General features: G+C 71.5%; 205 protein-coding genes and 1 pseudogene (2 of these 206 running past the window's edge). 66 read left to right on the top strand and 140 right to left on the bottom strand.

What is annotated here, in order from left to right; translation table 11 throughout:
- The 8 genes from C4T78_RS10345 to C4T78_RS10380 form a co-directional block, all read right to left on the bottom strand.
- Positions 1-735: the start of a sarcosine oxidase subunit delta gene (locus C4T78_RS10345; RefSeq protein WP_093355614.1), read on the bottom strand. It extends 2,472 nt beyond the left edge of the window; only the first 735 of its 3,207 coding nucleotides appear in the window; it begins with the start codon at positions 733-735; the stop codon falls past the left edge of the window.
- A 16-nt stretch (positions 736-751) separates the two neighbouring features.
- Positions 752-1,990 (bottom strand): sarcosine oxidase subunit beta family protein, encoded by a 1,239-nt coding sequence (locus C4T78_RS10350; protein WP_093355617.1) that lies wholly within the window; start codon positions 1,988-1,990, stop codon positions 752-754.
- On the bottom strand, positions 1,987-3,288 hold the full coding sequence (gene glyA / locus C4T78_RS10355) for a serine hydroxymethyltransferase (protein ID WP_093355619.1): 1,302 nt from the start codon (positions 3,286-3,288) through the stop codon (positions 1,987-1,989). The genes C4T78_RS10350 and glyA overlap by 4 nt, the downstream gene beginning before the upstream one ends.
- A 111-nt stretch (positions 3,289-3,399) precedes the next feature.
- On the bottom strand, positions 3,400-4,026 hold the full coding sequence (locus C4T78_RS10360; protein ID WP_093355622.1) for an MBL fold metallo-hydrolase: 627 nt from the start codon (positions 4,024-4,026) through the stop codon (positions 3,400-3,402).
- Positions 4,023-5,111, bottom strand: a complete 1,089-nt coding sequence (locus tag C4T78_RS10365; protein ID WP_093355625.1) for an S-(hydroxymethyl)mycothiol dehydrogenase — start codon at positions 5,109-5,111, stop codon at positions 4,023-4,025. The genes C4T78_RS10360 and C4T78_RS10365 overlap by 4 nt, the downstream gene beginning before the upstream one ends.
- A gap of 209 nt (positions 5,112-5,320) precedes the next feature.
- Positions 5,321-6,466: an aromatic ring-hydroxylating oxygenase subunit alpha gene (locus C4T78_RS10370; RefSeq protein ID WP_093355627.1), complete on the bottom strand. Its 1,146-nt coding sequence runs from the start codon at positions 6,464-6,466 to the stop codon at positions 5,321-5,323.
- A gap of 81 nt (positions 6,467-6,547) precedes the next feature.
- Positions 6,548-7,723, bottom strand: a complete 1,176-nt coding sequence (locus C4T78_RS10375) for an NAD(P)/FAD-dependent oxidoreductase (RefSeq protein ID WP_093355864.1) — start codon at positions 7,721-7,723, stop codon at positions 6,548-6,550.
- Positions 7,723-8,070, bottom strand: a complete 348-nt coding sequence (locus tag C4T78_RS10380; protein WP_093154669.1) for a bifunctional 3-phenylpropionate/cinnamic acid dioxygenase ferredoxin subunit — start codon at positions 8,068-8,070, stop codon at positions 7,723-7,725. Before C4T78_RS10380 ends, C4T78_RS10375 begins: the two co-directional genes overlap by 1 nt.
- 121 nt (positions 8,071-8,191) lie before the next feature.
- Here C4T78_RS10380 and C4T78_RS10385 point away from each other — a divergent pair, with 121 nt between their 5' ends.
- The 3 genes from C4T78_RS10385 to C4T78_RS10395 all read left to right on the top strand — a co-directional run bounded on the left by C4T78_RS10385 (position 8,192) and on the right by C4T78_RS10395 (position 11,498).
- Positions 8,192-8,977: an IclR family transcriptional regulator gene (locus C4T78_RS10385; RefSeq protein ID WP_093355630.1), complete on the top strand. Its 786-nt coding sequence runs from the start codon at positions 8,192-8,194 to the stop codon at positions 8,975-8,977.
- Between the two features lie 138 nt (positions 8,978-9,115).
- Positions 9,116-10,558 (top strand): MFS transporter, encoded by a 1,443-nt coding sequence (locus C4T78_RS10390; RefSeq protein ID WP_093355633.1) that lies wholly within the window; start codon positions 9,116-9,118, stop codon positions 10,556-10,558.
- A 121-nt stretch (positions 10,559-10,679) separates the two neighbouring features.
- Positions 10,680-11,498: an SAM-dependent methyltransferase gene (locus C4T78_RS10395; RefSeq protein WP_093355635.1), complete on the top strand. Its 819-nt coding sequence runs from the start codon at positions 10,680-10,682 to the stop codon at positions 11,496-11,498.
- A 9-nt stretch (positions 11,499-11,507) separates the two neighbouring features.
- Here the strand turns inward: C4T78_RS10395 and C4T78_RS10400 are convergent, their stop codons facing one another.
- The 3 genes from C4T78_RS10400 to C4T78_RS37305 are packed head-to-tail and all read right to left on the bottom strand — an operon-like array spanning position 11,508 to position 14,619.
- Positions 11,508-13,103 carry an ABC transporter permease gene (locus C4T78_RS10400; protein ID WP_093355638.1) on the bottom strand — a complete coding sequence of 532 codons (1,596 nt, stop codon included), beginning with the start codon at positions 13,101-13,103 and terminating at the stop codon, positions 11,508-11,510.
- Positions 13,100-13,990, bottom strand: a complete 891-nt coding sequence (locus C4T78_RS10405; protein ID WP_093355640.1) for an ABC transporter ATP-binding protein — start codon at positions 13,988-13,990, stop codon at positions 13,100-13,102. Before C4T78_RS10405 ends, C4T78_RS10400 begins: the two co-directional genes overlap by 4 nt.
- Positions 13,987-14,619: a TetR/AcrR family transcriptional regulator gene (locus tag C4T78_RS37305; protein ID WP_093355643.1), complete on the bottom strand. Its 633-nt coding sequence runs from the start codon at positions 14,617-14,619 to the stop codon at positions 13,987-13,989. Before C4T78_RS37305 ends, C4T78_RS10405 begins: the two co-directional genes overlap by 4 nt.
- A 256-nt stretch (positions 14,620-14,875) precedes the next feature.
- Between C4T78_RS37305 and C4T78_RS10415 the strand changes: the two genes are divergently transcribed.
- Positions 14,876-15,118, top strand: coding sequence for a hypothetical protein (locus C4T78_RS10415; protein WP_093355645.1), 243 nt, complete (start codon positions 14,876-14,878; stop codon positions 15,116-15,118).
- Positions 15,119-15,304: 186 nt separating this feature from the next.
- On the opposite strand, the gene C4T78_RS10420 is transcribed toward C4T78_RS10415, so the two are convergent.
- The 14 genes from C4T78_RS10420 to amiA all read right to left on the bottom strand — a co-directional run bounded on the left by C4T78_RS10420 (position 15,305) and on the right by amiA (position 29,958).
- A complete protein-coding gene (locus C4T78_RS10420; RefSeq protein WP_093355648.1) occupies positions 15,305-16,753 on the bottom strand; it encodes an amidase in 1,449 nt (482 codons plus the stop codon).
- Positions 16,750-17,988: a M20 family metallo-hydrolase gene (locus C4T78_RS10425; protein ID WP_093355651.1), complete on the bottom strand. Its 1,239-nt coding sequence runs from the start codon at positions 17,986-17,988 to the stop codon at positions 16,750-16,752. Before C4T78_RS10425 ends, C4T78_RS10420 begins: the two co-directional genes overlap by 4 nt.
- A complete protein-coding gene (locus C4T78_RS10430; protein WP_093355653.1) occupies positions 17,985-19,313 on the bottom strand; it encodes an MFS transporter in 1,329 nt (442 codons plus the stop codon). Before C4T78_RS10430 ends, C4T78_RS10425 begins: the two co-directional genes overlap by 4 nt.
- Before the next feature lie 109 nt (positions 19,314-19,422).
- On the bottom strand, positions 19,423-20,352 hold the full coding sequence (locus C4T78_RS10435) for a LysR family transcriptional regulator (protein WP_093355655.1): 930 nt from the start codon (positions 20,350-20,352) through the stop codon (positions 19,423-19,425).
- Between the two features lie 35 nt (positions 20,353-20,387).
- The gene (locus tag C4T78_RS10440; RefSeq protein ID WP_093355657.1) at positions 20,388-21,179 is read right to left on the bottom strand and encodes an ABC transporter ATP-binding protein; all 792 of its coding nucleotides are present in this window, start codon (positions 21,177-21,179) and stop codon (positions 20,388-20,390) included.
- Positions 21,179-22,195: a FecCD family ABC transporter permease gene (locus C4T78_RS10445; protein ID WP_093355660.1), complete on the bottom strand. Its 1,017-nt coding sequence runs from the start codon at positions 22,193-22,195 to the stop codon at positions 21,179-21,181. The genes C4T78_RS10440 and C4T78_RS10445 overlap by 1 nt, the downstream gene beginning before the upstream one ends.
- Positions 22,192-23,187: an iron chelate uptake ABC transporter family permease subunit gene (locus tag C4T78_RS10450; RefSeq protein WP_177247693.1), complete on the bottom strand. Its 996-nt coding sequence runs from the start codon at positions 23,185-23,187 to the stop codon at positions 22,192-22,194. The genes C4T78_RS10445 and C4T78_RS10450 overlap by 4 nt, the downstream gene beginning before the upstream one ends.
- Entirely contained in the window at positions 23,184-24,164 is a 981-nt protein-coding gene (locus C4T78_RS10455; RefSeq protein ID WP_177247694.1) for an ABC transporter substrate-binding protein, read from the bottom strand. The genes C4T78_RS10450 and C4T78_RS10455 overlap by 4 nt, the downstream gene beginning before the upstream one ends.
- 77 nt (positions 24,165-24,241) lie before the next feature.
- The gene (locus C4T78_RS10460; RefSeq protein WP_235863686.1) at positions 24,242-24,991 is read right to left on the bottom strand and encodes a sugar phosphate isomerase/epimerase family protein; all 750 of its coding nucleotides are present in this window, start codon (positions 24,989-24,991) and stop codon (positions 24,242-24,244) included.
- Positions 24,992-25,011: 20 nt separating this feature from the next.
- Positions 25,012-26,148, bottom strand: a complete 1,137-nt coding sequence (locus tag C4T78_RS10465) for a nitroreductase family protein (protein ID WP_093355670.1) — start codon at positions 26,146-26,148, stop codon at positions 25,012-25,014.
- Positions 26,149-26,210: 62 nt separating this feature from the next.
- Positions 26,211-27,572 (bottom strand): YcaO-like family protein, encoded by a 1,362-nt coding sequence (locus C4T78_RS10470; RefSeq protein WP_093355673.1) that lies wholly within the window; start codon positions 27,570-27,572, stop codon positions 26,211-26,213.
- On the bottom strand, positions 27,562-29,001 hold the full coding sequence (locus tag C4T78_RS10475) for a CocE/NonD family hydrolase (protein ID WP_093355675.1): 1,440 nt from the start codon (positions 28,999-29,001) through the stop codon (positions 27,562-27,564). Before C4T78_RS10475 ends, C4T78_RS10470 begins: the two co-directional genes overlap by 11 nt.
- On the bottom strand, positions 28,998-29,783 hold the full coding sequence (locus C4T78_RS10480) for a hypothetical protein (protein ID WP_093355677.1): 786 nt from the start codon (positions 29,781-29,783) through the stop codon (positions 28,998-29,000). Before C4T78_RS10480 ends, C4T78_RS10475 begins: the two co-directional genes overlap by 4 nt.
- Before the next feature lie 70 nt (positions 29,784-29,853).
- On the bottom strand, positions 29,854-29,958 hold the full coding sequence (gene amiA / locus C4T78_RS36970; protein ID WP_246025743.1) for a streptamidine family RiPP: 105 nt from the start codon (positions 29,956-29,958) through the stop codon (positions 29,854-29,856).
- A gap of 147 nt (positions 29,959-30,105) precedes the next feature.
- Between amiA and C4T78_RS10485 the strand changes: the two genes are divergently transcribed.
- Positions 30,106-31,350: an MFS transporter gene (locus tag C4T78_RS10485; RefSeq protein ID WP_093355680.1), complete on the top strand. Its 1,245-nt coding sequence runs from the start codon at positions 30,106-30,108 to the stop codon at positions 31,348-31,350.
- Positions 31,351-31,541: 191 nt separating this feature from the next.
- On the opposite strand, the gene C4T78_RS10490 is transcribed toward C4T78_RS10485, so the two are convergent.
- Positions 31,542-32,417, bottom strand: a complete 876-nt coding sequence (locus C4T78_RS10490; RefSeq protein WP_093355684.1) for a LysR family transcriptional regulator — start codon at positions 32,415-32,417, stop codon at positions 31,542-31,544.
- A 132-nt stretch (positions 32,418-32,549) separates the two neighbouring features.
- Here C4T78_RS10490 and C4T78_RS10495 point away from each other — a divergent pair, with 132 nt between their 5' ends.
- Positions 32,550-33,608, top strand: a complete 1,059-nt coding sequence (locus C4T78_RS10495; RefSeq protein ID WP_235863687.1) for an NAD(P)H-dependent flavin oxidoreductase — start codon at positions 32,550-32,552, stop codon at positions 33,606-33,608.
- 2 nt (positions 33,609-33,610) lie between these two features.
- Here C4T78_RS10495 and C4T78_RS10500 read toward each other — a convergent pair whose 3' ends face one another.
- The 5 genes from C4T78_RS10500 to C4T78_RS10520 are packed head-to-tail and all read right to left on the bottom strand — an operon-like array spanning position 33,611 to position 37,973.
- Positions 33,611-34,396: a DeoR/GlpR family DNA-binding transcription regulator gene (locus C4T78_RS10500; RefSeq protein ID WP_093355689.1), complete on the bottom strand. Its 786-nt coding sequence runs from the start codon at positions 34,394-34,396 to the stop codon at positions 33,611-33,613.
- 34 nt (positions 34,397-34,430) lie between these two features.
- Positions 34,431-35,351, bottom strand: coding sequence for a 1-phosphofructokinase family hexose kinase (locus tag C4T78_RS10505; protein ID WP_093355691.1), 921 nt, complete (start codon positions 35,349-35,351; stop codon positions 34,431-34,433).
- Positions 35,348-36,181 carry a class II fructose-bisphosphate aldolase gene (locus tag C4T78_RS10510; RefSeq protein ID WP_093355694.1) on the bottom strand — a complete coding sequence of 278 codons (834 nt, stop codon included), beginning with the start codon at positions 36,179-36,181 and terminating at the stop codon, positions 35,348-35,350. Before C4T78_RS10510 ends, C4T78_RS10505 begins: the two co-directional genes overlap by 4 nt.
- Positions 36,182-36,186: 5 nt before the next feature.
- Positions 36,187-37,080 carry an ROK family protein gene (locus C4T78_RS10515; protein WP_235863688.1) on the bottom strand — a complete coding sequence of 298 codons (894 nt, stop codon included), beginning with the start codon at positions 37,078-37,080 and terminating at the stop codon, positions 36,187-36,189.
- Positions 37,077-37,973 carry an SIS domain-containing protein gene (locus C4T78_RS10520; RefSeq protein WP_093355696.1) on the bottom strand — a complete coding sequence of 299 codons (897 nt, stop codon included), beginning with the start codon at positions 37,971-37,973 and terminating at the stop codon, positions 37,077-37,079. The genes C4T78_RS10515 and C4T78_RS10520 overlap by 4 nt, the downstream gene beginning before the upstream one ends.
- Positions 37,974-38,321: 348 nt before the next feature.
- On the opposite strand from C4T78_RS10520, the gene C4T78_RS10525 reads away from it, so the two are divergent.
- The 6 genes from C4T78_RS10525 (at position 38,322) to C4T78_RS10550 (ending at position 45,282) form a co-directional block, all read left to right on the top strand.
- Positions 38,322-39,932, top strand: coding sequence for a peptide ABC transporter substrate-binding protein (locus C4T78_RS10525; RefSeq protein ID WP_093355699.1), 1,611 nt, complete (start codon positions 38,322-38,324; stop codon positions 39,930-39,932).
- 10 nt (positions 39,933-39,942) lie between these two features.
- Positions 39,943-40,869, top strand: coding sequence for an ABC transporter permease (locus C4T78_RS10530; RefSeq protein ID WP_093355700.1), 927 nt, complete (start codon positions 39,943-39,945; stop codon positions 40,867-40,869).
- The gene (locus C4T78_RS10535; protein ID WP_093355704.1) at positions 40,862-41,755 is read left to right on the top strand and encodes an ABC transporter permease; all 894 of its coding nucleotides are present in this window, start codon (positions 40,862-40,864) and stop codon (positions 41,753-41,755) included. The genes C4T78_RS10530 and C4T78_RS10535 overlap by 8 nt, the downstream gene beginning before the upstream one ends.
- On the top strand, positions 41,752-42,750 hold the full coding sequence (locus C4T78_RS10540) for an ABC transporter ATP-binding protein (RefSeq protein WP_093355707.1): 999 nt from the start codon (positions 41,752-41,754) through the stop codon (positions 42,748-42,750). Before C4T78_RS10535 ends, C4T78_RS10540 begins: the two co-directional genes overlap by 4 nt.
- Positions 42,747-43,763 carry an ABC transporter ATP-binding protein gene (locus C4T78_RS10545; RefSeq protein WP_093355711.1) on the top strand — a complete coding sequence of 339 codons (1,017 nt, stop codon included), beginning with the start codon at positions 42,747-42,749 and terminating at the stop codon, positions 43,761-43,763. Before C4T78_RS10540 ends, C4T78_RS10545 begins: the two co-directional genes overlap by 4 nt.
- Before the next feature lie 214 nt (positions 43,764-43,977).
- Entirely contained in the window at positions 43,978-45,282 is a 1,305-nt protein-coding gene (locus tag C4T78_RS10550) for a sensor histidine kinase (protein WP_218161651.1), read from the top strand.
- Here C4T78_RS10550 and C4T78_RS10555 read toward each other — a convergent pair whose 3' ends face one another.
- On the bottom strand, positions 45,283-45,942 hold the full coding sequence (locus tag C4T78_RS10555) for a response regulator (RefSeq protein WP_093355714.1): 660 nt from the start codon (positions 45,940-45,942) through the stop codon (positions 45,283-45,285). It abuts the gene before it with no gap.
- Positions 45,943-46,108: 166 nt separating this feature from the next.
- On the opposite strand from C4T78_RS10555, the gene C4T78_RS10560 reads away from it, so the two are divergent.
- The 3 genes from C4T78_RS10560 (at position 46,109) to C4T78_RS10570 (ending at position 49,084) form a co-directional block, all read left to right on the top strand.
- Positions 46,109-46,789: a hypothetical protein gene (locus C4T78_RS10560; RefSeq protein WP_093355716.1), complete on the top strand. Its 681-nt coding sequence runs from the start codon at positions 46,109-46,111 to the stop codon at positions 46,787-46,789.
- A gap of 272 nt (positions 46,790-47,061) precedes the next feature.
- On the top strand, positions 47,062-47,970 hold the full coding sequence (locus tag C4T78_RS10565) for a CPBP family intramembrane glutamic endopeptidase (protein ID WP_146194837.1): 909 nt from the start codon (positions 47,062-47,064) through the stop codon (positions 47,968-47,970).
- A gap of 25 nt (positions 47,971-47,995) precedes the next feature.
- Complete coding sequence (locus tag C4T78_RS10570) at positions 47,996-49,084, top strand: Clp protease N-terminal domain-containing protein (protein ID WP_093355721.1); 1,089 nt, start codon at positions 47,996-47,998, stop codon at positions 49,082-49,084.
- Between the two features lie 43 nt (positions 49,085-49,127).
- Here C4T78_RS10570 and C4T78_RS10575 read toward each other — a convergent pair whose 3' ends face one another.
- The 12 genes from C4T78_RS10575 to C4T78_RS10630 all read right to left on the bottom strand — a co-directional run bounded on the left by C4T78_RS10575 (position 49,128) and on the right by C4T78_RS10630 (position 62,187).
- Positions 49,128-50,306, bottom strand: coding sequence for a Gfo/Idh/MocA family protein (locus C4T78_RS10575; RefSeq protein WP_093355724.1), 1,179 nt, complete (start codon positions 50,304-50,306; stop codon positions 49,128-49,130).
- Between the two features lie 229 nt (positions 50,307-50,535).
- Positions 50,536-51,930: a cation:proton antiporter domain-containing protein gene (locus tag C4T78_RS10580; protein WP_235863689.1), complete on the bottom strand. Its 1,395-nt coding sequence runs from the start codon at positions 51,928-51,930 to the stop codon at positions 50,536-50,538.
- Between the two features lie 151 nt (positions 51,931-52,081).
- Positions 52,082-53,791 carry a fatty acyl-AMP ligase gene (locus C4T78_RS10585; RefSeq protein WP_093355728.1) on the bottom strand — a complete coding sequence of 570 codons (1,710 nt, stop codon included), beginning with the start codon at positions 53,789-53,791 and terminating at the stop codon, positions 52,082-52,084.
- Complete coding sequence (locus C4T78_RS10590) at positions 53,788-56,502, bottom strand: aminotransferase class III-fold pyridoxal phosphate-dependent enzyme (RefSeq protein ID WP_093355731.1); 2,715 nt, start codon at positions 56,500-56,502, stop codon at positions 53,788-53,790. Before C4T78_RS10590 ends, C4T78_RS10585 begins: the two co-directional genes overlap by 4 nt.
- Positions 56,499-56,759, bottom strand: coding sequence for an acyl carrier protein (locus tag C4T78_RS10595; RefSeq protein WP_093355733.1), 261 nt, complete (start codon positions 56,757-56,759; stop codon positions 56,499-56,501). The genes C4T78_RS10590 and C4T78_RS10595 overlap by 4 nt, the downstream gene beginning before the upstream one ends.
- Positions 56,760-56,835: 76 nt before the next feature.
- Positions 56,836-57,396 carry a 4'-phosphopantetheinyl transferase superfamily protein gene (locus C4T78_RS10600; protein WP_093355736.1) on the bottom strand — a complete coding sequence of 187 codons (561 nt, stop codon included), beginning with the start codon at positions 57,394-57,396 and terminating at the stop codon, positions 56,836-56,838.
- A gap of 100 nt (positions 57,397-57,496) precedes the next feature.
- Positions 57,497-58,360, bottom strand: coding sequence for an alpha/beta fold hydrolase (locus tag C4T78_RS10605; protein WP_103908108.1), 864 nt, complete (start codon positions 58,358-58,360; stop codon positions 57,497-57,499).
- 10 nt (positions 58,361-58,370) lie between these two features.
- Positions 58,371-59,348, bottom strand: a complete 978-nt coding sequence (locus tag C4T78_RS10610; RefSeq protein ID WP_093355740.1) for an NAD(P)H-dependent flavin oxidoreductase — start codon at positions 59,346-59,348, stop codon at positions 58,371-58,373.
- The gene (locus C4T78_RS10615) at positions 59,348-60,175 is read right to left on the bottom strand and encodes an aminoacyl--tRNA ligase-related protein (RefSeq protein WP_093355742.1); all 828 of its coding nucleotides are present in this window, start codon (positions 60,173-60,175) and stop codon (positions 59,348-59,350) included. The genes C4T78_RS10610 and C4T78_RS10615 overlap by 1 nt, the downstream gene beginning before the upstream one ends.
- The gene (locus C4T78_RS10620) at positions 60,172-60,417 is read right to left on the bottom strand and encodes a RidA family protein (RefSeq protein WP_235863690.1); all 246 of its coding nucleotides are present in this window, start codon (positions 60,415-60,417) and stop codon (positions 60,172-60,174) included. The genes C4T78_RS10615 and C4T78_RS10620 overlap by 4 nt, the downstream gene beginning before the upstream one ends.
- Positions 60,414-61,295, bottom strand: a complete 882-nt coding sequence (locus C4T78_RS10625) for a diiron oxygenase (protein ID WP_093355745.1) — start codon at positions 61,293-61,295, stop codon at positions 60,414-60,416. The genes C4T78_RS10620 and C4T78_RS10625 overlap by 4 nt, the downstream gene beginning before the upstream one ends.
- 34 nt (positions 61,296-61,329) lie before the next feature.
- A complete protein-coding gene (locus tag C4T78_RS10630; RefSeq protein ID WP_093355746.1) occupies positions 61,330-62,187 on the bottom strand; it encodes a hypothetical protein in 858 nt (285 codons plus the stop codon).
- A gap of 577 nt (positions 62,188-62,764) precedes the next feature.
- Between C4T78_RS10630 and C4T78_RS10640 the strand changes: the two genes are divergently transcribed.
- Positions 62,765-63,724 carry an alpha/beta hydrolase gene (locus C4T78_RS10640; protein WP_093355749.1) on the top strand — a complete coding sequence of 320 codons (960 nt, stop codon included), beginning with the start codon at positions 62,765-62,767 and terminating at the stop codon, positions 63,722-63,724.
- A gap of 540 nt (positions 63,725-64,264) precedes the next feature.
- The gene (locus tag C4T78_RS36355; protein WP_170210454.1) at positions 64,265-64,870 is read left to right on the top strand and encodes a response regulator transcription factor; all 606 of its coding nucleotides are present in this window, start codon (positions 64,265-64,267) and stop codon (positions 64,868-64,870) included.
- A gap of 373 nt (positions 64,871-65,243) precedes the next feature.
- On the opposite strand, the gene asnB is transcribed toward C4T78_RS36355, so the two are convergent.
- On the bottom strand, positions 65,244-67,088 hold the full coding sequence (gene asnB, locus C4T78_RS10650; protein ID WP_093355755.1) for an asparagine synthase (glutamine-hydrolyzing): 1,845 nt from the start codon (positions 67,086-67,088) through the stop codon (positions 65,244-65,246).
- A gap of 639 nt (positions 67,089-67,727) precedes the next feature.
- Between asnB and C4T78_RS10655 the strand changes: the two genes are divergently transcribed.
- Positions 67,728-68,408: a TetR/AcrR family transcriptional regulator gene (locus C4T78_RS10655; protein WP_093355758.1), complete on the top strand. Its 681-nt coding sequence runs from the start codon at positions 67,728-67,730 to the stop codon at positions 68,406-68,408.
- Between the two features lie 21 nt (positions 68,409-68,429).
- Here the strand turns inward: C4T78_RS10655 and C4T78_RS10660 are convergent, their stop codons facing one another.
- The 12 genes from C4T78_RS10660 to C4T78_RS10715 all read right to left on the bottom strand — a co-directional run bounded on the left by C4T78_RS10660 (position 68,430) and on the right by C4T78_RS10715 (position 90,224).
- Complete coding sequence (locus C4T78_RS10660; protein ID WP_093355761.1) at positions 68,430-69,902, bottom strand: ABC transporter ATP-binding protein; 1,473 nt, start codon at positions 69,900-69,902, stop codon at positions 68,430-68,432.
- Positions 69,899-70,633 carry an energy-coupling factor transporter transmembrane component T gene (locus C4T78_RS10665; RefSeq protein ID WP_218161652.1) on the bottom strand — a complete coding sequence of 245 codons (735 nt, stop codon included), beginning with the start codon at positions 70,631-70,633 and terminating at the stop codon, positions 69,899-69,901. The genes C4T78_RS10660 and C4T78_RS10665 overlap by 4 nt, the downstream gene beginning before the upstream one ends.
- A 32-nt stretch (positions 70,634-70,665) precedes the next feature.
- A complete protein-coding gene (locus tag C4T78_RS10670; protein ID WP_220389067.1) occupies positions 70,666-71,289 on the bottom strand; it encodes an MptD family putative ECF transporter S component in 624 nt (207 codons plus the stop codon).
- A gap of 43 nt (positions 71,290-71,332) precedes the next feature.
- The gene (locus tag C4T78_RS10675; RefSeq protein ID WP_177247696.1) at positions 71,333-72,133 is read right to left on the bottom strand and encodes a thioesterase II family protein; all 801 of its coding nucleotides are present in this window, start codon (positions 72,131-72,133) and stop codon (positions 71,333-71,335) included.
- 6 nt (positions 72,134-72,139) lie between these two features.
- Positions 72,140-73,855, bottom strand: coding sequence for an ABC transporter ATP-binding protein (locus tag C4T78_RS10680; RefSeq protein WP_093355763.1), 1,716 nt, complete (start codon positions 73,853-73,855; stop codon positions 72,140-72,142).
- A complete protein-coding gene (locus C4T78_RS10685; protein ID WP_093355765.1) occupies positions 73,852-75,690 on the bottom strand; it encodes an ABC transporter ATP-binding protein in 1,839 nt (612 codons plus the stop codon). Before C4T78_RS10685 ends, C4T78_RS10680 begins: the two co-directional genes overlap by 4 nt.
- Before the next feature lie 33 nt (positions 75,691-75,723).
- Positions 75,724-76,842, bottom strand: a complete 1,119-nt coding sequence (locus C4T78_RS10690; RefSeq protein ID WP_093355767.1) for a Gfo/Idh/MocA family oxidoreductase — start codon at positions 76,840-76,842, stop codon at positions 75,724-75,726.
- Positions 76,839-81,146, bottom strand: coding sequence for a non-ribosomal peptide synthetase (locus tag C4T78_RS10695; RefSeq protein WP_093355769.1), 4,308 nt, complete (start codon positions 81,144-81,146; stop codon positions 76,839-76,841). Before C4T78_RS10695 ends, C4T78_RS10690 begins: the two co-directional genes overlap by 4 nt.
- Positions 81,143-85,684, bottom strand: coding sequence for a non-ribosomal peptide synthetase (locus tag C4T78_RS10700; RefSeq protein ID WP_218161653.1), 4,542 nt, complete (start codon positions 85,682-85,684; stop codon positions 81,143-81,145). The genes C4T78_RS10695 and C4T78_RS10700 overlap by 4 nt, the downstream gene beginning before the upstream one ends.
- Before the next feature lie 297 nt (positions 85,685-85,981).
- Entirely contained in the window at positions 85,982-87,589 is a 1,608-nt protein-coding gene (locus C4T78_RS10705) for a tryptophan halogenase family protein (RefSeq protein ID WP_093355772.1), read from the bottom strand.
- 138 nt (positions 87,590-87,727) lie between these two features.
- A complete protein-coding gene (locus C4T78_RS10710) occupies positions 87,728-88,483 on the bottom strand; it encodes a tryptophan 2,3-dioxygenase family protein (protein WP_093355774.1) in 756 nt (251 codons plus the stop codon).
- Between the two features lie 121 nt (positions 88,484-88,604).
- On the bottom strand, positions 88,605-90,224 hold the full coding sequence (locus C4T78_RS10715; protein WP_093355776.1) for a (2,3-dihydroxybenzoyl)adenylate synthase: 1,620 nt from the start codon (positions 90,222-90,224) through the stop codon (positions 88,605-88,607).
- A gap of 120 nt (positions 90,225-90,344) precedes the next feature.
- Here C4T78_RS10715 and C4T78_RS10720 point away from each other — a divergent pair, with 120 nt between their 5' ends.
- The 7 genes from C4T78_RS10720 to C4T78_RS10750 all read left to right on the top strand — a co-directional run bounded on the left by C4T78_RS10720 (position 90,345) and on the right by C4T78_RS10750 (position 97,315).
- Positions 90,345-91,112 (top strand): thioesterase II family protein, encoded by a 768-nt coding sequence (locus tag C4T78_RS10720; protein ID WP_177247697.1) that lies wholly within the window; start codon positions 90,345-90,347, stop codon positions 91,110-91,112.
- Positions 91,109-91,855 (top strand): SDR family NAD(P)-dependent oxidoreductase, encoded by a 747-nt coding sequence (locus C4T78_RS10725; protein WP_093355781.1) that lies wholly within the window; start codon positions 91,109-91,111, stop codon positions 91,853-91,855. The genes C4T78_RS10720 and C4T78_RS10725 overlap by 4 nt, the downstream gene beginning before the upstream one ends.
- A gap of 49 nt (positions 91,856-91,904) precedes the next feature.
- On the top strand, positions 91,905-93,137 hold the full coding sequence (locus C4T78_RS10730) for a pyridoxal phosphate-dependent aminotransferase (RefSeq protein WP_093355784.1): 1,233 nt from the start codon (positions 91,905-91,907) through the stop codon (positions 93,135-93,137).
- Between the two features lie 64 nt (positions 93,138-93,201).
- Positions 93,202-93,759, top strand: a complete 558-nt coding sequence (locus C4T78_RS10735; protein WP_235863692.1) for a flavin reductase family protein — start codon at positions 93,202-93,204, stop codon at positions 93,757-93,759.
- Between the two features lie 74 nt (positions 93,760-93,833).
- Positions 93,834-94,367, top strand: coding sequence for a winged helix-turn-helix transcriptional regulator (locus tag C4T78_RS10740; protein WP_218161654.1), 534 nt, complete (start codon positions 93,834-93,836; stop codon positions 94,365-94,367).
- 76 nt (positions 94,368-94,443) lie between these two features.
- Positions 94,444-95,655, top strand: a complete 1,212-nt coding sequence (locus tag C4T78_RS10745) for a cytochrome P450 (RefSeq protein WP_093355786.1) — start codon at positions 94,444-94,446, stop codon at positions 95,653-95,655.
- Between the two features lie 91 nt (positions 95,656-95,746).
- Positions 95,747-97,315: a flavin-containing monooxygenase gene (locus C4T78_RS10750; RefSeq protein ID WP_093355789.1), complete on the top strand. Its 1,569-nt coding sequence runs from the start codon at positions 95,747-95,749 to the stop codon at positions 97,313-97,315.
- Between the two features lie 82 nt (positions 97,316-97,397).
- Here C4T78_RS10750 and C4T78_RS10755 read toward each other — a convergent pair whose 3' ends face one another.
- The 4 genes from C4T78_RS10755 to C4T78_RS10770 all read right to left on the bottom strand — a co-directional run bounded on the left by C4T78_RS10755 (position 97,398) and on the right by C4T78_RS10770 (position 102,730).
- Entirely contained in the window at positions 97,398-99,128 is a 1,731-nt protein-coding gene (locus tag C4T78_RS10755; RefSeq protein WP_093355889.1) for a non-ribosomal peptide synthetase, read from the bottom strand.
- Positions 99,129-99,401: 273 nt separating this feature from the next.
- Positions 99,402-99,908, bottom strand: coding sequence for a winged helix-turn-helix domain-containing protein (locus tag C4T78_RS10760; RefSeq protein ID WP_143185938.1), 507 nt, complete (start codon positions 99,906-99,908; stop codon positions 99,402-99,404).
- Positions 99,909-100,219: 311 nt separating this feature from the next.
- Positions 100,220-100,447, bottom strand: coding sequence for an MbtH family protein (locus C4T78_RS10765; protein ID WP_093355891.1), 228 nt, complete (start codon positions 100,445-100,447; stop codon positions 100,220-100,222).
- Between the two features lie 837 nt (positions 100,448-101,284).
- Positions 101,285-102,730: an MFS transporter gene (locus tag C4T78_RS10770; protein WP_093355794.1), complete on the bottom strand. Its 1,446-nt coding sequence runs from the start codon at positions 102,728-102,730 to the stop codon at positions 101,285-101,287.
- Between the two features lie 117 nt (positions 102,731-102,847).
- Here C4T78_RS10770 and C4T78_RS10775 point away from each other — a divergent pair, with 117 nt between their 5' ends.
- From C4T78_RS10775 to C4T78_RS10795, 5 genes are all read left to right on the top strand, one after another.
- Positions 102,848-103,495, top strand: coding sequence for a TetR/AcrR family transcriptional regulator C-terminal domain-containing protein (locus tag C4T78_RS10775; protein ID WP_093355796.1), 648 nt, complete (start codon positions 102,848-102,850; stop codon positions 103,493-103,495).
- A gap of 582 nt (positions 103,496-104,077) precedes the next feature.
- Positions 104,078-105,157 carry a radical SAM protein gene (locus C4T78_RS10780; RefSeq protein WP_093355799.1) on the top strand — a complete coding sequence of 360 codons (1,080 nt, stop codon included), beginning with the start codon at positions 104,078-104,080 and terminating at the stop codon, positions 105,155-105,157.
- Positions 105,158-105,192: 35 nt separating this feature from the next.
- Entirely contained in the window at positions 105,193-106,260 is a 1,068-nt protein-coding gene (locus C4T78_RS10785) for a ketoacyl-ACP synthase III family protein (protein ID WP_093355802.1), read from the top strand.
- Positions 106,257-106,541 carry an acyl carrier protein gene (locus C4T78_RS10790; RefSeq protein WP_093355804.1) on the top strand — a complete coding sequence of 95 codons (285 nt, stop codon included), beginning with the start codon at positions 106,257-106,259 and terminating at the stop codon, positions 106,539-106,541. The genes C4T78_RS10785 and C4T78_RS10790 overlap by 4 nt, the downstream gene beginning before the upstream one ends.
- Before the next feature lie 3 nt (positions 106,542-106,544).
- Positions 106,545-108,137 carry an AMP-binding protein gene (locus C4T78_RS10795; RefSeq protein WP_093355807.1) on the top strand — a complete coding sequence of 531 codons (1,593 nt, stop codon included), beginning with the start codon at positions 106,545-106,547 and terminating at the stop codon, positions 108,135-108,137.
- Between the two features lie 358 nt (positions 108,138-108,495).
- On the opposite strand, the gene C4T78_RS10800 is transcribed toward C4T78_RS10795, so the two are convergent.
- The 6 genes from C4T78_RS10800 to C4T78_RS36000 form a co-directional block, all read right to left on the bottom strand.
- A complete protein-coding gene (locus C4T78_RS10800; protein WP_093355809.1) occupies positions 108,496-109,623 on the bottom strand; it encodes an SDR family oxidoreductase in 1,128 nt (375 codons plus the stop codon).
- Complete coding sequence (locus C4T78_RS10805; protein ID WP_181138256.1) at positions 109,620-116,192, bottom strand: type I polyketide synthase; 6,573 nt, start codon at positions 116,190-116,192, stop codon at positions 109,620-109,622. Before C4T78_RS10805 ends, C4T78_RS10800 begins: the two co-directional genes overlap by 4 nt.
- Positions 116,193-116,380: 188 nt before the next feature.
- Positions 116,381-118,351, bottom strand: a complete 1,971-nt coding sequence (locus C4T78_RS10810; RefSeq protein ID WP_143185984.1) for a TIGR03617 family F420-dependent LLM class oxidoreductase — start codon at positions 118,349-118,351, stop codon at positions 116,381-116,383.
- A 522-nt stretch (positions 118,352-118,873) separates the two neighbouring features.
- Entirely contained in the window at positions 118,874-119,128 is a 255-nt protein-coding gene (locus tag C4T78_RS10815; RefSeq protein WP_093356626.1) for a phosphopantetheine-binding protein, read from the bottom strand.
- On the bottom strand, positions 119,121-119,987 hold the full coding sequence (locus tag C4T78_RS10820) for an alpha/beta fold hydrolase (protein WP_093356628.1): 867 nt from the start codon (positions 119,985-119,987) through the stop codon (positions 119,121-119,123). Before C4T78_RS10820 ends, C4T78_RS10815 begins: the two co-directional genes overlap by 8 nt.
- On the bottom strand, positions 119,974-120,204 hold the full coding sequence (locus C4T78_RS36000; protein ID WP_143185985.1) for a hypothetical protein: 231 nt from the start codon (positions 120,202-120,204) through the stop codon (positions 119,974-119,976). The genes C4T78_RS10820 and C4T78_RS36000 overlap by 14 nt, the downstream gene beginning before the upstream one ends.
- 385 nt (positions 120,205-120,589) lie before the next feature.
- Between C4T78_RS36000 and C4T78_RS10825 the strand changes: the two genes are divergently transcribed.
- Positions 120,590-121,384: an SDR family NAD(P)-dependent oxidoreductase gene (locus C4T78_RS10825; protein WP_093356629.1), complete on the top strand. Its 795-nt coding sequence runs from the start codon at positions 120,590-120,592 to the stop codon at positions 121,382-121,384.
- Positions 121,385-121,441: 57 nt separating this feature from the next.
- Here the strand turns inward: C4T78_RS10825 and C4T78_RS10830 are convergent, their stop codons facing one another.
- The gene (locus C4T78_RS10830; protein ID WP_235863752.1) at positions 121,442-122,764 is read right to left on the bottom strand and encodes an MFS transporter; all 1,323 of its coding nucleotides are present in this window, start codon (positions 122,762-122,764) and stop codon (positions 121,442-121,444) included.
- Between the two features lie 145 nt (positions 122,765-122,909).
- Between C4T78_RS10830 and C4T78_RS10835 the strand changes: the two genes are divergently transcribed.
- The 3 genes from C4T78_RS10835 to C4T78_RS10845 all read left to right on the top strand — a co-directional run bounded on the left by C4T78_RS10835 (position 122,910) and on the right by C4T78_RS10845 (position 126,036).
- Positions 122,910-123,782 carry a LysR family transcriptional regulator gene (locus tag C4T78_RS10835; RefSeq protein ID WP_093356877.1) on the top strand — a complete coding sequence of 291 codons (873 nt, stop codon included), beginning with the start codon at positions 122,910-122,912 and terminating at the stop codon, positions 123,780-123,782.
- Between the two features lie 195 nt (positions 123,783-123,977).
- Positions 123,978-125,183, top strand: coding sequence for an MFS transporter (locus tag C4T78_RS10840; protein ID WP_093356632.1), 1,206 nt, complete (start codon positions 123,978-123,980; stop codon positions 125,181-125,183).
- A 34-nt stretch (positions 125,184-125,217) separates the two neighbouring features.
- Positions 125,218-126,036: an aldo/keto reductase gene (locus C4T78_RS10845; protein WP_093356633.1), complete on the top strand. Its 819-nt coding sequence runs from the start codon at positions 125,218-125,220 to the stop codon at positions 126,034-126,036.
- Positions 126,037-126,110: 74 nt separating this feature from the next.
- Here C4T78_RS10845 and C4T78_RS10850 read toward each other — a convergent pair whose 3' ends face one another.
- The 8 genes from C4T78_RS10850 to C4T78_RS10885 all read right to left on the bottom strand — a co-directional run bounded on the left by C4T78_RS10850 (position 126,111) and on the right by C4T78_RS10885 (position 133,961).
- On the bottom strand, positions 126,111-127,040 hold the full coding sequence (locus C4T78_RS10850) for a phosphotriesterase family protein (RefSeq protein WP_093356634.1): 930 nt from the start codon (positions 127,038-127,040) through the stop codon (positions 126,111-126,113).
- Positions 127,037-127,960, bottom strand: coding sequence for a shikimate dehydrogenase (locus C4T78_RS10855; RefSeq protein WP_093356635.1), 924 nt, complete (start codon positions 127,958-127,960; stop codon positions 127,037-127,039). The genes C4T78_RS10850 and C4T78_RS10855 overlap by 4 nt, the downstream gene beginning before the upstream one ends.
- The gene (locus tag C4T78_RS10860) at positions 127,957-128,925 is read right to left on the bottom strand and encodes an NAD(P)-dependent oxidoreductase (RefSeq protein WP_093356636.1); all 969 of its coding nucleotides are present in this window, start codon (positions 128,923-128,925) and stop codon (positions 127,957-127,959) included. The genes C4T78_RS10855 and C4T78_RS10860 overlap by 4 nt, the downstream gene beginning before the upstream one ends.
- Entirely contained in the window at positions 128,922-130,031 is a 1,110-nt protein-coding gene (locus tag C4T78_RS10865) for an ABC transporter permease (protein WP_235863753.1), read from the bottom strand. Before C4T78_RS10865 ends, C4T78_RS10860 begins: the two co-directional genes overlap by 4 nt.
- Positions 130,028-131,536 carry a sugar ABC transporter ATP-binding protein gene (locus C4T78_RS10870; RefSeq protein ID WP_093356638.1) on the bottom strand — a complete coding sequence of 503 codons (1,509 nt, stop codon included), beginning with the start codon at positions 131,534-131,536 and terminating at the stop codon, positions 130,028-130,030. The genes C4T78_RS10865 and C4T78_RS10870 overlap by 4 nt, the downstream gene beginning before the upstream one ends.
- A 3-nt stretch (positions 131,537-131,539) precedes the next feature.
- Positions 131,540-132,571, bottom strand: a complete 1,032-nt coding sequence (locus tag C4T78_RS10875) for an ABC transporter substrate-binding protein (RefSeq protein ID WP_093356639.1) — start codon at positions 132,569-132,571, stop codon at positions 131,540-131,542.
- Positions 132,572-132,607: 36 nt separating this feature from the next.
- Complete coding sequence (locus tag C4T78_RS10880; RefSeq protein ID WP_093356640.1) at positions 132,608-133,198, bottom strand: glucose-6-phosphate isomerase family protein; 591 nt, start codon at positions 133,196-133,198, stop codon at positions 132,608-132,610.
- 112 nt (positions 133,199-133,310) lie between these two features.
- Positions 133,311-133,961, bottom strand: coding sequence for a bifunctional 4-hydroxy-2-oxoglutarate aldolase/2-dehydro-3-deoxy-phosphogluconate aldolase (locus tag C4T78_RS10885; protein WP_093356642.1), 651 nt, complete (start codon positions 133,959-133,961; stop codon positions 133,311-133,313).
- Between the two features lie 159 nt (positions 133,962-134,120).
- On the opposite strand from C4T78_RS10885, the gene C4T78_RS10890 reads away from it, so the two are divergent.
- Both C4T78_RS10890 and xylB read left to right on the top strand, forming a co-directional pair.
- Positions 134,121-134,903 carry a GntR family transcriptional regulator gene (locus tag C4T78_RS10890; protein WP_093356643.1) on the top strand — a complete coding sequence of 261 codons (783 nt, stop codon included), beginning with the start codon at positions 134,121-134,123 and terminating at the stop codon, positions 134,901-134,903.
- A 130-nt stretch (positions 134,904-135,033) separates the two neighbouring features.
- Positions 135,034-136,572, top strand: a complete 1,539-nt coding sequence (xylB, locus tag C4T78_RS10895; protein WP_093356645.1) for a xylulokinase — start codon at positions 135,034-135,036, stop codon at positions 136,570-136,572.
- 99 nt (positions 136,573-136,671) lie between these two features.
- Here xylB and C4T78_RS10900 read toward each other — a convergent pair whose 3' ends face one another.
- Positions 136,672-137,562 (bottom strand): LysR family transcriptional regulator, encoded by an 891-nt coding sequence (locus C4T78_RS10900; RefSeq protein ID WP_218161689.1) that lies wholly within the window; start codon positions 137,560-137,562, stop codon positions 136,672-136,674.
- Positions 137,563-137,720: 158 nt separating this feature from the next.
- On the opposite strand from C4T78_RS10900, the gene C4T78_RS10905 reads away from it, so the two are divergent.
- The 4 genes from C4T78_RS10905 (at position 137,721) to C4T78_RS10920 (ending at position 142,399) form a co-directional block, all read left to right on the top strand.
- Entirely contained in the window at positions 137,721-138,731 is a 1,011-nt protein-coding gene (locus C4T78_RS10905) for an aldo/keto reductase (RefSeq protein WP_093356880.1), read from the top strand.
- Positions 138,732-138,744: 13 nt separating this feature from the next.
- On the top strand, positions 138,745-139,158 hold the full coding sequence (locus C4T78_RS10910; RefSeq protein ID WP_093356648.1) for an SRPBCC family protein: 414 nt from the start codon (positions 138,745-138,747) through the stop codon (positions 139,156-139,158).
- Between the two features lie 249 nt (positions 139,159-139,407).
- Complete coding sequence (locus C4T78_RS10915) at positions 139,408-141,243, top strand: APC family permease (protein ID WP_093356649.1); 1,836 nt, start codon at positions 139,408-139,410, stop codon at positions 141,241-141,243.
- Positions 141,236-142,399, top strand: coding sequence for an NAD(P)/FAD-dependent oxidoreductase (locus C4T78_RS10920; protein ID WP_093356650.1), 1,164 nt, complete (start codon positions 141,236-141,238; stop codon positions 142,397-142,399). The genes C4T78_RS10915 and C4T78_RS10920 overlap by 8 nt, the downstream gene beginning before the upstream one ends.
- 90 nt (positions 142,400-142,489) lie before the next feature.
- Here C4T78_RS10920 and C4T78_RS10925 read toward each other — a convergent pair whose 3' ends face one another.
- The 7 genes from C4T78_RS10925 to solA all read right to left on the bottom strand — a co-directional run bounded on the left by C4T78_RS10925 (position 142,490) and on the right by solA (position 153,008).
- On the bottom strand, positions 142,490-143,587 hold the full coding sequence (locus C4T78_RS10925) for an NAD(P)/FAD-dependent oxidoreductase (protein ID WP_093356652.1): 1,098 nt from the start codon (positions 143,585-143,587) through the stop codon (positions 142,490-142,492).
- Positions 143,588-143,619: 32 nt separating this feature from the next.
- A complete protein-coding gene (locus C4T78_RS10930; protein WP_093356653.1) occupies positions 143,620-145,098 on the bottom strand; it encodes a peptide MFS transporter in 1,479 nt (492 codons plus the stop codon).
- Positions 145,099-145,150: 52 nt separating this feature from the next.
- Positions 145,151-146,671: an alpha/beta hydrolase domain-containing protein gene (locus C4T78_RS10935; protein ID WP_177247730.1), complete on the bottom strand. Its 1,521-nt coding sequence runs from the start codon at positions 146,669-146,671 to the stop codon at positions 145,151-145,153.
- 71 nt (positions 146,672-146,742) lie between these two features.
- Positions 146,743-147,978: an MFS transporter gene (locus C4T78_RS10940; protein ID WP_218161690.1), complete on the bottom strand. Its 1,236-nt coding sequence runs from the start codon at positions 147,976-147,978 to the stop codon at positions 146,743-146,745.
- Between the two features lie 26 nt (positions 147,979-148,004).
- Positions 148,005-149,669 (bottom strand): hydantoinase B/oxoprolinase family protein, encoded by a 1,665-nt coding sequence (locus tag C4T78_RS10945; RefSeq protein ID WP_093356656.1) that lies wholly within the window; start codon positions 149,667-149,669, stop codon positions 148,005-148,007.
- Complete coding sequence (locus C4T78_RS10950; protein ID WP_093356657.1) at positions 149,666-151,729, bottom strand: hydantoinase/oxoprolinase family protein; 2,064 nt, start codon at positions 151,727-151,729, stop codon at positions 149,666-149,668. The genes C4T78_RS10945 and C4T78_RS10950 overlap by 4 nt, the downstream gene beginning before the upstream one ends.
- Positions 151,730-151,865: 136 nt before the next feature.
- Complete coding sequence (gene solA, locus C4T78_RS10955; protein WP_093356658.1) at positions 151,866-153,008, bottom strand: N-methyl-L-tryptophan oxidase; 1,143 nt, start codon at positions 153,006-153,008, stop codon at positions 151,866-151,868.
- An 83-nt stretch (positions 153,009-153,091) separates the two neighbouring features.
- Between solA and C4T78_RS10960 the strand changes: the two genes are divergently transcribed.
- Positions 153,092-153,982 (top strand): MurR/RpiR family transcriptional regulator, encoded by an 891-nt coding sequence (locus tag C4T78_RS10960; RefSeq protein WP_218161691.1) that lies wholly within the window; start codon positions 153,092-153,094, stop codon positions 153,980-153,982.
- 83 nt (positions 153,983-154,065) lie between these two features.
- Here the strand turns inward: C4T78_RS10960 and C4T78_RS10965 are convergent, their stop codons facing one another.
- Entirely contained in the window at positions 154,066-155,400 is a 1,335-nt protein-coding gene (locus tag C4T78_RS10965) for an MFS transporter (RefSeq protein WP_093356661.1), read from the bottom strand.
- Between the two features lie 22 nt (positions 155,401-155,422).
- Positions 155,423-156,742 (bottom strand): histidinol dehydrogenase, encoded by a 1,320-nt coding sequence (gene hisD, locus C4T78_RS10970; protein WP_093356662.1) that lies wholly within the window; start codon positions 156,740-156,742, stop codon positions 155,423-155,425.
- A gap of 109 nt (positions 156,743-156,851) precedes the next feature.
- Between hisD and C4T78_RS10975 the strand changes: the two genes are divergently transcribed.
- Entirely contained in the window at positions 156,852-157,862 is a 1,011-nt protein-coding gene (locus C4T78_RS10975; RefSeq protein ID WP_093356663.1) for a LacI family DNA-binding transcriptional regulator, read from the top strand.
- 63 nt (positions 157,863-157,925) lie between these two features.
- Here the strand turns inward: C4T78_RS10975 and C4T78_RS10980 are convergent, their stop codons facing one another.
- Positions 157,926-158,966, bottom strand: a complete 1,041-nt coding sequence (locus C4T78_RS10980) for a C40 family peptidase (RefSeq protein WP_093356665.1) — start codon at positions 158,964-158,966, stop codon at positions 157,926-157,928.
- 286 nt (positions 158,967-159,252) lie between these two features.
- Positions 159,253-160,038, bottom strand: coding sequence for a cytochrome c biogenesis CcdA family protein (locus C4T78_RS10985; protein ID WP_093356666.1), 786 nt, complete (start codon positions 160,036-160,038; stop codon positions 159,253-159,255).
- A gap of 186 nt (positions 160,039-160,224) precedes the next feature.
- Between C4T78_RS10985 and C4T78_RS10990 the strand changes: the two genes are divergently transcribed.
- The 5 genes from C4T78_RS10990 (at position 160,225) to C4T78_RS11010 (ending at position 164,601) form a co-directional block, all read left to right on the top strand.
- Entirely contained in the window at positions 160,225-160,584 is a 360-nt protein-coding gene (locus tag C4T78_RS10990) for a BlaI/MecI/CopY family transcriptional regulator (protein WP_093154391.1), read from the top strand.
- Complete coding sequence (locus C4T78_RS10995) at positions 160,581-161,540, top strand: M56 family metallopeptidase (RefSeq protein WP_093356667.1); 960 nt, start codon at positions 160,581-160,583, stop codon at positions 161,538-161,540. Before C4T78_RS10990 ends, C4T78_RS10995 begins: the two co-directional genes overlap by 4 nt.
- 201 nt (positions 161,541-161,741) lie before the next feature.
- Positions 161,742-162,119 carry a hypothetical protein gene (locus C4T78_RS11000; RefSeq protein WP_093356668.1) on the top strand — a complete coding sequence of 126 codons (378 nt, stop codon included), beginning with the start codon at positions 161,742-161,744 and terminating at the stop codon, positions 162,117-162,119.
- Positions 162,120-162,220: 101 nt separating this feature from the next.
- On the top strand, positions 162,221-163,327 hold the full coding sequence (locus C4T78_RS11005) for a PLP-dependent cysteine synthase family protein (protein ID WP_093356670.1): 1,107 nt from the start codon (positions 162,221-162,223) through the stop codon (positions 163,325-163,327).
- A complete protein-coding gene (locus tag C4T78_RS11010; protein ID WP_093356671.1) occupies positions 163,327-164,601 on the top strand; it encodes an MDR family MFS transporter in 1,275 nt (424 codons plus the stop codon). Before C4T78_RS11005 ends, C4T78_RS11010 begins: the two co-directional genes overlap by 1 nt.
- A 201-nt stretch (positions 164,602-164,802) precedes the next feature.
- On the opposite strand, the gene C4T78_RS11015 is transcribed toward C4T78_RS11010, so the two are convergent.
- Together C4T78_RS11015 and C4T78_RS11020 are read right to left on the bottom strand one after the other, a co-directional pair.
- On the bottom strand, positions 164,803-165,441 hold the full coding sequence (locus tag C4T78_RS11015) for a DUF305 domain-containing protein (protein ID WP_235863754.1): 639 nt from the start codon (positions 165,439-165,441) through the stop codon (positions 164,803-164,805).
- Positions 165,438-166,199: a thioredoxin-like domain-containing protein gene (locus tag C4T78_RS11020; RefSeq protein ID WP_235863755.1), complete on the bottom strand. Its 762-nt coding sequence runs from the start codon at positions 166,197-166,199 to the stop codon at positions 165,438-165,440. The genes C4T78_RS11015 and C4T78_RS11020 overlap by 4 nt, the downstream gene beginning before the upstream one ends.
- Before the next feature lie 176 nt (positions 166,200-166,375).
- On the opposite strand from C4T78_RS11020, the gene C4T78_RS11025 reads away from it, so the two are divergent.
- Positions 166,376-167,305, top strand: coding sequence for a cation diffusion facilitator family transporter (locus C4T78_RS11025; RefSeq protein WP_093356674.1), 930 nt, complete (start codon positions 166,376-166,378; stop codon positions 167,303-167,305).
- 6 nt (positions 167,306-167,311) lie between these two features.
- Here C4T78_RS11025 and C4T78_RS11030 read toward each other — a convergent pair whose 3' ends face one another.
- Positions 167,312-168,157: a M23 family metallopeptidase gene (locus tag C4T78_RS11030; protein ID WP_235863756.1), complete on the bottom strand. Its 846-nt coding sequence runs from the start codon at positions 168,155-168,157 to the stop codon at positions 167,312-167,314.
- A gap of 448 nt (positions 168,158-168,605) precedes the next feature.
- On the opposite strand from C4T78_RS11030, the gene C4T78_RS11035 reads away from it, so the two are divergent.
- Positions 168,606-169,265 carry a DsbA family protein gene (locus C4T78_RS11035; RefSeq protein ID WP_093356675.1) on the top strand — a complete coding sequence of 220 codons (660 nt, stop codon included), beginning with the start codon at positions 168,606-168,608 and terminating at the stop codon, positions 169,263-169,265.
- Positions 169,266-169,301: 36 nt separating this feature from the next.
- Here the strand turns inward: C4T78_RS11035 and C4T78_RS11040 are convergent, their stop codons facing one another.
- The 5 genes from C4T78_RS11040 to C4T78_RS11060 form a co-directional block, all read right to left on the bottom strand.
- Complete coding sequence (locus C4T78_RS11040; RefSeq protein WP_218161692.1) at positions 169,302-170,477, bottom strand: fumarylacetoacetate hydrolase family protein; 1,176 nt, start codon at positions 170,475-170,477, stop codon at positions 169,302-169,304.
- A gap of 191 nt (positions 170,478-170,668) precedes the next feature.
- Positions 170,669-171,187 carry a 2'-5' RNA ligase family protein gene (locus C4T78_RS11045; RefSeq protein WP_093356678.1) on the bottom strand — a complete coding sequence of 173 codons (519 nt, stop codon included), beginning with the start codon at positions 171,185-171,187 and terminating at the stop codon, positions 170,669-170,671.
- A 10-nt stretch (positions 171,188-171,197) separates the two neighbouring features.
- Positions 171,198-172,187: a M56 family metallopeptidase gene (locus C4T78_RS11050; RefSeq protein ID WP_093356679.1), complete on the bottom strand. Its 990-nt coding sequence runs from the start codon at positions 172,185-172,187 to the stop codon at positions 171,198-171,200.
- Positions 172,184-172,543, bottom strand: coding sequence for a BlaI/MecI/CopY family transcriptional regulator (locus C4T78_RS11055; protein ID WP_093160861.1), 360 nt, complete (start codon positions 172,541-172,543; stop codon positions 172,184-172,186). Before C4T78_RS11055 ends, C4T78_RS11050 begins: the two co-directional genes overlap by 4 nt.
- A 32-nt stretch (positions 172,544-172,575) precedes the next feature.
- Positions 172,576-173,031, bottom strand: a complete 456-nt coding sequence (locus tag C4T78_RS11060; protein WP_093356680.1) for a hypothetical protein — start codon at positions 173,029-173,031, stop codon at positions 172,576-172,578.
- Positions 173,032-173,135: 104 nt separating this feature from the next.
- Between C4T78_RS11060 and C4T78_RS11065 the strand changes: the two genes are divergently transcribed.
- Together C4T78_RS11065 and C4T78_RS11070 are read left to right on the top strand one after the other, a co-directional pair.
- Entirely contained in the window at positions 173,136-173,846 is a 711-nt protein-coding gene (locus C4T78_RS11065; protein WP_093356884.1) for a DsbA family protein, read from the top strand.
- Complete coding sequence (locus tag C4T78_RS11070) at positions 173,843-174,694, top strand: cytochrome c biogenesis CcdA family protein (protein ID WP_093356681.1); 852 nt, start codon at positions 173,843-173,845, stop codon at positions 174,692-174,694. Before C4T78_RS11065 ends, C4T78_RS11070 begins: the two co-directional genes overlap by 4 nt.
- A 15-nt stretch (positions 174,695-174,709) precedes the next feature.
- Here C4T78_RS11070 and C4T78_RS11075 read toward each other — a convergent pair whose 3' ends face one another.
- The 7 genes from C4T78_RS11075 to C4T78_RS11105 all read right to left on the bottom strand — a co-directional run bounded on the left by C4T78_RS11075 (position 174,710) and on the right by C4T78_RS11105 (position 182,538).
- Positions 174,710-176,221: an AMP-binding protein gene (locus C4T78_RS11075; RefSeq protein WP_093356885.1), complete on the bottom strand. Its 1,512-nt coding sequence runs from the start codon at positions 176,219-176,221 to the stop codon at positions 174,710-174,712.
- A gap of 47 nt (positions 176,222-176,268) precedes the next feature.
- Positions 176,269-177,132: an amidohydrolase family protein gene (locus C4T78_RS11080; protein ID WP_093356683.1), complete on the bottom strand. Its 864-nt coding sequence runs from the start codon at positions 177,130-177,132 to the stop codon at positions 176,269-176,271.
- A gap of 69 nt (positions 177,133-177,201) precedes the next feature.
- Positions 177,202-178,629, bottom strand: a complete 1,428-nt coding sequence (locus C4T78_RS11085) for an amino acid permease (protein WP_107916122.1) — start codon at positions 178,627-178,629, stop codon at positions 177,202-177,204.
- Positions 178,630-178,832: 203 nt separating this feature from the next.
- Entirely contained in the window at positions 178,833-179,378 is a 546-nt protein-coding gene (locus C4T78_RS11090) for an AAA family ATPase (RefSeq protein WP_093356684.1), read from the bottom strand.
- A gap of 161 nt (positions 179,379-179,539) precedes the next feature.
- Positions 179,540-179,716, bottom strand: a complete 177-nt coding sequence (locus C4T78_RS36360; RefSeq protein ID WP_177247731.1) for a hypothetical protein — start codon at positions 179,714-179,716, stop codon at positions 179,540-179,542.
- 253 nt (positions 179,717-179,969) lie between these two features.
- A complete protein-coding gene (rho, locus tag C4T78_RS11100) occupies positions 179,970-181,034 on the bottom strand; it encodes a transcription termination factor Rho (protein WP_093356686.1) in 1,065 nt (354 codons plus the stop codon).
- Between the two features lie 286 nt (positions 181,035-181,320).
- Positions 181,321-182,538, bottom strand: a complete 1,218-nt coding sequence (locus C4T78_RS11105) for a PucR family transcriptional regulator (RefSeq protein WP_093356688.1) — start codon at positions 182,536-182,538, stop codon at positions 181,321-181,323.
- A gap of 133 nt (positions 182,539-182,671) precedes the next feature.
- Between C4T78_RS11105 and C4T78_RS11110 the strand changes: the two genes are divergently transcribed.
- On the top strand, positions 182,672-184,465 hold the full coding sequence (locus tag C4T78_RS11110) for an FAD-binding dehydrogenase (RefSeq protein WP_093356689.1): 1,794 nt from the start codon (positions 182,672-182,674) through the stop codon (positions 184,463-184,465).
- A 4-nt stretch (positions 184,466-184,469) separates the two neighbouring features.
- On the opposite strand, the gene C4T78_RS11115 is transcribed toward C4T78_RS11110, so the two are convergent.
- Positions 184,470-186,080: a sensor histidine kinase gene (locus tag C4T78_RS11115; protein ID WP_143185989.1), complete on the bottom strand. Its 1,611-nt coding sequence runs from the start codon at positions 186,078-186,080 to the stop codon at positions 184,470-184,472.
- A 54-nt stretch (positions 186,081-186,134) separates the two neighbouring features.
- Here C4T78_RS11115 and C4T78_RS11120 point away from each other — a divergent pair, with 54 nt between their 5' ends.
- A complete protein-coding gene (locus C4T78_RS11120) occupies positions 186,135-186,788 on the top strand; it encodes a response regulator transcription factor (RefSeq protein WP_093356692.1) in 654 nt (217 codons plus the stop codon).
- Positions 186,789-186,842: 54 nt separating this feature from the next.
- Here the strand turns inward: C4T78_RS11120 and C4T78_RS11125 are convergent, their stop codons facing one another.
- Both C4T78_RS11125 and lhgD read right to left on the bottom strand, forming a co-directional pair.
- On the bottom strand, positions 186,843-187,604 hold the full coding sequence (locus C4T78_RS11125; RefSeq protein ID WP_177247732.1) for a phosphatase PAP2 family protein: 762 nt from the start codon (positions 187,602-187,604) through the stop codon (positions 186,843-186,845).
- Positions 187,605-187,843: 239 nt separating this feature from the next.
- On the bottom strand, positions 187,844-189,064 hold the full coding sequence (lhgD, locus tag C4T78_RS11130) for an L-2-hydroxyglutarate dehydrogenase (RefSeq protein ID WP_093356694.1): 1,221 nt from the start codon (positions 189,062-189,064) through the stop codon (positions 187,844-187,846).
- A 50-nt stretch (positions 189,065-189,114) separates the two neighbouring features.
- On the opposite strand from lhgD, the gene C4T78_RS11135 reads away from it, so the two are divergent.
- Complete coding sequence (locus tag C4T78_RS11135) at positions 189,115-189,828, top strand: GntR family transcriptional regulator (protein ID WP_177247733.1); 714 nt, start codon at positions 189,115-189,117, stop codon at positions 189,826-189,828.
- A 133-nt stretch (positions 189,829-189,961) separates the two neighbouring features.
- Positions 189,962-190,327, top strand: a complete 366-nt coding sequence (locus C4T78_RS11140; RefSeq protein WP_093356697.1) for an RNA-binding S4 domain-containing protein — start codon at positions 189,962-189,964, stop codon at positions 190,325-190,327.
- Between the two features lie 3 nt (positions 190,328-190,330).
- Here C4T78_RS11140 and C4T78_RS37400 read toward each other — a convergent pair whose 3' ends face one another.
- The gene (locus C4T78_RS37400) at positions 190,331-190,555 is read right to left on the bottom strand and encodes a hypothetical protein (RefSeq protein WP_093356698.1); all 225 of its coding nucleotides are present in this window, start codon (positions 190,553-190,555) and stop codon (positions 190,331-190,333) included.
- Entirely contained in the window at positions 190,512-191,093 is a 582-nt protein-coding gene (locus C4T78_RS37405; protein ID WP_093356700.1) for a maleylpyruvate isomerase N-terminal domain-containing protein, read from the bottom strand. The genes C4T78_RS37400 and C4T78_RS37405 overlap by 44 nt, the downstream gene beginning before the upstream one ends.
- A 17-nt stretch (positions 191,094-191,110) precedes the next feature.
- Here C4T78_RS37405 and C4T78_RS11155 point away from each other — a divergent pair, with 17 nt between their 5' ends.
- Complete coding sequence (locus tag C4T78_RS11155; protein WP_093356887.1) at positions 191,111-192,145, top strand: L-idonate 5-dehydrogenase; 1,035 nt, start codon at positions 191,111-191,113, stop codon at positions 192,143-192,145.
- 104 nt (positions 192,146-192,249) lie between these two features.
- Here C4T78_RS11155 and C4T78_RS11160 read toward each other — a convergent pair whose 3' ends face one another.
- Positions 192,250-193,455 carry a cytochrome P450 family protein gene (locus tag C4T78_RS11160; protein ID WP_093356701.1) on the bottom strand — a complete coding sequence of 402 codons (1,206 nt, stop codon included), beginning with the start codon at positions 193,453-193,455 and terminating at the stop codon, positions 192,250-192,252.
- Positions 193,456-193,483: 28 nt separating this feature from the next.
- Complete coding sequence (locus C4T78_RS11165) at positions 193,484-195,160, bottom strand: prenyltransferase/squalene oxidase repeat-containing protein (RefSeq protein ID WP_093356702.1); 1,677 nt, start codon at positions 195,158-195,160, stop codon at positions 193,484-193,486.
- 1,014 nt (positions 195,161-196,174) lie between these two features.
- On the opposite strand from C4T78_RS11165, the gene C4T78_RS11170 reads away from it, so the two are divergent.
- Genes C4T78_RS11170 through C4T78_RS11185 form a run of 4 tightly spaced genes read left to right on the top strand, consistent with a single transcriptional unit; the run spans position 196,175 to position 200,478 of the window.
- Positions 196,175-197,173 (top strand): aminotransferase class I/II-fold pyridoxal phosphate-dependent enzyme, encoded by a 999-nt coding sequence (locus C4T78_RS11170; RefSeq protein WP_235863759.1) that lies wholly within the window; start codon positions 196,175-196,177, stop codon positions 197,171-197,173.
- A gap of 1 nt (position 197,174) precedes the next feature.
- Positions 197,175-198,182, top strand: a complete 1,008-nt coding sequence (locus C4T78_RS11175; protein WP_093356703.1) for a polyprenyl synthetase family protein — start codon at positions 197,175-197,177, stop codon at positions 198,180-198,182.
- 2 nt (positions 198,183-198,184) lie between these two features.
- Positions 198,185-199,168 carry a UbiA family prenyltransferase gene (locus tag C4T78_RS11180; protein WP_177247736.1) on the top strand — a complete coding sequence of 328 codons (984 nt, stop codon included), beginning with the start codon at positions 198,185-198,187 and terminating at the stop codon, positions 199,166-199,168.
- Positions 199,165-200,478 (top strand): FAD-dependent oxidoreductase, encoded by a 1,314-nt coding sequence (locus C4T78_RS11185; protein ID WP_235863760.1) that lies wholly within the window; start codon positions 199,165-199,167, stop codon positions 200,476-200,478. The genes C4T78_RS11180 and C4T78_RS11185 overlap by 4 nt, the downstream gene beginning before the upstream one ends.
- Before the next feature lie 20 nt (positions 200,479-200,498).
- Here the strand turns inward: C4T78_RS11185 and C4T78_RS11190 are convergent, their stop codons facing one another.
- Positions 200,499-201,527 (bottom strand): methyltransferase, encoded by a 1,029-nt coding sequence (locus C4T78_RS11190; RefSeq protein ID WP_093356705.1) that lies wholly within the window; start codon positions 201,525-201,527, stop codon positions 200,499-200,501.
- 172 nt (positions 201,528-201,699) lie between these two features.
- Between C4T78_RS11190 and C4T78_RS11195 the strand changes: the two genes are divergently transcribed.
- A complete protein-coding gene (locus C4T78_RS11195) occupies positions 201,700-202,548 on the top strand; it encodes a TauD/TfdA dioxygenase family protein (RefSeq protein WP_093356706.1) in 849 nt (282 codons plus the stop codon).
- A 31-nt stretch (positions 202,549-202,579) separates the two neighbouring features.
- Here the strand turns inward: C4T78_RS11195 and C4T78_RS11200 are convergent, their stop codons facing one another.
- Entirely contained in the window at positions 202,580-203,428 is an 849-nt protein-coding gene (locus C4T78_RS11200) for an alpha/beta hydrolase (protein WP_093356707.1), read from the bottom strand.
- A 162-nt stretch (positions 203,429-203,590) separates the two neighbouring features.
- On the opposite strand from C4T78_RS11200, the gene C4T78_RS11205 reads away from it, so the two are divergent.
- The gene (locus tag C4T78_RS11205) at positions 203,591-204,133 is read left to right on the top strand and encodes a GNAT family N-acetyltransferase (protein WP_093356708.1); all 543 of its coding nucleotides are present in this window, start codon (positions 203,591-203,593) and stop codon (positions 204,131-204,133) included.
- 50 nt (positions 204,134-204,183) lie between these two features.
- On the opposite strand, the gene C4T78_RS36980 is transcribed toward C4T78_RS11205, so the two are convergent.
- The 5 genes and pseudogenes from C4T78_RS36980 to C4T78_RS11215 all read right to left on the bottom strand — a co-directional run bounded on the left by C4T78_RS36980 (position 204,184) and on the right by C4T78_RS11215 (position 208,063).
- Complete coding sequence (locus C4T78_RS36980) at positions 204,184-204,666, bottom strand: PEP-utilizing enzyme (protein WP_235863761.1); 483 nt, start codon at positions 204,664-204,666, stop codon at positions 204,184-204,186.
- A pseudogene (locus C4T78_RS36990) lies at positions 204,635-206,329 on the bottom strand (phosphoenolpyruvate synthase). The gene C4T78_RS36980 and the pseudogene C4T78_RS36990 overlap by 32 nt, the downstream one beginning before the upstream one ends.
- Positions 206,293-206,655: a PEP/pyruvate-binding domain-containing protein gene (locus C4T78_RS36995; RefSeq protein ID WP_258958339.1), complete on the bottom strand. Its 363-nt coding sequence runs from the start codon at positions 206,653-206,655 to the stop codon at positions 206,293-206,295. The pseudogene C4T78_RS36990 and the gene C4T78_RS36995 overlap by 37 nt, the downstream one beginning before the upstream one ends.
- Positions 206,652-206,813 carry a hypothetical protein gene (locus C4T78_RS37000; protein WP_235863763.1) on the bottom strand — a complete coding sequence of 54 codons (162 nt, stop codon included), beginning with the start codon at positions 206,811-206,813 and terminating at the stop codon, positions 206,652-206,654. The genes C4T78_RS36995 and C4T78_RS37000 overlap by 4 nt, the downstream gene beginning before the upstream one ends.
- A gap of 428 nt (positions 206,814-207,241) precedes the next feature.
- Positions 207,242-208,063, bottom strand: coding sequence for an SAM-dependent methyltransferase (locus C4T78_RS11215; RefSeq protein ID WP_235863764.1), 822 nt, complete (start codon positions 208,061-208,063; stop codon positions 207,242-207,244).
- 228 nt (positions 208,064-208,291) lie between these two features.
- Here C4T78_RS11215 and C4T78_RS11220 point away from each other — a divergent pair, with 228 nt between their 5' ends.
- Positions 208,292-208,870 (top strand): PadR family transcriptional regulator, encoded by a 579-nt coding sequence (locus C4T78_RS11220; protein WP_093356710.1) that lies wholly within the window; start codon positions 208,292-208,294, stop codon positions 208,868-208,870.
- Positions 208,871-208,881: 11 nt separating this feature from the next.
- Complete coding sequence (locus tag C4T78_RS11225; protein ID WP_093356711.1) at positions 208,882-210,516, top strand: DHA2 family efflux MFS transporter permease subunit; 1,635 nt, start codon at positions 208,882-208,884, stop codon at positions 210,514-210,516.
- 42 nt (positions 210,517-210,558) lie between these two features.
- On the opposite strand, the gene C4T78_RS11230 is transcribed toward C4T78_RS11225, so the two are convergent.
- Both C4T78_RS11230 and C4T78_RS11235 read right to left on the bottom strand, forming a co-directional pair.
- Positions 210,559-211,023 carry an ATP-binding protein gene (locus C4T78_RS11230; protein ID WP_218161694.1) on the bottom strand — a complete coding sequence of 155 codons (465 nt, stop codon included), beginning with the start codon at positions 211,021-211,023 and terminating at the stop codon, positions 210,559-210,561.
- Positions 211,024-211,048: 25 nt separating this feature from the next.
- Entirely contained in the window at positions 211,049-211,381 is a 333-nt protein-coding gene (locus C4T78_RS11235; protein ID WP_220389068.1) for an STAS domain-containing protein, read from the bottom strand.
- A 123-nt stretch (positions 211,382-211,504) separates the two neighbouring features.
- On the opposite strand from C4T78_RS11235, the gene C4T78_RS11240 reads away from it, so the two are divergent.
- Entirely contained in the window at positions 211,505-212,737 is a 1,233-nt protein-coding gene (locus C4T78_RS11240; RefSeq protein ID WP_093356895.1) for a PP2C family protein-serine/threonine phosphatase, read from the top strand.
- A gap of 26 nt (positions 212,738-212,763) precedes the next feature.
- Here the strand turns inward: C4T78_RS11240 and C4T78_RS11245 are convergent, their stop codons facing one another.
- Genes C4T78_RS11245 through C4T78_RS11290 form a run of 10 tightly spaced genes read right to left on the bottom strand, consistent with a single transcriptional unit; the run spans position 212,764 to position 218,257 of the window.
- Complete coding sequence (locus C4T78_RS11245) at positions 212,764-213,087, bottom strand: gas vesicle protein K (RefSeq protein WP_093356715.1); 324 nt, start codon at positions 213,085-213,087, stop codon at positions 212,764-212,766.
- Complete coding sequence (locus C4T78_RS11250) at positions 213,077-213,304, bottom strand: gas vesicle protein (protein WP_235863765.1); 228 nt, start codon at positions 213,302-213,304, stop codon at positions 213,077-213,079. Before C4T78_RS11250 ends, C4T78_RS11245 begins: the two co-directional genes overlap by 11 nt.
- Positions 213,301-214,089: a GvpL/GvpF family gas vesicle protein gene (locus C4T78_RS11255; RefSeq protein WP_093356717.1), complete on the bottom strand. Its 789-nt coding sequence runs from the start codon at positions 214,087-214,089 to the stop codon at positions 213,301-213,303. The genes C4T78_RS11250 and C4T78_RS11255 overlap by 4 nt, the downstream gene beginning before the upstream one ends.
- Positions 214,082-214,429: a gas vesicle protein gene (locus C4T78_RS11260; RefSeq protein ID WP_093356897.1), complete on the bottom strand. Its 348-nt coding sequence runs from the start codon at positions 214,427-214,429 to the stop codon at positions 214,082-214,084. Before C4T78_RS11260 ends, C4T78_RS11255 begins: the two co-directional genes overlap by 8 nt.
- A 47-nt stretch (positions 214,430-214,476) precedes the next feature.
- The gene (locus C4T78_RS11265) at positions 214,477-214,902 is read right to left on the bottom strand and encodes a gas vesicle protein GvpO (RefSeq protein ID WP_093356718.1); all 426 of its coding nucleotides are present in this window, start codon (positions 214,900-214,902) and stop codon (positions 214,477-214,479) included.
- Between the two features lie 3 nt (positions 214,903-214,905).
- Entirely contained in the window at positions 214,906-215,157 is a 252-nt protein-coding gene (locus C4T78_RS11270; protein ID WP_093356719.1) for a gas vesicle protein GvpG, read from the bottom strand.
- Positions 215,158-215,159: 2 nt separating this feature from the next.
- Positions 215,160-215,951, bottom strand: coding sequence for a GvpL/GvpF family gas vesicle protein (locus tag C4T78_RS11275; RefSeq protein ID WP_093356721.1), 792 nt, complete (start codon positions 215,949-215,951; stop codon positions 215,160-215,162).
- A complete protein-coding gene (gene gvpJ, locus C4T78_RS11280) occupies positions 215,948-216,364 on the bottom strand; it encodes a gas vesicle protein GvpJ (protein WP_093356722.1) in 417 nt (138 codons plus the stop codon). Before gvpJ ends, C4T78_RS11275 begins: the two co-directional genes overlap by 4 nt.
- 4 nt (positions 216,365-216,368) lie before the next feature.
- Complete coding sequence (locus C4T78_RS11285; protein ID WP_235863766.1) at positions 216,369-217,490, bottom strand: SRPBCC family protein; 1,122 nt, start codon at positions 217,488-217,490, stop codon at positions 216,369-216,371.
- A 20-nt stretch (positions 217,491-217,510) separates the two neighbouring features.
- The gene (locus C4T78_RS11290) at positions 217,511-218,257 is read right to left on the bottom strand and encodes a hypothetical protein (protein WP_235863767.1); all 747 of its coding nucleotides are present in this window, start codon (positions 218,255-218,257) and stop codon (positions 217,511-217,513) included.
- A gap of 593 nt (positions 218,258-218,850) precedes the next feature.
- Between C4T78_RS11290 and C4T78_RS11295 the strand changes: the two genes are divergently transcribed.
- Positions 218,851-219,918, top strand: a complete 1,068-nt coding sequence (locus tag C4T78_RS11295; RefSeq protein WP_235863768.1) for an SDR family oxidoreductase — start codon at positions 218,851-218,853, stop codon at positions 219,916-219,918.
- A gap of 42 nt (positions 219,919-219,960) precedes the next feature.
- Here C4T78_RS11295 and C4T78_RS11300 read toward each other — a convergent pair whose 3' ends face one another.
- The 11 genes in view from C4T78_RS11300 to C4T78_RS11350 are tightly spaced (at most 14 nt apart) and all read right to left on the bottom strand, a layout consistent with a single transcriptional unit that may run on beyond the window.
- A complete protein-coding gene (locus C4T78_RS11300; RefSeq protein ID WP_093356724.1) occupies positions 219,961-221,295 on the bottom strand; it encodes a UDP-glucose dehydrogenase family protein in 1,335 nt (444 codons plus the stop codon).
- 7 nt (positions 221,296-221,302) lie between these two features.
- Positions 221,303-222,034, bottom strand: coding sequence for a UDP-glucose 6-dehydrogenase (locus C4T78_RS11305; RefSeq protein WP_107916121.1), 732 nt, complete (start codon positions 222,032-222,034; stop codon positions 221,303-221,305).
- 14 nt (positions 222,035-222,048) lie between these two features.
- Positions 222,049-222,987, bottom strand: coding sequence for a glycosyltransferase family 9 protein (locus C4T78_RS11310; RefSeq protein ID WP_093356728.1), 939 nt, complete (start codon positions 222,985-222,987; stop codon positions 222,049-222,051).
- Positions 222,978-223,664 carry an SDR family oxidoreductase gene (locus C4T78_RS11315; protein ID WP_093356729.1) on the bottom strand — a complete coding sequence of 229 codons (687 nt, stop codon included), beginning with the start codon at positions 223,662-223,664 and terminating at the stop codon, positions 222,978-222,980. The genes C4T78_RS11310 and C4T78_RS11315 overlap by 10 nt, the downstream gene beginning before the upstream one ends.
- The gene (locus C4T78_RS11320; protein WP_093356731.1) at positions 223,648-225,024 is read right to left on the bottom strand and encodes a PfkB family carbohydrate kinase; all 1,377 of its coding nucleotides are present in this window, start codon (positions 225,022-225,024) and stop codon (positions 223,648-223,650) included. Before C4T78_RS11320 ends, C4T78_RS11315 begins: the two co-directional genes overlap by 17 nt.
- A complete protein-coding gene (locus C4T78_RS11325; protein ID WP_093356732.1) occupies positions 225,021-225,590 on the bottom strand; it encodes a D-sedoheptulose-7-phosphate isomerase in 570 nt (189 codons plus the stop codon). Before C4T78_RS11325 ends, C4T78_RS11320 begins: the two co-directional genes overlap by 4 nt.
- Positions 225,587-226,798: a glycosyltransferase gene (locus C4T78_RS11330; protein WP_093356733.1), complete on the bottom strand. Its 1,212-nt coding sequence runs from the start codon at positions 226,796-226,798 to the stop codon at positions 225,587-225,589. Before C4T78_RS11330 ends, C4T78_RS11325 begins: the two co-directional genes overlap by 4 nt.
- Entirely contained in the window at positions 226,795-227,754 is a 960-nt protein-coding gene (locus tag C4T78_RS11335; protein WP_093356735.1) for a glycosyltransferase, read from the bottom strand. The genes C4T78_RS11330 and C4T78_RS11335 overlap by 4 nt, the downstream gene beginning before the upstream one ends.
- Positions 227,751-228,767 carry a glycosyltransferase family 9 protein gene (locus C4T78_RS11340; RefSeq protein WP_093356736.1) on the bottom strand — a complete coding sequence of 339 codons (1,017 nt, stop codon included), beginning with the start codon at positions 228,765-228,767 and terminating at the stop codon, positions 227,751-227,753. The genes C4T78_RS11335 and C4T78_RS11340 overlap by 4 nt, the downstream gene beginning before the upstream one ends.
- Positions 228,764-230,272 (bottom strand): HAD-IIIA family hydrolase, encoded by a 1,509-nt coding sequence (locus tag C4T78_RS11345; RefSeq protein WP_093356737.1) that lies wholly within the window; start codon positions 230,270-230,272, stop codon positions 228,764-228,766. Before C4T78_RS11345 ends, C4T78_RS11340 begins: the two co-directional genes overlap by 4 nt.
- Positions 230,269-230,686, bottom strand: the 3' end of a protein-coding gene (locus C4T78_RS11350) for a carbamoyltransferase family protein (RefSeq protein ID WP_093356740.1). The gene runs 1,220 nt beyond the window's last position; only the last 418 of its 1,638 coding nucleotides appear in the window; the start codon falls outside the window, past its right edge — the gene reads right to left on this strand; its stop codon occupies positions 230,269-230,271. Before C4T78_RS11350 ends, C4T78_RS11345 begins: the two co-directional genes overlap by 4 nt.

The raw sequence follows: 230,686 nt of genomic DNA on the forward strand, positions 1-230,686 counted from the left end.
GGCCAAGCGGCCCTGCCCGTTGACCCCGCGCGCGACGAGGCCGTCGGTGAGCTCGACGGTGGCCGCCTGCAGCATCGGCTCCGGGAACGGCTCCTCGATCTGCACCAGCCCGGTCGGGTCCTCGACCCACGCCGCGCCGATCCCGCGCGGGCGCCCCAGCTTCACGCTGGTGCCGATGCGGTGGATGCCGTTGGCCAGCAGCGCCGAGGCCAGCGTGTCACCGGGGTGACCCGTGTAGGTGCGGCCGTCGAAGGTGAAGGTGAGCGTGCGGCTGCGGTCGATGCGACCGTACCCGTCAACCCTGCACGGTCCCGCCTCTCCGCGCTCCGCAGTGGTGGTCGCGTCCGGATCGATCTCGCGTCCTGCGGTTCCTCGTGGCTGGGTCACGTCACGGTCCCCTGTGGTGCGGTCGGGCAGGGGTGAAGTGGGCACCGGGCTGCTCGTGTGCGCCTTGCCCGGTGTCGTCGTGGGCACGGGTTCGCCGACGTGGTAGGTGGCGAGGAACTCGTAGGTGCGGGTGTCGCGGACGGTGTTGAACCAGCGGCGGCAGCCCGCGCTGTGGCTCCACCGCTCGGGGAACGGGCCCTTCTGGTTGTCGCGGTAGAAGACGAACTCGGCCCACTCCCGGTCCGACAGGTCGGCGGGGTTCTCCGGGTAGGCGACGTCGGCTTGGCCGCCGTAGTGGAACTCGACCTCCTCGCGGGGGCCGCACCACGGGCAGTGGATCAGTTGCATGGCAGGTCCTCGGGTCTCAGTGGGCGACGGCGGCGGCGCCGTGCTCGTCGACGAGCGCGCCGGTGGTGAAGCGGTCGAGGCCGAAGGGAGCGACGTAGGGGTGCGGCTCGCCGTTGGCGATGGTGTGCGCGTAGCACCAGCCGATCCCGGGCGTGGCCTTGAAACCTCCTGTCCCCCAACCGGAATTGACGTAGACGTTGGAGTACGGCGTGTGCCCGACGATCGGGCTCGCGTCCGGCGTGACGTCGACGATCCCGGCCCAGGTGCGGAGCAGGTGCGCCCGGGCGAACACCGGGAACAGCTCGACCGCGGCGGCCATCTGCCGCTCGATGATGTGGAACGCCCCGCGCTGGCCGTAGCCGTTGTAGGAGTCCACGCCCGCGCCCATCACCAGTTCGCCCTTGTGCGCCTGGGAGACGTACACGTGCACGGCGTTGGACATCACGATGGTCGGGTGCACCGGCTCCAGCAGTTCGGAGACCAGTGCCTGCAGCGGGTGCGACTGCAACGGCGTCCGCACGCCGAGCATGTCCAGCAGCACCGACGTGTGCCCGGCCGCGCACAGCGCGACGGTGCCGCAGGCGATGTCGCCCCGCGTGGTGCGCACGCCGGTCACCCGGTCACCGTCCACTGTGAACCCGGTGACCTCGCAGTCCTGGATCAGGTCGATGCCGGCCTCGTCGGCGCGGCGGGCGAAGCCCCAGGCGACGTAGTCGTGCTTGGCGATCCCGGCCCGGGGCTGGTAGGTCGCGCCCTGCACCGGGTACCGGATGTCCGCCGAGGTGTTGACGATCGGGCAGATCTGCGCGACCTCCTCCGGCCCGAGCCACTCCGCGTCGATCCCGTTGAGCTTGTTGGCCTCGACGCGGCGGACGGAGTCGCGGACGTCCTGCTCGGTGTGCGCGAGGTTGAGCACGCCGCGCTGCGAGAACAGGATCGGGTAACCGAGGTCCTCCTCCAGCCCCTCCCACAGCTTCAGGGCGTGCTCGTAGATCGCCGCGGACTCGTCCCACAGGTAGTTGGACCGGATCAGCGTCGTGTTGCGGGCCATGTTGCCGCCCGCGAGCCAGCCCTTCTCCAGGACGGCGACGTTGGTGATGCCGTGGTTCTTCGCCAGGTAGTGCGCAGTCGCCAGGCCGTGCCCGCCGCCACCGACGATGACCACGTCGTAGGACTTCTCCGGCTCCGGGTTGCGCCACAGGAAGTCGGGGTGCTCGGGCAGTTCCGCGCCCGGGGGCGGGGTGTTCGCGCTCATGCCAGCAGCTCCGGGTAGAGGGGACGGCTTTCGGCGAGGTCGGCGACGCGTTCGGCCAGTGCGTCGAGACCGACTTCCGGGGTTTCGGGGCGCAGCGCCAGCGCGATGATGTCGGCGACCTCGGTGAACTCCTCGTCGCCGAAGCCCCGGGCGGCCAGCGCCGGGGTGCCGATGCGCACCCCGGAGGACACCATCGGCGGGCGCGGGTCGAACGGGACCGCGTTGCGGTTCACGGTGATGCCGACCCGGTGCAGCCGGTCTTCGGCCTGCTTCCCGTCCAGCTCCGAGTCCCGGAGGTCCACCAGGACCAGGTGCACGTCGGTGCCGCCGGAGACCACCCCTACGTTCTGCTCCACCAGGAGCCGGTCGGCGAGGATCCGGGCCCCGGCCAGGGTGCGCTCCTGCCGCTCGCGGAAGTCGGCTCCGCCCGCGAGCTTGAACGCCACCGCCTTGCCCGCGATCACGTGCTCCAGCGGACCGCCCTGCAAACCGGGGAAGACGCTGGAGTTGAGCTTCTTCGCCAGTTCCGCCTGCGCGAGCACCACCCCGCCGCGCGGACCGCCGAGGGTCTTGTGCGTGGTGGAGGTGACCACGTGCGCGTGCGGAACCGGGGACGGGTGCAGCCCGGCGGCCACCAGCCCGGCGAAGTGCGCCATGTCCACCATCAGGTAGGCGCCGACCTCGTCGGCGATCCGGCGGAACTCCGCGAAGTCCAGGTGCCGCGGGTAGGCCGACCACCCGGCGATGATCAGCTTGGGACGGCGTTCCTTCGCCAGCCGCTCCACCTCGGCCATGTCGACGAGGTGGTCGTCCGCCCGCACGTGGTAGGCCACCGCGTCGAAGTACTTCCCCGAGAAGGTCAGGCGCATGCCGTGCGTCAGGTGCCCGCCGTGCGCGAGGTCCAGACCGAGGAAGGTGTCGCCCGGTTCCAGCAGCGCGGCCATGACCGCGGAGTTCGCCTGGGCGCCGGAATGCGGTTGCACGTTGGCGAAGTCGGCGCCGAACAGCGCCTTCGCGCGGTCGATCGCCAGCTGCTCGATCTCGTCGACGTTCTCGCAGCCGCCGTAGTAGCGGCGGCCCGGGTAGCCCTCCGCGTACTTGTTGGTCAGCACCGAGCCCTGCGCCTGCATCACGCTCAGCGGTGCGAAGTTCTCGCTCGCGATCATCTCCAGCGTGCCGCGCTGCCGGGCCATCTCCCGGGTGACGGCCGCGTGGACCTCCGGATCCGCCTCCGCCAGCGGCACCCCGAGCGCGCTCCCGGCGCTCGGCGCCCCTCGACGATCAACCGTTACGGACATGCGGCCGACCTCCCGTGTTGGTCGATTGATATATCAGTTGGTGGTCGAAATCGGGGCCGCTGCCGCAGCGGTCAACGGCCCCGGAATCGCTCGTCGCGGTCGCCTGCGGGCTCAGTGGCCCCGGGCGATCCACTCCTCCAGGTGCGGCGCCTCGGCCGCGATGGTGGTCGATCCGCCGTGTCCGGTGCGGACCGTCGTCTCCCCGGGCAGGGCGAGCAGCGTGCGGCTGATCGAGTCGATGATCGTGTCGAAGCTGGAGTAGGACCGGCCGGTGGCGCCGGGGCCGCCCTGGAACAGGGTGTCCCCGGTGAACACGGTCGCCAGCTCGGGGACGTGCAGGCAGGTCGAACCCGGCGAGTGCCCCGGCGTCGGCAGGACGTGCAGCCCGATGCCCGCGACGGTGAGGACCTGACCCGCCGCCAGTTCGCCGTCCGGCAGGCGGTCCGGGTGGGTCAGCTTCCACAGCGGCGCTTCGTCCGGGTTGAGCAGGACGGGCGCCCGGAACCGCTCGGCCAGCGCCGGGGCCTGGTTGACGTGGTCGTCGTGCGCGTGGGTGCACACGATCGCCGTCACCCGCCGATCGCCGACCTGCGCGGCGATCGCATCGGCGTCGTGCGCCGGGTCGATGACGAGGACCTCGCGGTCGTCGCCGACGATCCAGACGTTGTTGTCGACCTCCCAGGTCCCGCCGTCGAGGGAGAAGGTGCCGGAGGTGATCAGGTGCTCGACGGGGCTCACAGGACCACCACCGAGCGCAGCACGTCACCGCGGTGCATCTTGTCGAAGGCGTCCTCCACGTCGTCCAGCGAGATCTCCTCGGTCACGAACTTCTCCAGCGGCAGCCTGCCCTGCAGGTGCAGGTCGACCAGCGCCGGGAAGTCGCGGGAGGGCAGGCAGTCGCCGTACCACGACGACTTGAGCGCGCCACCGCGGCCGAAGTACTCGATCAGCGGCAGCTCCGGCGCCATCATGTCCGGCGTCGGGACGCCGACGAGCACCACGGTCCCGGCCAGGTCCCGGGCCTCGAACGCCTGCTTCCAGGTCTCCGGGCGCCCGACCGCGTCGATCACCACGTCGGCGCCGAACCCGCCGGTGCAGTTGCGGATCTCCTCGACCACGTCGGCCTCCCGCGCGTCGATGAAGTGGGTGGCGCCGAACTCCCGGGCCTTGTCCAGCTTCCGCGGGTCGCGGTCCACCGCGACGATCGTGCTCGCTCCCGCGAGCTCGGCCCCGGCGATGGCCGCGTCGCCGACGCCGCCGCAGCCGATCACCGCAACCGAATCACCCCGGCCCACCTGACCGGTGTTGATCGCGGCACCGATCCCGGCCATCACGCCGCAGCCGAGCAACCCGGCCACCTGCGGCTCGACGCGCGGATCGACCTTGGTGCACTGCCCAGCGGCCACCAGGGTCTTCTCCGCGAACGCCCCGATGCCCAGCGCCGGGCTCAGCTCCTGGCCGGAAGCCAGCGTCATCTTCTGCGTCGCGTTGTGCGTGCTGAAGCAGTACTGCGGCTTGCCCTTGCCGCAGGCCCGGCACTGCCCGCAGACCGCGCGCCAGTTCAGGATCACGTAGTCGCCCGGAGCGACGTTCACGACGCCGTCGCCGACCGATTCCACCACGCCGGCGGCCTCGTGCCCCAGCAGGAACGGGAACTCGTCGTTGATCCCGCCCTCGCGGTAGTGCAGGTCCGTGTGGCACACCCCGCACGCCTGCACCCGCACCACGGCCTCACCGGGGCCCGGATCCGGGATCACGATCGTCTCGACGGAGACGGGCTTGCCCTGCGCGAGCGAGACAACTCCGCGGACTTCTTGCGACATACGGTTCTTCTCCTTCTTCCTGCTCGTTCCGGAAGGCCGGCGAGCCGGGCGGTGGCGGGGAGATCGGTTCGTCGAGCGACGCCGCGAGTCCGGTCCGCTGATCGGGGCGCGGACTGCGACCCGCAGCTTGACATACGGTTGGTATATCAGTCCAGGCCGCAATGGACGCCAGATCGGCGCATCCGGACTCGCGGCGGTCCTGCCGGGAATCAGTCCGAGATCGCCGCGATCACCCAGTCCCTGAACTCGCCGATGTGGTGCTCGCTCGGGACCAGCACACCGCCGTTGGCGTAGGCCCTCGACGACATCGCCGGCTGGCAGCGCTCGCAGGCGTCGAAGTCCTGCTGGTTGACCCGGTGGAACAGCTCCACCGAGCGGGAGAGGTCGACTCCGCTGTCGACGACCTCCTGCGTGTAGAGCCAGTCGCACTCCACGATCGTCCGGTCCACCGCCAGCGGGTACATCCGGTGGAAGATCACGTGGTCCGGCACGAGGTTGATGAACACCTGCGGGTTGATCGTGATCGCGTAGTAGCGCCGGTCGTGGTCCTCGTCGACGCCGGAGAGGGTGTCGAAGCCGCCCTGACCGTCCACTGTGAACCCGGTGATCTCCTCGCCGAACTGCGCCCCGTGCCCCACGAAGTACTGCGCCGCGTAGCCGTCGGCGAACTCCGGCAGCACCTCGGTCAGCTCCGGGTGGATCGTCGCGCAGTGGTAGCACTCCATGAAGTTCTCGACGATGAGCTTCCAGTTCGCCTTCACGTCGTAGGTGATCCGGCGGCCGACCACCAGGTCCTCGATCGCCCAGCCGTCGATCGTGCCGGGATCGCCCAGTCTGGCGGTGACCGCGCTCTGCACGGTGTCCTCGAAGGACGGTGGCTCGTCGGCCAGGCACACCCAGGCGGTGCCGAGCCATTCGCGCAGCGCGACGCCGATCAGCCCGTACTCGTCGCGGTTCACGTCGTTCATGGAGTTCAGGTTCGGGGCGGCGACGAGCTTGCCGTCGAGGCCGTAGGTCCACGCGTGGTACGGGCACTGCAGGGACCGCCGGACCGCTCCGGACTCCTCGACGCACAGCCGCGCACCGCGGTGCCGGCAGACGTTGAGGAAGGCGCGCAGCGCGCCGTCGCGGCCCCGCACGATCAGCACGCTCTCGCCGCCGACGTCGACGTTGCGGAAGCTGCCGGGGGTGGGCATGTCGCTGCAGCGGGCCGCGGCGAACCAGTGGCGCTGGAAGATCCGGGACTTCTCGAGCTCGAAGACCGCTTCATCGGTGTAGTGCGACCCCGGCAACGTCGGGATCAGGCTGGAGGCGGGTTCCGGCTGCTGCTGGCTGTGAACTTCGACGGAACTCACGAACGGTCCTTTCCTGCTGCGGTGCGTCGGTGGAGGTCGGCGCGGGCCCGGCGGGCCGGCGCACTGGCAGGCGGGCTTGGATCAGCGCAACGCCGGCGTGGACCCGGCGAGCTGGCGGCGCCATCGCCCGAACGGGCGCGCGCGATCGATCGCGAGCACGGCTTCCGGGCTCCCGTCCTGGCCCCGGTAGAGCGCGAGGAAGTCGAGCGCTTCGAGACTGCCCTCGAGCACTTCGATCCGGGAGCCCTCGGTGCGGTGACCGGCGAACTGGATCTTGTGGCCGTACTGGTCGGACCAGAAGTACGGCACCTCGTGGTGGGCCGGCGGCTCGTAGCTACGGCCGAGGAGCGCGGAGGCCGCGGCGACCGGCTGCTGCACGGCGTTGGTCCAGTGCTCCAAGCGCCGCGAGGAGCCGAGGTAGTTGCGGTGGGAGTTGGCGCAGTCGCCGACCGCGAAGACGCCGGGCACGTTGGTGGCACCTTGCGCGTCGGTGACGACACCGTCGTCGAGCTCGACGCCCGATCCGCGCAACCACTCCACGCACGGCTCGGCACCGATGCCGACCACCACCACGTCGGCGGGCAGCTCGCGCCCGTCGGACAGGCGGACGGCCGTCACCCGCTCGCCACCGAGGAGCTCGGCGAGCATCGCACCGGTGTGCAGCCGCACGCCCTCGGTGGCGTGCAGACTCGCGCAGACCTCGCCCATCTCCGCGCCGAGCGGTTTCAGCAGCGGCACGGGCGCGGCTTCGACGACGTCGACCTCGACGCCCAGACCCACTGCGGTCGAGGCGATTTCGGATCCGATGAACCCGGCCCCGATGACCACCAGGCGCGCGCCAGGGACCAGTTCCTCGCGCAGCGCCACCGCGTCGTCGAACGTGCGGAGCGTGTGCACGCCCTCCGGCAGCTCACCGCGGAGACTCCTCGCCCGGGCGCCCGTCGCCACCACCACGCCGTCGGCCACGATCCGCTCGCCGTCGTCGAGGACCACCGCCCGATCACGGGTGTCGAGTCCGGTCGCGGTGCGCCCGAGCCGCCACTCCGCCTCCAGCGCGTCGTCCTCGGGCGTGGACAGCTCGAGGTCGGCTTCCGAGTACTTCCCGGCCAGGAACTCCTTGGACAGCGGCGGGCGGTCGTAGGGCGCGCGGGACTCCTCGCCGATCACGACGATCCGCCCTCCGAAGCCCTGATCCCGCAGAGCGCGGGTGGCGGTGAGCCCGGCGAGGGAAGCGCCGACAACAGCGATCGTCCGCATCATCGGACCTCTTCCGCGAGCGCTCCGGCGACTTCCGCCCCGACCTCGACCGTCTCGAGCACGTAGACCTGCCCGTCGGTGATGACCACCTCGTGCGTCCGCACCGGCTTGCGCGCGGGTGGCCCGCTCGGCTTCCCGGTGCGCAGGTCGAAACAAGCGGCGTGCAAGGGGCACTCGACCGCGCAATCCTCCAGCCAGCCGTCCGACAGCGAAGCATCCTGATGGGTGCACGTGTCATCGATCGCGTAGAAGGTGCCGTCCGCGTTGAACACCGCGATTGCCACGCTGCCCTGCACACGTACAGACTCTCCGACCGGAATGTCGGACACCGCGCCAACTAAGATCATCGTTGCTCCTGTTGCTGATTGCGGAACACGACGTGTGATTCGCAACAGAGCATCCGGCACTCATCGTTTCCCGTCAATTGGCCAAACCGAGATCAGCTCGTCGCGAGTTCGGAGTTGCAGCATGCACAACAACGGCAAGGACGCAGCCGCCGCCGAGCCCCGGACGCCCACCCAAGCCGTGGACCGGGCCCTGTCGATGCTCGTTCTCCTGGCCCAGCGCGGGCCGTCCGGCGTCACCGAGCTGGCCCGCGAGCTGGGGGTGCACAAGTCCACCGCGTCCCGGTTGATGACCGCGCTGGAGAAGTTCCGGTTCGTCGAGCAGACGGGTTCTCGCGGGAAGTTCCAGCTCGGGTTCGGCATCGTGCGGCTCGCCGGGGCGACCGCCGCCCAGCTGGACATCGCGCGGGAGAGCCGGCCGATCTGCGTCCGGCTGGCGGCGGAGCTGCACGGGACGGTGAGCCTGAGCGTCCTCGAGAGCGGCGGCGCCACGACGGTGGTGCAGGAGCCCAGCACCGAGCGGAACTGGATCGGCCTCCGCATGCCGCTGCACGCGACCGCGAGCGGGAAGGTGCTGCTGGCGAGCTTCGGGTTCGCGGAGCTCGAAGAGTTCCTGCGGACGCCGCTGCAGCGGTTCACCCCGGGAACCGTCACCTCGCGCGGTGCCCTGATGGCGGATCTGAACCGGGTTCGCGACCGCGGGTGGGCGGCGGCGAGCGGCGAGTTCGAGCGCGACCTCCACTCGGTCGCGGTTCCGGTGCGGGGCCCCGGCGGACGCCTGGCCGGAGTGCTGACCGCGTCAGCCGACCCCGCGCACCTCCGGCCGGCCGATTTTCCCGACGTGGCAAGGGTTCTCGTCCGGGCGGCCGAAGAGATCCAGGACCGGCTGCGACGCCTGGCCGGCCCGTAGCGAGCGCGGGAAACCCTTGACCAGACCTGGCATCCCCGTTAGCTTGAACAGATATATCAGTCGTATGGATCAAGAGGTGATCATGCGCCAGCCCCTCGGTTCGGCCAGGTCGAGCGCCGGGCAGAGCGGAGCGGCCGGGTGAACGGGCCGCCCGTGCCTCGCGGCGTGGGCGGCGAGCTGGCCATCGAGGACGCGCAGACGATCCGCCGCGCGACCGCGGCGGCGACGCTGGGCAACATCGCCTCGTGGTACGACTTCGGCATCTACTCCTACCTCGCCGCGGTCGCCCTGGACCGGGTGTTCTTCCCCGATGCCGGCGAGTGGGCGGCGGTGCTCACCCTGGGCACGTTCGCCGCGGCGTTCGTGGTGCGCCCGCTCGGCGGGGTCGTCTTCGGACCGCTGGGCGACCGGATCGGCCGGACCAGGGTCCTCGCCGCCACCATCCTGCTGATGTCGATCGCGACCGCACTGCTCGGGCTCGTTCCCGACCACGGCGCGATCGGCATCGCGGCTCCGCTGATCGTGCTGTTCATCCGCATGCTGCAGGGCTTCGCCGCGGGCGGCGAGTACACCGGCGCGCTGACGCTCACCGCCGAGTACGCGCCCGACCGGCGGCGCGGTTTCCTCGGCAGCTGGCTGGAATTCGGCACACTGGTCGGTTACGCGTTCGGCGCCGGCGTCTCCGCGCTCCTGGTGTCGGTGCTGCCCGAGGAGCAGCTGCTGGCCTGGGGGTGGCGAGTGCCCTTCCTGCTCGCCCTGCCGCTCGGCGTCATCGGGATCTACCTCCGGTTGCGGCTGGAGGAGACGCCCGCGTTCCGGCAGCTGATGGAGCGCTCGCCGGCGATGGCGACCATGGCGCTGCGGCGCGTGTTCCAGATCCTGCTGACCCGGTGCCGAACGGCGGCGCTGGTCGCCGGCGGCCTGATCGTCGCCTGGAACACCACCAACTACGTGCTGACCAACTACGTGCCCACCTACCTGACGCGGACCCTGCCGGGCCACGGCCAGAGCGGGACCAGCGACGCGCTCTCGACCGCGCTGCAGGTGCTGGTCATGCTCGCGATGCTCTGCGTCATCGTCTTCACCGGCAAGCTCAGCGACCGCATCGGCCGCAAACCGGTCCTGCTCACCGGCAGCATCACGCTGATCCTGCTCGGCCTGCCCGCGGTGTGGCTGCTGCGCGCCGGGCTCCCCGGCCAGCTGCTCGGTTTGGTGATCATGGGGTTCGCGCTGCTCTGCTTCGCCGCGGTGACCCCGTCGACGCTGCCCGCGCTCTTCCCCACCTTCGTCCGGTACGGCAGCCTCGCCATCATCTTCAACGTGTTCGTGTCGGCGTTCGCCGGCACCGCGCCGACGGTCATCGGCATAGCGGTGACCACGACCGGAAACCTCGACTGGCCCGGCTACTACCTGATCGGAGCCGGAGCGATCGGGCTCCTGAGCACCCTGTACCTCAAGGAACCGGCCGGGCGGGCGCTGAAGGGCGCCGCGCCGCTCACCTCGAGCGCCGACCTGCCCGCACCGCCGCTGTCCGCGGACGGCGTTCCGATGGAGAATCCGCCGCGGCCACAACGGGAATGACCGCCGCGGGACCGAAGGCGCGCGGCGTTCGCCGAATCGGGTTCCGTCTTCGGCGAATGACCGACTCGCGGCGTCGCGCGGGCGCTAGGGTGTCGCGGACCCGGCATGTGGAGGCTCGACGATGGACCGATCCGGTCACGAGGACGCGCACCCGAGCACTGGTGCCACCGAACCGCGGGTGGACACCTCCTCGCCGAACGTGGCGCGGATGTACGACTACTACCTGGGCGGTGCGGCCAACTTCGCCGTCGACCGCGAGGCGGCCGAGCGGGCGCTGGCGATCACCCCGGAGATCGGCCGGTTCGCCCGGATGAACCGGGAGTTCCTCGGTCGGGTGGTGCGATACCTCTGCGAGCGGGACATCGACCAGTTCCTCGACCTGGGGTCGGGAGTTCCCACGGTCGGCAACGTCCACGAGATCGCCCACCAGCACAACCCGGACGCCCGAGTCGCCTACGTCGACCACGAGTCCGTCGCCATCGCGCACGCCCGCGCGCTCCTGGCGGAGGAGCCGTACGTCAGCGCCACCCAAGCCGACATCCGGCGCCCGGCGGAGGTCCTGTCCGCGCCGGGAGTGGCCGGGCTGCTGGACTTCTCCCGGCCGGTCGCGGTGCTGGCCGTGGCCATCATGCACTTCGTGCCCGATGCCGACGACCCGGTCGGGATCCTGCGCGCCTACCGCGCGGCCTGCGCGCCTGGCAGCTACCTGGCGCTGTCGCACGCGGCGACCATCACGATGACCGAAAGCGAGTCGCAGCGCGGTCAGGGCGTCTACCGCAGCACCACGACACCGCTCGTGCTCCGCGACCGCGACGAGATCGCCGCGCTCTTCGACGGGTGCGACCTGGTCGAACCCGGGCTCACCCCGATCAACCACTGGCCGTCGCAGACGGAGGAGAGCCCGGCCAACGGCTACGGTGCGGTCGCCGAACTGCGCTGAGGCCGCGGCTCAACCGAAGTCGCGGCGGCGCAGCGCGATCAGGCCGGTACCGATCAGCAGCGCCGACAGCCCTGCCATGATCAGCGCCGGGGCCGGGTCGAACGGTGCTCCGGCGAGCGTGTTCGGGATGTGGTGGAAGGGTTCGAACGGACTGCCGCCCCAGTTCCCGTACAGCGGACCCGCGGCCCGACCCAGCACTGCCACTGCCGTCCACACGGCCCAGGCGAGGGCCGTGGACGCGCGCGGAACCGCTCCGTAGGCCAGCACGCAGACCGCTGCCACCAGCCAGACCGCGGGGAGAGTGCCCAGCGTCGCGGCCAGGACGCGCGGGATGTCGGTCGCGGGATCACCGACGAGGACCGCGAAGAGAGTGCCGAACACGCCGCCCGCGACCGCGAGCAGGACTGCCGTGTTGAGGCCCAGGACGACCAGATGTCCTGCGGCCCAACGGGTTCGGGTCAGCGTCGTGGACTGCACCAGCTCGGCGCGACCCGAGCGCTCCTCGGCGCGCATCCGCCGCACCGCCAGCACCGGGTACAGCGCGATGACGTGGGCGAAGATCAGGATCATCGCCCAGAGGCCGAAGTCCACGAGACCCGCGCCGGGACTGCCGCCGAAGGCCCGCAGCAGGTTGTCCGTCGTGACGCCGGGAGCCTGCGTCCACTGGTGCACCATCGTGCTGACCCCGCCCGCACCGGCAGCCGCGGCGGCGACCGCGATGGCCCACTTGAGCAGCAGGTCGCGCTGGAACCGCCACGCCAGGCCGACCGGGCCGCGCAGGCCCGGTGCGGTGGCAGGGCCGCGTCGCTCCGGCAACATCCCGGCGCCGAGGTCGCGGCGGTCGGCCAGGCGGTAGGCGGCGACGACCAGCACGGCGCTCACCGACAGCGGGATCGCGAGCATCCACCAGCGATCGTTCCAGTACGGCTCCACCGCGTGGATCCAGCCGAGCGGAGAAGCCCACTTCATCCAGAGCAGCCCGGACGCATCACCGGCGTAGCGCAGCACATATGCCGCTCCGAGCAGGTACAGGCCCAGCACTCGCGCGGTGCGCGCAGTGCGGGTGAGCTGGGCGAGCACCGCGCCGATGGCGCCGAAGAGCCATCCGGCCGCGCTGACCGCCGCGCCGTAGGCCAGCGATCCGGCCGGTTCCATGCCGATCCCGATCAGCGCGATCGCCGTCGCGGCACCACCGGCGAGGCTGGCCCCGCCCGCCACCAGCAGCGCAGCGGTCAGCGGCGCACAACGGCCGACCGCGCCCGCGCGCAGCAGTTCGACGCGCCCGGCGTCCTCGTCGGCGCGGGTGTGCCGGACGACGGCGAGCAGTGCGGCCAACGCGCTGAACGCGTAGAGGAAGCCGCCGCTGCGCCAGGCCGCGAGGTAGCCGAGGTCGGGCACGACGGAACCGCCGCCCAGCGCCCGGAAGAAGCTGTTCCGGTTGATCAGCTCGGCGTACTCGGCCATCCGCTCCGGGGTCGGCATGGCCCTGGTGATGTAGGAGACCAGCACCAGGGCCAGCGCGACGAGCAGCAGGATCCACCACGGTGCGATGCCGCGCTCGCGCCGCAGCGCGAGCCGGACCAGTGCCGGTGCCCCGGCGTTCACCGCGACACCGCCTCGTCGTAGTGGCGCAGGAACAACTGCTCCAAGGTCGGTGGCCGGCTGATGAGGCGGCGGACGCCGAGGTCGTCGAGCTGCCGCAACGCCGGGCCGAGCGCGGCCGGGTCGACCTCGAAGCGCACCACGTCGCCGTCGGCCCGCAGGTCGTGCACCCCGGGCAGGTCGGCGAGCGCGGTGGGCGGCCCGGCGACCTCGGCTTCGACGCAGGTGCGGGCCAGGTGTCGCAGCCCGGCGAGGCTCCCGGTGTCGACCGTGCGCCCGGCGCGGATGATGGTGACCCGGTCGCACAGCTCCTCGACCTCGGTCAGGACGTGGCTGGACAGCAGCACCGTCCGGACGCCGCGCTGTTCGCGCACGAGTTCCCGGAAGACCTGCTCCACCAACGGGTCCAGGCCCGAGGTGGGTTCGTCGAGGACCAGCAGCTCGGCACCGGAGGCGAACGCGGCGATCAGCGCCACCTTCTGCCGGTTCCCCTTGGAGTAGGCGCGCGCCTTGGTCCGCGGGTCCAGGCCGAACCGTTCGATCAGCTCCGCCCGGCGCGCGCGTGCGGCCGGGCCGCGCTCTCGCATCAGGAGGTCGATGACCTCGCCGCCGGACAAGCCCGGCCACAGCGTCACGTCTCCGGGCACGTAAGCCAGCCTGGAGTGCAGCTCGGTCGCATCGCGCCACGGGTCGCCGCCGAACAGCCTGGCGGTGCCCGCGTCCGCGCGCAGCAGGCCGAGCAGGATCCGGAGCGCGGTGCTCTTCCCCGCGCCGTTCGGCCCGAGGAAGCCGTGCACCTCGCCGGCGTTCACAGTGAGGTCGAGTCCGTCCAGCGCGGTCGTGCGGCCGAACGCCTTGACCAGTCCGCGCATCTCGATCGGAGCCGTCATCCGGTTCGCTTTCCGCCCTGCGGCAAGCGGTCTCGCATCTCGGCCGCCTCCTCCGGGCTGAGGTATGGGTGCGAGTAGATGTCGAGCAGGGCCCGGGCGAGCAGGTCGGCGCCCTCCGGGCTGAACACGTCGACGCCGAGCCCGCGCGAGACGTGCTCGTGGAGAACCGCGACGGACAGCGCCATCGCCGCGCCCACCGTCGCCCTGGCCTCGCGCGGCACTTCCGGTGCGTCGGAACGCTTTTCGTCGGCTTCGGCCAGCCACTGCGCCCCGAGCCGCACCAGCTCGTCGAACACCGGCGCCGCCCGCCCCTCGGTCAGAGCGCGCAGGACGTAGGCGCGGTAGGGCCCGAAGACCGCTCCGGCGACCGCGACGTAGTTGACCTCGCCCGGGCTGCTGTCCGCCCTGACCTGGTCGTTGATCTTGCCGAGCGCCTTGGCCAGGTGCGCGTCGCACGCGTCGCGCAGCGCTTCCTTGGATCCGAAGTGGTGGCGCACCAAGCCCGACGACACCCCGGCCGTCTCGGCGATCCCGCGGATCGTCGCCCGGTCGAAGCCGTGCTCGCCGAAGTGCCGCAACGCGGCATCCCGGATCCGCGCACGAGCGGTGAGGTCTTCGGGTTCGGTCATGACCACCTCCACCGCCGACTATACGCACGTGCAGTCTACTGCACAAGCGTGTAGTCGCCCGCGTCCGATGCAGCCGATCGGACGTACCCGGCTCGCGCGGGCGGTGGGACACTGACGACGTCCGAGATCGTCTGTTCCTGACTCGGTGACCGGCAACGGGGGACCGGTTGGCCGTGGAGGTGCAGGCGTTCCTCTTCAGCAGGCGCTGGGACACGCCATCGGCGTGCTCCTGCGCCCGACCGAGGGAGAACGCGTGATGTCCGCCCTGACCTACATCGTTGGCGCGCCCGTTTCCGTCGCCGTGGTCCTGCTGGTGCTCCGCTTCGCACCGACGGCGGTGCTCACCGTCCTCGCGGGCGCCACAGCGCTCATCGCGCGCGACAAGCGAGCCACTCGCGCGCTCGTCGTCCTTCAGATGGTCCGGCCGAACTGCCGGACAGCACCCGCCGAACCCGCTGCACGACAGCAGGATTCCGCGACGCCCTCCCCCGCCGCCTAGCGCCGCTCCACGGTTCCCGGCCGAGGGACAGCACTGCTGTCGACACCGAAGACTCGTGCGGTCACCAGCTGCCGCCACTGTCGGCGGACGTTCCAAGCCGAGCGGAGACGACGCGAGGCCTCGCTCCCGTCAGAATCCGCTGCGGCTGGAATTCCGCCCTGGTCAGTGGTTCTGGCGTGGCACCGATCAAACTTCCAGGTCCGGCCACGGCTTTCGCGGCACGAGGGCTTCAATCCCCGCGCCCACCCGGAACACCGCTTCTTCGTCGAACGGGTGGCCCACGACCTGGACTCCGGTCGGGACGCCGTTGCTCGCCGTGCCGCTGGGCACCGCCAGCACCGGGCACCGGTTGGCGACGTTGAACGGGCTGGTCAGGTGCGCCGCCCAGTAGTGCTCCCGGTGATGTCCGGCGATGTCGATGCCGTCGAGGTAGTTGTCGTCGGCGGTCAGTGCGGTGACCGCGTTGGTCGGGCAGAGCAGCACGTCCACCCCGGCCATCGCGGCGGCCAGTTCGCGCTGCATGGCGGCGTCGAGGACGAAGGAGTTGACGAGGTCGTCGCGCTCGGCCGCGCGGCGGGCATCGGCGATGAAGCGCTGGGCGTAGGGCGCCAGCTCCGTCACCGCACCGGCTTCCCGGGTCATGGCCGGAGCCAGGATCTGGCCGAAGTGGGCGAAGATCGTGCGCACCACCTGCTCGCCGGTCCACGGCAGGTCGACGGGCACGACGACGGCACCGGCCTTCTCCAGCCGGGCGACGACGTCCGCGGTGGCCGCTTCCACCTCGGGTTCGACCGGGAAAGCTCCCAGATCCGGGGAGAACCCGATCCGGACGCCGCGCAGCGCGTCGACCGGGTCCTCCGGCAGCGCGATCGGCACGCCCTCCGGGCCCCACGAGGTGTGGTCGACGGGATGCCGTCCCGACATGACCGAAGCGAGCAGCGCGGTGTCGGCCACCGTGCGCCCCATCGGCCCGTCCCCTCGGTACCAGTCCGCGCACAGCGGCGGGAGACCCGGGATCCGGCCGTACGGCGCCTTGTAGCCGACGGTCCCGGTGAACGCCGCGGGCACGCGCGTCGAGCCGGCGATGTCGGATGCGGTCGCCAGCGTCGTCATGCCCGCGGCCAGCGCGGCGCCCGCGCCGCCGGAGGATCCGCCCGGCGTGGCGTCGAGGTTCCACGGGTTGCGGGTCACGCCCCACATCGCGCTGTGCGTCACCGTGGCGCAGCTGAACTCGGGAGTGGTCGTGCGCGCGTGCACGATCCCGCCCGCGCGCTGGACCCGCTCGATCACCGGGTGGTCCACCTCGGCCACGCGTCCGGCGTGCGCGGCCAGGCCCTGCTCGATCCGCCGTCCGGCGAGGCTGTGCCGCTCCTTGGTCGCCACCGGAATTCCGAGCAGCGGTGCGGTGGGTTCCTGGGCGCGGGCCGCGCGGAGGTAGGCCGATTCCGCGAGCTTCGCTTCGGCGCGCGCCTCGTCGAACAGCGTCTCGGTGAAGGCGTTGACACCGGTGTGCCGGTCGCCGTTGGCCCGTTCGATCCGGGCGATGACGGCGTCCAGCAGTTCCACCGGTGAGAGCTCCAGGCTGCGGAAGGCCCGCAGCGCGGTGACCGCGTCGAGGTGGATCAGTTCCGTCACCGCTGCGCCTCCAACTCGCCCTGGAGGAGTTCCCAGGTCGCCTCGGTGAGTGCGTCGACCCCGATGGCCATCTGGTCGTCGCTGGTGAACTCGCGCTCGCAGTGGCTCACCCCGTCGACGGAGGGGATGAACAGCATCAGCGCCGGGACGATGCGGTTCATGGCCACCGAGTCGTGCCCGGCCATGGTGTTGATCCGCCGGATGCCCGCACCGAGATCGGCGGCCACCTTCTCGGCGATCTCCAGGCCCTGCTCCGGGAAGTGCTGGACCGGGCGCACGTCGAAGTCCCGGACGTCGATGGTCAGGTCGTGCTCGCGGGCCACCGCCGCGATCCGCTCCAGCAGCAGCGCGCGGGCCTGCTGGACGATCTCCGGCGCGTTGGCCCGGATGTCGGCGACGAGGTGGACGCGGCGGGGCACCACGATCGGCGAGTTCGGTTCGAGGGTCAGGTAGCCGACCGAGGACACGATCGACTCCGGTTCGAAGTCCGCGGTGACGTCGTGCACGAGCACCACGACCTTGGACGCGGCGACCAGGGCGTCCCGGCGGTCGGCCATCGCGGTCGCGCCGGTGTGCGACTGCTCCCCCAGCACCTCCACGTCCAGCTTCTGGGTGTACCAGCTGCGGTCCACCGCGCCGAGCGCGATGCCCTCGCGCTCGAGCACCGGCCCCTGCTCGATGTGGATCTCCGCGTAGGCCGCCGGTTTCGGCCGCTCGTCGGTGCCGCGGTAGCCGATGGCCTCCAGCGCTTCGGCGACGGTGATGCCGTCGGAATCGGTGACCCGCAGCATCTCCTGCTCGTCCATCAGCCCGGCGAAGACCGAGCTGCCCATGATCGACGGCGCGAACCGGCTGCCCTCCTCGTTGAACCAGTCGACGACGGCGAGGTTGTACTTCGGCGGCTCGCCCCGCGCGACCCGCGCGGCGAGCCGGTCGGCCGCGTGCAGGGCGGCGATCACGCCGTAGGCGCCGTCGAACCGGCCGCCGAGCGGCTGGCTGTCCAGGTGGGATCCGACCAGGACGTAGTCGGCGCCGGGCCGCCACTCGACGAGCGCGAACAGGTTCCCGATGGAGTCGACCCGGACCGGCCAGCCCCGTTCCGCGGCGAAGGCGGTGAACCAGTCCCGCAGCTGCTTGTCCTCCGGGGTGGCCGCTTGGCGCTCGACGCCACCGGCCGGGGTGGCCCCGATCGCGGCCACCTGGTGGAAATCGGTCAGGAAGGATTCGGTGCTCATCGGGCGACCTCCACATCGACGCGCCGCCGGGTCTCGGGCACCCGGGTGGTGACCAGCAGGACGAGAACGATCAGCGCGGCAGCGGCCATGTACCAGCCGGGCGCGGACTCCCACCCGGTGCTGCCGACCAGGTAGGTGCCGACGAACGGCGCCGTGCCGCCGAATGCCGCGTAGGCGACGTTGTAGCTCACCGCGGCTGAGGTGAACCGCGTCCGCGTCGTGAAGATCTCGACGAAGAACGCGTAGCAGCCGCCGCCGTAGGTGATCAGGCACAGCACGAACAGGGATTGCCCGAGCAGCGCGAGACCGAGGGAACCGCTGGTGACCAGGGTGAACGACGGCACGGCCAGCACCGCGAGGGCCAGCGAGCCCGCGATCAGCATCGGCTTGCGCCCGACGCGGTCGCCGATGATGCCGCCGACGGGCAGCAGCAGGGCGTAGAGCAGCATCGCCGCCGCGTTGGTCACCAGGGACGCCTCCCGGCTGAGGCCGGTTTCCTGGAGGTAGGACACGAAGTAGCCGCTGAGGAAGTAGAAGCCCAGCGCGGTCAGGCCCATCACGAAGATGACCTGCAGCATGCGGACCTTGTTCTCCTGGAACGCCTCCCGCACCGGGGAGTGCTCGCGGTGCTCGGCCTTCTGGAGCACCTGCTGAAAGGCGGGGCTCTCCTCGGTCCGGCTGCGGATCCACAGGCCGATGAAGGCCAGCGGCAGCGCCAGCAGGAACGGGATGCGCCAGCCGTAGGACAGGAAGTCCTCGGGGCTCAGCGCCTGCGAGAGCACGAAGATCAGGGTGCCGCCGACCACGGAGGGCAGCGCCGTCGCCGAGATCGTGATGCAGAGCCAGAAACCGCGCCGGTCCAGCGGCGCGTGCTCGAACACGAACGCCGGTGCGCCGACGGATTCACCGCCCGCGGAGAAGCCCTGCGCGAGGCGACACAGCACCAGGAGCGCGGGCGCCGCGGCGCCGATCGTGGCGTAGGTGGGCAGCAGCCCGATCAGCGTGGTCGCCCCGCCGATGGTCAGCAGCGTGGTGTAGAGGACCTTGCGCCGCCCGATGCGGTCGCCGAGCGCGCCGAAGAAGAGCCCGCCGAGCGGCCGGACGAAGAAGGCGACGCCGAAGGTGGCGAACGTGGACAGCATGCTCGCCAGCTGGCTGTCCCCGGGGAAGAACAGCGCGGCGAGGGTGACGGCGGACAGGCCGTAGAGGGTGAAGTCGTAGAACTCGATGAACTGCCCGACGCTGCCACCCGCGAGAACGCGCTTCTGGACGCCCGTGGGGCGGGTCGGTGCTCTGCCGCGGGTGCCGTGCTCGCTCGTCCTCAACTGGCTGCTCCCAACGAGAGGTGGGGCGACGAAGGCGTCGCAGGTGTGACCATGCTCAGCAGCCGCACGCCAGGTGTCCAACAGATTCGACCGCAACTGCACGATCGGCTCAGTCGATGGAAACGACCGGTGTCACGCCGTAGACGCGCAGGCAGATCTCTTCGAAAGCCTTCGACTTGAGGGTCGGCCGGGTGCCGCCCGGTCGGACGAGCAGCACTTCGATCGGCGGCAGCTCCTCGGCGACGGGCAGCGGCACCACCGGGCTGCCCGCGTAGGTGAGGTCGTGCGGCAGCCGCTGGTTGAGCACCGAGTAGCCGTGCCCGCGGGCGACGAACGCCCGGACCGTCTCGTACCCGCTGGCGCGGTGGCGGATCCTCGGCGCCACGCCGAGGAGTTTGAAGAGGCTGAGGTAGTACTCCCGGCTGTGCGGCAGGTCCAGCAGGATCAGCGGTTCGGCGGCCAGCTCGCGCAGGCTCACCGGCTGTCCGGGAACGGCGGCCAGCGGGTGCTCCGGCGAGACGATGACGTGCGGCGGGACTCGCCGCAGCACGCGGCGCGGCAGTTCGCCGCCGAGGCCGAGGTCGTACATCAGCGCCAGCTCGCACTTGCCGTCGCGCAGCGCGCGGCGGAGGAATTCCTGGTCGCCTTCCAGGAACGACAGGGTCACGCCGGGGTGCTCGCGCTCGAACTCCTCCAGGATGACCGAGGCCCGGAACGGCGCGAGCGGCCCGAACACGCCGACGGTGAGGTCACCGGCCAGCACCGGCCCTTCCTCGCGGACCGCGCCCGGCAGCTGGTCGGCGTCCTCCAGCAGCAGCAGTGCGCTCTCGCGCAGGCGGCGGCCGGCGCGCGTGAGCCGCAGCCCGCGGCGCGGGAGCCTGGTGAACAGCGGTGTGCCCATGACCTGTTCCAGCTGGGCGACCGCGGAGGACAGCGTGGACTGGGTGACGTTGAGCGCGGCGGCCGCGGCCGTCATGTTCTCCTGCTCGGCCACCGCGCAGAAGTAGCGGAGCTGGACCAGGGTGAACGACCGCGTCATGCCACGACATGCTGCCATCCGGACGTGTCGCCGGGCTACTGCTCGGCGTGCACCGAGTCGTAGGTGCACAGCGGCCGTCCGGTGAGCTCGTCGAGCCAGACCCGGCCGGACACGCCGAACACCGCTGCCAGCAGCTCCTCGTCGACGACCTCGGCGGTCGGGCCCTCGGTGTGGACGGCACCGTGGCGGAGGGCGACGACGCGGTCGGCGAAGCGGGCGGCCTGCTCCAGGTCGTGCAGCACGGTCACCACGCTGAGCCCGCGCTCGTGCTGCAGGCGGCGGACGAGTTCGAGGACTTCCAGCTGGTGGCCGATGTCCAGGTAGGTGGTCGGCTCGTCGAGCAGCAGGATCGAGGTGTCCTGGGCGAGCGCGAGCGCCAGCCGCACGCGCTGGCGCTCGCCGCCGGAGAGCCGGTCGACCAGCTCGTCGGCGCAGGATTCGACGCCGGTGACCGCCATCGCCTCGCGCACCTGCGCGTCGTCCCCTCCGGCGAGCATCCCGAGCGGCCCGCGCACCGCGTACCGCCCCTGGCGCACCAGCTGGCGGACGGTGAGACCGGGCACCGAGGGCATCGACTGCGGCAGCACCGCGACCTCGCGGGCGATCTGGCGGCGGGACAGCGCGCGCAGCGCCCGGCCGCGCACGAGCACTTCCCCGGCGTCCGGGGCGCGCAGCCCGCCGAGCGCCCGCAGCAGCGTCGTCTTGCCGCAGCCGTTGCGGCCGACCAGCGCCACCCATTCGCCCTCGGAGACCGCGAGGTCGACGCCGTCGAGGACCACCCTGTCGCCGAAGCGGACGGTGACCCCGTTGGCCTGCAAGGCGCTCATCAGTTCCCTCCGGTGGTCGAAGTACGCCTGGCCACCCGGATCAGGACCACCGCGCCGAGCACCGCGGTCACCGCTCCGGTGGGAACGCCGGCGTGCGAAGGATCGGCGGCCCACGACGTGACGGTCTGGGCCACGACGTCCGCGCCGCACACCGCCGCGGCGCCGAGCATTCCGGCCGCGGGCAGGGCGAAGCGCAGGTCGGCGCCGAACAACGCGCGCGCGGCGTGCGGGGCGAGCAGCCCCACGAAGGCCATCGCGCCGACGGAGGCGATCGCCACCGCCGTGAGCACGACCGCGACCAGCAGAACCGCGCTGCGCCAAGGCGAAACCGCCAGGCCGACGGCGTGCCCGTGGTCGTCGTCGACCGACAGCAGCTGGATCACCGCGGACACCAGCAGCCCGGCCACCGCTGCCGTGAGCAGCCACGGCCACAACGCCGACCAGTGCGCCCAGGTGCGGCCGTTGAGCGAGCCGATCAGCCACTGCGTCATCGAACCGGTCAGCTGGGGGCGCGCGGTGAGCAGCACCATGCTGCCGCCGCTGAACGCCGCCGAGACCATCACGCCGATCACCACCAACCGCACCGGATCGGTGCCCGCCCGCATCGCGACCAGCCACAGCACCGCGCCGCCCAGCGTGCCGCCGACCACCGCCACCAGGATCATCCGGTCGGGAGAGGCGAGATCGCCGCCGATCAGCGTCGCGGCGACCGCGCCCAGCACCGCGCCCGAGCCGACTCCGGTCACATCCGGCGAGGCCAGCGGATTGCGCAGCACGGCTTGCAGCACGACACCGGCCATGCCCAGGCACATGCCCGCTCCGGCACCGACGAGCATCCGCGGCATCCGCAGGTCGTGGACGATCTGCGCGGTCAGCCGGTCCGAGTGGCCGAACACCGCGGCCCAGGTCTCCGCGGCCGAAGCCGTCGACCCGGTCGCGAGGTGCGCCGAAGCCAGGGCCAGCACTGCGCCGAGCAGCACGCCCAGCCGCAGCGGGCGGGGAATCCGCTGGATCACCGCGCCACCACCGACGCCTTGCGGCGCAGCAGGAGCAGCACACCGGCGCAGATCGCGACGACCGCGGTCAGCCCGCCCACCGGCAGTTCGACCGGGTGCAGCACCGCTCGCGCCAGCAGATCCGCTGCGACCACCAGCAGCGCGCCCAGCGCGGCCGACCACAGCAGCCACGACCGGTGCGTGCCGCGCGGGCGCAGCCAGCGGCCGAGCTGCGGCGCGAGGAAGCCGACCCAGGACACCGGCCCGCACGGCCCGACCACCACCGCGGTGAGCAGGCAGCCGACGGCCAGCGTCGCGGCGCGCGCCCGGGCCGGGGAGGCGCCCAGCGCGGCGGCCGTGTCGTCGCCGAGCCGGAGCACGCCGAGCGCGGGGATCATCAACGCGGCCAGCGGCAGGCCGATCAACAGCCCCGGCGCCATCGTCGCGACGGTCTCCCACGTCGTCCCGGTCAGCGAGCCCAGCAGGTAGCGCACCAGGACGCCCTGATCGCGCGAGTCCGACAGGGACAGCGCCGTCAGCATCACCGCGTGCAGCCCGGCGCTGACGGCCGCGCCGATGAGCAGCACCGCCGCCCGGTCGCGAACCCCGCGCACGGCCAGCATCGTGACGGCGCCACCGATCGCCGAGCCCGCCAGCGCGGGCACGAGCGGAGCGCCGGGAACCGAGACGCCCCACGCGACGCAACCCGCCACGGCCGCCGCCGCACCGCTGGACACGCCGAGCATTTCCGGCACCGCCAGCGGGTTCCGCAGGGATTCCTGGAGCAGCAGACCGGCGACGCCCAGCAGCGCTCCGGCGAACACGGCGAGCACCACACGCGGTGCGCGCAGCAGGACCACCACCGCGTGCTCGACACCGCCGTCGGCGGTCAGCGCGTGCGGAAGGCGGTTCACGCCCACGAACGGCTCGCCGAGCATCAACGACGCGGCGACCAGCACCACTGCGAGGGCACCCGCGAGAAGCCGGTCGCCGCGCCGGAACAGAGCGCTCATCGGGCTGCTGGCACCAGTTCCGCGGCTTCGTCGATGATCGCCGCCAGGCTCCGGGTGCCGCGGCCGGAGCCGAACAGCTTGGCGTGCACTTCGTGCACCTGCTGCTCCCGCACCGCCGGGATCTGCTGCCACACCGGGTTGTCGGCGAGCTGCGCGCTGAGCGTGCGGTCCTCCGCCGAGAACAGCAGCGAGTAGGCCAGCACGACGTCGGGCTGCTTCGCCAGCAGTTCCTCGACGCTGTAGTTGTTGGCCGTCTCGACATCGGCGCCCCGGGCCGGGAAGGGGTAGTTGAACAGCTGGGCCAGCAGATCGCCCTTGAGCGAATCGCTGGTGTCCACGCCGATCGACTCGGCGCTGCCGTACATCAGCACGACCTTGCGGCCTGCCTGCCCGCTCGCGCGGGTGGCCTGCACGGCGTCGGCGAGCTTGGTGCGGAATGCCGCCTCCGCGGTCACGGCCTGCTCGGTGCGCCCGGTCAGCGATCCCAGATTCCGCAGGTACTGGACCGATTCCTGCCAGTCGGCGGGCTCGGTCAGCCACAGCGGCGCGAATCCCTCGATCGCGGGGCGCAGTGCGTCGTGCACCCCGGAGAGGCCGATCACGAGGTCGGGCCGCAGTGCCGCGATGCTCTCGACGTCCTCGGAACCGAAGCTGCCCGGCACGACCGGAACGGTCTCGGCGCGCTCCCCCATCAGCGCGGGATGCGCGAGCAGGTCCGGGTTGCTCGTGCCCGCCGGTGTCATGCCGAGTTCGACGAGCATGTCGTCGCAGAGCCCGCTCAGGCAGACGATCCGCTCCGGTGCCTTCGGCAGGCTGAGCTGCTGGCCGTGCGGGTCGGTGATGGTCGTCGACGCCGATAACGGCTGCGCGGCGCGGTCGATCACCGGAGCCGGGGCGGGTGCGGCGTCGGCGGGCTGCTCCTCCGGAGCGGCCGAACAACCGGCGAGTGCCGTGGCCAGCAGAGCGGCGAGAAGCATTCGGGCGGTGCTGCGCTCAGCACGCACTGGATTCCTCCCGGGAAGAGTCGAAGATCCGACGGTAACCGTTTTCATGTTCAGTTGTCCATGGTCGCCGCGATGCGATCGCGCAGCGCTGCCGCATCGCGCCGGCAGGCCTCCACGCTGTCGCCGGGCACGAATTCCAGCAGCACCTCCCGCCGCCTGCCGTCAGCAGCGAGTTCGCGCAGGACCGCGTCCCAGAGGTCGAGGCGGGCATCGAGCGGCAACCGTTCGGTGAAGCCGTCCGCGCCCCACGAGAACGCGTGCACCGACACCAGATCCGGCAGCAGCGCGCGCACTTCCCGCACGCACTCGGCGGCATCCGGGAGCTCGCGCGGCTGCCAGTGCGCGACCAGCGCGTCGTGTCCGACCTCCTCGCGCAGCCGCACCGCCGAGTCGATGTCGTCGGTCAGCGATTCGACGTGGTGCTCGACGGTGAGCCGGATCCCTTCTGCGGCACACGCATCCGCGCAGCGCCGGAGATCGGCCACGACGCGGGCGCGCTGCTCGGCGTCCGCATCCGCGGAGCCGACGACCCCGGCCCACGCGCGGATGCGCGGAGCACCCAGCGCGGCGGCCGTGCGCAGCACCGCGTCGAACTCGGACTCGTCGGTGTGACCGGCTTTGTAGTACGAGCCGTACGTGCCGATCGCGATGCCGTGATCGGCGCACAGCGCGGAAACCGCGCGCGCGGTGCCGACGGCGCCGGCGGGCACGTGCACGTCACCGCCCCACTCCACGACCTGCAGTCCGCAGTCCAGCGCCACCGACACCACCTGCGCCGGGTCGAGCTGCCGAAAGGTCACCGAAGCCAACCCCGGGATGATCATGTTGTTCCGTCCTCCTCGATGAGTGCTCGCCCGCCGATCGCGAGCGCGTGGAGCAGGCGGGCGGGGCCCGCCGCGGAGCGCAGGACCGCGTCGATCCAGCAGCCGACCGGCCGCGCCGGGAGGCCCAGGCCGGTGGCGGCCAACCAGGCCGCGTGCACCGCCAGGCCGGCTCCGAGATGCTCGGCGAAGGCCGTCGGCGGATCGGGATCGACCGTTCCGGTCGTCACCAGCAGCGCGCCCGCACCGAGGACTTCGGGCTGGCCGCACGAACGCGGTGCGAGGTCGGCGACCAGGTCGTTCCCCGCGACTTCCAGCATCGCGATCCGCCCCACCGCCACCGGTGCGGCCGCGCCCGCCAGTTCCGCCGGTACGTGACCTGGATCGATCGCCTCCCACGGCGCAGCCGCCCGGGCCAGCAGGTCGGGAACCGCCGGTGCGGGCCCGCGCCACTGCCACGCCCGTTCCGGCGTTCCGGCACCGAGCTCGGCCAACGCCGCGATCAGCTGGTCCCACGCCGCTGCACCGTGCGCCGCGACGACGTCGTCGAGCAGCGGCTCCGGGAAGGGCGCGCGCTGCACCGGTGTCGCCAGCGGGACGGTCAGTGCATCGCCGATCTCCACCACTGCCAGCGGAAACTCGGGAGCGCACCCCGGCCAGCGCACGACACCTCCCGCGTGCGGAAGGCCCGCACACTCCGCCAGCACGTCCACGCCCGGGCCCGTCACGGCCCGTGTCGGATGCCCCAGCGCGGCGGCCGCGGCCAGCACCGCGCCCAGCGCGTGCCCCAGGTCGAGCAGCAGCACCGGCAGCGACCGGGGTCCGTACCGCCACCACGTCCGCACCGGGTTCAGCGACAGCACGATCCGGATGTCCGATGTGGACGCAGCTGACGGCGCGGGTGCGGCCAGCGCGTGGCGCACCGGGTCGTACCGCCAGGCGGTGCCGCGGTGGACGACGTGCGCTTCGACCGGGTACCGGCCGCCCGCCGAAGGCACGCGGCGCAGCCGCACTCCCCCGGCTCGCCGCGGCGACGAAGCCAGCGCGAGGTCCAGCAGCGCGCCGACACCACCGCGCGGCCACCGGCCCAGCACGATCTCGGGCCCCGGCCAGCTCCGGCGCTCTGCCGGTCGCAACGCGTGCTCGGTGACACCTGGCGGTTCTCCGCGCCATGCCCGGCGCAACGATTCGCAGACGCTCACAGGAAGGGCGGGGGTTCGACGACGAGGCGGTCCGGCCCGCTGAGCGGATCCGCGCCCGGAGCCCAGCCGCGCGCCTCGATGACCTCGCGCCACCGCGGCAATCCCCAGTACCGGAAGGCCGCGGGCGCGTTCGGCACCAGGCCCGTGGCGCACACGCGCACCACCCGCAGCGGTGTGTGCGCCACGTCCTCGGTGGTCAGGTCGGCGTGCGCGATCCGGCACCCGGCGCCGCGCAGGCTCGACAGCAGCGAATCCAGGTCACCGCGCGGCAGTTCACCGGCTCCGATCACCTGCTCCGGCTCGGTGAACCGGGGCAGCGAGCGCTGCTGCACCCGTTCGTCCAGCCACACCTGGACCTGCGCGCCGAGGTCCCGGACCCGGCCGAAGTGCGTGCCGACGTCGTCCAGGTGGCGGCGGTCGGCCCGGAACGGCAGGTAGAGGCCTTCGGCGAGGATCCCGGCGCGGATCGCCTCGAAGACCCAGCCGCCGGGGTCGATCAGGCCGAGCGTGAAGACCCACGTGTGCACGGCTTCCAGCACCGCCTTGGTGCACGCCTCGGCCGGATCGAACCGCGCCGCACCACCGCCGCCGACGATCCCGGTCACCGGATCCACCACCACGGCCGCCACGCAGGCGACGGGGTGCTCCGTCGGCAGCTCCACCAGGTGCACCGCCAGCCGCGATCCCGCCATCTCACCGGCCAGGCCGGGCACCGAGTCGATGTCGATGCCCCGCGTCGGGCCGCCCAGGTGCCACCACAGCTCCAGCGCATCGCGTTCGAGCAGTTCCAGCAGCCCGCGCCGGAACGCATCCCGCTCGTCGGTGCCGGTGGCGATGCCCGCGTAGTTGAGGTGGTGCAGGCGGGGCTCACGGCGCCGCTCGCCGCTGTGGTAGTTCAGGTGCACCCACGACGCCGGCAACCAGCACGGTTCGCCGTCTTCGGTGCCCGGCACCCACTTCACCGGCAGGTCGTCGGTGAACCGGTGGTACGGCCAGCGCGGGGCGTCGTGCTGCCACGGGGCGAAGAACGGGAGGTCGTCCGGGCCGAACATCCGCTCACCGCGCAGCTCCGCCGCGGTCGCCGACCGGAGGCCGGGTGCGACGCGGTTCCCGCAGTAGCGCTCCACGGCCTCGCCGAGCGCGGCGGTGCGGGCTCCTTCCGGAGCGCCGAAGGTGGTGCCGAGGCTGACCCGGTCCGCGGGCCAGGCACCGAGCCGGCGCGCGTCGGCGACTTCGGCGGTGACACCCGTGTAGCGGGGCGGCGCGCCCTCCACCGGCGCGACGTCGACGAGACGGCGCACGATCCCGGTGACGGGGTCGATCAGCGACTCCACCGGCATCGTCGGGCTAGCGGACATCCGGGGTGACCTCCTGGTCGGGTTCGAGCAGATCGGACGGCAGCACCGCACCGGTTCCGGGCGGCCGCCACGGCACGTCGAGGTGCGCGGCGTGCACGCGGCGCGCGCTGGCCAGCAGTTCCGTCGCGCGCACCGGATCGGTGCCGGTGTGCGGGTTCCGGGCGTGCGCTGGCCAGTGGTGACCGGCGATCTCCACGACCAGCCGCGCACCGGCGGGCACCCGGGCACCGACGGGCGGTGTCGTGATCACGACCTCGCGACGCGCCGCCGGGTGTGCGCAGCGGCTGATCGCGTGCGCCAGGGGCACGATCTGCTGCCCGGCGTCCACGGCGATGCGCACGACCCAGTCGGCGTCGACGACGTCGGCTTCGGCGTCGAGGGTCACCGTCACCTGACCAGCGATCTCGCCCGCGTGGAGCGGCTCGCTGCGCACCAGCGCCCGGCTTCCGGGCTCGGCGCAGGCGGTGTCCGAGCGGAACGGTGCGTCCGGGTCGGCGGTGAAGGCGCTTTCCGCTACCGTGCAAGCGAATCCGGTGCGATCGGGTGTCAGGTGCCGCCAACCGCCGTACGGGCCGGTGGCGATCACGGCAGCGTTCCCGCTGATCCCGTCGCAGACCTCGCGCGCCCACCGCACGTACAGCGAACCGATCCGCTCGCCGCCGAGTGCGGCACCGGGCTCGCGCGCATCCAGGTCGTGGCCCCACGGGCCGAGGACCAGGCGCGTCGGCCCGCCCCAGGCTTCGGCGAGTTCGACGGTGTGCGAGGCGAACGGATCGTGCACGCCCCCGACCGCCAGCAACGGCATGCGCAGCTCGCGCACACCGTCCCACAGCCGCTCGTCGCGGCGAGGTGCCGTCCAGAGCTCGTCCCAGCCCGGTGGAGTCGCGCCGATCGCCCTCCCGACGAGCCCCGCGACGGGGATTTCCGCCAGCAGGCCGGGGTCGTGCGGTGCCCGGGGCCGCGCGGTGCCGCCGTGCTCGGCCCACCATCCCAGGCGGCAGGCGAGCCGAGCAGCGCCTCCGGGCTCTCGCGCGGTCTCGCCGAGCCCGAGCGCCGGGACGCTCGCCAGCACTCCGCGCACCACATCCGGCCTGGCCAGCGCCGCGACGACCGCGCAGTGAGCGCCGTACGACGCGCCTGCGGCGAGCAGCGGGCCACCGCCGAAGTCCTGTTCTGCGATCCAGTCGACCAGCGCGGCACCGTCGGCCGCTTCGTGCGCGTAGGGCCGGAACTCGCCGGTCGAGTCGAAACGTCCTCGCACATCGCTGATCACGCAGGTGAAGCCGCGCGAAGCCCAGCCCCGCGCCTCGCCGAGCAGGCGGTGCCGCCCGTACGGCGTGCGCAGCAGGACGACCGGCCCCGGCGCGTCGGCAGGCACCACGGTCACGGCGAGTCGGCAACCGTCCGCGGCGACGTGCTCGCTGATCACGGTGCGCTGGCCGGAACGGGCAGGACCGGGTGATCGCTGATCGCGCCGGTGTCGAGCCCGACGACGCGCAACCGCCTGCTCGCGGGCAGCGGATCAGCCTGGAACGCGCTGCCACCGGCACCCGGACCGACGGCCCAGGCCCGGAGGTCGGCGACCAGCAACGCCACCACGAGCGCGAGATCCGCCGCATCAGCGGCTTCCTCGCCGTGCAGCGCGTCTCCGGCACCGTGCTGCGCCCAGAACTCCGCGAGGTGGCGGTGACCCGAACCCGCGGCGGCCAGCCGACGGGCGACGACGTCGCGGTGCCGCACATCGCCCGCCACCGGCTCGATCAGGACGTGCCTGCCTTCGCGGCTCGCGCGCTGCCACGCCACACCGTGGTCCACGAGCGCATCGAGTTCGCGCCACCGGCCCGGAGCCGGGCCGTCGGACCAGGCGCACACCGCTGCCGGTTCATGCGCCAAGAGCTCCGCCGCGGTCGAATTCGCCGGTGCGACAACCGGTTCCGCGCCCGCGCGACGCAGCGCTTCGCGCAGCGGAGCACCGTCGTCGGCGAGCACGACCACCCGGGCGCGATCCGCCGGCCACGTCGCGCGCTCACCGAGGTGACCGGCCTCGCGGAATGCCGCCAGCGCCTCGGTCTCCGCTCCGGTCAGCGCGCTGCGCACGGCGTCATCGGGCAGCGCGATGTCGAACATCTGCCCCGCGGCGTCCCGCAGCACGGTGCCGCGGCCCTCGACGGTGAACACCGAGCAGCCGGGACGGAGCCGGGGATGTCCCATCGGTCCTGCCTTTCCGGGAGGTTTTCGAGCCGGTGCCGGCACCTCGCGAGGCGCCGGCACCGGCAGGTGGTCACTCGTCGTCCTCGAAGGGGTTCTCCACGAGGGCGTTGCTGTGGCTGGCGGAGTTGTGCGGGAGCTCCCGCTCGACCTCCACCCGCTGGAACACGTCGTCCATGTCGTTCACCTCCTCCCGATCGGCAGGGCCCAGTGAACAGCAACTGACAATCATTTTCAATCGCCTGATCAACTGTCGCCGCCGTGACGCATCCCACCGGCCCGAACCCTTGCGCAAACGAAAATGATTGCCATTTACACTGCTCTGGTGTCCCACACCACGATCGACGAGGCCGACACCGATCAGGACTTCCGGCGCTACCTGGCCGCGCGCGCGACATCCGTGACGGGCAGCCTCGTCGCGACGGTGGCCCTGCCCGTCCTCGTCTACCAGCTCACCGGCTCACCCGGCTGGACCTCGGCCATCGCCGTCGCCGAGGCACTCCCCTACCTGCTGTTCGGCCTGATCGCCGGCGCGGTGGCCGATCGCGCCGACCGCCGCGCCCTCATGCTGATCGCCGACTTCGGCGGCGCCGCGCTGCTGGCCACCATCCCGGCGGCATGGGCCTTCGGCGTGCTCACCGCACCGCACGTGCTCGTGGTGGGGTTCTGCGTGCAGACCCTGTTCGTGATCTTCGACTCGGCGAACTTCGGCGCGCTGCCCACGCTCGTCGGCAAGCAGCGCCTCACCGCCGCCTACTCCAAGGTCTACGCGGCGACCACGCTCGCCGAGCTGGCGATCCCACCGCTGACCGGCCTGCTGGTCGCGATCGTATCGCCCGCGCCGCTGATCGCCGTCAACGTCGTCACCGCGCTGGCCTCCGGGCTGCTGGTCCGCTCGATCGTCCGTCCACTGTCGACGCCGAAGGACGCCGCCGAGCGCCGCACCACGACCTCGATCCTCGCCGACATCCGGGCCGGGCTGGCATTCCTCGCCCGCCACCGGGTGGTCCGCGCCCTCACCTTCGTGGGCACCACGCACTCGGTCGCCAGCGGCGCCTACGTGGCCATGCTCGTCCCGTGGGCCGATCGCGTGCTCGGCGTGCCGCCGTCGGGGGACTGGCGCATCGCGGTCCTGTTCAGCGGCTGGGGAATCGGCGGCCTGCTCGCCTCGCGGATCGTGCCGCGCCTGAGCGGGCGCTACGGCGGCGCCCGCCTGGCGCTCGGCGCGCTGCCCGTCTCCCTGCTGTGCGGCTGTGCCGTGCTGCTCAGCACGAACTGGATCGCCGCGGCGCTGTCGGCGACCGCGTGGGGAGCCGCTTACTCCACTGTGGTCATCAACTCGATCACCTACCGCCAGCAGATCAGCCCCGACGAGCTCCAGAGCCGCATCAACACGACCTGCCGCATGCTGTCCTGGGGAATCGGCATGCCGACCGGAGCCGCCCTGGCCGGAGCGGTCGCGATGTCCGGAGCGGGCCCCCGAACCGGAATCGCCGCCGGAGTCCTCGTCCTCCTGATCGGAGTGATCGCGGCCTGGTGCTCCCCCCTCCGCAAGCAACCCCGACCCTGACCGAACCCCCGGACCGACCGGAACGACGCAATTTCAATTGAAATCACACCTCCAACTTCAATGGAAGTTGCGCACCGTCGGTGTGTCGTCCCACGACACGCCGACGGATGTCGGAGTCCTGTGCAATTTCAATTGAAATCAGACGTCTGATTTCAATTGAAATTGCGCACGGGACGGGGTGGGGAGGGCAGTCAGGACGCGATGCGCGGTGTTGTCTTTTCGGTGCTGGGGGTTTCGCGGAGGTGGCGGGTGAACTCCTTCAGGGCCGTGGTGACGTGCGCATCGTGGCGGCGGATGAAGACCGTCGGGACCGGTGTTGCGGAGTGCAGGCGGAGTCGGTGGCGCAGTCCGGAGCGGTCCACCAGTTCGCGGGGCAGCATCGTGATGCCGAGGTCTGCTGCCACGCAGCCGAGAATGCCTTCTGCCGAGCCGTATTCGAGGATCTTCGGTTCCACGCCGCGGGTTCGGGCGACGGATTCGAGCCTGCGCCGGTAGGAGCACCCCGCGCGGAACACGAGCAACCGAGGCGTGTGCAGCGCTTGGTCTAGGTCGCGGTGGCGCACCGCCGTGACGATCGCCAGCTCCTCGGTGAAGATCTCCTCCTCGTGCAGCTCCTGGTCATCGACGGGTCCGGCCACGAGTGCTCCGTCCAGGGCGTGGTCCTTGACCTGCGCCACCAGCGAGTCGGTGGGCCCGGTCAGCACGGACAGGTCCACCTCCGGCCAGGCCGCGGTGTAGGCCTCCAGGACCGGTGGCAGCCGGATTCCCGCCGTGGTCTCCATCGCCCCGATCCGCAGCGGCCCGCGGGGCGTCTCGTCCCGGACGATGCGGACCGCCTCGTCGGCGAGAGCGATGATCCGCCGGGCGCGGTCGAGGAACTGCTCCCCCGCCGCGGTCAGGGTGACTCCGCGCGCGTGCCTGCGGAGCAGTGCCGCGCCGAGCTCCCGTTCCAGCCCTGCCACGCGCGCGCTGACGCTGGACTGCACGGTGTGCAGCTCCGCGGCCGCGCGCGTGATGCCACCGGCGCGCGCCACCGCGGCGAAGATCCGCAGGTCGGACAACTCCACGCGATCACTCCCGCCCTCCGGGTTCGCGAGCGACGATGGCTGCGTTCGTCACTCATCGTTGGACACGATGCCAGGCGGAGCTTAGCGTTCACCTGGCACCGGATGCCCAGGGCGAGAGCGGGGAGAACAGCAGTGGCGGGACAGCGGACGCAGCAACGGGTTCAGGACTTCTGCGAGCGCTTCGGGCTGCGCGCGCCGATCCTGGAGGCGCCGATGGCCGGTGCCTGCCCGCCGGAGCTGGCGATCGCGGTCGCCGAGGCGGGCGGGATGGGCGCCAACGGCGTGGTGCTCGACCAGCCCGAACGCATCACCAGCTGGATGCAGCGCTTCCGCGCCGGCACCGACGGCCCGTGCCAGCTCAACATCTGGATCCCGGACGAGCCCGTCGACGCGCCCGAGCGGCAGCAGGCGGCCGAGCGGTTCCTGGCCGGTTTCGGCGAACCGGGCGAGGCCGCGGCGCCGGGCCCGGTCTTCGCCGAGCAGTGCGAGGCCATGCTGGCCGCCCGGCCCGCCGTCATCTCCTCGATCATGGGGCTCTTCGAGCCCGACTTCGTGGCGCGGCTGCACCGGGAGGGCATCGCGTGGTTCGCCTGTGCGACCAACCTCGCCGACGCGCTGGCGGCGCAGGAAGCCGGTGCCGACGCCGTCGTCGCCCAGGGCATGGAGGCCGGCGGGCACCGGGGCAGCTTCGACCCGCAGGTCGCCGAGCAGACCGACGTCGGCCTGTTCGCGCTGCTCCCGCACCTCGTCGACCACCTGCGCGTCCCGGTGATCGCGGCCGGTGGGATCGGCGACGGCCGCGGTGTGGCCGCCGCGCTGGCGCTGGGCGCGAGCGCCGTCCAGGTCGGAACCGCGTTTCTGCGCTCGCCCGAGGCGGGCATCCACGACGACTGGTCGGCGTCCCTGGAGGGCTTGCCGCCGGAGCGGACGGTGACCACCCGCGCCTACAGCGGCAGGCTCGGACGAGCAGTGCCCACGCCGTTCGTGACCGCCTGGGCCAGCGACGACGCACCGCTGCCCGCCCACTACCCGGTCCAGCGGCGACTCGTGGGCCAGTGGCGGCGAGGTGGCGCGGCCGGGGTCGACCGGGTCAACTACTGGGCGGGGCAGAGCGCGTCCCTGGCCGCTGCGGCACCGGCCGGCGAGATCGTCGAGCGCATGTGGGCCGACGCGCGCGAGCTGCTCGCCTGAGCTCACACCGCCTTGACCGGGACCCCGGCGGTCTCGAAGCGTTCGAGGAGTTCGGCGGGCGCGGCGGAGTCGGTCAGCAGCATGTCGATCGCCTCCGCCGGGCAGATGTGGGCGAACGCGGTGCGGCCGAGCTTCGAGCCGTCCGCGACGACCACGACGCGCTGGGCGCGCTCGGTCATGAGGCGGTTGGTGCTCGCTTCGCCCTCGTTGTGCGCGAAGGCACCGCGGGCCGGGTCGACGGCGTCCACGCCGAGGAACACCACGTCGAGCGTGATCTCCTCCAGCAGGTGGGTGCCGAGCGGTCCGGTGAGCTCGAAGGACTGCGGCCGCGCCACTCCCCCGGTCACCACGATCTTGACCTGGGGCCGCACCACCAGCTCGTTGGCGATGTTGAGGGCGTTGGTGACGATGGTCAGCGAGGTGCGCTCGCCGGCGTCGGCGAGATCCGCGCGGGCCACCAGGGCACGCGCGATCTCGGTGGTCGTCGTCCCGCCGTTGACGCCGACCACCGATCCCTGCGCGACCATCGCCGCAGCCGCCCGCGCGATGCGCCCCTTCTCGCGGGCGTTGCGGGCGGCTTTGTAGCGCAGCGGCAGGTCGTAGGCGATGTTCTGCGCCACGGCACCACCGCGGGTGCGGGTCAGCAGCTGCTGTTCGGCGAGGTGGTCGAGATCGCGGCGGACCGTGGCCGCCGAAGCGCCGAGCGCGGTGGAGATCTCCTCCACGGTGACCTTGCCGCGTTCGCCGAGCAGGTCGAGCAGCGCCGAGAGTCGCGCGTGCCGGTCCATCGATGGGCTCCTCTCCCGTGGAACGCGGGAACGATCAGACGGGCTCGATCGCGATGCGATCGGAGATCTCCTGCAGCACCCCGTCGTCGAGCGCTCCCGCGACCGGTGCCGCCGCAGCAGCCGCCGACCACGCCACGGCGCTGCGCAGCCGTTCGGGCCAGTTCTGCCGAGCCGCGATCCCGGCGGCGAAGGCCGCCACCGCCGCGTCACCGGCGCCCGTCGGGTTGCCGCTGACGGCGAAAGGCGGTGCGGCGCGCCAGCTTCCCTCGTCGGTCACCGCGAGCAACCCGTCCGGGCCGAGCGAGACGATCACCGCTGCCGCACCGCGTTCGCGCAGCTGGCGGGCGCCGGTGGCCGGATCGGCCTGGCCCGTGGTCTCGCGGAGCTCGACCGCGTTGGGCTTGACGAGATCCGCCCCGGCTTCCGCGGCGGCGAGCAGTGCGGGCCCGGTGGCGTCGACGATCGCGGGAACCGAACGGGAATGGGCGTCGCGGACCAGTTCCGCGCAGCTGTCCGCAGCCCGCCCGGGCGGCAGGCTGCCCGAGCACACCAGCACCGAGGCCTCGGGCAGCCGCGTGGTGAGCAGCTCCCGGAACCGCTGCCAGTCCGCTTCGGCCAGGTGGCTGCCGGGTTCGTTGAACAGGGTCGCCTCGCCGGAGGTGTCCTCCTCGGCGACCACCGCGATGGTCCGGCGGGTCGGCCCGGGAACCGGCAGCAGGAGGTGTTCGATCCCGGCGGCGTCGAGATCCTCGCGGATCGCATCACCGTGCACGCCACCGACCGGCGCGGCGACGAGCGTGCCGATGCCCTGGCCGTGCAGCACCCGGCTGACGTTGAGCCCCTTGCCGCCGGCGCGTTCGTGGACCTCGCGGACGCGGTGGGAGGATCCGGGGCTCAGGTGCGCGACGCGGTAGCTGACGTCCAGCGCCGGGTTCGGGGTGACGGTGATGATCATCCGGCCAGAACTCCGAGCAGGCGCGCGGTTTCCGCGGCCAGGGCGTCCTTCCCGGCCGTGAGGTACTTGCGCGGGTCGACCAGCTTCGGGTTGTCCGCCAGCACCTCGCGCACCGCCTCGGTGAACGTCTTGTTCAGGTGCGTGGAGATGTTGATCTTGGTCATGCCGCTGCGGATGGCGGTGCCCAGGTCTTCGTCGGACACGCCCGAAGAACCGTGCAGCACCAGCGGAACGGCCAGCGCCTCGCGCAGCCGCTGGATGAGGCCGAAGTCGAGCGCGGCGTCGCGGGTCAGCATCGTGTGCGAGGTGCCGACCGCCACGGCCAGCGCGTCCACACCGGTGGCGGCGACGTACTCGGCGGCCTCGCGCGGATCGGTGCGGGCTCCCGGCGCGTGCACGCCGTCCTTGCCACCGACCTCGCCGAGTTCGGCTTCCACCCAGATCCCGGCGTCGTGGCACCGGGCCGCCACGGCGCGCGTGCGGACCACGTTGTCCTCGTAGGCCTGCTTCGAGGCGTCGAACATCACCGAGCCGAACCCGAGCTCGATGGCCTCGTCCACCAGCTCCTCGGACTCGGCGTGGTCGAGGTGCACGGCCACCGGCACCTGCGACTTGCGCGCGCGGGCCAGCGTCGCGCGCGCGATCGGCTCCAGCGCGCCGTGGTAGCGCACGCAGTTCTCGCTGATCTGCAGCACCACCGGGAGGCCCGCGCGCTCCGCGCCCGCCACCAGGCCATCGGCGTGCTCCAGCCCGATGACGTTGAACGCACCGACACCGCGACCGGCGCGGACGGCGGTGTCCACGATGCTGCCCGTGCCGACCAAAGGCATTGCTGCTACCCCATTTCCGTGCGGTTGATCTTCGTCGCCGCCAGGTCGGCGGCCAGCAGTGCCGCGCCCAGGCTGCCCGCGCGATCACCGAGTTCGGCGGGCACGAGTCGCGGGGCGCGCGCGAGCGGCCAGTCGGCTTCCAACCGGCGCGACAGCGGGTCGAACAGCAGCGGCCCGGCTTGCGACAGGCCACCGCCCACCACGACGACCTCCGGCGCCAGCAGGGCGGTGAGCCAGATCAGCGCGCCGCCCAGCGCGTCGACGGCTTCCTCCCAGACCCCGGTCGCGATCGCATCCCCGGCGGCGACCCGCTGCGCCACCTCGGCCGCCCCCGCCACCGGGTCCGCGGTGCGCTCCTGGTAGCGCCTGCTGATCGCGGCCGCGGAGGCGACCGCCTCCAGCCTGCCCCCGGCGACCGGCACCTGGCCGATCTCCCCGGCGTAACCGCCGCCGGAGTGCACCCGGCCGTTCTGCACGTGCGCCGCCGAGATACCGGTGCCGACGGGCAGGAACACGGCATCCGCCGTCCCGCGCGCCGCGCCGAGCCGGTGTTCGGCCAGCGCTCCGGCCCGGACGTCGTGGCCGAAGGCCACCGGGAGTCCGAGCCGCTCGGCCAGCAGCGCCCGGAACGGCACGTCCGACCAACCCAGGTTCGCCGAGAACACCGCGACACCGCGGGATTCGTCGACGACTCCGGGCACCACGAGGCCCACGGCCGCCGGGGCGGCGTCCTCGGAGAGCTCGGCGACGAGCGAGCAGGCCAGTTCCAGCACCCGTTCGGCCCGCGGCGGCGTCGGGCGGTGCCGTTGCGCCAGCACCGCTCCCGACGCGTCGGCCAGGACCGCTTTCGTCCCGGTCCCGCCGACGTCGATGCCGATCACCGGCAGGTGCTCGGTCACACCTCGTCCAGGACGATCGACCGGGTCAGGTTGCGCGGGCGGTCCGGGTCGAGCCCGCGGTTCACCGCCGCGGCCACCGCGACCCGCTGCGCGAGCACCAGGTGCGCCATCGGGTCGCGCCGGCCGCTGTCGAGGTAGGCGGCTCCGGTGGCGGCGACCTCGGCGGCCAGGCCGGCCGGCGCCTCGCCGAACATCCAGGTCGTGCGGCCGGGTTCGGCGATGCTGATCGGTCCGTGCCGGTACTCCATGGCCGGGTAGGCCTCCGACCACAGGCCCGCGGCCTCGCGGACCTTCAGCGCCGCCTCGTGCGCCAGCCCGACCGTCCAGCCGCGACCCAGGAAGCTGATCTGCTCGCCGGCGGGCAGCGCGCCGAGCTCGGTCGCCAGCACCGCGCGGGCGTCTTCGACGGCGCCGGTCAGGTCCTCGCCGAGCGAGGCGCGGAGCAGGGCCAGCGCGGTCGTCGCGAACCGCGTCTGCACCACGGACTGCTCGTCGGCGAACTCCAGCGCGACCAGCTCGTCGCAGACCTCCGCGATGGGTGCGCCGGGAACGGCGGTGATGCCGACCGTGGGCACCGTGCCGCGCAGCTTGCGCAGGAGCTCGAGCACCTCGGTGGTGGTGCCCGAGCGGGTGATCACCAGCACGCGGTCGTAGGAGCGGCCCAGCGGCATCTCGGATGCGGGGAACGCGTCGGTGACGCCTTCGCCCGCGGCCTCCCGCAGGGCCGCGTAGGCCATGGCCATGAACCAGGACGTGCCGCACCCGGCCACGGCGACCCGCTCACCGCGCGCGGGCAGCACACCAGCCACCTCCCGGGCCAGCTCCGATGCGCGCAGCCAGCACTCCGGCTGGCTGTCGATCTCGCCGTCCACGAGGTATCCGCCAGACGCCATCAAGTCCTCCCAGACCCGTCGTTCTCCGTGGCGAGCACCGTCGAAGCGCGCCACATCGCCAGCCTAGATGCACAAAAGTGATTCAACAAGGAGTAGATCAATCAGTATCAATCACACGATCTTCACCCGTCTGCACGGCCCCGCTCCCGGGCGCCCACCTGGCGAAAGCCGTGCGTGATGCCGCAGGTACGCCAAGTCACGGATGCCGAAGAGCCTTCAGGCAATGCGAACTGAGGTAGTGACAGGCGCCACGAGGCACGTTAATAATGAGCCAACTTGCATGAAGTTGCTCGATAAATCCAACTAACGAGCAAACATGCGCAAGGGCTGAGTGAGGGAGAGCGACAGATGGCCCAGAAGCTCCGGAGGCGGCTGGTGCTCGCCGCGGGGACGTGCCTGGCGCTGCTGGCCGGCTGCGGTGCGCACGACACCGACGCCGGACGGGTGCTGCAGGTCGCGCAGTACCCCGATCCGGACGAGCTGAACTCGCAGCAGAACGCGGGCAGCCAGGTCTACATGGGACTGTGCGAGCCGCTGACCGGACTCGGGATCGCCGACGCGGGCGACATCCGGATGCGCGGCGCGGAGCGCGTGGACACCACCGACGGTCTGGTGTGGACGATCAAGCTGCGACCGGGCCGCGAGTTCCAGAACGGCGAGCCGATCACCGCGCAGACCTACGCCGACACCTGGAACGCGGTCGCCTACGGACCCAACGCGTACAAGGCGAGCTCCACCTTCAGCGTCATCGACGGCTACGCCGAGCTCAACGAGGACCAGCCGCAGCGCGACACGCTGCGCGGTCTGGAGGTGCTCGACGAGCTGACCCTGCGGGTCACGCTCACCCAGCCCGACTACGACTTCCCGAAGATCATCGCCTCCTACGCCGCGTGCCCGATCCCGAAGGACGGCCTGGCCGATCCGACCGCCTACTCGCAGGCGCCGGTCGGCAACGGCCCGTACCAGTTCGTCCGCTGGGACCGCAACGAGCGGATCGTGCTCAAGCGCTGGCACGACTACCAGGGCGAGGTGCCGCCCGGAGCGGCCGAGGAGATCCACTTCAAGATCTACCAGTCGCAGGACACCGCCTACCGCGACGTGCAGGCCGGTCAGCTCGACGTGCTGCGCAACCTGCCCGGCGGTCTGCTCAACGACGCCCGCAACCAGCTCGGCGACGAGGGCCTGTTCGCGATCCCGCAGCAGCGCCAGATCACCCAGATGCTGATCCCGGAGTACATCGAGTCGCTGAAGGATCCGCGGCTGCGCAAGGCGATCTCGCTGTCGATCGACCGCGACGCGATGGCCGGCGCGCTGCTGCGCGGCTCGGCGACACCCGCGCGCTCCCTGATCGTCGAAGCCGTCGGCCCGGCCTACCGGGCGGACGCGTGCGAGTACTGCACCTACGACCCGGAGCGCGCACGTCAGCTCGTCGCCGAGGCCGGCGGGTTCAAGGAACCGGTGTTCCTCTGGTACTCCAACACCGGCGGTGGCGGCGGCACCGAGATGTCCCAGATCGCGCTGGCCATCGCCAACGCGCTGCGGCAGGAGCTGGGCGCCGACGTCCGGCTGCGGCCGGTGCTGCCCGCGCAGCTCACGCAGGCGCAGAGCAGCGGCACGCTGACCGGCCCGTCGCTGAGCCTGTGGGGCGACATCTACCCCAGCCCCGACCAGTACCTGGGCATGTTCCGCGAAGGCGGCGACGGCAACGAGTACACCCAGTACGACAACCCGGCCGCCAACGAGCTGATCGCCAAGGCGCTGGCCACCGGCGACGAGCTGCAGGCCGCGCAGTACTGGCAGCAGGCCGAGGACCTCATCCTCGAGGACATGCCCGGCATCCCGCTCTTCTACCCGGGCATCTACGCCGCGCACGCGCCGTGCGCGAAACCGGGCACGCTCGGCGGCGATCTCCAGTACTACCTGACCGCGTTCGAGTGCGGCCCCGGCCGCGAGGAGTGAGGCCGCGACCATGCTCGGATACCTGATCCGCCGCATCGCGGCGATGCTGCCGGTGCTCTTCGGCGTGACGTTCCTGATCTTCGCGCTGGTCTACGCGATGCCCGGGGACCCGATCGCCGCGCTGGCCGGCGACCGCCCGCTGCCACCCTCCACCGTGGAGGCGCTGCGCGAGCGGTACCACCTGGACGAACCGCTGATCACCCAGTACCTGCTCTACATGGGCGGGTTGCTGCAGGGCGACTTCGGCACCGACTTCTTCGACCGCCCGGTGCTGGACATGATCGCCGAGCGGTGGCCCACCACGCTGCAGCTGGCGCTGACCGCCTGGGTGCTCAAGCTGGTGATCGGCCTCGCGGTCGGCATCTTCGGCGCGCTGCACCGCGGCCGCGCCGGGGACCACCTGGCGCTGGCGTTCACCGTGCTGTTCGTGGCCCTGCCCGGATTCGTGATCGCCTTCATGGCGCAGCTGGCGTTCGGCTTGAAGCTGGAGTGGTTCCCGATCGCGGGCATCGCCGAGGGCTGGCCGATGAGCTTCGTCCTCCCGGCGCTGGTGGTGGCGCTGGAGGCCGCCGCACCGCTGGCCCGGCTGACCCGGTCGAGCCTGGTCGACACGCTGGGTTCGGAGTTCATCCGGACCGCGCGGGCCAAGGGCGCGTCGCCGGGCCGCGTGGTGTGGGGGCACGCGCTGCGGAACTCGATGATCCCGGTGGTCACCTACCTCGGGCTCAGCCTCGCGGCGATGCTCGGCGGCGCCGTGATCGTCGAGAGCGTGTTCAACCTGCCCGGCATCGGCGGCCTGCTGGTGCAGGCGGTGCAGACCCAGCAGGGCACCATCGTGGTCGGCGTGGCGACCTTCATCATCCTGATCTACCTGCTGGTCAACCTGCTGGTGGACATCAGCTACGGAATCATCGACCCGAGGGTGCGCAATGGCTGACCGAACCGATCTCTCCCCCGCCCCCGCCGCGCCCCGCAGGCGGTTCACCCTCATCGGGCGGCTGCCGAAACCGCTGCGCGCACCGCTGTTCTTGGTGGCGGCGCTGATCGCCGCCGGTTACGTGCTGATGGCGGTGTGGCCGAGCCTGTTCACCTCCGCCGACCCGATGCACTGCGAGCTGCGGCTCAGCGGCGCGGGCCCGGCGCCGGGCCACCCGTTCGGCTTCGACATGCAGGGCTGCGACTACTTCGCCAACGTGGTGCACGGCGCCCGCCCGTCGATCGCGATCGGCCTGATCGTCACGGTCGCGACCTTCGCGATCGCCGCGGTCCTCGGCGCGCTGGCCGGCTACTTCGGCGGCGTCGTCGACGGCGTGGTCTCGCGCATCGCCGACGTGGTGTTCGGGCTGCCGATGATCATCGCCGCGATCGTGGTGCTCAACCTCTTCGAGGAGCGCACGGTCTGGACGGTGAGCCTGGTGCTGATCGTCTTCAGCTGGCCCGGCGGCATGCGCTACATGCGCGGCTCGGTGCTCGAGATCCGCAACCTGGAGTACGTGCAGGCCGCGCGCGTGCTCGGCGGCAGCCATCTGCGCATCATCGGCACGCACATCGCGCCGAACGCGCTGACCTCGCTGATCGTGCTGAAAACACTGGAGATCGGCGGCATCATCGCCGCCGAGGCGGCGCTGACCTTCCTCGGCATCGGGCTCCAGCCGCCCGCGATCTCGTGGGGTCTGCAGCTGTCCACCGCGCAGGCGCAGTGGCAGGCCAGCCCGCACCTGCTGATCTACCCCGCCCTGTTCCTGACCGGCGCCGTGCTGGCGTTCGTGGTCCTCGGCGACAGCTTGCGGGAGAGCCTCGACCCGAAGGGAAAGAAATCGTGAACGCCAAGGGGCGGCACCAGGCCGCTGTCCTCGACGTGCGCGGCCTCAGCGTCGACTTCCACACCGCCGCCGGCCGGCTGCACGCCGTCCAGGACGTCAGCTTCTCCGTCGGCGCCGGTGAAACCCTCGCCGTGCTCGGTGAATCGGGCTCGGGCAAGAGCGTCACCGCGCAGGCGATCATGGGGATCCTCGACACCCCGCCCGCCGAGATCGTCGGCGGCACCGTCGAGCTCGGCGGCCAGAACCTGCTGGCGATGCCGGACCGGCAGCGCCGCGCGGCGACCGGCTCGCGCGTCTCGCTGGTCTTCCAGGACGCGCTCACCGCGCTGAACCCGGTGCAGCCGGTGGCCAAGCAGATCGGTGAGCTGTACCGGCTGCACCGCGGCGCGACGCGGCGGCAGGCCTGGCGGCAGGCGGTGGAGATGATGGAGCGGGTGCGGATCCCCGCGGCGGCCAGCCGCGCCGGCGACTACCCGCACCAGTTCTCCGGCGGGATGCGCCAGCGCATCATGATCGCGATGGCGCTGGCGCTGGACCCGGAGGTGGTGATCGCCGACGAGCCGACCACCGCGCTCGACGTGACCGTGCAGGCCCAGATCCTCGACCTGCTCGCCGAGCAGCAGGCCGAGCGCGGGCTGGCGCTGGTGCTGATCACCCACGACCTCGGCGTCGCCTCCCGGATGGCCGACCGCGCGCTGGTGATGTACTCCGGGCGCGTCGTGGAGCACGGGCCGATCCGCGAGCTGTTCACCGCACCGGTCCACCCGTACAGCCAGGGCCTCGTCGACTCGATCCCGCGGCGCTCGCACCGCGGCGGGCCGCTGCCCGCGATCGGCGGGCTGCCGCCGAGCCTCACCGACCGGCCCGCGGGCTGCCGCTTCCACCCGCGCTGCGCCATCGCGCGCGAGCAGTGCGAGACGGTCGAACCGGGGCTGCTGCTGCTCGACGACGGCAGGCAGACCCGGTGCCACTACTGGGCGGAGGTCTCGTCGTGACCGAGCAGAACATCCTCGAAGTGCAGGACGTCACCAAGCACTACCGCAAGCGCGGCGGCGGGCGGTTCGGCCTGGCGACCGACACCGTCAAGGCCGTCGACGGCGTGAGCCTGCGGCTGCGCAAGGGCGAGGCGCTGGGCATCGTCGGCGAGTCCGGGTGCGGCAAGTCCACGCTGACCCGGCTGCTCACCGCGCTGGAGAAGCCCACCAGCGGGCAGGTCCGCTACCGCGGCATCGACGTCCACGGCGCGAAGGGCGCCGAGCGCACGCGGATGCGGCGCAACATCCAGATGGTCTTCCAGGACCCCTACGCCTCGCTCAACCCGCGCAAGACGGTCGGCTCGATCCTGGCCGAACCGTTCCGGATCCACCGCGACGCGGTGCCCGCATCGGGCCTGCGGCCGCGGCTGGAGCAGCTCCTCGAACAGGTCGGCCTCCGCCCGGACCACCTCGACCGGTACCCGCACGAGTTCTCCGGCGGCCAGCGCCAGCGCATCGGCATCGCCCGCGGCATCGCGCTGAACCCGGAGGTGCTGATCTGCGACGAGCCGGTCTCGGCGCTCGACGTCTCGGTGCGCGCGCAGGTCCTCAACCTGCTCGCCGAGCTGCAGCGCGAGCTGTCGCTGACCGTGGTGTTCATCGCGCACGACCTGGACGTGGTGCGGCACTTCTGCGACCGCATCGCGACGATGTACCTGGGCCGGGTCGTCGAGGAAGGCGACTGCGACGCGGTCTACGACAGCCCCTCGCACCCGTACACCCGGGCCCTGCTCTCCGCGATCCCGCGCCCCGGTTTCGACGACGAACCGGAGCAGGAGCGCATCGTCCTCGAAGGAGACCCGCCCTCGCCGATCGCACCACCGCCCGGCTGCCCGTTCCACACCCGCTGCTGGATGGCCCGCCCGGAATGCGCCCAGCAGGTCCCGGCCGCCCACGACCTGGGCGGCGGCCACACCTCCCACTGCCACTTCGCCCCCGAAGTCGCAACGGCCGATACCCGCGCGAAGCTCTGACCCCGGAACCCGGCGCCGCCACCCGCGGCGCCGGGTTCCGCGACCGAGCACCGCGCCGGTACCGGATTCGCCGCACTTAGACTCGCGCTTGATCGGCGCTGGGCCGGTCGGGCAACCGGAGGTGAGGTCGTTGGTCGCGTTGTCCCCGCTCGCCGAACGGTTGGGCAGCGCGGTTTCCGCTGCTGTGGAACAGGTTCGCGCGACACCTCGGCGATTGCTCGTTCGCGATGCCGTGCTCGCCTCGCTGGTGCTCGCCGTCGGGCTCGTCCCGGTTCCGGTTCTCCTCCTGCCCGCCGCGCACATCGGCTGGGTGATCGCACTCGCGTGCTGGGCGGCGTCGCTGGTCCCGGCCTGCTGGCGGTGGCCGGTCGCGACGTTGCTGGCCACGGCACCGGTGTTCGCCGGCCCCAACTTCTGGGCCGCGGCCGTCCTTCCCGTCATCACCTTCGCGGCCGCTCGCCGCATCGCGCCCGCTCGTCGGCTGTGGCTCGCCGTGCTGGCCACCGCCGTCGCGGACTTCGCGCTCACGCTCGCGTTCGACTTGAGCAGCGCCGGCGGCTTCGGTGAAGTGGTCGCCGCGTACGCGGTGAGCGCGATGCTCCTGCTGGTGCTGCCCGCCGCCGTCGGGGCGATCCTCGGGCACCGCCGGCCACGCGTCCGCCTGCTCCAAGAGCGCAACGAGTACCTGGAGCGGGCGCAGCTGCTCACCGCGGCCAAGGCGCGCGTGGAGGAACGCGGGCACATCGCCGGCGAGATGCACGACATGCTCGGGCACCGGTTGAGCCTGATCTCGATCCACGCCGGTGCTCTCGAGCTCAGCGCCGCCAAGAACGCGCCAGAGTTGAGCAGCCAGGCCGAACTCCTGCGCACCACTGCCAGCAGCGCGCTGACCGAGCTCCGCGAGATCCTGGGCGTCCTGCGCGGCGCAGAGGAGTCCGATCTCGGCCCCGACGACCGCATCGGGACCCGGCCCGACGTCGAAGAGCTCGTCGCGGAGTCCAGGGCCGCGGGCATCGACGTCGACCTGCGGTGGACCGGTGCGGATCTCGACAGCGCGGACCCGCGCACCCGCCGCGCGGTGCACCGCGTGGTGCGCGAGGGCCTGACCAACGTCCACAAGCACGCCTCGTCCGCGCGCACCGGCGTGGAGATCGGCGTGGAGAGCGATCGGGTGCACGTCCGCGTGGTCAACGGGCCTGCGCAGGCCGGTGGGCGGCTTCCCGGCACCCGGAGCGGGCTCGTGGGGCTCGACGAGCGGATCGCGCTGCTCGGCGGGAGCTTCCACAGCGGACCGACCCCCGAAGGCGGTTTCCTCGTCGCGGCGGCGATTCCCACCCGACCCGCGGGCACCGACCGAGCTGAGCCTTCGGCCCTGCCCGATCAGCTGCCACCGGAGCCGCTGGCCGCGGAGGCGCTCACGTGGCCACGCGTCCTCGGGGCCGGTTGCCTCGGCCTGCTGGCGCTCCTGCCGGTCATCATCGGGCTGGCGGTGCTGGTCGTCGCGCTGGCGATCAGCTGATCACGGCCGGTCGGCGAGCAGACCGGCGTCGTGGGCCAGGATCGCGGCCTGAACCCGGTTCGCGCAATCCAGCTTGGTGAGCACGCGGCTCAGGTGCGCCTTCACCGTGCCCGCGCTGATGTAGAGCTCGCGCGCGATCTCGGCGTTCGACAGCCCGGAACCGACCAGGCACAGCACGTCGCGCTCGGCGTCGGAGAGCTGGTCGGTCTTGCGCCGCGCCGCCGAGGTGCGATCGGTGCCCGAGCGCAGGTGGCGCTCGATGAGCCTGCGGGTGATCTGCGGGGCGAGGATGGATTCGCCCTCGGCCGCCAGCCGCACGGCCCGGATCAGCTCGCTCGGCCCGGTGTCCTTCAGCAGGAATCCCTTGGCCCCGGCGCGCAACGCCCGCGCCACGTGACCGTCCTCGCCGAAGGCGGTGAGCATGACGACGTTGGTGTGCGGGGATTCGCGAACGATGTCCTCGACCGCACCGAGCCCGTCGCGGCCCGGCATCTGGATGTCCAGCAGCGCCACGTCGACGACCTGCTCCCGGCACGCCTGGACAGCGGCGCCGCCGTCCCCGACCTCGGCCACCACCTCCACGTCCGGCGCGTTGGCGAGGATGAGCCGGATGCCCGCTCGCATGAGGTTCTCGTCATCGGCAATGAGCACGCGGATCACCCGGCAATCCTAGAACCGGAAACACCGTCCAAACCGACCAGGTCGCCCTCGGCGGGCATCGCCGTGGAGACTCGATCTGCCGGCCGCGCGGAATCGGCGCAACCGGGCCGGGATCTCCTGCGTCCCAGGAGCTGACTTCCCAGCGACCAGGACGGAGTTCAGCAGCGTGACCGATCTCTACCGGATCTCCATCGACGAGAAGTCCGGCGCCGCACTGCGCGGCCGGGTGCACATGATCAACCCCGACGCGGGGTTCTTCCCGGAAGAACTCGACTTTCCGCTGCGGATCATCGTGGACGCATGGCACCGGATGAAGCACGGGTACTTCTTCACCGGTCACCACCTCGGGAACGACCGGCTGCCGATGCCGCGCGAGCGGGCGGCCGCGATCGCGACCGAGCACGAGATGAAGGAGGTCTTCGAAGAACTCCAGGCACTCGACGAGGGAGCCGAGATCCGCATCGAGCCGGAGGACGGCGCGATGCTCTCAGCGGCCGACGCCAAAGGCCCGGACGCCTACGAGCAGGCGAGCCGGCGCATCGCGGAGAAGTACGGGATGCAGTTCCGCATGAGGTGGATGAGCAACCGGGAGTGGTACATCCAGGGCGAGCGCGACGGTGAAGCGTTCCTCGACCGGGGCTACGAGATCATCAAGTCCTTCGAAGTGGGAGAACCGCACAACATGCCGCCCTTCTGGGACGCCGACGACGATTTCGCGGCGCCCGAAACCCTCGACGGGTACCCGTACGTCGAGTTCACCCTCACCGTGCGCGACGCCCGCTACCTCGCGCACATGTCGCGCGGCATGCACTGGGCGACGGCGATCTACGGTGAGCTCGAAGACTGACACCGAGGGAAACCGGTGCAGGCGCGCTGATCGGGTGCCCTGCTCGGGCCTTGCGAGCTCGAAGTCGCCACCCCGCCCGCCACTGGGCGTCGCAGCGCGAGCCTCCGCAGAGGCGACCGAGCGGTTGGCCTCGGCTTCCTCGCGTCGCCCGGGGCCGGTCGGCCGGGATTTCGTGGCCGACCGGCCATCGGGTCGTGGCCGATCGGCACGTGTTCGGCAGGTGATCGATCCCTACCTTCTGATGTGACGACCACGTCCGGAGGATGATCGACTTGTTGAGCGAACCGGCCACCGCCCGGAACTCCGCGCCGGAGGACGGCGTCCCGCACCACCTGCTCGGGCGCACCACCGCGCACCGGTGGTGGCGGCCGCTGGCGGAGCTGGTGCTGCTGCCGGTGCTGGCGATCGCGTTCTCGCTGCTGCTCTTCGGCGCCGCGTTCGGGCTCGCGGTGGCGTTCGGCGCCGAGATCGGCCCGGACCAGGGCTTCGCCGACCCGCTCTGGGAATTCGGCTTAGGATTCGCCTCCATCGCGATCCTGCTGCCCGCCATCGCCCTCACCGCCAGGTGGGCGGGCAAGCGGCGGCTGGGCACGGTGTCCAGCGTGGCCGGCAGGCTGCGCCTGCGGTGGCTGCTGGAGTGCCTGGGCTGGGCGCTGCTGGGCATCGGGCTGGCGATCGGCGTCGATCTCGTCCGCGGCGTGCCGTGGGATGCCGCGGCGTGGCCGGGCTGGCCCACCTTCCTGACGGTGCTGGTGGTGGCGCTGGCGCTGGTGCCGTTCCAGGCCGCCGCGGAGGAGTACCTGTGCCGCGGCTGGCTCGTGCAGACCCTCGCGTCGTGGACGCGGACCCCGTGGCCGGGCGTCGTGCTGAGCTCGGTGGTGTTCGCCGGACTGCACGACTACACCGAACCCTGGGTGCTCGGCGAGATGTTCCTGTTCGCGATGGCGATGTGCTGGCTGACCATCCGCACCGGCGGGCTGGAGGCCTCGATCGCGCTGCACGTGGTGAACAACGTCGTCCTCATCGTGCTCGAAGCCACCCAGGGCATCCCGGACCTCGACCGGAGCGGCGGCGGCTACACGCTCTGGGACGTCCTGCCCATCGCCGCCACGACGCTGCTCTACACCTGGTGGATCGACCGGCGCGCCCGTCGGCTCGGCCTGGCCACCAGGACCCGCTGACCCGACGACGCCCAGGAGGAATGACATGTCCCGAACGACGCTGCCGTGCACCGAGGTCTCCCGCGAGGTCGCCGAAGCGCTGACCGAGGCCTTCCGCGGAGCCATCCGGCGGGAGCAGCCCGCGGTGGGAACCGAGCACGTGCTCTCCGCGGTGCTCGACGGCGATTCAGCCGCCGGCAAGGTCCTCGCTCCCACGGTGCGCGCCAGCGGATCGATGATGGGCGTGATCCGGGCCAAGGGCATCGGCGATCACTGGGTGCACGACGACGATGCCGAACCGGTGCACGACCTCGCGGTGACCGGCCTGCTGCGCGAAGCGGAATGGGCGGCGCGGCGGAAGGACTCCGACGTGCCGCCGCCGACAGGTGCGTTGCGCGCGGCTCTCCGGCAAGCGCTGCTCTACGCCGACGAGCACGGAACTCCGCGGGCCAACACCGCGCACTTGCTGATGGGGCTGCTGCACACGCCCCAGAACCGGGCGCACGAGGCACTTCGCGAACGCCGGGTGGACCGCAGCGACGTCCTCGCCCGGCTGCGGGTGCACCCCAGCGCGCGGGAACCCGGCGAGCCGCCCCGCACCGACACCGCGCGAACGCTCCGCAAGATGGGGCTGCTCACCGGACGGCGCGGTCAGCTGTCCGTGCGCTTGGTCGCCAAGCTCTTCGGCAACGGCGCACCGGTGTTCATGGTGCTCCGGCTGGAAGCCCGCCGTCAGGCGATCCGGCTCGGGCACGGCGAGGTTACGACCGCGCACCTGCTGCTCGCCGTTCTCGCGCTCGACGAGCAGCTCACCGCCGCCGGGGAGCGGCTCTCGCCGGAACTGGCCGGGAGCGGCAACGCCGCCGAACTCCTCCGGTCCCGCGGAGTCACGCTGCACGCGGCGGCCAGCGTCGCGCTCGACCTGGCCCCGGCGGCCGGAGAACTCCCGCGCGCAGGAGAATTCCCCGAAGACGGTGCGCTGGTGAAGGTGCTGACCAAAGCCCGGTGGCGGGCCGAGGAGAACGGCGTTCCCGCGGGCACCGACGTCCTGCTCGCCGAGCTGCTGGCCGAACCCGAGGGCCTGGCCGCCGCCCTGCTGACCGGCCTCGGCGTCGACACCGACGACCTGGTGTGACCGGGAGCGCTGCGCCCGCCGGTCGGGCGGGCGCAGCACCGGCTCAGGAGCGGCTGGACTTCTCGAAGTAGTCGAGCAGCGCGGCCTCCGGCGCGGCCACCTCGACCGGTGCTCCGCCGTTGCGCAGGGATTCCGTCGCCGCGCAGCCGGTGGCGACCGCTTCCCGGGCCGCGATCGGCGAGGTGACGGTCGGCACCCCGGCGCTCACGAACTCCAGGAACTCGGCCACGATGCGCGGGTCGGCGCCACCGTGCCCGCCGCTGGCGCGCTCGACCTCCACCACCCGGTCGGCCTCCGGCGCGTAGCCGCGGTGCCTGCGGTTCCACACCTTGACCACCGCGCCCTCGCCGTCGCCGAAGTTCTCCAGCCGGCCCTCGGTGCCGATGACGGTGTAGTTGCGCCAGTAGTCCGGCGTGTAGTGGCACTGCTGGTAGCTGGCCAGCACGCCGTTGTCCAGCTGCAGGTTGACCAGGTTCAGGTCCTCGACGTCGACCACCGGGTTCAGGCCGGTCTGGCTCAGCGGCGGCCAGTTCTGCTGGTACTCGGCCCAGTCGTGGCCGGTCTTGTAGACCTCGTGCTCGTTGCGGTCGGTGATCTCGCCGTAGACGGTCAGCGCACCGAGCGCGTTGACGCGCCTGCTGTAGCCGCCCGCCAGCCAGTGCAGGACGTCGATGTCGTGCGCGCCCTTCTGCAGCAGCAGGCCGGTGCTCTTGCTGCGGTCGGCGTGCCAGTCCTTGAAGTAGTAGTCGCCGCCGTGCCCGACGAAGTGGCGGCACCACACCGACTTCACCTCGCCGATCGCACCGGAGGTGATCAGGTCGCGCATGGTGCGGATCACCGGCATGTGCCGCATGTTGTGCCCGACGTAGAGCTTGCCGCCGGTGCGCTCGGCCGCCGCCAGCACGCGGTCGCAGCCCTCGGTGGTGATGGCCAGCGGCTTCTCCAGGTAGACGGCGATGCCGGCTTCCAGGCAGCGGATCGCGTGCTCCTCGTGCAGGTGGTCGGGGCTGACCACGAACACCGCATCCAGCTCGCCGTCCAGCAGCTCGTCGAGCGAGTGCGTCACCCGGACGTCGCCGTCGTAGCGCTGCGCGGCGGCCGCGGCGCGCGCCGGGTCCGGATCGGACACCGCGACGATCCGCGATCCCTCGCCGGGCCGGTGGGCGTGATCGGCGATCCCCACCCGGAGCCCGCACCCGAGCACACCTGTCCTGACGTCCATGAGCCACCTTCCGCACGACCGGCACGACTGCGCGCAGTTGTCACAAGCTGATTGTTTGCAGCTTATATCGATCACTTGCGCGCAATCCACCCTATGTTCTCCCACCCGTCCGCACCAGCCCCGGGCGTCCGGCGCGCGCAACAGCGCCGGGGGAACCCGCGGGCGGCGAGACGCCACCGCGGATTCCCCCGGCAACCCGGTTCAGCTGGAGACCGACGTTCCGACCGCGTCAGCCGGCAGCAGTGCTCCCCTCACCTCCCGCTCGGGTGCCAGCGCCGACCGGAGGCGGTGTCGGGATCGGCAGCGCGGTGCCGAAGTCCGGGCTGCGCCGCATCGACCAGCGCACCAGCGGCCCGGTGGCCGCCGTCGTGATCACCGCGACCAGCACGAGGACGGTGTACGCCAGCTGGTTGATCAGGCCGGCCTCGTGACCGATGGTCAGCACCACCAGCTCGGTCACGCCGCGGCAGTTCATCAGCACCCCGAACCGCAACGCCTCGGCCGCGGGCAGCCCGGCCAGGCGGACCGCGCCGCCCGCGCCGACCAGCTTGGTCACCACGGCCGCAACCAGCACCACCAGCAGCACCAACCAGGCCAGCGGCGCCGTGCCCAGCAGTCCCACCGAGGCCTTCAGCCCGACGCCGGCGAAGAACACCGGCAGCAGGACGATCAGCGTGAAGCCCTCCAGCCGCTCGCTGATCCGCTCCACGGCCGGCGAGTTGCGCGGAACCGCGACGCCGAACAGGAAGGCGCCGACGACCGGGTGCAGCTCGATGGCCTGGGTAAGCGCGGAGTAGCCGATCGCTCCCGAGACGAGCACCACCGCCAACGACTGGTTCGACCCGAGCTTGCGCACCAGCACCGCGAGCAGCGGACGCACGCAAAGCGCCGTGACGATCACGAGCGCGGTCGCCAGCAGCACGATCCGCAGGCCGTGACCGCTAGCGCCCTGCCCGGCCAGCAGGAACGCCAGGCTCAACCAGAGCAGCCCGTCACCGATCGCCGCGGCCGACAGCGACAACGCGCCGATGCTCGTCCGCTCCAGCTTCAGATCGGCGAGGAGCCGCGCCAGCACGGGCAGCGCCGTCACCGCCATGGCCAGCCCGACGAACAGCATCGTCTCCACCGGCGCATCGCTCGTGCCTGCGAACAGGTCACCGGTGACGAACACGATGCCCATGCCCGCGGCGCACGGCAGGGCCATGCCGCCGATCACCGCCGCGCCCACCACGCCCTTGCGCTCGATCCGGTCGGTGCGCAGTTCGCAGCCCAGCAGGAAGACGAAGACGACGAGCCCGAGCTGCGCCATCTTGTCGAGTCCTTCCAGCACCGACGGCGGGAACAGCAGCGCTCCTCCCCCCGGCCACAGCGCACCGAGCAGGGAAGGCCCCAGCAGCAGGCCGCCGACCATCTCGCCGAGCACCGACGGCTGGTGGAACCGGCGAGCCAGCGCGGCCAGCGCCTGGCAGGTCACCAGGATCACCGCGACCGCGATGAGGAAGCGGGTGACGGAATCCACGGCGTGCGATTCGGTCGCGGCCCACAGCGGCACCATGCCCGCGAGCGCCGCGACGCCCACGGCTGCCCCGAGCGCGGTCCGCACCCGGCCGGGCCTGCCGATCACGCCGTCGCTCCCCCGTGCACGGTCCGCGGCCGCAGCGAGCACCGCTCCTCGTCACCGCACCGCGCCAGGTGGTCCCGGCCGGAGTCGTCGAACTGGTCGGACATGCGCACTTCCCCTCGGTGAGCGGAAACAGTCGCCGCGACGGCGGGAATCACGACGGGCTCGACTGCGGCACCGGTTCGGCCCCGTCGACGAACAGCGCCCGGGCCTTCGACCGCTGCAGCTTGCCGCTGGTCGTCTTCGGGATGCTCCGCTTCGGGACCAGGTGGACCGCGGCGGTGAGGACGCCGGTCCGGGCGCTGATCGCGCTCCGGACGGCGCGGCGCAGCTCCTCGTGCTCCTCCGCTCCGAGCTCGGTCTCGACGATCAGGTGGAGCTCCTCGGAATCGCCGCCGTCGGGCCGGTGCCCGACCGCGACCACGGCGCCGAGGCGAACTCCGGGCACGGTCTCCGCGGCCTGCTCGAAGTCGGTCGGGAAATAGTTGGCACCGCGGATGATGATCAGGTCCTTGGCCCGCCCGGTGATCCGCAGACCGCCGTCCCGCAGGTAGCCGATGTCGCCGGTCTTCCACCAGTCCGGCGCGTCGACCGACGCGGCGGTCTCCTCCGGGAGGTCGAAGTAGCCGACCGTGCGCGAGGGTCCCCGGAACTGCACGTGCCCGATCCGGTCCTCCCCGAGGGCGACGCCGTCGGCGTCGACGACGCGGACCTCCGTGCCGGGCACCGGTTCACCGCAGTCGACGACCCGCAGCGCGTCCGCACCGTGCGGATCGACGTCGACCACCCGCGCCTCGGCGACGGCGACCTGGCGGTCGATGGAGTCGTACCGCAGCGGCGCGTCCGCTCTGGTGGAGGTGATGACCAGCGAAGCTTCCGCCATGCCGTAGGCGGGCACCAGCGCGTTGGAGGGCAGGCCCCACCGGGCGAAGCGGTCGAGGAAGCGCTGCACGGTGGCCGCTTGGACGGGTTCCGCCCCGCACAGCGCCGCGCGCCAGCACGACAGGTCAACGCCTTCGAGGTCCTCGTCGCGGATCCGGGCAGCGGCGTAGCCGAAGGCGAAGTTCGGCGCGGCGGAGAACGCGCCGCGGTAGTCGTTGATGTGCTGGAGCCACTCGACGGGCGCGCGGAGGAACCGGGTGGAGGGCATCAGCACGGCGTGCCCTCCGTTGTAGACCGGGCACAGCAGCCCCACGATCAGTCCCATGTCGTGGTACAGCGGCGCCCAGCTGACGGTCGGGTCGGCGTCCGTCCAATCGAGACAGCTGGTGAACTGCTCGCAGTTGGCCGCCAGGTTGGCGTGCGAGATCATGACGCCCTTGGGCCTGCCCGTCGAACCCGAGGTGCACTGGATCACCGCCAGGTCGTCGACGTCCGGCAGGCGGGCCGGATGTGCCGGCGCGTCGCTCGCGGTGGCGCGCGCCAGCAGCGCGGCACCGTCGATCAGGCTGGTGCCGGCGATCTCGGGAAGCGCGTCGAGCACCGCTGTCGTGGTGATGATCGCGGCGGGCCGCAGGTAGTCCGCGAGGTCCAGCAGCGGACCTTCGAACCCCGCGGCGCCTCCGAAGCGCGCGGGCACTGCGATCGCCGTCGGTATCGCGCCCAGCAGCTGGGTGCCGAAGAACGCGGTGATGAACTCCGGCCCCGTGGGCAGGCATAGCACCACCCGGTCGCCGTGGCCGACCCCGTGCTCCGCGAGGGCCGCCGCGGCGCGCGCGGCGGCCCCGACGAGGGCGTCGTAGCGCAGCGTTTGCGCTCTGCCGGGCTCCGGGATCAGCGTCACCCCGGTTCCGTCGGCACCGCGTTCCGCGTGCGCCAGCAAGGCGTGCAGGATGCTGGGGAAGCGCGGGAGTACCGTGGTCATCCGTTCTGCTCCTCGGTGGTCTCGCTCGATCGATCGACCCACGGCTGCACCGAGACGTCGTCGGCCACGATGCGGGCGGGGTGGAAGCCGTGCCGGACGGCCAGCTCGCGAGCGGCCAGCACGCCCGCGACGGACAGTCCGCCGTAGGACGGGCTCGCGGTGGCCACGTCGAAGCCGAGCATGATCGTTTCGGCCATGCAGGAGTACGCGGTTCCCGGCGGCAGCGTGATGCCCGGGAAGTGGGGCGCCTGCTCGCCCGGGAACCCGACTCGGCCGCCGGACACCACGGTGACGTTCGGGAGTCCCTCCACCGCCGGGTGCACGTCGCCGGGCACCGCGAGATCGCAGACGAGCACCTCTCGGTCGCCGGCGAGGTGCTCCGGCCGGATCACCGGGTCGGCCGAGTTGGTCGCGGTGACCACGATCGGGCAGTCCCGCAACGCGCCGAGATCTTCGGCGATCGAGACGTCCGCGAGGTGGCCGAGCCGGTCGGCCACCCGGGCCAGCCGCCGCGCCGAGCCGGGCCGGCCGACCAGCAGCAGCGATTCGCAGTGCGGCGCGACGAGTTCGGCCATCACGGCGCCGATGTTGCCGATTCCGCCGACCAGCCCGACCCGGCGCGCACCGGCGCCGGCCCGGGCCAGCTGCCGCTGGAGGAGGTCGTGGGCGCAGGCGGCGGTCAGCGAGTTCCCGGAGGTCACCCTGATGTCGTCCTCGACGACGTCCCGCGCTGCGCTGGTGACGATGGAGGTGTGGCCGCCGAGCCCGATGACCTCGGCGCCGAGCGAAACACCCAGCTCCACCGCGTCGAGCACGGTCCGGCGCAGCCAGGCCCCGTGCCCGGCCTGCAGCGCGGCGACGGCTTGGGCGGCGGTGAACGGCGCCGCCACCATGATGACCTCGACCTCGCCCCCGGCCGCCGACCTGATGCGGTGCCGCGCGACCTCGTAGGGATCGAGCTCGCCCCACATCCGGTCCAGCGCCGCCGCGCACTGCTCCTCCGACCAGGCGGCCAGTTCCGGTGCCAGGGACCACACCTTGGCCGGAACGTCCACATTGGCCAGGAAGGCCACGCGCGGCACGTCGGCCCGGCGCCCGCCGCCGGGCTCCGGCCGGTCGCGACGCGGCAGCGGCACGTGCTGCTTCGGCCGCCAAGCGGTGGTCGCGGGCGTGGTCAGGTGCTCCAGCAGGGTGGCGTAGTCGCCCTTGGCCAGCAGTCCCGCGACGTCCTCGAAGGCGGTGGCGATCCGGTCCACCTCCGCCGGTTCGAGCAACGCCGACGGCTGGATGCGAACGGTCGTGGGAGCCGACAGGGTGGGGATCACCCTGATCCGGTGCGCGTGCAGCAACCTGCCCGCGATCAGGTAGCCGAGCGACTCGGAGTCGAACACCTCCCGCAGCAGGCCCGAATCCGGTTGCGGGAGAACGAATTCCACGCCCAGCAGCAGTCCGCGGCCCCGCACCTCGACGATGGCGTCCGGCCACCGCTGCGCCACCTCCGACAACCGGTCGCGCAGCAGCTCGCCCAGCTCGACGATCCGGTCGCGGTAGGCGGCGGAGAGCTCCACCGCAGCCGTCGCGATCCGCGACGAGAAGTCGTCGTCGGCGAAGGTGGAGGTGTGGTGGCGGCCGAACTCCGGCACGTACCGGCGCTCGTCGACCAGCAGCGCCGAGATCTTGGCCAGCCCGCCGCCGAGCGACTTCGAGAAGAGGTAGTAGTCGGCGACCACCCCGGAGCCCTCGGAGGCGAGGAACGTGCCGGTGCGCCCCATGCCGCACTGGATCTCGTCGAACACCAGGGCCGCCTCGTGCCGGTCGGCCAGCTCGCGCAGGGCCGCGAGCACCTCGACCGGGACCTCGTGCACCCCGGACTCGCCCTGGATCGGTTCGACGAAGGCGGCGGCGAGCGGGGACAGCCGGCGGGCGGCGGAGTGCGGCACCCCTGCGGCATCGACGCTGATCGAGCAGATCTCGACGAGTTCGGCGTCGAGAGCGGTCACCACCGCGCCGGGCGCCCAGTCGTCCAGGCGCCGGTGCCGCGGCCCCGGCACGTGCAGATCGGCGGGCACGTTGCCGCCGTGCGTCAGCGAGCCGGCGCCGGTGGTCTTGCCGTGGAAGGCGTTGCGCAGCGAGACGAACAGCGGGTCCACCCGCCGCATCCCGGCGATCCGGTCGAGGGCCTCGCCCAGTACCTCCGCGCAGCGCCTCCCGGCCGCGGGCCCGCTCGCGCACGGGACGTCGGCGAGGCCGTCCCGCCGAATCCGCCGCAGCGACCGCTCGAACTCCTCCTGCAGCGCGGCGAGTCGCCGCCTCCGCTCGACGGTCGCGTGCTTCACCGCGCCTTCCACCGCGTCCGCACCGGTGCTGCCGAGGGTGACCACGTAGCTCGCACCGGTCGTCGACCCGACGACCGCCGACAACCGCTCCGCCAGCTCGGCCGCCCCCGGGCGCACGCTGGCCTGCGCGTTGAAGGGCAGCTGCTCGTCGAGGCACCGCCGCGCCACGTCGAGCAGCGCCGGGTGGTTGTGGCCGAACAGCGACGAACCCGCACCGCCGACCAGGTCCAGCACCTCGGTCCCGGAGTCGCCCGGCGATCCCGCGGTGAGGTGGTCGCCCCGACCCGCCAGGTAGGTCACGTCCAGGTTGAGCGCGCGGAAGAGCCTGGCGAACTCCGGCCGGGCGTACCGCGCGAAATCGGCATCGGTGTTCATGCGGCGCCGTCTCCCCGCGCACCGCGCACCGCCCGCGACGCGGTGACCTGGTCCGCGACGTCGCGCAGCGTCAGCATCAGCGCCGCCTGCTCGTCGGAGATGTCCACGTCGAACAGCGACTCCATCTCCACCACCAGGTCGATGGAGCGGACGGAGTCCAGCCCGTAGTCCACGAGCGGGGCGTCCGGGTCGAGTTCGCTCACCTGCAGGCGGCGGCGGAACAGTTCGCCGACCACCTCGAGAACATCGCGGTCCATTGTGCTCCCTCCCCTGGGATCGGTGCACCGCACCCGCTACCGGTGCGGGCGTCTGGAGCCACGGCGAACCGGACGCTCACCGCCGGATCGCCAGGGCGAACGAGAGCTCCGCCGCCGAGCGGACCCGCACCGGCACCTGCGCGCCGCGGTAGGAGGCGATCAGCTCGCCGCCGACCGGGCTGAGCTCGGCCTGCCAGAACAGGAACTCGCCCGCGCCTTCGATGCCGCTGATGGCCTTGAAAGCCGCTTCCTTCGCGGCGAAGAGCTCGCGCGGGGTGTACTCCCCCACCGGCGGGAGCAGCGTTCGCCGCTCCCGCGCACGAAGCACGAACGCGGTCACGCGAGGACCGATGTCCGCGCTCTCCACGTCGACACCGACCGACGCGGCGCCGGGAACCACCACGGCTACCGCCACGCGATCGGTGTGCGAGATCGAACCCGGGAAGCCGGGCGGGAAGCGCGGCCGGCCGTCGGGCGCGCGGGGCACGGTCCGGACGGCCGACCCGGCCGCGGCCAGCGCCGCCGAAGCAGCCCTCCGCCCGGCGGCGGACTGCTCGCGCGGCCCGTGCGGCCGCCGCACCCGGCGCCATTCGACCACGGCACCGGCTGCGGCGGGGACTTCCAGCTCAACGCTCACCGGCGGCGCTCCTCACCCGCGCAGCGCCGCGATTTCCGGCACACCGCCGAACAGCTCGCCCGGCAGCGCGCGGATGCGCTGCCGGGGCTCGATCGCCGCTTCAAGCATGCGCTTCCACTTCCTCGACGAACTCGCGCACGATCGCCTGGAAGCCCTCGGCGTCGTCGAGGAAGGGGACGTGGCCGGCGTTCGGCATCATCGCGCAGCGACCGTTCGGGAACAGCGCGGCCAGTTCGCGCCCGCGCGTCGGGCTCAGCAGGATGTCGTCGTCACCGAGGACGATCAGCGTCGGTGCCTCGATGCGGGACAGCAGCGCGGGGTCGGTCTCGCCCTGCTGGACGAGGGTCAGGCCGTTGGTGAGCTCCTCGGGCGTGGACATCGCCAGGAAGGCTTCCCGCAACCCCAGGAAGCCCGGCGTGCCCGACTCCTCGTTCATCTCCCCGCTGATCACCTCGGGGTACATCTGGCCGTACAGCGCGGTCATGCCGTGGTGCTCCAGCGTCAGCAGCCAGGACCGGTTCAGCTGCCGGTGGCGCCGCATGCCGCGCAGGCCGAGGACCGGACCGGCCAGGACCAGGCCCCGGACGCGCTCCGGGTACGCCAGGGCGACGTCCCTGGCGAGCTGGGTGGAGGCGGAGGTGCCGATCAGGTGCGCCGACTCGATCTCCAGCGCATCGAGCAGGCCGACGACGTCTTCGGCGTGCTCCTCCCAGGTCGGCTCCTGCGCGACGCGCGAGGAAGCTCCGTGGTTGCACATGTCGTAGGTCACGACGCGGCAGCTCCGGCTGAGCTCCTCGGTGTACTCGCGCCAGAACGGGCTGTTGATGAAGAAGTTGTTCAGGCACACGACGGCGGTGCCCTCGCCGCTGGACTCGTAGTAGAGCTCGACACCTTCCCTCGTGGGGATTCGCGGTGCGCCCTCGCGGTAGGACAGGTCGTGTTCCTGTTCTGCACCGGCTGACATCAGACTCCGCTCACTCCTCGATCTCGGCTCCGGTCGGCGGCAGGACCCGGGCGAATTCGGCGACCACCTCGGCCGCGGTCGGTTCGCCGGAAACGGCGGCGCAGGACAGGCCGCAGTACATCGCCATCTCCTCGATGCGGCCGCTGGTCGCATCGGTCGGCACCGCGGAGCTGAACCGCGGCACCAGGTACGGCTTGCCCTCGACCACCGTCTTGCCGATGAACTTCGCGGGCTGCTGCGGATCGCTGGTGACGGCCGTCGCCAGCACGCGATGCCTGCGCCCCGGCCACCCGATCTCGTAGACGTCGGTGATCACCGTGTCGACCGCGTCGGCTGCGGTGATCGCTTCCTTGAAGTAGGCGTGCGCCCGCGATTCGCGCGTGGCCACGAACACCGTGCCCAGCAGCACGCCGTCGGCCCCGGCCGCGAGCGCCCGGCCCGCCTCCTCCGGCGAGCCGATCCCGCCCGCGGCCACGAGGCAGGCGGCAGGCACCTTCTCGCGCAGCTCGGCGACCAGTTCGTCCCGGCTGGACTCGCCGAGCAGGTGACCGCCGGCCTCGATCCCCTGCACGACGACCACGGCGCCCCGCTCGGCCGCGCGCACGCCCTCGTCCACGGTTCCGACCTGGACGACGAGCTGCCTGCCCGCCGCGGCGATCCGGTCGAACACCGCATCGCCGGGCAGGCCGAACAGCGAGAGGTGCACCTGCGGTGGTGTCTCGTCGAGCACCTGCGCCACCTGCTGGTCGAGCTCGTCCGGCCCGACGACCTCCGGGATCAGGTTCACCCCGACCGGCCGGTCGGTGCCGGAGGTCAGCCGCGCGAGCATGGCCGACAGCTGGTCGCCGACCAGCTTGTAGCCGCCCGCGCAGCCCGCGGCGCCCGCGTTGGACACCGCGCAGGCCAGCTCCGGCCCGGCGACCCCGCCCATGCCCGACTGCAGCAGGCTCACCTCGATGCCGAGCACCTCGGCCGCCGTGGCACGCATCAGCTCAGGCCCTCGACCGCGGACAGCGCGGCCTCGGTGCCGCCGAACCGCTCCGTCAGGGTGTGCACCCACCGCTCCAGGCCGAAGGCCAGGCAGCTGGTGTGCGCCGTGTCGCCACCGGCCTGGATGGCGCACCGCTCGCCGAAGAAGTTCCGGTGGTAGTTGACCGAGCCGATCGCCAGGCCGTCGACGACGAACTCCTCCTTCACCGGGAACAGCTTCTGCATCTTGGCCTTGCCGCTGTTCTTGTCGAAGAACGGGTCGGTGGCGACTGCGAGCTTCACCTCCAGCCCGAGCTCGGCGCACAGGGCCGTCACGGCCTCCTTGGCCCGCTCCAGGTGCTGCTTGGCGCGGTCCTCCGGCCCGATGCAGACGATCTCGCGCATGGAGAAGCCGTGCAGCCGCTGCAAACCGTCGTAGTGGTCCTCGTTGCGGAAGCACGTCGCGACGGTGCAGCGCATCGTCCCGTCCGCGGGCAGCGTCGAACCGGCGAGGTCCGCGTAGATCGCGTAGCACGCCGCCGACGGCAGCGCGAACCCGGACGGTTCCATCACCTCGGTCGGGATCCGGTCGACCGGCCGCTGCGACTCGGACAGCGCGGCACCGAGCCGCGCCGGGTCGAGCCGGGTGGCGGCCAGCCCCAGGTGCGGGAAGTTGTCGTAGTAGTCGAACTTGTCGAGGTCCTGGCTGCGGACCAGGTGCGGGTACCGGAACTCCGGCACGTCCCAGCGGTCGGCGAAGCGCAGGAACACGGCGTCGATCGCCCGCAACAAGCGGAGTTGGCCGCCGTCGAGGACGCTCAGTCCGTTGTCGGTCGCGATGGTCATAGCGCTGCTTTCTGATCGAAGAACCGGGCTGCGATCGCGTTGAGGGTGCGGAAGTCGTCCAGATCCAGGTCTTCCGGGTCGATCGAGTCCCCGGTCAGCTCCTCCAGCAGGAAGATGAACTCGACGAAGGCCAGCGAGTTGATTGCCCGGCTGTCGATCAGGTCCAGATCGGCGGGCAGCTCGCCGAGCTTGGGGTTGCGCTCCCGGATGAACTCCCGGACCGCCTCCATCGGGTCGGTCATGACTTGATCACTTCCCGGCCGACGCCGGACTTGGTCAGGAACTTCCGGGTCCGCTTCAGCACCTGGTCGTGCGCCTCGATCCGGGCCGGGTGCGCCAGCGCGCGCCGCCGCAGCGCCAGCGCGTCCGGGATGCCCGCGTCCCGGTAGGCGGCCGGGTTGTAGAGGGTGCCGATGCTGTACTGCAGGTAGTTCTCGAGGTACTCGGCGACCACCGGCACCTCGTCCGGGTCGCGCTTGGCCACCTGCTCCAGCAGCTTCACGAAGATCATCCGGCCGAACGCCACGTGCCGGCTCTCGTCCTGGTGGTGCACCCGGTTGATCTCGCGGGCGATGTGCGGCAGCGTCTGGTCGGTCGCCATGTGCGCGTTGTAGTAGTCGACGATCTCCTCGAAGATCAGGATCCGCGCGAACACGATCATCTCGCGCGCCACCTCCGAGAGGTGGTCGACCGAGTCGGCCTTCAGCGTCGGCTGCGCCGGGTAGAGCTTTCCGCCGTAGCGCAGGCAGAACTGCGCGAAGAACCACATGTGCTCGTTCTCCTCACCGATGAAGTGGTGGAGGAATTCCGAGACGTTGGCGTAGGTCCGCTCGTGGATGCGCATCACGACTTCGCTCATCAGCTCGCGGATGCCGTGGATGTTGAGGCTGAAGAAGTTGATCGCCTCGTACTTGGTCAGCTCGATCTGCTGCTCGCGGGTCAGCTCGTCCCACATCGGCGTGCCCGCCAGCGTGGTGAGGCTCTCGCTCATCCACGGCATGCCGGGTTCGATGGACTCGGGCCAGTCGAACATCGTGTACGGGTTGTAGTAGCCCGACTCGGCCATCTGCTCCAGCCGGTCCAGCTCCAGCACGACCGGCTCGATGGTGGTTGCTGCCATTGTTGTTACTCGTCCTTCCCCGAAAGTGGGTTCTTCAACGCGCCGACCGAATGTCCGCACGCACCTGCGCCGGCGTCTGCGAACCGCATTCGTGGTGACCGAATGCGGCGTTGCCGGAAGCGGTGGACGGAATCACCTTGTTGTAGACCGACCCGAGGCACAGCTCCTGGAACTCCGCCGTGTCCGCCGACAGCCGCGCGGCCAGCTGGGACTTGGCGATGTCGACCGTCCGGACCGCGCCGTCGTCGTCCTCGACCTCCACGCAGGCGTGCGGCAGGTCCAGCGCACCGCCGAGCACGCCGCAGAACCAGCCCCGCTTCGCCTCGGCCCGGTACCCGGCCGACCGGAAGCGCTCGGCCAGGAACAGGCTCGCCGCGATGCAGCTGGTCGCGCCGAGGGCGTGCACCAGCTGGTAATCGGCCTGCATCGGGACGGGGATCATCTGCCAGCGGTAGCCGGCGTCGAGGTAGTCCTGGGTCAGCTTCCGCAGCACCGGCGAGACGATCGGAGTGCGCGCGCCGGTGGTGGTGATCGTCGCGGCGTACTCGGCCGTTCCCGAACTCGGCTGCGGCGTCGTCGCGACCTCGGCGCGTCCGCCGTACCGGGCGACGTCCGGGGCTTCGAAGTGCCAGGGCGCGGCCCCGGCGCAGTCGACGCACTCCAGCTCGACCTTGAAGTCCCACGACTTCTCCCGCAGCAGCGCGTCCACCGGACGCCCGGCGAACCGGAAGAGCATGCGGAACGCGAGCTCCGGCTGCGTGTTCCCCTTGTTCGAGTACATGCCGAGGTTGTACAGATCGTTCGCGTCGAAATGACGCACTCCCGATCGGTCCTCGAACGGCAGTCCCGCATCGACGAGCCGGTCGATCTCCACCGATTCGCAGCGCAGCATTTCCCGCGCCACGGATTCCGGCTGAGCCCTGCTGGAATATTCAGCCGGAATGAATTCGATGGATTCCGCCACTTTCTCCCATGGGGTGTCCTGGGATACCGCTTGGTGCGCCACAGTCAATCTCCCCGAACAGCACGACCGCGCCGACAGTCCGGCGCCTGCCATCGCCGCGACACCGCCGAAAGACTTTCGGGGGCCACCGCGATCGATCTGGTTAACGAGAGCGCTCCGCGCGAGCCATCCACCCGAATCAGCGGAACGCGATCCAGCCTAGCAGCAGCCGTCGGCGCCACCATAGATTATTTTTGCACGCGTACCCGTGCGTTTCACATCCACCGCTTGGAGAAATAAACGCCCGGCAGTCACCTCTGTTATCTAGCACAGTATTTCCGGATACCGGTAGCATTCCGTCCGCCGCGCGAGCGGGACCTCCATTCGCTCCGCACCCGCGCCGGCGCGGCGAGCCGCCGATCCACCGCCGGCCGGGCCTCCGGGCGCGGTGCCTCCCATCCCGGTCCCGCCGCGGCGTCCGGCCGGACCGGCGCGACCGACAACCGAGCTAGCCAGGAGGGCTGCGATGCCTTTGGACCGGATGCTGCACAACCTCATCAAGTGGCAGCGCGCCGAGGGTCCGCCGACCCCGGTCCGGGCGCTGACCGTCGAGGAAGCCCGCGAGCGGTACCTGCGCAACGCGATCCGCCCCCGCTCGGCGGGCGGTGGCGCGCACGCGGCCGTGTCCACCGCGGACCGGATGGTCGACAGCGCCGACGGATCGTCGTTCCGGGTCCGGGTGTACGCACCGGAGACCGACGAGGGCCGGGTCCTGACCTACTTGCACGGCGGCGGGTGGTCGCTCGGCGACGTCGACAGCCACGACTGGGCGTGCCGCACCGCGGCGGTGTCGCTGGGCGCCGTGGTCGTCTCGGTCGACTACCGGCGCGCGCCGGAGTTCCCCTACCCCACGCCGCTGCACGACGCGATGACCGCTGCCCGCTGGACCGCCCGGTGCTTCCCCGGGCGGGAACACGTGATCGCCGGAGACAGCGCGGGAGCGAACATGGCGCTCGGCGTCGCGCTCGACGCCCGCGACACCGGCGACGTCGAGTTCGCCGGCCAGCTGCTGGTCTACCCGGTAGTGGATCCGACGCTGCGGTTCGCGTCGAACTCCGCTTGCGCGGAGGGGTATCTGCTGAGCGTGGACGACCTGGCCCACCACTACGACCAGTACCTCCCCGATCCGCGGCGGCGCAGCGACCCCGCGGTCGACCTGCTCAACGCCGACCTCCGGAACCTGCCGCCGACGGTGGTCGCCACCGCCGAGTTCGACCCGCTCCACGACGAGGGGGTCGAACTGGCCGAGAAGTTGCGCGCCACCGGGGTGCCGGTTCGCCACGTGCCGGGCCCCGGCCTGGTGCACGGCTACTTCCTGATGCAGGACATCGTGCCCGCGGCATCCGCGCGCGCCCGCCTGGTCCTCGACGAGCTGGCCGCCGTGCTGAGCCCGGAGCGCGGCGCGAAGCCGGTCCCCTTCGGATAAGCACAGCACCTCGCGGCGCCGCGCAGGGCTTCGGCCCGCCGGCGCCGCATTCACGTCCGGGGCCGGTCCGCCCGGACACCGTTGCGCTCCTCCCGCGCCGAACTCATCAGCCGGGTGATCCGCCGCCGGGCGGCGACCGGATGAATAGTCGGCGATGAACGGGAGATGAGTGAAAGTGAAAACTCTTCTGTTAGCCGGACCCCGGAAGCTTTCCCAAATCTTTCAACGCACCCCGGTTCCGACCCCGACAGCGCGGACAACTCGACCGCGGCACCACTTCGTTCCCGTCGTGGAACGGAGCTCGCCCGCACCCGGTCACGAACAGCGCGAGGACCTGCGCAAAAGCCGGAAGGAAGGGCGACCTCACAACTCGATCCCAGTACCGCGCGACTCGCCCGAACGGAAGCAGGGACTTTCGACCAACAAGCCGATCGGCTACTCAATCCGGGTCGTGGATTGGGGATTGACTCGCCATTTCGTACACGTATGATAAGGCCGACTCACATGATCCAACTCGGGCGAGTTCCCTGGGGGCCTCTAGTGGAAATCGACGTTATGGTGTCCGACGACCTGCAACTGTCGCGCCTCGGACTCACTGCCTTACTCGAGCAAAACGAGGAGATGCGAGTTGTCAGCGCGGTCGAGGGTGGTCTCGATGCGCTGGAGTTCGCCGAGAAGCACCGGCCGGATGTCGCGATCATAAGCTTCGAAGGACCGGACAACGATGCGATAGCAATTGCCGAGAAGATCGCCAGCCTCCCGGAGTGCCGGAGCCTGCTGCTGTCCACCGCGTTCAGCAGGTCGATCGTCCGCCAGGCCTTCACCAGCGGCATCGACGGCATGGTCCAGCGGAGCGCGCCACCGCGCCAGTTCTTCGACGCGATTCTCCGGGTGTACCGGGGCGAGCGGGTCTTCGACCCGGAATTGACGGTCGCCGCGCTGGGGAACGAGGGATGCCCGCTGAGCTCGCGGGAGTTCGCCGTTCTCGAGCACGTTGCCCGTGGCGACACGGTGGGCGAGATCGCCGCCCGGTTGCACCTCTCCGAGGGAACCGTGCGGAACTACGTTTCCTCCGTGGTCGCGAAACTGGGTGCGCGCAATCGCATAGACGCTCTGCTCATCGCGCGGAACTTGAATTGGATCTGAATTCCGGGCCGAAAGCCGCAACGAATTCCGAGATTGCGCTCGGAAAATCGCTGGAACGACTTTCAACGCATTGATTCCCGTTCCGGTCGAAATCCGGAACGGCGAGCCGGTCGGCGCGGGGATCAACGGCAGATCACCGCGCTCCCGCCCGGGAGCAGGCCGGACCGACCCGGGCAGGAGCGTCCGGAGGATGCCGCGGGTCCCCCGCTGCGGGCTTCCGGCCGGTTCCGACCGGGCCCGCGACGGGAGACCGAGCCCGCGGCAGGCGGCCGGCGAAGCCCGCCGGCGCCCCATCCGCGATGCCGCGTCCGCCCGCTCGTCCTCGACGACGAGCGGACGCGATGTGCCAGTCGAACGCACGGACATAGCGCGATCAGTCCAGTTGGAGTTCCGGAGAATGCAGCTCCAGCCAGGTGTGCACGTCGAGCACCCGCTCCAGAGCGCCCCGCATGGCCACCGACATCCGCGCCGGGTCCTGCGCCACGGCCTGCTGCGCCCAGAGCCGGTCGATCAGCGCGAAGACCTCCGAACCCGGATCGGCGACCAGTTCCTTCACCTGCTGCTGCAGGATCGCCGCGTAGCCGGGGTTCTGCGTCGACGGGAACGGGCTCTTGACCCGCTCCACCACCGACCGGGGCATCACGTGCGCCGCGGCGTGGCGCAGCAGGCTCTTCTCCCGGCCGTCGAACGTCTTCAGCGACCACGGCGCGTTGTAGACGTACTCGACCAGCCGGTGGTTGCAGAAGGGCACCCGCACTTCGAGGCCGACCGCCATCGACAACCGGTCCTTGCGGTCCAGCAGGGAGCGCACGAAGCGCGTCAGGTGCAGGTGGAACGTGGTGCGCATGCGCCTGTCCAGCTCGGACTCGCCGTCGAGGTGCTCGACCTCGGCGAGCGCCGTCGCGTACTGGTCGGCGGTGTAGGTCCGCACGTCGAGCCGCTCGCGCAGGCCGGGTTCGACGTGATCGGTGCGGCCCTCCAGGCTCAGCGGCGGGATCACCGTCATCCACGGGAAGGTGTCGGAAGCGGCCGCCGCTTCCCGGTGCAGCCAGGGGTACCCGCCGAACACCTCGTCGGCCGACTCCCCCGACAGCGCCACCGTCGAGTGCTCCCGGATCGCCTTGAACAGCAGGTAGAGGGAATTGTCGAGATCACCGAACCCGTTCGGGATGTCCCGGGCCGCGACGGCCGCGCGCCGCACCGCCGGGTCCGACAGCTCGGCGGGGTCGAGCACCACGTCCCGGTGCGAGGACCCCACGTGCTCCACGACGTCCCGCACGAACGGCGAGTCGGGGGTTTCGCGCATCTCGTCGGGGACGAAGTTCTCCTCCTGGCCGACGAAGTCCACCGAGAAGCTGCGCACCTGCTCACCGCGCAGCGCCAGCCGCTCCGCCGCGAAACCGGTGATGGCGCTGGAATCGAGCCCGCCCGAGAGCAGCACGCACTGCGGCACGTCGGAGATCAGCTGCCGGTCGATGATGCCGGTGAGCAGCTCCCGCACGCGCGCCACGGTGTCCTCCTGGCCGTCGGTGTGCTCGGCCGCGCGCAGGCGCCAGTAGGTCCGCTGCTGGATCCCGTTGCGGGACACCGTGATCAGCGTGCCGGGCAGCATCTCGTGCATGCCCTTCCACAGCGCCCAACCGGGAGTCTTGGTCTGCGCGAACAGCTCTCGCAGCCCGTCGGTGTCGACCACCTTGCGCACCAGCGGATTCGCCAGGATCGCCTTCGGCTCGGAACCGAAGAGCACGCCGTCCGGCGTCGGGTGGTAGAAGAGCGGCTTGATCCCCATGCGGTCGCGCACCAGGACCAGCTTCTGGTCGCGCTCGTCCCAGATGGCGAACGCGTACATCCCGTCGAGGTGATCGACGAAGCTCTCGCCCCACTCCAGGTAGCTGCGGAGCACCACCTCGGTGTCGCTGTCCGTCCGGAACGCGTGCCCGAGGCCCTTGAGCCGATCGCGCAGTTCCTGGAAGTTGTAGACCTCCCCCGAGTACACCAGGGCGACATCGCCCGCCGGGGTGCGCTCGATCATCGGCTGCGTTCCGCCGGGCAGGTCGATCACGGCCAGGCGCCGGTGCCCCAGTGCGACGTGGGTGCGCAGGTACGTACCGCCGGAGTCCGGCCCGCGACAGGACATCGTCCCGGTCATCGCGTCGAGCGCGTCACCCCGATGCGTCAGATCGGCGTCGAACGACACCCAGCCCGCAATCCCGCACATCTCACAACCTCGTTTCCCGCATGCGTTTCCGACACGCGTCGCGACCGCACGGCGATCCCGGAGCGATCACTGCGGGCGGTTCTGGAGGTGCAGCCGGCACGACCCGCTCGCGATGAACCGCGCCGGGCGAAGCTTCACCCGGCTCCCGCCGGGCGGGCGCTCGGTCCCGCGCGCAACCGGCTCGCACCGGCGCAGCAACCACTTCCGCCGATCGATGCCACCAAGATCCCGTCACGACGTCGACAAGACCAGCTGACCCCGCCGCGGCACGAGCTCCGGACCGGAGCGCGTCGCCGCGGGCAAGGCGATCCAACACCGCGCACGAGTGCGCGCATTAAATTGAGTCGACCGTTTCCAGGTGCGAACCGTACGAATACCGCGACATTACCAACCGAATGACTCGCCGGGCAATGTTCGTTTCACCCGGCCCCCTTGTGAATTTTGCACGTTCGCCGGACCCGGGCCGGGTTGTTTCGAAATCGGCGCCGCCGCCTCCACAATTGTCCGCCGACACCACCGCCCACCAGGCTAACGAGCTGCCTCCTGTTTGCTAGAATATTGTTGTCAGGACAATCAGTGCACGGCGGATTGAATTCACGCCGGCCGGGCGCCGTGGCTCGAGTGGTGGAGGTCAGCTAGATGCCCACAGAGGTCCCGCGCCCGAAAAACGTCGGCAGGCCACCGCGTTTGTCGCTGGAGGCGATCATCACTGCGGCGGACCGCATCCTGCACTCCGAGGGACCGGAGAAGCTGTCGATGCGGCACCTGGCGAACGAGCTGGGCAGCACGCCCATGGCGCTGTACTACCACGTGCGCGACAAGGACGAGCTCCTGCTGCTCGTGATGGAGATGCACGCCCAGCGCATCCCCCGCCCGGAACTCCCCGAGGACCCCCGGGAAAGGCTCGTCACGACGGCGGTCATGCTCTACGACCTGCTCGCCGAGCGGCTGTGGATCATCGACGTGCTGACCGGCGACGACCTCATCGCCCCGTCCTCGCTCTGGTTCGTCGAGGTCATGATCGACGCCGCCGTGGAGTACGGCCACAGCCCGGAGCATGCCGTCTACGTCTACCGCACGATCTGGTACTACATCGTCGGCGACCTGATCATCCGCGTGAACAGCAAGCGCCGTCGCGCCCGCGCTTCGCACCCGGTCTACGAGGACGAGGTCATCGCCGGCCTGACCAGCGGCACCCACCCGCGGCTCGCCGCCGTCGCCGACCGCTGGGCCGAGCTCAACGCCCGGGACACCCACCGCGAGGGCCTGGCGGCGATCGTCGACGGGCTGCTGCCGCCGCGCTCCGAAGCGCGCGACTGACGCCGGCCCGGACAGCAGCGGTCACTCGATGGGCCGCAGGCACAGCTCCTGGTCCGCGGCCAGCGCGAGCAGGTCGGCGTCGTGGCTGATGAGGACGACCACCGCACCGCCCGCGGCGACATCGCGCATCGTCCGCGTCATCGACTGCAGGTGGCGGCGGTCGACGCCGGAGCTGGGCTCGTCGAAGATGACCACGCGGCGGCCGCTCAACCGGACCGCGGCGACCACCAGGCGTTGCTGCTGACCGCCGGACAGCGACAGCGGGTGCCGGTCGCCGAGTCCGTCCAAATCGAGGTCGGCGAGCACGGTCGCGGCGTGGTCGGCGTGATCGGGAACCGTGCCGAGGCGTAGTTCGGCGGTGACGCTGTCGGTGAACAGCTGCCGCTGCACGTCCTGCATGACGATGGCCGACTCGCGCTGCCGCCGCGAGCGGGACATCGGCCGGCCGTCCAGGAGCACCTCACCGGTGTGGCGCTGCAGCCCGGCCAGGATGCGGGCCAGGGTGCTCTTGCCCACGCCGTTGGGGCCGGTGACGGCGGTGATGGCACCGGCGGGCAGGTGCGCCTCCGCGATGTCGAGCACGCGACGTCCGCGGAAGGCGCAGCGGACGTCGCGCAGCACGACACCGGAACGGCTCTCCTCGCCCGATGTCGTTGCCGCGGCGGGCTTCTCCTCGGCCACCGAGACCGCTTCCCGATCCTGGTCCGCTCCAGGAGAAATGCTGGGCCCGTGCGCGAAAGCCGTTGTCACCGAGGTTCTTTCCGGCGGATCGAGACTGCGCAGCCCCTCCGCGCGCAACTTCTCCTCGGTCAGCCCGGCGAAGTCCTCCCGGTTCCAGTCCGCGGTGACGCGGCCGTCCTGGAGCACGACGATGCGGTCCGCGAGTTCGCGCAGGTAGTGCAGCCGGTGCTCGGCGATGACGAGGGTCGCGCCGAGAGCCTGGAGCTCGCGCAGCACCGCGGTGACGTCGGCGATGCCCTGCGGGGAGAGGTTGGACGTGGGCTCGTCGAACAGCAGCACCGGTGGTTCGTGGGTGATGGCCGCCGCGCACGCCACCCGCTGCTGCTGGCCGCCGGAGAGCTCCCGCAACCGGCCGGTCAGCTCGGCGAGGCCGAAGTCGGCGATGACCTCGTCGACCCGCTCGCGGATGCGCTGCGGCGGCGCGCCGAAGTTCTCCAGCGCGAAGGCCAGCTCGGTGTCGACCGCGTCGGTGAAGAACTGCCTGCGCGGATGCTGCAGCACCGTCCCGGTCACCCGCCCGACCTGGGCGAGGTCGGTGATCGGTTCCCCGTCCACGCGGACGTCCCCGTCGAGAGCACCACCGTGGAACAGCGGGATGAGGCCGTTCATCAGCCGCAGCGCGGAACTCTTGCCCGAGCCGCTCGGCCCGCACAGCACGACCGTCTCGCCGCGCCCGACGTGCAGGTCCAACCCGTCGAGCACGGCGGTCTCACCGCCCTGGTACGTCCACCGGACGTCCTTGAGCTGGATCACGACCCGTACCCCCACAAGACCGTCGCCGCACCGAGCACCACCACGACGACCGCGGCCACCGCGTCGGGGAGCCCGAAGCGCGGCGGATGCATCGACGTCGGCCGCGGTTGCGAACCGAGCCCGCGCAGCAGCGAGGACGCCGAGAGGTCCTCCGCCGCGCGCAGGCTCGACGCCATGAGCGGCACCGTGAAGTACTCGATGCTGCGGATGGGATGCCGCAGCACCGCCAGCCCGCCCCCGAGCCCGCGCAGCCGCATGGCGTCGTGCACCGCTCTCGCCTCCGAGATGATCGTGGGCACGAAGCGCAGCAGCACCGCACCGGACACGGTGAAGGCCGACGGGATCCGCGCCGCCCGCAGCGCAGCGGTGAACCGGGTCGGCGGGATGGTCCGCGCCAGGTGCGCGGCGATGCCGCCCACCGCCACCAGGCGCAGCGCGAAACCGGCCATCACGCTGATGAAACCGAGCACCGGCCACGGTGCGACCAGCGGCAGCAGGTAGGCCACGCCGGCTGCCGCCGCCGCGGCCAGCGGCACCCCGATGGCGCGCCGCCAAGCGCGCTCGGAGACCGCCAGCAGCGTCGCGGCCACCAATGCCGCCGGGACGAACCAGATTCCGCCCGGCGCCATGATGGTGATGCTCGCGGCGAGCAGGATCACCACCGCGGTGCGCGGGTCCAGGACCCACCCCCGCGCGGGACCGGCCGGGTCGGCGGGAGCCGGCTCGCCCAAGGCGAGCGATCCCAGCTGCGGACTCGCCCCGGTCACACCAGCCCGGCCTTCCGGAAGTGCTTGTCCAGCAACCGGAGTCCCAGCAGACCGCCTAGGAACCCGACGACCAGAGTGGACAGGTCGAACGCGATCAGCACCACCGGGGACAGCAGAGCGTCCAGCTGCTGGACGTACTCCGCACCCATCTCCTTCATGTACGGGCTGGTCAGGAAGTCGGCGCGGGCGTAGAACATGGGCAGGAACATCCCCACGAACCAGGTGCTGAACACCGCGTAGGCGAGCACGCTGAACCGGCGCGAGCGGTAACGCCCGGCCCACAGCAGCGCCTCCGCGGCCAGCGCCGCCACCACCGCGACGACGATGGTGACCGGCGGGCTGCCGATGAGGAGCATGAAGCCGCTCACGATGACGGCGAGCACGGTCACCATCCCGGCGTGCCGCACCCGCGTGAGGAACAGCATGAACGGCACGCCGCCCGCGACGATGCCGATCAGCACCGAAACCAGCGTGAACCCCGGGTTGATGAACTCCAGCGCGTTGAACACGCCCACCGTCACCAGGTAGAGCGCGCCGAAGATTCCGATGTTGATGAGGTCCCTCGGACTCATCCGGAAGTCGATCCGGCGGTCGGTGGCTTCCACTGTCACGGTGATCACTGCCCTCGTCTCGATCTCGGGATGTGGTGTTCTGGCCGGCCGGTCACGGGGTCGACGGCCACCCGGCCGCCGATTCCCGGGAAGCCGCCCGGGCCTGCGCCTTGAGGATTTCGACCACCGGATCGCGGTGCTCGTCCAGGTAGAAGTGACCGCCCGCGAAGACGCGGAGCTCGCAGGTGCCGTCGGTGACCTCGCGCCAGGCCTCGGCCTCCCGCGAGTCGACCTCGGTGTCCTGGTCGCCGTAGAGCACGGTCACCGGGTTCCGCAGCCGCGGACCGGCCAGTTCCCGGTAGGTCTCGCTCAACCGGTAGTCGGACCTGATGACCGGGAGGAACGCCGCCATGAACGAGGCGTTGTCGAGGATCTCGAGGTTGGTCGCCCCGGTGCGGCGCAACTCCTGGACGAGTTCCTCGTCGCTTCCGAGGTGCACCCGGCCCGGCCGCGACAGCGCCGGAGCGGGGTGCCCGGACACGACCAGTCCCGCCACCGGTTCGCCCGCCGCTTCGAGCTGACGGGCGATCTCGTAGGCGACGATGGCGCCCATGCTGTGTCCGAACAGGATCGTCGGCAGCGGCGGCCCGTCGAGCGGCAGATCGGCCGCCAGCACGGCGGCGAGCTCCTGCATGTCCGCGGGCAGCGGCTCGGAGTAGCGGTCCTCCCGGCCCGGGTACTGCACCGCGAGGAACTCGACGTCCCAGGGGGCCGACTCGGCCCACGACCGGTAGTAGCTCGCGCTGCCCCCGCCGTGCGGGAAGAGCAGCACCCGGGCTCGCGCGTACGGCCGCGGCACGGGCCGGCGGAACGCACCGGCCCGGCTGCGGCTCGTCGAGGGATCAGCTGTCATGGCGACTCATTCGCTCGATGCCGGTGTCATGGCGATGTTCCAGAAGTCGGCGTAGCGGCCGCCGCGGCGCAGCAGCTCGTCGTGGCTGCCCTCCTCCACGACCTTGCCGTCGTCCAGGAAGACGACCCGGTCGGCGCGTTGGACGGTCCGCATCCGGTGCGCCACCATCACCACCGTCCGGCCCGCCATCAGGCGTTCGATGCCCTCGTGGACCGCGGCCTCGTTCACCGGGTCCAGCGCGGAGGTCACCTCGTCCAGCAGGACGATGGGCGCGTTCTTCAGCAGCGCCCGCGCGATCGACACGCGCTGGCGCTCACCGCCCGACAGCAGCGCACCGCCCTCGCCGACGTCGGCCGCCCACCCGCCGGGCAGCCGCTCGACGACCTCGTCCAGCCGCGCCGCGCTCGCGGCCGCTCGCACCTCCTCGTCGGAGGCGTCGGGACGGCCGAGGCGCACGTTCTCCTCGATCGTGCCGTCGAAGAGGTAGACGTTCTGGAAGACGATGGCGATCTGCGACATCAGCACATCGGTGTCGATCGAGCGCACGTCCACGCCGCCGACCCGCACCGTGCCCGCGTCCACGTCGTAGAACCGGGCGACCAGCTGCAGCAGCGTGCTCTTGCCCGCACCCGACGGGCCGACGACGGCCAGTCGCTGCCCCGACGGCACGGACAGCGAGACGCCGTCCATGACCACGCGGTCGCCGTGCTTGAAGGCGACGGAGTCGAACTCCAGGTCGTTGCCCTCCGGCCGGACCGGGTCGCTCGGCTCCGGCAGCGGCTGGGTGCGCAGCACCGTGTCGAGCCTGTCCAGTTCGGACCGCGCGCCGCGGAGCTTGCCGCCGATGTCCGACAGCGACAGCAGCGGGTCCGCGCAGCGGGCGGCCAGCACCAGGATCGTCAGGACCTCGGCCACGCCGATGTTGCCGCCGAGCGCGAGGTAGGTGCCGAGCACCAGCAGCGCGGTGAAGATCGCCTGCACCGTGAGCGTCAGGCCCACCGCGCCGGGCAGCGTCGAGAGCACGGTGCGGCGGGAGGTGCGCTCGACCTCCTGCAACGAGTCGTCGAGCAGTTCGAAGCGCTCACCGGTCCGGCCACCGGCGCGCAGCACCGGCTGGGCCTGGAGGTACTCGATGACCCGCGCGCTGGCCTCGTTGTCGCGTTCGTGGCGCTCCGCGTCGGTGGTGGCCATCGACCGCGCCGTCCAGACCTGGATGACCGCCACGACCGGTGCGGCGACCAAGGCGGCCAGCCCCAGCTGCCAGTTGAAGACCAGCATCACGACGACGATCGTCAGCGGCGTCACCAGGGCGTTGATGAACGGTGCCAGCAGGTGCGCCGCGACGCCGAGCGCCGCCAGCAGGCCGCGGCTGGCCATCATGGACACCTCGCCGACGCGGGCTTCGGTGTACCAGCCGATGGGCAGCCTGGCCAGGTGGTCGCCGAGCCGGTGGTACATGCCGCGCAGCATCGTCGTCCCGACGCGCATGCCGGAGAGGTCGCTGACGTAGCGCATCACCGCGTAGACGGCGACACCCGCGCCGAAGGCGATCAGCCAGGGCCAGGCATCCGCCGGGGTACCGCCGAACAGCGCCTGCAGCACCGGGACCAGCAGCGCGTAGAGCAGGCCTTCGAGGATCGCCGTCGCCGTCATCATGGCCACGGTGCGACGCATCGGCTTCGCGTACTCGTGCCCCAGCACGCGCAGCAGCATTCGGATCATCGCGGCTCTTCTCCTTCTGGTACGCCACCGCGGGTTTCGATCTCGTCGGCGATCGCCGATCGTTGGGACTGCCAGAACTCGGCGAACTTCCCGCCCTGCGCCAGCAGATCGGCCGGCCTGCCGCGCTCGACGATCGTGCCGCCCTCCAGCATCACGACGGTGTCGGCGTCGGCGACCGTCTCCAGCCGGTGGGCGATCACCAGGATCGTCCGGTCACCCTCCAAGGTGGACAGCGCCTTGCGGACCGCCTGCTCGGTCTGCGGGTCGATGAAGGCGGTCGCCTCGTCGAGCACCAGGACGGGCGCGTCGGCGAGCAGCGCGCGGGCGATCGAGATCCGCTGCGCCTCGCCGCCCGAGAGCTTGACGTCCTCGCCGATGACCGACTCGTACCCGCGCGGCAGCTCCAGGATCCGGTCGTGGATGTTGGCCAGCTTGGCGACGCGGACCACGTCCTCGCGGTCGGCCTGCGGCACGGCCAGCGCGATGTTGTCGGCGACCGACGCGCGCAGCAGGCGCACGTCCTGGAAGACGAAGGAGACCGTGCGGTAGAGCTCCCGGCTGCCGAGGTCGCGCAGGTCGACGCCGCCGAGGCGCACCGATCCGCTGGTCGGGTCGAAGAACCGCGGCACCAGCTGGACCAGTGTGGACTTGCCGCTGCCCGACGGGCCGACGATCGCGGTGACCGTGCCCGGTTCGAGGACCAGGTCGATCCCGCGCAGCACCTCGTGGTCGTCGGCGTAGCCGAAGCGCACGTCGCGCAGTTCCACCGCGTGGCCCTGCGGCGCGGTCGGCCGCGCGGGCTCCGGCAGCGGCTGGACGGCCAGCACCTCCTTGATCCGGCCGACCGCGCGGCCGGCGGCCTGCATGTCGTCGAAACCGTGCCCCAGCGCCGCGACCGGGGCGGTCAGGCCGAGCCCGAGCAGCAGGAAGGGCAGCAGATCGGCCGGGGCCATGCTGCCGGAGGTGATCAGGGACGCTCCGCCGATCAGCACGACCAGCAGCACGAACGGCGGCGACAGCGCCAGCTGCATCCCGGCGGCGACCGCGGACACCCCGCGCACCCACCGGAAGAAGATGGAGACGAACTCGTTGGCGGCGTCGAGGAACTTGCGGTGCGAGCGCTCGGATCCGCCGAAGGCCTTGACCACCGAGATCCCCTGCACGAACTCGACGACGGAGCTCGCGATCCGGCCCATCGCCGCGTCGTACTCCTCCTGCTCCCGCGTCCGCGCCGGGAGCATCAGCAGCGGGACCAGCAAGATGGCCAGCACCACCGGGATCAGCGTGATCAGCGTGAGCCGCCAGTCGATGGTGAGCAGGTAGATCAGCGAGGCCAGCGGCACCACGAACGCGGAGACCAGCTCGCCGGGGGCGTGGGCGATGAAGGGGTGCACCGCGCTGACGTCCTCGCCCACCACCTTGGCCAGCTCACCGGTCTTCCGCCGGGAGAACCAGCCGATCGGCACGCGTCCCAGCTGCGCGGCCAGCTGCCTGCGGAAGGTCAGCTGCACCTTGCCGTCGACCACGTGCCCGATGCCGGACGACGCCGCGGTGAACACCAGGCGCACGAACAAGCCGACCGCGCCCAGGACCACCACGGTCCAGACGTGGCCCTGGTCGATCGGTCCGGGCGACAACAGGGTGCGACCGAGCTCCACCACCGCCAGCAGCGGCGCCAGTCCCGCCAGCGCCCCGACGACCTGCAGGATCGCCACGACCGCGAAGCTCCAGGCATGCGGGCGCAGCAGTCCCTTCATGGGTTTCTCCGCCGCGGGCTCGGCCTCCGGCGACGGCGTGGACTGCACCCTCGCCTCGGCGAGGTCGGTCGCGTTCATCGCTCCCCCTGTTCCGTTTTATTACGCGTACGATTACCCTACCGTGGACAGGTGCGATGAGTCACGCCCCGAGCGGCGTTCGTCGGCCCGCAGATCGGCCACCGACAGCGGTTCTCCGGGCTCCGGCTCGGCCACCTCCGGATAGCCGAGCACTTCGGTGAGCTCCTTCCAGGCGCGGGCGACGCTCAGGTGGCGCTGGCTGCCGCGAAGCGGGTCCGCACCCGAGTCGATGCGTTCGCGCAGCTCGCCCATCGCGGTCAGCACGCCTTCGCCCCACACGTCCTGCACGACGGCCGCCCAGGTGGGCGCCTCGGGCGCCCCGAGGTAAGCCGCGGTGGGGCCGCCGAGGTCCTCCGGGCCGCCGGCCAGGAACCGCCCCACCGGGTCCGACGCCGTGCGCAGCACCGGGCTCCACAGCACCGGGCCGTGGGTGTTGGCCAGCATCAGGTTGCCCGCGTCGGTGCCGATGGTGATCCGGTGCAGCAGCAGGCTGGTGCTGTCGTCGCCCGCCTGCATCCGGTTCTCCACCCGCAGCGTCAGCGGCACGCCCGCCACCTGCCCGTCCACCGCGGTCAGCGGGCGCCCGGCCTGGCCGGACACCGGGGACAGCGACCAGGGCCGCAGCCCGTCGAAGATCCCGGCCAGGACGTCGAGCAGGTCGAAGGAGACCTGGACGGCGCACATGGCGTCGACGAACACCGGCTTGCGCAACCGGACCAGCTCGCGGGCGGCCGCGGTGAACCGCCGGACCGGTTCCAGGTGCGGGTAGAAGGTGTTCACCAGGTACTGGACCCCGGCGCGGCGCGCCACCTTCAAGCACTCCGCCAGCTCGGTCGGGTGCACCGGATGTTCTTGCAGCACGTGGATTCCCCGCTCCAGCAGGGCTTGCGCCAGCTCGGCGCCCCGCCCGCCGCCGACCGCGGTGGACACCACGACGCAGGCCGCGTCGACGTCGCCGGGCAGTTGCTCGACCGAGGAGTACAGCGGCACGCCGTGCTCCTCGGCGAGCGCCGCGGACCGGGCGCTGCCGCGGGCCAGGATGCCGGCGAGCTGGAACCGCTCGGGATCGCGGGCCAGCGCCGAGAGGTAGATCTGTCCGAACCGCGTGCCGCACACGACGACTCGCATCGGGTCCGGGGTCGCACGGGTCATCGGCGCTCCAGCGCACTCGTCGCGATCGCTTCCGCCACCCGGGGCGCGTGCTGCGGGTGGAGGCAGCTGAAGTGGTCGCCCGGGATGTCCACGACCGTCACGTCTCCCAGGCAGACCTCGCGCCAGAACAGCGCGGTGTCCTCCTGCGGTCCCGGGACGAGGTGAGCGGGCTCGACCGGGCGGAGGAAGGTGACATCGCCCGCGTAGGGCTCCGGCCGGTAGTGCGCCGCCGCCTCGATGAACCGCGTGAACGCTTTGTGCATCAACGCGATTCGCGCACTGCCCCCCTTCCCCGGTGCGGAGTCGGCGAGAGCGCGGTGCAGTTCCGCCCGCCGTTCGGCGGTGTCCTGCTGCCCGAGTTCGCGGAACCGCCGGGCGACCGGTTCCAGCTCGCCCGCCAGCGCGGCGATCGCGCCCGGCGCCAGCGCGTCCGGCGAGCCGGTCAGCGCCGCCGCGACCGCCCGGCCGACCGCCGCTTCGTCGGCGGGCCAGCCGAGGGCCGCCGGATCGGCGCCCATCGTCCGCGCGAAGGCGTAGTCGACCACGAGTTCGTCCTGCAGCAGGTGCGGAATCCGGTGGCCCGACACGATGGTCAGGCCGCGCACCACCGCGTTCGCCTCGCTCAGCGCGCGGGCGAGTTCCAGCGCGATGGGACCGCCGAGGCAGTAGCCGATGATCTCGACCTCGTCGAAGCCGGCGGCCAGCACCTCGCGCGCGTAACCGGCGGCCAGCTCCTCCAAACCGACCGGTGCGGCGGAGTCGGGGGCGGGCAGGACCAGGCCGAAAAGCGGTGGCCCGGCCGCGAGTTCACCGATCAGCGCCTGCTGCTCCGCCAGGGTTCCCGTGCCCCCGTGCACGAGCAGCCGCACCGGCCCCTGGCCCGAACCGCCGAGCTGGACCAGTGCCGACGTCGGGCCCGCGAGGGACTCCGGTGCCGGGGTGGCCTCCGACTCCAGCCACTTGCCCAGCCCCGCGACCGTTTGGGTGTCCAGCAGCGCGCGCAGCAGCACGTCGAAGGTGACCGGTGCGGCCTCGGGGATGCGTTCGCGCACCTGCCCGACGAACTGCGCCGCCAGCAGCGAGTTCCCACCGGCGTCGAAGAAGCCCTGGTCGCGGCTCGGGAGCCGGCCGCCGAGCACCTCCGCCCACAGTTCGGCGATCCGCTGTTCGACGCCGGGCCGCGGCGGCTCGGCGCGCTCCGGCGGCGGCGCGCTGGGCACCGACGTCGACTCCAGGAGCCGCTTGCGGTCGACCTTCCCGTTCGGCGTCAGCGGCAGCGCGTCGACGATCCGCACCCGGGCCGGGACCATGTGCCCCGGAAGCCGGTCGGCGACCCACCCGATGAGCTCCCCGGCGGTGACCTCCCCGGAGTGCTGGGCCGGGATCACGAAGGCGATCAGGGCCTGCTCGAAGGCAGCGCCGCCCGCGGCCAGCACCACGCACGTGCCCACCGCCGGGTGGTCGCCGAGCACCGACTCGATCTCACCGAGTTCGACCCGGTGCCCGCGGATCTTGATCTGCTGGTCCGCGCGGCCGAGGAACTCGATCTCGCCGGTCGGCAGGTAGCGACCCAGGTCGCCGGTGCGGTAGAGCCGCTCCCCCGTCGCCGGGTGCCGGATGAAGCGCTCGCCGGTCCGCTCCGGATCGTTGAGGTAGCCGGTCGCCAGTCCGGTGCCCGCGATGTACAGCTCGCCGACGACCAGATCGGGCCGGTCGCGCAGGGCGGAGTCGAGCACGTGGAAGCGCTGGTTCGCCAGCGGCACCCCGTACGGGATGCTGCGCCAGTGCGGTTCGACGGTCTCGATGCGGTGGTAGTTCGACCAGATCGACGCCTCCGTCGCCCCGCCCAGGCTGACCAGCTCGGCGGCGGGCACGTGCCGCCCGGCGTGGTCGGGCAGCGACAGCGGGATCCAGTCGCCGGAGAGCAGGGCCAACCGCAGGTCGGCGAGTTCGGTCGGTTCGGTGTCCAGGTAGTGCATCAGCATCTGCAGCTGCGCGGGCACCGAGTTCCACAGCGTCACGCCGTGCTCGGCCACCATCTCCGCCCAGTGCGAGGGGTCGCCGCGGCGGGTGGGGTCCGGGAGCACCAGGGTGGCGCCGAGGGCAGGCGGGCCGAACAGGTCGTAGACCGACAGGTCGAAGCTCAGCGCCGCCAGCCCCAGCACGCGGTCCGAGTCGTTGACGCCGAAGCGCTGGTTGATGTCGTGCACCGTGTTGGCGGCGGCGTGGTGGCTGATCATCACGCCCTTGGGCACCCCGGTCGATCCCGAGGTGTGCATGACGTAGGCGAGCTCCCCGGGATCCACCTGCCGCCCGGCGGGGATCTCGGCGACCGGAACCGGCGGCACACCGGCCACCTCGACCGCCCGGATGCCGGGCGGAGCGCCGGTCCCGGCATCGGTGACGACCGCGAACCGCGCGCCGCTGCCGGTGAGGATCCGGTCCCGGCGAGCTGCGGGCTGACCGAGGTCGACGGGAACGTACACGCCGCCCGCCAGGAGCACGCCGAGCACGCCGACGGCCTGGTCGCGGCACTTGTCGATCAGGACGCCGACGAAGTCGCCGGGGCGGCACCCCGCTTCCCGCAGCCGCTCGGCCACCCCGGCGGCGCGCCCGAGCCACTGCCCGTAGGTGAGCGTCCCCGCGGCGTCGACCACCGCGACCCGGTCCGGGTGCTCGCGCGCGTAGGCGACGAGCGGTTCGTGCAGCAGGCAGTCCGGCTCCGGTGCCTCCGTCGCGTTGACCGCGGCCCGGCGGTCGCGCTGCTCCGCCGGCAACGGCTGCGGGGCCGCGTCCTCCCACGGTTCGTCGTGCTCGGCCAGCTGGTGCAGGAGGTCCACGAACGCGGCGAACATGTCGTCGACCATCCCGTCCGGGAAGATCCCCTCGCGCACGTCCCAGTTCATGTCCAGGCCGCCGAACTGGTCGCCCACCTGGCAGTCGATCCACACCTGCGGCGTCTGGCTGATGCCGTACGCCGGTCGCGTCTTGCGCCCCGCCGCGGACACCTCGGTGCCGCCGACGCCGATGCTGCCGGTGAACACCACGGGCAGCATCGCCGCGGCCTCGCGCCCGCGGCGCCGGGACACCTCGCGCAGCACCTCCACACCGCTGAACAACCGGTGATCGAGGTCGTCGAAGACGCGCTCGCCCAGCGCGCGGGCGCGTTCGACGAAGTTCGCCCGCTGCTCGAAGTCGACCGCCAGCACGCTCAGCGAGGTGAAGTCGCCGAGCAGCCGGTCGACGTGCGGGTGCAGGGGCATCCGGTTGAGGACCGGCAGCCCCAGGCAGAACCGCTCGGTTCCGCTCCAGCGCGCGATCGTCTCCGCGTACGCCGAGAGCACCGCGTTGGCCGGGGTGATGCCGCGTTCGGCGGCTCGCGCCTTCAACGCCTGCCACACGCGGTCGTGCACCGTCGTCGTCAGGCGGCGGAAGCGCGGTGGGGCCGTGGCCGGGTCGTGGTCGTCGCGCAGCGGCAGCGCGGGTGCACCGGGCAGCTCGTCGATGCGCTGCCACCAGTACTCGCGATCGCGCGCGTACTGCTCGGTGTCGCGCAACCGGCGTTCGGCGAGCACGTAGTCCCGGAAAGTGGCGTCCACCTCGGGGAGATCGCAGTCGGGCTGCTGGTAGCGGCGGTCCAGTTCGGACAGCACGCGCTGCATGCTGAGCCAGTCCAGCGCCATGAAGTCCACCGACACGTGCAGCACGCTGCGCTCGGGGAGCAGGGTCAGGCGCAGCTCGTACATCGGTCGCTCGCCGGCGGGGTGCACCTGGTGGGACATCGCATCCCGCACGCCGGAGATCGCCTCGTCGACCGCATCACCGGATGCCGTGCGGAGGTCGGTGAACTCGATGCGGGTGTCCGGCAGCTCCGGCAGCACGCGCTGGGTGCCGTCCGGGCGGATGACCGTCCGCAGCGTGCCGTGGCGCCGCACCAGGCCGTCCCACGCCTGCTGCAACCGGGCCGGGTCGAGGTCGGCCGGGTACTCCAGCTCCTCGTAGAGGTGGCAGGAAACGCCGCCGTAGTCGAAGGCCGAGTTGCGGCCGAACAGGTACGCAGACTGGATGTCGGTGAGCGGGAAGGGTTCCGCCGCCGCCTCCGGATCGGCCTGCCACACCGCGCCCGGTCCTTCGGCAGCGGTGTCGGCCATGGTGGCCAGCAGTTCCGCCTTGCAGCTGCGCAGCGCCGCGAGCCGGTGGTCGGTCATCGCGCCTCGGGGAGCGCGGAACCGCAGCTGCTGGTCCTCGCGCCACAACCGGATGCCGGCGCCGGCGAATTCTTCGAGCAGTTCCCGGGCGTTCACACCGCACCTTCCTCGAAGTCGTCGCCGCCGGTGGTGTCGAGCTGGTCGATCAGCGCGCCCAGACCGGCGACGGTCGGCGCCCGCATCACCTCGCGCATGGGCAGTTCGACGGCCCGGACGGCGCGCACCTCGGCGATGAAGCGGGTGGCGAGCAGGCTGTCCCCGCCGAGCCGGAAGAAGTTCTCGTCGCGGCCGACCGAGTCAATCCCGAGCAGCTTCGCCCACCGCTCGGCGACGAACACCTCGGTGGCGCCCTGCGGCGGGTCGCCGACGTCCCGCGGCCGGTCGGCGGACTGCTCCAGCGCCGCCCTGATCCGGTTGCGGTCGACCTTCCCGTTGGCGCTGAGCGGCAGCGCGGGCAGCACGGCCAGGTGTCCCGGAACCATGTGCTCCGGCAGGTGTTCGGCCGCCCAGGCGCGCAGCTCGTCCGCGTCGATCCCCCGGGCCTGCGGGGGCCGGTCGGCGGCGAGCAGGATCTCGCCGGTGTCCTCGGCGCGCAGCACGCGGACGTCGGAGAGCCCTGCGGCGGCGCACGCTCGGATCCACCGCTCCCGGCCGTACAACCAGTCGGTGCTCGGCAGTCCCTCTTCGAACCTGCCCGCACGCGCTTCCAGCGGCAACGCGGTCACCAGCGCGAGCGGCGTCGGGTACTCGCGTTCGGCGAGGTAGAGGCGGCCGCCGGGGGCCAGCAGCAGTGCCATGGTCGCCACCGCCGACTCCGGGTCCGGCATCCGGTGCAGGACGTTGTTCGCCACGACGGCGTCGAACGCGTGGACGTGCCGCGCATCGACGGCAACGGCGTCCAGCACCGCGGTGCTCGTGGCCCGGCCCTGCTCGCGCAGCAGCGCCTCGGCCTTGGCCAGCACCGGTTTCGAGGAACCGAGCAGCGTGCACTCGACGGAGTCCGAACCGAGTTCCGCCAGCAACCGCGCGGTGCCGCGCCCGCTGAGCACGTCCCACTCCGCGAGTGCCGACGGCGCGTCGGCGCGCGCCCGCAGGTCGTGCGCGGCGGCCGCGAGGTGCTCGCCCGTCACCGGCAGCAGATCGTTGAGCGCCTCCGGAGCCAGCACCGGATCGTCCAGCAGCGCGGTGGCGTCGGCGTCACCGGACACGATCGCCGCGTACAGCGGCCCGGCCCACTCCAGTGCCGTCGCGACGGTCTCCAGCCAGGTTCCGCGGGCGTCCTCGCGCACCTGCTTGAGCCAGGTCGGGTCCGTGACCTCGGCCCACCTGGAGCCGTGCTGGTACACCGCACCGCCACGGTGCACCAGCACGGAGCGCTGGGTCAGGTGCTGGAGCCAGATGTCCACCACCGGACGTTGTTCGGCGCAGACCGACGGGGATTCCCGCTGCTCGACCAGCGGTGCGACGACACCCGCCAGCAGCGCTTCCACCAACCGGTGTTCGAGCCGGTGCGGATCGGACTCCGCGTCGGCATCCGTTGCCGGCGGCAGGAACGCACCGCTCGGAGCACCGGCAGAAGCAGGTTCTCCGCTGTCCTCGGCCAGGTTCGCCGGGGCGCGCTCGACCACTCCCGCGGCCACTTCCCTGCGGCCCTCGGTGAGCACGACGGCCACGGCCTGGGCCACCGAGGGATGGCCTTGCAGCGCGGCTTCGATCTCGCCCAGCTCGACGCGGAACCCGTTGATCTTCACCTGGTGGTCCAGGCGTCCGAGGAACTCGATGTCGCCGTTGGGCCAGTAGCGGCCGAGGTCACCGGTGCGGTACCAGCGCTCGCCGTCGCGCTGCGGGAAGCGGGCCGCGGTCAGCTCGGGATCGCCCCGGTAGCCGAGCGCGACGCCGGTGCCACCGATCCACAGCTCGCCGGGCACCCAGTCCGGGCAGTCCCGGCCGCGGCCGTCCACCACGCGGAACTTCTGGTTGCGCAGGGGTTTTCCGTACGGGATCGACCGCCAGCCCTCGGCCACGCCGTCGACCTCGAACGAGTTCGACCAGATCGCGGCCTCGGTGGCGCCGCCCAGCGCGATCAGCCGGCACCGGTCGCCCGAAGCGCGGGCCAACCGACCGGGCAGGTCCAGGCCGATCCAGTCGCCGGACAGCAGGGCCAGCCGCATCGTGTCCGGCAGCGGTGATTCGTCGGCGGCGGTCAGCACCATGTCGAGCAGGGCGGGGACGGTGTTCCACGCGGTGACCGAGTGCCGGTGGCACAGCGCCAGCATCTCGGTGGCGTCGCGCCGACCGGACTCCGCCACCAGGACGGCGGCGCCGCCCACCGCGAGGAATCCGAAGACGTCCCACACCGAGAGGTCGAAGTCCAGCGCGGACACCGCCAGCACCCGGTCGCGCGGTCCGATGTCGAAGCGCTCGTTGATGTCCTCGACGGTGTTGACCGCGGCGCGGTGGCTGAGCTCCACTCCCTTCGGCAGGCCCGTGGAACCCGATGTGAAGATCACGTAGGCGGGGTCGGCGGGATCGGCGGGCACCGGCGCGTCCAGCGGTCGGGCGCGCATCGCCGCGTCGATCGGCAGGATCTCGACACCGGCGTGCTCCAGGTTCCCGCTGCCGTCGAGCACCACCCGGACGCCGCTGAGTTCGAGGATGCGGGCACGGCGCTCGGCCGGCTGGTCCACGCCGATCGGCACGTACGCCGCTCCCGCGGCGAGAACGCCGAGCACGGCCGCGATCTGCTCCGCGCTCTTCGGAGCGACCACGGCGACGTAGGAGCCGCGGCCGACACCGCGCTGCGACAGCGCCCCGGCGATGCTCAGCGCCTGCCGCGCCAGCTCGTCGTGGGCCAGCTCCCCGTCCTCGCCCCACAGCAGGGCGGGCTGCCCGCACCGGTCACCGGCGTTGTCGAAGAACGCCGTGTGCAGGAGGTTCGCGGTGATCTCGCGGGTCGTCGAGTTGACCTCATCGCGCCGCTCCCGCTGCTCGGCGGGCAGCGGGATCTCCGGGAAGGAGTTCGTCCACTCACCGGCCAGCAGACCGCGGACCAGCGTCTCGTAGGCCGACATCATCGCGTCCAGCACGCCGTCCGCGAAGAGCTCCTCCACCGCGTCCCACACCAACCGCACCCGGCCGCCGGGCGTGCGGTAGATCTGGTGGTCGAGCCAGATCTGCGGGGTCTGCGAGATCATCCAGGACGCGTCGCCGAACTTGGTCGCGAACTCGTCCGGGATCAGCGGAGCGGACAGGTCGTAGGAGAACACGACCGGCGCCGTGCGGGGCGAGTCCAGGTCGGTGCGGACGAAGTCGCGCAGCACGTCGACGCCGGTGTAGGCGGCGTGCCCGATGTCCTCGTGCATCTGCTTCTGCACTGCGCGCGCGCACTCCGCGAAGTCGGCCCCGGACAGATCGACGTCGAGCAGCACCAGACCGCTGAAGTCGCCCACGATCCGGTCGATCTCGGGGTGCGCGTCGAGGTCGCGGTCGAACAGCGGGAGGCTGAGCAGGAAGCGCTCGTCGCCGCTCCACCGGCTCAGCACCATCGCGTAGGCGGTGGCCAGCAGGACCGCCGGGGTCACGCCCGCTTCGCCGGCCCGCCGCTCCAGGGCGGGCCACTCCTCGGCGGTGAACTCGAAGTACCGGCGGACGAACTTCGGCGCGGCGACCGATTCGGGTGCGACCGCCAGCGGCAGCTTCGGCCCGCCGGGCAGCGAAGCCAATCGCTGCTGCCAGTACGGGCGCGCCCGTTCTCGCTCGGCGCGGCGGATTTCGGCCTGGTCCTCCAGGTAGCGGCCGAAGGTGTAGCCGATGTCGTCGAGGCTCTCGGGATCGTCGTAGAGGGCGCACAGGTCGAGCAGGATCAACCGGAAGCTGGCCAGGTCGGCGGCCAGCAGGTCGATGTTGAAGTGCAGCCGGTCCACGGCGCCGGGCAGCCGGGTCAGCTGGACGTCGACGACCTCGCCCCGGGCGACGTCCAGGATGCGGTGCGACAGCCGGTCGCGGAGGGCGAGAGCCGCTGCCCGCGCCTCCTCCTCCGCGCGGTCGCGGAAGTCGTGGACCGTCAGCCCCGGCCACGGGGATTCCGGCAGGATCCGGTGGGTGGCGTCCTCGGCGAACCGCGCCCGCAGCATCGGATGGCGTTGGATCAGCGCGGCGACGGCGCGCTCGAGGCGCTCCGGGTCCAGTTCCGCAACGTCGAACTCGATGTAGTTGTGGCAGCCGATGCCACCGAGCGACTGGTCCGCGTCCCGACCGATCAGGTAGGCCTGCTGCACCGCGGTGAGCGGGTAGGCCCGGTCCGGCCGGTCGTGGTCGCGGGCCGCGGGAGTCCGCGGTTGCGGCTTCGGCGGTACGACCTCGGCCGAGGGCACCAGCTGCGCCCACGCCGACAGCCGCGGGTCGTCGGACAGCTGCGCGAACGTGACGTCGACGCCGGCGCCCTTGAGCCGGGTCGCCAGCCGCATCAGGTCCATCGACTGCAGACCGAGTTCGAAGACGTTGCAGTCGTCGTCGGCCGCGGTCAACTCGACGCCCAGGGCTTCGGACACCGCGCGGCGCAGGGATGCCAGGTCCAGCCCGTCGTTCGCGGTGACGAGAACGCCCGCACTGCGGTCAACATTCTCCGATAACAATTTCCAGGCCCCTTTGCACGCAATCGACTACGACCTGGGATGCAGGATTCACCCCGAGAAAACTGCACATCATCCCCACAGCGCGGTGCTCGACATTAACAGCCGGATCCTGCACCGGCAATGCGATCGCCGCCCGTCCGGAAAGCACGTGAATACCGCAGAAGGCGCCGTGAAGATCGCACATCGGTCCATTCCGGAATCATTGCCGAATCCCCGATGGACGACGGCGACTTCCCGATCGCGGTCCGGTGCCGCGACGGGAAATCCGTGCGGCACCCGGCCCGCGTCGGCAGCGGACTACGCGCTCTCGCGCATCTTGGCGAAGTACTCGTTCTGCGTGGGGAGTTCCTGCACGAGTTTCTCCGCCTTCAACCTGATGCGCTCGAACTCCGCCAGCGCGGCCGTTTCATCGGCCAGGTCGAGCGCGGGCGAATGCCGGATGTCGAACCCGCCGGCACCCAGCAGGATGCAGTTGTAGGAGTACGGCGGCAGCCCGTGGTAGTACGGGTAGACCGTCTCCGCGTCGGGCACCTTGTACTTCCAGTTCTCCAGCCGCTCCTCCAGCGCCTCGGGAACGGGGCGCGTCTTGGTGTCCTTCCAGTACTGGGTGTCCGCGCGCTTCGCCGCCCGGTAGTGCAGACAGAGGAACTCGCGCACGCCGTCCATGACGTTCGCCGTCGAGCGGTTGTACATGTTCCGCAGCCGGTCGTCGTCGCGCCCGGACGGGAAGTACTTGACCATCTGCTCGATGGCGTGGTGGATGAAGAAGATCCCGGTCGACTCCAGCGGTTCGACGAACCCGCTCGACAGGCCGACCGCGACGCAGTTGTTCACCCACGAGCGGCGGCTGCGGCCGATCCGCATCCGGATGTGGTTCGCCTCGACGTCCGCGGCCTCCGGGCCGACGAACTCGCGCAGCACGCGCTCGGCCTCCTCCGGCTCGCAGTAGTCGCTGGCGTAGACGTAGCCGGTGCCGATCCGGCTGATCAGCGGGATCGTCCAGATCCAGCCCGCTTCCTGCGCGGTCGCCGTCGTGCACGGCCGCAGCGGCTCGCGGTCCATGTCCAGCGGCACCTGGAGGGCGACCGCGCTGTCGTTGGGCAGCGTGTCCTGGTAGGAGATGAACGGCTCGCCGAGGGCCTTGTTCATCAGCAGGCCGCGGAATCCCGTGCAGTCCACGAACAAGTCGCCCGCGAGCTCGCCGTGCTCGGCGGTCTTGACGTGCGAGATGAACCCGTGCTCGTCGAGCGCAACGTCCACCACGTTGTCCACGACGTGCCGGGCACCGCGGTCGGTCGCGTACTTGGTCAGGAACTTCGCCAGCAGGTGGGCCTCGAAGTGGTAGGCGTACGGGAACTGCGCGCCCTGGTACTCCGCCATCGTCGCCCGCGCCGTCTCCTCGCCGTGGCCGGTCTCGAAGACGCCCTGGTCGACCGGGGTTCCGTCGAGGTAGCGGGGCGAGCGCTGCGCGTCGCACAGCGAGGCCATCACGAAGCAGTCCTTGTCGAACCGGTCCGTCCTGGGGTGGCGCAGCCACCAGTCGCTGAGCGGGAACCCGTCGATCGAGCCCATCTGCTCGAACGGGTGGTAGAAGTGGTGGCCGGGTTCCCGCCAGTTCTCGAACCGGACGGCGAGCTTGTACGTGGCGTTGCAGGCCGGCATCCAGTCGGACTCGGCCAGCCGCAGGAACTCGAAGAAGTGCCGGATGTCGCTGAACGTCGCCTCGCCGACCCCGATGGTGCCGATCTGGGCGGATTCGACGACCGTCACGTCGATCTTGTCGCCGAAGGCGGCCGTGAGGTACGACGCGGTCATCCATCCAGCCGTACCACCACCAACGACGACGACTCGCCTGGTCTTGCCGGGATCGCCCAGGTTCTTTGCGGCAGCGTCGGTCTGAGTCATGTGCTGCGTTTCCCTTCAACGGTAGCTCGCTGGACAGGATTCGGTACTGCGCCTCGGGTGCTGTCTCGAACTCGTCTTGCGCGGCGGTGCGAGCGCAACCTCAGCAGCCGTCCGCACGGCGGGTGCTCGGCCTGGTGCTCAGGCCAGGCCGTTCGCGCTGCTCGCCGCGGGCTCGCCGGTGCGCGGCTGCGGGAAGATCTCGGGGAACAGCGATCGCTCGGTCGAGCGCCACAGGTAGGCGGCTCCGGAGGAACCGGCCGTGCCCTGCGCCGCGCCGAGGAACTGCTCGGCCAGGCGGGCGTGCTGCACCCGCCAGGACCGCACCGAGTCGTCGAAGGCCGCCAGCGCGTCGTGCAACCGCTCCACCGACGCGGCGGCTTCCGGCGAACCCGTCGCGGCCCGCGCGTCGCGGTACTCGACGAATGCGCTGGACAACGACTTCTGCTCGAACCGGTCGGCGAGCCTGGCGCGCTCGCCCGGGTTGAGACCGGAGATGTTCAGGTACCGGGGATCCCTTGCCCCGCAGAGGAATTCGATCTCCCGGTACTGCGCGGACTGGAAGCCGCTGGAGGTGCCGAGCGTTCCCCGGATCTCGTCGAACGACTGCGACGTCAAGGTGCCGAGGACGTCGAAGTGCTGGGTGATCACCTGCATGATGTTCGGCAACCGCTCGAGGTTCTCGGCCGCCTCGGTCCCGTCGCCCCGCTCCATCGCCGCCCGCGCGGACTCCAGGTGCCGGATGACGACCGCGAACCAGATCTCGCACGCCTGGTGCGCCGCGAAGAACAAGGTTCGGTCCGCCTCGTCGCGCACGCAGGCGATGGCCAGGAGTTCGTCCAGTCTGAGGAAGTCCCCGTACGCCGGGGAGTGCGTGGTGCCCGCCGGACAGACCATCCCGTGAAGTTCCCTTCTCACCACACCGCCGGACAATGCGCGGCGGAGTTCCACTGCCGCCCGCCCGGACCGGTGGTGCTGCGGCAGCACCACCGGTCTCCTCGGCCGCTCCGGAGCGCGCTCAGCTGTGCTGCAGCTGACCGGCGCGCAGCGCCTTCTTGTCGATCTTCCCGATCGGCGTGCGGGGCAGGTCCGGCACGACGATCAGCTGGTCCGGCAGCTTGTAGGTCGCCATCCCGCGGTCGCGGATGTGGTCCCTGATCATGCGCAGCGTGATCGGCTCCCCCGCGGCCTCCGCATCGCTGCTGAGCACGACGAACACGCAGAGCCGTTCGTCGCGGGCCTCGTCGGGGATGCCGACCACCGCGGTGTCCCGGACCATCGGGTGGGTCAGCACGTGGCCCTCCACCTCCTCCGCGGAGACCTTCTCCCCCGCGTGGTGGATGATGTCCTTCAGCCTGCCCTCGATGACGATGTTGCCGTCCTCGGTCATGCGGGCCAGGTCACCGGTGCGGAAGAAGCCGTCCGAGGTGAACGCCCGGCTGTTGTGCTCCGGCGCGGCGAAGTAGCCGCGGATCGTGTAGGGCCCGCGGGTGAGCAGTTCGCCGGTCACCCCGACACCGACCTCGTTGTCCTCGGCGTCGACGATCCGGATCTCGTCGTCCGGGCAGATCGGCTTGCCCTCGGTGTGGAAGGCGATCTCCGGCGGGTCGTCGGGGTGCGTGGAGGTGATCAGGCCCTCGCCGATGCCGAAGACGTTCAGGATGCGGCACCCGAGGCTCTTGCTGACCCGCTCCGCCGCGCCCGCGCTGAACTTCGAGCTGCCCACCTGCACGGTCATCCCGGTCATGTCGACCGGCATGAACTGGGCCGTTTCCGCCCACAGCAGCGCCAGGGCCGGCACCAGCGCGGTGTGCGTGACGCCTTCCCGCTCGATCAGCGGGAAAACGTGGTCGGGGCTCGGGTTGGCGGCCAGCACGGCCTTCCCGCCGAGCAGCAGCGCGCCCAGCGCGCCGGGGCAGCCGAGCGCGGCGTTGTGCGGCACCGGGTTCGCGGCGAGGTAGACGCCGTTCCCGTCGAGCTCGACGGCGCGGGCGCAGGCGAAGATGTTGTACGCGTAGTCGTCGTGGGTCCGCGGGATCAGCTTCGGCACGCCGGTGGTGCCGCCCGAGAGCAGCAGCAGCGCCACTTCGGAGGAGTCGACCGGCGGCAGCTCGCGCACGTCGGACCGGGCGATCTCGGCCAGCGGTGTGAACTCCTCCGCCTCGCCCACGATCACCACGTGCTTCAGGCTCGGTGCGTCGCCGAGCACTTCCCGGGCCAGCGTCCGGTAGTCGAAGCCCTGCGCCCGGTCCTGGGCGATGTAGGCGACCGCGTCCGAGGCGCGCGCCAGGTGGAGGATCTCGTCCCGGCGGTGACCGGGCAGCGCCAGCACCGGGATCGCGCCGATCTTGAACAGCGCGAAGATGGTGGACAGGAACTCGATCGCGTTCGGCAGGTGCAGCACCACCCGGTCGCGGTGGCCGATGCCGAGCCCGAGCAGGCCGGAAGCGATCCGGTCGGACTCCGCCACCAGCTCCGCGTAGCTGACGCGGCGGGTCGCGTCCACCGCGGCGATCTTGTCCGGGTGGTGTCCGGCTCGCTCGGCCAGCAGCTGCCCCAGCGAGCTACCGCTCCAGTAACCGGCCCGGCGGTATCGCTCGGCGAAGTCGGGTGGCCACGGCACGAACCCATCCAGCATGCGTCCTCCTCGGTTGCGACACCCCCACATTCGCCAAGGGGCCCCGGAGCCGCACCGAGTCCCGACAGAGCTATGAAAGTTTGCCGCGAGCAGGCCGAGCGCGTCGGTGAGGCTGGGGGCGTGAACCGAGTGCCGACACGTGACCGGGGCTGGACCCGCGCCCTCAACGACGTGGAGTGCCCGGCAGGCCGGCTGGTCTGCTTCCCGCACTCCGGTGGTTCGGCGGGGACCTACCGCGACTGGTCCTCCGCGATGCCCGGGAACGTTCAGCTGCTGGCCGTGCAGTACCCCGGCCGCGCCGACCGGATCGCCGAAGCTCCGGCGGACAGCATCGCCGGGATGGCTTCGCACGTCGCCGCGGAACTGGTTCGGCTGCCCCCGGCCCGGACCGTCCTCTTCGGACACAGCTTCGGCGCGCTGGTCGCCTACGAGACCGCGAGAGCGCTGCAGTCCGGCGGCGAGCCCGTGCACTGCTTGTTCGCCTCGGGCGCTTCGGACCCCTGGAGCGCGGGTGGCGGGACCGCGCACGAGTCCACCGACGACGAACTCTGGTCCGCACTGCGGGAGCTCGGCGGCATCGAGCCGGAGATCGCGGAGGACCCCGAGTTCCGCGATCTGGTGCTGCCCGCTCTCCGGTCGGACATCGCGCTCCACGAGACCTACCGCCCGGACCCCGCACCGGAACCGCTGCACTGCGCGGTGCGCTGCTACTACAACACCGACGACCCGCTGGTCGACGGTGCCCGGCTGGACGCGTGGGCCGCGGTCGGCACCGGCCGCTTCAGCCTGCGGGCCTGGCCGGGCGGTCACTTCCAGTTGCTCGCCGACCCGACCGAGCTGATCGACGACGCCCTCGATGCGCTGGCGGAAGGTGGAGTTCTGCGATGACGCTCGCCGGGAAGTCGGTCGTGGTCACCGGCGCGGCCACCGGCATCGGCCGGGGCATCGCCGAGTGCCTGCTGAGCTCGGAGGCCAACGTGACGATCGTCGGGCGCCGCGAGGAACCGCTGCGGGAACTCGCCGAGCAGCACGGTGACGCCGTCGCGGTCGTGGCGCAGGACATCTGCGCGCCGGGTGCCGCCGAGCGGATCATCGCGACGGCCACCGACCGCTTCGGCCGGCTCGACGCGGTGGTCAACAACGCCGGCCTCGCCCGCTTCGGCGGGCTCGACTCCATCGATCCCACCGAGTTCGACGCGATGTTCGCGGTCAACGTCCGCGCGCCCGCCGACCTGATCCGGTGCGCGCTGCCGTGGCTGCGCGCCGGGCGCGGCAGCGTCGTCAACGTCTCGTCGGTCGGCGGTGTGCTGTCCATGCCGGGGCGCGCGTTCTACGGTGCGACCAAGGCCGCGCTGAACAGCCTCACGCGTTCGCTGGCGCGGGAGCTCGCCCCCGAAGTGCGGGTGAACGCGATCCTGCCCGGCCCGGTGGACACGCCGATGTGGGCGGGCACCGGACTCGACGATGCGGGGATCCAGCAGCTGCGGGTCGATCTGACCTCCTCCACCCCCATGGGCCGCTTCGGCGAGGACGCGGAGCTCGGCCGGTGGGTGTGCCTGCTGATCGATCCGGAGGTGTCCGGCTGGATCACCGGTGCGCTGATCCCCGTCGACGGCGGCCGCACCGCATGACGGTCTTCCGAGCCCGAAGAGAAGTCCACGGAACGAAGGTGGTTCGAGCGTGAGTCCAGACATCCTGTCCGCCGCCGGCTCCATTCCCTCGTCGTGCCTGCACAGCATCTTCCACGCTGCGGAGCGCAAGGAGCAGGAGACCGGGGTCGGCGTGGTGAAGCTGCACGTCGGCGACCCGTACTTCAGCCCGTCCGGCAACGTCGCCGACGAGTTCGTCGCCGCGGTGCGCCGCGGGGACACGAAGTACACCGGCCCCGAGGGCCTCCCCGCGCTGCGCGCCGCCGCGGTCGACAAGCTCCGCGAGGACAACGGGGTGGACAGCGCGGTGTCCCGGCTGCTGATCTCGCCGGGCTCGGCCCAGGGCCTGGCCGCCCTGCTGCAGTCGCTCGCCGAACCCGGGGCCGAGATCCTGCTGCCGGAACTGCACTGGCCGGTCCACCTGCAGCAGAGCCTGCTCGCCGGCTTCCAGCCGGTGCTTTACCCGCTCGGCACCGGCTTCCGGCCCGATCCGGAGCGGATCGCGGCCGCCGCGAGCCCGCGCACCCGCGTGCTGCTGATCAACTCGCCGGCCAACCCGACCGGCGTCGTGCTGGAGCGCGCGGAGATCGCCGCCCTGCTGGAGCTGGCCCGCAGCCGCGGCTGGCACGTCATCAGCGACGAGGCCTACGAGCACTTCTGCTACGAGCGCGAGCACCTCTCGGTCGCCTCGCTGGAGCGCGACGTCCCGGTCGACGAGCGCATCGTGCACAGCGTGTTCACCTTCTCCAAGAGCTTCGCGATGACCGGCTACCGGCTGGGGTACGTGGCGCTGGCCAACGACCGCGCCGCCGACGTCATGAAGGTCGTGCAGGAGGCCAACATCATCGGCACGTCGACACCGGTGCAGCACGCGGGGATCGCCGCGCTGAGCAGCCGGGCCGACGCCGCGGCCACCAACCGCAAGCTGGTGCAGCGCAACCGGGACGCGGTGCTGCCGCAGCTGGTCCAGGCCGGGCTGCTGAACGAGCTGCCCGCCGGCGGGTGGTACGCGATGCTGGACGTGGCCCGGACCGGCCTGGACTCCGAGGAGTTCGCGCTGCGGCTGCTCGAGAGCAAGGGCGTCGCGGTGGTGGCGGGCAACGGGTTCGCGATGCGTCCCGACGTCGACGAGCGGGGGCACATCCGCTCCCACGACTTCGCGCCGTGGGCTCGGCACCTGATCCGGATCGCCTTCTGCGTCGACCCCGCGGAGCTCGAGACCGGGGTGCAGCGGCTGCTGGAGTTCGTCGGCGAATGCGGCTGACGACCGGTCGCCCCCGCCATCCGAAGAGACATGTTCGCGCAGCTCGTGGAGGAGGTAGCCGACCATGCCGGATCCCATGACCGGCACCGTCAGACGTGCCCCGGTCGACGCGGCGCAGTTCCGCTCCCTCATGACCACGCACCCGGCGGGCGTCGCCGTCGTCACGACGGCGGGGCCGGACGGTGAGCCGTGGGGGATGACCTGCTCGTCGGTGTGCAGCGTCTCGCTGCTGCCGCCGACGCTGCTGGTGTGCTTGCGCACCGGGAGCCCGACGCTGGCGTCGCTGCTCCAGCGGTCCGCGTTCGCCGTCAACCTGCTGCACGAGGGCGCGGAGGCGACGGCGACGCTCTTCGCCTCCGGAGCGCCGGACCGGTTCGACCGGGTCGAATGGGTCCGGGAGCCGGGGACCGGGGTGCCGCAGCTCGTCGAGGACGCCCACACGGTGGCGCACTGCCAGGTCGGGGAAACGCTGCCCGTCGGCGACCACATCGTGGTCTTCGGCGAGGTGGTCGACGTGGCGACGCACGCGACGCTGCCCCCGCGCCCGCTGCTGTACGGGATGCGCCGCTACTGGTCGCTGAACGACGTCCCGGCGCCGCGCGCTCCTGGAACCAGCGGCTGACCGGCCGGGGCGCCGCCGGCCCGCGGCGCCCCGGCTCCGATCTCAGGTGAACCCGACGACGATGGGAGCCAGCGGTGCGAAGCGATCCGACCACCACCGAGCGCGAGGTGCCGGTGCGCTCGTCCGGCCCGAAGGCGCGCATCCCCGACTGCCCGCTGGCGCGCACGGCCGAGACCGTCGGTCCGTGGTGGACGCTGGAGATCCTGCACGAGATCTTCGACGGCCACACCCGCTCGGCGACGATCGAGCGGAACCTGGAGACGCCCGCCGACGTGCTGCAGGACCGGCTGGCCGATCTGGTCGCCAAAGGCCTCCTCGAAACCGCCGACGACAGCGCCGACCCGCGGGAACGGGAGTACCGCCTCACCGAACTCGGCCGGTCGCTGCGCCCGCTGCTGCTGGTCGTGGCGGCCTGGGGCAATCACCGCCTGGCCCCGGAGGACCGCAGCCTCGTCCTGGTCGACGCCAGGACCGGCGTCGCGGTGGAGCCGGTCGTGGTGGACGGGTCGACCGGACGGCGGATCGACACCCCCGACTACGTCTTCGCCAGGGGCCCCAAGGCCAGCGCGCAGATCATCGCGCGCTACCCGGCCGTTCCGCGGCGGTGACCGGGAAGCCGCTCCGGCGGAAAGGAACCCGCAAGAGTCCGCGCGGCGGAGCCGAAAAGCCTGTCACGATCGGACGATGAGTCAGCCCGCTCTCGGTGAACGTTCCCTGGACCTCACCGATCCGGCCACCTTCGTCGACAACGACGTCCACGGGTTCTGGCGCGAGGTCCGCGCCCAACGCCCCGTCCACTGGCACGAAGCCACCGACCGGCACCCCGGTTTCTGGGTCGTCGCGCGGTACTCCGACATCCAGCCGCTGTTCCACTCCGAAGCGCTGAGCTCGGCCAGGGGCAACGTGCTCGACGTCGTGCTGCGCGGCGACGACTCCGCGGGCGGGAGCATGCTGGCGGTCACCGACCCGCCACGCCACCGGCCGCTGCGCAACCTCATGTGGAGCGCGTTCACCCCGCGGGTGCTCGGCGAAGTGGTCGAGCAGATCCGGCAGCGCACCGACAGGTTGGTGTCCGCGGTGGTCGAGCTGGACGAGTTCGACTTCGCCGCCGAGATCGCCGACCAGGTGCCGATCAACACGATCTGCGACCTGCTGTCGGTACCCGTCGAGGACCGCCCGGAACTGCTGCAGTGGAACAAGATGGCGCTGTCGTCCGATCGCGCGGACAGCAGCGAGCTCGACGCGATCAGCGCCCGCAACGAGATCGTCCTCTACTTCATGGAGCTGGCGCAGGAGCGGCGGGACGATCCGGGCGAGGACGTCATCAGCATGCTCGCCACCACGGAGGTCGAAGGCCGCCTGCTCACCGTCGAAGAACTCGCGGTCAACTGCTACAGCCTCATCCTCGGCGGCGACGAGACGTCCCGGGTGTCGGCGATCTGCGCGGTGCTCGCCCTGATCGAGAACCCGGAGCAGTGGCGCGCCCTGCGCACCGGCGAGGTCTCCGTCGAGTCGGCGGTGGAGGAAGTCCTGCGCTGGTCGTCACCGGCGATGCACCTCGCCCGCACCGCCATCCGCGACTTCGACGTCGACGGGACGAAGGTGCGCAGCGGCGACATCGTGACCCTGTGGACCATCTCGGCCAACAACGACGAGACCGTCTTCGAGGACCCGCGCCGCTTCACGCTGTCCCGGTCGCCCAACAAGCACCTCTCGTTCGGCCACGGTCCCCACTACTGCCTGGGCGCCTTCCTCGGCCGCTCCGAGCTCAACGCGCTGCTGAGCGCTCTGGTGGCCCGGGTCGGCCGGATGGAGCAGCGGGGCGCGCCCCGCCCCATCTTCTCGAACTTCCTCAACGGGTACGAAAGCCTGCCGGTGCACTTCGAAAGCCGTTGAGCCGAACGACCCGGCGCGGTGGTCGAAACCCTTTCCCACCGCGGTGAAGCGAAATCAATTCCGAGAACGCACTACGGAGCCCCGAGGTAAAATGAGAAAGAACGTCTGTGTCATCGGTGCAGGCCCGTCGGGTTTGGTCGCGATCAAGGAACTGCTGGACGAGGCTCACACGGTGACCTGCTTCGAGCACAGCGCCGAGCCGGGCGGGGTCTTCCGCTCGGGGGTCGGCCCGGAGGAAGCCGGCGCCTACGACTCGACGATGCTGACCATCTCCAACTACATGATGACCTTCTCCAGCTTCCCGCCGCCGGACGGTCAGGAGCGGCAGTTCTGGTCGGCCGGCGAATACCGGCAGTACCTGCTCGACTTCATCGAGGAGTTCGACCTCGGCCCCACCATCCGCTACGGGACCGACGTGCTGAGCATCTCCAAGAGCGAGGACGGCGGCCACGTCGTCGAGGTCGCACCGGTGTCGGCCCCGGAGAAGCGGGTCGCGCACAAGTTCGACGCGGTGGTCATCGCCACCGGGACGCACCGGGTCCCGAACTACATCGACATCCCCGGTCAGGACGACTTCGCCGGGGAGATCACGCATTCCGCCTACTACCGCAACGCCGAGCGGTTCCGCGGCAAGCGCGTCCTCTGCGTCGGGATCGGCGAAACCGCCGCCGACGTCGTGGACGAGATCGCGAGCACCGCGGAGCGCTGCACGCTGTCCGTGCGCCGGCACCAGTCCGTCATCGAGCGCTACCCCGGGGACGACCGGCACCCGAACGACGCCTACACCTCGCAACTGCTTTACTCGGTCCCGCTGGCCGCCGCCAACCCCATCATGCGGTTGTGGATGAAGCGCAACGCGAAGCGCGGCAAGACGTCCGCGGCCCGGGCGCTGGGGGCGTGGAACTCGAAGAACGCGCACTTCTTCAACCACTTCCTGACCAAGAACGAAGCGTTCGTCCACCGGATCGCCGACGGCAGCCTGAACGTCAACGCATCGGGCATCGAGCGCCTGGGCGTGGACTACGTCCAGTTCAAGGACGGCCGCCGCGAGAAGATCGACACCATCGTCTTCAACACGGGCTACATCGAGGACTTCAGCGTCCTCAAGGACGTGGACATCAGCGACGTGCGGGAGATGTACAAGCACATGATCCACCCGGCGCTGGGCACCGGCGTGGTGTTCATCGGGTGGGCGCGGCCGGCCGCCGGCGGCGTCCCGGCCTGCTCCGAGATGCAGAGCCGCTACTTCGCCCTGCTGTGCAGCGGCAAGAAGAAGCTGCCGGACCGCTTCCGGCTCAAGCGGCTCATCGAGCGGCAGAACACCTACGAGAACGGGGTGTTCCACGGCAACCCCGAGCTGCGGACGCTGGTCCACTACAACCAGTACATGCTGGACTTCGCGAAGGTGCTCGGGTGCTCCCCGTGGCGCCCGGCCGTGTTCAAGAACCCGCTGCTGGTGTACCGCCTGTTCTGCGGCTCCCAGATGCCCCACGTCTTCCGCTTGTTCGGCCCGCACAGCGACTACGAGAAGGCGCGGCGGATCATCCTGAGCCAGCCCGCGGCGTTCAGCTTCCGCACGGTCCTGCTGGCGCTGGCGGTCATCGGCGCATCCCGCGCGCTGATCGCGCTCGGCCTGATGAAGCCGGACCCGGAGTACTGAGGCCACCGGCCAAGACCCCCGCCGCGCCCGTGCCTGGACGCACGGGCGCGGCGGGGGTCTTGGCGCTCGCCGAAACCGGCCGCTACTTGGAGCGCTCCACGATCTGCGCCAGTTCGGCCAGGTTCTGGGCGGCGAACATCGATCGCATCGGCACCGCCACGCCGAGCTCCTTGCGCATCCGGCGGGCCAGGTTCGCCGCGAGCACCGAGTGGCCGCCCAGGTCGAAGAAGTTGTCCTGGGGAGTCGCCGAGCTGATCTTGAGCGTCTCCATCACCATGCGGCACAGCACCTGCTCGTAGGACTTCTCCTCGCCGCTGCCGACCGCGACGGGCACGTCGGGCGCGGCGCGCGATGCCCGCTCGGCGAGCGCCTTGCGGTCGATCTTGCCGTTCAACAGCGTCGGGAGCTCGTCCAGCACGACGATGCTCGACGGGACCATGTGCTCGGGCAGCGCGTGGCGCGCGTGCTCGCGCAGCTGCGCTTCGGTGACCTCGTGCCGCCCGGACGGCTTGACGTAGGCGACGACGTGCTCGGTGGAGACGTGGTCACCACCGACGACGGCGACCACGATCTCCACCGCCGGGTGGCTCTCCAAGCGCGCCTCGACCTCGCCGAGTTCGATGCGGAAGCCGCGGACCTTCACCTGGTTGTCGCTCCGGCCGGCGAAGTAGAGCTCGCCGTCCGCCTCGCACCTGCCCCGGTCGCCGGAGCGGTACATCCGGCTGCCGGGCGGGCCGTGCGGGTTGGCCACGAACCGGGAAGCGGTCAGGCCCGGACTGTTCAGGTAGCCGCGGGCGACGCCCGACCCGGCCAGGTAGAGCTCCCCCTCCTGGCCGTCGCGGAGGTCCCGCAGCTCGTCGTCCAGCACGTAGACCTGGCTGCCGTCCCACGGCGTCCCGATGGTGATCTCCTCCTGGACGCCCGTGATCGGGCCACCGATCGACGCGCCGACGGTCACCTCGGTCGGGCCGTAGCCGTTGAACAGCCGCCGCCCCCTGGACCACTCCTCCGCCAGCGACCTGGTGCAGACATCGCCGGTGGAGGTGATCGTGCCGCCGAGCAGCAGGTCTTCGCTGTCGGTGATGCCCAGCGCCACCGGGGGCAGCACCGCGTGCTTGATGTCGTGCTTGAGCATCGTCTCGCGCAGCGCCTCCCCCGGCATCAGGTCCTCCTGGTCCGCCATCACGAGAGTCGCACCGTGCAGCAGCGCCAGCGAGAAGTCCCAGAACCACGCGTCGAAGCTGAAGGACGCCCACTGCAGCACCCGGTCGCCCCGGTCGACCTCGTAGGCCCTCGTCTGGGTCGAGACCAGGTCTCCCACGCCGGCGTGGGGAACCGCGACGCCCTTGGGAACACCCGTCGATCCGGAGGTGTAGATGACGTACATCAGGTGGTCGGCGGTCAGCGGCGCCAGGCGTTCGCCCTCGGCGATGTTGTCGCCGCTCTCCCGCTCGCACGCGGCCTCGGTGGCCGGGTCGTCGAGCACGAGCTCAGGCACGTCCAGCTGCAGCGGGCTGACGTTGCCCGTCCGCAGCAGCAGGACCGGCCGGGCGTCCACGACCATGTGCGCCAGCCGCTCCGCCGGGTAGCTGGGATCCAGCGGGAGGTAGGCACCGCCCGCCTTCAGCACCGCGAGCACCGCGACGATCAACCGGGTCGACCGGGGCACCGCGACCGCGACCAGCGAGTCCGGCCCCACCCCGGCCGCGATCAACCGCCTGGCGAGCCGGTTCGCGCGCGCGTTCAACTCCGAGTAGTCGATGGTGGAGTCGCCGTACACGACCGACGGGGTACCACCCGACTCGGCAACCATGGACTCGAAGAAATCCGGGACAGTTCGCAACACCAGCTCCGCCTTCGACTCGAAGTTCCGGCACACGGTTGATGGGCACGGCGACCGGCTGCCCCGCTGCGGCGCCTCGCCCGCGCGGGCGACCTCCAACGCGGGCACCGGGCCCGCGTGCCACGACAACACGCGGCCCGACCGGCCCACCCGGCCGTGAAAGAAGTCTTTCCCCCAGGACTCCGGTAGTTCGCAGATCGTTCATGCTGACCGGGTGCTCCGCGACGCCGCACCGGTCCATCGCTAGAGGGGCTCCACCACGAACCCGCGCCCCCACACGTTCCGCAGCGAAAGCCCGACCAGTTGCAGGCGTCTTCGTAATCGCATCACGTGCAGGTCCAAGGCGTTGCTGGACGAGCTCGAACCGGACCGCTCCAGGATCTCCCGCAGCTCGGTCCGGTAGACCAGCTGCGAGTACCGGGAGATCAGCGGCGTCAGCATCTCGCACTGCGTCGGGGAGAGCGTGATCGACGAGTCCTTGAAGTAGAGGATCCCCACCGGGTCCAGGACGGGTTTGGCGTTGACGACGGCACGATCCGCCAGCTGCCGGACCCTGGCCTGGAGGTCCTCCGGAATGATGGGCGGACGCACCCAGTCCTCGTAGATGCCCAGCTGTTCCGGCGGCGGTGCACCGTGCTCCACGATCAGCAGGCAGAGGTGGTGCAGGGCCCTGCACTCCTCGCGAACATCGCTCTCCGCGGGCCAGCGGACGAATTTGACCCGGTTCTGCACATTTCCCTTCACGGTCACCCCTCAGAAAGTCTTTTTTCCGTTGAGATTCGGAGAAGCAGCAGCGCCGGCCCGTCGTTGACGCCCAGGGTCCGCCGGACCGGGCGACCGGCGCTGTCGGTTGTTCAGGAAGCGCTGGGCAACGACCAGCGGAACTCGCCGAAGGCGGCACCTCCGGCCGCGCCGCAGCGGTCACCTGGCAGGCCACCAGGGCCGCCGCCGAGAAGTCCGGGCCGCACCGGACCGCGGTGTTCCCCTGCACCACGGCCTTCGCGGTCGGCGCACGACCGCTCCGGCAGATCCCGTTCGAACCCGGTGATCACCGCGAGCGCTCAGACAGGGGCGCTGCCGTTCGCCGCCATCGCCTCGCGCAGGCTCTTCGGCCGCATGTCCGTCCAGGACCGTCCTATGTAGTCGATGATCTCCTGGCGGGGCGCCGGACCGCGCACCACCCGCCACCCGGCGGGAACCTCGACGCCCTGCGGCCAGATCGAGTACTGCTCCTCAACATTGCGCAGCGCCAGGTATTCCCGACTTTCGTCCTCGAACGGATTGGACATGTGCACAACCCCTTAGTAAGCAGAAACGGTTCTCAATTTTCCGAGGCCGGGGCGCGAACGACCCGCTCACCTTCCCCAAAGGCGCGCCATTCGGAACAGAAGTTCCTACCGCATCCCCGGCGCACTGGAATTCACACCGCGACGGCGCGGTGCGCTCACGTCCGGGCAGAGCCCTCGGACAGCCGGTCGAACTGCGCTTCCACTTCGGCGATCCCGCCGATCCCCACCTGCCCGCAGCACGACACTTCCCCCAGCGAACTCCCACCGGAGCCCACCGCGATATTGCACAGAAACAACGTCCCCGGAATTCGCCACTCCCCCAAGCGCGCATTCGCGGTCAACGATTCGGTGCAACACGACGCATCTCCCCAGTCATTTCCCCAGGCGGAACGATCAGGTCGACAACCCAACGCGTGTCATCGCCACGACATCACTGGAATTACCAGCGGCGCGCAGCAATCAGCCGCGTTGATTCCGGCTATTTCACTTACCCTTTCCTTCATTCGCAGAACGGGATCGACGGTACCAGCCGGACACGGCAACGCAACAGTTGAATTTCACATATACCCCCATGCGTTTCACACACTCCGGCCCGGCGACCAATACTCGACAAACCCCACCGCCACCGGTCATCGGATGGTAGCCGGAGCCGGCACCGCAGGCGGCAGGTCCCGGGCCCGCGCGCTCCGCACCGCCCTCGACCAGCCGAATCACGTTCTGCCGACGGGACTTCAGCACCGCGCTCCCGCCCCGAGGCAAGAAGATGGGCCACCCGCCGAGCGGGTGGCCCATCTTCTCCGCGCTGCGCGGTCCGGCGACCGAACCGTGGAACGCTCCCTACTCCGCGGCCTCGCGCTGCGAGGCCGGCAGGGCGAGAGCTGCCAGGGCGGCGACGAACATGATGGCCGCGTTGACCAGGAAGGCGACGTGATAGCCGTGGACGAGCGCGTCCGCGGGGTTCGCGGACTCCGGCATGACGCCGTTGGTCACCGTGGCGGCGATGGTGACGAGCACGGCCAGGCCGACCGCGCCGCCGATCTGGCGGGACATGTTGAGCAGCCCCGAAGCCGCCCCGACGTCCTCCCGCTTGACACCGGTGGTGCTGGTGACAGTGGCCGCGGGGAGCATGAAGCTGAGGCCGAGACCGGCGACCAGCGTCGGCCCGAGGACGTGCGTCAGGTAGGCGGGGTAGGCCGGCATCAGGGCCATCCAGGCGAGCCCGGCGGCGGTGACCAGACCACCGATGGCCAGCAGTGCCCGGGTGCCGAGCTTGGGCAGGAGCTGGCGGGCGGCCAGCCCGCCGCCGATGACGAAGACCGACATCGGCACCAGGGCCAGACCGGTGCTCAACGCGTCGTATCCGAGGATCTCCTGGAAGTAGAGGGAGAGGAAGACCATCGCCGCGGTCATGGTCACGCCCATGCCGAACAGCAGCAGGTTCCCGATCCGCACGGTGCTCGCGCGGAAGATCGCGAGCGGGATGAGCGGGTGGGAGCTCTTGAGCTCGACGACGATGAAAGCGGCGAGGAGGATCGCGGCCGCGGCGAGGGCGATCAGGACGTTCGCCGATCCCCAGCCCTCGGCCGAGACTTGCGAGAACCCGTAGGTGAGCGCGCCGACTCCGAGCGTGGCGGTGAGCGCGCCGGGCAGGTCCAGCCGGGTCCGCTCGGCGCCTGCCTGGTCCGCGGGCAGGGTGGACCCGCCGACCGCCAGCAGCACGACGCCGACGGGGATGTTGATGAACAGGACCCAGCGCCAGTCCAGCGCGGCGGTGAGCACGCCGCCGAGGACGAGCCCGAACACGCTGGACACCGCGCCCATGAGGCTCCACAGCGTCATGGCGCGTTCCCGCCGCTCCTCATCGGTGTGGCTGGCGCTGATGATGCTCAGGGTCGTCGGCGACAGGACAGCGGCGCCGATGCCCTGGGCGATCCGGGCCACCACGAGGATGGTCGGGTTGGTGGCCAGACCACCGACCAGGCTGGCGGCGGTGAAGACGAACGTGCCGAGCAGGAACACCCGCTTGCGGCCGTAGAGGTCACTCGCCCTGGCGCCCAGCAGCAGGAACCCGCCGAAGGCGATCAGGTAACCGCTGACGACCCACTGCTGCTGGTTGGTCGACAGGTCGAGCCCGTTCTGCATGTCGGGCAGGGCCACGGTGACGATGGTGCCGTCGAGCACGACCATGAACTGCGCCAGGCAGGTGATCGCCACGATGATGCCGAGCGGCAGGTTCGGCCGCTCGACGGCGGAGGGCGCCGCCCCGGCGCGGGTCTCGGACATGGAGTCTCCTCTGTGCGACTATCCATGTGAACGTGGTTCACGGTGCACAGCGTTCACCGTGAACGTTGTTCACTGTATGATTTACATTACTCGGGTGTCAACCGAGGGAGGCGACAGATGCTGCTTCGAAAGGCCAACGTTGTCGACGGGGCAATGCGATTCCTCGACGCCGAGGGACTCGACGCGCTGACCATGCGCAAGCTGGGCGCAACGCTCAACGTGCAGGGCGGTGCCCTCTACCGGCACTTCCCGAACAAGGAAGCCCTGCTCGACGCGATGGCCGACAAGATCCTGGAAGGTGTCGCCGGTTCGCTGCCCGACGTCGCCTGGGACGAGCAGATCTTCGTCCTGTGCGACCGGCTCCGGACCTCCATGCTCGCGCACCGCGACGGCGCGCGAGTGGTGTCGGGCACCTACTCCCCCGGTGTCAACACCATCGCGGGCACCGACACCGCGATCCAGATCCTCTGCCGGGCGGGCGCGGCCCCGGCCCAGGCCGGCTGGCTCACCTTCGCGCTCTTCTACTACGTGCTCGGCCACACCATCGAGGAACAGGCGCTCAGCGAGCTCCCGGCCGACGACGACTGGCGAAGCCGCAACGCCCGCCGCGCGGTCGACGCCTCGGCGGAGTACGCGGCGGCCCTCGACTCGCTGACGAGCACCGATCCGGCGAAGCGCTTCGCCTACGGCCTGCGCACCTTCCTCGACGGCATCGCCGGCCAGATCGTGACGGACCAGGCCCGGCCGCACCAGACCATCGGTTAGCGCGCCCGGCTCGGCACCACCTCCGGCCACCGCTCAGGCGGCCACGAAACCACCGTGGCCGCAACACTTTTCCAGCTGACTCGCGCTCGGCGCAGATTACATGCGCCGAGCGCCGCCGGACAGCGGCCACACGTGTGTGAGCCAGCGCGCGCCCGACCGCCGACGCCCTGCGCTGACCAGGTGCTCGCCCGGCAGCGAGCACCCGGGGAGGACCGGCGCCCGCGGCCGGGCGTTGATTTCTCCTGCCCAGGAGTGCGAAACGCACGCCGAGAGGCGCGAAATTAATCTGTTCGGCGCAGTCGGCTGCTGGTAGCGTCGAGATCGTTCTGCGAGGATTCCGGCGGCCATACCGGGCTTTTCGCAGTCGGAACAGAACGATCACTGGGGCGCCCGAAGCATTCCGCGGTCCTGCGCCGCGCTGTTCGCGCGGTCGTTTCGCGGCGAGCAGCCGCTGGACAGGACCTTCGAGGAGGCGTCCCGCCCATACGGGACGAACGTGACGCCCGGCAAACACCCGGAATCCGGGACTGCTTGCCACCCGCTCAGTTCTTGACCGCAGCAGGCGCACAGAAACGGCATGCCATGGCTGGTTTTCTCGAGACCATCACCAAGACCCAGAAGCCCAAGGTCCACAAGTACACACAGGAGCTCCTGGAGCGGGCAAAGGACCAGCACGGCGAGGAGTCCGGCGCCTACCGCGGCATCTACAACCAGTACTTCCGGATGCCGTCCACGGGATTGAGCGTCGGCAACAGCACTCGCCACTTCGAAGCGGTCGTCTCCGGTGACGCGCCGCAGGGGTTCGAGCGGATGTACCGCCGCGTCGTGGTCATCGACATGCTCTCCGCCTGCGCCAGCGAGTGCGTCTTCTGCGTCCGCGGTCTCTACGACCGGCACACCCTGGGCACCGACCAGATCAACGCCATCGCGGACTACCTGAAGTCCGACGAGGACCTCGCCGAGATCCTCGTGACGGGCGGCGATCCGCTGATCTCCCCGCGCAAGCTGCGGGAACTGCTGGCCGCCGTCGCCTCCCGCGCGGACAACATCTCGACCGTCCGGATGGGAACGCGCCTGCCGGTGCAGAACCCGCACGCCTTCGGCCCGGACGTGTACGAGATCTTCGCGGAGTACGCCGACCGCTTCCACTTCGAGATCTCCGTGCAGATCAACCACCCCTTCGAGTTGCAGCCCGAAGCCGTCGAGGTGTTCCAGCGCCTGCAGCGCCTCGGAGCCCGCCTCCACAGCCAGAACGTGCTCCTCAAGGGCGTCAACGACTCGATCGAAACGCTCATCGAGCTCTACGACCGGCAGCGGACGCTGCGGTTCATCCCGCACTACCTCTTCCACGCGGTCCCGATGGTGGGCACCGACGAGTTCCGCACCACTGTCCAGCGGGGCCTGGACCTGGTCTCCCAGCTCTCCAACGGTGGATTCCTCAGCGGTATGGCGAAACCGATGTACACGGTCATGACCGACATCGGGAAGGTCACGCTCTACCAGGGCAGCATCCTCGGGAAGGAGGACCGGCTGCTGACGATCCGGACCTCGTACCGGCTCGAGGACCGGGTCCGCTGGAACCCCTCGTACCAGCTGCCCGCCAGCGCGACGCCCAATTCCGCCGGAACGCTCGATGTCACCTACATCGACGGCGAAGACTGATCGGCAATCCACGGAGAAGCGAAGAAGGAGCACCAGTGCGTTGGAATGACCTCTACATCGGCGCCACGGCGATGTCCTTGGGGCGCGAGGAGTCCACGGCGGAGGCCGTGGCCGACGGGCGCTACCCGGCCAAGGAGAACGAGGCGGCCGGTTTCCTGTCCGTGTGCGTGGATCCCGAGGGCCCGACCATGGACCTGGCGGTCCGCGCCGCCGAGACGGCTCTGGCGCGAGCCGGTGGGAAGGCCGGCCAGGTCGACCTGGTGCTCCACTCCAGCATCTTCTACCAGGGCATCGACGACTTCTCCCCGGCCGCCTACATCCAGGGGCGCACGGTGGGCGGCTCGGGGATCGCCATCGAGGTGGCACAGGCGTCCAACGGCGGGATGGCCGCGCTCGAGCTCGCCGCGAGCTACCTGACGGCCCAGCCGCAGACGTCCTCGGTACTCATCACCACCGCGGACCGGTTCGTGCCGCCGGGCTACGACCGGTACAACACGGTCGGCGGCATGCTGTTCGGCGACGGCGGCACCGCGGCGGTGCTCTGCCGCGGTTCCGGCGTCGCCCGGCTGCTGTCCAGCGCCACGACCGGCGACACCACCTACGGCGACGTCCAGCTCGCCGGCGAGCCCTGGAGCGACGTCGCCGGTGGGAACGGGTGGCCGCTCAACGTCCAGTCCAGGGTGCACAGCTACGCGGCCGAGCACGGCGCCGAGATCTTCGTCGACATGGTGCAGGCCGCCGCGCGCAGCGAGCTGGAGACCATGGAGCGCGCGCTCGCCGACGCCGAGCTCGAAGCCGGCGACATCGACTGGTGGGTGTTCCCGCACAACGGGTTGTCGCTGACCGACTGGGACGGCCGCAAGGCGTTCGGCGTGGACGTCTCCCGCACCACGTGGGACTGGGGCCGCCGCTGCGGTCACCTCGGTGCGGGCGACCAGTTCGCCGGGTTGACCCACCTGCTGGAGTCCAAGAAGGTCAAGCCGGGCGACCGCGTGCTCGTCTACGGCTCGGGCACCGGTTTCATGTACTGCGCGGCCGTGCTGGAGATCGTCGCGGAGCTCCCCGACGCGACGCCGCAGCACGAGGAAGGTGCGTCCAGGTGATCAGCCGAGCCGAGTTCATCCGCATCGTCCGGGAGGAGCTCCGGCTGCCGCTGGCCGATCCCGATCTGGAGCACGCCTTCGACCAGGAGGTGAACTGGCGGTCCATCCACCGGGTGCGCCTGTTCGCGGCCGTCGAGCAGCTCACCGGTGTCCGGGCCTCGGTGGACAGGTTGTTCGAGGAGCAGACGGCGAGCGGCATCTACGCGGTGTTCGCCGAGGCTTGCAGCGACGACCGGGCCGAGCGCACCGCCGCCGGGAGCGGCGAGAAGAGGGAGGCGTAACACGTGTCCGTGGTCCCCGGCATGTACGAGTGGTTCCGCACATCGGCCCGCGCTCATCCCGAGCACATCGCGCTGAGCGCGGGTGGGACCGACTTCACCTACTCCTCGCTGGACGCGGCCGCGGCTCGCGTGGGGGCTGCCATCGTCGAGCTGGTGGGCAGCGGTTCCGGGCAGCGGCCGCGCCGGGTCGGTGTCCTCGGCCACCGGGCGGCGGCGGCCAGCTACATCGCCTACCTGGCCGGTCTGCGCTTGGGCGACACGGTGATCTCCCTCAACACCGAGTTCCCGATCCCGCGCAGCGCCGAGATCACGCGGATGGCCGAGCTGGACGTGCTGGTGCACAACGAGTCTCAGCGGGAGCTCGCCGCGCAACTACGCGACGAGACCGGAGTGGCGCTGCTGCCGATCGCCGACGACGGCTCGGACTTCACCGGTGACGGCCCGGCCGCACCGGTGGGAGCACCGGCACCCGACGACCTGGCGTACATCATCTTCACGTCCGGGTCGACGGGCAGCCCCAAGGGCGTTCCGATCAAGCACCGCAACATCGCCGCCTGGATGCCGCACTTCGTCGGGCTCTTCACCGACGGTCCCGGTGCGCGGGTCTCGCAGACCGCGGACCTGTCGTGGGATCTCTCGGTGATCAACGTCTGGCTGGCGTGGGGCTCCGGGGGCGCGGTCGTCGCGCCGTCCAAGACCGCCCTGCTCGCTCCGACCAAGCACATCGCCGACGACCGGATCACGCACTGGATCTCGACGCCGTCCTCGGTCACCATGGCCCGCTGGCTGGGCGACCTGGTGCCGGACGCGATGCCGACGCTGCGCTGGAGCCTGTTCGGCGGGGAGGCGCTGACTCCCGAGCACGTGCAGGCCTGGACGGAAGCGGCTCCGGCCACCGCGGTGGCCAACGTGTACGGCCCGAGCGAGACGACCGTGACCTGCCTGGCCTACGTCCTGCCCGCCGATCCCGGCGACTGGCCCACCACGTCGAACGGGACGTTCCCGGTCGGGCAGACCCACCCCGCCATCGAGCACGTGGTCGTCGACGAGGAGGGCAAGCCCGCGCAGGCGGGCGAACTGCTGGTCCGCGGCCCGCAGCGGTTCGACGGTTACCTGGACCCGGCGCACAACCGCCGGCGGTTCGCGCTGCTGAACGACAACGGCTTCGCCGAGTTCCACAAAGGACCCGGCGAACCCGGCGCGGAGTACTGGTACCGGACCGGCGACCGGATCGGCCTGGAGGCGGGTTCGGCGATCTACCTCGGACGTGCCGACAACCAGGTCAAGGTGCACGGCTACCGCGTCGAACCGGGCGACATCGAGGCGGCCATGCGCACGCACGCGGACCTGGACGAGGCCGTCGTGGTGCCCTGCCCGGCCGACGACGGCATCGTGGAGCTGGCGGGCTTCTACACCGGTGAACCGGTCGGCGACCAGGACCTGCGGGACTTCCTGGGCGACCGCCTGCCCACCTACATGACGCCCCGGTTCCTGGTCCGGCTGGAGCAGTTCCCGCTGAACCTCAACGGCAAGGTCGACCGCAAGACGCTCACCGCCCAGGCCGCCTCGCTGGTCCACGCCAACTCCCCCGGCTGACCGGCGAACCGAAGGTGGGCGCGCCCCGCCCACCCCCGAGGATCGCGAGCCCGCGCCCGCCGCGGCTCGCGATCCTCTTTTCGCGCCGCCGAACAGCCGCCCGAGCCGTGCCCCAGCACAGCGGTGCCGGACTCCCGCGTTGGCATCGGTGCCCTTCCCCACCATCGGGAACGCCGCACAGCCGATCTGGAGCGGAGTCACTGGCGACCACCCACTGCCCGGTATCGGCCCCGCACCCCGGCTCTCACGTGGACGCCCCGAATCGCCGTTCCACGGACGCACCGGAGAAGCCGAGAACCCAGTTGTCCCGTGGGAACAACTGGGTTCTCGGCTTCGTCGCGTTGCCGGTCGGTGCGCCTCAGATGCGCACCGCGGTGCGCGTTTCCGACGGAGCCGCCAGCTTGCCGTCAGCCTCCAGCGAGCCGACGACGCGATCGAAGAGCGCGTCGTCGAGAGGTGGCGCGCTGACGCCGGCGGCGGTGAGCGCGGCCCACGTGGCGTCCGCGCGGATCCGCGGAGTCCGCCGCCCGACGGCGAACATGTAGCGGGACACCTCGCTCATCATGGCCAGGGTCAGGTTCCCGGAGTCCAGGGAGTGCTCCTGGACCATCTCCCACCACTCCTCGCGCGGGATCGCTTCCAGCCGGTGGCCGCGGCGGCCCAGTGCGTCGATCGCGCGCATGAGCGGCAGCGGCTCGCGGCGCACGAGGTGGTAGCTCGCGCCCAGCGCAGCCGGGCGGGACGCCAGTTCGACGATGCACCGGGCGACCGTGTCGACGGTGTCCGCGGGAGTCTCCCCGGCGCCGTCGGGAACCGAGCCGAGCTCCAAGCAGGCTTGCAGCGCGGGCACCAGCAGGTCGGAGTCGGACGTGCGTCCCGTTCGCGAATCACCGGTGATGAGACCGGGACGGTGGACCGTGAGCCGGAGCTCGCCGCGTTCCGCGGCGGCCCGCAGCTCCCGCTCGGCCACCACCTTGGTCGTGGGGTAGCCCAGCTCCCCCGCGCTGTCCTCGGTGGGGACGAACGTCTCGTCCACGAACTCGACACCCCGGTTTCCCAGGTTGATGAACACGCCCAGCGTCGACACGAAGTGGAAGTCGCAGGGCCTGCCCGTCAGCTCGGTGCTCCGCGCGGCCAGGCTCGCCAGCACGCGGGTGCCACCGACGTTCGTGGGCGCGAGGAGGTCGTAGGGCGCCTGGAGGTTGACGGTGGCGGCGCAGTGGAACACCGCTCCGATCGTTTCGGCCAGCGCGTCCCAGGCCCGGTCGCCGAGGCCGAGTTCGGGACTGCGCACGTCCCCGGCCACGGCGACCACCCGTTCGGAGGCCGCGTACGGGAGCCCGCTCAGCCGCGCGACGGCCGCCGCCTCGTCCTCGGCGCGGACCAGGCAGTAGATCGTCGCGGACGTCCGCCGCAGGAGTTCGTCGCAGAGCCTGCTGCCGAGGGAACCGGTCACCCCGGTCAGCAGCACGGACCGGAGGCTCATGACGTGCTCTCCCCCGCCTTGGTCAACTCGGCGATCAGAGAGCGGACGCTGCCCGCCTCCAACAACCGGGCCACCGTCACATCGATACCCCGATCACGCCGCAACCGCGTCCGCAAATCAGCCAGCATCAACGAATCCATGCCCAACTGATTCATCCGACGACCCTGATCAACCCGATCAACACCAACACCCAGAATCCGCGCCAACTGCCCCACCACGTACTCAGCCAAATCCCCGCCCCCAGAAGACTTCCCGTTGGACGAGGCCACCTCCTCGGCCACAACGCGCTCGGGCACCACGGCACGCTCCACCGGCGCAACAGGCGCCACCACCTCGACCGGACGCGCCGAGCTCCGCCCGTTCAGCGAAGCATCACCACGCCCCGCCACCTTCGACGAGCTCGACCCGTTCAGCGTCGGGGCGGCCGGGGGCCGTGGCGGCTGCACCGGCTGCCGGGTTCCGTTCAGCAGCGCTCGCAGCAGCGGCCGGGAGGCATCGGCCGGGTACGCGGCGGCATAGGCCTCCCAGTCGGCCGGAGTGCAGATCACCTGGCCTTGGTCGTGCGCGAGGAGCAGCCCGAACAGCGCTGCCGCGTCCGCAGGCCGGATGGCTCCCATCCCGGTCGGCCGCACGTCGTGCCCGCCTCGGGCGGACAACCGCGCCGCGAGGCCCGTCTCGGACCAGTAGCCCCAGTCGACGACGGTGGCCGGCAGCCCGCGGGCGTTGCGGTAGGAGGCGAGGGAGTCGAGGAAGGTGTTCCCGGCCGCGTACGCCGACAGGTGATAGCCCGCGGTGAGGGAGCTGAAGGGCGAAACACCCGACGAGAACAGGACGAAGAAGTCCAGCGGGCGGTCGGCGAACAGCTTGTGCAGGGACCAGGCACCGGCGACCTTCGGTCGCAGGGTGGCGCTGCGCTCGCTCTCGCTCTGATCCGCCAGCGGGCCCGGCTCCAGCACGCCCGCGGCGTGCACGACACCGACCACGGGCGGGTGACCGGCCCGTTCGCCGTCCCGCAGCAACGCGGCCATGGCGTCCTCGTCGGAGACGTCGACCGCCGCGTACCGGACGCCGGGCAGCTCCAGCAGGCCCCGGTCCGCGGGGTTGGTGCTCCGACCGGTGATCAGCAGGTGGCGCGCACCCCGCTCGTGCAGCCAGCGGGCGAACAGCGCGCCGATGCCGGACATCCCTCCGGTGATGAGGTACGTCCCGTCCGCGCGGACGGCGGGCTCGGACGGCGCCGCCGACGGGGCCGACCGCTCCGCTCGGGGGAAGGACAGCGCGAGCTTGCCGATGTGGCGGCCGCCCGACATGACGCCGAAGGCGTCGGCGGCGCGCTCGGCGGGGAACACCCGGTGCGTGGGAGGTGCGAGCTCACCGGTCTCCAGCAACCGCCCCACTTCGCGGAGGGCGTCACCGAGGACTTGCGCGGAGTGCACGTGGAGATCGGCCAGGTCGACGGTCGAGTACGAGCGGTTCTGGGTGAACAGGCTCATCGGCAGCGCCTGCCCGGAGCCGGCGCCCTTGCCGACCAGGTCGACGTAGCGGCCGAGGGGTTTGAGGAGCCGGAAGCCCGCCTCGACGTGTTCGTCCACATTGGTGCCGAGCACGATGTCCACCCCGTCGGCGAACTCGTCCTCGTAGGCCAGGCTCCGCGAATCGGCGGTCTTGGCGGCGCCCAGCTTGAGCAGCAGGTCCCGCTTGGCCGGTGTCCCCGCGGTGGCGTAGACGGTCGCGCCCCGCCACCGGGCGATGTCGAGGGCCGCCTGGCCCACCCCACCGGTGCCGGAGTGGACGAGCACGGTCTCACCGGGCTGGAGCCGTCCGATCTCGATGAGGGCGAGGTAGGCGGTGACGTGGGCAGCCGGGATCACCGCCGCTTCTGCCGCGGTGAGCGGAGCAGGCCGCCGGGCCACCAACCGCGCGTCGGTGACGACGTGGGAGCGCATTCCGGGGTGCGCGATGGCCATCACCGGCTCGCCCACGGCGAACTCGGTCACGCCCGGCCCGACGCGGGCGACGGTGCCCGCGCACTCCGCCCCGAGCACGGGCGCCTTGCCGTTGGGGAGGCTGATGGTGCCCGTGGCGATGAGGACGTCCTTGAAGTTCAGCCCGGAGTGCGAGACCTCGATCTCCACCTGCCCGGGCCCGGGAGCGACGCGGCGGAAGGGTTCGAGGGCCAGGCTCTCGGCCCGCACCTCCACCCCGTCCGCCGGTCGCTGGGTCCGGTTCCCGCCGCGCACCGGCGGTGCCAGGACGAGCCGCGCCACGAGCACCCGGTCACCGCGCAGTGCGAGCTGGTTCTCGGTGCCCGCGCCGAGCAGTGCCGAGCTCAGCGCGGCCGCCTCGCCGGGCTGCGCCGCGGCGGGCAGGTCGATGAGGACCGGATCCAGCTCCGGGTGCTCGACGCCGAGCACCTTGCCGAAGCCCCACAGCGCGGCCTGCCAGGGCGCGGTGCTCGGGTCCTCCGGCGAGGTCCGCTGCGCGCCGCGGGTGACCAGGAACAGGCGCGGGGCCTGCCCCTGCCCGAACGTGCCCAGCACGCGGGCGAGCGCGGTGGCGCCCGAGCACAGGTCCTCGGCCGCCCGCTGGACCACCTCGGAGGCGGCGTCCGGGTCGATCTGGACGTCCAGCGGCGTCAGGTCGATCACCCCGCACAGCGCGCCTCGGCGGGAGGCGTCCTTGATGGCGAGTTCGAGGTCCTCATCGGAGCCGAGGGCGATGCGGTAGCGGTCGGCGCCCTCGACGGCGAACCCGCGCCCGGGCCGCACCGTGACGACGGTGTTCCCGCCCATCTCGAGCTGCTCGCGCAGCGCCGAGTCGAGGTCGGTTCCGCTGTGCAGGACGAGCCAGCGCCCGGTGGCGCGCTCGGCGTCCTCCGCCGCGATCGGGTCCCAGCGGATGCCGTGGAACCAGTCGTCGTAGTCGCTGCCCGCGTTCCCGTTCGTCGCCGTCGCGGCGGACGCCGTCCTGGCGGGCGCCTGCTCGGGCGTCCCTTCGGACTTCGTCACGAGCGCCCGGCCGCGGACACCGCGCAAGGTCGCCACCACCTCGTCGCGCTCGCCGTACACCGTGATGTCGGCGCGCAGCGTCGTCTCACCGACGTGGGTCATGCGGACGTGGCTGCACAGCGGGACGTCCGGCCCCGCCCGGTGCACCGTGATCCGGTCGACGCCTTCGAGCACGAAGCCCCGGCCGTCGGCCGCCCACCCGTCGGGCAGCAGCGCGGCGACGGGCTGGATGCAGGCGTCGAGCGCGGCCGGGTGGAGGAGGAAGTTCCCGCGCATCGGCGCGGCGATGTGGGCCAGCAGCTCTCCGGTGCCGAGCTCGAGCTCGGCGATCCCCGCGAACGCCCCGTCCCAGGTGTTGCCGCGCCCGGCGTGCTCGGCGTAGAAGCGCTCGCCGGACTGCAGCGCGGTGCAGCGAGCGCGGACGGCGTCCAGCGGCTCCAGCGGAACAGCGCCGATGGATTCGCCGACGGTCGCCTCGGCGTGGTCGGTCCAGGTGTCGCCGGAACCGGCGCAGCTGGCGACGACAACCCGCCGGGTGCCGTCCTCCTCCTCGATGCGCACCCGGATCCTGGTGTCGTCGTCGAGCAGCAGCAGCTGGCGCAGGACGAGCTCGCGCACCGTCGGCTCCGCGCCGGCGGCGGGCAGCTGCGCGGCGGCGGCCAGGGCGAGTTCCATGAACGCCGCGCCCGGCATCACCGACGTGCCGGACACGCGGTGGTCGGTCAGGAACCTGTTGCGCTCCAGGTCCAGCTGCCCGATCCACTCGCAGCCGTCCGGACCGTTCCGCGTCGCGGCGCCCAGCAGGTCGTGGCCCGCTGCGGCGGGCGGCGCGGCGGACGGCGGCGCGGCGGCGGGCAGTTCCGCGGCGTCGGCCGCGGGGGCGATCTCGGGCCACGGGTAGTCCGCTGACTGGTACCAGTAGTGGTCGCGCTGCCACGGGTACCGCGGAAGCTCCACGTGCTCCGCGCGGAACCCGTGCACCCGTTCCCAGTCGACGTCGACACCCGCCACGTACAGCTCCGCCAAGGACTCCCGCAGCGAGTCGAGCTCGTCGCGGTTGCGGCGCAGCGATCCCAGGACGGTGGCCTCCGCCCCGTCCGCGATGCTGCTGATCGGAGCGGTGAGGACGGGGTGCGGGGACATCTGGAGGAACACCACGGGACCGTGGCCGAGCTGGGAGCGGACGGTTTCCTCCAGCCGGACCGTCTCGCGCAGGTTGCGCCACCAGTAGTCGGCGTCGAAGGCGTGGCCCGGCAGCTCGCCGGTGGTGACGGTGGAGATGACCGGGACGTCACCGGCGGAGGGGACGAGACCGGTCAGGCCTTCGAGCAGCGGCTCGCGCACCGCGTCGATCTGCGGGCTGTGCGCGGCGTAGCTGACCTTGACCTCCTGGCAGTCCACGCCGAGCTTCTCGCAGCCGCGCACGATTCGCGCGATCTCCTCGCCGTGCCCGGCGAGCACGACGCTGCCGCGCGTCTCCGAGACCGCGATCGACGCCTCCGCACCGATGGTGGCGAGGAGGTCCGGCAGTTCCTCGGGCGAGATCTCGACCCAGGCCATGCTCCCCGGAGGCGCCAGGTCCTGGATGAGCCGGGCCCGCAGGCAGCTGAGGTGACCGGCCTGCTCCAGGCTGAGCACCCCGGCCGCCTGCGCGGCGGCGATCTCGCCCTGGCTCTGCCCGATCACCGCGTCCGGCGTCACGCCCCACGAGCGCCAGTGCTCGGCGAGGGCCACGCCCATCGCCCAGAGCGCGGGCTGGACCTTGGCCGTCTCCTGCAGGAAGGCGGTGTCCTCCAGGCGCAGCGCCTCGATCAGCGACCAGCCGGACACGTGCTCGCGGATGACCGCGTCGCACGCCTCCAGCGTCGTGCGGAAGGCCTCCGACTGCTCCAGGAGCCGCCGCCCCATGCCCGGCCACTGCGAGCCCTGGCCCGGGAAGACGAAGACGACGCGCGGCGGCTCGCCACCGGATCCCGTCGCGGTCCCGGGTTCCGGCTGACCGGCGAGGAAACCGGCCAGCCCCGCGCGCATCCCCGGCAGGTCGGCCGCGGTGATCGCGAGCCGGTGCTCCCAGTGGTGGCGGTGCTGGCCCGCGGCGGCGCACAGGTCTTCCAGCGGCGGGGCGTCGGGCCGGGACAGCAGGTCCTGGTAGGAGCTGGACAGCTCGCGCAGGGCGTCCTCGGAGCGGGCGGACAGCGGGAGGACCGGCGTGCCCGCCGCGGATCGACGGCTCCGCCGCGTGTTCTCGGCGGGTGCGCTGGCCAGGACCACGTGCGCGTTGGTCCCGGATGCGCCCAGCCCGTTGACGCCGGCGATCGACCGCCCGCCGGTGCTGTTCAGCGGCGCGTTGCGGGCCGAGATCTGCACCGGCATGGCGTCCCAGTCGACGGCGTGGGTCAGCTCGCGCAGGTGCGGGTTGCCCGGGACGACGCCGTTCTCGAGGGTGAGCACGGTCTTGATCAGCCCGACGATGCCCGCGGCGCCTTCGGTGTGCCCCACGTTGACCTTCGCGGAGCCGACCAGGCAGTCGGGCTCACCGGGGCCGCGCGGCCCGAGGACCTGGGAGAGGGCGGTGAGCTCGATGGGATCACCGACGGGGGTGCCGCTGCCGTGCGCCTCCACGTAGGAGACCTCGCGCGGGTCGACCCCGGCCTGGGCGTAGGCGGCCCGGAGCACTTCGGCCTGACCCTCCACAGTGGGCGCCGCGATGCCCCGGCCGGTGAAACCCACGCTGTTGACCGCGCTGCCCAGGATCACCGCGCGGATCCGGTCGCCGTCGGCCAGCGCGCGGCGCAGCGGCTTGAGGAGAACCGCACCGACCGCCTCGGCCCGGACGTAACCGTTGGCGGAGGCGTCGCCGAACTTGCACCGCCCGTCCGGCGAGAGCGCTCCGGCGCTGTTGAACGTGAGGTAGTTCGACGGGGCGAGGATGATGTTGGTGCCCCCGGCGAAGGCCTGCTCGCACTCGCCCGCCCGCAGCGCCTGGCACGCCAGGTGCACCGCCACCAGCGAGGAGGAGCAGGCCGCGTCGACGGTCATGGTGGGGCCGTGCAGGTCGAGGCCGTACGCCACGTGCCCGGACAGGGAGCTGCGGGCGACGCCGAACTCGGCGTGGTGGTCCAGGCCCTCGGGGTCACCGATCTGGCGGAGCCAGTAGTCGCCGTAGGTGTTGCCGATGTAGACCCCGGTGGTGGCGCTGGTCAGCTGCCGGCGGGTCGCACCGGCGTCCTCGGCGGTCTCGTGGGCGACCTCCAGCAGGAGCCGCAGCTGGGGATCCGCGCGGATCGCCTCCCGCCGGGACATGCCGAAGAACCCCGCGTCGAAATCGCCCACGCCGGGCAGGAAACCGCCGCGGGTCGTGGGCACCTTGCCCGGGGTCCGCGGCTCGCCGTGCAGTTCGTACATCCACGACCGGTCGGCAGGGGCGTCGGCGACGCCTTCGCGGCCCTGCCGGAGGAGTTCCCAGAATTCATCGACGTCCGGTGCGCCCGGGAACCGTCCACTCATTCCGATGATGGCGATCGCGTTGTCCTGGTCGGGCTGGAAGTTCTGGGATTTCATGCGGTCCTCGCGTGTCGTCATTCAGAGCCTGTTGGTGAATGGTCTGGATGGGTGGTCGCTTGGCGGAACCTGAGAGGTTCCCCGGACTGCGGGAGTCCCTCCCGTGCGTGTCCAGACAGGCCCTCAGCGATCCGGGTCCGGTGGGGCCACTCGCAGCAGCGGTCACGACGCCCCGAGTCGGCGTCACATCACCTTCTCCCGTCCGGTGCGGAGTTCCGGTCCAGCCGGAGGGTTTCGGGGTGCCAGAGCCCCGCTTCGGCGCCGTGCGGTGCGGGCAGCACCACGCGGTCGGCCAGTCCGCCGAAGCGGGCCAGCACCGCATCGCCCACGTCGTGCGGATCTGCCCGGACGGCGAAGGTCTCCAGGACTTCGTCGTCGATCATCTCGCCCATGCGCCGCCAGCGCTGCGGGTCGCCGGACAGGCTCAGCTCCCGCATGGTGTCGCCGAACTCGGCGAGCCCGTGCAGGTCGAGGACGCGGCGGTAGTCCTTGGGGCTGCAGTAGAAGGCGACCAAGCGCCGCAACCGGCTCTCGACGGCGTCCCGCTCCTGCGGGGTCCGGCCGGTGGCGATCAGCGGCATGGCGACCACGGTGAAGCTCTCCCTGGACCGGCCGGCCTTGGCCAGTCCGCGCTCCACCGCGGGCAGCAGCAGATCGGTCAGGTGGCGGCGGCTGGCGAAGGGCGGCGCGATGAGTCCGTCGGCGATCTCGCCCGCCAGCTCGGCCATCCGGGGCCCGGCCGCACCGAGGAAGATCGCCGGTGCACCGTGCGGGTTGGGCGGTGGGTTGAAGAACTCCGAGCTCAGGGTGAAGCTGTAGAACTCGCCGCGGTAGGCCAGCGGTTCTTCATCGTTCCAACTGGCCCAGATCGACCGCAGGGCACCGATGAAGTCGCGCATCCGGTCGACGGGTCGGTTGCCGGGCATCGCCATCCGGTTGGCCAGGTGCACCGGCAGCTGGGAGCCGAGACCCAGGACCAGCCGGCCACCGGAGAGCCGGTGGAGGTCGTTGGCCGAGCAGGCCACGGTCATGGGGCTGCGCGCGAGCGCGACCGTCACCGCCGTGCCGAGGCCGATGTCCTTCGTGGTCCCGGCGGCCACCGTCAGCGCCAGCAATGGGTCGAAGCGCTGTTCCGGCACCCAGAACGCGCCGTAACCGGCGGCTTCGCTCGCCGCCGCCGCTCCGCCGGGGTCGATCTCGCGGTGCTCCAGCGCGAGCGGGGCGTTGTGGCCGTCGAAGCGCACCGCCGCGCGGGTTTCCGGCTCAGGCCGCGGGTCGCGGGCGCGGGGTGCCGGGATCACCTCGACGGTCCGGCCGACGGCCATCCGGTCGAAGAACCCGGGATCCAGCGGTGCTTCGTCGACTCCCGCGTCGGAGGGCGAGAGCCGGACGCCGCCCTCGCCGGTGGGCGGTGGCTCGCTTCCGGGGCCGACCAGCAACCGCGCCGCCTGCGAGGCGAGGGCGCTGCCGTCCAGTTGCCGCAGCCAGCTGTCGAGGGGCACCGGGGTCAGCGCCGTGCCGCTGCGCTCCACCGCGTCGAAGACGTCGTCCAGCCGGACCGGCTGCCGGCGGGTGAGGGTGAAGACCTGCCCAGCGGCGTCCTCGCGCAGCGCCAGTGCGACGACCGCCCTGGCCGCGACGTCGGCCAGCTCGACGTGGGCCGCTCCCGGGTCCCTGGGCCTGGTCCCGGTGCTGGCAGCGACGCGCTGCAGGGCGGCGAGCAGGTTCGGGGTGGCCGACCGCCCGTCGGAGGCGCCGTTGACGGTCAGCCCCGTCTGGATGCGGACCACCGGCATCCCGCCCGCGGTCGCGTCCTGGAGCTTGACCCAGGCGAGGCTGTCGTCGGACGTCGCGCCGCGCGAGGTCTCCGGGCGGAACACCGCGCAGATCAGCGGGCGCCGTCCGGTGAGCTCGGCGCGGCGCTCGGCGAGGGAGATCAGGTGGTGGACGTCGTCCGCCGGTTCGCTGTCGATGATCACCTCGACGGACTCGGCAAGGGCATCGCGGTCGCGCGTCGAGAGCCCGAGACCGGGGCCGGAATCCTCGCGGGGAAGCTCGACGAGCCGCCCTTCCAGGGCATCGCGCCGATCGGGTCGTGCCGGTGCCCCGCCGAGTCGGTACACCAGGGCCGAGGTGGCCGAGCACAGTTCGGCGCACAAGTGCGCGCCGAACGCGTCACCCGACGTTCGCGCCAGAATCGAACGCGGCGAGCGGAAAGCGATTCCTGCTGCGGCGCTCCCGCTTCCCGGCATCACCGATCGCCCCTCGTGCATGCCCATTGGACGCCTCTCGCAACGGAGGTGAAGTAATCATGAACAATCGGGTCGCCGCGCAGGAAAACCCGCTTCCGCGCGACCGTACCCGAAAACGAATAATTCGCACTGCCACCGACCGGAATCAATTCTATCAAGATCACCGATGGCGGTAAACGTGAAGATCGCACGTGGCCGCGTGAGTCGCGCCGAATTCGCCGGGGACCGATCCACGAACGAACCCGCGAGATGAATGAGCCGGCCATGACGAACAACCGGATTCACGGATCACCTGACGTAATTCACCGCGCCGATGTCAGCGGCGGAATTCCCGCCGGGAGCGAATTCCTCCGCGGGCGGGAGCGGCATTCACCGTTCCCGCCCGCGGAGCCCGGACTCGCCCGCGGTGCGGCGGCCGGCGCGGGTCGGTCAACCGCTGATCGACACGACGTGCTCGGCCAGCGATTCGATCGAGCGCAGCGCCTCCGGCTGGACGTCGTCGTCCCACTCGAACCCGAAGGCGTCCTCCATCGACACCAGCAGGCTGACCAGCGCGTTGGACGACACCCCGGCCTGGCGCAGCGATGCCGCGTCCGCCACGGTGCTGACGAACTCGTCGCCACCGTAGAGGTCCTCCAGCAGCGCGCGGATGCGCTGCCGCACCTCGAGCACCTGCTCAGGCATTCGATTCCACTTCGTCGATGAACTTGCGGACGAGCGCCTGGAAGGTCTCGGCGTCGTCGACGTAGGGCACGTGACCGGCCTTCGCCATGATCTCGCAGCGCCCCTTCGGGAACTGCTCGGCCAGCTCCTTGGCCGCCGTCGGCCCCATCAGGAAGTCGTCGTCACCGATGACCACCAGCGTCGGCGCGGCGACGCGGGCCAGCAGCTCGGGGCTGTTGTCGTCCTGCATGGCGCGCTTCATGCCGTTGGTGAGGTCCTCGACGGTGGACAGCGCCGAGAACGCCTCCCGGAAGCCCAGGAAGCCCGGCGCGCCGAGCGCCTCGTTCATCGCCGCGCTGAACACCTCGGGGTACATGTGCTCGTACAGCGCCGTGATGCCGTGGTTCTCCAGCGTCCGCAGCCACGCCTTCTGGACCTGCCGCTGGCGCCGCATCCCCTGCGGGCCGAAGACCGGGCCCGCCAGCACCACGCCCCTGACCCGGTCCGGGTACCGCAGCGCCAGGTCCCGGGCCAGGATCGTCGAGGTCGACGCGCCGATCAGGTAGGCGGACTCGACCTCCAGCGCGTCGAGCAGCCCGATCACGTCGGTCGCGTGCTCCTCCCAGGTCGGTTCCTCGGCGACGTGCGAGGAGGCACCGTGGTTGCACAGGTCGAAGCCGATGAGCCGGAACTGCTGCTCAAGCTCCTCGGTGAACACCCGCCACGACGGAGCGGGCAGGAACAGCGGGTTGAGCAGCACGATGGCGGTGCCTTCGCCGCGGGTCTCGTAGTAGAGCTCCACGCCCTCCCGGGTGCGGATTCGCGGCGTGTCCTCGCGGTAGGTCAGATCCAGCCGGGACAGATTCTCATAACCTGGCATTGGTTTCCATCCTTCTCTCGTTCTCGACGATTTCGGCACCCGGCAGAATGCGAGCGATCCCGGCGACACCGGTCACCGGGAGTTCTCCGGGAACAGCACCGCGGAGGTGCCCGCAGCGCGCGATGCCCGCGCCGAAACGACGTGGCTCACCACTGCCCGCGAACGGCAGCACAACTCCGGCCCGCTCATCGGTGGTGAGCTCGAGAAAATCCGCCACCTGCTCCCGGGGCGAATTCGTGGCTGCCGCTTGAGGTGGCACAGGACATCTCCCGGACAGGACGACTGCGATCGAAGGCCGAACGACCCGCGATCACCGCACCATTACGGACACGTTCGAACGCCTGCGGCGTTCAGATCAGCTCCATCAGAACAACCCAGGTGAACCCGTGCCGTGGAACGGCTTCGAAGCTACCAGCAGAGGCCCGGGTCCTGACATGTCCTTTCCACACGTGTTCCCGTGCATTTCGCACATCCCGAGCGGAGAAATCGACCCGCGGCCGGCGCGGTGCGGTCAGCGGCGAGCGGCGCCGCGGAGGAGAATCCGGGACCGCCCGTCGCCGCGCGAAGGCCGGCCGATGATCTCCCGAGCAGAGAGGCGCACCATGCACATCGACCTCAGCAGGAAGACCGCCCTCGTCACCGGTTCCTCAGCGGGCATCGGGTTCTCGATCGCTCGCGGCCTCGCCGGTGCGGGCGCCGAAGTCGTCGTCAACGGCCGTTCGGAGGGCACCGTGGCCGCTGCCGTCGACAAGATCCGCGAGGAGTTCCCGGACGCGGTCGTCCGCGCGGCGGTGGCCGACGTGTCCACCGAGGAGGGCGCCGACCGCGTCGTGGAATCAGCGGGCGACGTCGACGTCCTGGTCAACAACCTCGGGATCTTCGGAGCCACCCCGGCGCTGGAGATCACCGACGACGACTGGCGGCGCTACTTCGAGGTCAACGTCCTCGCCGCGGTGCGGCTGACCCGGCTGCTGCTGCCCGCGATGATCGAGCGCGGCTGGGGACGCGTGCTCAACATCGCCAGCGATTCCGCCGTGGTCATCGCCGAGGAGATGATCCACTACGGCACCAGCAAGACCGCGCTGCTCGCGGCCTCCCGCGGGTTCGCCAAGGCCGCCGCGGGCACCGGGGTCACGGTCAACTCGGTCATCGCCGGGCCGACCCACACCGGTGGTGTGGAGGACTTCGTCTACCAGCTCGTCGACCGGTCGCTGCCGTGGGAGCAGGCGCAGCGCGAGTTCATGCGCGCCAACCGGCCGCAGTCGCTCCTGCAGCGGCTCATCGAGCCGGAGGAGATCGCGAACATGGTCGTCTACCTCGCCTCACCGCTGGCCTCGGCCACCACGGGCGGCGCGGTGCGCGTGGACGGCGGCTACGTGGATTCGATCCTGCCCTGACCAGACGCCGAGCGGCGTCCCCGACCCGGTTCGCTCGAAGCGGGGACGCCGCACCGATCAGGAGAGCAGCCGCAGCACGGCGGCGATGAGCGCCAGCGCGCCCGCGCCCATGAACACGGCGCAGGCCACTGCCCACAGCTCCCGCCCGGCCCGCGGAACCTTCGCGGCGCTCGCGGCCCAGATCAGGCACAGCGCGCCCGCCACCACCGCACCGAGCGCGCACACGCCCGCCCACCCGGCCCGGGCGTGCACGACCGCGGCCAGCGCAGAACCGATCGCACCGCCGGCGAAGTAGCACGTCATGTACGCGGAGGTGATGCGCCCGCGCGCATCCGGGCGCAGCGCGTAGATCAGCGACTGGTTGGTGATGTGCACGCCCTGGTGGGCCAGGTCCAGCAGGACGATCCCGGCGATCAGCAGCACCAGGTTGTGCGCGCCCAGCAGCAGCAGCCCCCAGGAAGCCAGCAGCGCGACCGCGCCGACGACCGTGGTGTGCGTCGTCAGTCCGCGGTCCGCCAGCCTCCCGGCGAGCTGAGCGGCGACCGCGCCCGCGGCGCCGAACAGGCCGATCAGCCCGATCTCGCCCTCCGACCAGCCATGACCGGGTCCGGACAGCAGGAATGCGAGCGACGTCCAGAGCACGCTGAAGCAGGCGAAGGCCAGCATCCCGATCACCGCGCGCAGCCGCAGGACCGGCTCCTCGACCAGCAACCGGGCGGTGGAGCGCACCAGTCCCGGATAGCTCGAAGCCGCGGTGCCCCGGAACTGCGGGAGCGAGCGGTGCAGGACCGCGGTCAGGACGAGCATGGCCAGCGCCGCGAGCCAGTAGACCGTCCGCCAGCCCCCGATGGTGGCCAGCGCTCCGGACGCCGTGCGGGCCAGCAGCATGCCCAGCACCAGACCGGTCATCACGGTGCCGACGACCCGGCCGCGCTGGTGCGGCGAGGCGAGGTCAGCGGCGAAGGGCACGAGGATCTGCGCCGTGACCGACAGCAGGCCGGTCAGCGCGGCTCCGGCCAGCACCAGCGCACCGTTCGGGGCGATCGCGGTCAGCACCAGCGAGACCGACGTGGCCGCCGTCAGCCCGCACACCAGGCGACGGCGTTCCAGCAGATCGCCCAGCGGCAGCAGGAACACCAGCCCCAGCGCGTATCCGACCTGGGCGACCGTGACGATCAGCGATGCCGAGGCGGCGGTCATGCCCAGATCGCGGGCGATGGTGTCCAGCAGCGGCTGGGCGTAGTAGTTGCTCGCCACGCAGAGCCCGACGGCCACGGACAGGAGCAGGACCGTGCCGCGCCCCGGGCCGTCGGCGGTGTGCGGGCGGATCTTCGGTGCGGCGTTGCGGAGCGGCGGCTGCTGAGCAGCGGAGGAAGCCACGGATTTTCCTTCCGGGAGTGCCGATGGGTGGCTGCAGCGCTGGTGGAGCTGGCCGGATCCGGCCTCGCGCCGATGCTCTCCCGGTCGAGGTCCATCGGTCCAACAGGTTGTTGCCATGGAACCGATCGGAGATCACGATGGATGCGTGGAACTCCGCCAGCTCTCCTACGTCGTCGCGGTCGCCGAGACCGGCAGCTTCACCAGGGCCGCGCAGCGCTGCTTCGTCGTCCAGTCCGCGCTCAGCGAGCAGATCGCCCGGCTGGAGAGCGAGCTGGGCGTCCGGCTGTTCGAGCGCACCAGCCGCCGCGTCCAGATCACCCCGGCCGGCGAGGGGTTCCTCGGACCCGCCCGGGAGGCGCTGGCCGCCGCCGAGCGCGCCCGCAGCGAAGCAGTCGCCCGCAGCAGCGAGATCCGGGGCAGCCTGGTCATCGGCAGCATCGCTCCGCTCACCGCGGTGAACCTGCCCGATCTGCTCGCCGGCTACCGGGAGAAGCACCCGGCGGTTCGGGTGACCCTGCGCTCATCCCTGGTCCGGGACCAGTTGCAGCAGGTCCGCGAGCGCACCTGCGACATCGCTTTCGTCGACATCGGCACGGGTGAGCTCCCCCGCGGGTTCGCCGGGCGCGTGCTCAAGAACGACGACCTCGTCGCCATCGTCCCGCACGGCCACCGGCTGGCCGGGTCCAAGGTGGTCACGCCCGCGCAGCTGGCGGAGGAGGACATGGTCGACATGCCGCTCCGCTCGGGCATCCGGGGCCACAACGACGCCGCGTTCGCCGCGGCCGGGGTCACCCGCACCGTCGCCTTCGAGGCCGACACCATGGCGATGCTGGAGCAGCTCGTCGCGCGCGGCCTGGGCCTCGGCGTGGTCTTCGCCGCCGTCGCCGCCCGGATGTCCACCGTGGACAGCATTCCGACCGCCGGGATCGCATCCCGCACGGTCCAGGCGGTCTCGCTCGCCTCCGGAATCTCCCCCGCCGCACGGGCGTTCCTGGAGCTGCTCGACGAACACCGGTGATCGTCCACAGCGGACGATCACGCCGAATCGATGCCGGGCGCGTTCGGCCCGCGGCGACATCATCGGCCCGCGCCTTCATGAGGCGCATGCAACTATCTCGCACGTCACAGTACCTGCAAATTGAACTAGGCCGCGCGTGCAACTATTGTCGACGCCTGTAAGACACAGACGCAGTCGCACAGGAAAGGCCTCGACATGCCTCTCGCGCTCCTGGCCCTGGCCATCGGGGCCTTCGGGATCGGCACCACCGAATTCGTGATCATGGGCGTGCTCCCGCAGGTCGCGGGCGAGTTCGGCGTCAGCATCCCCGCCGCGGGCTGGCTGGTGTCCGGCTACGCGCTCGGCGTCGTCGTCGGCGCGCCGATCCTCACGGTCCTGGGCACCAAGGTGTCCCGCAAGAAGATGCTCCTGTTCCTGATGGGCGTCTTCATCGCGGGCAACGCGCTGTCCGCCATCGCCCCGACCTTCGCCGTCATGCTCCTCGGCCGGGTCGTCGCCTCCTTCGCGCACGGCGCGTTCTTCGGCATCGGCTCGGTGGTCGCCGCCGGCCTGGTCGCCCCGGCGAAGAAGGCCTCGGCCATCTCGCTGATGTTCATGGGGCTGACCGTCGCCAACATCATCGGCGTGCCCGGCGGCACCTACATCGGGCAGGCCGCGGGCTGGCGGGTCACCTTCGGCATCGTCGCGCTGCTCGGCGTGGTCGGCTTCCTCGGCGTCGCCGCGCTCGTCCCGGAGCAGGGCAAGCCCCAGGCCGCGAAGATCCGCACCGAGTTCGCCGCGTTCCGCAACGTGCAGGTCTGGCTCGCGATGGCGATGACCGTCCTGGGCTACGGCGGCGTGTTCGCCGCGATCACCTACATCGCGCCGATGATGACCGACGTGGCCGGCTACTCCGAGGGCGGCGTGACCTGGCTGCTGGTGCTGTTCGGCATCGGCATGTTCCTGGGCAACCTGCTCGGCGGCAAGTTCGCCGACAAGGCCCTGCTGCCCATGCTGTTCGTCGCGCTCGCAGCCCTGTCCGGCACCCTGCTGCTGTTCACGGTCACCGCGCACAGCCAGGTCCTCGCCGCGATCACCCTGCCCGTCATCGGCGCGCTGGGCTTCGCGACCGTGCCGCCGCTGCAGAAGTGGATCCTCGACCAGGCATCCGCTGCGCCGACCCTGGCATCGGCCGCCAACATCGGCGCCTTCAACCTCGGCAACGCCCTCGCCGCCTGGCTCGGCGGTGTCGTGATCGCCGCCGGGTACGGCTACACCTCGCCCAACTGGGTCGGGGCCGTCCTGGCAGCCACCGCGCTGCTGCTGTCGTTCCTCGCGGCCTTCCTCGACCGCCGCACCCGGGCGGCCGCACCCAGCGCTCCCGCCGGCATCGCAGCGCCGGTGGCCGCGGCCCAGCGCTGAGCCCGCACCGAATCAACAGGAGTTCCGAACGATCATGGTTCCCAACGTCAGCCTCAACAACGGCATCGAGATCCCGCAGCTCGGCTTCGGCGTCTTCCAGGTCCCGGACGCCGAGACCACCGCCGCCGTCACCGCCGCCCTGGAGGCCGGATACCGCTCCATCGACACCGCCGCCGTCTACGGGAACGAAGCAGGCGTCGGCCGCGCCATCGCCGAGTCGGGCATCCCCCGCGACGAGCTGTTCATCACCACCAAGCTGTGGAACGCCGACCAGGGCTACGACTCGACCCTCGCGGCCTTCGACCGCAGCCTGGCCGAGCTCGGGCTGGACCACGTGGACATGTACCTCATCCACTGGCCGACGCCAGCGCGCGACCTCTACCCGGCCACCTGGAAGGCGATCGAGAAGCTGGTCGCCGACGGCCGCGTCCGCGCCGCCGGTGTCTCGAACTTCCAGCCCGCGCACCTGCGGCGGCTGCTCGACAGCAGCTCGCTGGTCCCGGTGGTCAACCAGGTCGAGCTGCACCCGGGCCTCCAGCAGCGCGAGCTGCGCGCCCTGCACGCCGAGCACGGCATCGCCACCGAGGCCTGGAGCCCGCTGGCCCAGGGCGCGATGCTGCGGGAGAGCGCGCTGACCGACATCGCGGAGCGGCACGGCAAGTCGCCCGCCCAGGTCGTCATCCGCTGGCACCTGCAGCTCGGCAACATCGTGATCCCGAAGTCGGTCACCCCGTCCCGCATCCGCCAGAACATCGACGTCTTCGACTTCGTCCTGTCCGAGGAGGAGATGACCGCGATCGCCGGTCTCGACCGCGGCCTGCGCACCGGCCCGGACCCCGACACCCTCAACTGATCAGCCGAGGTTCGCGCGGGCGCGCGATCCCCGCCCGCGCGAACCTCCCGCTCGCGCACTTCTGCTCGCAGTGATCAGTTTCCGTCGGCCCAGTCCAGGAACCGGGCCGGGTTCTCCACCACGACCAGCTCCGCCAGTTCGGCACCGCCTTCCCGGACCAACCGGGGCAGGAACCGCGCGGGCAGGTACGCCAGGCCCGGGAGCCCGCCGTAGGCGCGGTACCTGCTGCGGCGGGCGACATCGCCGCCGAGCAGCAGGCGCCGGGCACCACCGCGCTCGGCGGTGGCGAGCAGGCAGTCCAGGACCGCCGAGTCCGGGCGATCGCGGTGCCGGGCCATGCCGTCGTAGCCCAGGTACGCACCGGCCGAGCAGAGCTCGGCGTGCAGGCCGGGGTCCGGGTTGCGGTCGGCGTGGGCCAGCACCACGCGGTCGGCCCGCACTCCGCGGGAGCCCAGCTCGTCCAGCACCTCGAAAGCGGCGCTGCCGTGTTCGAGGTGCACCATCACCGGCGCTCCGGTAGCCGCGTGCGCGACTGCGACCGCGCCCAGAACCCGGCGCTCGAACGCGGAGATCGACCAGTAGCCGATGCCCGCCTTCAGCACTCCGGCGCGGATCCCGGTGCCCGTTCCGTCCACATCGGACATCCCGGTGACCAGCTCGGCGGTGAACCGCTCGGCCAGCGCCTCCTCGGTGCTCGCCAGCAGCGGATGTCCGTCGGGGTAGTGCGCCTGCCGGTGCGCACCGGTGGTCGCGACCACGTGCAGGCCGGTGCGCTCGGCGATCCGGGCCATACCGGCCGGATCCCGGCCGAGGCCGATCGGCGTCGCCTCGACCAGCGCATCGATCCCGGCCTCGCGCAGGCTCTGCGCCTCCTGCCCGCTGCGCAGCTCGTCGTCCAGCTCGTCGCCCGGCAGCAGCGGTGACACCTGGAACAGGTGCTCGTGGTAGTCGGTGCGACCGAGCGCCTGCGCGGGCACGTCGCCGAGCACGGTGCGGACCGTCATCGCACCGCCTCGGCCGCCGCGGCGAGCCGGCCGACGGTGCCCTCGTCCAGTTCCAGGTCGAAGACCTCCGCGATCACCTGCGACCAGCCGTGGATGAAGTACCGCCAGCCGTCCACGACGGTGAGCCCGGCCGCCGCCTCGCCCGCCCGGGCCTGGCCGAGGAACTCCAGGCTCCCCCGGTAGTTCAGCTCCCACACGACGGCGCGGTCCGGCCACCGGACCGCGTCCGACACCGGCGAGCCGGGCCGGTCCTTGCCCAGTCCGGTGGCGTTGACGACGAGGCTGCCCGGCGGGCAGGCCGCGACCAGCTCATCGGCCGGGCCGTCGGCGACCGCGGTCACCACGTTCCCGGTGTCCAGTCCGCCCCGGCGCAGCACCTCGACCAGCTCCGACAAGCGGCGCGGATCGGTGTCGGTGCACACGATCCGGCGCGGGCGGTCGGCGCGCCCCGCCAGGTACCAGGCGATCGCCGTGCCCGCCCCGCCCGCGCCCAGGCACAGCAGGTCCGCGCCGGTCGTGGCGAAGTGGTCCGGGGCGAGGAACTCCTCGAGGGAGAGCCCGGCGGTGATCGGGTCCTTCGCGTGCCCGACCAGCGCGGAACCGCGCTTGGACACCGAGGAGATCTCGCCGCAGCGGGTGGCGAACTCGTCCAGCTCGGCGAACATGTCGGCGGCCGCGTCGTGCACCCCGATCTTGTGCGTGGTGATCAGCGCACCGCGCAGACCGGGGTCGTCGCGGATCGCGCCGATCGTCTCGCGGTACTGCTCGCGGGTCGCACCGACCGGGAGGTCGAAGCCGACCAGCCGGTCCGAGGGCAACCCGAGAACGCGGGCCCACGCCGGGAAGACCTCGCGGATCGAGGACTGCCCGGTGCTCACCCCGACGAAGCCCATCGCAGCGTCGTCGTTCAGCTCGGTCATGCGGTCCTCTCCTCGATCAGAACTGGGTTCTCCGGGGTGCGGCCGGAGATGACGTCGAGCACGGCGCGCACCGCACCCGTGCCCATGCGATCCACGGCCTCCACCGTCTGCGCGCCGGCGTGCGGGGTGAGCACCACGCGGTCGCTCAGGTCGGGGGCGAGCAGCGGGCTCGCCCCGCCTGCCGCCTCCCCCGCCAGCGTGTCCGCCGCGTACGCGGCGAGCTGCCCGGAGCGGAGCGCATCGGCCACGGCCTGCTCGTCGACGAGATCCGCTCGCGCGGTGTTCACCACGATCAGGCCGGGCTTCACCGACGCCAACCAGGTCCGGTCCACCAGCTGCTGCCCTCCCGGGGCGTGCAGCGTCACCGCATCGCACTCGGCCGCCAGCTCGGCGAGCCCGGCGCTGCGCACGCCGAGCACCTCGAACACCACCGGGTCCAGGTGCGGGTCGTGGCCGAGCACGCGAGTGCCGAAACCGCGAGCCCGGCGCACCACACCGCGGCCGATCCGGCCGAGCCCGGCCACCCCGAGCACCAGGGTGCCCAGCTCCCGGCCGCGCCGGGTCCGCCACGAACCGGCGCGCACCGCGCGGTCACCGGCGGCCACTCCGCGCAACGCCGCGAGCAGCAGCGCGATCGTCAGGTCCGCAACGGCCTCGCTGTTGGCTCCCGGGGTGTTGGTGACCGTGATGCCCCGCCTGGCGGCGGCTGCGAGGTCCACGCTGTCCACTCCGACGCCGTAGCGCGCGATCACCTTCAGCCGGGGCGCGGCGGCCAGGTGCTCATCGGTGATCGGTGCGGTGCCGGCGATCCAGGCGACCGCCTCGGCCAGCGGCCCGGCCAGCTCGGCCGGATCGTGCACCGTGGACCCGCGGACCACCCGCAGGCCCGCCGCGGTCAGCTCGTCCGCGCAGGGCACCGCGCCGCTGCCGAACGACCGCGAGGTCACCAGAACCGTGCCGCTCATCTCGCCGCCATCCCCGGTAGGCGCGACTTCCCGCCGCGCAGGTTCTCCGCACCCACGGCGATCAGGATCAGCACCCCGATCGCGATCTGCAGCCAGAACGGGTCGACGCCCAGCAGCGTGCCGCCGTTGTTGAGCAGCCCGACCACCAGCGCACCGACCAGGGCGCCGAGCGCGGTGCCCTTGGCGCCGAACAGGCTGGCTCCGCCGATGACGCACGCGGCGATGGCCTGCAGCTCGTAGCCCGTGCCCGAGGTGGGCACGCCGTTGCCGAGCCGGGACGCCAGCAGGACTCCGGCGAACGCGGCCAGCAGCCCGGACAGCGCGTAGGCCGACAGCAGCACCGGCCGCACCGGAACACCGGTCAGCCGGGCGGATTCGGCGTTCGAACCGACCGCGTAGACGTACTGGCCCCACACGGTGCGCCGCAGCAGCCAGGCCATCAGGACCGTCACCAGGAGCATCAGCCAGGTCAGGTTCGACACCCCGAACACCGAACCGCCTGCGATCGCGGTGAACTCGGCGGGCAGCGGTTGCACCGTGCGCCCGTCGGTCAGCAGCAGCGTCGCGCCGCGGGCGATGCCCATCATGCCCAGGGTCACGATGAACGGCGGCATCCGCAGCACCGCCACCAGCACTCCGTTGATCAAACCGGCCGCTGCGCCGACGACCAGCGCGAGGACGACGGCCAGCGCCACCGGGAGGCCGCCCGCCGTCTCGAACACCGCCGTCGCGGCGACCACCCCGGCCAGACCGACCACCGAGCCCACCGACAGGTCGATGCCCGCGGTGAGGATCACCAGCAGCTGCCCGACCGCGATGATCGCGTAGATCGACACCTGGCGTCCCAGGTTGTCCAGGTTCGTACCGGTGAGGAACGAGTCGGTGGCGAGGCTGAGCGCGAACGCGATCGCCAGCAGCACCGGGATGCCGCCGAACCCGCGGTCGAAGAGGTGGCTCAGCCGCAGGACCTCCGAATCGGCCGGTCGCGGCCTGGGCCTGCGCTTCCGCTTGCCGCCCGCCGCGGAAGGCGCGGGGGCGCTTGCGACGTCGGTCATCGCATCTCCTGTGTTCTCGTCGGGCACCGTCGGGTCCGGTTCGCGGCTCATGAGGTCTCCTGCGCGGCGACGGGGCTCGCGAGGTGCAGCACGTCCTCTTCCGTGGCGTGGGCCGGGTCCGCGAACCCGGCGATGCGCCGCTGCCGGACCACCGCGATCCGGTCGCACAGCCCGAGCAGTTCCGGCAGGTAGGACGACACGACCACGACGGCCAGCCCGGCGGCGGCCAGTTCGGCGATGACGCGGTAGATGTCGGCCTTCGCGCCGACGTCCACGCCCTTGGTCGGTTCGTCGAGCAGCAGCACCTTTGCTCCGGTGGCGCGCCAGCGGGCCACCAGGGTCTTCTGCTGGTTGCCGCCGGAGAGCGAGGACACCGGGTCGGTCCAGTCGCCGAACTTGACCCGCAGCCCGTCGGCCGCGGTGGCGACGTGCTCGCGCACCCTGCCCCGGCGCAGCACGCCGAACGAGCTGACCGCGCCCATGCTGGCCATGGCCACGTTCTTCTCGATGCTCAACCCGAGCATCAGCCCGGATTCCTTGCGGTCCTCGGTCAGCAGGCCGATACCGCTGCGCGCCGCGGCCCGCGGCGAGGAGGTGTCGACCGGCCTGCCGTCCACCAACACCTGGCCGGCCGGCAGCGGGTCCGCGCCGAACGCGGCGCGCAGCAGCTCGCTGCGGCCTGAGCCGAGCAGTCCGGCCAGCCCGAGGATCTCCCCGGACCGCACCGAGAGGTCCACCGGCTCGTCGAAGCCGATCGGCCGCACACCGCGCAGTTCCAGGCGGACCTCTCCGGTCGCGGCGCGCTCGCCCGGGTAGAGGCTCTCGATGGTGCGGCCGACCATCGCCTGCACCAGGGTGTCCTCGGTGTGCTCGGACATCGGTTCGGTGGCCACCAGCCTGCCGTCGCGCAGGACGGTGACGCGGTCGCCGATGGCGAACATCTCCTCCATCCGGTGGCTGACGTAGAGCACGGCAACGCCCTCGTCCCGCAGCGCGCGGATGCGGTCGAGCAGCGCCGCCGCCTCCTGCTCGGACAGCGCGGTGGTCGGCTCGTCGAAGATCACCAGCTTGGCGTTCTGGCCGAGCACGCGGGCGATCTCCACCAGCTGCCGGGTCGCGGTCGGCAGCTCGGCGACCCGGGTCTCCGGGTCGAGGTCGGCCAGCCCGACCCGGCTCAGCATCGCGGTGGCCATCTCGCGCTGCCGCCGCACATCGCGGAAACCGGCGCGGGACGGGAAGCGCCCCATGCACAGGTTCGCCGACACGGTGAGCTCGGGCAGCAGGCTGAGCTCCTGGTAGACGACGCCGACACCGGCATCGCGCGCCACCGCGGGGGTGAGCACCGGGCGCATCGGCTCCCCGGAGACCAGGTACTCCCCCGCGTCCCTGGTCTCCGCACCGGTGAGGATCTTGATCAGGGTGGACTTGCCCGCCCCGTTCTCCCCGGCGAGGCAGTGCACCTCGCCGGGGAGCACCTCCAGGTCCACGCCGTCCAGCGCGGTCACGGCGCGGTAGGTCTTGCGCACTCCGCGCAGGCTGATCACTGCGGTGTCCACGGCTCAGCCCTTGGTCTTCGGCGGGTCGAGCAGCTGGGCGTGCTCCGGCTTGTCCACTTCGGACTTGTCGATGACGACGGCGCCGGGGTCGAGGTCGACCGGTGGCGTGCTGCCCGCGACGGACATCGCCGCCTCCACCACGCCCTGGTAGCCGAAGAAGAACGGGTTCTGCACCAGGATCGCGTCGATCGAGCCGTTGCGCACCCCCTCGACCTCGGCCGGGTCGGAGTCGAACGCCACCACCGCGAGCCGGTCGGCCACGCCCCGCTCGGCGACCGCGCGCGCCGCGCCGGTCCCCGAGGTGTTGTTGTCGGCGAAAATGCCCGCCAGGTCGGGAATTCCGGTGATCGCGTCGTTGACCTGGCCGACCGCCTTGTTCAGGTCGTTGTCGTTGACCGCGGTCTGCACGACCGCCGCCTGCGGGCACTTCTCAGCGAGGCCGGCGCGGAACCCGGTCAACCGGTCGGCCAGCACCTGCTGGCCGGAGGTCGAGCTCTCGTGCAGGATCTTGCCCGCCGCCCTGCCCTGCGCGGTGAGCAGCTCGCACATCCGCTGCCCCGCCTGCTGCCCGGCCTTGACGTTGTCGGTGCCGATGAAGCCCTCGGAGGCGGTGGTGATCGAGTTGTCCACCGTGATGACCTTGATGCCCTGCTGCCGGGCCCGGTCCACCGCGCCGTTGAGCGCGGTGGAGGAGTTCGAGGCGAGCACGATCGCCTTGGCCCCGCGGGCGATGGAGTTCTCCACCAGGCTGACCTGCTGGTCGATGTCGGTCTCCGAAGTGGGGCCGAACAGTCCCAGCTCCACGCCGAGGTCGGCGCCCGCCCGTTCGGAACCGGCCAGCATGGACTGCCAGAACTCCGAGTCGGTGGCCTTGGTGATCACGTCGATCCGGGTTCCCGCGACCCCGCTCGTGCCGGATCCGGTCCCTTCCGCGGTCGGCCCGAAGGCCGCCTTCCCGCCGACCAGGCCGGCACCGACCGCGACCACCGCGATCGCGGCCGCGACACCGGATGAGACGAACCGTATGCGCGCCATTGCAGCTCCTCGTTCGCTTTCCGCGCTGAATTCGGGTCAGCCCGCGACGGGCTCGGACTGGAACGGCACGAGCTGCGGCTCGCCGGCTCCGCGCCGCACCCGCCATCCCATGCCGTGTTCGAGCACCCAGCCGTAGTCGTGCCCGGCGTCGCCCGGGTACACCGCGAGGAACCGGTACGGCTCGTCGCCGGTGTTGACGCTGCGGTGCGCCCAGCCCGGCGGGATGTAGCCGATGACGCCCGGCGACATCGGGATCCACTTCGGCGTCGTGCCGTCGAACAGCAGCAGACCGCCGGTGCCGGACAGTCCGAAGTAGATCTCGCCCTGCGGGTTCGGGTGCTGGTGCCCCTTGGTCATGTGGAACTCGCCGCCGACCGCGCCCGGGTGGATGGTGGTGATCGACTGCGGGAGCTCACCGGGCGCCTCCGGCACCGGGGAGGACGCGACCTCGTAGACGACCGGGTCGGCGCCGTCGCGAGCCTCCTGCCAGGCGGCGGTGTCGGCGAACAGACCCTCCAGGTCGGACATGCGCCGGCTCAGCACCGGGCCGCTCGGGCTCATGCCGCCGGTGGCGGACCGGAAGGTGACCGACATCGGGTCGATCGGGGGAACGGCGAACTGCGGCACGGGAATTCCTCCTCGGGGGATCAGAGTGGGGCTAACTGTCGTCCTGTAATGACAGGATGTCAAGAGTGGTTCTTCGTCCGCCCGGCAACGCGGCCGACGAGCGCGCCGCGGATCAGCCGCGGGCGACGGCTTCCCGGTGCGCGAGCGCGAACTTCCGCGCGATGGCGCGGATTTCGTCCCAGTCCTCGGCGAGCATCGCCGCCTTCGGGCAGAGCTCACCGCCGGCACCGACGGCGACAGCACCGGCGTCGAGCCAGTCGGCGATGTTGTCCGAGGCGACCCCGCCGGTCGGCATCATCGCGATGTCCGGGAACGGTCCGCGCAGCGCCTTCAAGTAGGCGGGCCCGCCCAGCGAAGCGGGGAAGATCTTGACCGCGTGCGCGCCGAGCCGGTGCGCGGCCATGACCTCGCTCGGAGTCAGGGCACCGAGCAGGACGTCGACCCCGGTGCCGAGCATGGCCCGGGCGACCTCCGGGTCGGTGCCGGGGCTGACCAGGAACTGCGCGCCGGCGGCCGCGGCTTCCGCCGCCTGCTCGGCGGTGCGGATCGTGCCCGCGCCGAGGTGGACGGCATCGCCGTGGGCCTGCCGGAGGCGCTCGATCGCGGTCGGCGCGCCCGGCGTGCTGTAGGTGACCTCGATGCCGGTGACCCCGCCTGCGATGAGCGCTTCCGACGCGCGCACCGCCACATCGGCGGAAGGCGCGCGCAGAACGGCGATCACCCCGGTTCGGCGCAGTCGGTCAAGTCGCAGCAGTTCGTCCATCCGAAGACTCCCGATCGCTCGATGCGGCGCGGCGGTCGCGCCGGGGAGCAATGTAATCCTGTCCGGACAGGTTGCCAAGCGCGCGAACCCGCTCGAAGCGGGCGGAACACCGGGCGCCGGTGATCTCGACGCGGCTGATTCCTGATATCCTCTCATGACATGGTGACACGTATCGACCGCTCGTCCCCGCTGCCGTTCTACTACCAGCTCAAGCAGATCGTGGTCAGCGACATCAAGCGACGCGGGATGTCACCCGGCGACCGCCTGCCCGGCGATCACGAGCTGTGCGAGACCTACGACGTCTCCCGGACCGTGGTGCGGCAGGCGCTGTCCGACCTCGAAGCCGAAGGCGTGGTCGAGCGCGTCAAGGGCCGCGGCACCTTCGTCGCGAAGCCGAAGATCGCCGAAGGGCTCGTCCAGTCCCTCACCGGCCTGTACGCCGACGTGGCCGCGCGCGGCTCGTCGCTGCGCAGCGACGTGCGGCGGATCGAGGTCGTGCCGGCGAACGAGCAGGTCGCCGCGGAGCTGGACCTCGAACCGGGCACCCCGGTGATCGCCATCGAGCGCCTGCGGTTCGTCGACGACGAGCCCTGGGTGTTCACCGCCACCCACCTGCCGCACCACATCGCCCCGGGACTGGAGGACGAAGACCTCTCGACCCAGTCGCTGTACACGCTGCTGGAGCAGGACTACGGGGTGCGGCTCAAGCGCGGCAGGCGTTCGGTCGAGGCGGCGAAGGCCGGCGCCGAGCTGGCCGCCGACCTCGGCATCCCGGAAGGAGATCCGGTCCTCCTGCTGCGCAGCACCAGCTTCGGCGCCGACGACCGCCCGGTGGAGGTGTTCGTGGCGTTCCACCGCGGCGACCGCAGCCGGTTCGACGTCGACCTGGAGAGCTCGGCGACCGCGGGACCGAACACCCTGATGCGCGTCACCGAGGCCTGAACCGTTACAGCACTTTCCGCGCCGCCGAGTTCTTGACTTCCTGTCATGACAGGACGACATTATGAGCTCAACACGACCAACCGGTGATGCCGCCGATCCGCGGCCGCCGTGCGCGCGGGAGGTAAGCGGCGTGATCATCGCGCATGACCTGGGTACCACGGGGAACAAGGCGTCGTTGCACACGACCGACGGAACCCTCGTGGCCGCGGTGACCACGCGGTACGGCACCGACTTCCGAGCGGGCGGCGTCGCCGAGCAGGACCCGGCCGCGTGGTGGCGCGCGGTGTGCGAGGCGACGGCAGCCCTGCTCGCCCGGACCGGCACCCGGCCCGGCGAGGTCCGGGCCGTCGGGTTCAGCGGCCAGATGATGGGCGCCGTGCTGCTCGACCGGCAGCACCGCCCGATCCGCCCGGCGCTGATCTGGGCCGACCACCGCAGCGCCGAGCAGGCCGATCGGCTCAACGCGGAGCTCGGCCCGTACGAGATGTACCGCCTGCTCGGGCACCGCGTGCACCCGACCTACTCGCTGTCGAAGGTGATGTGGGTCCGCGACCACGAGCCCGAGAACTTCGCGCGGGTGGCGCACGTGTGCCTGGCCAAGGACTACGTCGTGCACCGGCTCACGGGCGTGCTGCGCACCGATCCGTCGGACGCCTCCAGCACGAACGCCTACGACCAGCAGGCCGGGGACTGGTCCCAGACCGTCCTCGACGCCGCGCGGCTGGACCGCTCGCTCTTCCCGCCGCTGGCCGCCTCGGCCACTCAGGTCGGCGAGGTCCGGGCCGCGATCGCAGCGGAGATCGGACTGCCCGCGGGCACGCCCGTGGTGCTGGGCGGCGGCGACGGCCCCCTGGCCGCGCTGGGCGCGGGCATCATCGACCCCGAGGACGGCGCCTACACCTACCTGGGCTCGTCGTCGTGGGTGTCGATGTCGGCATCCCGGCCGCTGCACGATCCGCAGATGCGCACGATGACCTTCGACCACGTGGTGCCCGGCCGCTACGTCCCGACCGCGACCATGCAGGCAGGCGGGGCATCGCTGGAGTGGATCACCGGCGTGCTCCGGCCCGATCCCGGCGAGGAGGACCGCTTCGGCCGGCTGCTCGCCGAGGCCGCCGACGCGGACACCAGCGGCCTGTTCTTCCTGCCGCACCTGCTCGGCGAGCGCTCGCCGCACTGGAACTCCGCGGCTCGCGGGGCGTTCGTCGGCCTGTCCCGCCACCACGGTCAGGCCCACCTGACCCGAGCCGTGCTGGAGGGCGTGGCGTTCAACCTGGCCACCTGCATCCAGGCCTTCCGCGAAGCCGGCCACCCGGTCACCCGCGTCGATGCGATCGGCGGCGGAGCCGCCAGCGACCTGTGGCTGCAGGTGCTCGCCGACGTCTGGGGCGCGACCGTGCGCAGGCGCACCATCGTGGAGGAGGCCAACAGCCTCGGCGCGGCGGTGACCGCCGCCGTCGGAACCGGCCTCGTGGAAGACTTCCGCGCGGCGCGCGAACTGTCCACAGTAGAGTGCGAGTTCGCGCCGGACCGGGACCGCCACGACGACTACACCCGCCGCCACACCGAGTTCCGCGACGCCTACGCGAGCTTGGAGCCCTGGTTCGAGCGCGAGAAGCGGGTCAATCCGACCACCCGGCAGGCGGCGATGCAGCGGCCATCACCCTGATCGAGCGGTCGGGGAAGCACTCCGGGGCGCACGAAGCCTTGCCGACTTCACCACCCGCCAGCACTACTAATCTCGTCGCCCACGACCGGGAGGTGCGGGCTACTCGGCGCTGCGCGCACCGAGAACGGTGGCGCGGAAGGAGGTCACCACGGGCCGCAGGTCGATGTGGTGCCATGCCGCCCAGAGCCGGACGCATCCTTCGTGCCAGGGAAGTTCGCGCACCTCGACGTCCTCCGCGGTCGCATTCGCCATGCTCTTCTGCACGAGCGCGAGCCCGAGCCCGGAGGCCACCAGCCCGAGCGCGGTCAGCGGCTCAGCGGCGTCGAGGCGGATGTCCGGCGTGAAACCCGCTGCGGCGCAGGAGGCGATGAAGGTGTCCCGCCAGGCCGGGTCCTGGGCGTTCTCGATCGCGACCCACGGCAGGCCGTCGAGGTCACCGGGCACGATCTCCGCCTTGTCGGCCAGCGGGTGCTTCGCGGGCACCGCCAGCAGCAGCGGGTCCTGGAACAGCGGCGCGGCCACCAGGTCCGGGTCGTCGGCCGACGGCGGCTGGTGGACGAGCGCGATGTCGAGGCTGCGCTGGCGCAGACCTTCGAACTGCGCGCTGGGCGACAGGTTGTACAGCGCGATGTGCACGTCGGGCTGGGCATCGTGCAGCGCGCGCAACGCACCGGGGAGGATGCCGGTGTGGATGGCATCGGCGACGTATCCGATGCACAGGCCGCCCTCCTCCCCGCGGCCCAGCCTGCGGCCGAGGTTCTCCAGGCGGTCGGCGTGCTGCAGCAGCGCACGTGATTCGGCCAGGAACACCTGCCCGTCCCGGGTGAGCCGGATCCGCTGCTGGGAGCGCTCGAACAGCGTGAGCCCCAGGTTCTTCTCCAGCTGCGCGATCTGCCTGCTGAGCGGTGACTGCGAGATGTGCAGCCGCTCGGCGGCCTGACCGACGTGCTCGGTTTCGGCGACGGCGACGAAGTAGCGGAGTTGCCGCAAGTCCAACATCGTAAGACCTCAGAAGACTCAACTCTGTCCAAGCAAGTCTTGGACAGTCTCAAGTCTGGTTCCTAGTCTGGAACTTGTCAATTGACGGAGCGCGCAGCCGACAGGACGCGCCTTCCCGTCACATCCCGGAATTCGAGGTGTTCCACAGCATGTCCATCAAGTCCCACCTGCTCGGCGAGCTGGGCTTCGGCACCGCACCGCTGGGCAACATGTTCCGCGCCATCCCCGACGAGGAGGCGGCGGCCACCGTGCAGGCCGCCTGGAACAACGGCATCCGCTACTTCGACACCGCCCCGTTCTACGGTGCGGGCCTGGCCGAGATCCGGCTGGGCGAGGTGCTGGCCGACCACCCCCGCGACGACTACGTCCTGAGCACGAAGGTCGGCCGCGTCATCCTCGACGAGATCGAGGACCCCGCGTCCCGCGACCTGGGCGAGAAGGGCGGGATCTTCGAGCACGGGCGCCCCAACAAGGTCGTCAACGACTACTCGGCCGACGCCACGATGCGCTCCATCGAGGACAGCCTCAAGCGGCTGCGCACCGATCGCCTCGACTTCGTGTGGGTGCACGACGTCGCGCAGGACTTCTACGGCGACGAATGGGTCGCCGCCTACGAGTCCGCCCGCACCGGAGCGTTCCGCGTCCTGCAGGAGCTGCGCGACGAAGGCGTGATCAAGGGCTGGGGCCTGGGCGTCAACAAGGTCGAGCCGCTGGAGATGACGCTCGACCTCGACGAGCCGAAGCCCGACGGGTTCCTGCTGGCCGGTCGCTACACGCTGCTCGACCACGAGCGCGCCCTGCAGCGCCTGCTGCCCGCCGCCGAGGCCCAGAACGTCGACATCGTCGCCGGCGGCCCGTACAGCTCCGGCATCCTCGCCGGCGGCCAGCACTTCGAGTACCAGAAGGCCCCCGCCGCGATCATCGCCAAGGTGGAGCGCATCAAGGCGCTCGCCGAGCAGCACGGCGTGAGCATCAAGGCCGCGGCGCTGCAGTTCTCCCTCGCCCACCCGGCCGTCGCCGCGACCATCCCCGGCGCCACCCGGCCGAGCCGCATCGCCGAGGACGTCGCCGCGCACGCCGAGACCGTCCCGGCCGAGTTCTGGACGGCTCTGCGCGCTGAAGGCCTCATCGCGCAGAACGCCCCCGTCCCCCACGTCTGACCAGGAGGCGACCATGGCGACCACCACCGCGACCACCGACATCCCGGTGCCCGCCGATCGCGTCTGGCAGCTCGTCGGAGGCTTCGACTCGTTGCCCGACTGGCTGCCCTACATCCCGGCGAGCGAGCCGAGCGAGGGCGGGCGCGTCCGCAGCCTCACCAACGAGGACGGCGGCACCATCGTCGAACGGCTCGAAGCCTTCGACAACGACGCCCGCACCTACACCTACTCGATCGTGCAGGCCCCGTTCCCGGTCACCGGCTACCGCTCGACCATCACCGTGCACGCGGTGTCGGACGCGCAGAGCCGAGTGGAGTGGTCCGGCACCTTCACCCCGGACGGAGCGAGCGCCGAAGAGGCGATCGCCCTGTTCCACGGCATCTACACCGACGGCCTGGCCGCGCTGAGGAAGACCCTCGGCGCATGACAGCGGCCGGAGAACCCGCGGCGCCCGCCTGCACCGCGGCAGGCGGGCGCCGCGGGCTTCGGGGGCGAACCGCAGCAGTCATCACGACGAGGCACCCCGCGCGACTGTCCAAGGTGGACCGAAAGATCGGCTTTCGCTCAGGTGGGGAATCCGCTGTGCCCGAGGGGTTTCCGCGATCCATCCGGCGACGCATACTGCTGGACGCCCGGCGATCTTCCGGTGTGCAGAAGCGACCAGTTCGGGGTGCGCATGGCCGAGTTGCACGACTTCCAGGACAGTGATTCGAAGCTCCGGCGCGATCTGTCAGCCCAACAACTGCTGTTCATCTCGATCGGTTCCATCATCGGCTCCGGCTGGCTGTTCGCGGTGCTCTCCGCCGGAGCCGTGGCGGGCCCGGCGGTGATCGTGGCGTGGGTGATCACCGCGATCCTGATCTCCGTGCTGGCCTTGAACTACGCCGAGACCGGCTCGATGATCCCGCGCAGCGGCGGCATCGCGCGCTACCCGTACCTCACCCACGGCAACTACCTCGGCTTCCTGCTGAGCTGGTCGATGCTGCTGGGCGGCGTGACCACGGTGGCCATCGAGGCGCTGGCGGTCGTGCAGTACGCCGCCGGTTACGTCACGACGTGGACCGGCGTCGAGCTCACCAGCCAGGGCGACGACGGCTCCACGCTGACCGGGACCGGCCGGGTGGTGGCGGTCGTGGTGATGCTGCTGTTCTTCTGCGTCAACGTCTTCGGCATCCGGTTCTTCGGCAAGTTCAACCAGTGGGTGAGCTGGTGGAAGCTGATCATCCCGGTGCTGACGTTCCTGCTGCTGTTCACCGTCTTCGACGGCTCGAACTTCACCGGTCACGGCGGGTTCGCCCCGCAGGGCTGGGGAGCGGTGTTCAACGCCATCGCGGTGTCCGGGATCGTGTTCGCCTTCCAGGGCTTCCGGGAGGGCGTCAACTTCGGCGGCGAGGCGCGCAACCCGCAGCGCAACATCTTCATCGCCACGGTCGGCTCGGTGGCCATCTGCGCGGTCATCTTCGTGCTGCTGCAGGTGGCGTTCATCGGCGCTCTCGACTGGGGTTCGACGGGCGTCGCCCCGGGCGACTGGAGCGGGCTGGAGGGCAGCCGCTGGGCCGACCAGCCGCTCTACTCGGCGCTGGAGTCCACCGGTATCGCGCTGCTCGGCGCGTTCGGCGTGTTCCTGCTCATCGACGCGGCGATCTCGCCGGCCGGTACCGGCTGGATCTACCTGGGCGACACGGCCCGCACCCTGTACGGGATGGCGCTGCACGGCAGCATGCCGAAGGCCTTCGCGCGCGTCGGCGAGCGGACCCGCGTGCCGTGGCTGGGCATGGTCGCCTGCCTGGTCGCCGGGTGCGCGTTCTTCCTGCCCTTCCCCGGCTGGTACAAGCTGATCGGCTACACCTCGTCGACGGCCGTGATCACCTACCTCGCCGCCGCACCGCAGCTGCAGGTGATGCGCCGGGTCGTGCCCGATGCGCCGCGGCCGTTCTTCCTGCGCGCGTCGAAGCTGCTGTCCCCGCTCGGCTTCCTCGCCGCGAGCATGATCCTGTACTGGTCCGGCTACGAGGTGCTGCAGGGCGTCGTCGCCACCGTGCTGGTGGCGCTGCCGATCTACGCGCTGTACCAGGGGCCGCGCCAGGGCAGGATGCCCATGAGCGCCGCGACGTGGCTGGGCGCGGTGTTCGCCGTGCTCTGGATCGCGACTCAGGTGATCGGCCCGCTCGGCACCGACAGCCTGCCGTTCCTCGCGTTCTGGTCCCTGTCCGCCGCGGAGGTGCTCGGCTTCACCGGCCTGCTGTGGCTGATCAGCACTCCGGAGGGGCGTCGCGAGATCCGGGCGTCGAACTGGGCGGTGGCGCTGACCATGGTGCTGTACCTGGTCTCCTACTACGGGGCCTACGGAACGGCCGCCGCGCCGCTGCTGCCGTTCCCGTGGGACAGCGCCGTGGCGGCCGCACTCGGCCTGGTCGCCTACTACTGGGCGGTGGGCAGCGGGTACTCGACGCAGGAGCTTCGTGCCAGCTTGTCCGGAGCAGACGATCCCGAAGGGGCGCGCAATGGTTGATGTCATCGTCGTCGGTGCCGGTGTGGTCGGTTCCAGCATCGCCTTCCACCTCGCCGAGAGCGGTGCGAACGCGGTGGTGCTCGACCCGGAGCGGGGCTTCGGCGGGCAGACGCCGCGCTCCGGTGGGATCGTCCGCGATCACCACGCCACCACCGTGGAGGCCGATCTCGCCCGGGAGAGCCTGACCGAGTACTACGAGCCGTGGGCGACGCGGATCGGCGGTGCGTGCGGCTTCACCCGGACCGGGTTCGCCTACCTGGCCGATGAGGGCGACGCCGAAGCGCTCCGGGCCAACGTCGCCATGCTCCAGGAGCACGGGGTGCCCGACGTCCTGCTGACGCCGGACGAGCTGGCCGAGTTGGAGCCCGCGATCTCGACGGAGGCGATCAGCGTCGCGTCCTACGAGGAGCGCAGCGGGTACGCCGACCCGGCCGCCACCACGATCAGCCTGCAGCAGGCAGCCCGGCGCCGTGGTGCGCGCTTCGAGCGGCTGCGGGTGTCGGCGCTGGTGGAGGAGTCCGGGCGGGTCGTCGGGGTCCGCACCCAGAACGGGGTGCGGCGGGCCGATGCCGTCGTGCTCGCGACCGGTGCCTGGACGCCGCGGCTCACCGCCACCGTGGGCCTGGAGCTGCCGATCCGCCCCGCTCGCATCCAGGTGATGCTCTACGAGCGGCCCTACGAGCTCACGACGCACCTGACGATGACGGACGTGGCCAACGACATCTACCTGCGCCCGACGGCGGACCGGTGCACGCTGGTCGGCCGCCACGCGCCGGAGCGCGAATGGCTGGACGACCCGGACGCCGATTCCGGCGAGCCCGACACCGCCTTCGTCGCCGAGGGTCTGGCGCGGCTCGGCCGCCGGATCCCGGCGATGGCCGAGGCCCCGTACCGGCTCGGCCGGACCTGCGCGCTGGACATCACCCCGGACGGCCGCCCGATCCTCGGGCCGTCCGAGGTGCCGGGGCTGCACCTGGCGGTGGGCTGGAGCGGCTCGGGATTCGGCAAGGCCCCGGCGGTCGGCGCCGAACTCGCCCGCTGGATCCTCACCGGCGCCCCGAAACGCCCCGAGCTGACCGCCTTCACCGACCGCCGCTTCGCCACCGGCTCGCTCATCCGGGGAGACCACGAGTACGGCGCCACCGGCCCGCACTGACACGCCCGCTTCCGGCCCGGCCTGGTCTGTGGTCGGCACCGCGCGCCGGGTCGGCAGCTGCGTTCGCCGCCGACCCGGCGCGGGTCGAGCTCAGCGCAGCGGGTCGTAGGGCGCCAGGTCGATCCCCGGATCGACCTGGCGGGCCAACCGCGCCGCCACCGAACCCGCGTACGGGCCCATCGTCAGCCCGGAAGCCCCCAGGCCGTTCGCCACGACCAGCCCGGCGACCTGCGGAATCGGACCGAGCAGCGGTCGGATGTCAGGTCCCATCGGGCGGAACCCGATGCGCGTCTCCACGTGCGTGGCACCGGCCAGTCCCGGAGCCACCGACAGCGCTTCACCGAGCACCTCCGCCATCCCGGCAGCGGTCACCCGGTGGTCGAAACCGGCGTCGTCCTCGCGGGTCGCGCCGACCACGACCCGCGAGTCGTCGAAGGCCAGCAGGTAGTGCCGCGACCGCGGCAGCACGACCGGCCAGTTCGCGGTGTCCACGCCCGGCAGCCGCAGGTGCGTGATCTGCCCGCGCTGCGGCACGACCCGCACCTGGACGCCGATCGGTTCCAGCAGCTGCGGCGACCAGGCACCGGCCGCCGCGATCACGGCGTCCGCCTCGATGAACACGTCGTCGACCCGCACGCCGCGGACCGCGCTGTCGGCGACGATCGCGGCCGTGCCGTTGACGACCCGGGCGCCGTGCCGGACCGCGGCGCGGCGCATCGCATCGCGGACCAACCGCCCGTCCAGTCGCGCTGCTCCGGGGATGTGGATCGCCGCACCGTCGTGCTCGAGGGGCGGGAAGAGCTCACGGGCCCGGCGCGCGCTGATCAACTCGATCTCGCCGGCCATCGGGGACTCCGCGGCGCGCTCTGCCACGCACCGGAACGCCTCCTCGGCTTCGTCCTCGCTGACCAGTCGCAGCGAGCCGACCCGGCGGTGGCCGAGCTCGGTCTCCCCGTCAGCTGCCAACGCCGCCAGCAGTCCCCGGTAGTGCTCCGCCCCGGCGACCGCGAACCGGTACCAGTCCGGATCGTCCACTCTGGACGACCAGGGGCAGATGATGCCCGCACCGGCCGACGTCGCACGGCCCGGGATCAACGAGTCCACCAGGACCACGTCCACCCCGGCCCGCGCCAGCTCGTAACCGGCTGCCGCACCGACGATGCCGCTCCCGATGACGGCCACTCTCATCTTCCGCTCCTCCTGGTTCGACCGACTTCTTCTCACCGCACACCACCCATGCGCCGCTGCACCCACGGTGTCATCAGGTGCATGACGACTCCGGCCACCATCACCGCCGCACCGACCCCGGCGAAGTAGCCGACTTCGGTCTCCGCGCGGTAGAACTGCACGAGCTGCGCGTTGATGCCTTCCGCCGCGGCGGAGGCCAGGAACCACAGGCTCATCATCTGCGCCAGGAAAGCCCGCGGGGCGAGCTTGGTGGTGGCCGACAACCCCACCGGCGACAGGCACATCGACCCGCAGATCACCACGAAGTAGCTCCCGACGAGCCACCACGGGCTGGCCGGCGAATCCACGCCGTGCAGCAGACCGGGCCCGGCCATCAGCACGAACGACGCCCCACCGAGCAGCAGGCCGATGGCGAACTTGCGCGGCGTCGCGGGCTGCCGGTCGCCCAGCCTGATCCACAGCCAGGCGAAGGTCGGCGCCAGGACCAGCGTGGCGATCGGGTTCAGCGACTGGAACCACGACGACGGCACCGCGAAACCGAAGATCTCCAGGTCGGTTCGCGTGTCGGCGAACTGCGCCAGCACCGAGCCGGACTGCTCGTTGACCACCCAGTAGCACACCGCGCCGAGGAACAGCGGAATGTAGGCGATCAACCGGGACCGCTCCACGGCGTCGGTGTGCGGGCTGCGCAGCATCGTGATCAAGTACGCGGCCGGCAGCAGCACCGCGAGCACCGACACCGCGTTGATCAGCGCCTGGACGGTCAGGGATCCGGTGACCCCGAGAGCGGCTACCGCCACCGCTGACACCGCGGCTCCCGCAGCTGCGCGCATCCCCACCTGGCGCCGCTCACCGGCGCGCAGCGGGTTCGTCGGCGCCTCACCGGCCTGGCCCAGTCGCGCCCGCCCCCGGACGTAGGCGACCAGCCCGACGGCCATGCCCACGGCCGCGAGACCGAAGCCGAGGTGGTAGCCGATCTGCTGCCCGAGCGTGCCCACCAGGTACGGCGCGAGGAAAGCACCCAGGTTGATGCCCATGTAGAACAGGGAGAACCCGGCGTCGCGGCGGTTGTCGGTCGGCGAGTACAGCTCCCCCACCAGGCTGGACACGTTCGGCTTCAGCAGCCCGGTGCCCACCACGATCAGCAGCATCGACACCAGCAGCGCGGGCAACCCGCCGGGCACCGTCAGCACCAGGTGACCGCACATGATCAGCAGGCCGCCCAGCAGGACCGCGCGGCGCATGCCCAGCACCCGGTCGGCGAGCCAGCCGCCGAAGATGCCGGACATGAACACCAGGGCACCGTAGATCGACACCAGCGCCGACGAGGTCGGCCTGTCCATCCCGAGCCCGCCATCGGAGGTCCGGTCGTACAGGTAGTAGAGCAGGATCGCGGACATCCCGTAGTAGGAGAACCGCTCCCACATCTCCAGGAAGAACAGCGTGGCCAGACCGCGCGGGTGGCCGAAGAAACCTCGGTCGTTCGCGGAAACCCTCGTCTGCTCGCTCATGGCCGCCTTTCGATGGATGGCGTGCACCCGGGAGACGCACGGCCGGTTGTGATCAGGGGATCGGCAGCGGGTTCGGCGTCCCGACGCGCGACATCTCCGCTTCGCGGACCGTTTCATCGGCGTCGTGCGGGAGGATGAAGCCCTCCCGGAGGTTCCTGTTCGTCACGCTCCGCACCGCTCGCACGTAGGCGTCGTGCGTCGGGTACAGCGAAGCGAGCTTCTCGGCGGTGAAGGGCTCGTGCGATCCGTAGAGGCGGCAGAGCTCCTGCCCCGAGTTCTCGCCGGTGTTGGTCGCGGTCGGGGCGTCGACCTCGGCCAACCGGATGCCGCCGAACGCGAGCCCGTTCTCGTCGCGCGGGATCACCACCCCGTCCGGCGCGGGCGTAGTCCGGATCGGCTGCGCGACGGGCGGCTGCACGTCGTGGCGGACCCAGTCGACGAGGTGGTGGTACCCGGCGTTGAGCACGTTCTTGGTGTCGACGTGGCTCAGCGGCGGCCGGTCGCAGTCGAACGAGAAGGGCTTCAGGCCGTCGCGCGCGACTCCCTGCATGCGATTCATCATGAACCAGTAGTCGACGTGCGAATCACCCGCGATCTCCCAGGAGCGCAAGGCACCGGAGTCCGCCTGCTGCGGCACCCGGTTCAGGAAGACCTCCGTCTCGGTGCTGATGCGCAGCAGCTTCGCGGGGAGGTCGGTCCGGAACGGCCCGCCGCTGCCCACGAAGAGCATGAAGCCGTCGTAGACCTGGGCCAGCGGCTGGATCGAGTTGTAGTACAGCGCCAGCCGCGACGCCGACTGCGACTGGCCGACGGCCAGCACGGTGCCCGGTCGCAGCCCGCCGAGCATTGCGGGGTTCGACCGGACGGCCTGCCCGGCCTGGGAGTAGATGTCGTAGGACAGCGAGTCGTCGGTGATCGTGCCACCCGCGGTGACGTCGAGCGTGCCGTAGCGGGTTGGGCTCCACGCGGTCAGACCGTAGGGCTCTTGCTGCACGCCGACGCGTTGCGCCGACACGCCCACGTAGGCATAGCCTTCGCGGGTCAGGTAGTCGCGGGATTCCTGCCAGTGCACGTCGAGGTTGTAACCCGAGGTCACGTTGACCCATTCGACGATCACGGTGCCGTTGAACTTCGCGGCGTCGTCCGGGCGCCGGACGATCATCCGGGACTTGTACGGGTTGCCGGTGGACAGCGGGATGCCGTCGGCCATCGGCGGTGTGTCGTAGCGCGTCGCCTCTCCTTCGAAGAAGTACTCCTCCTCGACGTAGCCGCGCCCGGACAGGTCGAAGCCCGGCTCCGCGGCCAGCTGCGGGTAGTCGTGCGCGAGGTCGGTGCCAGGAGGCATCGCCGCAGGCACCGGGCCCGTGACGATCGGTGTCGACACTCGCTTCGCCGTCGAGGCCGGAACGGCCGAGGTCGGCGGCGCTTGCTCCGCTGTCACGGCCGGACCACCCGCCGTGGGGGACGATTCGGCTGCCGAGGCCACTGTGGACAGCAGGGTGGCCGCGGTGAGGGCACCCAGCACCGCGATCGGGAGCGGCCTGCGCTTGGTCGTGGGAAGGAATCTTTCCATCGAGCTCTCAGTCCTCCATGGGTGTCGAGTCCGCACCGGACAGTGCCCGGCCCTCTGCTCCGGCAAGGCCCCTAGTCGAGCACCCGGCCCTTGGTTTCCGGGAGCAGCCAGATGAACAGGACCGTCAGCACCGTGCAGACCAGCAGGACTGCGACGATGGCGCCGCCCAGCCCGATGCCGTCCGATGCCCAGCCGATGAGGGCAGGGCTGAACGCCGCGACACCGCGGCCGACGTTGTAGGTGATGCCCGCCCCGGTCCCGCGCACCCGCGCCGGGAACAGCTCGGTGAACAAGGCTCCCTTGCCCGATGCCTGGGCCGAGACGAAGAACCCGACCACGGCGGCGAGCAGCAGGTTGTACCAGAGCGCCTGAACGGAAACGGCCATGAACAGGAACCCGGAGATCGCGGTGCCCAGGTAGAAGAGCGTGAACGCCCAGCGGCGTCCGATCCGGTCGTGCACGTGCCCGCCGAGCACGTAGCCGAGCCAGTTGCCGACGATCATGAACCAGATGTAGAGCGCCGTGCTGCTCACGCTCAGGCCACGCTCTTCCTTCAGGTACAGCGGGATCCAGGTTTGCAGGGCGTAGGTGCTGGCCAGGCCGGTGGCTCCGAAGAGGGTGCCCAGCACGGTGCACTTTCGCAGTCCCGGGGCGAACAGCTCGCCGAACGCGCCCCTCTGCCGTGGTTGGCGCTGCACCCGGGCGTTCGGGACGTCGCGCAGGTTCCGGCGGATCAGCAGAGCGACCACGGCGGGCAGGACACCGACGGCGAACATCACCCGCCAGGCGACGGTTTCAGGCAGCCAGGCATGGCTGAGCGCGTAGGCGAGGTTGGCCAAGCCCCAGCCGACCGCCCACGCCGACTGGATCCAGGCCAACGCCCGGCCCCGGCGCTCCGGTGCGGCGTACTCGGCCATCAGCGCCGCACCCACCGGCCACTCGGCACCGAAGAAGAACCCTTCGAGCGTGCGCCAGATCAGCAGTTGCTCGAAGTTCTGCGCGGTCGCGGTCAGTCCGGTGAACAGGGCGTAGGCGCTGATCACCAGCACGAGCACCTGGACCCGGCCGAACCGGTCGGCCAGGCGTCCGCCGACCACGCCACCCACCGCCGAGGCGATGAGCGCGCTGGAGGTGGCCAGGCCTCCCTGCGCGGTGGTCAGGCCGAGCGTGGCGATGATGCCACCGAGCGCCAGCGGGAACATCTGGTTGGTGAAGCCGTCCAGGCCCCAACCCGACCAGGTCGCCCAGGTCACCCTGCGGACCAGGGATCTGTCCGGCGGAGCGGAAACGGTCGATGTCGTCGTCATTCCTGCACTCCCATCAGTGCCGGGCGTCAGTCGGCCGAGGTGAATCCGTGGTGCTCGCGTGCTGCTCGTTCGGTGATGCGGCCGTTGCGCAGGTCCTCGCGGACCTGCTCGGGCGAGCGCTGAGCCGGGTCGCCGAAGCCGCCGCTGCCCGGGCTCTCCACCCGGAGCACGTCGCCTTCGCGCAGCTGCACGCCGGAGATCCGGCCGCCCGGAAGCCGGCGCTCGTCGGCGCGGCCGGGGTTGATGACGAACTGTCCGGGACTGCCGTCCCGGCCGCCGCGCAAGCCCCACGGACGGGACGCCTGCCGGTCGGCGTGCGCGGAGAATTCGGCGTGGTCGCAGCGGATTCGCACGTCCCGGCGCACGCCGAGGCCGCCGCGGTGGGTGCCCGCGCCACCGGAGTCGGGGATCAGCTCGTAGGTGTCGACCAGCAGCGGGTACTCCTGCTCCAGCGCTTCGATGGGCAGGTTCGACGAGTTGGTGATGTGCACCTGAACGGCGTCCATGCCGTCCTTGCCGGTCCGGGCACCGCCACCACCGGCCACCACCTCCGGGTAGACGAAGAACTCCCCGTCGTGCTCCCCGGAGAACGTCACGTAGGTGACGGTGCTGTGGCTGGCCGCGGGCACCCGTTCCGGTACCGCCTCGGCCAGCGCGCCCAGCACGACGTCGGCGACCCGCTGACAGGTGTCGGTGCGGGCGGTGACCGGCGCGGGCTCGACCGGGTTGACGATGCTGCCGTGCGGCGCGCTGATCTCGACGGCGTCGAAGAACCCGCCGTTGGGCGGGATCCCCGGGTCCAGCACGGCCTTCAACGCGTAGTAGACGGTGGCTTCCAGCGCCGGGCGCACCACGTTGATGCCGACCGGGCTCTGCGGGCCGGTGCCGGCGAAGTCCAGCGCCACCCGGTCGCCGGCGATGGTGACGGCCACCACGATCTCGGTGGCGGGTCCGTCGCCGGGGTCCATGCGATCGCGGAACCGGTAGGTGCCGTCCGGGACCGCGCGCAGCGCCGCCGACAGCCGCTTCCGGGAGTGCTCCAGCAGGTGCGCGGTGGCAGCGCGGACGGTCTCGCGGCCGTGGCGCTGGTGCACCTCGCGCAGCTGCCGCTCCCCGATCTCCACCGAGGCGAGCTGGGCGAGCATGTCACCGCGCCGTTCCTGGGGCAGTCGCGAGTTGAGCTCGATGAACGCCAGCGGTGCCTGCTCGACCCCGTCGGCGGTGGCGAACTTGACCAGCGGGATCCGCAGCCCCTCCTGGAACAGCGAGTTCGAGTCACCGGCGTTGCTGCCCGGCACCCGGCCGCCGATGTCGGAGTGGTGCGCGATGTTGGCGCTGTAGCCGATGAGCTCACCGCCGTCGAAGACCGGCTTGACCATCGTGATGTCCGGCAGGTGGGTGCCGCCGCCGTGGTAGGGGTCGTTGGTGATGAACACGTCTCCGGGCCGCACGGGCAGCGCGGCGGCTGCCAGCGAGTCGATCAGGCCGGTCATCGATCCCATGTGGATCGGCATGTTCTCGGCCTGGGCGACCAGCTTGCCGTGTTCGTCGAACAGCGCGGTGGAGCAGTCCGAGCGTTCCTTGATGTTGGTCGAGTAGCTGGCCCGGCGCAGCACCGCGCCCATCTCCTCCGCGATGGTCACCAGGGACGCGCCGATGACCTGCACGGTGATCGTGTCGGGAGTGTTCAACGCTGCTCCAGTTCGATGACGAGGTTGCCGCAGCGGTCGACGCGCGCGGTGCAGGCCGGGGTGAGGACCGTGGTCGTGTCGAGCTGCTCGACGATGGCCGGGCCGGGCAGCACGGTGCCCGCGCGCAGGCCCGACCGGTCGTAGACGGGCGTGTCGATCTCGCCGGTCTCGTCGAAGTCCACCGGTCGGTATCCGAGCAGCGCACCCGCGGGGTCGGTTCCCTCCCCGATGGCGGGCAGTTCGGGCTTGTCCGCCACCGCTGTCGGGGTCAGCTGCACCTCCACGATCTGCACCCGGGCGTCGCGGTGGGCGAATCCGTAGCTCTTGGTGTGCTGGTCGTGGAAGGCGGCGACGAGCTCGGCGAGCGCGGCGGCGTCGAAGCGCGCCGCGTCGATCACCCGCTGCGGCAGCGGTACGGGGAGTTCGAAGTTCTGCCGGGCGTAACGCATCCTGGCCACACCGGTGATGGTCGTGTCCGCATCGGCGGGTGCTTCTGCGGCCAGCCAGTCCTGGGCCGCGCCGTGCACCTCGTGCAGCGCTTCGTTGAGCTTGTCGAGGTCGCTGGCAGCCGCATCGGCCAGCATCGCCCTGGCGAACTCGGTGCGGATGTCGGTGACGAGCAGGCCGAGCGCGCACAGCGTCCCCGGGTTCGGCGGCACGAGCACGGTGCTCATGCCGACCTCGCGCGCGACTTCGACGGCGTGCAGCGGTCCCGCGCCGCCGAAGGCGACCAGCACGTAACCGCGCGGGTCCTCGCCCGCCTCCACCGAGACCTTGCGCACCGCACCGGCCATGTTGACCGCCGCGATCCGGCCGATGCCGCGCGCGGCCACCGTCCGGTCGACGCCCATCGCGGCGGCGATGCCCTCGACCGCCCGCGTCGCCGCCTGGTGGTCGACGGCGAGGGCACCGCCGAGGATGTGCTCCGGGTTCAACCGCCCGCGCAGGACGTTGGCGTCGGTGACGGTGGGTTCGGTCCCGCCGCGCCCGTAGGCGGCAGGTCCGGGCTGGGATCCGGCGCTGCTGGGGCCGACTTCCAGCGCCCCGCCGGGGTCGACCCGGGCGATGCTGCCGCCGCCGGCGCCGACGGTGTGGATGTCCAGCGACGGGGTGCGCACCGGGCGGTCGTTGATGCGGCGCTGCGCGGACACCAGCGCGCGACCGCCGCGCACCAGGCAGACATCGGTGCTGGTCCCGCCCATGTCGAAGGTGATCAGGTTCTCGAAGCCCGCCTGCCCGGCCACCTGCGACGCGGCGACCACGCCTGCCGACGGCCCGGACAGCAGCGTCGTGACCGGGTAGCGGCCGACCGACTCCAACGACATCATGCCGCCGCTGGAGCCGATCACCTTCGGCTCGACCGGCACCCCGGTGGCCCGGATCCGCTCGGCCAGCCGCGACATGTAGCGGTTGATCCGCGGCCCGACGTAGGCGTTGACCACGGTGGTGGAGAACCGCTCGAACTCGCGGAAGACCGGTGCGATCTCGGCGGAGGCGCACACGTAGGCCGAGGGCAGCGCCGCGCGCAGCCGTTCGGCGACCTCCAGCTCGTGGTGGGCGTTGCGGTAGCTGTGCAGGAAGCACACCGCGACGGCCTCGGGTTCGCCGGCGCGCACCCGGTCGATCACCGCCGCGAGATCATCGGCGTCGAGCGGTTCGAGGACCTTGCCCTCGGCCGACATCCGCTCGACCACCGGGTGCACTTGGGCCCGCGGCACCAGCGGGGGCGCCTTGTCGGCGTCCATGTCGTAGAGGCTGGGGCGCTGCTGGCGGCCGATCTCCAGGACGTCCCGCAAGCCCGCGGTGGTCACCAGCGCGGTGCGGGCGCCGTTGGATTCCAGCACGGTGTTCGTGGCCACGGTGGTGCCGTGGCCGAGGTAGCCGACTTCGGCGGCGTCGGCGCCGGCCAGGCGCAGCACCGCGCGGACGCCGTCGGCGACGGCGATCGACTGGTCGTCGGTGGTGGAGGGCAGCTTGTGGATGTGGAACCGGCCGGTGGCCGTGTCCAGCGCGGTCACGTCGGTGAAGGTGCCGCCGACGTCAATACCGATGCGGAGCATGGCATTCCTCGAGGGTCGTTCGAGCAAGCGGAACCAGCCGCTCGACGAGATGTGGACGTCCCGGAGCGGGACGGTGAGCTGAGGTGCCGCTGCCCCACCGCTGCGCGGATCTTCGGGGCGGAGCACCGATCCGGCGCTAGCGGAGGCGGGACAGCGACAGGTGGTCGATCGGCACGTCGGTGCGGCCGGTGCGGAGCAGCTCGGCGGCCGCCCTGGCGAACACCGGTGCCAGCTTGAAGCCGTGGCCGGAGAAGCCGCCCATCACCAGCACGTTCGGCCGGTCCGGGTCGCGGCCGATGACGCCGTGGTTGTCGGCGGTGTAGCCCTCCATGAAGGTCCGCACCTCGGCGGGGCGCGAGGGCAGCCCGGGCAGGCAGCGCGACACCGCCGCGGACACCCTGGCGACGTAGTCCGGTGCCACCACCGGATCCAGCACGTCCGGGTCGTCCACGATGGACTTCGGCACGTGCAGGTTGATCTTCACGCCGCCGCCGACGTCGGGGAAGAAGGAGAAGGTGTTCTCCCCTCCGCTGCGCCGGATTCCCACCGGGAAGCGCTCGGGCCCCCAGTTCTCCGCGGTCTCGAACCAGCACAGCACCGCGCGCCGGATCTCGATGTCACGGGCGAGCACCGGCACGCTCCGGGTGATCCACGGCCCGGTGCACACGACGGCCTGGTCGAACTTCTCGACCTGGACCTCCTCGCCGCGGCGGAAGTGCACGGCGACGCCGTTGCCGTCGTCGGTGACGTCCTCGACGATCGCGCCGGTGTGCAGCCTCGCTCCGGCTTTCTCCGCGAGGAGGGTCGTTTCGACGATCGCGCGCTGCGGGTGCAGCAGGCCGCCTTGGCGGTCCAGCAGCACTACGTCGTCCGGGAAGAGCCGGTGTTGTGGGAACCGGCGGGCGGCCTCGCGGTGGTCGAGCCGTTCGACGTCGAGCCCCCACCGCTCGGTCACGTCGGCCACGGTGCGCACGTCGGGGTCCTCGGCCGACCCGATGGTCATCGCACCGCAGGGTTCGAGCAGCGGGACACCCGCGCGTGCGCTGAGTTCCTGCCACGCCGTGCGCGCTTCGCGCAGCAGCGGGACGTAGTCACCGCCTTCCTTGTAGGCGACGCGGAAGATGCGCGTTTCACCGCCGGCCGCGCCGCGTTGGTGGCCGATGTCGAACTGCTCGAAGCCGGTCACCGCGATGCCGTCGGCGGCGAGCCGGTGCAGCAGCTGGCTGCCCATCGTGCCCACCCCGATGACTGCGACGCTCGACTGCTGAACTGGTTTCATCACGGTCTCCGCAGGAGGTCGGGGAGCATTGGCTCCAACAGCCCGAAACGTAGCATTCACTTCGCGGAGGCACAATGGACAACGTGAACACTTCACGTAGCGAGTCGCTGGGGCAACGCATCCGAAACGCGGGCAAGCTCGCGAGCGGCGAACGGGCGGTGGCCGACTACCTGCAACGCCATCCCGAAGAGGCGGCGATCTCCTCGGCCGCCAAACTCGGCGAAGTCACCGGCACCAGCGACGCGACCGTCATCCGCACAGCGCGCAAGCTCGGCTTCGACGGGCTCAACGACCTCAAGCGCAGCCTCGTCGACCACCTGGCCCGCCGCCGCAATCCCGCGCAGGTCCTCGACGACCGGGTGCAGCGGCTGCGGCCCGGGCACGGCGTGCTGCAACCCGTGATCGATGCCGGGCTGACTCTGCTCGGCGACGTGCCCGCGCTCATCGACAGCACCGACTGGACGCGCGCCGTCGCAACGCTCAACGACGCCGAGCACGTCTGGACCTACGGCATCGGCCCCAGCGCCGCCATCGCCGACCACCTGGCGCTGAGCCTGCGGCGCGCGGGCAAGCCGGCGGATTCCTGGACCGCGACCGGCTTCCGCCTCGCCGACGAACTCCTGCGGCTGCAACCCGCGCACGCGGTGGTCGTCATCGCGCCGCTGCGGGTGTTCCGCGAGATCGGCATCGTCCTCGACCACGCGCACCGGATCGGCGCGCGCAGCGTGCTGCTGACCGAGGCCACCGACGAGGCCGGGGAAACCCGGGCCGACACCGTGCTGCCGCTGCCCGACTCCACCGAGGGCGCGGCGAACGAACTCATCGCACCGCTGACCATCCTGCACGCACTCGTGCTGGAACTCGTCGCCGCTGCACGCACCTCGGCGGTCGAGCAGTACCAGCGGCTGAACGAACTGCGCACCGAGATCGCGGGCACCGACCTCGACATCAGCCGCCTGCCCGAAGGGCCGTGAGTGTTTCGGGGTGCTCTAGCGCCCCAAAACACTCACGGCCCCGCTACCCCGCACACCGCGAAGGCCCGGCCGCACGACGGCATTCACGCATCGACTTGCCGCTCCGGTGCGGGCTTGGACGGGAAGAGGCTGCGGCGGAAGGTTTCCGGAGCGGCGAACATCGCGGCCGCCGCGATGAGCGCACCGCCTGCGACCAGCGCCGCCACGCTCCACGACGCCCCGTCGGACCACAGGATCAGCGATGTCGCCAGCAGCGGGGTGAAGCCGCCCAGCAGCACGCTGCCCATCTGGTAGCCGATGGAGACACCGCTGTACCGCACGCGCGGTTCGAACAGCTCGGCGTAGAACGCCGCGATGGGCGCGAAGACCGCTCCGTGCGGCACCGCGAGCGCGATGGCCAGCGCCAGCGCGATCAGGACCGGTGACCTGGTGTCGACCAGCCAGAAGAACGGCCACGCGTAGGCGGCCATGAACAGCGCACCCCCGATGAACACCGGTCGGCGGCCGATGCGGTCGGACAACGCGCCCCACAGCGGCAGCGCGGCGATGTTCAGCGCCGCCGCGAGCATCACCCCGGTCAGCCCGGCCTGGCGCGGCAGGTCGAGCTGCTGGGTGATGTAGGTGAGGATGAAGACGGTGAACACGTAGTAGTTCCCGCCTTCGGCGAAGCGGACCCCGATCGCGATCAGGATCTGCTTCGGGTGGGTGCGCAGCACCTCGACCAGCGGCCGGCGCGACGGCCCGCCGGATTCGGTGGCCGCCACGAAGGATTCGGACTCGGTGATCCGGAACCGGATGTACAGGCCGACCAGGGCCAGCAGGATGCTCACCAGGAACGGGATCCGCCATCCCCAGCTGATCAGCTGGGGTTCGGGCAGCAGCGAGACGACGCTGAAGACCCCGGTGCCCAGCAGGAGCCCGGCCGACACACCGGTTTGCGGCCACGCGCCGTAGCGGCCGCGCTTGCCATCAGGTGCGTGTTCGACGGCCATCAGCACCGCCCCGCCCCACTCGCCGCCGACCGCGAAGCCCTGGACCAGCCGCAGCAGCACCAGCAGCGCCGGGGCCGCGATGCCGATCTGCTGGTAGGTGGGCAGCAGGCCGATGAGCGTGGTGGCCCCGCCCATCAAGGTCAGGGTCATCACCAGGGTCGCCTTGCGGCCGAGCCGGTCGCCGTAGTGCCCGGCCACGAACCCGCCGAGCGGGCGGGCGATGAACCCGGCCGCGAAGGTCCCGAACGCGGCCAGCGTGCCCGCCGCCGGGCTGATGTTGCTGAAGAACAGCTGGTTGAAGATCAGCGCCGCAGCCGTGCCGTAGATGGTGAAGTCGTACCACTCGATGACGCTGCCGATGGTGCTGGACGTCAGCGTTCTCGACGCCGACGAGGCTCCGGCACGCGTCGTTGCGTTGGAGGACATGTGCGCCTTTCGCGGTGGCTGGTCAGGAGCGGGCGAACGCGTCGGGCGCCCAGGGCAGTCGCGCGCCGCCGAACTTGGCGGCCCGGACATCACCGGAGCGGGCGTGGCCCTCGAACAGCTCGACGCGGGCCGCGCGACCGCACACCTCACCGAGCTTCGCGCTGGAGGCCGGGTCGGTGACTTCCTGGTAGGTCACGGTCTTGAGGTACTTGCCGACCCAGAGCCCACCGGTGTAGCGGGCGGCGCCGCGGGTGGGCAGCACGTGGTTGGTGCCGATGACCTTGTCCCCGTAGGACACGCAGGTCCCCTCGCCCAGGAACAGCGCACCGTAGTTGCGCATCTTCGCGAGCGCCTCGCGCGGCTGCGCGGTCAGGACCTGGACGTGCTCGCTGGCGTAGGTGTCGGCGAGTTCGTAAGCGGCGTCGAGGTTCTCGACGACGTGGACCTCTCCGTGGTCGCGCCAGGCGGGCTCGGCGTTGTCCCGGGTGGGCATCTCCGGCAGCAGGCGGTCGACGTGCTCGACGACCGAGCGGCCCAGCTCTTCCGAGGTGGTGATCAGCACCGCGGGCGAGTCCGGGCCGTGCTCGGCCTGGCTCAGCAGGTCCACCGCCACGACGAACGGGTCGGCGGTCTCGTCGGCCACGATCAGGACCTCGGTGGGGCCGGCGAACAGGTCGATGCCGATCTCGCCGAACAGCTGCCGCTTGGCCTCGGCGACGAAGGCGTTGCCGGGACCGGCCAGCATGTCCACCGGCGCGATGGTCTCGGTGCCCAGCGCCATGCTCACCACCGCCTGCACGCCGCCGAGCAGGTAGATCTCGTCGGCCCCGGCCAGGTGCATGGCCGCCACGGTCGCGTCCGGCACCTCGCCGCGGATCGGCGGCGTGCAGGCCACCACGCGCGGCACCCCGGCGGTCTTCGCGGTCAGGATCGTCATGTGCGCCGAGGCCAGCAGCGGGTAGCGACCACCGGGCACGTACGCACCGGCCGCGGCGACGGGGATGTGCTTCTGCCCCAGGTGGACGCCGGGCAGGGTCTCCACCTCGAACTCCTGCATCGAGGCCAGCTGCCGCTCGGCGAAGCCGCGGACCTGCTGCTGGACGAACTCGATGTCGTCGACGACCTGCTTCGGAACGCGGGAGACGATCTCCTCGATCTGCGCGGCCGACAGCCGGAACGACTCGGGCTGCCAGTTGTCGAACTTCGCCGAGTACTCGCGAACCGCCTGGTCGCCGCGGGCGCGGATGTCGGCGATGATCGCCCCGACCTTCTCCTGCACGTCGGGCAGCGAGGTCGTGGTCGCCGCCGAGCTGGTGGCCGGGGCCTTGAGCGCGAAAGCCATGGCTGTGGTGATCCCTTCGATGTTTACGTACACATCGCAATGTAGGCGGCTAGGGTGTTTACGTAAACCCACAGTTCGGACTCCCTCGATCCAGCCCTGGAGGTGCTCGGTGGTCACCAGCCGGGACGTAGCGCAGCTGGCCGGCGTTTCGCAGATGACGGTGTCCCGGGTCCTGCAGGGCAGCGACAAGGTCGCCCCGGAGACCCGGCAACGCGTCCTGACCGCGATGAAGGAGGCGGGCTACCGCCCCCACGCCGCGGCGCGGACCATGCGCACCCGCCGCACCTCGACCGTCGGCGTCGTGGTCGCCGACATCACCAACCCCTTCTACCCGCAACTGCTGGAAGCGGTCGGCCAGGCGCTGGACGCGGCCGGTCAGCGGATGGTGCTGTGGAACGCGCCCGATCCCGGCGGCGAGAGCGCCCTGCGAGCCCTGGACGAGGGCACCGTCGACGGCCTGATCTTCACCACCGTCACCGAGGGCTCCGAGCAGCTCGCCGGCGCGCTGCGGCGGGGAGAGCCGATCGTGCTGCTGCACCGCGGGCTGGATTCGCTGGACTGCGACCAGGTCACCACCGACAACCTCGCCGGCGGCCGGGCGGTCGCCGACTACCTGGTCGCCACCGGGCACACCCGGATCGGCTTCCTGCGGGGTCCCGAGCTGCCGAGCACGTCCCGGCACCGGGAACGCGGATTCCGCGACCGCCTGGCCGAACTCGGCCGGCCGCTGGAGGCCGAGCTCACCGCCCAGGGCGGGTTCGCCCACGACCTCGCCAGGTCGGCGATGCGCGAACTGCTCTCCCGGGAGGATCCGCCCACCGCCGTCTTCTGCGCCAACGACCTGACCGCGCTGGGCGCGGTCGACGGCGCCGCGTCCCTGAACCGCCGCGTCCCCGAGGACGTGTGGGTGATCGGGTACGACGACATCGCGATGACGTCGTGGGACTCCTACGACATCACCACGGTCCGGCAGCCCATCGCCGAGATGGCGCGCACTGCGGTGCACCTGCTGCTGGAGCGGGTCGACGACCGCTCGCTACCTCCCAGGAAGCAGGAGTTCCCCAGCGAACTCGTCATCCGCGGCTCCACCGCGCACACCCCAGCGCTGCACACCGGCTGACGGGCATTCCGGCGGGCGCGCCCCGAAGGCCGCCGCCGCTCTTGCGGAGCAGGCGCCCCTGGTTCAGCCGACGATGCGGCGGGCGCCGATGTAGTGGCCGTCGCCCTTGACCGAGCGGACGTCGACCAGCTGGCCCTCGGTCGGGGCGTCCACGACCTTGCCGCCGCCCACGTACATCGCGACGTGGTGGATGGTCGCCGGGTTGCCGGTGCCGTCGTCGTAGAAGACGAGGTCGCCCGGTTGCAGCTGTTCCCTCGACACCGGGCGGCCTGCCTTCCACTGCGTCCGGCTGCTCGGCGGGATCGAGATGCCCGCCTGCTTGTACGCCCACTGGGTCAGACCCGAGCAGTCGAAGGTCGTCGGCCCCTTCGAGCCCCACTCGTACTGCGAGCCGCGCTTGGACAGGGCCGCCTGCAGCGCGGTGTTCGCCGCGCCCGGCGGGCCCAGGTAGGAGCCGGTGTCCACCGGGCCCTGCAGGCGGTCGCGGTCGGAATCGTCCAGGCCGCCGAGCGCGCGGCGGACCTCCTCGATCCGCCCGTCGAGATCGTCCCTGCGCTTCTGCACCTCGTCGAGCAGGCGCGCGGCATCGTCGGTCGCCCGCTGGGCGCGGAGTTCCGCGGCCTGGGCCTGTTCCCGGGAGGTCCGCGCGCGGTCGACCGCCTCGGAGTAGCTGTCGAGCACTTCCCCGTTGCTGCTCGCCATCGCACCGAGCATCGTCGCGCGGTCGAGGAACTCCTCGGGGCTCTCGCTGGTCAGCGCGGCCGACATCTCGCTCATCCGGGCGCCGCGGTACGCCGAGCCGGTGAGCCGGTCGACCTCTCCGCGCAGCTCGTCCTGCTCGCGCTGGGCCTCGTCCTCGATCCGCAGCGCTTGGGCCACCGCCTCCTTCGCGCGGTCCAGTTCCGCCCGGTTGGCGTCGTGCGCCAGCTCCGCGTCGGTGAGGTCCTCCTCCGCCTTCGCCGCTTCCGCACCGAGCCGCTGGTACTCCTCGACGGGGTCCGATGGCTGCGCACCGGCGGGGAGGGCCAGAGGCCCTGCCATCACGGCGATGGCCGAAGCGGTCAACGCCGCCTTCACCGATCTTCTGAGGCGTTGTGCCGCCATGTCGCGAACGTCTCCTCTGCATTCCCGGGCGCTCCCGGATCACGGACTTCCACCCCCGGCCCGGAAGCTACTCGATCCGCGAACCGCTGTCTACTATCAACCTTAGTAGGTGATTTTCTCTTGCGCCGCTGCGGAAAGATGGAACCGGCGCCAGCTTGCCGAGTGAGCTACTATCTGCGATAGTTGATGCGTTCGCCGGGGATCGAGAACCCGGAGAGGCCTGGACTGCGGACCGCCCCTCACCGCCCTCCCCCAGCACGAGGCCGGTCCGCAGCCCGGAGCGCGATCAGATGGGCAGCGTGAAACCCGCGATCGGCCCGCGCATCCAGTTGATCAGCTCGCCCCACAGGCCGGTCACCAGCGCCAGCCCGATGACGATGAGGAAGACCCCGCCGATCTGCTGCATCCGGCGGACGTTCCCGCGCAGCCAGTCCGCCGCCCGGACCGCCCAGCGCAGGCCGAGTGCCAGCACCACGAACGGCAGCCCCAGCCCCAGGCAGTAGGCCAGCACCAGCAGGAGCCCGCGCCACATCGCAGGGCCGACATCGGTTCCGCTGGCCACCGCGATCACACCGGTCAGCGTCGGGCCGAGGCAGGGCGTCCACCCGAGCCCGTAGACGGCACCCAGCAGCGGTGCACCCCACAGGCCGTCGCGGCGCGGCGTGTGCCGCACCTTCCAGCCGAACTGCAGCGGCGGGATGAATCCGAGGAAGACCAGTCCCATCACGACGGTGACGATCCCGCCGATGCGCTGCAGCAGCAGCTCGTTGGCAAACACCGCGTCCGAGAAGCCGAGCACCGTGACCGTCGCCGCCGCGAACACGACGGTGAACCCGAGCACGAACAGCAGCGCCGCACCGGCGACCCGCCACCGGCCGACCAGGCGGCGCCCCTCCCGCTCCGGCAGGTCGACCGCCGGCGCCTGGACGCCCACCAGGCCCGCGAGGTAGGCGAGGTAGCCCGGCACCAGCGGGATCGCGCACGGAGAGGCGAAAGACACCGCCCCGGCGACCACCGCGAGCAGCGCGGCCAGCAGCAGCGGTCCGGAGATGGCCAGATCCGTCAGGTCCACAGCAGAACCTCCGCCCACCCGTCGCCACGTCGCGATCCGGCTCCGGGCAACGACATCTCGACCACCTCCGCAGGAGCCGCCTTACTACTAGCTCGGATAGTACTAAGCGGCGCACGTCGCCCCACCACTGGCCCGATCCCGGCACGGCGGACCCGGTATCCTCGACACCCGGAGACGGGAGGTGGCATGCAGGGCCTGGGAGAGCTCGAGAACGGTGTGATGGACGTGCTGTGGACGTCCACCGCGCCCATGACCGTGCGCGAAGTCCTCGCGAAGCTCAACGAAACGCGCGATCTCGCCTACACGACGGTGATGACGGTGCTGGACAACCTCCACCGCAAGGGCTGGGCGGACCGCGAGCTGCAGAACCGCGCCTACCTCTACACCCCCGCCGAGAGCCGCGAGGAGGCCGCCGCGCGCGTGCTGCGCGAGCTGCTCGACTCCAGCGGTGACCCGGAAGCCGTCCTGCTGCACTTCGCGCAGTCGGCCTCCGACGACGAGACGGCCGCCCTGCGACGCGGCCTGCGCCGACGGCCCCGGCGATGATCCTCGCGGTAGCCCTGCTGCTCGGCGTGGCGTTCGTCGCCGGGTTCGGCCCTGCGGTGCTGAACCGGATGCTGCAGCGGCGGATGGACCCGCAGCTCGTGCTGATGGCGTGGGGCGGCCTGGTCGCCACCACGTTCGTCACCGTGACCGCGGCCCTGACGATCACGGTGCTGCCCACCCACGGCCCGGCACCGCTGCTCGTCCAGCTGCTCCACCACTGCTGGACGGCCCTGCAGCACGGTTCCGCGCCCCAGCTCCACCTGGCAGCGGGACTGCTGCTGCTCACCGCGATCGCCGGCCTGTCGTCCCGGGTGAGCATCGGGCTGCTGCGGCACACCCGGCGCCAGCGGCGCGAGCACCGCCGCCACCTCGACCTGCTGCGCATCGCGGCGCGCCCCGAGTCCGGCGCGTTCCCGGTCATGTGGCTCCCGCACCCCGAGCCGATGGCCTACAGCGTGGCCGGCACGCCGGGCTTCGTGGTCGCCACCGACGGAGTCCGCGACCGGCTCGGCTCCGACGCCGCCGCGGTGCTGGAGCACGAGCGAGCACACCTCCGAGGTCGCCACCACCTCCTGGTCGGCCTGGCCGAGGCGTTGTCGCGCTCGGCCCCGTGGCTGCCGCTGATGCGGCGTTCCCCGGAGCTGGTGCGCACCGCCGTCGAACTGGCCGCCGACCGCTCGGCCGCGCACCTGCACGGCCCCCGCGCGGTGCGCTCCGCGCTGCTGCAGATGTCCGGCGGAGGCTCGACGCCCGCGCACGCGCTGGGGATGGCCAACAGCGCAGTGGCCCTCCGGCTCCACCACCTCAGCGGCCTGCCCTCGGCGCCGGGCCGGGCCAAGCGCGCGCTGGCCTCCGGTGTGGCAGGACTGACCGCCGCCACGCTGCCGACGCTCGCCGGCATCGCGCTGCTGCCCGTGCTGGCGATGCTCACCTGCCCGTTCGCGTTCGGCTTCTGATCTCCAGCCGGGCGGTGACGATCGGTCACCGCCGCTCCCCGCCGAGCACCAGCGTTCGTCACCCGACCGCACTACTAAGCACAATAGTACTTGTGACGCCCCGTGCGAATCGCTCGGACGATAACCCAAAAGCGTTGCAGCTGAACGAAGACCGACGACCCGGATGAGCGGGGTGAACGCACCTCCAGTACGGTCCTCACCGTGCGCAACCGGCCACCCACTGTCCGCACCGCGGGAATTCCGGCGCTCTGCGTCATCCTGCTGACGCTGGGCGCATTCCTCGCCGCGCACACCCTGATCGGCACCTCGACCACCTGCGCGGCCGGTTCGCAGATCAGCGCCCACTGCGGCGAGGATCGCCCCGACTCCCTGGAGCACGGCCCCGGCGACGCCGAGTGCGCGGCTTCCGCGCGAGACGTCGCGTCCACGTTGGACACCGCAGCGCTGCTGCTCGTTCCGGCCACCGGCGGCCAGGAATTCCCCTCCGCCTTCCACCGGACCACCACCGCCCTGCCGCGCCCGGCCCTGCCGCCGCACGGGCAGGACGTCCTGAGTTCCACGTGCATCTCGCGAACGTGATCAGGTCTCACTTCCTGTCCTGATCACGATCGACGCACCGCACCCGCCGACCGCGGACCGGTGCGCCCGATTCCCGCACCTGCGCGACAACGAGGAACGCGATGCAAGGACTCCTCCCCCGCACCGGCGACCGCTCCGGCGCGGCAACGGCGCTGCGGCCTGCCCACGCCATCGACACCACCGTCGGCAACACCCCGGTCCTGTGGATCGACCGGCCGTTCAACCCGCCCGGCACCGGGTTCTGGGCGAAGCTGGAAGGGCACAACCCGGGCGGCATGAAGGACCGGCCCGCGCTGCACATGGTCGAACGCGCCCGGCAGCGCGGCGAGCTCGAACCCGGCGGCACGATCGTCGAGTCGACGAGCGGCACGCTGGGCCTGGGGCTCGCTCTCGCCGGGATCACCTACGGGCACCCGGTCACCCTGGTCACCGATCCCGGCCTGGAACCGATCATGCACCGGATGCTCGGGGCGTTCGGCGCGCGCATCGACGTGGTCACCCGGCCGCACCCGAGCGGCGGCTGGCAGCAGGCGCGCCGCGACCGGGTCGCCGAGCACCTCGCGGCCACGCCCGGTTCCTTCTGCCCGGACCAGTACAACAATCCCGACAACACCGCCGGATACGCGCCGCTGGCGCTGGAACTCGCCGCGCAGCTGCGCTGCATCGACGTCCTGGTGTGCTCGGTGGGCACCGGCGGCCACTCGGCCGGCGTGACCCGGGTGCTGCGCAGCTTCTTCCCGGAGCTGCGCCTGGTCGGGGTCGACACCATCGGCTCCACCATCTTCGGCCAGCCCGCGAGGCAGCGGATCATGCGCGGCCTCGGGTCGAGCATCCAGCCGCGCAACATCGACTACCCGGCCTTCGACGAGGTGCACTGGGTCGGGCCGGCCGAGGCGGTGTGGGCCGCGCGGCGCCTCGCCGCCACGACCTACGCCAGCGGCGGCTGGAGCGTCGGCGCCGTCGGGCTGGTCGCCGGCTGGGTCGCCCGCACGGCAGGGCCGGGCACCCGGGTCGCCGCCGTCTTCCCGGACGGCCCGCAGCGCTACTTCGACACCGTCTACAACGACGAGTACTGCGAGCGGCACGGCCTGCTGCGGGCAGCGCCGCCGGAAGAACCGGACGTGCTGACCCATCCGCTGGAGCGGGAGGTCTCGCGCTGGACGCGGTGCGGCGAAGTGGTCGATCCGGCGGAGGGCGAGCGGCGTTGATGCAGACCGCCAAGCAGTTCCGGTCCTTCAACGGGACCGTTCGGCTGCTCGTGATCAACCAGTTCACCATCAACCTCGGCTTCTACATGCTCATCCCGTACCTGGCGGCGCACCTGTCCGGCGGGCTCGGGCTGGCGACCTGGCTCGTCGGGCTGGTGCTCGGGGTCCGGAACTTCGCGCAGCAGGGCATGTTCCTCATCGGCGGCACCCTCGCGGACCGCCTCGGTTGCAAGCCGCTGATCATCGCCGGGTGCTCGCTGCGCACCGCGGGCTTCGCGCTGCTGGGCGTCGTGGACTCCGTTCCCGCGCTGCTGCTCGCCTCGGCCGCCACGGGATTCGCCGGTGCGCTGTTCAACCCGGCCGTCCGCGCCCACCTCTCGCACGAAGCCGGTGACCGGCGGGTCGAGGCGTTCGCGCTGTTCAACATCTTCTACCAGTCGGGCATCCTGCTCGGGCCGCTGGTCGGCATGGCGCTGACCGGAATCGCCTTCCAGGCGACTTGCTTCACCGCGGCGGCGGTCTTCGCGGTCCTGACCGCGCTGCAGATCCGCGCCCTGCCGCAGCGCAAGGGCGACCGCGAGGAGACCGGCGGGCGTTCGGTCCTGGCCGACTGGCGGAGCGTGGTCGCCAACAGGTCCTTCGTCGCCTTCTCGGTCGTGATGATCGGCAGCTACGTGCTGTCGTTCCAGGTCTACCTGGCCCTGCCGCTGGAGGCCCGGCGGCTCGCCGGGGACGGCATGGCCGGGACCGCCGTGGCCGCCTCGCTGTTCGCGGTGTCCGGGCTGCTGGCGATCGCGGGGCAGCTGCGCATCACGGCGTGGTGCGAGCGGCGCTGGGATCCCGGAGTCTGCCTGGTCGTCGGTCTGCTGGTGATGGGCGCGGCCTTCCTCCCACCGCTGCTGACCGCCGGATCGCCGACCGCGACCACCACCGGGGAGATCCTGCTGCGAGCCGCCCCGCTCGTGCTGTCCGCGGCGCTGATCGGCCTGGCGCAGGTGATCGTCTTCCCCTTCGAGATGGACACGATCGTGACCCTCGCGGGCAACAGGCTCATCGCCACGCACTACGGGCTGTACAACACGGTGTGCGGAATCGGGATCATGCTCGGCAACCTCGCGACGGGAAGCGTGCTCGACCTGGCCCGTTCGACCGGGCTGCCCGCCCTGCCCTGGGTGGTCATGTCCACCCTGGGCCTGCTCTGCGCGGGCGGCATCGCCGCGCTCCAACGCGCCCGGAAGCTGAGCGCACCCGACCCGCAACCGGCGATCGGCTGATCCTCCGCCCGTCGAGCGAAACCACCCGACACACCGGTGGTGCGTCGGATGGTCGTGCAATTTCAATGGAAATCAGACGTCTGATTTCCATTGAAATTGCGGCGGTTCGTCACCCGGGACGGGGCCGTCCACCCTGTCGGTGGGTCGGGTGCCCACTCGCCGACGGGTGTGGGGCTCGCTTCTCGTTCCCGGGGTTCGGTGTCAGTCCGGTAGGGGCCGGGCTCCTCGTTCCTCGAGCATTCGTCTCATCGCGTCGATCTCCGCCGTTTGCGCCGTCAGCATCTGCTGGGCGAGGTTGCGCACCTGGGGGCGGTCGGCCTCCTGCGCGGCGTACTGCATCATCGGCGCACCTCCTCGGTGGTGGCGGATCATCAGCTGGAGGAAGAACACGTCGAACTCCGGCCCGTCGAGCGATCGCAGCCGGTCGAGATCCTGCTTGGCGGCCATGCCGGGCATCGCGGTCCGCTGCGACGCGTGCTGGTCGTGCTCGCCCGCCATCCACGTCATCGGGTTGCCGGGCGCCAGATCTGGCTCGTTCCACAGGCTCAGCCAGCCCTTCATCCGGCCGGTCTGCTCCAGTTGCGTGGTCTCGATGTCGAAGGCCAGCTGCCGGATGAGGCGGTCCTGGCTCTTCTCCCGCGCGAGGGAGGCCATCCGCACGCCTTGCAGGTGGTGCACGCTCATGTCCTGCGAGAACCCGACGTCGACCGGATCGGCCGAATCCGGCTCGCCCACCCGCAGCGACAGCACCCCGGAAGCCACGAGCAGTCCGACGGCCAGCAGCACCGCCGCGCCCAGGGCGATCTTCACCGGGCGCGGTGCGGTGCGCAGCGAGTTCACGCCGGATCCTCCTTCCCAGCGGCACCGCGGCCCGCGGCCATCGGGACCGCGTCCGGCCCCGGCGGATTCGGGTCGAAGGGCGGCGGGGAGTCGGGGTCGAATCCACCGGGCCCCAGCGCCGAGCAGGACGCGCCGACCTCGGGATGGGTGTAGGGGTTGGTCCGCGTCGAGGAGATGAACTGGTCGATGCGCGGATCGGCGGCCTCGGCCACCTTCAGCCGGCGTCCCCACGACTGCAGCGAGATCGGCTGGTCCAGGCCGGGATACGGCGACAACGCCATGTACTGCTGCCCGTCGACCTTCGCGCGCAAGGCGTCGAGCTCGGCGCCGTCGACCCGCTCCGGGTCGTAGGCGATCCACACGGCGCCGTGCTCCAGGGAGTGCACGAGGTTCTCGGTGCGCACCGGGACGTCGTACACCGTTCCTTCGCACGCGGCCCAGATTCCGTCGTGCGGCCCGCCGAAAGCGGGGCTGTAGTCGTAGTTCACCCGCTGCGCCGGGTCGACGTGCTTGCCCGCCTCGTAGTCCTCGACGACCACGCCCGGGATCTGCCGCGCCGGGTCGCGATTGGTCTCCGACGGCGTCCACTTCGCCATCGCGGCGTCGCGCTCGGCCTTGTCGGCGTACTGGACGTAGACGTAACCGAAGATGCCGCCCGCGAACGCCAGCACGACCGCGACCGCGGTGATGCCCGTCCACGGCAGCCCGCCGCCCGCCAGCGCCTTGCTCGCCTGCTTGCCCGTACCCGCTCGTTTCACGAGAACCACCGTAGTACTACGGTCAATAGTACTAACGCATATAGCGTTGCTGCGCGAAGCCCGGCCTCCGGGCAGTCAGGAGAAGGCTGAGCAACGCGCCCCGTGCCCATCCCACCCTTGTCGTGCATTCATGCGCATGTCACTATGTATCGGACGACGCGACGGAAGGGACGGACATGGGGCACGGACACGGGCACGGCCACGGGATATCGCCCGCCCAGGCGGCGAGCGCCTCCTCGAAGCACCTCCGGCGGCTGTGGCTCGCCGCGGGCTTGGGCCTGGTCACCTTCGGAGCGCAGGTCGTCGTGGGCCTGTCCACCGGGTCGCTGGCGCTGCTGTCCGACTCCGCGCACGTGTTCACCGACGTGTCCGGCATCCTGATGGCCATCGCGGCGATCGTGATCGCACAGCGGGCCAGCGCCCGCGCCAACCGCACGTTCGGGCTCTACCGCACCGAGGTCTTCGCCGCGCTGTTCAACGCCGTCCTGCTGTTCGCGGTGGCCGGCTGGGTGCTCTACGAGGCGATCGACCGGTTCGAAGAACCGCCGGAAGTCCCGGGCCTGCCGGTCAGCGTCGTCGCCGTGGTCGGCCTGGTGATGAACGTGGCCGCGCTCCTGCTGCTGCGTTCCGGCGCGGAGGAGAGCATCAACGTCCGAGGCGCCTACCTGGAAGTCATGGCCGACATGCTGGGCTCCATCGGCGTGCTCGTCAGCGGCCTCGTGACGCTGCTGTTCGGCTGGCGCTACGCCGACCCGGTCATCGGTGTGGCGATCGGGCTGTTCGTGCTGCCCAGGGCGTTCAGCCTCGGCAAGGGCGCGCTGCGCATCCTCCTGCAGCACGCACCCGAGCGCATCGACGTCGCCGGGATGACCGCCGACCTCAGCGCGCTGCCCGGCGTGCAGGAAGCCCACGACCTGCACGTGTGGACCCTCACCTCCGGGATGGAGGTCGCCTCGGCGCACCTGAAGGTCGACGCCGACGCCGACTCCTCGGCCGTGCTGGTGGCCGCGCAGCGCCTGCTGGCCGAGAAGTACCAGCTCGAGCACGCGACCCTGCAGGTCGAGACCGCCGAGGCGGCCAGCCGGTGCCAACAGCTCAGCTGGTAGCGGCGCTCAGGCCCGGGCTCCGTTGTTCCGCAGCCACGCGTACGGATTCACCTTGCGGCTGCTGGCGTCCCACACCTCGAAGTGCAGGTGCGGACCGGTCGACTGGCCGCGGTTGCCGACCTCGGCGATGACATCGCCCGCGTCGACGCGCTGCCCCTTGCGCACCAGCGCGCGGTTGATGTGGCCGTAGACGGTGGTGGTGCCGTCCGAGTGCCGCAGCCGCACCCACAGCCCGAAACCGCTGGCCGGGCCGGCGTCGATCACCACACCGCGCTTGACCGCGTGGATGGGGGTGCCGATCCGGTTGGCGATGTCCAGGCCGTAGTGCGTGGTCCCCCACCGCGCGCCCGGCATCGAGGTGATCCGCCCCGCCACCGGCCACACGACGCGGTTGCGCAACGCCTCCCGCTCGGCGGCCTCCCGCTGGCGGGCGGCTTCGGCCTCCGCCGCCGCGCGTTCCTCGTCGAGGCGGAGGCTCTTGTTCAGGCCCGCCAGCTCGTCGTGCTCCCCGGAAGCCGACTGCGCGGGCAGCAGGTTGGGCGAGGCCGGTGTCGGAGCGGGCCCGTCGGCGATGATGTGGCCGATGGAGGCCACCGGCGTGATGCCGCCGTCGAGACCTTCGAGATGCCCGGACGCCTGCGCTTCGTGCGTCGAGGCCACGCTCGCCGCGGCGAGCGCTCCGCCCATGACGCCCAGCATCGTCACGTAGGCCCGGACCACACCCGATGGCCGCAGGCCGGGACGCTGCTCCAGAATCCGGTCCTCGGGGTCTTCCTGCACGTGCCCCCGGGTGGCGAGGCGCTCCTCGCGGCTGGATGCGGGGGTACCGCCGCTGGCCCGATCGTGTCGCACGTGCCGCCTTTCAGATCATCACCTTCGCGTTGCATCCCCAGCCGGCGACCCACTGCCGGCGCGCACAGAGCCTGGCGGCCGCGGCCCACCCGAACGGCCCCCGAAAACCGTCACCGACAGCGACCCGCGGAAGGTCGCGGCAAGGTTACGACACCAGCCCCGCCTTGTCTACTAGATCGTCTAGTACGGCCTCCCTTCGTTAATATCAATCCACAGTGGAGCCAGAAAGGCGGAGACCCCCGCAGCGGCACCGAAGGGCTGGTCTACTATCAACGTTAGTGACAAACCGGGTGCGGCAGATGCATGCACGGGCAACCCCGCGTCAAGCCCAGCCCCGCGCAACCGCTCCGCAGAGGACCGTGACGCAACCCAGCCACGAGAAACCGCAAAACGCGAGATCCCCCCGGACGCAACCACCACTGAAAATCGCGGAGAGGCGGAACTGCCCATGAGCAGGAATCTCCAACTGACCCTCGTCGTCATCGGTGTCGCAGCGGTGGCGATCTTCACGCTGCTGCTCGTGAACCGACCGGCAGATCCGGAAGCCGCCCCCGCCGAACCCGGCCCGCTGCCCGCCCGACTGCTGGTTCGGGAGGACAGCCACCAGCTGTCCACGGCCGCGGACGGCAAGGTGACCCTGGTGGAGTTCCTCGACTTCGAGTGCGAAGCGTGCGGCGCGGTCTACCCGGCGATGGAGCAGCTGCGGGCCGACTACGACGGGCGCATCAACTACGTCATCCGCTACTTCCCGCTGCCGAGCCACCGCAACGCCGACCTGGCGGCCCGAGCCGCCGAAGCCGCCGCGGCGCAGGGCAAGTTCGAGCAGATGTACCAGGCGCTCTTCGACAACCAGCAGGCGTGGGGCGAGAAGCAGGAGTCCCAGGAAGCGGTGTTCCTGGACTACGCCCGCGCCATCGGCCTGGACGTCGAACGCTTCCAGGCCGACCTGAACAGCCCCGCCACGGCCGCCCGCGTCGAGAAGGACCGGAACGACGGACTGGCGGCAGGTGTCGACGGCACGCCCACCTTCTTCCTGAACGGCAAGAAGTTCGTCCCCGACTCCTACCAGCACCTCACCGACGCCATCGACACCGCACTGGCGAAGTAGACCGCTGCCCCGGCGACCGTCCTGGCCACCGGACCGTCACGTCCCCAGCAGGCCGCGGGCTGCGAGGTTGTTCATCAGCGCGCGGATCCCGAACTGCCAGTCCGGAGCGTCCTCGGCGCTGTTCACCGCGTTGACCAAGGAGCCCAGTGCCGGGGACGAGATGCGCACCACGTCGCCGCGCTTGTGCGTGAAGCCCTGGCCCGGCACGTCGCGGTCCTCGGTCGGGGCGAACATCGTGCCGGTGAACAGCGCGAACCCGTCCGGGTACTGGTGGTGGCGCCCGCAGGCGTGGCCGACCAGGTCGACCAGATCGCGGCTGATCTCCGCGACCGGGTTGACGCCTTCGAGCCGGTAGCCGTCGGCGCCGGTGATCCGCAGGGAGATCTCCGCGTTCCGGGCGTCGTCGAGGGTGAAGTCCGCGTCGAACAGGCGCAGGAACGGGCCGATCGCGCAGGAGGCGTTGTTGTCCTTCGCCTCGGTCAGCAGCAGGGCGCTGCGCCCTTCGAAGTCCCGGAGGTTCACGTCGTTGCCGAGGGTGGCCGCCACCGGGACTCCGGCGGAGCTCACCGCGAGCACCAGCTCCGGCTCCGGGTTGTTCCACGTCGAACGGGCCAGCACGCCGATCTCGGCGCCGGTGCCCACCGCCGACAGCACCGGGGCCTTGGTGAAGATCTCCGGATCGGGTCCGATGCCGACCTCCAGGTACTGCGACCAGAGCCCTTCCTGGACGAGCACCTCCTTGACCCGCTCCGCTTCCGGCGATCCCGGTCGCACCTGCGAGATGCGGCCGATCACCAGATCACCCAGCTTGGCGCGGATCGCTTCGGCCCGGCGGAGGTCACCGTCGGCCCGCTCCTCGATGACGCGCTCCAGCATGCTCCGCACGAAGGTGACCCCGGCGGCTTTCAGGACCTGGAGGTCGACGGGCGCGAGGAAGTGGGCCTCCGCGCGGTGCCCGTCGAGCGTCGCCCGCAGGAGATCGGACAGCTGCCACGCGCGCCCGCCGGGGTGAGATCGCACGATCTCCACCGCATCAGGCCGTTCCAGCAGGCCCGAGGCGGTCGGCTCGACCTCGGTCAGATCGACCACCGTCCGACCGCGCACGGCGGCCACGCACGGCCCGCCCGATTCCGGGTCGTGCACGCGGGCGAGCAGCGTGGCGCTCTCGACGTCCTGGGGCGGGATGAGATCGGCATGAGCGGTGAGGTCCACGGATTGCCCTCCTGCGATGCCACGACAGAACCTGCTCATGTCCTATCGCCGCGAATGTTCGCGGTCAACGACCGAACAGGGCGCTCGCCGCGCACGGGCGCGGCGCGACCAAGCGATCCCCCGGGAGCCCGGCCACCACCGGAGCGTCGTGGTCCACGTCGATCTCCACGAAATCGACACCTTCCCGGGCGTCAGGCGGTGAACTCGAAGCGTCTGCGCAGCTGCCATCGGCCTTGGAGGGCGATGAGGCGGGCTTCGCGCAGGTGCGCTCGGATCGGCGTGAACTCCGGGACGATCTCGCGGGCCACCGCTTCGGCCGTGGCTTCCGCGGTGTTCAGGGCGACCGTCAGGTGCAGGTCGACGTCGGTGCCGAACCTGCCGCCGTAGGGGAGCAGGTCCGGCCACCGGCGGCGCAGTTCGCCGACCAGCTCGGACAGGCCTTCCGCCGGATCCGGCAGCAGGGCGGCGAACCCGGTCGCCCGGTGGCATTCGGCGAACTCCACCCGCAGCGGTGGCCGATCGGCGAACACCTCGTCCAGGGCCGCGAAAACCCGGTCGTCGAGCGCATCGGCGGGCAGGAACGGGTACAGCAGCGTCACGTGCGCGGGCAGCGGGCGCACCGCGTCCGGGAACCGGGCCGCGACCGCCGCCAGCAGCGGGTCGGCTTCCGGCAGCGGCACGACCAGCGCCGTTGCGCCTTCTCTCGGCATGTTCGGAGTTCTACCGCGCGGAGAGGCTCGGGCGGCCGGAGCAGATCGGAGTCGGATCGGCCGTGGCGCACGGGACGAGCACGGCTGCCGCCGCGACCAGCGCCACCACGGGCAGGGCCAGCGCGGCGACGATCCGCCAGCACGCCGAGTGCACCGCCGCCCGCGGCTGGAGCAGACGCCGGACCCGCTCCGGAACACCCGAGCCCGCCGCGGCGAGGGCCACCTTCGGCACCGGCGCCGCCGGGCTCGTGGCCATCACCGCCAGCGCCCGGGCCACCGCGCGGTTCCCGTGCCTGCGGCCCGCTCGATCGTCGGCGATCCACTCGACCAGGCGGGCGATCTCCTGCGAAGCCGCCTTCAGCAGCGGCACGAACGGGAAGGCGTGCGCGAGGATCGCCGCCCAGCCGGACATGAGGTGGTGCTTGCCGCGCAGGTGCGCGATCTCGTGCGCCATGACGGCGTCGCGCTCGGCCGGGACCAGGCGCCGCAGCGCGCCCGTGGTGAGCACGACGGTGGAGCACCGCCCGGGAACGCAGTACGCGGCGAGCTGCTCGGCTTCCACCACGGCAACGCGGATTCCGTTTCCGACCACCGCGTTGGAGAACGAGCGCAGCGCCTTCCGGTGCAGCTCGCGGTGCCGCCGGGTCCGCCGGACGTGACGCGCGGCGACCACGAGCAGCCGCCCGATCACCACGCCCGATCCGAGCAGCGCGATCGCGGCGGGCGCGTCGGCGAGGCTGTGCACGCCGACGATCGTCAGCAGCGCGCGAAGGCAGGCGTGCAGCAGCGCAGCCAGCCCGTGGCCGCCGGAGAGCTGAGCCATCGCGGCCAGGCCCGCGCTGATCACCGCCACGACCCACGAGGTGGCCAGCGCGGTCCAGAAGACGAGACCGAGCCGCGGGGCCGCGGACTGCCAGCGGCGGCAGGCCCTGATCAGCCGGGGACCCAGCACCGCCAGCGCCGCGATGTAGGCGAACAGCCCGATGAGCAGCGGTGTCATCGGTCCTCCGGTGCCTCGGCGAGCAGTTCCCGCAGCATCGCGGCTTCCTCCTCGGTGATCTCGTCGACGAATCTGAGGAACGTCGCGCGCGGGCTGTTGCTGGCCGCGAGCGCTTCCCGCATCAGCAGCGCGGCGTGCTCGCTGGCCTGCAGGCGCGGGCGGTAGAACCAGACCCGGCCCACCCGGTCGCGGTCGACCCACTGCTTGCGGTGGAGGTTCTCCAGCACGGTGGCCACCGTGGTGTAGGCCAGCCCGCGATCGCGGAGGCCGTCGAGCACCTCCCGCACGCTCAGCGGATCCCCCGCCGACCACAGGTGATCCATCACGGCCGATTCGAGCGGCCCCAGGCTGCGCATCGGAAACTCCCCCTCCCTGACCGGAGAGTAGGTCATGGACGCCCCGCCCCGGACAACCGGCAGATCCGCGCCGAGCGCAACCTGGCGCGCAGCGCGAAGCCCAGCAGCGCGAGCGAGCCGATCGCCAGCACCGGCTGCAGCGGGCCGAACCAGGTGATCGCGCCGCTGGTGCCCAGGGCGAGCACGACCAGCTTGTTGCACGTGGGACAGCCGACGGCGAGGAAGGACAGCACCGCACCGACGACGTTGCGGCGCTGGTCGCGCGTGCGCTCCGCCTCGGACTGCGCGCTGGGGGCGAGGTAGGTCGCGACCAGCAGCCCGGACAGGACCGCGGAGACGATCCACACCGGGTAGCTCCACCACGGCGCTTCGATCATCCGCGTGAACAGCGGGTTCGGCACCAGGCCGGTCACCGCGCCGGTCACCAGCGCGACCACCGCCGAGACCAGCGCCGCGACCGACCAGTGCCGGGCAGTCCACTCCCGCATCAGGGCGTTCCTCCTCCCGAGGGGGTGCCGACGACGTGCCGGCCCGACGATCCTACTATGCACGATAAGAGTTCTACTAACTTGGATAGAAAAGGGTGGGCGTGATGACCTCGAAGGGCTCACCGGCGCTCCGGTGGGGGTTCGCAGCGCTGGTCGTGGCCGCCGTCGCGGCGCTGGCGTGGGGCGCGTTCGGCGGCAGGCCGTCCCCGGAGCAGGCGGCGCCGCAGACCGCCACCGCCGAGCAGGACGAGATCGCCGCGGTGCTGAAGTCGTTGCAGCGGCGCCAGCCCGACGACCCGTTCGCGCTGGGGCGCACCGACGCGCCGGTGGTGATGATCATGTACGAGGACTACCGCTGCCCGTTCTGCTCGAAGTTCACCGCCGACATCAAGCCGCGGCTGATCGAGCGGTACGTCGACACCGGTGTGCTGCGGCTGGAGTGGCGCGACTTCCCGATCTTCGGCGAGGAATCCCTGGAGATCGCCAAGGCGGCCCGCGCCGCCGCCCACCAGGGCCGGTTCTGGGAGTTCCACAACGCGGCCTACGCGCGCGGCAACGGCGGGGAGAAGCCGTCGTTCCCGGAGGAGACCATCCAGGAAGTGGCCCGCGAAGCGGGCGTGCCGGACCTCGCGAAGTTCAACGCCGACCGCGACGATCCGGCGATCCTGCAGGCGATCCAGACCGACGCGACCGAGGGCCAGGCGCTCGGGGTGTCCAGCACGCCGTCGTTCATCATCAACAGCCAGCCCGTGCTCGGCGCCCAGCCGCTGGACCAGTTCGTCGCGGTGATCGAGGCGGAACGGGCCAAGGCATGATCATCGGCTACTTCGGGGCCTTCCTCGGCGGCGTGCTGTCGCTGCTGAGCCCGTGCTCGGCGCTGCTGGTCCCGGCGTTCTTCGCCTACGCCTTCGCCGACCGGGTCCGGCTGCTGCTGCGCACCGGCATCTTCTACCTCGGCCTGGCCACCACGCTGGTGCCGATGGGCGTGGCCGCGGGCTCGGTCGGCGCGCTGTTCAACCAGCACCGCGATCTCGTGGTGCTGATCGGCGGATCGCTGATGATCCTGCTCGGCGCGGCCCAGATCTTCGGCTTCGGGTTCGGCTCCGGGGCGGCGCAGCGGCTGAGCGGCCGGATCAAGATCTCCTCGGCGCTGTCGGTGTACCTGCTGGGCACCGTCTACGGGCTGGCCGGGTTCTGCGCCGGTCCCCTGCTGGGCAGCGTGCTGACCATGGCCATGACCGGTTCCAGCCCCGCCTACGGCGGCATCCTGCTGGCCGTCTACGCGCTGGGCATGGCGGTGCCGCTGTTCGTCATCGCGGCTCTGTGGGACCGCTTCGACCTCGGCAGGCGCCGCTGGCTGCGCGGCCGCGAACTCCGCGTCGGCCCGCTCCGCGTGCACAGCACGACGCTGCTGTCCGGCCTGGTCTTCATCGCGCTCGGCGTGCTGTTCCTCACCACCGACGGCACCGGATCGCTCAGCGGGCTCGTCAGCATCGACGCCCAGTTCACCGTTCAGTCCTGGGTGCAGCACGCATCGGCCCTGGTGTCCGACCAGCTGGTGCTGCTCGTCGTCCTGGTGGTGCTGCTGGTGGTCTCGCTGCTCGTCACCCGGGGACGCCGGCGCGGCGAGGCCCGGCGGGATCGGGATTCCACGTCCGGCTGATCGCCTGCGGCCGCGTCAGCGGGAGGTTTCGCCGTCCCAGGTCCGGTCCGTGATGCCGGCCTGGGCCAGGCGGAACTTCTCCACCTTCTCGGTCGGGGTCTTGGGCAGTCCGGCCACGAACTCGATGTAGCGGGGCACCATGAACCGCGCGCCGTGTTCGAGGCAGTACCGGTGCAGCGCTCGCTCGGACAGCTCCGACCCGGCCCGGCGGACCACGCAGACCTTCACCTCCTCCTCGGTCAGCTCGCTGGGCACCCCGATCGCGGCCGCCTCGACGACCTCGGGGTGACCGCAGACGAGTTCCTCGACCTCCTGCGCGGAGATGTTCTCCCCGCGCCGCCGGATCGAGTCGCTGAGCCTGCCGTGGAAGACGAGGTAGCCGTCCCGGTCGAGGCTGCCCAGGTCGCCGGTGCGCACCCAGCCGCGCTCGTCGATCGCCGCGGCCGTGGCCTCCGGCATCCCGTGGTAGCCGATCATGGTCAGCCCGGGTTCGTTGCCCCGCACCAGGATCTCGCCGATCCCCGACCCGTCGGCGGTGTCGATCCGGACCTCGTACTCGTCGATGACCCGCCCGCAGGTGCCCGGCCGCAGCTCACCGCCGACCGGGTCGTAGACGGGCAGCCCGGCGTCGGTGAGGCCGTAGACCTGGTACACCGGGAATCCGAAGCGCTGCTGCCACCCGTCCCGCCACTCCGGCACCGGCACGCCCCAGGCCAGCCGGACGCGGTGGCGGCGGTCGGCGGCGGAGGGCTCCTGCTTCCACAGGATGGTCAGGGTCGCGCCCATGAAGTTGAACACCGAGGCGTCGAACTTCCGCACCTCCGACCAGAACCCCGATGCGCTGAACCGGGCGCCCAGCGCGGCGGTGGCGCCGGCGGCCAGAGCCGCGACCACGGTCAGCGTGGCCGCGTCGATGTGGAACAGCGGGAACGGGCAGTACAGCACGTCATCGTCGCGGTAGCCGAAGCGCTGCGCGTGGATCTGCCCCTGGCGTGCCAGGTAGCGGTGCGGGAGCACGCAGGCCTTGGACGGTCCGGTGGTGCCCGAGGTGAACATCAGAGTTGCCGGATCGAGCTCGCCACCCCGCGGCGGCGGAGCGCTGACCGGTGAGGCCATCACCTCGCTCAGCTCCACGCCGCCCTCGCCGGAAGCCGCCCCGGCCGAGCGGCGCACGACGACCGTCCGCCCTTCGAGCAGACCTTCGTCCAGCGGTGCCAGCAGATCGGCCTCGCCGACCACGATCCTCGCCCCGGACACGGCGAAGACGTGACGCAGCCGGGAACCGGGCAACGCCGTGTTCACCGGTACGTGCAGCGCACCCAGGCGGGCGAGGGCGAACCACACCACCACGTGGTCGAGGCTGTTCCGCAGCAGCAGAACGACCGGAGTTCCTTCCTCCGCACCGAGAGCGGCCAGCCCGCCCGCGGTGGAGGCCGCCAGCGACTGCACCTGGGCGTAGGTCAGCTCGCCCTCCGCCGTGCGCAGGAACACCGCGTCCGGGGTGCGAGCAGTCCGGTCGGCGAGCATGCCGGTGATGCTGCCCGCTGCGGCGCGATCCTCTCCCGCCCGCTCCATCACGCTGCGGAGAACCCGAACACCCGGGCCGCGTTGTCCCGGAACAGCGCCGACAGCGCCGCTTCGCCCAGCCCTGAATCGCGCCACTCCGCGAGCGCGCGCCGGGGTTCCATCACCGGCCAGTCGCTGCCGTAGAGGACCTGCTCGCGCAGCAGGTTCGGCATCATGCCGAACAGCACGTCCCAGCCGGTGCCCGGCCTCGCGACGTACCTCGGGGCCAGGCCGCCGAACTCCAGGTGCACGGTGGGGTGCCGCCGCGCCACCGCGGCGTACTCCGCGGCCCACGGCCAGCCCGCGTGGCAGGCGACGAGCGTCAGATCGGGGAAGTCGCAGGCGACCTGGTCGAGCAGCTCGGCGCGCTCGTGGCGCAGCGGGTGCATCCGGGAGTAGGTGATGCCGGTGTGCACGCACACGACCAGTCCGAGCTCTTCGGCTCGCGCGTACATCGGGTACAGGGCGCGGTCGTCGATGTCCAGGCCGAAGAACGCCGGTTGCAGCGACACTCCCAGCATCCCGCGCTCGGCGATGCGAGCGGTCTGCACGGCGAGCCGGGTGGGGCTGCGGCTGCCGAGGTCAAGGCAGCCGATCCCGCGGAAGCGATCACCGTGCTCGGCGAGGACCTCTTCCAGCCCGTCGTTGAGCGCCTCGGCGTCCTCGCCGCCCTCCGACTCGGCGTGCATCACCGCGTGCCCGATGCCTTGATCGTCCATCGTGGACAACAGGCCGCCGAGGGTGCCGTCGTTCATCTTGCTGGTCAGGTCGAGCACCCTGTCGTACTGCTCGGTCTGGCGCGCGGGCGCGGAGTACGCGCGCCCGGGCCTGCGGTCCTGGGGTAGCCGGACACGGGCGTCGATGATCGTCATGGCACGGCCTCCGCGGTCCTGCCGCCGGCGCTCGGCCGGGGCTCGATTCCGGATTGGTGTGGCGAGAAGTCAGCGAGGGCCTTTCCGAGCCAGTCCGGTTCCTGCGCTCACCCGCGGCTCCACCGGGACGGCGGGACTGCGGCGCTGGATGACGATGCCGACCACGACCAGGACCGCGGCGAGCCCGAGCGAGACCGACAGCTCGAGGCGCTGGCCGGGCAGGATCGCCATGGTCAGCAGGATGCCCGCGATCGCGACCATGGTGAGCACGGTCAGGTGCGGGAAGGCCCACATCCGGGATTCCAGGCGGGATTCGGTGCCCCGGGCGCGCATCGCGCGGCGGGTGGCCAGCTGGGTGGCGGCGATGACCAGGTACATGATCAGCGCGATCGCACCGCTGGAGGCCAGCATGTAGGTGAAGAGCCCCGGAACGGCGTAGCTGACGACCACCGCGACCACGCCGATCCCCGTGGAGGCGAGCACCGCGGCCCGCGGCGTGCCGTTGGCCCCGATCGTGCCCAGCACGCGCGGCGCCTCCCCTCTCCTGGCCAGGGAGAACACCATGCGGGAAGCGGTGTAGATCGCGGAGTTGAGGCAGCTGCAGACCGCCACGAGCACGACGAGGTCCATGACCGCGGAAGCACCCGGGATGTTCATCCGCTCCAGCGCGGCCTGGTACGTGCCCGCGGCGAGCTCGGGGGCGTCCCACGGGACCAGGGAAACCACGACGAACACCGAACCGATGTAGAACAGCGCCAGCCGCCACACCACCGCACCGATGGCCTTGCGGATGTTGCGCTTCGGGTCCTCGGACTCGGCGGCGGCGATGGTGACGATCTCGCTGCCCTGGAAGGCGAACATCGCGGTCAGCAACCCGGCCAGGACAGAGACCCCGCCGTTCGGCAGGAAACCGCCGTGGGCCCACAGCCCGGACAGACCGCTCGCGCCCGAACCGGGCAGCAGTCCGAGGATCGCCGCGAGGCCGAGCGCGAGGAACCCGACGATCGCGAGGACCTTCAGCAGCGCGAACCAGTACTCGAACTCGCCGTAGCTGCGCACCGCCAGCAGGTTCGTGCCGGCGAGCAGCACGACCACCGCGAACGCGGGCAGCCAGCTCGGGATGGCCAGCACCGATCCGATGATCTTCCCGGCGACGATCGCCTCGATCGGGATCGCCAGCACGTAGAACCACCAGTACAGCCAGCCGATGGAGAAGCCGGCCCAGCGGCCCAGCGCGCGGTCGGCGTAGGTGGAGAACGACCCGGTGTCGGGATTGGCGATGGCCATCTCCGCCAGCATCTTCATCACCAGCACGACCAGCACCGCGGCGATGAGGAAGGACAGCAGCACCCCGGGGCCGGCTTCGGCGATGGCCGCCGAGGAACCGACGAACAGACCGGCACCGATCACGCCACCGATCGAGATCATGGTGATCTGGCGGCTCTTGAGGCCGCTGGTGAGCGCCCCGCCGGACGAGCGCGAAACGTCGTGTGCCATGGGAACTCCTGTCGGGCCTGCCGTCGCGGGACGTACCCGCCCCCAGCGGGCGCACAGGACCGGAGGCCCGGGGAAGTGCCCCGCATGGCAGGCGACGGTAAGCACGTCGGAGCCGCAGAGCCAGCGACCCGACACCTTCCTTTCCCCGGCGATTCCCGGCAGCTGCCCGTCCGGCCTGCTCACCGGCTCATTCGTCCGGGTGGTCAGGTGCCGGGCGAGGCGAAAGGTTCTCCGATCCCGAGAGCTTCGGAGAGGACGCGGCCGACGCTGCTTCCCAGGCTGGACTCCTCGGCGATGACCCGTTCGCCGGGAAACCCGAGCAGATCGAGGTGCCGGTACCAGCCCAGCATCTCGGTGGCGTCGAACTCCGCGGCCTGCGGCCGGGTCTCGTGCCTGCGGACGGTCTCCGCGAACGAGACGTCGAGGTAGTAGAAGGTGGTGGTGCCGCGGTGGTCCCGTGCCAGTTCGGCCAGCATCGTCGCGTAGCGCTGCGCGCTGAGGATGCCTTCGACGATCACGTGGTACCCGCAGTCGAGCGCATATCGCGCGACAGTGCTGATCAGGCCGATGTTGAAACCGTTGGTGACGTCGCGCTCCCCGAGCACGGTCCGCCGCATCACGTCTTGCGGAACGAGCGCGCAGGTGCGTCCCAGTTGCGCGCGCACTGCCGATGCGATGGAGCTCTTGCCGCTGCCCGAATTGCCGCGGAGCACGACCAAGCGCGTCGACGAAGAACCGACCGACCCCATGCGCCGAAGCCTAGCGCCACCGCCCGGGCACAGCGGTGGCGAACGGCGCCCGGGAACTCCGGGACGACTCGGCTTTCAGCGCGCGATGACCGATGTCGCCTCGTGCGAGGATTTCCGGTGGGCCGAGTTCTCCGAACCGGGGCGTCCTCGTCCTGCGCGGATCAGGCACCCACCACGACGTCGGCGGAGATGACGCCGGTGGAGCGGAGCACTCGGGCCGTCTTCCGGGTTCCCCAGGGGCCGCGCACCGCTACCTCGGTGATCGTGATCGGACAGCTCCGGCCGCCCCCGGTGTGCACCGGGACGAGTTCATCATCGGACGCGACGTGATCAGGCACGATCTCCACCTCGGAATAAGTGCGAGCAGCTGGGATCCGGAAACGCGTAATCCGGGATGCGCAACAATTGTGACGCATGGGAACCGGTTCGGTGCGCCTGGGGTAGGCAAGCTCACCCGACGATGTCGCGAACATCCTGGAAATTGATCTACAACCCGAGCTGAATTGCCGCACCACCAGGTCGGCGAGCTGCGAAAACGAATCCGCTAATGATCATCCGCGGAAAATTCGAATTGATCATGAATTGCGCGGCTCAGGCGGCCTGCGCCGGGGCGGTCAGCGACGCCGAGACCGCTGCGACGAACTCCGCGTTCGACCGCGTCCTGCGCACCTGGTCCAGGAACTGCTCGGCCGCGCGCTTCGGGTCCTGGCCCGCCAGGGCGCGCCGGATCCCGGCCATCGCGACCAGCTCCCGCGGCGGCTGCAGCAGCTCGTCGCGGCGGGTGCCCGAGCCCAGCAGGTCGATGGCCGGGTGAATGCGGTGCTCGGCGAGCGCGCGGTCGAGGCGCAGGTCGGAGTTCCCGGTGCCCTTCAACTCCTCGAAGAACACCGCGTCGGCCTGCGAACCCGTGCCGACCAGCGCGGTGGCGACGATGGTGAGCGAGCCGCCGCCATCGATGTTGCGGGCGGCGCCCAGGATCTTCTTCACCGGGTGCAGCGCGGAGGCGTCGACACCGCCGGAGAGCACTCGCCCCGACGATCGGGCCGCGAGGTTGTAGGCGCGACCGAGCCGGGTCAGCGAGTCGAGCAGCAGCACGACGTCGCGGCCGGTTTCGGCCAGTCGCTTGGCGCGTTCGACGGCCAGCTCCGCGGCGCGGACGTGCTCGGCGGGCTGCCGGTCGAACGTGGAGGCGATCACCTCGCCCCGCACCGTGCGGCGCATGTCCGTGACCTCCTCCGGCCGCTCGTCGGCGAGCAGCACCATGAGGTGCGCAGACGGGTGATTGGTGGCGACGGCGTGCGCGATCGACTGCAGCAGCGAGGTCTTCCCGGTGTGCGGTGGCGCGGCGATGAGCGCGCGCTGACCCTTGCCGATCGGCGCGACGAGGTCGATCACGCGGGCGGCGAGCTGGAGCCGGTCGGTCTCGAGCACCAGTCGCTCATCCGGGTGCACGGGCGTGAGCAGCTCGAACTCCGGCCGCTCGCGCACCGGCGGTGCACCGTTGAGCAGCACCAGCTCCTCGCCGTCCACCACGATCTCGTCGCCGCGGCGCAGGCCGTGCGCGTGGACGAGACGCATGGGGACGCTGGTGCCGTCGGCACCGAAACCGAGAGTCGCGGATCTGCCGCGGATGTCGAGAATTCCTTGGTGGGGCATGGTTGTACTCCTGATGGGGAGAGGGACGATCGACGCAGGTGCGGATCGTTGGAGATGAGTGGCCCCGGAAATGCGCCGGGGAGGAAAGAAGCTCGTCGGGCGGCAGAGCCGACATCCGCGAGATTCCCCGCAAGTATGCCCCGAACCCGCGAACCCCGCAAGGTCTTTTCCGCTCAGCACCGATCGGCGCGTCGTCCGATCTCGCTGGTGGATCGATCAGAGGCCGACTTTCGCCCTGGTCGCAAGGTGATCGGGCCGATCCACAAAGGAATTGATCAGCGACCGGCTAGTGCAGGGTGCGGGCGATGAGGGCGGCGCGCAGGTGGGTGGCGTCGGTTGGGTCCGCTGGGTTGAGGCCGGTGAGTTCGGCGATCTTGCGCGTGCGGTAGTCGACCGTGTTCGGGTGGACGTGCAGCCGGCTGGCGGTGCGGCGGCGGTTGAGGCCGGTGGCGAAGTGGGTGCGCAGCGTCTCCAGCAGATCGGGCTCGTCCTCGATCGGGCGGAGCCTGCCCACCAGCACGTCGCGGGCCGGGCCGGGGCGGGTGAGCTGGTAGTCCAGCGCGAGGTCGGCGAGCGTGTAGACGCCGGGCGGGCGTCCCGCCACCGCGAGCCTGCGCAACTCGTGCGCGGTCCGCGCGGCCTCCGGGATGCCGGGCACCGACGCGGTCACCGCGCCCACCGTCACATCGGCGCCCGCTGCCGAGCCCGACGCCAGGACCAGGTCGTCGACGCGCAGGTTCGCGTCGTCGGCGGCCAGCAGCACCACTCCGCCGTGCCCGTTGAGCCGGGACAGCGGCGGTTGCGGCGAGCGGCGTTCGAGTTCCGCGCGGAACCGGCGGAGCTTGCGCCAGCGCGCCACGTCGGCGTTGGTGCCCGGCGCGGATTCGTCCGGGTGCGGGGCGATCTCCACGTCGAGCACGGCGTAGCCGTCCGCCAGCCGGACGCCCAGCCGGGCCGCCGCGTCGGCCGGGTCTTCCCCGGTCAGCAGCGCCGACAGCAGGTCCTGCTGCGCGGCGTGCGCATCGGCCAGGAAGACGTCCCGCTCCTGGAAGTACGCGGAGGAGACCACGGCGGTGATCTCGCGCAGGTAGCGCAGCGCGAGCTCCACGACGCCGACCAGGGTGCGCACGTCCTCGGGCCCGGCCTGCGCGCTGAAGTGCTCCCACGCCACCCGGACGCCCACGTTGTGCGCGTTGAGCACGGCCTCGATCGGCACGCCCTCCTCCGCCCGGTGCAGGACGTCTTCGCGCAGGTCGGCCAGCGACTTCGGGTCGGGTGCACCGCCGTTTCGCAGCATCCGCACGACCATCGCCATGCCCCGCTGGATGATCCGCGTGATGTCCCCGAGCAGTTCCTCCTCCGGCAGCTCGGCGTAGGCGGGCAGTTCGTCGACCAGCCGCGCCAGCACGGTGGGCACCAGCTCGGGTGCGGCGGCGGCCAGGACCTGGTCGAGCGGTTCGCCGCGCCAGCGCAGTTCGAGCGGGACCGCGTTGGAGTCGATCACAACGATGACCTCCCAAGACTGGAGAACTCACCACCACCACCACCCCCGGAGGGGGTTCAGCATGGTAACCAACGCCTTACCCGCAGGTAACTTGCGGTCGGCGGCACGTCGTCGAGCACGAACAGGGGATGTGATGGACTCTCGCGGGAACGGCCGGATCAGCAGGCGCTCCGTGCTCATCACCGGCGGCGCGGCCGCGGTCGGCGCGGCGTTGCCCACCGGCGCCGCAGCCGCCGCACCGGGCTCCGCCGCGGGTTCCGACGCCGACGCGATCGTCGTGGGCGGCGGCCTGGCGGGGCTGGTGGCCACCGCGGAACTCGCCGCCGCGGGCCGCAAAGTCCTGCTCCTGGACCAGGAACCCGAGGCGAGCCTCGGCGGGCAGGCGTTCTGGTCGCTCGGCGGGTTGTTCTTCATCGACTCCCCGGAGCAGCGGCTGGCCGGCATCAGCGACTCCCTGGAGCTGGCCCGCGCCGACTGGTTCGGCAACGCCGGTTTCGACCGCGGCACGGACGACCCGCTGGGCGAGGACTACTGGGCCGCGCAGTGGGCCGAGGCCTACCTGGACTTCGCCGCGACGGAGAAGCGGTCCTGGCTGCACGGGATGGGGGTGCGCTGGGTGCCGATCGTCGGCTGGGCCGAGCGCGGCGGGCAGCGCGCCGACGGGCCCGGCAACTCGGTGCCCCGCTTCCACCTCACGCTCGGCACCGGCCCCGGCGTGATGGAGCCGTTCGAGAAGAAGGTGCGCGAGGCCGCCGCGAAGGGCCTGGTGTCCTTCCGGTTCCGGCACCAGGTCGACGAGCTCACGGTCACCAACGGCGTCGTCGACGGCGTGCGCGGCGGCGTCCTGGAACCCAGCGACGCGCCGCGCGGTACTCCGAGCTCCCGCACCAGGGTCGGCGATTTCGAGCTGCGCGCGCCGGTCGTGATCGTCACCTCCGGCGGCATCGGCGGCAACCAGGACCTCGTGCGGCAGAACTGGCCGGAGTGGCTGGGCGCGCCGCCGGAGCGCATGGTGACCGGCGTTCCGGCGCACGTGGACGGGCGGATGCTGGCCATCAGCGAGCGCGCCGGCGCCCGCCTGGTCAACCGCGACCGGATGTGGCACTACACCGAGGGGCTGGCCAACCACAGCCCGATCTGGCCCGATCACGGCATCCGGGTGCTCGCCGCGCCGTCCTCGCTGTGGTTCGACGCGCGCGGCCGCCGGTTCCCGAACCCCGGCATCCCGAGCTACGACACCCTCGGCACGCTGGAGCTGATCAAGAAGACCGGCTACGACTACTCCTGGTTCGTGCTCAACCAGCGGATCATCGACAAGGAGTTCGTGCTCTCCGGCTCCGAACAGAACCCGGAGCTGACCAGGAAGGACCTGGCCGGCTACCTGGCGAGCAGGCTGCTGAACTCCACGCCGCCGCCGGTCAAGGCGTTCCAGGACCGGGGCGAGGACTTCGTCGTCGCCAAGACGCTGCCGGAGCTGGTGGCCGGGATGAACCGGCTGGCCGGTGCGGAGCTGGTGGACGCCGGCGACCTGGAGCGCCAGATCACCGCGCGGGACCGCCAGGTGGACAACAACTTCACCAAGGACGACCAGATCATGGGCATCCGCAACTCGCTGGCCTACTCCGGTGATCTGCTCGCGCGCACCACGCCGCTGCACAAGATCCTGGACCCGGCCGCGGGCCCGCTGATCGCCATCCGGATGAACATCCTGACGCGCAAGACGCTCGGCGGCCTCCAGACCGACCTGTCCGGCCGCGTCCTGGACGCCCGGGCCAACCCGGTCCCCGGGCTCTACGCGGCGGGCGAGGTCTCGGGCTTCGGTGGCGGCGGCGTGCACGGCTACCGCGCACTGGAGGGAACCTTCCTCGGCGGCTGCCTGTTCTCCGGCCGCCAGGCCGGCCGGGCCGCGGCCGCGGCAACGGCCTGAGCGGCTAGCCGCGGACCTGGACGACGTCCTTGCTCACCAAGCGTTCGTCGGCGAAGCAGAGCCGGTACACCGCTTCCGGCACGGGGCCGATGACGGCGCTGGTCAGGTAGTAGCCGCACTCGGAACCGGCGGGGCGCGCGGGCTCGGCTCCGATCTCGATCGACCGCAGGTCGAACGCCGGGAGCACGGCTTCCGCCTCGGCACGGGAGGTGCCGAGGCGGAGGCCGTCGAAGGTCTCAGCGGGCAGCACCGAGTTGTAGACCCACGCGGTGAAGAGCCCGAGCACCACCACGACTACCGCGGTGCTCAGACCCACCGGCAGCGCCAGCCCCTTGGCGATCCGCCACCGGATCCGCCGCTGCTCCTCGTCGAAGCGCGCTGGCTGCTCGCCCGGCTCCACCCGGTCCGGTGCCGTGCCGGGGTCGGCGTGCGGCACCGTCGCGGTCACCCGGAAGCCGCGTTCCTGCGGTCCGGCGGTCATGGTGCCGCCGGCGATCCGGATCCGCTCCTCCAGCCCGATCAGACCGCGCCTGCCCGGGCTCGGGGCGGGCGCCTCGCCGGGGCCGTTCACGACCTCCACAGTGGTCTCATCCACCCCGTGCGCCAGCCGGACGGTGACCGGGGCGCCCGGGGCGTGCTTCGTGGCGTTGGTCAGGGCTTCCTGCACCACGCGGTACACGGCGTGCTCGGCGATCGCCCGCAGCGGCACCGGCTCCCCGGAACGTTCCAGGCGAACGTCCACACCGGACAGCGCGGTGCGCGCCACCAGCTCCGCGACGCTCTCGTGCACCGGTTCGGTCGGCGCGGGCGGCGAACCGTCCTCCCGCAGCACTCCGACGACGGTGTGCAGTTCCTCCGCCGCGGCCGTCACCGCGCTCCGGATCTCACCGGCGAAGGACCGCAGCCGCTCGTCCCCGGCCGGGTCCAGCTCCGCCCTCCCGGCGCGCAAGGCGATCAGGCTCAGCGCGTGGCCGAGGGAGTCGTGCATGTCCTGGGCGATGCGGGCCCGCTCCCGCAGCCGCTCCCGCTCGGTCTCGATCCGCTGCTCCCGCTCCAGCTGCCGCGCCCGCTCCCAACCGGCCGCCATGAGACCGGCGTTGAGCCGCCGGTACCGACCGGTCAGCCAGGGCAGGACACCGAAGAGCACCAGCAGCACCAGCAGGTACAGCGCGCGCACGAGGTTGTTCGCCACCCGGGGCAGCGGGCTGTCCAGCAGGTATCCGAGCGCGATCACCGCCAGCAGCCCGGAGGCCACCGCCACGGCGAAGGCCGCCATCGGGGGGCGGACGTCCTCGACGGCCCGGCCGGCCTGGTGCCCGGCGACGACCAGTGCCAGCAGGTACGACAGCAGGACCGGTGGGCCCACCGTCGTCCCGTGGAACTGCCCGAGGGCCAGCGCGGCGATCACCAGCCAGGACAGGACGGGGAAGGCACGCACCGCCGCACCGGCCGCGAACAGCAGCACGACACCGCCGAGCACCAGCCACCACGGGGCACCGCCCTGCTCCTGCGTGTTGCGCTCGGCCAGCACCAGCACGGCCAGCACCAGCCACAGCGCCAGGTTTCCGCGGGTCTGCACCGCGACCACCCGGGACGTCCACCGCGGTGCGCTCACCGTGCCTCCTGCCGAGCGCCGATACCATCGGTCGGGAACCACTGAGGAGTGCGGATGATTCGAGTGGTCGTCGCCGACGACGAGGCGATGGTGCGCACCGGGATCAGGGGGATCCTGGAGACCGACCCGGGCATCGAGGTCGTCGCCGAGGCGGCGAACGGGCACGAGGCGATCGACCTGGTGGCCCGCCACCGGCCGGACGTCGCGGCGCTGGACATCCGGATGCCCGGACTGGACGGCCTGGGCGCGGCCGAGGCCATCTGCCGGTCCACGAAGGACACCGCGGTCCTCATGCTCACCACCTTCTCCGAGGACTCCTACATCGCCCGCGCGCTGGGCGCCGGGGCCAGCGGCTTCCTGCTCAAGTCCGGTGATCCCCGCGAGCTGATCGCGGGCGTCCGCGCGGTGTCGGAGGGCGCCGCCTACCTGTCGCCCAAGGTAGCCGCCCGGGTGATCAGCAACTTCGGCGGCGACCGGATGCTCCGCGCCGAGCGGGCCCGGGCGGCGGTGGCCGAGCTGAGCGACCGGGAGCGCCAGGTCCTCGCGCTGCTCGGCGCTGGACGCTCCAACCAGGAGATCGCCCGGGAGCTGTTCCTGGTCGAGGGCACCATCAAGAGCTACGTGAGCACCATCCTCAACCGCCTCGGCGTGCGCAACCGGGTGCAGGCGGCGATCATCGCGCACGAAGCCGACCTGATCGACGACTAGCTGCCCGCCGGGCGAGGTGGCGATCTCCGACGCGGGCCCGGGTGGCGGCGGGCGTCAGCGGCCGTGGTGCCGGGGTGGTTCGGGGTGGCGGTGGTGCCTCATCCGGACGGTGGGCTCCTCCGCGGGCGAAGGCGGTCGGCGCCGTGCATCGTCCGGTTCCCGCGTCAGGGAGCTGGTCGGCACCTCGGGCGAGGTCGTGCCGGGGGCGGCGGCCAGCAGCCGACCGAGCGCGCGGTGCCTTTGGAGGTGGGTGACCAGGCGCTCCGCCTGCGTGCTCAGGAGCCGCACCACCAGCCAGACCACCACTGCGCCGAGGGCGAGGCCGACCAGCACGTCGTGCGGGTAGTGCACCCCGACGAAGACCCGGGAGAACGCCATCAGCACCGCGAGCGCCACCACCCACGGCATCAGGCGGCGCCAGGCGAGGACCAGGGCCATCGCCGCAGCTCCCGCGATGGTGGCGTGATTGCTGGGGAAGGACCAGTCGCCCACCTCCGGGCACGTCAGGACCGTGCTGCCCGCGATCAGGCCGCGGCACGGGCGGTCCTGCCCGACCAGCACCTTCACCAGCTCGCTGAGCGCGTAGGCGACCACCGCGGCCGCCGGCCCCAGGAGGGACACGGCGACCGCACGTGGTTCTCCGGTCGCCCGGGCCCGCCACCACGCGAGCAGGCACAGGAAGCCCAGCACCAGCAGCCCGAGCTTCGTGTAGACGGCGAACAACGACCGGACCGGGCCGGGCACGGCATCGGCGAACCCGATGATGCCGTCGTAGAGAACGCTTCCCGATCCGCTCGCACGTGCAGCCGGAATCACTCGGCGCACCTCCATCCACTCTCGTGATCAACGCTCATCACGCTAGGAATGGCGGGCGCACCGCCGCTGCGCACGATCGGCAGCGACCGGCACTCCCCTTCGGCCCGGACCCGGCCTTACTTTCGTAAGATTCCGCAGGTCGGGGCACCTGGAGTCCGCGCGGCACGGGCAGCGGGACCGCGCCCGGCCTCCAGGTTCGAAGACCGGGCGCACCGCGGTGCGGACAGCTCGACGGAGAACTAGCGAGCCTTCAGGTCGTGGCGTTCGAGCACGTGCTCGACGATGTGCTCGGCGATCGCCAGCGACGACGTGGCACCGGGCGACGGCGCGTTGCGCAGGTGCGTGACCGGGCCGACGTGCTGGATCACGAAGTCGTCGACGAGACTGCCGTTCGCCGCGAGGGCCTGGGCCCGGATCCCGCGCGGCAGGCGGGCGTAGCGGGCGTCCTCGATCGCCGGGACGTAGCGCGCCGCGTCCTTGATGAACTTCTTCGTCGAGAGCACACCGAGGAGCTCCCGCCGCGCTCCCGCGAGGTTCCCGGCGGCGAAGCGCCAGAACCCCGGGTCCGCGGCGGTTTCCAGCGCATCGCGGACGTCGATGCCCAAGCCCCGGTAGATCTCGCGCGAGAAGGACAGGAAGGCGTTGGGGCCGACCGTCATCGCGCCGTCGACCCGCTTCGTCAGGTGCACTCCCAGGAACGGGTACTTCGGGTCCGGCACCGGGTAGACGAGTCCGCGCGTGATGTCGCGGAAACGGGGCTCCAGGACCAGGTACTGGCCGAAGAAGGGCACGATCGACGGGGACTTGGCCGCCCCGGAGCGCCGGGCGAGCCGATCGGATTGCAGGCCCGCGCACGCGATCGCGTTGTCGAACCGCTCGTCGCCCCGGCTGGTGCGAACCCGCACGCCCGCCCCGGGCGCCGTCTCGATGGCGGTCACCTCGACTCCCAGGCGCACGTCCACCCCGGCGCTGCGGGCGTCCTCGACGAGTGCGCGCGTGACCGCGGCGAAGTCGATGATCGCGGTGTCCGGTGAGTGGACGGCCGCGATGCCGCGCGCTTCCGGCTCGATCTCCCGGAGTTCGCCGCCGCTGATCAGCCGGACGCCGGGCACCCCGTTCCGCCTCGCCCGGTCGTGGATCGCCTCGAGGCGCCCGCGCTCCTCCTCTTCGAGGGCGACGACCACCTTCCCGCAGCGCTCGTACGGGATGTCGCGCTCGGCCACGTAGGACTGGAGCAGCCGCACACCGCGGCGGCAGAGGCGCGCTTTCAGCCCACCGGGCTCGTAGTACAGGCCGGCGTGGACGACACCGGAGTTGTGCCCGGTCTGGTGCGCCGCCGGCTCGCGCTCCTTCTCGAAGAGCACGATCTCGGCTCCGGGGAGCCGCTGCGTCAGCTCCCGGACCACCGCGGCACCGATGATGCCGCCACCGACGACCGCTACTCGTCGCTTCTCGACCATCCGATTCCTCTCGACGTTCACCGGCGGGTGCATCCGGCAGAATGGGCGGGGTGGAAGCTCTCGACGTCAGCAGCATGACCGGTCGTGTCCTCGACCAGCTCCGGGCGGCGATCACGAGCGGTGAGCTGGAGGCCGGCCGGCTGTACAGCGCCGCGGCGCTGGGCGAACAGCTCGGCGTGTCGAGAACCCCGATCCGGGAGGCGTCGCACGAGCTGGCCCGCCTCGGGCTCGTCGAGATCGAGCGCAATCGCGGCATCCGCATCGTGGCGACGTCCGTGGAGGCGCTCCTGCAGGGCTTCGAGGTCAGGCTGATGCTCGAAGTCCCGCTGGCCCGCCGCGCCACGCGCCGCGCCCAGGACGAGCCGAGCCTCCGCCGCCGCCTCACCGAGGTCTACGAGCGGTTCCGCGAAGCGGCCACCGCCGGCGACGCGGAGCTCACGCTGCGCACCGACCGGGACTTCCACACCGTCCTGCTGGAGCTCAGCGGCAACGACCGGGCCACCGGCGTCCTGCGCGAGCAGCGCGACATGGTCCTCGAAAGCGGTGTCGGCACCGTTCCGACGTCCCGGACGCCCCTGGAGTGCTTCGAGGACCACGCCGACATCTACGCGGCGTTCGTGGCGGGCGACGAGGCGGCCACCGGCGCGGCGATGAGCCGCCACATCATCAACACGGCGACCCTGCTCATCGACCAGGAGTCCCGCCGCCGGTCGGAGTTCCACGACCACGGCGTCGGCGACCGCCTGCGCGGGCTCCTCGGCTGACGCGCGCCGAGCGGCATCGAGGTGCTCCGTGGTCATCGCACCAATCTAGGTCGAGTAGCATGCAACATGCAACAACCGCCGACGCGGGGTTCCGCTCGGAAAACGAGCTTGAACGGCGTGTCATCATGCTGCTGTGGAATCCACTCGTGTCGATCGCTGGCTGTGGGCCGTCCGCCTGACCAAGACCCGGCCGGACGCCGCGGCCGCCTGCCGCGGCGGGCACGTGCGCGTCAACGACCGCCCCGCCAAGCCCGCGACCACGGTCTGCCCCGGTGACGAGATCCGGGCCCGCGTCGGTGACCGGACCCGGATCGTCGAGGTCGTCCGGGTGATCCAGCGCCGCGTCGGTGCGGCTGATGCGATCACCTGCTACATCGACCGCACCCCGGCACCGCCGCCGCAGGTCGCCAACCCGGTGGCCCGCCGCGAGCGCGGGGCCGGGCGCCCGACCAAGCGCGACCGCCGCATGATCGACAAGTTCCGCGCCGGCGGGAAGTGACCGCTACCGGATCATCTCCTCGACCGGGCTGCCCGGCGGCGTGAACGGCCCCCAGGTGAAGGCGGGCAGCCACGGCGCGGGATCCGCGCTCCACGACAGCCGGGCGATCTGCGCGTGCGTCCGCCGACCGGACAACGACCGGAGCAAGTCGACCGGCTCGGCGCGCACCGATGCGACGGGATCGTCACCGCCCAGCGGCCAGAACTCCTCGCCGGTCGTGAAGGTCACCGCCGGAACGCCCTTCTCCCGGACCGACCGGTCCATTCCCGCCATGCCGAACCGGAAAGCGCTGGCGTAGGCGGGATGTCGCGCGGGCAGCGGTTCCGCCAGCGCGCAGCGCAGATCCAGTTCGTGGACGACGGCGTCGGCGACCAGCTGCGTCCCGGTTCCCTCGCCCCGCTCCGCCAGGACCTTCTCGAGCGTCGTGGCGACCTCGTCCCACTCGTGGAGCAGGTCGGCTCCGCCGAGATCGGGCGGGCGTTGTCCGGTCAGCTTGCCGAGCACCAGGTGCGATCTCGGTGAGGTGCCGGACGAGGTCGGGCACCGCCCACCCCGGACATGCCGGAACGGGCGCTCCCCCGGCGCCGCGCACCAGTTCGGCGATGTTGAGCCGAACCTGCCTGTACTGCTCGTGTTCACCCGTCACGCACCGGATTATCGCGGCGGACCGGCCGCGCGAACACGCCTTCGCCCGGCTCCGGCACGGAGGAAGAAACGGTTCCGCGGGTGCACGCTGCCTGGCATCTTCGTCTCCGGGCAGCAGCATCGAGAACGGGAGTGCACGTGACGACCAGAACCACCACCGCTGTCGTGGCTCGCGGAGCCGGTGATCTGCGGGTCGAGCGGGTCGACGTCCGCGAGCCGGGGCCGGGCGAGGCCGTCGTCGCGGTCGCCTACGGCGGCATCTGCGGCTCCGACCTGCACTACTGGCAGCACGGCGCCGTCGGCGAGTCGGTGCTGCGGGCGCCGATGGTCCTCGGCCACGAGGTCTCCGGCACCGTGGTGCGAGCGGCCGCCGACGGAACCGGGCCGTCCGAGGGCACCGCCGTCACCGTCCACCCGGCCGCCTACGAGCCCACCGGCGCCAGGTTCCCGGAAGACCGGCCGAACCTCTCCCCCGGCGTCCGCTACCTCGGGTCCGCGGCGCGATTCCCGCACACCGAAGGCGCTTTCGCCGGTGAAGTGGTGCTGCCCGCGTCGATGCTCCGCGAGCTGCCCGCCGGGCTCGACCTCCGCACGGCGGCACTCGCCGAACCCGCCGCGGTCGCCCTGCACGCCGTCTCACAAGCCGGTGATCTCAGCGGCGAGCGCGTGCTCGTGGTCGGCAGCGGCCCCATCGGCGCGCTGGTCGTCGCGGTCGCCGAGCGGGCCGGGGCAGCGGAGATCGTGGCGGTCGACCTGCACGACAAGCCGCTCGGCATCGCCGAGGCCGTCGGCGCGACGCGGACCCTGCGGGCCACCGAGGCCGAAGCCATCGCAGCCGTCGACGCGGACGTGACGATCGAAGCCTCCGGCAACCACCGAGGGCTCGCCTCCGCCGTCAAGGGCACCACTCGCGGCGGCACGGTGGTCATGGTCGGGCTGCTGCCCGGCGGCGATCAGCCCGTGCCGGTGTTCCACGCCATCACCCGCGAACTGCGCCTGATCGGCTCGCTGCGGTTCAACGACGAGATCGACGAGGTGATCGCCGCGCTCGCCGACGGTTCGCTGGCGGTCGACCCGGTCGTCACCCACACCTTCCCGGTCGGCGAAGCGCTGGAAGCCTTCACCGTCGCCGCCGACCCCTCGATGTCGGGCAAGGTGCTGCTCGCCTTCTGAAAGAACCGCGAGCGTCCCAGGAAGTCGCGGAACCAGGACTTCGTCCCACCGCTCCCGCAGCCGTTCCAACCGGTCTCCTCAGCGACTTCCCCACCGGCGCCCGCTCAGCGCTTGCGAGGACCGAGCACTACCGGGAGCGTGCGCGGGGCGTGCACGTGGACGCTGCGGCGGAAGGTGAGTTCGTCCGGATCGGCGACCACGCGCAGTTCCGGGAAGCGGTTGAACAGCGCTGCCAGGCCGACCTCGCCTTCCAGCCGGACCAGGGCCGCGCCCAGGCAGCGGTGGATGCCGTAGCCGAAGGCGAGGTGGCCGGTGGTGTTGCGGTCCGGGTCGAGCACGTCCGGATCGGCGAACCGCTCCGGGTCGCGGTTGGCCGCACCCGTCGAGAGCATCACCGACGCTCCCCGGGGGATCGCGACGCCACCGATCTCCAGGTCCTCGGTCGCGAAGCGCAAGGAAGCGTTTAGGGCGGGCGATAGCCAGCGGAGCAGCTCCTCGACCAGCGACGGCACCGCCTCCGGATCGGCCAGGCGCTCGCGGGCGGAGTCGTCGGCCACCAGGGCGCGGACGCTGTTGGTGATGAACACCGCGGTGGTCTCGTGGCCCGCCATGAGCAGCAGCATGGCCATCGCCACGATCTCCAGGTCGGAGAGCCGGTCGCCCTCGTCGGAGGCGGTGATCAGCGCCGACAGCAGCGCGTCGTCGGGTGCCGCGCGCTTGGCCGCGACCAGCCCCTCCAGGTAGGTCGCCATCTGGGTGGAGGCGGCCAGCAGCTCCGGTTCCGGGCACTCGTCGATCAGCACGGTGGACAGCCGCGCGAACTCCTCGCGATCGATCTCCGGGACGCCGAGCAGCTCGCTGATCACCACCATCGGCAGGACGATCGCGTAGCGCGCCACGAGGTCGACCGGTTCGTCCTCGGGCAGCTCGGCCAGCAGTTCCTCGGCGACGGCTTCCACCCGCGGGCGCAGCGCGGCGATCCGGCGCGCGGTGAACGCCTGGGTGACCAGGCCGCGCAGCCGGGTGTGCTCCGGCGGGTCGAGCGAGGTCAGCATGTGCGACATCGGAGCGGGCAGACCGGGCGGCGCCGCGGCGCGCTCCTCGGCGGGCAGGCTCGATCGCCAGTCCTTCGCCAGCCGCTGGTCGGCGAGCCACGCCCGCACGTCGGCGTAGCGGGTGACCAGCCAGGTGCGGCCGCCCTCGAAGTCGACCTCGCGGACCGGGCACGTCTCGCGGGTGCCGGCGAGCGCCGCGTGCGGGTCCCGCCAGTAGTGCTCGGTGAAGGAGTCCTCTTGCGTCGAACCTGTCATCAGTGCTCCGTTCCAACGTCAGGTGGGGTCAGCGCGCCGCTCGCCGGTAGCGGCCGAGCGCGCGCAGGGCCATGCCCTGGGTGAACGCGGGATTGCTGTACCGGCTGACGAAGCGCACGTACTCGTGGACGCTCTCCGCCCGCCATCCGCCGCCGGGTGCGCGCTGCTCCAGCAGCCAGGCCACCCCGGGACGCACCTCGGCCGGGTCGGCGCCCGCGGCGAGCAGGCCCGAGATCGCCCAGCCGGTCTCCTCGACCGTGGCGGGCGCATCGTGCCCGTCGCCCCAGGATCCGTCCGGGCGCCGCGCCCGGGTCAGCCACGCCTTGGCGCGGCGCGCGGTCTCGCCGTCCGCCTGGCCCGCTCTGGCGAAGGTCTCCAGCACAGCGGCGGTGGCCATCGTGTGGTGCCGGTACCAGACCGATTCGAAGGCGCCGTCCGGCAGCTGGACACCGGCCAGCCACTTCAGCGCGCGGCGCACCCGGCGGTCGTCGGCCGGGACGCCCGCGTCGAGCAGCGCGTCGACGGCCTGCACGGTGGTCATCGGGCACGGCCCGCTGTTGGCGACCTTCGTGTTGCGCACGCACAGGCCCCAGGAACCGCGGGTGTCCTGTACCCGGGTCAGCCAGTCCACGCCCCGCTCGATCGCCGGAGCCTGCTTCGCACCGGGCAAGCGGCACAGCACGGAGAGGATCTCGCCGGTCTCCAAGGTCGACGGCCAGCCCTCCGTCCCGGCCCAGCCCCAGTAACCCGGTGGGCAGCCGAAGGCCAGGAACGGCCGGTGCTGCTGGAGGCGAACGAACAGGTCGACCGACGACGCCAGCCTCGGGTCATCGGCGTATCCGGCCTCGGAGAGCCCGCGCGCGGCGTACATCGTCCACGCCGCGTCGAGCGGGCCGGTCTGCCACCAGCCGTCGGGGTGCATCGTCCGGCGGAACCAGCCGACGGCGGCCGCGACCATGTCCGGCGCCAGCTCCGCGCGGGCCAGGCCGGTGCAGACCAGGCCGGTGACCCAGGCGTTCTCGCACCAGGCCCCGGTCGAGCCCTCGTGCTCGTAGACCTGCCGGATCGCCTTCAGCGCGTTCGGCTCGCCCAGGCGGGCCAGCACCTGCTGGAAGCGGGTCAGCGGTTTGTGCCGGGCCTGGGCCAGGCCGAGCGCGAAGGCCATCGGGATGCGCAGGTCGAACAGCTTGCGGTACAGGCCCGGCCACAGCGCCACTTCCAGCGGGAACCGGCGCATCTCCGCCGGGGCCAGCCAGCCGACGAAGCCGTAGTACTGCCGGCACCACGCGACCACCTCGGGGTGCGGGATCGCCTCCAGGCCGCCGAAGTCGCTCATCCAGCGCTGCCCGTCGCGCACCGCGTCCGCGCTGCCGGCGGGGTCGACCAGGTGGAGCACGGCCGAGCTGACCGCCGTCGGCCCGGCCTCGCTGGACAGGCCCGGGACCATCGCCCAGCCGCCGTCGGCGTTCTGCGTGCGCCGGAGCCACCCGGCTCCCGCCTCGATCAGGTCGGCGCTGCCCTCCGGGTCGGCGTAGTGCAGCGCGGACAGCGCGCCGACGGTCCCCAGCGTCGAGGTCAGGTTGTCCTCGCTGTAGTCGAAGACGCCGTCGGCGCGCTGGGCGGAGAACAGCGCCTCCGCGCCTTCGCAGATCGCCTCGTCGAGCGCCTCCGTGAACGGATCGGGGTCGACCTGCGCCGTCGTCATGCGGATTCCTCCAGCCCGGTGGTGGTGTTCGGCGTTCGTCAGCGGGCGCGGTGGCCGCGGGCAACTCCTCGGCGGCGGTCGCAGCCGACCGCGGCACCAGCGCTGCGATGACCTGTTCGCCGGACGTGCGCCCGGTGCCGCAGTCGCCGATCCCGGGCGAGATGCGTTGCGCCTCAACCGATTCGCGGTTCACCATACGCGGCCGCTGCTCGCTCGGCCAGGTCTGCCGCCCGACACGCCCGGGATGCGCCGGATCGGCGCCCGCCGCGCCCGGAAATCGGAATTCCCTTACTAGTAAGGCATTTTCACGACTGTCGAGAACTCGCCAATCCACTGCCGCCCGCCGGATCGACGTGTATCGCGCACGTACTCCCAGCCCCGGAGGCGGAAGGCGAGCGAATCCGCGAGAAGCGCTCAGATGAGCATCGAGACCGCGAGAAGCGCGCCGCTCGAACGGATTCCGGCAGCACCGGCCGCGACCGCATCGCCGCAGGCCAGCGAGGTCGTCAAGTTGATGGACTTTCGGCACCTTCGGGCAGCACCGGTGTTCGCGGCCGCCCTTCCCCTGGCCGACTCGTTGACACGCCGCCACCTGACCGGTGTAATCAAGATCGCTGTCACAAGTCCTCGACGAGAAGACGAATCCGCCTGGCCCGCCACGGAAGCAGCGCGTCGCCACCCGTCCGGAGAACCGCTCAGACGAGCGGGACCGCACCGGCGCGAGGAGCTTTCCGGCACCGGGACCACCCGGGCGGGAGGAGTGAACTTGGAGATCGCAAGCAACGGGTCCCGCACCACCGACGCACTCCCACCGGCCCCGGATCCGCGCAACGTCGCGCGCCGCGGCCCCGCCCGGCGAGTTCCGGGCCGGAACCGCTGAGACTCACCCCTTCCCGGCGAACCCGGCACTCCTGCTCGCGATCGAGCCAGTCCGGGCCGGATCGGCTTCTCCCCGCGCAACACCAGCACGCGCACGTCATGAACGGAGATCCTGTGACTACCGTCCGGCACCAATTGTCCCTGAACGAGAACTTCGCGGCCCCGCTGCCGGGAGTCCACGAGGCCATTGTGGACGGTGCTCACCGGGTCAACCTGACGCTCGACGCGATGTCCAGCGGGTTGACGCAGGCCATCGCCGGGCACCACGGCGTCGATCCCGCGCGGGTGTTCGTCGGCCCCGGTTCGGGAGCGCTCCTGCAGCAGTTCCTCAACGCGCTGGCGGCGGGCGGCGAGGTCGTGCACGCGTGGCCGTCGTTCGAGATGTACCCGCTGATGGTGCGCTCCGCGGGTGCCGAGGCCGTGCCCGTCCCGCTCCGCGACGACGCCCACGACCTCGCGGCGATGGCCGACGCCGTCACCGACCGGACCAAGGTCGTGCTTGTGTGCAACCCGAACAACCCGACCGGCACCGTGTTCGGCGACGCCGAGCTGCGGGCGCTCCTGGACCGCCTGCCGGAGCACGTGCTGGTGCTGATCGACGAGGCGTACGTGGACTTCGCCGACCGCTCCGAGACCGCCGACGGCCTCCGATTCGCCGCCGAGGACTCGCGCGTGTGCGTGGTGCGCACCTTCTCCAAGTCCCACGGGCTGCTGGGTCTCCGGGTCGGCTACCTCATCGCCGGTGAAGCCGTGGTCACCGCGCTCCGGCCCGGTTCGTACTTCTTCCGGGTCAGCACCGTGGCGCAGGACGCCGCGCTGGCCGCGCTGCGGGCCGAGGTGGTCATGCGCAAGCAGTGCGCCGAGGTCGCCGCCGAGCGCGACCGGGTCGGCGAGCAGCTGCGCGCGCTCGGTCTGGCCGTTCCCCGCAGCCACGGCAACTTCCACTGGTTACCGCTCGGTGCGGACAACGACGCGTTCGTGCGCTTCTGCGCGGCCGGTGGCGTCGAGGTGCGGACGCTCGGCGACGGCGCCGGGGTCCGGGTCACGGTCGGCACGCCCGAGGCCAACGAAGCGCTGCTCGACCTGACCCGGCGCTTCGTCGGCGGCGAACGCCTGTCCACCGAGCGGGCCTGACATGACCAACGCCGAAACCCGCCTCGCGCCCGCCGAGTTCAACTCCGCCGAGCTCACCGACCTGCTCAACCGCGAGATGCGCAAGAGGTGGTCGGCGGCCGCCGAGCGGACCGAGCAGATGGCCGGGTACGCGCTGCTGGCGCCCGGCAAGATGCTGCGGCCGATGCTGCTGCTCGCCTCGGCCGAGGCCACCGGCGGTGACAGCACGCGCCTGATGCCCGCCGCCCTGGCCGTGGAGTACCTGCACGTGGCGACGCTGGTGCACGACGACATCATCGACGACGACGAGCTGCGCCGGGGCCGGGCGACCGTGCACGCCCGCTTCGGCATGCCCGATGCCCTGGTCGCCGGTGACTTCCTGATCCTCAACATGGTCAGCGCGCTGCTCGAGTGCGAGGCGGTGCCGCCCGCCGACGTGCTCGACGCGGCCCGGGTGCTGGCCACCGCGGGTGCCGACGTCTGCCGGGGCCAGGTGCGGGAAGCCGAACTGGTCGGCGAGCTGAGCTGCCCGGTGGAGGACTACCGGGAGATGGTCGCGCTCAAGACCGGCGCGCTGTTCCGGGGCGCCTGCCGGGCCGGGGCGATCCTCGGTGGTGCCGCCGCCGAGGACGTCGAGGCCGCCACGCGCTACGCCGAGCACCTGGGCCTGGGCTTCCAGATCTACGACGACCTGCTGCCCTACCTGGCGGATTCCCCGACGACCGGCAAGCCCAGCACCAGCGACGTGGCCAACCTGCGCCCGACGTTCCCGGTGCTCGTCGGTCACCAGGCCGCCGGGGAAGCCGACCGGGCCCGGTTCGCCGAGGCGTTGTCGGGCCGGATGCCCGCGGCGGACGCGCACCGGCTCATGCGGGAGCTGCTGACCAGCACCGGAGCGCTGGAGCTCAGCCGGAAGCTCGCCGCCGACGAGATAGCCCAGGCCCGCGAGAGCATCGCGGATCTGCCGGGAACGGCCGCCGTCGAACTGATGCTGGCCATCGCCGAGCTGTCCATCGACCGGAACCGGTAGCCATGCGCGACCGATGGGCGGCAGCGCGCCGGATCCTGTGGGCGCACGTGCAGACCTGGCGGCCGTACACGCTGTGCTACCCGGTGCTGGTGGGCGTGGCAGGCGCCGGTGCCGGTGGTGCTGCCGGGTTCGCCGCGTACGTCGTCGCCGGGTGCGGGATCGCGCTCGGCTGGCTGGCCGGGCACTACCTCGGTGACTACTTCGACCGCGAGCTGGACCGGATCGCCAAGCCGCAGCGCCCGATCCCGTCCGGGCGGCTGGCGGCGGAGACCGCGCTCGCCTGCGGAATCGGGCTCGCGGTCGCCGCCGCGGTGCTGCTGGCGTGGGTGAACTGGCGAACGCTCGTGCTGGTCGTGCTGGCCCTGGCCGGCATCGTGGCCTACAGCAAGTTCTGCAAGGCGCGCGGCTTCTCCGGGAACCTGGTGCGCGGGCTGATCACCGCGCTGGCCTTCCTGATCGGCGCGATGGTCGCGGCACCGCTGCCCGGCTGGGCGGCGGTCGCGTTCTCCGCGGTGTTCCTGCTGCACGACGCGGCGTCGAACCTCGTGGGCACGCTGCGCGACGTGGACGGCGACCGCGCCGCCGGCTACCGGTCGGTGCCCGTGCGCAGCGGAGTCCGCTACGCCGCCGGACTCGCCGTGTCGCTGTACGTCGCGGCGATCCTCATCGCCGCGATCGGTCTCCTGCTGCCGCACCGGCCCGGCTTCCCGGTGCTGCTGGGCGTGGCGGCCTGCGTCGGTCTGATCGCGGTCCTGCCGCTGCCGTTGCTGGCGCCGAACCTCGGGCAGGCCCGCGCGTTGCGGGCGCACGAATACCTGGTCGCCGAACGCCTGATCCTCGCCAGCGCGGTCCTGGCCCGCACCGCGCCCGCCGCCGCGGTCGTGCCGCTGCTCGCCCTGGTGCTCGTCTTCAGCCTGTGGACGCAGGCCGTGATGCGGTCGCGACACGAGATCGCCGCCGATGACATGGAGGTCCAGCCGACGTGAGCGCACCTGTTCCCGAGGAGATCACCGCGCCCGCCCACCGGGACGACGCCGAGTCGGCCGACGTCGTGGTGTGCGGGGCGGGCGTGGGTGGTCTGGCCGCCGCGCACGCGCTGGGTTCGCTGGGTCTGCGGGTCCTGATCGCCGAGAAGCAGCCCAGGGTGCCCCGGGTGCCCAAGGGCGAGGTGCTGCAGCCCGGGGCGCTGAAGATCCTCGACGAGTGGGGCGTCACCAAGCTCCTGGAGCGCCAGGGCGCGGTGCGGCTCTCCGCGCTCATCGCCGGTGAGGGCAGCGGCGAGGGCCGGATGTCGCTGGACTACGCGCAGTTGCCCGACGAGACCAACTGGCTGCTCTCCGCCGACCACGAGGTGATCCTGGGCGCGCTCGTCGACGGCCTGCCGGAGAACGTCTCGCTGCGCCGGGGAGTGAGCGTCCGAGAAGCGCTCCGCGACGACGCCGGGCGCATCACCGGCCTGGCCGTGCGGGAGGCCGGTTCCGACCGGCAGATCCGGGCACCGCTGGTGATCGCCGCCGACGGCGTCTCGTCGAAGCTCCGGAGATCGGCCGGTATCGGGGCGAACCGGAAGGACTACCCGCACCGGTTGGTCGCTCTGGAGATCCACGACGTGCCCGGCGCGGAGGCGGCGGTGGCCGCCTACGTCACCGATCGCGGGCTGCGGATGCGCTATCCGCTGCCCGGCGACCGGATCCGGCTCTACGTCCAGGCGGAGCCGGACGAGCTGCGCGGGATGGACCACGACGGATTGCAGCGCTGGGCCGATGCGCTGATCGCGGAGCTGCCCGAGCTGGCGGCGTTCGAGGACCAGCTGCGGAACAGCCTGGCCGGGCGGCAACTGCTGCCGGTCGGCCGGTTCGTCGCCGATGGTCTGTTCGCCCCCGGCATGGCGCTGATCGGCGAGGCCGCGCACTCCGTGCACCCGATGGCCGCCCAGGGCATGAACAGCGCCATCTACGACGCCAACGCCCTGCGCGGCTGCCTCGCCGGACGCTCCCTCGACGCGTCCGAAGTGGACTCGGCGCTGCGCGAGTACCAGCAGCGCCGCATGCCCGAGCTGATGCAGATCGGCAAGATCAGCCACAACGCCGCGCGCATGCTGACCGACCTGTCGTGGGTGGGCCGCACGCTCGGCCGGCGCGCGCTGCGCAACACCGGGGCCAACCAGCGGCTCAGCTTCACCGTGATGCACAACCTCTCCGGGCTCGGCCTGCACCCGCTCTCGACGTTCGACCGGCTCTGCCAGCTCGGATTGCTCCCGGATCCGCGGGCACGGCGCCGGCCCAGGTGGGCATGAGGGCCGACGCCGTGCCGGGATCACCGCGGCCTGGACTCCACGACGACGAGACCGCCCGGCCAGCTGCGGGACGCGGACAGGCTCAGCCCCGCCTTGTCCACCAGCGACTCGAAGTCCGCGACGCTGCGCTCCTGGCCGCCGAGCAGGACCAGGGACTGCAGGTCGAAGGAGGTGTTGTACTTGGCGTGGGAGTCACCGGCGAGGACCTCCACGATCAGCACCCGGCTGCCCTCGCCGGCGGCCTCGGCGCAGCGCTGCAGGATCCGCACCGCGTCCTCGTCGCTCCAGTCGGTGAGCACGCGGGAGACCACGTAGACGTCCCGGCCCGGCGGCAGCGGGTCGAAGAAGCTGCCGGGCACGAACGAGATCCGCTCCGCCACGCCCGCCTCGGTCAGGGCCTGGTGCGCCTCGGGCGCGACCGCGGGCAGGTCGAGCACCTCTCCGTCGAGGTGCGGGTTCGCCCGGACGATCTCGGCCAGCAGCGCGCCCTGCCCGCCGCCGACGTCGATGACGGTCCGCACGCCCGACCAGTCGAACTCCGCGGCCAGCACCGGGCCGGTCTGCCAGGCGTGGGCGGTCATGACGTCGCCGAAGAAGCGGCGCAGGTCGTCGTTGCGCTGGTAGTCGTCCCAGAACGGGATGCCGTGCACCGCGCCGTAGGCCGATCCGCCGGTGCGGATGGAGTGCAGCATGCCGCTGAACGCCAGGTCCATCCGGGTGCCCGGCCCCTCCAGGTCGAGCCAGTTCCGGATCCACGCGCCGTCCTCGGAGAGCAGCTGGCGGGACAGCGCCGTCAGCCCGTAGCCGCCCTTCTCCGCCTCGCTGAACAGTCCGATGTGGACCAGGTGGCGCAGCAGCCGGTCCAGGGAGCCCCGGTGTGCGCCCGTGGCGGCCGCGAGCTCGTCGAGCCCGCTCCTGCCCTCGGAGACCAGCTCCGGCAATCGCATCGTCACCGCGACGCGGATGGCGAAAGGCGTTGCCAGATCGATGAGTTTCGCCAGCTCGCGACTCGAATCGGCGAGATCGCCCTGAGATCCTGCGGAATCCATGGACACCTGGTTCCTTTCGAAGTGAGCACTCGAGCGCCTCCGTCCTCCTCATCCTTACTGCCCGCCGTCCACGGCGTCAACAACCACGGCGGAAACCGACCGCACAGACCGAGAAACCGTGCGAACGTGCCCGAAAACCATTGCAGCCAAAGAATAACGAGGTGACCATCCGATGACCGAATTCGACGTCCGCCCGGTTTCCGGCGCGCTGGGCGCCGAGGTGCGCGGCCTGGACCTGGAGGAGCTGACCGAGGAGTCCTTCGGGCGGCTGCACGAACTGCTCATGGAGAACCTCGTGCTCTTCTTCCCGGAGGCCGGTGAGCTCTCCCCCCAGGCGCACAAGAACTTCGGCCGGTTCCTGGGCGAGCTGGAGGTGCACCCCTTCCTGCCCAAGCTCGACGGGCACGAGGAGATCGTGGTGCTCGACTCCGACCAGGGCGCGAAGGCCGACGTCTGGCACACCGACGTCACCTTCAACGCCAGCCCGCCGATCGCCTCCGTCCTGCAGATCGTGCACTGCCCGCCGCGCGGCGGCGACACGATGTGGAGCAACCAGTACCTGGCCTACGAGAACCTCTCCGCGCCGCTGCGGGATCTGCTGGACGGGCTCACCGCCGTGCACGCCTTCGTGCACCCGAACGGCACCCAGTTCGAGGCCGAGCACCCGGTGGTGCGGGTGCACCCGGTCACCGGCAGGCGATCGCTCTACGTCAACCGGATGTTCACCATGAACATCCCGCAGCTGCGCCGGGCGGAGAGCGACGTGCTGCTGGCGCACCTGTTCGCCGCGGCGGAGCGGCCGGAGAACATCTGCCGCTTCCGCTGGACGCAGGGCGCGGTGGCCGTGTGGGACAACCGGGCCACCCAGCACTACGCGGTCAACGACTACACCGAGCGCCGGATCGGCCGCCGCGTGACGGTCCTGGGCGACGACCCGAAGGGCGACGAACCGCGCTGGCCGCACCTGGCCGAGGCAGGCACCGCCGCCGATCACCGCGCTCAGCCCAGGTCCCGGGCCTGACCGAACCGGCGGGCGGCTCGCCCCGCGCGGGTCAGCCCGCCGGTCGCAACCCGGCGTCGGCGAGCACGGCTGCTCCCAGCGGGCCCGCCGGGTCCGCCAGGCCGAACACGACGTCGAAGTGGTTCGTCCCGGCCACCACGACATCGGTCACCTGGTGGCCCGCGCGGCGCGCGGCGGCGCTGAAGAGCTGGTGCTGGCGGATGTACTCACCGGTCTCGCGCTCGCCTCGCGCGAGCACCAGACGGCGGACCCGGCAGGGCAGCTCGTGCAGCGGGCTGAGCGCGCGGGCCCGCTGCTCGTCGAGGCCGAGCGCATCGTTGACGTAGCTGTGCCGGAGCGGTTCGAGGTCGTAGGTGCCGCTGATCAGGCACGCCGACGCGAGGGGCGGGCGTTCCCCCGGTGCTCGGTCGTCCAGGCAGCACGCCATCGCGAGCAGGTGCGCGCCCGCCGAGCTCCCGCTGGCGTGCACCGCGTCCGGTCGGGTTCCCAGCGCCTCGGCGTTGTCGCGGATCCAGCACAGGGCCCGGTGCGCCGAGCCGACGATGTCCTCCAGGGAGCGTCGCGGGGCGAGCCCGTAGTTCAGCGCGGCGAAACCGTGCCCGCGCGCGAGGAAGTCCAGCGCGGCGAAGGACGATTCGTCCTTGCTGAGCTCCTGCCAGTGACCGCCGTGGATGAACACGTGCAGCGGCGCACCGGGTTCCCGCGCGGGGAAGTGGTCCAGCACCTCGTCCGGGTGCTCCCCGTAGGACAGCGTCCGGAATCCCGGGCACGCCGAACGGGCCTCGGCACTGCGTTCGGCGTAAGTGCGGAGGACGTCCTCGAAACCGGGCGCGAGGAGACTGGGCGAGAACTCCCGATCGAGCGCTGCGGAATCCCACATCGTGCGACCTCTTCCGTTCGCGGAAACCACGGTCCGGCACCGCGATCCAACAGGTGGCGCGAAGGCGTCGTCAACGTACGTGACAGGATGCGCAAAGACATACCCGCAGTACGGAAAGCGGCGCGGGGCCCGGCAAGCCGGCCCGGCCGGATAGGAGTTCGCATGCTCAGGGGAAACAAGGTCGCGCTCAGGGCCAGGCACGCGGACGACATCCCGATCCTGCACGCCGATCTGCACGACGACGTGGTCAACGCCTCGCGGGCCGCGGTCGGGCCGTGGCGGCCGATCCCGGTCGGGTCGGAGCACTCGCAGTTCGTGGTGGACGAGAAGAAGGAGCAGAACGTCCACTTCTCCGTCGTCTCGCTGGACAGCGACGAGCTGGTCGGCACCGCGACGCTGTGGGGCATCGACACGCACAGCCGGTCCGCGCACGTCGGGCTAGGTCTGCTGTCCACCGCCCGCGGCAAGGGCTACGGCACCGACGTGGTCGCGGTGCTGTGCCACTACGGCTTCGCCCAGCGCGGCCTGAACAGGCTGCAGATCGAGACGTTGGCGGACAACGCCGCGATGCTGCGCGCCGCCGAGCGCAACGGCTTCACCCGCGAGGGCGTGACGCGCTCCTCGGCCTGGGTGATGGGCGAGTTCGTGGACGAGGTCCTGTTCGGACTCCTCTTCGACGAGTGGAAGGCTGCCTCGAACGACTAGGCTCCGGCCGGCGACCGCCCCGCCGACGCGCGTCGGCGGGGCGGTTCCGCCTAATCGGCCAGCACTTCCACGCAGCCGTTGGTGCCGTTGACGCGGATGCGCTGCCCGTCCCGGATCGACCGGGTCGCCCGCTCCACCCCGACCACCGCGGGCAGGCCGTACTCCCGGGCGACCACCGCGCCGTGGGGCATCAACCCGCCGACCTCCGTCACCAGGCCGGCGATCGTGACGAACACCGGCGACCAGCTGGGATCGGTGCTGGTGGTGACCAGGACGTCACCGGCTTCGAGGTCGGCCCCGGCCATGTCCAGGACGACGCGGGCGCGCCCTTCCACGATCCCGGTGGACACCGGGAGGCCGACGAGCGCACCGGCGGGCACGTCCTGCCGCCGGTAGGAGCCGGTCACGGCCTCGCCGTCCGAGGTGAGCACCCGGGGAGGCACGACGGCCTGATGACCGGCGAACGCCTCCGCGCGCTCGCGGATGAGCCGGTGGTCGGCCTCACCGGTGCGCACGACCTTGCGGCAGTTCATCGAACCGGAGGTAGAAGATGTCCTCGCGGTCGCGGAGCACACCGGCTTCCACGAGGCGATCGGCCTCGGCCAGCATCGCCCGCTTGTAGTGGAAGTAGCGGCAGATCATGACGAACTTGGGATGCTCCCGGTAGCCGATGAAGGTCCGCAGCCGGTCGATCATCGACTTGGTCTCCGCGGCCTTCTGCGCACCGTCCGGCAGGGCCCGCACGCGCTCCAGCAGCTCCTGCTCCTTCTACCAGGCCTCCTGCAGCCCCCGCTCGAAGCGCCGCCGGCTGGCGCCGGGCTCGAAGTTCTCCACGTGGCCCAGGATCAACGGCACCAGGACGCCCGGGCGCTCGCTCCACCGGGGCCGGGTGATGTCGATCTCACCGGCGCAGCGCATGCCGTACTGGTCGAGGTAGCCCTGGATCGCCTCCCGGACCTCGCGCCCGCCCGCGAGCCCGGGAAGTTCATCGAGGAAGTCGTCACCATCGACGTCGCGGAGGAAGGCCACCACCTCCGGGTGCGGGCGGATCGCGTCCGCGACGTCCAGCAGCGCGAGCCCCATCTCCGAGGTGATGTTGCCCGGCGCGGACTGCGTGAGCACGTCGGCGGCGTTCTCCTCCCCCAGCCATTCGCGCATCTTCTCGTTGAGCCACCACGAGGCGTTCATCGCCGTCGTGATCACCTGGAGGCCCCTGGGGTCGAACAGCTGCTTGCGCTTCCGGAGGTCCTCCAGGACGAAGTCGAACAGGTCCACTCCGGACTTCCCGCGGATGTCGCGGTCGAGGGCGGCCAGGGATCGCTCGCTGCGCGCGATGAGCTCCTCGACGATCGCCGGGTCGGCGTCGACCGACGCCGGTGTTTCCCACACGGGCGGGCCGTCGGTGCTCTCCGGCGCGGGCGGCAGCGCGAAGTCGTCGCGGTCGAGCACGGACTGCAGCGCGTCCCTGATCAGCGGGTCGGACTTGCCCAGTGCGTCCAGGAGCCCGTCGCGCTCGGCCGGTGACGCCAGGTTCGCGGTGACGTCGACGAACAGCCGCCCGCCCGCCTCGGCCATGGGCCGCGGTGTGGTCAGCTGCCAGACGGACAGGCCCAGCGGCTTCATCGCGTCGGTCATCATCTGCTGGTGACCTACGGAGACGTAGACGTGCTGATCGTCGTCCCCGGCTTCGGGAACGGGGAACAGCGTGGTGACCGGCCTGCTCTGCAGGATCTGGAAACCACCGCCTGCCAGGCACCACTCGATGTCCTGCGGCAGGCCGAAGTGCGCCTCGATGCGCCTGCCCAGCCGCGCGAGCGCCACCACCTGCGCATCGGTCAGGGTCGGCCGTTCCCGCTCGTCCGGATCGACCGGCTGCTGCCGCGTCCCGCCGCCCGGCACCGCGCGAACGGCCAGCTCCTTGGCGGCGACGGCCTTGTCGACGACCTCGTCGTCGCGCACCTTGAAGACGTCCGGGTTCACCAGCCCGGACACCAGCGCCTCGCCGAGCCCGAAACCGGCCTCCACGCTGGTGATCCTCCGGTTCGACGAGACGGGGTCGGCGGTGAACATGATGCCGGAGACCTCCGGCACGACCATCCCCTGCACGACCACGGCCATCTGCACCTTGCGGTGGTCGAAACCGTTGCGCAGCCGGTAGGTCACGGCCCGGTCGGTGAACAGCGAGGCCCAGCGCACGCCCTGATGCGCTCCAGGACCGCCGCGGAGCCCACGACGTTGAGGTAGGTGTCCTGCTGGCCGGCGAAGGAAGCCGTCGGCAGGTCTTCGGCCGTCGCGCTGGAGCGGACGGCGCAGGCGGCTTCCTCGCCGAGCCGGGCGAGCGGCTTGGTGAGCGCTTCCGCCAAATCCCCGGGAACGGGGATCGCCGCGACGGTGTCGCGGATCTCCGCGCTGAGCGCGCCGATCGCGTTCCGGTCCTCCGGGTCCAGCCGGGACAGCTGGTCGAGCTGGTCCTCCAGGGACGGCGCTTCGGCCACGACGCGCCGGAATGCGTCGGTGGTCACGCAGTATCCGGGTGGCACGTCGATGCCTTCGATCCGCGAAAGCTCCCCCAGTGCGCGGCCTTGCCGCCGACGACGGCGAGCTGGCTCCGATCGATCTCCTGGAGTTCCAGCACGCAACCGCCCGACGACATCGCCGCGCTGCTTCCGGTGTCAACCACAGCTTCTCCTGTCCGAGTGGACGACCGTCGGCGAGCAGGGGAGGCCCCGGGTCGCATTCCTGCCAGTAATACCGCGAACTCCTGATCTCCGCAGGTCGCGGCCTCGGCGGGAGATTCTGCAGCAGACCCGGGGTCTTGCCGCAAGCCCCGGGGTGCGCTAGACGTTGAAAGTGTCAGGAGGTCGTTCTCCCCTGCCACTCCCCGAAGAACCAGCGCGCACTCCGCCGCGCCGTCTTCGAGTCCGCTGAGCTCCGCACCGGACGCCGGTCACAGCGCCCGGTCCACCGGGATGAACGATTGCCGCTGATCCGCGCAGCCTCGTCGGTGTCGCTCTGCGGTCGGCCAGCGGTCCCGCTCGCCGGGATGCTCCGCGAGCGGGTGCGTCGTTCAGCGGCCGTGATTGCCGCGCAGCGCGCTGGCGGTGCTGGTCAGGGCACGCGTGCGACCGCACCGTAGCCGAGCGGCCTGGCCGCGTCGGCGAGCTCTTCCGGGTCGTCGGTGTGCCACTCGGGCAGCGTGACCAGGCCCGGGTCGACCAGGTCGAGGCCGTCGAACCAGGACAGGATCTCGGCGTGGTCGCGCGGGTACACGGGTTCGCCGGCGGCCTCGTAGGCACCGCGCAGCATTTCCATCTCGGAACGCAGGGCCGGCGAGGCGTGCTCGTCGGTCAGCGTGGACACGGCGACGAGCGAACCGGGCGCGAGGCGCTGCCGGTAGGCGCGGATCAGCTCCGCCGGTTGCGGGTCCTCGAGGTACAGCAGCACGCCGACGGCCAGCAGCCCGACCGGCCGGCTGAAGTCGAGCAGCCTGCGCGCGTCCGGGTGGTCGAGCACCGCCGGCAGGTCGCGCATGTCGGCCTGGATGATCGTCGCGGTCTCCGACCCGCCCAGCACGTGCTGGGCGTGGTGGTAGGCCACCGGCTCGTTGTCGACGTAGACCACGCGGGCCGGGATGCCCGCGGACTCGGCGACCTGGTGGGTGTTGCCGACCGTGGGGATGCCGGAACCGAGGTCGAGGAACTGGCGGATGCCCTGGTCGAGGCAGTAGCGCACGGCGCGGCGCAGGAACGACCTGTTCAACCGGGTCACGGCCGGGATGCTCGGTGCGATCTCCAGCACCTGGTCGGCGAACGCGCGGTCGGCGGCGAAGTTGTGCGAGCCGCCGAGGAAGTAGTCGTACGCGCGAGCGGCGCTCGGCTGGGTGGTGTCCACGCTCGCCGGCAAGGCCGGCACCGGATCCAAGATCGACACGGTGGTTCTCCTGCTGGTTCCGTCGAATGCTCATCAGTACCTCCTCGAACGAGGTCATCTCAAGAGGCCCGGCAGAGATCACACCAGCGCAGCTCCGCGAGCCGACCACAGTGGAACGTCGCACGACGCGCAGCACCTGGACGACGCAGCTCGCAGCCGCCGGACACCCCCGTCTACGCAGAATAGTTTTTTTAGACTATTCTGAGCAGACCAACTGGGAGGCACCTGATGCGCAACCTCACGACCCTCGGGCTGGCCGTCCTGCGGCTGCTCGACGAGAAGCCCCGGCACCCGTACGAAGTCCGGCAGTGCATGCGGGAGCAGGGCATCGACCACTTGATCAAGGTCACGCACGGCGCGCTGTACCACGCCTTCGACGTGCTCGCGAAGGCCGAGCTCATCGAACCGGTGGAGACCACCAGGGAGGGCAAGCGGCCCGAGCGGACGGTCTACGCGATCACCGACGACGGCCGGGAGATCGCCGCCGGGCGCCTGCGCGAACTGCTCTCCACGCTCGAATCCGAATACCCGACCTACGGCGCGGCGCTGGCCTTCATGTCGCTGCTGACCACCGACGACGCCGCCGAGCAGCTGGAGCGGCGGGCGGTGCTGCTGGAGTCCGAGCTGGCGTCGGTGACCACCAGCAGCGACGCGCTGCTCAAGCGCGGTGTGGAAGCGGTCCACATCGTCGAACTCCGGCACCTGCAAGCACATCTGCGCGCCGACCTGGAGCTGACGCGCGCCATCGTCGACGACATCCGCGAGGGTCGGCTGCACTGGCAGGCCGACCGGCGCGCGACCGAGTAGAGAGCGGACGGATGCGCAACCTGCGAGGGAATCCCTGGGCCGTGCTGGTGGCCCTCTGCCTCGGCTTCTTCACGACGCTGCTGGACACGACGGTCGTCGGCGTGGCCGTCCCGGACATCGTCGAGCGGCTGGGCACCACCTACAACGAGGTGCTCTGGGTCAGCAACTCCTACGTGCTGGTGCTGGCGGTGCTGCTGATCCCGGGCGGCAAGCTCGGCGACCTGCTCGGCAAGCGCAACACCTACCTGGCCGGTGTCGCGGTGTTCTCGGCGGCATCGCTGCTGTGCGCGCTGGCGCAGACGCCGGGCCAGCTCATCGCGGCCCGCACCATGCAGGGCCTGGGCGCGGCGCTGCTGATCCCGCAGACCATGTCGATCATCATCGGCACCTTCCCACCGCAGCGGCGCGGAGCGGCGCTGGGCGTGTGGGGCGCGGTGGCCGGCGTCGCCACGATCGCCGGGCCGCCGCTGGGCGGATTCCTGGTCGGCGCGCTGGACTGGCGCTGGATCTTCACCGTCAACGTGCCGCTGGGCGCCCTGGTGCTGGTGATCGCACCGCTGATCATCCCGGCAGGCACCAGGCCGCCGCGACCGGGCCGCTTCGACTTCCGCGGCGCGCTGCTGGTGGTCCTCGGGCTCTGCTGCCTGACATTCGGCCTGCAGGAGGGGCAGCGCTACGACTGGGGCGTGGTCTGGTCGTTCGTCAGCATCCCGCTGCTGCTGGTGACCGGCGTCCTGCTGCTGGTGGTCTTCGCGTTCAGCCAGCGCCGTCCCGGCCCGCGCGCTCCGATGGTGCCGTTCGAGCTGCTGAGCAACCGCAACTTCGGCCTGATGAACGTCGGCGCGATCGGGCTCTCGGTCGGCATCATGAGCATGGCGATCGGTTTCCAGCTCTACGCGCAGTCGGTGCTGGGCCACTCGGCGCTGGCCGCGGGCCTGATCAGCCTGCCGATGTCGGCGATCTCGGTGCTGCTCGGCCCGTACGCGGGCCGGCTCAGCGACAAGCTGGGCGGCAAGCCGGTGGTGGTCACCGGCCTGCTGCTGTTCGGCCTGGGACTGCTGGTCTTCTCGCTCACCTCCACAGTGGACAGCACGGCCGGGGCGCTGCTGCCCACGATGCTCGTGATGGGCGTGGGCCTCGGCGCCACCTTCGCACCGCTGACCACAGTGGCGATGCACGACGTGCAACCGGTGGTGGCCGGGTCGGCGGCGGGCGTGCTCAACGCGACCCGGCAGATCGGCTCGGTGCTGGGCACCGCGGGATTCGGCGTGCTGCTGCAGAACCAGCTGGTCGCGAATCTGTTGGCCCGCGCCGAAACCGCGGCCGCGGCGCTGCCCGCCGAGGTGCGCGGCGAGTTCGTGGCCGGCGTGCGGCGCGCCACCAGCAGCGGCGTCGACTTCGCCGACCTGCAAGCGGGCACCGCGGTGCCGGTCCCGAGCGGCATCTCACCCGCGCTCGCCCAGCAGGTCGAGGCCGCCGCCCGCGAGGTGTTCACCGGTGGATACGTCGACGCCATGCACAGCGCGATGGTCCTGCCGATCGGCGCGGTGCTGATCGGCGCGATCTGCGCTCTCCTGGCCAAGGGGAGAACCGCGCTGGCGGCGGAGCCGGGCCGGCGGAGCGCGATGTCCGGTGCGACGCGCTGACCTGCGGAGCGCTCCGCAGGTCAGCGCGGGCGGCGATGCCGTTCAACCGGAGCCGTCGCCTGTGGACCAGCTCATGCGCACGACCGTGCCGGAGCCGCCGGGCGTGATGACGGCCTCGTCGGCGAGGCTGCGGATCAGCGGCAGTCCTTGACCGCGACCCGTGTGCCCTCCCGAACCCGGCGGGGCCCACCTGCCCCGGTCGGTGACGGTGACCTCCACGCGGTTCTCCGCGGCCAGGTGAACGGCTTCCACGTCGACCGTGCCGTCCCCGGCATAAGCGTGTTCGATCACGTTCGCCATCGCTTCGTAGCACGCGAGAGCGAGCGCACCGGCTGCCTCCCGGCTCAGGCCCGCGTAGCGGCCCCACGTCGTGAGCTCATCGCGCAGGGCCAGCATCTTCCCCGGTGAGAGCTCGACGAAGCAGTAGCTCAGCGCGGGAACCGCGGGATCGCCGCCACCGCCACCGGTGGCGCTCGGTCTCCGGCTCTCGTCCAGCTCGCCAACCATCACTCCGCGTCCTGTCCGCCGGGCGTCACGAGCCCGCGTCGACGGCCACCGCCTGATCCCGGGTGGAGAAGACCTCGATCTCCTGGTCCAGCCCGGTCAGCTGGATCGGCCGTGCGGTCGCCGGGCCGTCTACGACCACCCGGAACGCGATGTCGTCGCCTGCGCGGTTGCGAGACCGGACCAGCACCGCGAGCCCCGCCGAGGACAAGAACGTGACCCCGCTGAAATCCAGGATCAGCACGGCCGGCCGCTCGTCGAAGGCTTCCATGATCGCCGACTCGACCCGCGGGGCGTTGATCAGCTCGATCTCTCCTGCGACTTCCATCAGCAGCACCCGGTCGAGCCATCGCGTTGCCACGCTCAACGGTGCTGCCGGTTCACTTGAGCCGGTAAACGTGGACATGCCCCCATGGTGGACTTCAGATCGGCTGAAGGCAAAGCTGCGCTCATGCGCCCGGACCACTCGGACTACCATGTCTCCATGCGGCCCCCGGTCAGTTCGCCCGATGACGCTGAGCAGCGGCTGCGGCAGATCGAGCTGGTCACCGACACAGCGCTGGCCGATCTGGAGCACGACGACCTGCTCCGCGAGATGCTGCAGCGCGTCAGCGACGTCCTGGAGGTCGACACCGCAGCGGTCATGCGCTACGACCCGGCCAGCGAAGTGCTGGTCGCGACCGCCGCAGTCGGCATCGAGGACGAGGTTCGGCAAGGCGTTCGACGTCACGTCGGCCCGGCTTTCGCCGAAGCGATCGCGAACGGTTCCCGGCCGCTGTCCCTGGACAGCCGGACCGACCCCTCCGTCCTGCAACCGGTGCTCCGGGAGCGCGGCATCTCGACGCTCATCGGCGTCCCGATGCTGGCCGGTGGCGAGGTCGTCGGCGTGCTGCACATCGGCACCTACGAAGAACGCCGGTTCAGCGACCACGACGTGCACCTGCTCCAGCTCGTCGCCGACCGCATGGCGCTGGCGATCCGCGGCCACACCACCCGTGCCGAGCGGGCCGCCACCAGCGCCCTGCAGCGCAGCCTGCTGCCCACCAGGCTGCCCGCGGTACCGGGGGTGGCGCTCGACGCGCGGTACGTCTCGGGCTCCGGTCCCGGCGTGGGTGGCGACTGGTACGACGTGTTCACCCTGCCGTCCGGGCTGATGGGCATCGTGATCGGTGACGTGGTCGGCAGCGGTCTTCCGGCGGCGATCGTGATGGGTCGGTTGCGCAGCGCGCTGCGCGCCTACGCCATCGAGACCGAGGACCCGGCCGAGGTCCTGCACAAGCTCGACCGCAAGGTCACCCACTTCGAACCGACCGCCATGGCCACGGTCGGTTACTCCATCTACGACCCCAGCACCTCCCAGCTGCGCGTCTCGCTGGCCGGTCACCTCGCGCCGGTGGTCGTCGAGCCCGGTCACGGCGGCCGGCTGGCGCCGCTGCCGGTCGATCCGCCGGTGGGGCTCGGCGTCGCGCACCGCAAGCGCCGCACCAGCCTGCTGGAGCTCCCGGCGGAGGGCGTCGTCTGCTTCTACACCGACGGCCTCGTCGAACGCCGCGGCAAACCGATCGACGACGGGTTGCAGCTGCTCTGCGACGCGGTCGTCCCGGAGCCCGCCAGCGCCGTCTGCACCAGGGTCATGAACCGGCTGGTCGGTGGCGAGCCGCCGAGCGACGACATCGCACTGCTCGCCATCAGCTGGTCCGAGGATTCCCGCCCGTAGTCCGCAGCGCTGCCCCTCGCCCGGCATCAGTCGCGCGGCAGCAGCGGACCGAGCGGGCCGAGGTCGAGGTTGAGGTCCTGCTCCGAGAAGTCGAACCGGTCGCGGAGCTCCTGCATGCCCTCGGCCAGCTTCATCAGCGCCAGCCCGAGCTCCTCCACCTGGTCGTCGTCGAGCTCTCCGCTCTCCACCCGCCGCAGCGCCTGCTTCTCCATCAGCTGGCGCACGAGTTCCACCAGCGTCAGCACCAGCCGGACCAGATCGCGCTGGACGGATTCGGAGTCGGTCTCGATCCGATGTGGAAGGCGCCCGGCGCCGGAACGACGGCGGTCTCCCGCCGGACTACCCGTCATTCCCGGCCTCCAGCGCGACGCACGTGCTCTCCTGAATGGAGCTGATGATCGCCCGCAGCGAGATCCGGACCAGGTCGACACCCGCCAGCGAGATGGTCACGTCACCGGTGACGACCACACCGCCGGCGAGCAACCGGTCCAGCAGGTCGACGAGCGCGATCTCCCTCGTCCCGACGGGGGAATCCCGGGAGTTCGAGACGATGTCCGCTGATGTCAACGGTTTTCCCCCTCGCGGATCTGGGCGAACGAGTACGGCGGCCACGGTCCGGTGAGTTCGACGTCGAGCGCCTGGTAGTCGTCCGAGAGCCTGCGCACCGTCGCGGTGAACTCGTCGCCGGCGGATTTGTCGACGAGGTAGGAGCAGTTCAGGACCATCAGGCCCGCGTAGCCGGCCAGCTCCCGGTTCTGCGGCGGATGGCTGCGGCTCGCCCGCGCCAGCGAGCACAGTTCGGCGTGCACCTGCCCGGCCAGCTCGAGCGCCGTGTTCTCGGCGTTCTGCCTGCTCTCCCGCTGCTCCTTGAGCTGGCGCAGGTAGGAGGCACCGGGCCCGGCGGCAGCTTCTGCGCCCGCCTCGCCCGTGCCCCGCCGCAGCGCAGGGTCGTCGAGGTCCGCGCGGGCCTTGACGCCCCACTCGGCGCTGTCGTCGATGCTGTGCAGCACCTGGGAGAACTCCTCGGCCCGCTCGGCGAGCACCTCTCGGACGCGGTCGTCGTGGAAGTAGACCGTGGCCAACCCGAACGGAGCGGTGGTCGTCGTGGCCGCCGCGGCGAGGACGACGCGGTTGTGCGCGCGCGCAGTGGCCTCCAGCCACTCCAGGTCCTCCAGGTTCTTCCGCAAGGCCTCCGCATCGAACTCCGCGGCGTCCACCGAGCTCACCAGCGCCGCCAGTTCGCCCTGCCGCACGAGGCGGACGGCCGACCCGGCGATGCCCTGCGCGCCCAGCGTCGGTTCCGGGCCGGGATCGCGGACGATCCCGTACACGTAGGTCATCGAGTCAGCCACGGTCCTGCTCCTCGTCCGCGCCGCCTTCCAGCTCGGCCGGTTCACCGCCGAGCTCGCGCACCTGATCGCGCAAGCGCCGGTTCTCCACCGCCAGATCGCGGTGCCCCGACGACAGGGTCGGGTCGTGCTCCCACCAGTCGATGCCCATCTCCCGCGCCCGCTCCACCGAGGCCACGACGAGCCGCAGCTTGATCGTCAGCAGCTCGATGTCGAGCAGGTTCACCTGGATGTCGCCGGCGATGACGATGCCCTTGTCCAGCACGCGCTCGAGGATGTCGGCGAGGTTGGCACCACCCGACTCCGACCGCGCGGGCGACACCGGTCGCGGGCTGTAGGCCATCGGAGCGCGCGAGTCGAACCGGTGCTGGTCTCCGCGGCTGTGCTCGCTCATCGCTGCTCGCCCTGCCCCCGCGCGTAGCGGTCGATGCGCCGGTAGGAGATCAGCTCCCCTTCGTCGTCGAGCTCGGCCTCGTAGACGGCCATGATGTCGGTGGTGTTGGGGATCCGGTGCGCCTCGACGACCTCCACCGCCACCAGCCACCCCGTCTCCGAGCGCTCCAGCGAGGTGACGCCTTCGGTGTCCTTGCCGGTGAGGTCGCGCACCTGGCGCAGTGCGAGCTGAGCGATGTCCCCGGCTTTGAGCGCAGGTCGCCGTCGTGCCTCCCGATCTCCTTCCGCACCACCGGGTCCCGTTCGCCGTGGTCGTCGTCGGCCACCGCTCTGCTCGACGTCCGCATCCCGCGGTTCAGGAGGTGAACGGCGCCTGGGGCGTTCCTCCGTGCTTCCGCGGTCGCGGTCCTGGCTGCTGGGCACGGATCACATCTCCCCCGACTGACGTCGGCGTTGTGCCTCGAACAACCTGTCCAGCCACTCCGCCTGGAGTTCGTCGCGCTGCTGATCGGTCAGCTCGCCCGCCTCGTGCGCCTCGTCCACCGCGGCCAGCTGCCGCTGGATCAAAGCCGTGTCGTAGTACTGCGCCTCCGCGTGCTGCTTGAGGTGATCGATCATCCACACAACGCCCCGGACCGGTGCCAGCGGGAGGGTGACGATGCCGGAAAGCAGTCCCATGATCACTCCTCGGGCAAGAAGTCGTAAGGTGCCAGCGGTCCGACCAGGCGCAGCTGAACGCGCCCGCTCCACTGGTCGCCGAGTGCGTCGATCGAGGACTCGAAATCCTCGCGCCGGTCGCGTTCGACCAGCATCGCCACGTCGAACGCGTCGTCCTCGCCCCCGACGTCGCGCTCCGCCGTCGCGACCACGCTGTTCGCCACGGCGTCGACCAGCTGCTGCAAGTCCAGAGCACGCTTCTCGGTGACAGCGTTGGAGACCATCTCGCCCAGCTTCAGCCGTGCGTCGTAGCCCGCATCCGGCGAGACGCCCCGGAGCGACTCCCGGAGTTCTCTGATCTCGGGGCTTTCCGCCACGATCTCGCGGATGTGAGCGGAGTCGACGTACCGGCCCCGCACGGCGAACTGGATCGTTCCGTCGAGCTGGGACAGCACCGCCTCGAAGCTCTCGGCGTTCGGTGCCAGCAGTTCGTCGACCACGGAGTCCACCGAGTTGACCACGGCGCCGAAGCGGATGGGCAGCACGGTGGTCTCCGCCGCGATGGCGTCGAGGACGTGCTCGTGCGCGAGCAGGTCGTCCCGGGTGCCCAGCGGCCGGTTCAGGTGCACCTCGCTGATCGCGGCGGCGATGTCGCCGTGCGAAACGGTCCTGACCGGCGTCTCCTCGTCACCGACCGAGGCGAGGTCGCCGGGTACGGATCCCGCGGAGCGCAGAATGCCGTACACGTAGAACCCGCGCGTTTCCTCGCCCGGAACCGTCGCAGCGCCCTGTCCACGTTGCGCGTGCGTTGTCATCGCTTCTCCCGCCCCCGGCCACCGGTTTCGCGTCTGCGCACGGGCTCCTTCTCCTGCTCGTCGCTTCCGCGGAACTCGTCGAACTTGTCCTTGGCGGCATCGATCATTCCCTTGGTCTTGCCCGCGGCACCGCGCTCGGTCATGCCCTCGGTCAGTTCCGTGAGGTCCTTGCCGCCCTTCTCGTCGAGGTCCAGCCGGTTGGTCGCTTCCGCGAAGCGGAGGTAGGTGTCCACCCCGGCCACCACCACCCGGGCGTCGACGGTGATGATCTCGATCCCGACCAGGGAGACGCGCACGAACGCGTCGATCACCAGGCCCTTGTCGAGGATCTGCTCGACCACGTCGGCCAAGGTGCTGGAAGGGGCCCGCTGGACCTGGCTGCCCCCGCCGCCTTGCGTGCTCGCCACGGTCATGCGATCACCTTCTCCGGCCTGCCGTCACCGTTGCTCGACGACGCCGACCTCGCTCTTGCTCGGGTTCCCGGTCCTCGTCCTCCGCGTAATCCTCCTCGCCTTCCTCCTCACCTTCCTCGTCGTATTCGTCCTCGTACTCGCCTTCTTCGCCTTCCTCTTCGTCGCCGTACTCCTCCTGCTCCTCGTCCTCGTACTCGCCCTCGTCCTCGGCTTCGCCGCGTTCGCCCTCCTGCTCCGCTTCCTCCCCGTATTCGGGGGCGCCCTCGGCTTCTTCCTCTTCGGCCAGGGCGTCCTCGTGGGTCTTGACGACCTCCCGGTCGCGGATCTCACCGCGCCAGCCCTCGACCTCGTCCGGTGCCAAGATCGTCCGGGTCATCAAGTACCGCTTGATGTACTTGAAGTCCGCGCGGACCCGGCGGCCCTGCGCGCGCCACATGTACGCGGTCTTCTCGAAGAAGCCCTGCGGGTAGTACTCGATGACGAGCAGGATCCGCGTCATGCGCGGAGCCAGCTCGTGGAAGGTCACGGAGCCGTCCACGGTGCCCTTCGCACCCGTGGAGGTCCAGACGATCCGGTCGTCGGGAACCTGTTCGACGATGGTCGCCTGCCAGCTGCGCTTGGAGAAGAAGATCTGCGCCTGCCAGTTGACCTTCTCGTCGGACTCCTGGTCCACGCTGAGGACTTTCTTGGTCATGCTGGGGAAGTCTTCGAACCTGGTCCACTGGTCGTAGACGACGCGACGCGGCAGTCCGATGTCGTTGTGCTCGATGATGTTGACGACCTTCGACTTTCCCTTCTTCCCGCCTTTGCCGCCCATGCCCAGCGCTCCTTTGAGCTTCTCCGTAGCGCCCGTGAACCCGGCCTTCAACGCCGACTTGACCGGGGAACCGCTCTGGGCCATTTCCTTGCCGCCGGTGACCGCCGCCATCAAACCCGCACCACCGTTCTCCGCCGACTCCGTCAACCGCTCGGTCATGCCTTCGACCTTGTCTCCGACGATGCCCACCGCGCGTTCCCCCGCCGACGTCAGCAGTGCCTTGGCACCAGCCTTCAACGGTTCGAGCGGCACCTCGCGCAGCAAACCGCCCACCTTGGAGCCGCCGCCCTTCCCGGATTGCTCCGCCATGGTCACCACCTCAGCTCCGATCACAACTTCTTCTCAGTGGTGGAGGACCTGGTCCTCGGGCTCGTCGGCTGCTTGCGCTGGCCCAACGTCGTGGACCTGCGCCGGCTCCCCGCCTGGCCGCCCGAACCACCAGATGACCTGGTCGACGTGCTCGCCTCGTCCCGCTGACTGGACCTCGCGGTCGTCGCGGACTCGTCCTGCTTCCGCGCGGCCGAACCCGATCGACCGCTGCCTGCCCCGGTTCGGCTGCCCGCCCGACCGGAGGAGGCGCGTTCCGACATCCGCTGGCGCTGCCTACCTCGGGGCGGCTCGGTCGCCCGCTCTTCCTCGCCTTCTTCCGGCTCCTCGGTGGACTCGGCTTCGGCGGTCTCGTCCGAACCCCTCGTCCGCCGCATCGCCCGCCTGCCGAGGTCCTCGGCGCCTTTCCCGACATCGGAAGCCCGTTCGCCGAGCTCTCCGACGGGCTCGCGCAAACCGGCCGCACGTTTCGTGAGGTTGTCGCCGAGCGTTTCGATCTTGTTGTTCACCGCCGCGATCGCCGCCGATTTGGCCGCCTCCAGCAACCGTTCCCGTGCGTCGCCGGTCAGCTTCTGCAGCGCTGGAGACGTCCTCACCAGCTTTCCGCCCATGGCGAGCATTTCCTTGGGATCCGCGAAGCGGCGGCCCGCCATCATGCCCGCGGCTGTGATGGCCAGCTTCATCTTGCGGCTGCGACCTAGGACGTATCCGACGGCTACCGCCATCGCGATCTGAGGTCCGGATTTCATGATCAGCTCCCCTGTGCCTGAGCGATCCGGCGGGCCTGCCGCCCGCGGGGCGAACGCTCGCGCAACCGAGTGCGACCAGGAGACAGCGCGCCTTCCCCTGCGCACCGACAATCGTCGTGGCTGCAACAACCGAATACGACGATTATGTTGCTAGGCTACCCTCGCTTCCCACCGCCGCACACCTTTGGCCACCGGCAAATCCGGGACGGAGATCGAGTTTTCGGTCGGCACCGCGCCGCGCCTGAGCGCCACGAATTCCGGTTTCTCGCGAAGATTCTTCAGGTACGGCGAGCAACCCGGCGCAAGGCACCAGCACCGAGGTCGGCCACCAGTCCCGGACGTCCTCCGCCAACAGCAACGGTGCCGGCCTGACCGGACCGGAGAACACCGCGCTCACCCACAGTATGCGCCCGTCCCCGCCGTCGGCGGTTTTTCCGCGGTTTCGCAACCGGACCCGGGGCTTCGTCCCACTTCTCCAGGCCGCCCGTTCCGCGTTCTGGCGCCGCCGGCAACGGGATCAGGCCCCGAGTTTGCCTTCGGATCGCTCGGGAAACCGACTGGCAGCGGCTCAAGAGCACACGGAGGTGGCTCCAGTGAACGCACCCGCGAGAGCTCAGCGCGTCGTCGTTGTCGGGGGAACGGGGAACATCGGTACCAGCGCGATCCAGGCCCTCGAGCAGGATGCCGCTGTCGGCACGATCGTCTCGCTCTCCCGCCGGGAGCCCCGCGGTGCCGGTGAGAAAGTCCAGTGGGAGCGCGCGGACATCACGACCGATGACCTGGCGGCGCGATTCGCCGAGGCCGACGTGGTAATCCACCTCGCGTGGATCTTCCAGCCCACCCACGATCCGATCACGACGTGGCGCAACAACGTGCTCGGCACCATCAGGGTGTGCGAAGCCGTGGCCGCCGCGGGCGTGCGGCACCTGGTGTACGCCTCTTCGATCGCCGCCTACAGCCCGGGGCCCCACGAGCGTCCCGTCGACGAGAGCTGGCCCACGCACGGCTGGCCGGGCTCGGCCTACAGCCGGGAGAAGGCCTACCTGGAGCGCTACCTCGATTTCTTCGAGTTGCAGCACCCGGAGATGCAGGTGACCCGGATGCGCACGGCGTTCTGCTTCAAGCCCGAATCGGCCTCCCAGCAGCGCCGGCTGTTCATGGGGCCGCTGGTGATCAACCGGCTGGTCAGGCCGGACCTGCTGCCCGCGCTGCCGACGCCAAGCGGAATGCGCTTCCAAGCGGTGCACAGCGATGACGTCGGCGAGGCGTACCGGCTCGCCGCGCTGTCCAGCAGCAGCGGTGCCTTCAACGTCGCCGCCGAACCGCTGATCGACGCGCGAGTGCTGGGCGAACTCCTGGGCACGCACACGATGGCGCTGCCGTCGCAGGTGGCGCGGAGCGCGCTGTCCACCGCGTGGAAGCTGCACCTCGTCCCGGCCTCGCCCGACCTGTTCGACGCCTTCCTCAGACTCCCGATCATGGACACCTCGCGCGCTCGCGAAGAGCTCGGCTGGACGCCGCGCCGCAGTTCGACCGAAGCCGTCGCGGATTTCCTCCGGGGCCTGCAGAAGGCCGCGGGCGGAAGCACACCACCGCTGAAGCGGCGCGCACGAGGCGGACGGATCCGGGAGTTCGCCACGGGAGTCGGTCAGCGGCAGTGATGGCCGCTTCGCGGCCCGTGCGACGACCGAACGCGCGCTGCGCTAGAGCTCTCCGCTGTCGCGGTTCGGCGCCCGGCCCGTTCCGCAGAAGACCGCACCGGCCCGTTCCAGCACCCGCGGATCGACGAGGTTGCGCGTATCGATGATCACCGGCTTCTCCGCGAGCCCGACCATCTGCGGCCAGTCGAGATCGCGGAACTCGGGCCAGTCGGTGAGCACCAGCACCGCCCCGGCCCCCTTCGCCACCTGGTAGGCGCTGTCCGCCAGCGACACACCGGCGGGAATTCCCGGTTCGTCCCCGCGCAGCGCCGGGTCGAAGGCGATCAGGTTGGCACCGAGCTCGGCCAGCCGCCGCGCCACCGCGATCGCCGGGGAATCGCGCAGGTCGTCGGTGCCCGCTTTGAAGGCCAGGCCCAGCATCCCGACCCGCACACCGGTGACCGAGCCGCCGCACATCGCCACGACCTTGTCCACCACGCGCCGCTGGTGCCGCCGGTTGGCTTCGACCGCTGCGCGCACCAGCGGCAGATCCGCGCCGATGGCCTCTGCGGCGTGCAGCAGCGCGGCGGTGTCCTTCGGCAAGCACGAGCCTCCCCACCCCGGACCCGGCCGCAGGAACGAGTTCGCGATCCGGTGGTCGTGGGCCATGCACTCGGTGATGCCGCCGATGTCGGCCCCGACGCGCTCGCACAGCTCCGCGAGATCGTTCACGTAGGACAGCTTGGTCGCCAGGAAGCAGTTCGCCGCGTACTTGATCAGCTCCGCGCTGGCCGAGTCGGTGTGCACGGTCGGCGCCTCCAGCCGCGCGTAGAGCTCGGAGACCCGGCGGGCCGCCGCCGCGCTCGCCGTGCCGACGACGATCCGGTCCGGGTTCAGGAAGTCGCGCACGGCGAGCCCTTCGCGGAGGAACTCGGGATTGCTCACCACCGCCACATCGCGCCGGTCCAGCAGTTCGGACAACCGGGCCGCCGTGCCGACCGGCACGGTCGACTTGGTCACCAGCAGGCTGTCCGCGGGCAGGTGATCGCGCACCTCCCGCACCGCGGACTCCACCTGCGCCAGGTTCGCGCTGCCATCCGGCGCCATCGGCGTGGGCACGCACAGGAAGATCGCTTCCGCGCGGCGCACGGCCGCCGTCGAGCTGTGGGTGAACTCCAGCCTGCCGCTGCGGATGCCATCGCGCACCAGCTGCCCGAGGCCCGGTTCGTGGATCCGGACCTCGCCGCGGGAGAGGCGTTCGACCTTGGTGCGGTCGACGTCGCAGCACTGCACGTGGTGGCCGAGCGACGCCAGGCAGGCACCGGTGGTCAAACCGACGTAACCGGTGCCGACGACGGCGACCCGGCGGGTGGTGGGCGTTTCGCTTCGCTGTGCCATGAGAGATTCACCCCGATCGGCGTGGACAGCCGAGCGCGCGCAACGTCGGCGGGGTGTCCGGTCCGGCCAGCTCGCGCAAGCGATCGTCGCTGCCGCGCTCGCCGGATCCGAGGTGGTCTCCGCCGGCGCCGGTGAGCGGAGCACCGATCCGCCGGTCGGTCCGGAGGCACTCGAGGACGCTTTCCACGTCGGCGCCGACGGCCCGGCAGAGCAGGACCAGTTCCGCGAAGAACTGCCGCTTCACCGCGCACAGGCCGTTGCGCGCCGGCCCGGTGAGATCGGCTGTGCGCACGTCGGTGTGCACGATGGGGGCCGGGATCGCGGCGTAGACGTCGGCCACCGCGCCGGCTTCGGCCGGGTCGTCGGCGCCGATGACGATCACGTCGGGCGCCAGGAAGTCTTCGAGGCCCGCTTCCCGCTGGCTCCCCACCGGATTGCTGACCACGCCCGCCTCCGCCCGGCCGATGGCCGCGGCCAGCTCCGCGGTCGACTCCCACGGTGGCGCGCAGGTGTTCACCACGGTGCAGCCCGGCCGCACGCGACCCACCAGCTCGGCGATCCCAGCCTCGTCCGGCCCGCACGCGAAGACGAGCTCGGCCCGGGCCACGTCGGCGTCGCGCGGGCCGGGGACGCGCATCACGTCGTGGCCCAGCGAGGCCATCGCGGTGGCCACGACGTCAGCTGTCCGCCCCGCACCGCAGACCACGAGAGTGCGGCTCCCTGCCCCGGCAGAACCCATTCGCCCCTCCTGCCTCAAGCGATTCGCGCGAGGAGTTTCCCGGCTGCTTCGATCACCTGCCCGGGGCCGAGCGCCAGCAGTCCCGGGCTGGGTTCGGCGGCGAACGTGTCGCCGCTGCGCCCGTCCCAGAGCGCGATGTGCGGACCGTCCGGCGGCGGGCCCCAGCGGGCCGGAGCGACCGGGCCGAACAGGACCACCGACGGCGTCGCGAACGCGGTGGCCAGGTGCGCGACACCGGTGTCACCGCACACCACGAGCTCCGCGCGGGCCACCAGACGCGCGAGCTGCGGCAGATCGGTGCCACCCGCCAGCACGGCGTCCGGCGCGAGCCCGGCCAGTTCGGCCAGTCGCCGGGCGATCGCGCGTTCGTCGGCGGTGCCCGTGATGACGACCCGGTGCCCGTTGGCGGTCAGCCACCTCGCCACCTCGGCGAAGCGTTCCACCGGCCAGCGCCGCGCCCCCCGGCTCGCGCCGGGGTGCAGCACCGCCGAGCCGGGCGGCGAGGGACCGGTCGGCTCCGGCAGCCGCAGGTCCTCGTGGTCGGCGTCGATTCCCCAGTGCTCCAGCAAGCGGCACCAGCGGCGCACCTCGTGCTGGTCGTCGGACCACTCCGGCCCCGCCACGGCGGGAAAGGCCGGGTGGCGGTGGGTCAGGATCCGCCGGGCCCGGGTGCTGCACACCGCGGCCACCGACTCCGGGCCGCTGCCGTGCAGGTTCACCGCCACCTCCGGTGGCCGCCGGCGCCATGCGAAGTCCGCGAGGCCTTCGGTCGGGTGGAGCTCGTCGACCTCCGGCAGCAGCGGGAGCAACCCGCCCAACGCCCGCGGCGCGGCGAGCACCAGGCGGTGCTGCGGGAACGCGCGCCGCAGCCCGCGCAGCGCGGGAACAGCGGTCAGCAGATCCCCCAGACCCAGCGCGCGGAGGGCGAGCACCGAGCCACCGCTCACGGCCACGACGACTCCTGCGAGTGGCACACGACCATCTCGCGGACCTCGCAGCCGGGCGGCTGGCTGAGCGCGAAGACGACGGCCTGCGCAACGTCTTCCGGCCGGTTCAGCTTGGCGTCGGGCGGCGGCTTGTACTGCTCGTCGCGGCCGTCGAAGAACGCGGTGTGCATGCCGCCCGGCACGAGCAGGGTGACGCCGACCCGGCCGCTGGTCTCGGCGGCCAGCGCGCGGGTGAGTCCGACGACGCCGAACTTCGACGCGCAGTAGGCCGTCGCCTCGCTGACCGCGCTGATGCCCAGCGTGGACGCGCAGGTGACCACGGTCCCGCTGGACCGCTCCAGGTAGGGCAGCGCCGCCCGCACCACCGCGGCGGTGCCGAGGAGGTTCACCTCGATGACGCGTTCCCAATCGCCCGGCGGCACCGACCCGAGCGGCCCGCAGGAATCGATCCCGGCCGCGGTGAACACCCCGTCGAGCCCGCCGACCGCATCGGCGAGCTCCTGCACCGCGTGCTCGGCGGCCCTCCGGTCGGCCAGGTCGACGCAGGCGAACTTGACCGGCGCCGAGGGCGCGGCCCGGTCCAGGACCAGCGGGGTCCCGCCGGCCTCCCGCACCGCTTCGACGGTGGCCGCGCCCAGCCCGGACACACCGCCGGTGATCAGCACATTACCCAGCTCTGCCATGGCACTCCCTCCGAATCCGGCTGCCGTGCTCCAGGTCGCGCAGGATCCTGCTCGTCGAGTAACCGTCCACCAGCGGGACCAGCACCGTCCGGCCACCGTGGCGCTCGACCACTCGTGCCTCCGGTAGCTGATCGGGTTCGTAGTCGCCGCCCTTGACCCAGATGTCCGGGCGGAGCTGCTCCAGCAGCCTGCTCGGCGAGGTCTCGTCGAACTCGGCCACCGCGTCCACGCATTCCAGCGCCTCCAGCAGGCACCTGCGGTCCTCCGCGTGCACCACCGGGCGCGGCGGGCCCTTGAGCCTGCGCACCGACTCGTCGGAGTTCATGCAGACCACCAGGGCATCGCCCAGCGACCGCGCCCGGTTGAGCAGGTTGATGTGCCCGGGGTGCAGCAGGTCGAAGCAGCCGCCCGCGGCGACCACCCGGCCGCCCCAGGAGCGGACCTGCTCCACCCGCGAGAACGACGAGCCCGGGCGCGGCGGCGGCGGTTCGCTGCCGTCGCAGGCCCACGCCCCGGCGCCGCCTTCGGCCACGAACCGGCTGGCGCAGTCCACGCCGTAGCGGGCCGCTTCGAGCAGCGGGACACCGCGACCGAGCGCCAAGGTCACCGAGACGGCGAAGCTGTCGCCCGCACCGCAGACGTCCGGTCGGCGGCCCACCAGCTCGGGCGCGCGCAGGAACTCGCCGGGCGGGCTCACCACGGCGCCGCGCGCGCCCATCGTGACCGCCACCGCGCCGCAGCTCCACCGCAGCCGCAGGGCCTCCGCGCCTTCAGCGGACCCGGCACCGGCGCCGAACGACAACGCCTCGGCGTGGTTGGGCACCACGAGATCGGTGCGCGGTACCGGCTCGGCGCCACGGGGATGCGGATCCCACACCAGCGGCACGTCGGAGGGCAGCCTCGCCAGCTCGCGCCGCAGCCACGAGTTCCGGGTGATCCCACGGCCGTAGTCGGCCACCAGGACGGCGTCCGCGCTGCGGAGCGCCTCGAACGGGCCTGCCGCCAGCGGGATGTCCGGCACCATCCCGTCGCCGACGTCCAGCCGCACCAGCGACTGGCCGTCCGCGCGGACCCTGGTCTTGCTGGGCGTCCCACCGCTGAAGGGCGCGTCGAGCAGCACGCACCGAGCGGCGAGCAGGCGGTCGAGCTCGCGCCCGGCCGAGTCGTCGCTGCGCCCCGTGATCAAGGTGACGTCCGCGCCGCTGGCGTCTCCCAGCACCGCCGCGAGCGCTGCCCCGCCCGGACGGCACTTGCGCGCCGCGACGTCGACCACCGGCACGGGTGCGTCCGGGCACAGCCGCTCCGCCCCGCCGGACAGGTCCACGTCCAGCAGCGCGTCTCCCACCACTGCCAGCTTCACGGCTCCACCTCCCCGATCGTCAGCGCGTCGAACTCCGCGCACAGGGCGTGCACCAGGGCCAGGTGGATCTCCTGGATGGTGGCCACGCCGGACGCGTCGACCGCGATCGCGTCGTCGCAGGACGCCGCGAGGCTGTTGGGGGCGGGCCCGGTCATCGCCCACGCCCGCATCCCGATCTCCCTGGCGGTCTTGGCCGCGGCGATCACGTTGTGGCTGCGACCGCTGGTGGACAACGCGATCAGGACGTCGCCCGCGCGGCCGTGCGCGCGCACGCCTCTGGCGAAGACCTCCTGCTCCCCGTAGTCGTTGAGGATCGCGGTGAACGCCGAGGAGTCGGCGTGCAGCGGGATCGCCGCGTAAGGCTTGCGGTCGCGCAGGAAACGGCCGGCCAGCTCACCGCTGAGGTGCTGCGCCTCTGCCGCGCTTCCTCCGTTTCCGCAGGTCAGCAACCGGCCGCCGCCCTCGAGCACGTCGACGAGCGAATGGGCCCAGCGGCGGACCGTCGGCGCCGCGCCGCAGGCACGCCGGGCCGCGGTGCCGAGCGCGGTGAAGTGTTCCTCGATCACGTCGCTCCTCCTCCCAGCACGACCGGGGCCGCCAGGACCTGCCGGTAGACCGCCTCGGTTTCCCGGACCAACTCGTTCCAGCCGTAGTGCGCGCGCGCCCACGCCACGCCTGCCGCCCCGAGTTCCGCGCGCCATCTCGGACGGGCGAGCACCTCGCGCACCGCCTGGGCCACGGCGGCCGGGCTGTGCGGCGGCACGTGCAGTCCGTTGTGGCCGTCGAGCACCGTGTCCAGGTGGCCTCCCACGGCGCTGACCACCGGCGGGGTTCCGCAGGCCATCGCCTCCACCGGCACGGTGCCGAACGGCTCGTACCAGGGCGTGCTGACCACGACGTCGACCGACCGGTAGAGCTGCGGGGTGCGCTCGTGATCGACCTGCCCCAGGAAGGTGGTCCGGTCCGCCACCCCCGCCCGCTCGGCAACCTCCCGCAGCCGTCGGACCTCCGGATCGCGATGCCACCGGGGTCCCGGTGGCCCGCCGGCGATCAGCAGCTCCGCGCCCGGGATCCGCCGCAGCGCCCGGATGACGATGTCGATCCCCTTGCGCTCCACCAGCCTGCCGATGCACAGGATCTTGGGGTGCTCGTTCGGCGGGCCACCGCCCGGCCCGGGCCGGAACCGCTCCAGATCTATGCCGCACGGCACGACGGCGGTCCGCTCCGCGGGCAGGCCCATCTCCGCCAGTTCGGCGACCTCGTCGGAGCAGGTGGCCACCACCTTCTCCGCGCCGAGCGCGATGTCGGCCTCCAGCTCGATCCGCTGCGGCGGACTGGTGTCCTTGTCGCCCTGGTGGCGGCGCTTCACCCGGCCCAGCGCGTGGAAGGTCTGCAGCACCGGCACTCCCGTGCCGGCCGCGCCGCGCTGGGCCGCCAGACCGCTCATCCAGAAGTGCGCGTGCACCAGGTCGGGCCGGTCCGCCGCCCACCTCTCGGCGAGCCGGTCGCCGAACTCGCCCATGTGCGGCAGCAGGTCGTCCTTCGGCACGGGTTCGGCCGGCCCGGCTGCCACGTGCTCGACGACGAAGCCCGCCTCGGTGCTGACGCGGTGCGGCAGCGATGCGTCGTCCCGCCGCGTGCACACGACGACGTCGTGACCTCGCCGGGCGAGCCCCGTCGCCAGCTCCGCCACGTGCGCGTTCTGCCCCCCGGCGTCGACTCCGCCGAGGGCGGCCAGCGGACTGGCGTGCTCGGAGACCAGGTCGATCTTCATCGCGACACCTCCTGCAAGAGCTCGTCCCAATCGGCCAGGAACCGGTGGAGCGAGTGGCGCCGCAGCGCCACCGCCCGCGCCGCGGCGCCGGTTTCCCGGGCGAGATCGACGTCGGCGGCGAAGTCGGCCGCCGCCTCGGCGAGGACCTGCGGACGCGTGGAGATCACCCCGGCCTCGGGCGGCACGGTTTCCACCGCCGCGGTGCTCGCGAGCACCACCACGGGCATGCCGATCAGCATCGCTTCCAGCAGCGAGAGGCCCAGCGACGTCCAGCGGAACGGGTGCGCGTACACCCGGCGCCTCGCCAGCTCGGCGTGCATCTCGCGCTGCGGCAGGTCCTCGTGCGCGGTGATCCGCTCGGTGCCCAGGTGCTGCGGCAGGTCGGCGACCCGCATCCCGAAGACGTCCAGCGGTACCGACGCGGCCAACCGCGGCAGCAGGTCGGTGCCGACGAGGCGGCCGCGGCGGATCGGGTCGTTGACGACGACGCCCGCGCTGGGCAGCTCGCCGGTGAAGCGGTGGCCTGGATCGACGATGCCGTGTTCGATCACAGTGGACGGAGCGCGGCCGGAATCCCAGAAGATCTCGTTGAAGTGGGTGACGTGCACCAGCGGGATGTCGCTGCGCTCGGCCAGCGGGTGGCGGGTCTCCACCGCCGGGCCGCGCGGCGTGTCGTGCTCGACGTAGACCGCGGGCACGTCGATGCCGGGACGGCGCCCGAGCCACTTCTCGGTCAGCTCGATCTCGTGCGGGCGCTGCAGGACGACGACGTCGACGTCCTCCTGCCGCAGCAGGTCCGGCTCGACCTCGACGGCGTTGTCCGGCCACTCGAAGGTCTGCGCCCGGCCGCGCCCGTCGGCACCGCGGCCCGGCGTGACCGGCACCAGGAACGTGTGCCGTCCGCGGACGAACGCCGTCGTCCACGAGCCGTGCACGTGCCAGACCAGGATTCTCACGCCGCGACCTCCTGCATCCGGTCCACCGCCGCGAGGACGTCGTCGGCGGTCACGTGCGACAGGCACGGGTGCCCGGGAACCGGGCAGACGCGAGCGCGCGTGTCGGCGCACGGAGCGCGTTGGTCGCCGAGCACGACACTGCGCACGCCGTACGGCGCCCACCGCGCAGCCCGCACCACGGGCGCGAACAGCGATACGACGGGAGTTCCCACCGCGGCCGCCAGGTGGGCCGGGCCCGTGTTCGGAGCCACGACCACGTCGGCTCCGGCGAGCACCGCCGCGAGCTGCGGGAGGTCGGTTCGACCGCCGAGGTCCACGCCGCCGCTGCCCGCGACCCGGGCCGTCAGCTCCCGCTCCGCCGCCGTCCCGGTGACCACGACGTGCCTGCCGGTGGCCACCAGGGCCCGGACCAGCGCGGAACTCCGGAACGCGGGCCACTGCCGGGCGGGAACCGATGCTCCCGGGTGCACGACCACGTAGGGCTGGGAACCGACCCGGCCGGAGACGTCCGGCAGCGGGGTGCGCACCCGGAGCCGCCCGTCGTCACCGCGCGGCAGCGGGAAGCCCGCCGCGCGGGCGAGCGACAACGCCCGCTCCGGTTCCGGTGGATCACCGTCGATCCGGTGCCGGACGTCGAGCAGCGAACCCGGGTAGTCCTCGCTGATCGCGGCGATCCGCGGCACTCCGGCCATCCGCAGCAGCAGTGCGAGCGGCAGCGGCGACTGGTGGAAGGAGGTGAAGATCACCGCACCCGCCGGGTCGATCTCCCGGATCCGGTCGATGAACCCGGTCATCGCCGGGGCGGTCACCGGGGGCGGTTCGGGGTCGATCCACGGCGCGCACCACCGCACCACCTCGTCAACGCCGGGCAGCATGTGCGCCGCCGCCGCGCCGCGCGGTCCGGCGACCATGACGACGGAGTCGGCGTGCGCCGCGACGGCGCGCACGGCCGGCCCGGCGAGCAGCACGTCGCCGACGTTGTCCAAGCGCACCACCAGGATCGGGTGGCTCACGATGATCCGCCCAGCACTCGTGCGATCGCCGCTTCGATGGTGGGGGCGACCTCGGCCGTCAGCAGCGCGCTGGTGATCTCCTCGGCCCTGGTGCGCTCGGTGGGCACCAAGATCGCCTTGGCACCGGCCGCGGCGGCCGCTTCGACGTCCGCGCCGGTATCACCGACCACCACGCAATCCCGCGGGGAGACGCGCAACTGCGTTGCGGCGCGCTCGATCAGGCCGGGTGCGGGTTTGCGGCAACCGCAGCCCGCGGCTTCGTCGTGCACGCAGCACTGCCAGGTGTCGAACGGCCCCAGCCGGCGGCGGACCTCCGCGTTGACGGCGGCGAGATCCGACTCGCTCAGCAGGCCGCGGGCCACTCCGGACTGGTTGCTCACGATCCCGATGGGAACCCGGTGCACCCGCAGCCGATCGAGCGCACCGCGCGCTCCGCGCATCGGCCGCACCTTCGTGGGATCACCGTTGTAGGGCACGTCGCGGATCAGCGTGTCGTCCCGGTCGAAGAGCACCGCGGCCGGTTTTCGCGGTCTCCGCCGGAGGTTCCGCACCTCGCCGCGCAGCCGGTGCCAGCACGCCACCGGCGGGATGAGCACGCTCGTCACCGCCATGCGCGCGAGCTCGCCGGGAGTCCGGGGGCCGGGCAGGATCCGGCGCAACCAGAACTCCGCGGTGAGCACCAACCACGCGGTGGCGCTGAACTTCGCGGCAGTGCGCCACCCCGGTCGTCGGCCGCAGGCGGCGGTCAGCGCGATCACACCCGCGACCGCGGTCGCGAAGTGCCGCCGGATGCGTCCGGGTCCTTCGCCGATCCGGTGCCGCCAGCGCCTGCCGTACTTGCGGCGCATGATGGCGTTGTCGGCGTTGCCCGCCTGCGCCCGGACGCTGGCGAGGAAACCCGCCGGGCGCACCGGGTGCTCGGTGATCCTGCTCCCGGTGACCAGGCGCCACCCCATCGCCTGCGCGCGCAGCGCGAGATCGGCGTCCTCCCGGAACGCCCGGTGGAACTCCTCGTCGAAACCGCCGCAGGCGTCGAGGACCTCCCTGCGGTACGCCATGTCCGCGGTGATCCACCACGCGGTGGCCAGGCCCGCCGTGCCGCGCTCCCAGTCGGTGGGGCGACGATCACCCGGCAGCGGAACCCTGATCGTCGCCTGGCAGGCGCCCACATCGCTGCCCACGTCCAGGTCCTCGGCGATCTGCTCCCGCCACGACGGATCCGGGACCACGTCGTCGTCCAGGAACACGACCCACTCGGAATCCGCGATGCGCCACCCCGCGTTGCGAGCGGCTGCCGGCCCCCGGCCGCCCGATCGAACCGTCCAAACAGGAAGCCCGGTCTCCGGGAGTTCGAGCGGTGCCGACGGCTGCGGGCGGTCGTCGACCACGAGCACTTCCTCCGGAGGATGACCGGTGTTCGCGTCCAGCGCTCTCAGCACTGTCGCCAGGCTCGCGCGTCCGGTCGTGGGGATCACCACCGCGTACCGGGGTCGTTGCCCGCTCACCGCGCACCGCCCTGACGCCGCACCGCGAACGGCCCGATGGCCAGCAGGTCGATCGCCGAGGAGCCGAAGCACTCCAGCGCGTCGGCCGGGCTGTCCACCATCGGCCGCCCGGCGGTGTTGAAGCTCGTGTTGATCACGGTCGGCAGTCCCGTGCGGTCGTGGAACGAATCCAGCAGCCTGGCCAGCAGCGGTTCTCGTTCGCGGTCGACGGTCTGCGGCCGGGCCGTGCCGTCGACGTGCACCGCGGCCGGGATCCGGTCCTGCCAGCCCGGCACCACGTCGTGCACGAAGAGCATGTACGGGCTCGGCAGCGGCCCGCGGGAGAACAGCTCACCGGCCCGCTCGGCCAGCGTCATCGGGGCCACCGGGCGGAACTGCTCGCGTCCCTTGATGTCGTTGAGCCGTTCGACGTTG

The sequence above is a fragment of the Saccharopolyspora kobensis genome, from assembly GCF_900108315.1.
Lineage (GTDB): Bacteria > Actinomycetota > Actinomycetes > Mycobacteriales > Pseudonocardiaceae > Saccharopolyspora > Saccharopolyspora kobensis.

Coding starts and splice junctions, on each gene's coding strand:
- C4T78_RS10350 (WP_093355617.1), bottom strand. CDS start 1,990: ATGAGCGCGAACACCCCGCCCCCGGGCGCGGAACTGCCCGAGCACCCC.
- glyA (WP_093355619.1), bottom strand. CDS start 3,288: ATGTCCGTAACGGTTGATCGTCGAGGGGCGCCGAGCGCCGGGAGCGCG.
- C4T78_RS10365 (WP_093355625.1), bottom strand. CDS start 5,111: ATGTCGCAAGAAGTCCGCGGAGTTGTCTCGCTCGCGCAGGGCAAGCCC.
- C4T78_RS10375 (WP_093355864.1), bottom strand. CDS start 7,723: ATGCGGACGATCGCTGTTGTCGGCGCTTCCCTCGCCGGGCTCACCGCC.
- C4T78_RS10380 (WP_093154669.1), bottom strand. CDS start 8,070: ATGATCTTAGTTGGCGCGGTGTCCGACATTCCGGTCGGAGAGTCTGTA.
- C4T78_RS10385 (WP_093355630.1), top strand. CDS start 8,192: ATGCACAACAACGGCAAGGACGCAGCCGCCGCCGAGCCCCGGACGCCC.
- C4T78_RS10395 (WP_093355635.1), top strand. CDS start 10,680: ATGGACCGATCCGGTCACGAGGACGCGCACCCGAGCACTGGTGCCACC.
- C4T78_RS10405 (WP_093355640.1), bottom strand. CDS start 13,990: ATGACGGCTCCGATCGAGATGCGCGGACTGGTCAAGGCGTTCGGCCGC.
- C4T78_RS37305 (WP_093355643.1), bottom strand. CDS start 14,619: ATGACCGAACCCGAAGACCTCACCGCTCGTGCGCGGATCCGGGATGCC.
- C4T78_RS10415 (WP_093355645.1), top strand. CDS start 14,876: ATGTCCGCCCTGACCTACATCGTTGGCGCGCCCGTTTCCGTCGCCGTG.
- C4T78_RS10425 (WP_093355651.1), bottom strand. CDS start 17,988: ATGAGCACCGAATCCTTCCTGACCGATTTCCACCAGGTGGCCGCGATC.
- C4T78_RS10435 (WP_093355655.1), bottom strand. CDS start 20,352: ATGACGCGGTCGTTCACCCTGGTCCAGCTCCGCTACTTCTGCGCGGTG.
- C4T78_RS10440 (WP_093355657.1), bottom strand. CDS start 21,179: ATGAGCGCCTTGCAGGCCAACGGGGTCACCGTCCGCTTCGGCGACAGG.
- C4T78_RS10450 (WP_177247693.1), bottom strand. CDS start 23,187: ATGAGCGCTCTGTTCCGGCGCGGCGACCGGCTTCTCGCGGGTGCCCTC.
- C4T78_RS10455 (WP_177247694.1), bottom strand. CDS start 24,164: ATGCTTCTCGCCGCTCTGCTGGCCACGGCACTCGCCGGTTGTTCGGCC.
- C4T78_RS10470 (WP_093355673.1), bottom strand. CDS start 27,572: ATGTCCGCTAGCCCGACGATGCCGGTGGAGTCGCTGATCGACCCCGTC.
- C4T78_RS10480 (WP_093355677.1), bottom strand. CDS start 29,783: ATGGGACATCCCCGGCTCCGTCCCGGCTGCTCGGTGTTCACCGTCGAG.
- amiA (WP_246025743.1), bottom strand. CDS start 29,958: ATGGACGACGTGTTCCAGCGGGTGGAGGTCGAGCGGGAGCTCCCGCAC.
- C4T78_RS10500 (WP_093355689.1), bottom strand. CDS start 34,396: ATGGACCGGCACGCGCGACTCTCGGCGCTGCTCGACCTGCTCGGCGAA.
- C4T78_RS10505 (WP_093355691.1), bottom strand. CDS start 35,351: ATGATCATCACCGTCACCCCGAACCCGGCGCTGGACGTCAGCTACCGC.
- C4T78_RS10510 (WP_093355694.1), bottom strand. CDS start 36,181: ATGCCTTTGGTCGGCACGGGCAGCATCGTGGACACCGCCGTCCGCGCC.
- C4T78_RS10520 (WP_093355696.1), bottom strand. CDS start 37,973: ATGGCGTCTGGCGGATACCTCGTGGACGGCGAGATCGACAGCCAGCCG.
- C4T78_RS10525 (WP_093355699.1), top strand. CDS start 38,322: ATGGCCCAGAAGCTCCGGAGGCGGCTGGTGCTCGCCGCGGGGACGTGC.
- C4T78_RS10530 (WP_093355700.1), top strand. CDS start 39,943: ATGCTCGGATACCTGATCCGCCGCATCGCGGCGATGCTGCCGGTGCTC.
- C4T78_RS10535 (WP_093355704.1), top strand. CDS start 40,862: ATGGCTGACCGAACCGATCTCTCCCCCGCCCCCGCCGCGCCCCGCAGG.
- C4T78_RS10570 (WP_093355721.1), top strand. CDS start 47,996: ATGTCCCGAACGACGCTGCCGTGCACCGAGGTCTCCCGCGAGGTCGCC.
- C4T78_RS10575 (WP_093355724.1), bottom strand. CDS start 50,306: ATGGACGTCAGGACAGGTGTGCTCGGGTGCGGGCTCCGGGTGGGGATC.
- C4T78_RS10585 (WP_093355728.1), bottom strand. CDS start 53,791: ATGACCACGGTACTCCCGCGCTTCCCCAGCATCCTGCACGCCTTGCTG.
- C4T78_RS10590 (WP_093355731.1), bottom strand. CDS start 56,502: ATGAACACCGATGCCGATTTCGCGCGGTACGCCCGGCCGGAGTTCGCC.
- C4T78_RS10595 (WP_093355733.1), bottom strand. CDS start 56,759: ATGGACCGCGATGTTCTCGAGGTGGTCGGCGAACTGTTCCGCCGCCGC.
- C4T78_RS10605 (WP_103908108.1), bottom strand. CDS start 58,360: ATGTCAGCCGGTGCAGAACAGGAACACGACCTGTCCTACCGCGAGGGC.
- C4T78_RS10610 (WP_093355740.1), bottom strand. CDS start 59,348: ATGCGTGCCACGGCGGCCGAGGTGCTCGGCATCGAGGTGAGCCTGCTG.
- C4T78_RS10615 (WP_093355742.1), bottom strand. CDS start 60,175: ATGACCATCGCGACCGACAACGGACTGAGCGTCCTCGACGGCGGCCAA.
- C4T78_RS10620 (WP_235863690.1), bottom strand. CDS start 60,417: ATGACCGACCCGATGGAGGCGGTCCGGGAGTTCATCCGGGAGCGCAAC.
- C4T78_RS10625 (WP_093355745.1), bottom strand. CDS start 61,295: ATGGCAGCAACCACCATCGAGCCGGTCGTGCTGGAGCTGGACCGGCTG.
- C4T78_RS10630 (WP_093355746.1), bottom strand. CDS start 62,187: ATGCTGCGCTGCGAATCGGTGGAGATCGACCGGCTCGTCGATGCGGGA.
- C4T78_RS10640 (WP_093355749.1), top strand. CDS start 62,765: ATGCCTTTGGACCGGATGCTGCACAACCTCATCAAGTGGCAGCGCGCC.
- asnB (WP_093355755.1), bottom strand. CDS start 67,088: ATGTGCGGGATTGCGGGCTGGGTGTCGTTCGACGCCGATCTGACGCAT.
- C4T78_RS10655 (WP_093355758.1), top strand. CDS start 67,728: ATGCCCACAGAGGTCCCGCGCCCGAAAAACGTCGGCAGGCCACCGCGT.
- C4T78_RS10675 (WP_177247696.1), bottom strand. CDS start 72,133: ATGACAGCTGATCCCTCGACGAGCCGCAGCCGGGCCGGTGCGTTCCGC.
- C4T78_RS10680 (WP_093355763.1), bottom strand. CDS start 73,855: ATGATCCGAATGCTGCTGCGCGTGCTGGGGCACGAGTACGCGAAGCCG.
- C4T78_RS10685 (WP_093355765.1), bottom strand. CDS start 75,690: ATGAACGCGACCGACCTCGCCGAGGCGAGGGTGCAGTCCACGCCGTCG.
- C4T78_RS10690 (WP_093355767.1), bottom strand. CDS start 76,842: ATGACCCGTGCGACCCCGGACCCGATGCGAGTCGTCGTGTGCGGCACG.
- C4T78_RS10705 (WP_093355772.1), bottom strand. CDS start 87,589: ATGACTCAGACCGACGCTGCCGCAAAGAACCTGGGCGATCCCGGCAAG.
- C4T78_RS10710 (WP_093355774.1), bottom strand. CDS start 88,483: ATGGTCTGTCCGGCGGGCACCACGCACTCCCCGGCGTACGGGGACTTC.
- C4T78_RS10715 (WP_093355776.1), bottom strand. CDS start 90,224: ATGCTGGATGGGTTCGTGCCGTGGCCACCCGACTTCGCCGAGCGATAC.
- C4T78_RS10725 (WP_093355781.1), top strand. CDS start 91,109: ATGACGCTCGCCGGGAAGTCGGTCGTGGTCACCGGCGCGGCCACCGGC.
- C4T78_RS10735 (WP_235863692.1), top strand. CDS start 93,202: ATGCCGGATCCCATGACCGGCACCGTCAGACGTGCCCCGGTCGACGCG.
- C4T78_RS10745 (WP_093355786.1), top strand. CDS start 94,444: ATGAGTCAGCCCGCTCTCGGTGAACGTTCCCTGGACCTCACCGATCCG.
- C4T78_RS10750 (WP_093355789.1), top strand. CDS start 95,747: ATGAGAAAGAACGTCTGTGTCATCGGTGCAGGCCCGTCGGGTTTGGTC.
- C4T78_RS10755 (WP_093355889.1), bottom strand. CDS start 99,128: ATGGTTGCCGAGTCGGGTGGTACCCCGTCGGTCGTGTACGGCGACTCC.
- C4T78_RS10765 (WP_093355891.1), bottom strand. CDS start 100,447: ATGTCCAATCCGTTCGAGGACGAAAGTCGGGAATACCTGGCGCTGCGC.
- C4T78_RS10770 (WP_093355794.1), bottom strand. CDS start 102,730: ATGTCCGAGACCCGCGCCGGGGCGGCGCCCTCCGCCGTCGAGCGGCCG.
- C4T78_RS10775 (WP_093355796.1), top strand. CDS start 102,848: ATGCTGCTTCGAAAGGCCAACGTTGTCGACGGGGCAATGCGATTCCTC.
- C4T78_RS10780 (WP_093355799.1), top strand. CDS start 104,078: ATGGCTGGTTTTCTCGAGACCATCACCAAGACCCAGAAGCCCAAGGTC.
- C4T78_RS10800 (WP_093355809.1), bottom strand. CDS start 109,623: ATGAGCCTCCGGTCCGTGCTGCTGACCGGGGTGACCGGTTCCCTCGGC.
- C4T78_RS10805 (WP_181138256.1), bottom strand. CDS start 116,192: ATGAAATCCCAGAACTTCCAGCCCGACCAGGACAACGCGATCGCCATC.
- C4T78_RS10815 (WP_093356626.1), bottom strand. CDS start 119,128: ATGCCTGAGCAGGTGCTCGAGGTGCGGCAGCGCATCCGCGCGCTGCTG.
- C4T78_RS10820 (WP_093356628.1), bottom strand. CDS start 119,987: ATGCCAGGTTATGAGAATCTGTCCCGGCTGGATCTGACCTACCGCGAG.
- C4T78_RS10825 (WP_093356629.1), top strand. CDS start 120,590: ATGCACATCGACCTCAGCAGGAAGACCGCCCTCGTCACCGGTTCCTCA.
- C4T78_RS10840 (WP_093356632.1), top strand. CDS start 123,978: ATGCCTCTCGCGCTCCTGGCCCTGGCCATCGGGGCCTTCGGGATCGGC.
- C4T78_RS10845 (WP_093356633.1), top strand. CDS start 125,218: ATGGTTCCCAACGTCAGCCTCAACAACGGCATCGAGATCCCGCAGCTC.
- C4T78_RS10850 (WP_093356634.1), bottom strand. CDS start 127,040: ATGACGGTCCGCACCGTGCTCGGCGACGTGCCCGCGCAGGCGCTCGGT.
- C4T78_RS10855 (WP_093356635.1), bottom strand. CDS start 127,960: ATGACCGAGCTGAACGACGACGCTGCGATGGGCTTCGTCGGGGTGAGC.
- C4T78_RS10860 (WP_093356636.1), bottom strand. CDS start 128,925: ATGAGCGGCACGGTTCTGGTGACCTCGCGGTCGTTCGGCAGCGGCGCG.
- C4T78_RS10865 (WP_235863753.1), bottom strand. CDS start 130,031: ATGAGCCGCGAACCGGACCCGACGGTGCCCGACGAGAACACAGGAGAT.
- C4T78_RS10875 (WP_093356639.1), bottom strand. CDS start 132,571: ATGGCGCGCATACGGTTCGTCTCATCCGGTGTCGCGGCCGCGATCGCG.
- C4T78_RS10885 (WP_093356642.1), bottom strand. CDS start 133,961: ATGGACGAACTGCTGCGACTTGACCGACTGCGCCGAACCGGGGTGATC.
- C4T78_RS10890 (WP_093356643.1), top strand. CDS start 134,121: ATGGTGACACGTATCGACCGCTCGTCCCCGCTGCCGTTCTACTACCAG.
- C4T78_RS10905 (WP_093356880.1), top strand. CDS start 137,721: ATGTCCATCAAGTCCCACCTGCTCGGCGAGCTGGGCTTCGGCACCGCA.
- C4T78_RS10910 (WP_093356648.1), top strand. CDS start 138,745: ATGGCGACCACCACCGCGACCACCGACATCCCGGTGCCCGCCGATCGC.
- C4T78_RS10915 (WP_093356649.1), top strand. CDS start 139,408: ATGGCCGAGTTGCACGACTTCCAGGACAGTGATTCGAAGCTCCGGCGC.
- C4T78_RS10920 (WP_093356650.1), top strand. CDS start 141,236: ATGGTTGATGTCATCGTCGTCGGTGCCGGTGTGGTCGGTTCCAGCATC.
- C4T78_RS10925 (WP_093356652.1), bottom strand. CDS start 143,587: ATGAGAGTGGCCGTCATCGGGAGCGGCATCGTCGGTGCGGCAGCCGGT.
- C4T78_RS10930 (WP_093356653.1), bottom strand. CDS start 145,098: ATGAGCGAGCAGACGAGGGTTTCCGCGAACGACCGAGGTTTCTTCGGC.
- C4T78_RS10935 (WP_177247730.1), bottom strand. CDS start 146,671: ATGGAAAGATTCCTTCCCACGACCAAGCGCAGGCCGCTCCCGATCGCG.
- C4T78_RS10940 (WP_218161690.1), bottom strand. CDS start 147,978: ATGACGACGACATCGACCGTTTCCGCTCCGCCGGACAGATCCCTGGTC.
- C4T78_RS10950 (WP_093356657.1), bottom strand. CDS start 151,729: ATGCTCCGCATCGGTATTGACGTCGGCGGCACCTTCACCGACGTGACC.
- solA (WP_093356658.1), bottom strand. CDS start 153,008: ATGAAACCAGTTCAGCAGTCGAGCGTCGCAGTCATCGGGGTGGGCACG.
- C4T78_RS10965 (WP_093356661.1), bottom strand. CDS start 155,400: ATGTCCTCCAACGCAACGACGCGTGCCGGAGCCTCGTCGGCGTCGAGA.
- hisD (WP_093356662.1), bottom strand. CDS start 156,742: ATGGCTTTCGCGCTCAAGGCCCCGGCCACCAGCTCGGCGGCGACCACG.
- C4T78_RS10980 (WP_093356665.1), bottom strand. CDS start 158,966: ATGGCGGCACAACGCCTCAGAAGATCGGTGAAGGCGGCGTTGACCGCT.
- C4T78_RS10990 (WP_093154391.1), top strand. CDS start 160,225: ATGCAGGGCCTGGGAGAGCTCGAGAACGGTGTGATGGACGTGCTGTGG.
- C4T78_RS10995 (WP_093356667.1), top strand. CDS start 160,581: ATGATCCTCGCGGTAGCCCTGCTGCTCGGCGTGGCGTTCGTCGCCGGG.
- C4T78_RS11005 (WP_093356670.1), top strand. CDS start 162,221: ATGCAAGGACTCCTCCCCCGCACCGGCGACCGCTCCGGCGCGGCAACG.
- C4T78_RS11010 (WP_093356671.1), top strand. CDS start 163,327: ATGCAGACCGCCAAGCAGTTCCGGTCCTTCAACGGGACCGTTCGGCTG.
- C4T78_RS11025 (WP_093356674.1), top strand. CDS start 166,376: ATGGGGCACGGACACGGGCACGGCCACGGGATATCGCCCGCCCAGGCG.
- C4T78_RS11035 (WP_093356675.1), top strand. CDS start 168,606: ATGAGCAGGAATCTCCAACTGACCCTCGTCGTCATCGGTGTCGCAGCG.
- C4T78_RS11045 (WP_093356678.1), bottom strand. CDS start 171,187: ATGCCGAGAGAAGGCGCAACGGCGCTGGTCGTGCCGCTGCCGGAAGCC.
- C4T78_RS11050 (WP_093356679.1), bottom strand. CDS start 172,187: ATGACACCGCTGCTCATCGGGCTGTTCGCCTACATCGCGGCGCTGGCG.
- C4T78_RS11055 (WP_093160861.1), bottom strand. CDS start 172,543: ATGCGCAGCCTGGGGCCGCTCGAATCGGCCGTGATGGATCACCTGTGG.
- C4T78_RS11060 (WP_093356680.1), bottom strand. CDS start 173,031: ATGCGGGAGTGGACTGCCCGGCACTGGTCGGTCGCGGCGCTGGTCTCG.
- C4T78_RS11065 (WP_093356884.1), top strand. CDS start 173,136: ATGACCTCGAAGGGCTCACCGGCGCTCCGGTGGGGGTTCGCAGCGCTG.
- C4T78_RS11070 (WP_093356681.1), top strand. CDS start 173,843: ATGATCATCGGCTACTTCGGGGCCTTCCTCGGCGGCGTGCTGTCGCTG.
- C4T78_RS11075 (WP_093356885.1), bottom strand. CDS start 176,221: ATGCTCGCCGACCGGACTGCTCGCACCCCGGACGCGGTGTTCCTGCGC.
- C4T78_RS11080 (WP_093356683.1), bottom strand. CDS start 177,132: ATGACGATCATCGACGCCCGTGTCCGGCTACCCCAGGACCGCAGGCCC.
- C4T78_RS11085 (WP_107916122.1), bottom strand. CDS start 178,629: ATGGCACACGACGTTTCGCGCTCGTCCGGCGGGGCGCTCACCAGCGGC.
- C4T78_RS11090 (WP_093356684.1), bottom strand. CDS start 179,378: ATGGGGTCGGTCGGTTCTTCGTCGACGCGCTTGGTCGTGCTCCGCGGC.
- rho (WP_093356686.1), bottom strand. CDS start 181,034: ATGCCCCACCAAGGAATTCTCGACATCCGCGGCAGATCCGCGACTCTC.
- C4T78_RS11110 (WP_093356689.1), top strand. CDS start 182,672: ATGGACTCTCGCGGGAACGGCCGGATCAGCAGGCGCTCCGTGCTCATC.
- C4T78_RS11120 (WP_093356692.1), top strand. CDS start 186,135: ATGATTCGAGTGGTCGTCGCCGACGACGAGGCGATGGTGCGCACCGGG.
- lhgD (WP_093356694.1), bottom strand. CDS start 189,064: ATGGTCGAGAAGCGACGAGTAGCGGTCGTCGGTGGCGGCATCATCGGT.
- C4T78_RS37405 (WP_093356700.1), bottom strand. CDS start 191,093: ATGCTGCTGCCCGGAGACGAAGATGCCAGGCAGCGTGCACCCGCGGAA.
- C4T78_RS11160 (WP_093356701.1), bottom strand. CDS start 193,455: ATGACAGGTTCGACGCAAGAGGACTCCTTCACCGAGCACTACTGGCGG.
- C4T78_RS11165 (WP_093356702.1), bottom strand. CDS start 195,160: ATGACGACGGCGCAGGTCGACCCCGATCCGTTCACGGAGGCGCTCGAC.
- C4T78_RS11175 (WP_093356703.1), top strand. CDS start 197,175: ATGACCAACGCCGAAACCCGCCTCGCGCCCGCCGAGTTCAACTCCGCC.
- C4T78_RS11180 (WP_177247736.1), top strand. CDS start 198,185: ATGCGCGACCGATGGGCGGCAGCGCGCCGGATCCTGTGGGCGCACGTG.
- C4T78_RS11190 (WP_093356705.1), bottom strand. CDS start 201,527: ATGGATTCCGCAGGATCTCAGGGCGATCTCGCCGATTCGAGTCGCGAG.
- C4T78_RS11195 (WP_093356706.1), top strand. CDS start 201,700: ATGACCGAATTCGACGTCCGCCCGGTTTCCGGCGCGCTGGGCGCCGAG.
- C4T78_RS11200 (WP_093356707.1), bottom strand. CDS start 203,428: ATGTGGGATTCCGCAGCGCTCGATCGGGAGTTCTCGCCCAGTCTCCTC.
- C4T78_RS11205 (WP_093356708.1), top strand. CDS start 203,591: ATGCTCAGGGGAAACAAGGTCGCGCTCAGGGCCAGGCACGCGGACGAC.
- C4T78_RS36980 (WP_235863761.1), bottom strand. CDS start 204,666: ATGAACTGCCGCAAGGTCGTGCGCACCGGTGAGGCCGACCACCGGCTC.
- C4T78_RS11220 (WP_093356710.1), top strand. CDS start 208,292: ATGCGCAACCTCACGACCCTCGGGCTGGCCGTCCTGCGGCTGCTCGAC.
- C4T78_RS11225 (WP_093356711.1), top strand. CDS start 208,882: ATGCGCAACCTGCGAGGGAATCCCTGGGCCGTGCTGGTGGCCCTCTGC.
- C4T78_RS11230 (WP_218161694.1), bottom strand. CDS start 211,023: ATGGTTGGCGAGCTGGACGAGAGCCGGAGACCGAGCGCCACCGGTGGC.
- C4T78_RS11240 (WP_093356895.1), top strand. CDS start 211,505: ATGCGGCCCCCGGTCAGTTCGCCCGATGACGCTGAGCAGCGGCTGCGG.
- C4T78_RS11245 (WP_093356715.1), bottom strand. CDS start 213,087: ATGACGGGTAGTCCGGCGGGAGACCGCCGTCGTTCCGGCGCCGGGCGC.
- C4T78_RS11260 (WP_093356897.1), bottom strand. CDS start 214,429: ATGGCCTACAGCCCGCGACCGGTGTCGCCCGCGCGGTCGGAGTCGGGT.
- C4T78_RS11270 (WP_093356719.1), bottom strand. CDS start 215,157: ATGGGACTGCTTTCCGGCATCGTCACCCTCCCGCTGGCACCGGTCCGG.
- C4T78_RS11275 (WP_093356721.1), bottom strand. CDS start 215,951: ATGACAACGCACGCGCAACGTGGACAGGGCGCTGCGACGGTTCCGGGC.
- gvpJ (WP_093356722.1), bottom strand. CDS start 216,364: ATGACCGTGGCGAGCACGCAAGGCGGCGGGGGCAGCCAGGTCCAGCGG.
- C4T78_RS11285 (WP_235863766.1), bottom strand. CDS start 217,490: ATGGCGGAGCAATCCGGGAAGGGCGGCGGCTCCAAGGTGGGCGGTTTG.
- C4T78_RS11290 (WP_235863767.1), bottom strand. CDS start 218,257: ATGAAATCCGGACCTCAGATCGCGATGGCGGTAGCCGTCGGATACGTC.
- C4T78_RS11300 (WP_093356724.1), bottom strand. CDS start 221,295: ATGGCACAGCGAAGCGAAACGCCCACCACCCGCCGGGTCGCCGTCGTC.
- C4T78_RS11305 (WP_107916121.1), bottom strand. CDS start 222,034: ATGGGTTCTGCCGGGGCAGGGAGCCGCACTCTCGTGGTCTGCGGTGCG.
- C4T78_RS11315 (WP_093356729.1), bottom strand. CDS start 223,664: ATGGCAGAGCTGGGTAATGTGCTGATCACCGGCGGTGTGTCCGGGCTG.
- C4T78_RS11330 (WP_093356733.1), bottom strand. CDS start 226,798: ATGAAGATCGACCTGGTCTCCGAGCACGCCAGTCCGCTGGCCGCCCTC.